General features: G+C 68.4%; 213 protein-coding genes and 8 tRNA genes (2 of these 221 only partly in view). 77 read left to right on the top strand and 144 right to left on the bottom strand.

Annotated elements, in window-relative coordinates; translation table 11 throughout:
* Positions 1–481, bottom strand: the 5' portion of a protein-coding gene (locus ABAZ39_RS04205; protein ID WP_038526991.1) for a trypsin-like serine peptidase. 293 nt of this gene lie to the left of the window's left edge; the window shows 481 of its 774 coding nt (coding positions 1–481); the start codon lies at positions 479–481; its stop codon lies off the left edge, out of view.
* Between the two features lie 45 nt (positions 482–526).
* Here ABAZ39_RS04205 and ABAZ39_RS04200 point away from each other — a divergent pair, with 45 nt between their 5' ends.
* The 4 genes from ABAZ39_RS04200 to ABAZ39_RS04185 all read left to right on the top strand — a co-directional run bounded on the left by ABAZ39_RS04200 (position 527) and on the right by ABAZ39_RS04185 (position 4759).
* A complete protein-coding gene (locus ABAZ39_RS04200; RefSeq protein WP_038530696.1) occupies positions 527–2758 on the top strand; it encodes a DNA topoisomerase in 2232 nt (743 codons plus the stop codon).
* 229 nt (positions 2759–2987) lie between these two features.
* The gene (locus ABAZ39_RS04195) at positions 2988–3437 is read left to right on the top strand and encodes a hypothetical protein (protein WP_038526988.1); all 450 of its coding nucleotides are present in this window, start codon (positions 2988–2990) and stop codon (positions 3435–3437) included.
* Positions 3438–3508: 71 nt separating this feature from the next.
* The gene (locus tag ABAZ39_RS04190) at positions 3509–3859 is read left to right on the top strand and encodes a hypothetical protein (RefSeq protein WP_038526986.1); all 351 of its coding nucleotides are present in this window, start codon (positions 3509–3511) and stop codon (positions 3857–3859) included.
* Between the two features lie 87 nt (positions 3860–3946).
* On the top strand, positions 3947–4759 hold the full coding sequence (locus ABAZ39_RS04185) for a hypothetical protein (protein WP_038526983.1): 813 nt from the start codon (positions 3947–3949) through the stop codon (positions 4757–4759).
* A 71-nt stretch (positions 4760–4830) separates the two neighbouring features.
* Here the strand turns inward: ABAZ39_RS04185 and ABAZ39_RS04180 are convergent, their stop codons facing one another.
* The gene (locus tag ABAZ39_RS04180; RefSeq protein ID WP_038526980.1) at positions 4831–7482 is read right to left on the bottom strand and encodes a glycosyltransferase; all 2652 of its coding nucleotides are present in this window, start codon (positions 7480–7482) and stop codon (positions 4831–4833) included.
* Between the two features lie 191 nt (positions 7483–7673).
* Here ABAZ39_RS04180 and ABAZ39_RS04175 point away from each other — a divergent pair, with 191 nt between their 5' ends.
* Complete coding sequence (locus ABAZ39_RS04175; RefSeq protein ID WP_038526977.1) at positions 7674–7937, top strand: hypothetical protein; 264 nt, start codon at positions 7674–7676, stop codon at positions 7935–7937.
* A gap of 127 nt (positions 7938–8064) precedes the next feature.
* On the opposite strand, the gene ABAZ39_RS04170 is transcribed toward ABAZ39_RS04175, so the two are convergent.
* The 5 genes from ABAZ39_RS04170 to ABAZ39_RS04150 all read right to left on the bottom strand — a co-directional run bounded on the left by ABAZ39_RS04170 (position 8065) and on the right by ABAZ39_RS04150 (position 14257).
* Positions 8065–8847 (bottom strand): endonuclease III domain-containing protein, encoded by a 783-nt coding sequence (locus ABAZ39_RS04170; protein ID WP_081862874.1) that lies wholly within the window; start codon positions 8845–8847, stop codon positions 8065–8067.
* The gene (locus ABAZ39_RS04165) at positions 8844–9383 is read right to left on the bottom strand and encodes a hypothetical protein (protein ID WP_038526974.1); all 540 of its coding nucleotides are present in this window, start codon (positions 9381–9383) and stop codon (positions 8844–8846) included. The genes ABAZ39_RS04170 and ABAZ39_RS04165 overlap by 4 nt, the downstream gene beginning before the upstream one ends.
* 108 nt (positions 9384–9491) lie before the next feature.
* Positions 9492–12887: a DEAD/DEAH box helicase gene (locus ABAZ39_RS04160; RefSeq protein WP_038526972.1), complete on the bottom strand. Its 3396-nt coding sequence runs from the start codon at positions 12885–12887 to the stop codon at positions 9492–9494.
* 186 nt (positions 12888–13073) lie between these two features.
* Complete coding sequence (locus ABAZ39_RS32825; RefSeq protein WP_051140303.1) at positions 13074–13727, bottom strand: phosphatase PAP2 family protein; 654 nt, start codon at positions 13725–13727, stop codon at positions 13074–13076.
* Between the two features lie 23 nt (positions 13728–13750).
* Positions 13751–14257: a hypothetical protein gene (locus ABAZ39_RS04150; RefSeq protein ID WP_144243458.1), complete on the bottom strand. Its 507-nt coding sequence runs from the start codon at positions 14255–14257 to the stop codon at positions 13751–13753.
* Positions 14258–14469: 212 nt separating this feature from the next.
* Between ABAZ39_RS04150 and ABAZ39_RS04145 the strand changes: the two genes are divergently transcribed.
* Positions 14470–14546, top strand: a tRNA-Arg gene (locus ABAZ39_RS04145).
* Between the two features lie 134 nt (positions 14547–14680).
* Entirely contained in the window at positions 14681–15160 is a 480-nt protein-coding gene (arsN2, locus tag ABAZ39_RS04140; protein ID WP_051657793.1) for an arsenic resistance N-acetyltransferase ArsN2, read from the top strand.
* Positions 15161–15165: 5 nt separating this feature from the next.
* On the opposite strand, the gene ABAZ39_RS04135 is transcribed toward arsN2, so the two are convergent.
* The 4 genes from ABAZ39_RS04135 to ABAZ39_RS04120 form a co-directional block, all read right to left on the bottom strand.
* A tRNA-Ile gene (locus tag ABAZ39_RS04135) sits at positions 15166–15241 on the bottom strand.
* Positions 15242–15400: 159 nt separating this feature from the next.
* Positions 15401–17362 carry an RNA polymerase sigma factor RpoD gene (gene rpoD, locus ABAZ39_RS04130; protein ID WP_038526969.1) on the bottom strand — a complete coding sequence of 654 codons (1962 nt, stop codon included), beginning with the start codon at positions 17360–17362 and terminating at the stop codon, positions 15401–15403.
* Between the two features lie 185 nt (positions 17363–17547).
* Positions 17548–19482 (bottom strand): DNA primase, encoded by a 1935-nt coding sequence (gene dnaG, locus ABAZ39_RS04125; RefSeq protein WP_038526966.1) that lies wholly within the window; start codon positions 19480–19482, stop codon positions 17548–17550.
* A gap of 38 nt (positions 19483–19520) precedes the next feature.
* Positions 19521–19982 (bottom strand): GatB/YqeY domain-containing protein, encoded by a 462-nt coding sequence (locus ABAZ39_RS04120; protein WP_014240919.1) that lies wholly within the window; start codon positions 19980–19982, stop codon positions 19521–19523.
* 438 nt (positions 19983–20420) lie between these two features.
* Between ABAZ39_RS04120 and carA the strand changes: the two genes are divergently transcribed.
* From carA to ABAZ39_RS04105, 3 genes are all read left to right on the top strand, one after another.
* Positions 20421–21596 carry a glutamine-hydrolyzing carbamoyl-phosphate synthase small subunit gene (gene carA / locus ABAZ39_RS04115; protein WP_038526963.1) on the top strand — a complete coding sequence of 392 codons (1176 nt, stop codon included), beginning with the start codon at positions 20421–20423 and terminating at the stop codon, positions 21594–21596.
* Between the two features lie 294 nt (positions 21597–21890).
* On the top strand, positions 21891–24929 hold the full coding sequence (locus ABAZ39_RS32820) for a response regulator (RefSeq protein ID WP_051657792.1): 3039 nt from the start codon (positions 21891–21893) through the stop codon (positions 24927–24929).
* 25 nt (positions 24930–24954) lie between these two features.
* Positions 24955–25260, top strand: coding sequence for a restriction endonuclease (locus tag ABAZ39_RS04105; protein WP_051657791.1), 306 nt, complete (start codon positions 24955–24957; stop codon positions 25258–25260).
* A gap of 16 nt (positions 25261–25276) precedes the next feature.
* On the opposite strand, the gene ABAZ39_RS04100 is transcribed toward ABAZ39_RS04105, so the two are convergent.
* Complete coding sequence (locus tag ABAZ39_RS04100; RefSeq protein ID WP_081862873.1) at positions 25277–25921, bottom strand: hypothetical protein; 645 nt, start codon at positions 25919–25921, stop codon at positions 25277–25279.
* Positions 25922–26074: 153 nt separating this feature from the next.
* Positions 26075–27322 carry a phosphoglycerate dehydrogenase gene (serA, locus tag ABAZ39_RS04095; RefSeq protein ID WP_038526960.1) on the bottom strand — a complete coding sequence of 416 codons (1248 nt, stop codon included), beginning with the start codon at positions 27320–27322 and terminating at the stop codon, positions 26075–26077.
* A gap of 208 nt (positions 27323–27530) precedes the next feature.
* Here serA and arsC point away from each other — a divergent pair, with 208 nt between their 5' ends.
* Together arsC and prmB are read left to right on the top strand one after the other, a co-directional pair.
* Positions 27531–27872 carry an arsenate reductase (glutaredoxin) gene (gene arsC / locus ABAZ39_RS04090; RefSeq protein WP_038526958.1) on the top strand — a complete coding sequence of 114 codons (342 nt, stop codon included), beginning with the start codon at positions 27531–27533 and terminating at the stop codon, positions 27870–27872.
* Positions 27873–28814, top strand: a complete 942-nt coding sequence (gene prmB / locus ABAZ39_RS04085) for a 50S ribosomal protein L3 N(5)-glutamine methyltransferase (protein WP_051657790.1) — start codon at positions 27873–27875, stop codon at positions 28812–28814.
* Positions 28815–28837: 23 nt separating this feature from the next.
* On the opposite strand, the gene ABAZ39_RS04080 is transcribed toward prmB, so the two are convergent.
* Positions 28838–29428: a GNAT family N-acetyltransferase gene (locus tag ABAZ39_RS04080; RefSeq protein ID WP_038526955.1), complete on the bottom strand. Its 591-nt coding sequence runs from the start codon at positions 29426–29428 to the stop codon at positions 28838–28840.
* A gap of 354 nt (positions 29429–29782) precedes the next feature.
* Here ABAZ39_RS04080 and ABAZ39_RS04075 point away from each other — a divergent pair, with 354 nt between their 5' ends.
* The gene (locus ABAZ39_RS04075) at positions 29783–30106 is read left to right on the top strand and encodes an ACT-like domain-containing protein (RefSeq protein ID WP_038526953.1); all 324 of its coding nucleotides are present in this window, start codon (positions 29783–29785) and stop codon (positions 30104–30106) included.
* A 22-nt stretch (positions 30107–30128) separates the two neighbouring features.
* Here the strand turns inward: ABAZ39_RS04075 and pssA are convergent, their stop codons facing one another.
* Positions 30129–31037 carry a CDP-diacylglycerol--serine O-phosphatidyltransferase gene (gene pssA / locus ABAZ39_RS04070; RefSeq protein WP_051657789.1) on the bottom strand — a complete coding sequence of 303 codons (909 nt, stop codon included), beginning with the start codon at positions 31035–31037 and terminating at the stop codon, positions 30129–30131.
* Complete coding sequence (locus ABAZ39_RS04065) at positions 31034–31732, bottom strand: phosphatidylserine decarboxylase (protein ID WP_014240934.1); 699 nt, start codon at positions 31730–31732, stop codon at positions 31034–31036. Before ABAZ39_RS04065 ends, pssA begins: the two co-directional genes overlap by 4 nt.
* Positions 31733–31859: 127 nt before the next feature.
* On the opposite strand from ABAZ39_RS04065, the gene ABAZ39_RS04060 reads away from it, so the two are divergent.
* Positions 31860–32324, top strand: coding sequence for a hypothetical protein (locus ABAZ39_RS04060; RefSeq protein ID WP_014240935.1), 465 nt, complete (start codon positions 31860–31862; stop codon positions 32322–32324).
* A 16-nt stretch (positions 32325–32340) separates the two neighbouring features.
* Here the strand turns inward: ABAZ39_RS04060 and ABAZ39_RS04055 are convergent, their stop codons facing one another.
* Together ABAZ39_RS04055 and ABAZ39_RS04050 are read right to left on the bottom strand one after the other, a co-directional pair.
* Positions 32341–33420, bottom strand: a complete 1080-nt coding sequence (locus ABAZ39_RS04055) for a LysM peptidoglycan-binding domain-containing protein (RefSeq protein WP_038526949.1) — start codon at positions 33418–33420, stop codon at positions 32341–32343.
* 168 nt (positions 33421–33588) lie between these two features.
* On the bottom strand, positions 33589–33798 hold the full coding sequence (locus tag ABAZ39_RS04050; protein ID WP_038526946.1) for a hypothetical protein: 210 nt from the start codon (positions 33796–33798) through the stop codon (positions 33589–33591).
* Positions 33799–33940: 142 nt separating this feature from the next.
* Between ABAZ39_RS04050 and ABAZ39_RS04045 the strand changes: the two genes are divergently transcribed.
* From ABAZ39_RS04045 to ABAZ39_RS04030, 4 genes are all read left to right on the top strand, one after another.
* The gene (locus tag ABAZ39_RS04045; RefSeq protein ID WP_038526943.1) at positions 33941–34525 is read left to right on the top strand and encodes an LOG family protein; all 585 of its coding nucleotides are present in this window, start codon (positions 33941–33943) and stop codon (positions 34523–34525) included.
* A gap of 240 nt (positions 34526–34765) precedes the next feature.
* On the top strand, positions 34766–35989 hold the full coding sequence (locus ABAZ39_RS04040; protein WP_038526940.1) for an NADP-dependent isocitrate dehydrogenase: 1224 nt from the start codon (positions 34766–34768) through the stop codon (positions 35987–35989).
* Between the two features lie 157 nt (positions 35990–36146).
* Entirely contained in the window at positions 36147–36527 is a 381-nt protein-coding gene (locus ABAZ39_RS04035; RefSeq protein WP_038526937.1) for an oxidoreductase, read from the top strand.
* Between the two features lie 91 nt (positions 36528–36618).
* Positions 36619–37227 (top strand): exopolysaccharide biosynthesis protein, encoded by a 609-nt coding sequence (locus ABAZ39_RS04030; protein ID WP_051657788.1) that lies wholly within the window; start codon positions 36619–36621, stop codon positions 37225–37227.
* Positions 37228–37330: 103 nt separating this feature from the next.
* Here ABAZ39_RS04030 and ABAZ39_RS04025 read toward each other — a convergent pair whose 3' ends face one another.
* From ABAZ39_RS04025 to ABAZ39_RS04010, 4 genes are all read right to left on the bottom strand, one after another.
* A complete protein-coding gene (locus ABAZ39_RS04025) occupies positions 37331–37714 on the bottom strand; it encodes a GcrA family cell cycle regulator (protein ID WP_014240942.1) in 384 nt (127 codons plus the stop codon).
* A 175-nt stretch (positions 37715–37889) separates the two neighbouring features.
* The gene (locus ABAZ39_RS04020; protein ID WP_038526935.1) at positions 37890–38603 is read right to left on the bottom strand and encodes an anti-sigma factor family protein; all 714 of its coding nucleotides are present in this window, start codon (positions 38601–38603) and stop codon (positions 37890–37892) included.
* Positions 38603–39106: an RNA polymerase sigma factor gene (locus tag ABAZ39_RS04015; RefSeq protein ID WP_038526932.1), complete on the bottom strand. Its 504-nt coding sequence runs from the start codon at positions 39104–39106 to the stop codon at positions 38603–38605. Before ABAZ39_RS04015 ends, ABAZ39_RS04020 begins: the two co-directional genes overlap by 1 nt.
* Positions 39107–39277: 171 nt before the next feature.
* Positions 39278–40723 (bottom strand): NADP-dependent isocitrate dehydrogenase, encoded by a 1446-nt coding sequence (locus tag ABAZ39_RS04010; RefSeq protein WP_014240945.1) that lies wholly within the window; start codon positions 40721–40723, stop codon positions 39278–39280.
* 250 nt (positions 40724–40973) lie between these two features.
* On the opposite strand from ABAZ39_RS04010, the gene ABAZ39_RS04005 reads away from it, so the two are divergent.
* A complete protein-coding gene (locus ABAZ39_RS04005; protein WP_051657787.1) occupies positions 40974–41453 on the top strand; it encodes a phosphate-starvation-inducible PsiE family protein in 480 nt (159 codons plus the stop codon).
* Positions 41454–41467: 14 nt separating this feature from the next.
* Here ABAZ39_RS04005 and hmuQ read toward each other — a convergent pair whose 3' ends face one another.
* The 4 genes from hmuQ to ABAZ39_RS03985 form a co-directional block, all read right to left on the bottom strand.
* Entirely contained in the window at positions 41468–41803 is a 336-nt protein-coding gene (gene hmuQ / locus ABAZ39_RS04000; protein WP_038526930.1) for a heme-degrading protein HmuQ, read from the bottom strand.
* Between the two features lie 98 nt (positions 41804–41901).
* Positions 41902–42720: a regulator of G-protein signaling domain-containing protein gene (locus ABAZ39_RS03995; RefSeq protein WP_144243457.1), complete on the bottom strand. Its 819-nt coding sequence runs from the start codon at positions 42718–42720 to the stop codon at positions 41902–41904.
* Between the two features lie 15 nt (positions 42721–42735).
* Complete coding sequence (locus ABAZ39_RS03990) at positions 42736–44427, bottom strand: methyl-accepting chemotaxis protein (RefSeq protein WP_038526924.1); 1692 nt, start codon at positions 44425–44427, stop codon at positions 42736–42738.
* A gap of 482 nt (positions 44428–44909) precedes the next feature.
* Complete coding sequence (locus ABAZ39_RS03985) at positions 44910–46103, bottom strand: vWA domain-containing protein (RefSeq protein ID WP_038526921.1); 1194 nt, start codon at positions 46101–46103, stop codon at positions 44910–44912.
* A 67-nt stretch (positions 46104–46170) separates the two neighbouring features.
* Here ABAZ39_RS03985 and ABAZ39_RS03980 point away from each other — a divergent pair, with 67 nt between their 5' ends.
* Together ABAZ39_RS03980 and ccoG are read left to right on the top strand one after the other, a co-directional pair.
* Complete coding sequence (locus ABAZ39_RS03980; RefSeq protein WP_038526918.1) at positions 46171–46722, top strand: HD domain-containing protein; 552 nt, start codon at positions 46171–46173, stop codon at positions 46720–46722.
* Positions 46723–46830: 108 nt separating this feature from the next.
* On the top strand, positions 46831–48306 hold the full coding sequence (gene ccoG / locus ABAZ39_RS03975) for a cytochrome c oxidase accessory protein CcoG (protein ID WP_038526916.1): 1476 nt from the start codon (positions 46831–46833) through the stop codon (positions 48304–48306).
* A 157-nt stretch (positions 48307–48463) separates the two neighbouring features.
* On the opposite strand, the gene ABAZ39_RS03970 is transcribed toward ccoG, so the two are convergent.
* The 4 genes from ABAZ39_RS03970 to ABAZ39_RS03955 all read right to left on the bottom strand — a co-directional run bounded on the left by ABAZ39_RS03970 (position 48464) and on the right by ABAZ39_RS03955 (position 51679).
* On the bottom strand, positions 48464–48961 hold the full coding sequence (locus ABAZ39_RS03970; protein ID WP_038526913.1) for a DUF6803 family protein: 498 nt from the start codon (positions 48959–48961) through the stop codon (positions 48464–48466).
* Between the two features lie 99 nt (positions 48962–49060).
* Complete coding sequence (locus ABAZ39_RS03965; protein ID WP_038526910.1) at positions 49061–49411, bottom strand: hypothetical protein; 351 nt, start codon at positions 49409–49411, stop codon at positions 49061–49063.
* A gap of 100 nt (positions 49412–49511) precedes the next feature.
* Positions 49512–50477, bottom strand: a complete 966-nt coding sequence (locus ABAZ39_RS03960; RefSeq protein ID WP_038526907.1) for a pyridoxal-phosphate dependent enzyme — start codon at positions 50475–50477, stop codon at positions 49512–49514.
* A 356-nt stretch (positions 50478–50833) separates the two neighbouring features.
* On the bottom strand, positions 50834–51679 hold the full coding sequence (locus ABAZ39_RS03955; RefSeq protein ID WP_038526905.1) for an AAA family ATPase: 846 nt from the start codon (positions 51677–51679) through the stop codon (positions 50834–50836).
* A 116-nt stretch (positions 51680–51795) separates the two neighbouring features.
* On the opposite strand from ABAZ39_RS03955, the gene ABAZ39_RS03950 reads away from it, so the two are divergent.
* Positions 51796–52209: an Mpo1-like protein gene (locus ABAZ39_RS03950; RefSeq protein ID WP_063922624.1), complete on the top strand. Its 414-nt coding sequence runs from the start codon at positions 51796–51798 to the stop codon at positions 52207–52209.
* Here ABAZ39_RS03950 and alaS read toward each other — a convergent pair.
* On the bottom strand, positions 52206–54875 hold the full coding sequence (gene alaS, locus ABAZ39_RS03945; RefSeq protein ID WP_038526902.1) for an alanine--tRNA ligase: 2670 nt from the start codon (positions 54873–54875) through the stop codon (positions 52206–52208). The two genes, ABAZ39_RS03950 and alaS, sit on opposite strands and share 4 nt — an antisense overlap.
* A 161-nt stretch (positions 54876–55036) precedes the next feature.
* On the opposite strand from alaS, the gene ABAZ39_RS36045 reads away from it, so the two are divergent.
* The gene (locus ABAZ39_RS36045) at positions 55037–55189 is read left to right on the top strand and encodes a hypothetical protein (protein WP_160174797.1); all 153 of its coding nucleotides are present in this window, start codon (positions 55037–55039) and stop codon (positions 55187–55189) included.
* 146 nt (positions 55190–55335) lie between these two features.
* On the opposite strand, the gene recA is transcribed toward ABAZ39_RS36045, so the two are convergent.
* A complete protein-coding gene (gene recA / locus ABAZ39_RS03940) occupies positions 55336–56415 on the bottom strand; it encodes a recombinase RecA (protein WP_014240962.1) in 1080 nt (359 codons plus the stop codon).
* A 224-nt stretch (positions 56416–56639) separates the two neighbouring features.
* Here recA and ABAZ39_RS03935 point away from each other — a divergent pair, with 224 nt between their 5' ends.
* Positions 56640–57143 carry a class I SAM-dependent methyltransferase gene (locus ABAZ39_RS03935; protein WP_038526899.1) on the top strand — a complete coding sequence of 168 codons (504 nt, stop codon included), beginning with the start codon at positions 56640–56642 and terminating at the stop codon, positions 57141–57143.
* Positions 57144–57169: 26 nt separating this feature from the next.
* On the opposite strand, the gene ABAZ39_RS03930 is transcribed toward ABAZ39_RS03935, so the two are convergent.
* Genes ABAZ39_RS03930 through flgB form a run of 7 tightly spaced genes read right to left on the bottom strand, consistent with a single transcriptional unit; the run spans position 57170 to position 63179 of the window.
* Positions 57170–59695 carry a hybrid sensor histidine kinase/response regulator gene (locus tag ABAZ39_RS03930; protein ID WP_038526896.1) on the bottom strand — a complete coding sequence of 842 codons (2526 nt, stop codon included), beginning with the start codon at positions 59693–59695 and terminating at the stop codon, positions 57170–57172.
* Between the two features lie 50 nt (positions 59696–59745).
* Positions 59746–60822 carry a flagellar biosynthesis protein FlhB gene (flhB, locus tag ABAZ39_RS03925; RefSeq protein ID WP_038526893.1) on the bottom strand — a complete coding sequence of 359 codons (1077 nt, stop codon included), beginning with the start codon at positions 60820–60822 and terminating at the stop codon, positions 59746–59748.
* Between the two features lie 15 nt (positions 60823–60837).
* The gene (gene fliR / locus ABAZ39_RS03920; protein WP_038526891.1) at positions 60838–61608 is read right to left on the bottom strand and encodes a flagellar biosynthetic protein FliR; all 771 of its coding nucleotides are present in this window, start codon (positions 61606–61608) and stop codon (positions 60838–60840) included.
* A complete protein-coding gene (locus tag ABAZ39_RS03915) occupies positions 61605–61925 on the bottom strand; it encodes a flagellar biosynthetic protein FliQ (RefSeq protein WP_035674973.1) in 321 nt (106 codons plus the stop codon). Before ABAZ39_RS03915 ends, fliR begins: the two co-directional genes overlap by 4 nt.
* Positions 61926–61971: 46 nt before the next feature.
* Entirely contained in the window at positions 61972–62271 is a 300-nt protein-coding gene (fliE, locus tag ABAZ39_RS03910; protein ID WP_014240969.1) for a flagellar hook-basal body complex protein FliE, read from the bottom strand.
* A gap of 35 nt (positions 62272–62306) precedes the next feature.
* A complete protein-coding gene (gene flgC, locus ABAZ39_RS03905) occupies positions 62307–62717 on the bottom strand; it encodes a flagellar basal body rod protein FlgC (RefSeq protein WP_035674975.1) in 411 nt (136 codons plus the stop codon).
* Between the two features lie 57 nt (positions 62718–62774).
* Positions 62775–63179, bottom strand: a complete 405-nt coding sequence (gene flgB, locus ABAZ39_RS03900; RefSeq protein WP_038526887.1) for a flagellar basal body rod protein FlgB — start codon at positions 63177–63179, stop codon at positions 62775–62777.
* A 225-nt stretch (positions 63180–63404) separates the two neighbouring features.
* On the opposite strand from flgB, the gene ABAZ39_RS03895 reads away from it, so the two are divergent.
* The 5 genes from ABAZ39_RS03895 to ABAZ39_RS03875 all read left to right on the top strand — a co-directional run bounded on the left by ABAZ39_RS03895 (position 63405) and on the right by ABAZ39_RS03875 (position 67306).
* A complete protein-coding gene (locus tag ABAZ39_RS03895) occupies positions 63405–63731 on the top strand; it encodes an EscU/YscU/HrcU family type III secretion system export apparatus switch protein (RefSeq protein WP_038526884.1) in 327 nt (108 codons plus the stop codon).
* Positions 63728–64105 (top strand): hypothetical protein, encoded by a 378-nt coding sequence (locus ABAZ39_RS03890; protein ID WP_038526881.1) that lies wholly within the window; start codon positions 63728–63730, stop codon positions 64103–64105. The genes ABAZ39_RS03895 and ABAZ39_RS03890 overlap by 4 nt, the downstream gene beginning before the upstream one ends.
* Before the next feature lie 8 nt (positions 64106–64113).
* Positions 64114–64434 (top strand): FliO/MopB family protein, encoded by a 321-nt coding sequence (locus ABAZ39_RS03885; RefSeq protein WP_038526879.1) that lies wholly within the window; start codon positions 64114–64116, stop codon positions 64432–64434.
* On the top strand, positions 64431–65204 hold the full coding sequence (gene fliP, locus ABAZ39_RS03880; RefSeq protein ID WP_051657786.1) for a flagellar type III secretion system pore protein FliP: 774 nt from the start codon (positions 64431–64433) through the stop codon (positions 65202–65204). The genes ABAZ39_RS03885 and fliP overlap by 4 nt, the downstream gene beginning before the upstream one ends.
* Before the next feature lie 203 nt (positions 65205–65407).
* A complete protein-coding gene (locus tag ABAZ39_RS03875) occupies positions 65408–67306 on the top strand; it encodes a potassium transporter Kup (protein WP_038526876.1) in 1899 nt (632 codons plus the stop codon).
* Between the two features lie 84 nt (positions 67307–67390).
* Here the strand turns inward: ABAZ39_RS03875 and ABAZ39_RS37845 are convergent, their stop codons facing one another.
* The 11 genes from ABAZ39_RS37845 to ABAZ39_RS03830 all read right to left on the bottom strand — a co-directional run bounded on the left by ABAZ39_RS37845 (position 67391) and on the right by ABAZ39_RS03830 (position 77516).
* Positions 67391–67438, bottom strand: a complete 48-nt coding sequence (locus ABAZ39_RS37845; RefSeq protein ID WP_490246407.1) for a hypothetical protein — start codon at positions 67436–67438, stop codon at positions 67391–67393.
* Entirely contained in the window at positions 67429–67575 is a 147-nt protein-coding gene (locus tag ABAZ39_RS36040) for a hypothetical protein (RefSeq protein ID WP_160174796.1), read from the bottom strand. Before ABAZ39_RS36040 ends, ABAZ39_RS37845 begins: the two co-directional genes overlap by 10 nt.
* 79 nt (positions 67576–67654) lie before the next feature.
* Positions 67655–71071 carry a membrane protein gene (locus tag ABAZ39_RS03870; protein WP_038526873.1) on the bottom strand — a complete coding sequence of 1139 codons (3417 nt, stop codon included), beginning with the start codon at positions 71069–71071 and terminating at the stop codon, positions 67655–67657.
* A gap of 5 nt (positions 71072–71076) precedes the next feature.
* Positions 71077–71814 (bottom strand): flagellar motor protein MotB, encoded by a 738-nt coding sequence (locus tag ABAZ39_RS03865; RefSeq protein WP_035674985.1) that lies wholly within the window; start codon positions 71812–71814, stop codon positions 71077–71079.
* Complete coding sequence (locus ABAZ39_RS03860) at positions 71811–72497, bottom strand: hypothetical protein (protein ID WP_247881623.1); 687 nt, start codon at positions 72495–72497, stop codon at positions 71811–71813. The genes ABAZ39_RS03865 and ABAZ39_RS03860 overlap by 4 nt, the downstream gene beginning before the upstream one ends.
* A gap of 4 nt (positions 72498–72501) precedes the next feature.
* On the bottom strand, positions 72502–73221 hold the full coding sequence (locus ABAZ39_RS03855) for a protein phosphatase CheZ (protein ID WP_038526869.1): 720 nt from the start codon (positions 73219–73221) through the stop codon (positions 72502–72504).
* Positions 73222–73683: 462 nt separating this feature from the next.
* Complete coding sequence (locus ABAZ39_RS37645) at positions 73684–74022, bottom strand: con-10 family general stress protein (protein ID WP_038530663.1); 339 nt, start codon at positions 74020–74022, stop codon at positions 73684–73686.
* Positions 74023–74224: 202 nt separating this feature from the next.
* Positions 74225–75175, bottom strand: coding sequence for a MotE family protein (locus ABAZ39_RS03845; protein WP_038526867.1), 951 nt, complete (start codon positions 75173–75175; stop codon positions 74225–74227).
* Positions 75172–75897, bottom strand: a complete 726-nt coding sequence (locus ABAZ39_RS03840) for a DUF6468 domain-containing protein (RefSeq protein ID WP_038526864.1) — start codon at positions 75895–75897, stop codon at positions 75172–75174. The genes ABAZ39_RS03845 and ABAZ39_RS03840 overlap by 4 nt, the downstream gene beginning before the upstream one ends.
* Positions 75894–76976 carry a flagellar motor switch protein FliM gene (fliM, locus tag ABAZ39_RS03835; protein WP_035674995.1) on the bottom strand — a complete coding sequence of 361 codons (1083 nt, stop codon included), beginning with the start codon at positions 76974–76976 and terminating at the stop codon, positions 75894–75896. Before fliM ends, ABAZ39_RS03840 begins: the two co-directional genes overlap by 4 nt.
* Before the next feature lie 18 nt (positions 76977–76994).
* Positions 76995–77516: a flagellar basal body-associated FliL family protein gene (locus ABAZ39_RS03830; protein ID WP_035674997.1), complete on the bottom strand. Its 522-nt coding sequence runs from the start codon at positions 77514–77516 to the stop codon at positions 76995–76997.
* Between the two features lie 498 nt (positions 77517–78014).
* Between ABAZ39_RS03830 and flgF the strand changes: the two genes are divergently transcribed.
* Genes flgF through flgH form a run of 4 tightly spaced genes read left to right on the top strand, consistent with a single transcriptional unit; the run spans position 78015 to position 81174 of the window.
* On the top strand, positions 78015–78737 hold the full coding sequence (gene flgF / locus ABAZ39_RS03825) for a flagellar basal-body rod protein FlgF (RefSeq protein ID WP_038526860.1): 723 nt from the start codon (positions 78015–78017) through the stop codon (positions 78735–78737).
* Between the two features lie 26 nt (positions 78738–78763).
* On the top strand, positions 78764–79549 hold the full coding sequence (flgG, locus tag ABAZ39_RS03820; protein ID WP_038526857.1) for a flagellar basal-body rod protein FlgG: 786 nt from the start codon (positions 78764–78766) through the stop codon (positions 79547–79549).
* A gap of 44 nt (positions 79550–79593) precedes the next feature.
* Entirely contained in the window at positions 79594–80376 is a 783-nt protein-coding gene (gene flgA, locus ABAZ39_RS03815; RefSeq protein ID WP_038526854.1) for a flagellar basal body P-ring formation chaperone FlgA, read from the top strand.
* A gap of 12 nt (positions 80377–80388) precedes the next feature.
* Positions 80389–81174, top strand: a complete 786-nt coding sequence (flgH, locus tag ABAZ39_RS03810) for a flagellar basal body L-ring protein FlgH (RefSeq protein ID WP_247881622.1) — start codon at positions 80389–80391, stop codon at positions 81172–81174.
* 429 nt (positions 81175–81603) lie between these two features.
* Here the strand turns inward: flgH and ABAZ39_RS36035 are convergent, their stop codons facing one another.
* From ABAZ39_RS36035 to ABAZ39_RS03790, 4 genes are all read right to left on the bottom strand, one after another.
* On the bottom strand, positions 81604–82002 hold the full coding sequence (locus ABAZ39_RS36035; protein WP_063922623.1) for an SHOCT domain-containing protein: 399 nt from the start codon (positions 82000–82002) through the stop codon (positions 81604–81606).
* Between the two features lie 464 nt (positions 82003–82466).
* Complete coding sequence (locus ABAZ39_RS03800; RefSeq protein WP_051657785.1) at positions 82467–82976, bottom strand: hypothetical protein; 510 nt, start codon at positions 82974–82976, stop codon at positions 82467–82469.
* 573 nt (positions 82977–83549) lie between these two features.
* Positions 83550–83969 carry an RNA polymerase-binding protein DksA gene (gene dksA, locus ABAZ39_RS03795; protein ID WP_035675009.1) on the bottom strand — a complete coding sequence of 140 codons (420 nt, stop codon included), beginning with the start codon at positions 83967–83969 and terminating at the stop codon, positions 83550–83552.
* Positions 83970–84158: 189 nt separating this feature from the next.
* The gene (locus tag ABAZ39_RS03790; RefSeq protein ID WP_038526852.1) at positions 84159–84575 is read right to left on the bottom strand and encodes a flagellar assembly protein FliX; all 417 of its coding nucleotides are present in this window, start codon (positions 84573–84575) and stop codon (positions 84159–84161) included.
* A gap of 252 nt (positions 84576–84827) precedes the next feature.
* Here ABAZ39_RS03790 and ABAZ39_RS03785 point away from each other — a divergent pair, with 252 nt between their 5' ends.
* From ABAZ39_RS03785 to ABAZ39_RS03755, 8 genes are all read left to right on the top strand, one after another.
* Positions 84828–85991: a flagellar basal body P-ring protein FlgI gene (locus ABAZ39_RS03785; protein ID WP_081862872.1), complete on the top strand. Its 1164-nt coding sequence runs from the start codon at positions 84828–84830 to the stop codon at positions 85989–85991.
* Complete coding sequence (locus tag ABAZ39_RS03780) at positions 85991–86398, top strand: rod-binding protein (protein ID WP_081862871.1); 408 nt, start codon at positions 85991–85993, stop codon at positions 86396–86398. Before ABAZ39_RS03785 ends, ABAZ39_RS03780 begins: the two co-directional genes overlap by 1 nt.
* Complete coding sequence (locus ABAZ39_RS03775; RefSeq protein ID WP_035675012.1) at positions 86391–86906, top strand: hypothetical protein; 516 nt, start codon at positions 86391–86393, stop codon at positions 86904–86906. Before ABAZ39_RS03780 ends, ABAZ39_RS03775 begins: the two co-directional genes overlap by 8 nt.
* A gap of 31 nt (positions 86907–86937) precedes the next feature.
* The gene (locus tag ABAZ39_RS36030) at positions 86938–87087 is read left to right on the top strand and encodes a hypothetical protein (RefSeq protein WP_160174795.1); all 150 of its coding nucleotides are present in this window, start codon (positions 86938–86940) and stop codon (positions 87085–87087) included.
* Positions 87088–87133: 46 nt separating this feature from the next.
* Positions 87134–89173: a flagellar hook-length control protein FliK gene (locus tag ABAZ39_RS03770; protein ID WP_038526847.1), complete on the top strand. Its 2040-nt coding sequence runs from the start codon at positions 87134–87136 to the stop codon at positions 89171–89173.
* Between the two features lie 40 nt (positions 89174–89213).
* A complete protein-coding gene (locus tag ABAZ39_RS03765) occupies positions 89214–89942 on the top strand; it encodes a flagellar hook assembly protein FlgD (protein WP_038526844.1) in 729 nt (242 codons plus the stop codon).
* A gap of 175 nt (positions 89943–90117) precedes the next feature.
* Positions 90118–90480 (top strand): CtrA inhibitor SciP, encoded by a 363-nt coding sequence (sciP, locus tag ABAZ39_RS03760; RefSeq protein WP_425321498.1) that lies wholly within the window; start codon positions 90118–90120, stop codon positions 90478–90480.
* A 236-nt stretch (positions 90481–90716) separates the two neighbouring features.
* On the top strand, positions 90717–91157 hold the full coding sequence (locus ABAZ39_RS03755) for a MaoC family dehydratase (protein ID WP_038526841.1): 441 nt from the start codon (positions 90717–90719) through the stop codon (positions 91155–91157).
* A gap of 109 nt (positions 91158–91266) precedes the next feature.
* Here ABAZ39_RS03755 and ABAZ39_RS03750 read toward each other — a convergent pair.
* Both ABAZ39_RS03750 and ABAZ39_RS03745 read right to left on the bottom strand, forming a co-directional pair.
* A tRNA-Lys gene (locus ABAZ39_RS03750) sits at positions 91267–91342 on the bottom strand.
* A 76-nt stretch (positions 91343–91418) separates the two neighbouring features.
* Positions 91419–91494: transfer RNA gene (locus tag ABAZ39_RS03745), tRNA-Lys, on the bottom strand.
* Positions 91495–91790: 296 nt separating this feature from the next.
* On the opposite strand from ABAZ39_RS03745, the gene ABAZ39_RS03740 reads away from it, so the two are divergent.
* Positions 91791–93317 carry a class I SAM-dependent methyltransferase gene (locus ABAZ39_RS03740; RefSeq protein WP_038526839.1) on the top strand — a complete coding sequence of 509 codons (1527 nt, stop codon included), beginning with the start codon at positions 91791–91793 and terminating at the stop codon, positions 93315–93317.
* Between the two features lie 15 nt (positions 93318–93332).
* Here ABAZ39_RS03740 and ABAZ39_RS03735 read toward each other — a convergent pair whose 3' ends face one another.
* Positions 93333–94145 carry a DUF2243 domain-containing protein gene (locus ABAZ39_RS03735; protein WP_038526836.1) on the bottom strand — a complete coding sequence of 271 codons (813 nt, stop codon included), beginning with the start codon at positions 94143–94145 and terminating at the stop codon, positions 93333–93335.
* Between the two features lie 77 nt (positions 94146–94222).
* A complete protein-coding gene (locus ABAZ39_RS03730) occupies positions 94223–96025 on the bottom strand; it encodes an ABC transporter transmembrane domain-containing protein (RefSeq protein WP_038530648.1) in 1803 nt (600 codons plus the stop codon).
* 378 nt (positions 96026–96403) lie between these two features.
* Between ABAZ39_RS03730 and rpmE the strand changes: the two genes are divergently transcribed.
* A complete protein-coding gene (gene rpmE, locus ABAZ39_RS03725; RefSeq protein WP_014241009.1) occupies positions 96404–96628 on the top strand; it encodes a 50S ribosomal protein L31 in 225 nt (74 codons plus the stop codon).
* A gap of 83 nt (positions 96629–96711) precedes the next feature.
* On the opposite strand, the gene ABAZ39_RS03720 is transcribed toward rpmE, so the two are convergent.
* Entirely contained in the window at positions 96712–97119 is a 408-nt protein-coding gene (locus ABAZ39_RS03720; protein WP_038526833.1) for a DUF1465 family protein, read from the bottom strand.
* A gap of 279 nt (positions 97120–97398) precedes the next feature.
* Between ABAZ39_RS03720 and ABAZ39_RS03715 the strand changes: the two genes are divergently transcribed.
* Entirely contained in the window at positions 97399–97860 is a 462-nt protein-coding gene (locus tag ABAZ39_RS03715) for an Hsp20 family protein (protein ID WP_038526830.1), read from the top strand.
* Positions 97861–97944: 84 nt separating this feature from the next.
* Here the strand turns inward: ABAZ39_RS03715 and ABAZ39_RS03710 are convergent, their stop codons facing one another.
* The 5 genes from ABAZ39_RS03710 to ABAZ39_RS03690 all read right to left on the bottom strand — a co-directional run bounded on the left by ABAZ39_RS03710 (position 97945) and on the right by ABAZ39_RS03690 (position 104244).
* The gene (locus ABAZ39_RS03710) at positions 97945–99831 is read right to left on the bottom strand and encodes a PAS domain-containing sensor histidine kinase (RefSeq protein ID WP_257722218.1); all 1887 of its coding nucleotides are present in this window, start codon (positions 99829–99831) and stop codon (positions 97945–97947) included.
* A 98-nt stretch (positions 99832–99929) separates the two neighbouring features.
* A complete protein-coding gene (locus ABAZ39_RS03705) occupies positions 99930–100727 on the bottom strand; it encodes an alpha/beta fold hydrolase (RefSeq protein WP_038526824.1) in 798 nt (265 codons plus the stop codon).
* Between the two features lie 10 nt (positions 100728–100737).
* Positions 100738–102048 (bottom strand): O-acetylhomoserine aminocarboxypropyltransferase, encoded by a 1311-nt coding sequence (locus ABAZ39_RS03700; protein WP_038526822.1) that lies wholly within the window; start codon positions 102046–102048, stop codon positions 100738–100740.
* A gap of 186 nt (positions 102049–102234) precedes the next feature.
* Positions 102235–103365 carry a carboxylate-amine ligase gene (locus ABAZ39_RS03695; RefSeq protein ID WP_038526819.1) on the bottom strand — a complete coding sequence of 377 codons (1131 nt, stop codon included), beginning with the start codon at positions 103363–103365 and terminating at the stop codon, positions 102235–102237.
* A gap of 6 nt (positions 103366–103371) precedes the next feature.
* Positions 103372–104244 (bottom strand): N-formylglutamate amidohydrolase, encoded by an 873-nt coding sequence (locus tag ABAZ39_RS03690; RefSeq protein ID WP_051657783.1) that lies wholly within the window; start codon positions 104242–104244, stop codon positions 103372–103374.
* Between the two features lie 185 nt (positions 104245–104429).
* Between ABAZ39_RS03690 and ABAZ39_RS03685 the strand changes: the two genes are divergently transcribed.
* Together ABAZ39_RS03685 and ABAZ39_RS03680 are read left to right on the top strand one after the other, a co-directional pair.
* On the top strand, positions 104430–105344 hold the full coding sequence (locus tag ABAZ39_RS03685) for a DMT family transporter (protein WP_038526813.1): 915 nt from the start codon (positions 104430–104432) through the stop codon (positions 105342–105344).
* 109 nt (positions 105345–105453) lie between these two features.
* Complete coding sequence (locus ABAZ39_RS03680; protein ID WP_103041394.1) at positions 105454–106212, top strand: FadR/GntR family transcriptional regulator; 759 nt, start codon at positions 105454–105456, stop codon at positions 106210–106212.
* A 133-nt stretch (positions 106213–106345) separates the two neighbouring features.
* Here ABAZ39_RS03680 and ABAZ39_RS03675 read toward each other — a convergent pair whose 3' ends face one another.
* From ABAZ39_RS03675 to ABAZ39_RS03480, 40 genes are all read right to left on the bottom strand, one after another.
* Complete coding sequence (locus ABAZ39_RS03675) at positions 106346–106993, bottom strand: adenylate kinase (protein WP_038526809.1); 648 nt, start codon at positions 106991–106993, stop codon at positions 106346–106348.
* Entirely contained in the window at positions 106993–108333 is a 1341-nt protein-coding gene (secY, locus tag ABAZ39_RS03670) for a preprotein translocase subunit SecY (protein WP_014241020.1), read from the bottom strand. The genes ABAZ39_RS03675 and secY overlap by 1 nt, the downstream gene beginning before the upstream one ends.
* A 118-nt stretch (positions 108334–108451) precedes the next feature.
* Positions 108452–108937 (bottom strand): 50S ribosomal protein L15, encoded by a 486-nt coding sequence (rplO, locus tag ABAZ39_RS03665; RefSeq protein WP_014241021.1) that lies wholly within the window; start codon positions 108935–108937, stop codon positions 108452–108454.
* A gap of 4 nt (positions 108938–108941) precedes the next feature.
* Positions 108942–109133 (bottom strand): 50S ribosomal protein L30, encoded by a 192-nt coding sequence (gene rpmD / locus ABAZ39_RS03660; protein WP_014241022.1) that lies wholly within the window; start codon positions 109131–109133, stop codon positions 108942–108944.
* Between the two features lie 2 nt (positions 109134–109135).
* A complete protein-coding gene (rpsE, locus tag ABAZ39_RS03655; protein ID WP_035675037.1) occupies positions 109136–109717 on the bottom strand; it encodes a 30S ribosomal protein S5 in 582 nt (193 codons plus the stop codon).
* A gap of 12 nt (positions 109718–109729) precedes the next feature.
* Positions 109730–110092 carry a 50S ribosomal protein L18 gene (rplR, locus tag ABAZ39_RS03650; protein ID WP_014241024.1) on the bottom strand — a complete coding sequence of 121 codons (363 nt, stop codon included), beginning with the start codon at positions 110090–110092 and terminating at the stop codon, positions 109730–109732.
* A gap of 8 nt (positions 110093–110100) precedes the next feature.
* Positions 110101–110634, bottom strand: coding sequence for a 50S ribosomal protein L6 (gene rplF, locus ABAZ39_RS03645; RefSeq protein WP_014241025.1), 534 nt, complete (start codon positions 110632–110634; stop codon positions 110101–110103).
* Positions 110635–110647: 13 nt separating this feature from the next.
* Complete coding sequence (rpsH, locus tag ABAZ39_RS03640; RefSeq protein WP_035675041.1) at positions 110648–111046, bottom strand: 30S ribosomal protein S8; 399 nt, start codon at positions 111044–111046, stop codon at positions 110648–110650.
* A 13-nt stretch (positions 111047–111059) separates the two neighbouring features.
* The gene (rpsN, locus tag ABAZ39_RS03635) at positions 111060–111365 is read right to left on the bottom strand and encodes a 30S ribosomal protein S14 (RefSeq protein ID WP_038526805.1); all 306 of its coding nucleotides are present in this window, start codon (positions 111363–111365) and stop codon (positions 111060–111062) included.
* Between the two features lie 19 nt (positions 111366–111384).
* Positions 111385–111927 carry a 50S ribosomal protein L5 gene (gene rplE / locus ABAZ39_RS03630; protein ID WP_035675042.1) on the bottom strand — a complete coding sequence of 181 codons (543 nt, stop codon included), beginning with the start codon at positions 111925–111927 and terminating at the stop codon, positions 111385–111387.
* 11 nt (positions 111928–111938) lie between these two features.
* Positions 111939–112259 (bottom strand): 50S ribosomal protein L24, encoded by a 321-nt coding sequence (rplX, locus tag ABAZ39_RS03625; protein ID WP_088123921.1) that lies wholly within the window; start codon positions 112257–112259, stop codon positions 111939–111941.
* The gene (gene rplN, locus ABAZ39_RS03620) at positions 112256–112624 is read right to left on the bottom strand and encodes a 50S ribosomal protein L14 (RefSeq protein ID WP_012973215.1); all 369 of its coding nucleotides are present in this window, start codon (positions 112622–112624) and stop codon (positions 112256–112258) included. The genes rplX and rplN overlap by 4 nt, the downstream gene beginning before the upstream one ends.
* Before the next feature lie 17 nt (positions 112625–112641).
* Positions 112642–112896, bottom strand: coding sequence for a 30S ribosomal protein S17 (gene rpsQ, locus ABAZ39_RS03615; RefSeq protein ID WP_014241029.1), 255 nt, complete (start codon positions 112894–112896; stop codon positions 112642–112644).
* Between the two features lie 12 nt (positions 112897–112908).
* A complete protein-coding gene (gene rpmC / locus ABAZ39_RS03610) occupies positions 112909–113115 on the bottom strand; it encodes a 50S ribosomal protein L29 (RefSeq protein ID WP_014241030.1) in 207 nt (68 codons plus the stop codon).
* A complete protein-coding gene (gene rplP / locus ABAZ39_RS03605; protein ID WP_014241031.1) occupies positions 113112–113543 on the bottom strand; it encodes a 50S ribosomal protein L16 in 432 nt (143 codons plus the stop codon). The genes rpmC and rplP overlap by 4 nt, the downstream gene beginning before the upstream one ends.
* A gap of 15 nt (positions 113544–113558) precedes the next feature.
* Positions 113559–114335 (bottom strand): 30S ribosomal protein S3, encoded by a 777-nt coding sequence (rpsC, locus tag ABAZ39_RS03600; RefSeq protein ID WP_014241032.1) that lies wholly within the window; start codon positions 114333–114335, stop codon positions 113559–113561.
* 1 nt (position 114336) lies between these two features.
* Entirely contained in the window at positions 114337–114732 is a 396-nt protein-coding gene (rplV, locus tag ABAZ39_RS03595) for a 50S ribosomal protein L22 (protein ID WP_035675046.1), read from the bottom strand.
* A 3-nt stretch (positions 114733–114735) separates the two neighbouring features.
* Positions 114736–115014 (bottom strand): 30S ribosomal protein S19, encoded by a 279-nt coding sequence (rpsS, locus tag ABAZ39_RS03590; protein ID WP_014241034.1) that lies wholly within the window; start codon positions 115012–115014, stop codon positions 114736–114738.
* A gap of 12 nt (positions 115015–115026) precedes the next feature.
* Positions 115027–115854, bottom strand: coding sequence for a 50S ribosomal protein L2 (gene rplB / locus ABAZ39_RS03585; protein WP_014241035.1), 828 nt, complete (start codon positions 115852–115854; stop codon positions 115027–115029).
* Between the two features lie 16 nt (positions 115855–115870).
* Entirely contained in the window at positions 115871–116188 is a 318-nt protein-coding gene (locus ABAZ39_RS03580; RefSeq protein WP_035675048.1) for a 50S ribosomal protein L23, read from the bottom strand.
* The gene (rplD, locus tag ABAZ39_RS03575) at positions 116185–116805 is read right to left on the bottom strand and encodes a 50S ribosomal protein L4 (protein WP_038530645.1); all 621 of its coding nucleotides are present in this window, start codon (positions 116803–116805) and stop codon (positions 116185–116187) included. Before rplD ends, ABAZ39_RS03580 begins: the two co-directional genes overlap by 4 nt.
* A 5-nt stretch (positions 116806–116810) precedes the next feature.
* Complete coding sequence (rplC, locus tag ABAZ39_RS03570) at positions 116811–117521, bottom strand: 50S ribosomal protein L3 (protein ID WP_035675049.1); 711 nt, start codon at positions 117519–117521, stop codon at positions 116811–116813.
* A 60-nt stretch (positions 117522–117581) separates the two neighbouring features.
* Positions 117582–117890, bottom strand: a complete 309-nt coding sequence (gene rpsJ, locus ABAZ39_RS03565; RefSeq protein ID WP_014241039.1) for a 30S ribosomal protein S10 — start codon at positions 117888–117890, stop codon at positions 117582–117584.
* 457 nt (positions 117891–118347) lie between these two features.
* Positions 118348–119538, bottom strand: coding sequence for an elongation factor Tu (gene tuf / locus ABAZ39_RS03560; RefSeq protein WP_035675071.1), 1191 nt, complete (start codon positions 119536–119538; stop codon positions 118348–118350).
* Between the two features lie 37 nt (positions 119539–119575).
* Positions 119576–121654, bottom strand: coding sequence for an elongation factor G (gene fusA / locus ABAZ39_RS03555; protein ID WP_038526800.1), 2079 nt, complete (start codon positions 121652–121654; stop codon positions 119576–119578).
* A gap of 26 nt (positions 121655–121680) precedes the next feature.
* Entirely contained in the window at positions 121681–122151 is a 471-nt protein-coding gene (gene rpsG / locus ABAZ39_RS03550) for a 30S ribosomal protein S7 (protein ID WP_014241043.1), read from the bottom strand.
* Between the two features lie 12 nt (positions 122152–122163).
* Positions 122164–122535 (bottom strand): 30S ribosomal protein S12, encoded by a 372-nt coding sequence (rpsL, locus tag ABAZ39_RS03545; RefSeq protein WP_012973201.1) that lies wholly within the window; start codon positions 122533–122535, stop codon positions 122164–122166.
* 319 nt (positions 122536–122854) lie between these two features.
* Positions 122855–123568, bottom strand: coding sequence for a DJ-1/PfpI family protein (locus ABAZ39_RS03540; protein ID WP_038526795.1), 714 nt, complete (start codon positions 123566–123568; stop codon positions 122855–122857).
* A gap of 126 nt (positions 123569–123694) precedes the next feature.
* Entirely contained in the window at positions 123695–127864 is a 4170-nt protein-coding gene (gene rpoC / locus ABAZ39_RS03535) for a DNA-directed RNA polymerase subunit beta' (RefSeq protein ID WP_038526792.1), read from the bottom strand.
* A 100-nt stretch (positions 127865–127964) separates the two neighbouring features.
* Positions 127965–132158 carry a DNA-directed RNA polymerase subunit beta gene (gene rpoB / locus ABAZ39_RS03530; protein ID WP_038526789.1) on the bottom strand — a complete coding sequence of 1398 codons (4194 nt, stop codon included), beginning with the start codon at positions 132156–132158 and terminating at the stop codon, positions 127965–127967.
* A gap of 233 nt (positions 132159–132391) precedes the next feature.
* A complete protein-coding gene (gene rplL / locus ABAZ39_RS03525; RefSeq protein WP_014241048.1) occupies positions 132392–132766 on the bottom strand; it encodes a 50S ribosomal protein L7/L12 in 375 nt (124 codons plus the stop codon).
* A 57-nt stretch (positions 132767–132823) separates the two neighbouring features.
* Entirely contained in the window at positions 132824–133342 is a 519-nt protein-coding gene (rplJ, locus tag ABAZ39_RS03520) for a 50S ribosomal protein L10 (protein ID WP_014241049.1), read from the bottom strand.
* Positions 133343–133609: 267 nt separating this feature from the next.
* Positions 133610–134311, bottom strand: a complete 702-nt coding sequence (gene rplA / locus ABAZ39_RS03515) for a 50S ribosomal protein L1 (protein WP_035675066.1) — start codon at positions 134309–134311, stop codon at positions 133610–133612.
* A gap of 4 nt (positions 134312–134315) precedes the next feature.
* Positions 134316–134750: a 50S ribosomal protein L11 gene (gene rplK / locus ABAZ39_RS03510; RefSeq protein ID WP_014241051.1), complete on the bottom strand. Its 435-nt coding sequence runs from the start codon at positions 134748–134750 to the stop codon at positions 134316–134318.
* Positions 134751–134884: 134 nt separating this feature from the next.
* Entirely contained in the window at positions 134885–135415 is a 531-nt protein-coding gene (nusG, locus tag ABAZ39_RS03505; RefSeq protein WP_038526785.1) for a transcription termination/antitermination protein NusG, read from the bottom strand.
* 5 nt (positions 135416–135420) lie between these two features.
* The gene (gene secE, locus ABAZ39_RS03500; RefSeq protein WP_035675069.1) at positions 135421–135618 is read right to left on the bottom strand and encodes a preprotein translocase subunit SecE; all 198 of its coding nucleotides are present in this window, start codon (positions 135616–135618) and stop codon (positions 135421–135423) included.
* Positions 135619–135687: 69 nt separating this feature from the next.
* Positions 135688–135763: transfer RNA gene (locus ABAZ39_RS03495), tRNA-Trp, on the bottom strand.
* A 153-nt stretch (positions 135764–135916) separates the two neighbouring features.
* The gene (gene tuf / locus ABAZ39_RS03490) at positions 135917–137107 is read right to left on the bottom strand and encodes an elongation factor Tu (protein WP_014241041.1); all 1191 of its coding nucleotides are present in this window, start codon (positions 137105–137107) and stop codon (positions 135917–135919) included.
* Between the two features lie 81 nt (positions 137108–137188).
* Positions 137189–137262, bottom strand: a tRNA-Gly gene (locus ABAZ39_RS03485).
* A 60-nt stretch (positions 137263–137322) separates the two neighbouring features.
* A tRNA-Tyr gene (locus ABAZ39_RS03480) sits at positions 137323–137408 on the bottom strand.
* 144 nt (positions 137409–137552) lie between these two features.
* Between ABAZ39_RS03480 and rlmB the strand changes: the two genes are divergently transcribed.
* The 4 genes from rlmB to ABAZ39_RS03460 all read left to right on the top strand — a co-directional run bounded on the left by rlmB (position 137553) and on the right by ABAZ39_RS03460 (position 139447).
* The gene (rlmB, locus tag ABAZ39_RS03475; protein WP_038526782.1) at positions 137553–138407 is read left to right on the top strand and encodes a 23S rRNA (guanosine(2251)-2'-O)-methyltransferase RlmB; all 855 of its coding nucleotides are present in this window, start codon (positions 137553–137555) and stop codon (positions 138405–138407) included.
* A 91-nt stretch (positions 138408–138498) separates the two neighbouring features.
* Positions 138499–138574: transfer RNA gene (locus ABAZ39_RS03470), tRNA-Thr, on the top strand.
* A 38-nt stretch (positions 138575–138612) separates the two neighbouring features.
* A complete protein-coding gene (locus tag ABAZ39_RS03465) occupies positions 138613–139071 on the top strand; it encodes a hemerythrin domain-containing protein (protein ID WP_038526779.1) in 459 nt (152 codons plus the stop codon).
* 91 nt (positions 139072–139162) lie between these two features.
* A complete protein-coding gene (locus ABAZ39_RS03460; RefSeq protein WP_038526776.1) occupies positions 139163–139447 on the top strand; it encodes a hypothetical protein in 285 nt (94 codons plus the stop codon).
* A 164-nt stretch (positions 139448–139611) separates the two neighbouring features.
* Here the strand turns inward: ABAZ39_RS03460 and ABAZ39_RS03455 are convergent, their stop codons facing one another.
* Both ABAZ39_RS03455 and ABAZ39_RS03450 read right to left on the bottom strand, forming a co-directional pair.
* A complete protein-coding gene (locus ABAZ39_RS03455) occupies positions 139612–140184 on the bottom strand; it encodes a polysaccharide biosynthesis/export family protein (protein ID WP_038526773.1) in 573 nt (190 codons plus the stop codon).
* A 234-nt stretch (positions 140185–140418) separates the two neighbouring features.
* The gene (locus ABAZ39_RS03450) at positions 140419–141723 is read right to left on the bottom strand and encodes an outer membrane beta-barrel protein (RefSeq protein ID WP_038526770.1); all 1305 of its coding nucleotides are present in this window, start codon (positions 141721–141723) and stop codon (positions 140419–140421) included.
* An 865-nt stretch (positions 141724–142588) separates the two neighbouring features.
* Here ABAZ39_RS03450 and ABAZ39_RS03445 point away from each other — a divergent pair.
* The 5 genes from ABAZ39_RS03445 to ABAZ39_RS03425 all read left to right on the top strand — a co-directional run bounded on the left by ABAZ39_RS03445 (position 142589) and on the right by ABAZ39_RS03425 (position 147894).
* Positions 142589–143029 carry a MarR family winged helix-turn-helix transcriptional regulator gene (locus ABAZ39_RS03445; RefSeq protein ID WP_014241076.1) on the top strand — a complete coding sequence of 147 codons (441 nt, stop codon included), beginning with the start codon at positions 142589–142591 and terminating at the stop codon, positions 143027–143029.
* A gap of 158 nt (positions 143030–143187) precedes the next feature.
* The gene (locus ABAZ39_RS03440) at positions 143188–144432 is read left to right on the top strand and encodes an ABC transporter substrate-binding protein (RefSeq protein WP_038526767.1); all 1245 of its coding nucleotides are present in this window, start codon (positions 143188–143190) and stop codon (positions 144430–144432) included.
* Positions 144433–144596: 164 nt separating this feature from the next.
* Complete coding sequence (locus tag ABAZ39_RS03435; protein WP_038526765.1) at positions 144597–146438, top strand: ABC transporter permease; 1842 nt, start codon at positions 144597–144599, stop codon at positions 146436–146438.
* Positions 146435–147181 (top strand): ABC transporter ATP-binding protein, encoded by a 747-nt coding sequence (locus tag ABAZ39_RS03430; RefSeq protein ID WP_038526762.1) that lies wholly within the window; start codon positions 146435–146437, stop codon positions 147179–147181. The genes ABAZ39_RS03435 and ABAZ39_RS03430 overlap by 4 nt, the downstream gene beginning before the upstream one ends.
* Entirely contained in the window at positions 147178–147894 is a 717-nt protein-coding gene (locus ABAZ39_RS03425; RefSeq protein WP_038526759.1) for an ABC transporter ATP-binding protein, read from the top strand. Before ABAZ39_RS03430 ends, ABAZ39_RS03425 begins: the two co-directional genes overlap by 4 nt.
* 7 nt (positions 147895–147901) lie before the next feature.
* Here the strand turns inward: ABAZ39_RS03425 and ABAZ39_RS03420 are convergent, their stop codons facing one another.
* Together ABAZ39_RS03420 and otsB are read right to left on the bottom strand one after the other, a co-directional pair.
* The gene (locus ABAZ39_RS03420) at positions 147902–148147 is read right to left on the bottom strand and encodes a hypothetical protein (protein WP_014241082.1); all 246 of its coding nucleotides are present in this window, start codon (positions 148145–148147) and stop codon (positions 147902–147904) included.
* A gap of 90 nt (positions 148148–148237) precedes the next feature.
* A complete protein-coding gene (gene otsB, locus ABAZ39_RS03415) occupies positions 148238–149062 on the bottom strand; it encodes a trehalose-phosphatase (protein WP_038526756.1) in 825 nt (274 codons plus the stop codon).
* 494 nt (positions 149063–149556) lie between these two features.
* Here otsB and nagA point away from each other — a divergent pair, with 494 nt between their 5' ends.
* Positions 149557–150744, top strand: coding sequence for an N-acetylglucosamine-6-phosphate deacetylase (gene nagA / locus ABAZ39_RS03410; protein ID WP_103041762.1), 1188 nt, complete (start codon positions 149557–149559; stop codon positions 150742–150744).
* Positions 150745–150988: 244 nt separating this feature from the next.
* Here nagA and ABAZ39_RS03405 read toward each other — a convergent pair whose 3' ends face one another.
* Together ABAZ39_RS03405 and ABAZ39_RS03400 are read right to left on the bottom strand one after the other, a co-directional pair.
* Positions 150989–151318, bottom strand: a complete 330-nt coding sequence (locus tag ABAZ39_RS03405; RefSeq protein WP_051657782.1) for a hypothetical protein — start codon at positions 151316–151318, stop codon at positions 150989–150991.
* 72 nt (positions 151319–151390) lie between these two features.
* On the bottom strand, positions 151391–152305 hold the full coding sequence (locus ABAZ39_RS03400; protein ID WP_081862870.1) for an ROK family protein: 915 nt from the start codon (positions 152303–152305) through the stop codon (positions 151391–151393).
* 204 nt (positions 152306–152509) lie between these two features.
* Between ABAZ39_RS03400 and ABAZ39_RS37460 the strand changes: the two genes are divergently transcribed.
* Positions 152510–154936 carry an ankyrin repeat domain-containing protein gene (locus tag ABAZ39_RS37460; RefSeq protein ID WP_038526753.1) on the top strand — a complete coding sequence of 809 codons (2427 nt, stop codon included), beginning with the start codon at positions 152510–152512 and terminating at the stop codon, positions 154934–154936.
* A 101-nt stretch (positions 154937–155037) separates the two neighbouring features.
* Here ABAZ39_RS37460 and ABAZ39_RS03390 read toward each other — a convergent pair whose 3' ends face one another.
* From ABAZ39_RS03390 to ABAZ39_RS32810, 18 genes are all read right to left on the bottom strand, one after another.
* On the bottom strand, positions 155038–156729 hold the full coding sequence (locus tag ABAZ39_RS03390) for a methyl-accepting chemotaxis protein (RefSeq protein ID WP_038526750.1): 1692 nt from the start codon (positions 156727–156729) through the stop codon (positions 155038–155040).
* Positions 156730–157237: 508 nt separating this feature from the next.
* The gene (locus ABAZ39_RS03385; protein WP_038526747.1) at positions 157238–158638 is read right to left on the bottom strand and encodes a dipeptidase; all 1401 of its coding nucleotides are present in this window, start codon (positions 158636–158638) and stop codon (positions 157238–157240) included.
* Positions 158639–158821: 183 nt separating this feature from the next.
* Complete coding sequence (gene urtE / locus ABAZ39_RS03380) at positions 158822–159517, bottom strand: urea ABC transporter ATP-binding subunit UrtE (RefSeq protein ID WP_014241091.1); 696 nt, start codon at positions 159515–159517, stop codon at positions 158822–158824.
* A 209-nt stretch (positions 159518–159726) separates the two neighbouring features.
* Entirely contained in the window at positions 159727–160473 is a 747-nt protein-coding gene (gene urtD, locus ABAZ39_RS03375; protein ID WP_035675131.1) for an urea ABC transporter ATP-binding protein UrtD, read from the bottom strand.
* A gap of 5 nt (positions 160474–160478) precedes the next feature.
* Positions 160479–161618, bottom strand: coding sequence for an urea ABC transporter permease subunit UrtC (gene urtC / locus ABAZ39_RS03370; protein WP_038526743.1), 1140 nt, complete (start codon positions 161616–161618; stop codon positions 160479–160481).
* Between the two features lie 4 nt (positions 161619–161622).
* Positions 161623–163242: an urea ABC transporter permease subunit UrtB gene (gene urtB, locus ABAZ39_RS03365; RefSeq protein WP_038526740.1), complete on the bottom strand. Its 1620-nt coding sequence runs from the start codon at positions 163240–163242 to the stop codon at positions 161623–161625.
* 194 nt (positions 163243–163436) lie between these two features.
* The gene (urtA, locus tag ABAZ39_RS03360) at positions 163437–164756 is read right to left on the bottom strand and encodes an urea ABC transporter substrate-binding protein (protein ID WP_038526737.1); all 1320 of its coding nucleotides are present in this window, start codon (positions 164754–164756) and stop codon (positions 163437–163439) included.
* Positions 164757–164969: 213 nt separating this feature from the next.
* On the bottom strand, positions 164970–165833 hold the full coding sequence (locus ABAZ39_RS03355; protein ID WP_038526734.1) for a sugar phosphate isomerase/epimerase family protein: 864 nt from the start codon (positions 165831–165833) through the stop codon (positions 164970–164972).
* 156 nt (positions 165834–165989) lie between these two features.
* Positions 165990–167162 carry a dihydrodipicolinate synthase family protein gene (locus tag ABAZ39_RS03350; RefSeq protein WP_038526731.1) on the bottom strand — a complete coding sequence of 391 codons (1173 nt, stop codon included), beginning with the start codon at positions 167160–167162 and terminating at the stop codon, positions 165990–165992.
* A gap of 15 nt (positions 167163–167177) precedes the next feature.
* Complete coding sequence (locus tag ABAZ39_RS03345) at positions 167178–168329, bottom strand: Gfo/Idh/MocA family protein (RefSeq protein WP_038526728.1); 1152 nt, start codon at positions 168327–168329, stop codon at positions 167178–167180.
* Positions 168330–168349: 20 nt separating this feature from the next.
* A complete protein-coding gene (locus tag ABAZ39_RS03340) occupies positions 168350–169642 on the bottom strand; it encodes an enolase-like domain-containing protein (RefSeq protein WP_081862869.1) in 1293 nt (430 codons plus the stop codon).
* A gap of 248 nt (positions 169643–169890) precedes the next feature.
* Complete coding sequence (locus ABAZ39_RS03335) at positions 169891–170715, bottom strand: ABC transporter ATP-binding protein (RefSeq protein WP_014241100.1); 825 nt, start codon at positions 170713–170715, stop codon at positions 169891–169893.
* 26 nt (positions 170716–170741) lie between these two features.
* A complete protein-coding gene (locus ABAZ39_RS03330) occupies positions 170742–171740 on the bottom strand; it encodes an ABC transporter substrate-binding protein (protein ID WP_014241101.1) in 999 nt (332 codons plus the stop codon).
* 52 nt (positions 171741–171792) lie between these two features.
* Positions 171793–172665, bottom strand: coding sequence for an ABC transporter permease (locus ABAZ39_RS03325; RefSeq protein ID WP_200776838.1), 873 nt, complete (start codon positions 172663–172665; stop codon positions 171793–171795).
* Positions 172666–172820: 155 nt separating this feature from the next.
* A complete protein-coding gene (locus ABAZ39_RS03320; protein ID WP_051657781.1) occupies positions 172821–173513 on the bottom strand; it encodes a TetR/AcrR family transcriptional regulator in 693 nt (230 codons plus the stop codon).
* A gap of 93 nt (positions 173514–173606) precedes the next feature.
* On the bottom strand, positions 173607–174134 hold the full coding sequence (locus ABAZ39_RS03315; RefSeq protein ID WP_038526724.1) for an MORN repeat-containing protein: 528 nt from the start codon (positions 174132–174134) through the stop codon (positions 173607–173609).
* Positions 174131–175735: an SH3 domain-containing protein gene (locus ABAZ39_RS32815; protein WP_051657780.1), complete on the bottom strand. Its 1605-nt coding sequence runs from the start codon at positions 175733–175735 to the stop codon at positions 174131–174133. The genes ABAZ39_RS03315 and ABAZ39_RS32815 overlap by 4 nt, the downstream gene beginning before the upstream one ends.
* A 290-nt stretch (positions 175736–176025) precedes the next feature.
* Positions 176026–178773, bottom strand: coding sequence for an SUMF1/EgtB/PvdO family nonheme iron enzyme (locus tag ABAZ39_RS32810; RefSeq protein ID WP_051657779.1), 2748 nt, complete (start codon positions 178771–178773; stop codon positions 176026–176028).
* A 260-nt stretch (positions 178774–179033) separates the two neighbouring features.
* Between ABAZ39_RS32810 and ABAZ39_RS03300 the strand changes: the two genes are divergently transcribed.
* Entirely contained in the window at positions 179034–179294 is a 261-nt protein-coding gene (locus tag ABAZ39_RS03300) for a DUF3126 family protein (protein WP_014241108.1), read from the top strand.
* A 107-nt stretch (positions 179295–179401) separates the two neighbouring features.
* Here the strand turns inward: ABAZ39_RS03300 and ABAZ39_RS03295 are convergent, their stop codons facing one another.
* Both ABAZ39_RS03295 and ABAZ39_RS03290 read right to left on the bottom strand, forming a co-directional pair.
* The gene (locus ABAZ39_RS03295; protein WP_014241109.1) at positions 179402–180016 is read right to left on the bottom strand and encodes a hypothetical protein; all 615 of its coding nucleotides are present in this window, start codon (positions 180014–180016) and stop codon (positions 179402–179404) included.
* Between the two features lie 346 nt (positions 180017–180362).
* The gene (locus tag ABAZ39_RS03290) at positions 180363–180782 is read right to left on the bottom strand and encodes a cupin domain-containing protein (protein ID WP_038526720.1); all 420 of its coding nucleotides are present in this window, start codon (positions 180780–180782) and stop codon (positions 180363–180365) included.
* 174 nt (positions 180783–180956) lie between these two features.
* Here ABAZ39_RS03290 and ABAZ39_RS03285 point away from each other — a divergent pair, with 174 nt between their 5' ends.
* The 4 genes from ABAZ39_RS03285 to ABAZ39_RS03270 are packed head-to-tail and all read left to right on the top strand — an operon-like array spanning position 180957 to position 188995.
* Complete coding sequence (locus tag ABAZ39_RS03285; RefSeq protein ID WP_038530624.1) at positions 180957–186359, top strand: AMP-binding protein; 5403 nt, start codon at positions 180957–180959, stop codon at positions 186357–186359.
* Positions 186356–187129 (top strand): ABC transporter ATP-binding protein, encoded by a 774-nt coding sequence (locus ABAZ39_RS03280; protein WP_038526718.1) that lies wholly within the window; start codon positions 186356–186358, stop codon positions 187127–187129. Before ABAZ39_RS03285 ends, ABAZ39_RS03280 begins: the two co-directional genes overlap by 4 nt.
* On the top strand, positions 187122–187940 hold the full coding sequence (locus tag ABAZ39_RS03275) for an ABC transporter permease (RefSeq protein WP_038526715.1): 819 nt from the start codon (positions 187122–187124) through the stop codon (positions 187938–187940). The genes ABAZ39_RS03280 and ABAZ39_RS03275 overlap by 8 nt, the downstream gene beginning before the upstream one ends.
* A 32-nt stretch (positions 187941–187972) precedes the next feature.
* Entirely contained in the window at positions 187973–188995 is a 1023-nt protein-coding gene (locus ABAZ39_RS03270; protein ID WP_051657778.1) for an ABC transporter substrate-binding protein, read from the top strand.
* A 47-nt stretch (positions 188996–189042) separates the two neighbouring features.
* On the opposite strand, the gene ABAZ39_RS03265 is transcribed toward ABAZ39_RS03270, so the two are convergent.
* Positions 189043–189351 (bottom strand): peptidoglycan-binding domain-containing protein, encoded by a 309-nt coding sequence (locus ABAZ39_RS03265; RefSeq protein WP_038526709.1) that lies wholly within the window; start codon positions 189349–189351, stop codon positions 189043–189045.
* Positions 189352–189529: 178 nt separating this feature from the next.
* Positions 189530–190652 (bottom strand): peptide chain release factor 2 gene (gene prfB, locus ABAZ39_RS03260; protein ID WP_103041137.1). Its coding sequence is split into 2 segments (ribosomal slippage): positions 189530–190582 and positions 190584–190652, totalling 1122 coding nucleotides; the frame shifts between segments, so codons are not numbered across the junction.
* Positions 190653–190982: 330 nt separating this feature from the next.
* On the opposite strand from prfB, the gene ABAZ39_RS03255 reads away from it, so the two are divergent.
* Together ABAZ39_RS03255 and ABAZ39_RS03250 are read left to right on the top strand one after the other, a co-directional pair.
* The gene (locus tag ABAZ39_RS03255) at positions 190983–192422 is read left to right on the top strand and encodes an MBOAT family O-acyltransferase (protein WP_038526703.1); all 1440 of its coding nucleotides are present in this window, start codon (positions 190983–190985) and stop codon (positions 192420–192422) included.
* A 13-nt stretch (positions 192423–192435) separates the two neighbouring features.
* On the top strand, positions 192436–193392 hold the full coding sequence (locus ABAZ39_RS03250; RefSeq protein WP_038526700.1) for an SGNH/GDSL hydrolase family protein: 957 nt from the start codon (positions 192436–192438) through the stop codon (positions 193390–193392).
* A 72-nt stretch (positions 193393–193464) separates the two neighbouring features.
* Here ABAZ39_RS03250 and ABAZ39_RS03245 read toward each other — a convergent pair whose 3' ends face one another.
* Both ABAZ39_RS03245 and ABAZ39_RS03240 read right to left on the bottom strand, forming a co-directional pair.
* Complete coding sequence (locus tag ABAZ39_RS03245; RefSeq protein ID WP_144243455.1) at positions 193465–195972, bottom strand: penicillin-binding protein 1A; 2508 nt, start codon at positions 195970–195972, stop codon at positions 193465–193467.
* Positions 195973–196238: 266 nt separating this feature from the next.
* The gene (locus ABAZ39_RS03240; protein WP_247875066.1) at positions 196239–197546 is read right to left on the bottom strand and encodes an N-acetylmuramoyl-L-alanine amidase; all 1308 of its coding nucleotides are present in this window, start codon (positions 197544–197546) and stop codon (positions 196239–196241) included.
* A 574-nt stretch (positions 197547–198120) separates the two neighbouring features.
* Between ABAZ39_RS03240 and ABAZ39_RS03235 the strand changes: the two genes are divergently transcribed.
* On the top strand, positions 198121–201297 hold the full coding sequence (locus ABAZ39_RS03235; protein WP_038526694.1) for an Rne/Rng family ribonuclease: 3177 nt from the start codon (positions 198121–198123) through the stop codon (positions 201295–201297).
* Between the two features lie 84 nt (positions 201298–201381).
* Positions 201382–201945, top strand: coding sequence for a transcription elongation factor GreB (gene greB / locus ABAZ39_RS03230; RefSeq protein ID WP_038526691.1), 564 nt, complete (start codon positions 201382–201384; stop codon positions 201943–201945).
* A 13-nt stretch (positions 201946–201958) separates the two neighbouring features.
* Here greB and ABAZ39_RS03225 read toward each other — a convergent pair whose 3' ends face one another.
* From ABAZ39_RS03225 to ABAZ39_RS03215, 3 genes are all read right to left on the bottom strand, one after another.
* Positions 201959–202570 carry an HAD family hydrolase gene (locus ABAZ39_RS03225; RefSeq protein WP_038526688.1) on the bottom strand — a complete coding sequence of 204 codons (612 nt, stop codon included), beginning with the start codon at positions 202568–202570 and terminating at the stop codon, positions 201959–201961.
* A 20-nt stretch (positions 202571–202590) separates the two neighbouring features.
* On the bottom strand, positions 202591–203346 hold the full coding sequence (locus tag ABAZ39_RS03220) for a DsbA family protein (protein ID WP_038526685.1): 756 nt from the start codon (positions 203344–203346) through the stop codon (positions 202591–202593).
* Positions 203347–203468: 122 nt separating this feature from the next.
* Entirely contained in the window at positions 203469–204821 is a 1353-nt protein-coding gene (locus tag ABAZ39_RS03215) for a M48 family metalloprotease (RefSeq protein WP_247881621.1), read from the bottom strand.
* On the opposite strand from ABAZ39_RS03215, the gene ABAZ39_RS03210 reads away from it, so the two are divergent.
* Together ABAZ39_RS03210 and ABAZ39_RS03205 are read left to right on the top strand one after the other, a co-directional pair.
* A complete protein-coding gene (locus tag ABAZ39_RS03210; RefSeq protein ID WP_247881620.1) occupies positions 204790–206019 on the top strand; it encodes a gamma-glutamyltransferase in 1230 nt (409 codons plus the stop codon). The genes ABAZ39_RS03215 and ABAZ39_RS03210 overlap by 32 nt on opposite strands.
* A gap of 210 nt (positions 206020–206229) precedes the next feature.
* Positions 206230–207384, top strand: coding sequence for a pyridoxal phosphate-dependent aminotransferase (locus tag ABAZ39_RS03205; RefSeq protein WP_038526682.1), 1155 nt, complete (start codon positions 206230–206232; stop codon positions 207382–207384).
* 229 nt (positions 207385–207613) lie between these two features.
* Here ABAZ39_RS03205 and ABAZ39_RS03200 read toward each other — a convergent pair whose 3' ends face one another.
* Both ABAZ39_RS03200 and ABAZ39_RS03195 read right to left on the bottom strand, forming a co-directional pair.
* Positions 207614–208978: a glutamate--cysteine ligase gene (locus tag ABAZ39_RS03200; RefSeq protein ID WP_014241129.1), complete on the bottom strand. Its 1365-nt coding sequence runs from the start codon at positions 208976–208978 to the stop codon at positions 207614–207616.
* Positions 208979–209059: 81 nt separating this feature from the next.
* Positions 209060–209854 (bottom strand): 16S rRNA (uracil(1498)-N(3))-methyltransferase, encoded by a 795-nt coding sequence (locus ABAZ39_RS03195; RefSeq protein WP_038526679.1) that lies wholly within the window; start codon positions 209852–209854, stop codon positions 209060–209062.
* 148 nt (positions 209855–210002) lie between these two features.
* On the opposite strand from ABAZ39_RS03195, the gene ubiA reads away from it, so the two are divergent.
* Complete coding sequence (ubiA, locus tag ABAZ39_RS03190) at positions 210003–210929, top strand: 4-hydroxybenzoate octaprenyltransferase (protein WP_051657776.1); 927 nt, start codon at positions 210003–210005, stop codon at positions 210927–210929.
* 25 nt (positions 210930–210954) lie between these two features.
* Here the strand turns inward: ubiA and ABAZ39_RS03185 are convergent, their stop codons facing one another.
* Positions 210955–211803, bottom strand: coding sequence for a CHAP domain-containing protein (locus ABAZ39_RS03185; protein ID WP_038526676.1), 849 nt, complete (start codon positions 211801–211803; stop codon positions 210955–210957).
* Positions 211804–211944: 141 nt separating this feature from the next.
* On the opposite strand from ABAZ39_RS03185, the gene ABAZ39_RS03180 reads away from it, so the two are divergent.
* The 6 genes from ABAZ39_RS03180 (at position 211945) to ABAZ39_RS03155 (ending at position 218244) form a co-directional block, all read left to right on the top strand.
* On the top strand, positions 211945–212604 hold the full coding sequence (locus tag ABAZ39_RS03180) for a class I SAM-dependent methyltransferase (protein WP_035675222.1): 660 nt from the start codon (positions 211945–211947) through the stop codon (positions 212602–212604).
* A 2-nt stretch (positions 212605–212606) separates the two neighbouring features.
* On the top strand, positions 212607–213383 hold the full coding sequence (locus ABAZ39_RS03175) for a DNA alkylation repair protein (RefSeq protein WP_038526671.1): 777 nt from the start codon (positions 212607–212609) through the stop codon (positions 213381–213383).
* A gap of 94 nt (positions 213384–213477) precedes the next feature.
* Positions 213478–214989, top strand: coding sequence for a UbiD family decarboxylase (locus ABAZ39_RS03170; protein ID WP_038526668.1), 1512 nt, complete (start codon positions 213478–213480; stop codon positions 214987–214989).
* Between the two features lie 41 nt (positions 214990–215030).
* Positions 215031–216143, top strand: a complete 1113-nt coding sequence (locus ABAZ39_RS03165; protein ID WP_051657775.1) for a DUF3616 domain-containing protein — start codon at positions 215031–215033, stop codon at positions 216141–216143.
* 133 nt (positions 216144–216276) lie between these two features.
* Positions 216277–216726 (top strand): DoxX family protein, encoded by a 450-nt coding sequence (locus ABAZ39_RS03160; RefSeq protein WP_038526665.1) that lies wholly within the window; start codon positions 216277–216279, stop codon positions 216724–216726.
* Between the two features lie 162 nt (positions 216727–216888).
* Positions 216889–218244 carry a TldD/PmbA family protein gene (locus ABAZ39_RS03155; RefSeq protein ID WP_038526662.1) on the top strand — a complete coding sequence of 452 codons (1356 nt, stop codon included), beginning with the start codon at positions 216889–216891 and terminating at the stop codon, positions 218242–218244.
* A gap of 53 nt (positions 218245–218297) precedes the next feature.
* Here ABAZ39_RS03155 and ABAZ39_RS35405 read toward each other — a convergent pair whose 3' ends face one another.
* The 3 genes from ABAZ39_RS35405 to ABAZ39_RS03140 all read right to left on the bottom strand — a co-directional run bounded on the left by ABAZ39_RS35405 (position 218298) and on the right by ABAZ39_RS03140 (position 221548).
* The gene (locus ABAZ39_RS35405) at positions 218298–218765 is read right to left on the bottom strand and encodes an anti-virulence regulator CigR family protein (RefSeq protein ID WP_144243454.1); all 468 of its coding nucleotides are present in this window, start codon (positions 218763–218765) and stop codon (positions 218298–218300) included.
* Positions 218766–218874: 109 nt separating this feature from the next.
* Complete coding sequence (locus ABAZ39_RS33850; RefSeq protein WP_051657773.1) at positions 218875–220485, bottom strand: hypothetical protein; 1611 nt, start codon at positions 220483–220485, stop codon at positions 218875–218877.
* Positions 220486–220594: 109 nt separating this feature from the next.
* The gene (locus ABAZ39_RS03140; RefSeq protein WP_247881619.1) at positions 220595–221548 is read right to left on the bottom strand and encodes a diacylglycerol/lipid kinase family protein; all 954 of its coding nucleotides are present in this window, start codon (positions 221546–221548) and stop codon (positions 220595–220597) included.
* Between the two features lie 195 nt (positions 221549–221743).
* Between ABAZ39_RS03140 and ABAZ39_RS03135 the strand changes: the two genes are divergently transcribed.
* Together ABAZ39_RS03135 and ABAZ39_RS03130 are read left to right on the top strand one after the other, a co-directional pair.
* Entirely contained in the window at positions 221744–222589 is an 846-nt protein-coding gene (locus ABAZ39_RS03135; RefSeq protein ID WP_038530606.1) for a UDP-2,3-diacylglucosamine diphosphatase, read from the top strand.
* Complete coding sequence (locus ABAZ39_RS03130) at positions 222586–223584, top strand: glycosyltransferase family 4 protein (protein WP_038526656.1); 999 nt, start codon at positions 222586–222588, stop codon at positions 223582–223584. Before ABAZ39_RS03135 ends, ABAZ39_RS03130 begins: the two co-directional genes overlap by 4 nt.
* Positions 223585–223631: 47 nt before the next feature.
* Here the strand turns inward: ABAZ39_RS03130 and ABAZ39_RS03125 are convergent, their stop codons facing one another.
* On the bottom strand, positions 223632–223782 hold the 3' portion of the coding sequence (locus ABAZ39_RS03125; protein ID WP_038526654.1) for a globin-coupled sensor protein. The gene runs 1205 nt beyond the window's last position; 151 of the gene's 1356 nt are visible here — the last part of the coding sequence; the start codon falls outside the window, past its right edge — the gene reads right to left on this strand; its stop codon occupies positions 223632–223634.

The raw sequence follows: 223782 nt of genomic DNA, 5'->3' as shown, positions 1-223782 counted from the left end.
CCAGCATCAGCGGCGTGCCGGCGTCCGGCGGGACTCGGGCGAGCGGCAGCGGCGGCATCCCCTCCGGCGCGTCGCCGTCCAGCGTCAGCACCGCCCAGTCACCGACGAGTCCGTCGAGACGCCGCTCCTTGTCGTAAGGGCCGCCGGTCTCCAGCGCGGCGACGGCGCGGTGCTGCCGGTACTCCCCGCGCTCATAGCCGAACAGCACGTGCAGGGAGGAGGCCGGCAGGAAGCGCTGCGCCCGGTTCAGCAGGCAATGGGCGGCGGTGACCACCCGGCGCGGCGCCACCAGCACGCCGGTGCAGCGGGCGCCGAGATTGCTCTGCACCTTGACAAGGCTGTTCCACGGCGCGTGCGTCGCGTCCACCACCACCCGCCGGTCCTTCGCGCCGATCCCCGGCAGCAGCGGGTTCTGCGCCGCTGCCGGCAGCGCGGCCACGAAAAGCGGCGCCGCGACCAGGAATCCGCTCAGAATGGCCATCAAGCGTTCTTGATACGTTTTCATGTTCGTCTTACCATGGCGGTCATGGCCACGCTCATCATCACGGAAAAATCCAGTCAGGCAAAGGACCTGCGCGCCGCGCTGGGGGATCGCTACGGGCGCATCCTGCCGGCCGAGGGGCATCTGCTGCGGCTTGCCGAGCCGGACGAGGTCAATCCGGACTGGAAGCGCTGGTCGCCCACCCTGCTGAAGCCCGACGGACTCTACCCGACCCGGCCGGACAGCGGCGGTAACAAAACGGCGAAGCTGGCGGCCATCAAGGCGGCGCTGAAGGGCTGCGACCAGGTCATCCTCGCCACCGACTGCGACCGCGAAGGGCAGTTGATCGGGCAGGAGATTCTGGAGCATCTGGGCTTCCGCGGGCGGGTGCAGCGCGCCCTGTTCACCGCCCAGGACCCCAAGACGATCCGCGACGCCTTCGCCAAGCTGAAGCCGAACAACGAGCTTCGCCCTCTCTACGAGGCGGCGGTGGCCCGCCAGCAGGCCGACCAGATCTTCAATCTCTCCCTGACCCGCACGGCGACCAAGACGCTGCTGGCACCGGGGACGCGCGGGGTGATCGGCATCGGGCGGGTGAAGACGCCGACCCTGTCCATCGTCTGCCTGCGCGAGTTGGAAATCCGCAACTTCAAGCCGGAGGATTATTTCGAGGTCGTGGCGACGGCCACCGCCGCGGGCGGCTCCTTCCTGATGCGCCACGCTCCGCCGCCGAAGGACCGCATCAAGGACCGCGCCCGCGCCGAGGCCATTGCCCGCGCCGCCGACGGCCATGGCGGCCCGCTGTCGGTGACGGTGGAGGACCGGCGGCAGGCCCCGCCGAAGCTCTACGACCTGCCTGCGCTGCAGAAGACCTGCGGCCAGCGCTGGGGCTGGACCGCCGACCGCACGCTGGAGGTCGCTCAGGAGCTTTACGACGGCGAGGGCAAGAAGCTCATCACCTACCCGCGCGCCGAGGCACGGTATCTGTCGGAGAACCAGATCGCCGACGTTCCGGCGATCGCCGGGGCACTGACCCGGCTGCGCGGCTTCGCCCATCTCGACCTGTCCCGCCCGGTGATCCGCCGCGGCAAGTCCGGCCATTTCTGCGACAAGGCGCTGGAGGGCGTGTCGCACCACGCCATCGTGCCCAACGTCAACGTGCTCGACGATCTGGAAAGCCGGCTGAACCGCCTGACCGACGACGAGAAGCGGCTCTACGCGCTGATCTGCCGCTCCTACCTCGCCGCCGTCATGCCCGACTACGAGTACCGGCAGACCACCGTCCTGATGAACGTGCCGGTCGAGGGCAAGCCGGTGGTTTTCCGGGCGGTCGGCCGCATCCCCTTGAAGCTCGGCTGGAAGACGGCCTTCGGCTCCGCCGAGACGGACGGCAAGCCCGACGAGAAGGAGGAGGAGCAGACCCTGCCTCCGCTGGCCGACGGCGAGCCCGCCCGCCTGTCCGACCCCCGTGTGGAAGCCAAGCGGACCCAGGCGCCACCGCGCTACAACGAGGGCACGCTGGTCGACGCCATGCAGAACGCCTGGCGCTTCGTCGAGGACCCGGCGCTGCGCGACCGGCTGAAGGAGGCCAAGGGCATCGGTACCCCGGCCACCCGTGCCGAGATCATCAAGGGCCTGCGGCGGCAGAACCTGCTGGGCGCCGACGGCAAGTGGCTGGTGCCCACCCCCGCCGGGCTGCAACTGTTCGAGACTCTGCGCGGCGCCGCCCCCACGCTGGTCGATCCCGGCACCACCGCCCTGTGGGAGATGCGGCTGGACGAAGTGGTCGTCGGACGCGCCGATTTCCGCAGCGTCATCGACGGCATCGCCGACGAGGCCGGGCGGCTGATCGGCGTGCTGGTCGGCAACCAAGGGCCAGCGGTGGACCTCGGCGTGCGCGGCGGTCCGATCCGCGCTGGGCGGGGCGCCGGGCGCCGTCGCTCCACGAGCCCGCGCGCCGCTGGAACGACGCCGCGGCCACGCACGCGCAAGGTGGCGGTCGCCGCCGTCGGCGTGGACGGCGAAGCGCCGAAGACGCCCCGGCGCAGCCGCAAGGCGAAGGCCGCGCCGGAGGTCCCCGACTCGATGAGCCCGGTGGCCGACGCTGCCCCGCCGGCCCCCGCCGCACCGCCGAGCGGGGCGCGACGCAAGGCGCCGACCGACAAGATGGTCGCCTTCGCCCGCAGCCTCGCCGACCGCAAGGGCGTCGAATTGCCGAACACGGTGCTCCAGGATTTCGATTCCTGCCGCCAGTTCCTGGACCAGCACGCACGCTGAGCGTCGGCTTGCCCCCACCCCGGCCCTCCCCCGCTTCGCGGGAGAGGGAGATTTGTCCCCTCCCCTGCGACAGCGGGGGAGGGCCGGGGTGGGGGAAAAACATTCCAAGCATCTCCAAATCACCCTCCGACTGTGGCCCATGCCACAGCGGCGGCGGCGGCATCCGCCTACCCTCTCCTCCACGGACATCGAGCCACACACGGCCCCACACCCGCAGGAGACCCAGCCCATGCGCCGCCTGACCCTGATCGCCGCCGCTGCCGCCACGCTGCTCGCCGCCCCCCACGCCTTCGCCAACGATCTCAAGACCGGCGGCATGCCGGTCAACCCGATGATGATGCAGCCGGGCTTCGGCAGCCCCTTCGCCGCGGCGCCCTCCCTGTCCAGCACCAACGTCGGCGTCGCGACGAACCTCGCGGCGGGGATCGGCAACAAGGCCAAGCAGAACGTCTTCACCATGCAGCAGGGCACCGGCGGGTCGCTGGTGAACACCAACGTCGGCGTCGCCACCAACGTCGCCGCCGGCATCGGCAACAAGGCCAAGCAGAACGTCACCGGCGTCACCTTCGGCTTCGGCAAGGGCGGCCTGCTCGACACCAACGTCGGGGTGACGACCAACGTCGCCGCTGGCATCGGCAACGCCGCCGGACAAAATCTGTTCGGTCTTAAGGCCCAGTAATCGACCCCATCCGGCGCCGCCGATCCGCAAGGCGGCGCCCCTTTCGGATTCCTCACTGGAGGACTGCCGTCATGCTCCGCTTCGCCCTGCCGGTCTTCGGTGCGCTCGCCGCCATCCTGGCCCTGGCCGGAACCCCGCAGACCGCCGCCGCCGAAAACCTCGCCTGCCAGACGGTCAACGGGAAGACGGTGTGCAGCCGCGGCTCGGGCTCGCTGTCGTGCCAGACGGTCAACGACCGGACGACCTGCGTGACCGGGCCGGGCGCGCTGACCTGCGAGACCGTCAACGGCCACACCGCCTGCCGTCGCGGCCCGTCGCAGCCGGACCTCAAGCCGATGCCGATGCCGCCGATGCCCCCGCAGGCCGCCCCGATGCCCGATCACCCCTTCGGCAAAAACTTCCCTTTTGAGGAAGAGGCGTAAAGCGCCCCAGCTGTGGTCCGCCTCACAGCGGCTCCCCGGTCGGCCGCCCTAGGATCAGCGCACACCGCCGAACAGAGGAGCCCCGCCATGATCCGCATCCGCCGCTTCGCGCCGCTGCTGTCCGGCCTCGCCGCCCTGGCACTGCTGGGCGGAAAAGCCGCCGCCCAGGATGCCGGCGGCTTTTCCGTCAACCCGCAGCTGGGCGCGGCGGTCGGCATGTCGATGGGCATGGGCATGGGGATGCCGCCGCTGCTGCCGCGCCAGCCCGTCTTCGTCAACGCCGCCCGGCGCGGCGCGCCTCCGGGGGCGACGGTGACCAATCCCAACGTCAGCCGGCAGGCCACCCACCAGCAGGCCATCGCCAAGATCCGCGGCGACGCCGGCTTCCTGGGCGGCTTTAACAAGGGCCAGGCGCTGGCCGCCAGCCGCCAGCCGCCGCCGGAGCCCATCGTGCCGAACTTCACCTTCATCGACGCGCCCTTCATCGTGAACAACTTCGACAGCTCGCTGGCCCTGTCCTTCGGCGACAGCAACGTGACGGAACAGTTCATCGTCCAGGGCGCGGACGGGTCGGTCGGCGGTGGTGTCGCTGGTGGCGGTGTCGCGGAGCAAGCGGCCGCGCCGGCCCCCGTCGGTCAAGCGCCCGCTCCGGTGCAGGCCAAGGCTCCGGCACCGAAGCCCCAGCCGGGCGTGACCACCGGCAACGGCGGCCCACCGCCCGAGGGCTTCTTCGACCCGGTGATGAGCAACTTCGGCCCGCTGCCGCACCTGCCCGCGGCGCTGGCCAGCGGCGGCATCCAGTTCAACAACGTCGGCACCGCCTTCAACGCCGCCATGGGCCAGGGCAACTTTGCCTCCCAGCAGATCACCAGCATCCAGGGAAAGAAGGGCAAGCGCTGAGCCCTCCCCCCAGGCATGAAAAAGCCCCCTTGCCGGCGGCAAGGGGGCTTTCTCCGTTCAGAGCTGCGCGGTTAGGCGGCGACCGGCTCGTTGGCGGCCTTGGCCTGCGCGGCGGCGGGCTGAACCACGCCCTGCGGGGCGGGCAGCGGCGCCGGGCGCGGGGTGCCGGCGGGCAGCATGTCGCTGATCGCGAGGCCCACGGCCATCAGGTTGGGCACGGCCATCGCCGTCAGCAGGATCGCCCACAGCTCCAGCGACAGGGTGCCCAGCGGGTTGGCAAACCACGCGGTCACCGCGGAGACCAGCAGCGCGCCCGACAGCCAGGCTTCCGGCTTGGCGCAGAAGGCGCCCTGGGTCCGCTTGCCGCCCTTGGCGGTGACGCGGAAGGCGTCGCGCTTGCGGACCACGCCGCGCAGAGCGGCCAGCGCCACCGTGGTGGACAGCGCCATGCCGACGGCGCAGGCCCCGAAGCTCTCCTTCCACGAGTTGCCGGAGGCGTAGCGCGAGGCCAGCAGGCTCGACCCGGCGCGCAGGACCAGGGCGCCCAGCACCGCGGCGGTGGCCTGGACCGGCGGCAGGTGCAGCGGCAGGACCAGCGAGGCGAAGGTCCAGGTGACCGCCGCACCGGCGGCCAGCACGCCCACCGCGTCGGACCACCAGCGCGCCCAGTTGGTCAGGTAGCCGATCTTCTGGCTGAGCGTCAGCTCCGTGGCGCCGGGCAGGAACTTGCGCCAGTGGGCGCGCAGGATCTGCGTGGAGCCGAAGACCCAGCGGTCGCGCTGCTTGCGGAACTGCATGAAGTTGTCGGGGGCGAGGCCCTGGCCCAGCCGCTCGTCCGTGTAGGCGGCGCGGTAGCCGGCCGACAGGATGCGGATGCCCAACTCGGTGTCCTCGCAGATGCCCTCTTCCGACCAGCCGCCGACCTGTTCCATGGCGGAGCGGCGCAGCATGATCATCGTGCCGTGGCAGACGAAGGCCTGGGACGTCAGCCCCTCCTGCATGCCGACGTCGAAGAAGGGGCGGTACTCGGCGGTCATGGCGGCCTTCAGCGGCGTCTCATGGCCGTCGCGGTGCTCCTGCGGCGCCTGGACGATGCCGACGCGCGGGTCGGCGAAGGTCGGGGCCAGCTTGTTCAGCCAGTCCGGCTCCACCGTGTAGTCGGCGTCGAGCACGGCGACGATCTCGGCCCGCGGGTCGGTGTGGCGCAGCGCGGCGTTCAGCGCGCCGGCCTTGAAGCCGCTGATCGTCTTGTACCAGTGGAACTTGAACTTCGGACCCAGCTCGGCGCACAGTTCCTCGACCGGGCGGACCAGCGCCTCGTCCTCGGTGTTGTTGATGAGGACGACGACCTCGTAGTCCGGGTAGTCGACGCGGGCCAGCGAGGTCAGCGTGGCGGCCAGCACGTCCGGCTGCTCGCGGCAGGCGGCGATGTGCACCGACACCATCGGCTTGTGCTCCGGCACCGCGGGAACCCGCGGCAGCAGGGCCGGGGCGCGGCCGGTGAACAGGCGGCGGGCCACCTCGGTCAGGTCGGCGAAGGCCACCGACATCATCAGCGCGCCCAGCAGGAAGGCGGAGCCCCAGGTGGTCGCGGCGCCGAAGGTGAAGTATTCCGCGTAGGCACCGGCGACGGCGGACCCGACGCCGAAGCCGACGATGTTGGCGCCCACCGAGGCGGCCAGCGCGTAGGTCATGTTGGTGCGGCGGCGGAAGGCGGCGAAGGCCGACAGGGCGAGACCGAGGGCCAGCGCCACGGCGGCGCCCGCACGGTCGCCCCAGGGGGCCGGGACGTCGCCAGCCAGCGGCCATTTCGGCGCGCGGTCGGCGTCGAGCACGCCCCAGGTCGGGCCGGGCGAGCCTTCGATGCTGGACTTCCACACGCCGTCGAACGCCTCGACCACGTTGTAGTCGATGCCGAGCATCCCCGCCTCGGCGGCGAAGTTGCGGACGACGAAGGCCTGGGCCTGCGGCGTCGGGTAGGCGTCGTGGAAGTTCTCGCCGCCCGACGGCCAGCCCACCTCGCCCACGAACAGCGGCTTGCCCGGATGCGCCTTGCGCACGGTGTCCAGCCGGTCGCGGATCCAGGTCAGCGCCTTGTCCACCGGCACGCCTTCCCAGTAGGGCAGGACGTGGACGCCCATGTAGTCGGACGCCGCGATGGTCTCCTTGGCCTTGACGATCTCCGACCACACGTCGGCGGTGCCGACCTTGATGTGCTTCGGCACGCCGGCGCGGACGCGGCGGATGTAGGAGGCCAGCTCCGCGTCGGTCAGCTCGGCGCGCAGCAGCGTCTCGTTGCCGACCACCACGCGCTCGATGCCGCGCACGGTGCGGGACAGCACGATGGCGCGGGCGACCTCACGCTCGTTGCGGGCCTTGTCGTCGCTCAGCCAGACGCCCAGCGTGACGTCCAGGCCATGCTTGGCGGCGATGGCCGGCACGTCGCCCTGGGAGCCCAGCGTGGAATAGGTGCGCACACCGTCGGCGAAGCCGGCGATGGCGGTCATGTCGCGGTCCAGTTCCACCGCATCGACCACCGGCTGGTGGTTCGGGTCGTAGCTGCGGCCCGACGGGGAGTAGGAGACGGATTCGATGCGACCCGGCACGGCGTCCACAGGAGTGGGCGCATTGCGCCAGGACCAGAAGGACGCGTGGCCGGCAGTCACGGCGAGCATCGCCGCGGCCAAGGCCGCAGACCGGATCGAACGCTTCGGGTTGCTCATGTGGGGATTTCGCAAGCCTGGGTAGGATGGGTGGCGGGCGCCACCGGACACACAGACGAACGTGCGCTGCAAAAAACTATTCCCGCACCCGCGTCGATTTTTTTCGGGTGGCCACCGGGATTACCAAATCGGGAACGGCCGCCGTCCCGCTCCTGTTGGCATCACCAACCGCAACGACCGGAGACGACGAAATGACCGGCAAAAAGGTCGATGTGACCGCGCTGGAGGAAACGATGGACGAAGTGGTCGAAACCCTCGACCTCGCCGAACAGGCCGCCGGCTATGTCCGGAAGGAAAGCAGCGACCCCATGGACCAGGCCCGCGCCGCCGCCGTGCAGAAGCAGGCCGAAGCCATGCTCGACGCCGCCGAGCAGGCCGCTTCCGGTGGCGAACGGCCACAGCGCAGCAACCCCTCCCCCCTGCCGGGCATGCGCCGCCCGCCGCTGGTGAATTGAACCTACTGGAATCTTTGGCCCCTCCCCGACCCTCCCCCGCTCTCGCGGGAGAGGGTGCCTTCCACGACGCGGCGGCAGTCCCCTCCACCTCGCACGACGGGGAGGGTTAGGGAGGGGCAGAGGTGGCCTATTTTCCTTCGACCGACTTTTGCTCAGCCGACGCCCCACCCGCCGTCCGTTTCTGCCCCTCCGGACACAGCTCCAGCAGAACGCACCGCTCGCAGGCCGGGTTGCGGTAGAAGCAGACCCGCTGCCCGTGCAGCATCATCACCTCGTGATGATCGTAGATCTCCTGGGCCGTCCAGTCCGGGGGAAGCCGCGCCTCCAGGATGGTGTGCGACGGGCCGACCGCCACGCTGGGTGGAATCAGCCCGGTCCGCACCGCGACGCGGTGATGGTGGCTGTCCACCGGCAAGGCGGGGCGACGCAGGCTGCTGAAGCTCATCACCGCGGCGCTGGTCTTCGGGCCGACGCCGGGAAGCGCCTGCAGCCAGGCCCGCGCCTCCGGCACCGTCATCTCCGCCAGGAAATCCAGGGAAAGCTCGCCGCGCAACTCGGTGATCCGCCGCAGGATCGCCTGGATGCGCGGCGCCTTCTGCTCCGGCCACGTCACCCCGGCGATGACCGTCTCGACCTCCGCCGGGTCCGCGTCGCGCACAGCGGCCCAATCCTCCCCCCAGCGTGCCCGCAAAGCGCGGAAGGCCGCGCCGGAGGCCGCGTTGCGCGTGCGGTGCGACAGCAGAGAGGACACCAGTTCGCTCAGCGGGTCGAGCGCGCGGAAATAGGCGATCGGGCAGCCGAAGATCAGGCAGAGCCGGCGATGGATCTCCAGCAGCTTCTCGTCGGGCAGAGCCGCGGGCAACAAGGCGAAGGACGCTTGATCGTCGTCGGCCTTGAGACGACGCTTCACGGGGCCGTCACACCGCCCGACCGGCCGCCCTCCGGAAGCATCAGCCCCTCATCCGCCGCCATGGCGCGGGCGCGGGGGTCGGCCTGCACGGCGCGGGCGGTGCTGCGGGCACGGTCCTGGACCCGCCGGAAAGCCCGGATCAAGGCCTGGGCCTCCGCCCGCTCCTGCTCGTCGCGCCGCGACTCTGCGGCTTCCGACGCGGCGATCTTGCCGGCGGTGGACCGCTGCGTCTCGCTGTAGCCGAACAGACCGGGCTCCCAACGCTTCAGGTTGGCGTAGGCCAGGGCACGGGCGGAGCCATCCAGCCCCTGCCCCTCCTCCCAGGCGGCGCGGGCGGCGTGCAACTCGTCGGCCAGCACCCGCTGGGGCGGGCGCGGCGGCGGTGGTGGCGGCTGATGCAGCCGGGTGCGCGCCGCCTTCAGGGCGGCCACGCGGTCCGGATCGTCACGCCAACGGCGGGCGTCCGCGGCGGCGTCGCGCCACGCGCCGATGAGCCGTTCCGGATCGGGTGCGGTGTCCCGCTTCGTCGATGCCATGGCCCTCCCCGTTGCAAGGGAAACGAACGCAATGCTTTCGTCGTCAAGGATCTATGCCATGGCGCCGCAAAGGCCAGACCGGGAAGGGCGGTAATCCTGAGGGTGCGGTCAGTCCGCCGCCCTACCCAGCAGATAGTCGATGTCCCCGCCTTCAAGGGCACTGATGAGACCGCTGCCCTCGATGGTTGCGTCGGACAGGTTTCCTTTGCGCCGTTGCAAGTCGAGGATGCGCTCCTCCACCGTGTCGGCGGCGATCAGCTTGTAGACGAAGACCGGCTTGTCCTGGCCGATTCGGTAGGCGCGGTCGGTCGCCTGATCCTCAGCCGCCGGGTTCCACCACGGATCGTAGTGGATCACCGTGTCCGCCGCCGTCAGGTTCAGGCCGCGCCCGCCCGCCTTCAGGCTGATGAGGAAGACCGGCACCTCGCGGTTCTGGAAGCGGTTCACCGGCTCGGCGCGGTCCAGCGTGCGCCCGGTCAGCTCGACATAGCCGATCTTCGCCTCCTCCAGCCGCAGCTTGATGAGGTCGAGCATGGAGGTGAACTGCGAGAAGATCAGGATGCGCCGGCCTTCCGGCACCATCTCCAGCACCATGTCGGTCAGGGCGTCGAGCTTCGCGGTCTCCTTCACCTTGCCGGCGGCGGGGATCTTGACCAGACGCGGGTCGCAGCAGACCTGCCGCAGCTTCAGAAGCGCGTCGATGATGGTGATGGCGTTGCGCGACACCCCGCTGACCGCCAGCGCCGCCCGCACCGTCTCGTTCACCGACAGGCGGATGGTCTCGTAGAGGTCGCGCTGCGCCGGCTCCAGGTCGATGCGTACCACCACCTCGGTCTTCGGCGGCAGCTCCTTGGCCACCGCCTCCTTGGTGCGGCGCAGCAGGAAGGGGCGGATGCGCCGCATCAGCTGCTTGGCGCGGGTGCCGTCGGCGCGCTTCTCGATGGGGGTGCGGTAGCGGCGCCCGAACTCCTTGCGGTCACCGAGCAGGCCGGGCATCAGGAAGGCGAACTGGCTCCACAGCTCGCCGAGATTGTTCTCCACCGGCGTGCCGGACAGGCAGAGCCGGTTGCGGGCGTTCAGCGCGCAGACGGCGCGGGTCGCCTTGCTGTCCGGGTTCTTGATGGCCTGCGCCTCATCGAGGATCAGCAGATGCCAATCCCGGCGCTTCAGCACCTCGACGTCGCGGCCGACCACGCCGTAGGTGGTCACCACGATGTGGGCGCGGTCGAGGTCGCCCAGCTTCTCGTGCCGATCCAGACCATGCAGCACGACCACCCGCAGGTGCGGCGTGAAGCGCTGCGCCTCGGCCACCCAGTTGGGGACGAGGCTGGTCGGCACGACGACGAGGCAGGGGTCGGTCAGCCGGCCCTCCTTCTCCTCCATGGCGATGTGGGCCAGCGTCTGGGCCGTCTTGCCCAGGCCCATATCGTCGGCCAGGATGCCGGCCACCCGGTTGGCCCGCAGCCCCTGCATCCAGGCGAGGCCGACGCGCTGATAGTCGCGCAGCGTGCCTTGGAAGCCCGACGGCGGGTCCATCTCCGCCGGCATCTCCTGCTCCTGGATGGTGCGCAGGTAGCGGTCGATCTGACCGGTGTCCTCGGTGCGCCGCGCGATCAGGTCGTCAATGTCCAGCAGCCCGTCGGCTTCGGTCAGCGGCACCTTCAGCGTGTCGTCGAGCCGCCGCCCGCTGTCGAGCATGGATTCCAGGACGCTGAGCAGCCGTTCGACCCGCTCCGCCGGCAGGGCCAGCACGTTGCCGTCGTCCAGCACCAGATGGGCGCGCCCGTCGATGACGCGGGTCGCCTCCATGCCGCCGCGCTCGATCAGGGTCGCCAAAATGGGCAGCAGAGCGCGGCGCTCCCCGTCGATCTCCACGCCGACGTCGAGGTCGAACCAGCCGTCGCCGGAATCGCGCACGGCGACCGCCACCTCCTCGTTCGCCTCGACGACGCGGGTGCCGAAATCGGCGCCGATTTCGACGGTCCAGCCGTCCTTGCGCAGGGACGGCACCTCGGTCTTCAGAAAGGCCGCCCAGCGCTCCTCGGCGTCCTTGCCGGTCAGCCAGTGGACGCGAGTGCCGCGGGCGTTCAATTGGCCCTTGGGCGGCTCGATGCGCGCCTGGGCAAAGCCGAAGGCGGCCAGCCTTTCCAGCGCGCCCTGCTCCAGCGCCTTGTCGCGGCGAACGAAGACCGCCCCGGCGGGTTCCTCGACGCGGGCGAACTGGCGCTGGTCGTCGGGCTCGATCTCCGAGGGGGAATCCTCCTCGCCATAATCGAAGGCCAGCCGCAGCACGTCCACCAGACCGCCGTCCGGCGACACCACCCGGCCCAGCCGGGCGACGACGCGCGGGTCGCGCTCGACGATGGTCGCGGCGGGATCGGAGCCCATGCGCACGCCGCCGGGCATGCCCGCGGCGAAGGCGGAGGCCGCCGGGAAATCCGGGCGCTCCGGAGCGGAGCGGGCCGCTGCCGGCCGGGCGGAGGCCTTCAGGGACGCCGCCTTGAGGGCCGCCGTCTTCGACGGCGCCGCCTTCACGGCGGGCGGCGGGACCGCGGCCTTGGGCTTCGGCACCTCCACCACCTGCAACTCAACGGGGCAGACGGTGCCGGCCTTCGGATCGACGCACCAGTAGCCCAGCCCCTTGATCAGCGCAGCGCCGGGCGGCAGGCCGGTCGGGCGCAGCTTGCGCGTCGCCGGGTCGCGGAAGGCGCGGATGGTCATCCCCGCCCCCTCCGCCAGCGTTGTCCCGCCGCGCCAGCGCAGCCGCCCGCAGCCGAGGAGCCGGCGCAGGATGCGGTCCACCACGTCGCCGCGGCTCTTGGCGACCGGCGTGCGCACCACCCCGCCTCCGCCGAGCATCCGGGCGATGGCGCGGTCCACGTCGCCGTCCAGGCTGCGCGGCGCGCGGGCCAGCACGTCGCGCGGGCTGGCCGGAGTGGACACGTCGTCGCCCTCCCCCGCTCCCTCCACCGCGATGACGGCGGAGACGAACATGGCGGCGTCGTCCTTGCCCGGCTCCAGGGTCCAGCGGACGCTGAGCACCGGATCGGGGGGCGGGGGCGGAGAAGGTTCCGGAATCGGCGGCGGCGCGGGAGCCGCATCAGGAACCGCCTGGAGCGCTGGCGGCTCCTCCGCCGGATGGGCCGCCGGGGGCGTGTCGAACAGGGACATCTGCCGCCCTTCCGGACGGGCGTCCAGCGTCATCAGCGCCGCCGCGGCTATGTGGGCGCAGGCGTTGCGCCCGCAGGTACAGCTTTTGTCGAAGACCACCCGGCTGCGCCCGCGCACCGGAACGACCGTCACCGACAGCGTCCGGCCGAGGTCGGTCACAGTGGCGGCGATCCGCACCTCCGCCTCCAGAAGCGTCACCGCCCCGGTCAGGATGAGCGTGCGCCCACGCTGCAGCGTCTTCGCATCGAAGACGCGCGCCAGATCCTCCTGCGAAAAGGAGACCGTCGCGCTGGCGGTGGCGGCGGCGCGGGGAAGGGAACCGAACAGCGACATGGGCCGGAAGGGATACCGAAAAAGCAGAACGGGTCAGGAACGGGGGCGTCGGTATAAGCCCACACCATGCCCCGTCGCAAGCCCGCTCTCAACCCTCAACCGACACCGCAAGGCAAACATTCCGGTTGCCAAGTCCAGGGAAGACCAACCCCGGACGGTCGCGGCATCCGGCAAGGAAAACAGCCGCTAAAGCCGTTCCAGGAAACTGTTCAGCGGCGGCATCGGACCGCAGACCGGGGATTCCTCACGGAGCAGATAGGCGAAATGCTTCAGCATCGGCTCGGCGTTGGTGCGGTCGCCGAGCGCGTAGGTGGCGACGCCGAACAGAACGACCAGGGCGAGGACCAGCGGGCTGAGGTTCAGGCGCGACGGGGTCATCCGGTTGAAGCTCTGCGCGAAGGCCGCCACCGCCAGCCCGCCGAGGACGAGGCCGACCACCACCTCCGTCACCGAATGGTAGCGCAGCAGGATGCGCGAGGCCGCCACTCCCACCACCAGGCCGAGGGCGCCGAGGACCACCACGCCACGCCGCCAGCCGTCCAGCGAGCGCGCCGCCATCACCCCGACCGCCCCATAGACGGCGGCGGCGAGCGCGGCGTGGCCGCTGGGGCTGGTCAGCCGGTCGTCGAACAGGCGGATGCCGCAGGCGTGCCCCAGGATCTTCAGAAGCGCCACCGAGCCCATCAGCATGGCCAGCACGGCCAGCCAGCGCGCCGCCGAGACCGCCGAATGGCGGCGCCACAGCATCACGATCAGGATGCCCGCCACCGGAAGCACGAAGGACGTGCTGCCGAGAAGCGAGATCGCCTTGTTGACGTGCCAGAGGTTCAGATGTCCCACGGTCCTCGCCGCTCCCTTTCCATTCAGCGCATGCGAACGAGCATTCCGTCCCGGTAGTTCCAGGCCGCCGTGCTCTTTCCGTCGGACGCCGGCAGCGAAACGGTCAGTGTCCGCTCAGCCTGCTCCACCTTCGGCGCGTCGCTGCAGGTCCCGAACGGCAGCGAGACGGAGGGCTTGGTCCCGCCGAGGTCGAGGACGCGGAAGCGCGCGGCGCATTTGCCGTCCACGCTCTCCTGAAGCAGCACCAGCCAGCGCCCTTCCATGTTGTAGGCGTTCACGAAGGACAGGGTGCGCCCCTCGCGGTCCTCGTAGACGACGCGGTCGTTGACGGTCACCTGGATGACCTTCGGGCCGAGTTCGACCATCTGGACGACCTCGTTGCCGATGGCCGCGGACACCAGCACCGCGGCGCCGGACCGGTCGTCCGCCGCCTGCGCCGTCGCGATTGCCGCCGCCCCGATCGTTGCCGTCACGGAAAGCGCCGTCAGCAACCCCACCGGCCCCATAACGGCGCGGCTCAGAAACGTCATGCCCATAGCTGTTCTCAAATGCCCTTCTGGCTGGTCGTTCTCCACGCCAAGGTAAGCCCAACCGCCGCCATTCTGTAGTCCGTCAAAGGGCTGACATCCGCTTGCCGGAAAAATTTCACGAGCCGGACGATTTTGGTTGCCTTCCGGTCACGGCCCGATTAAAAACCGCGCCACCGCAGACGACGGCCTCGCCGACGCCGCGGCAGAGAGAAGCGCCCGTAGCTCAGCTGGATAGAGCACCAGACTACGAATCTGGGGGTCAGGAGTTCGAATCTCTTCGGGCGCGCCACTCTCCTCTTCCCATACAAATTCCCATGACGCTTCGCTGAACGCGGTTGGATCAGGTGATCCGACGGCGTTATTGTCGTTTTCAGCGGTCGTTGCGCCCACCGCCGCGGGCGTGCCGAAGGGGAGTAAGCCGTCATGACGGGACCACGGACGGCCACGCCGCTGGCGGAGCAGGACTTGCCGGCTCTTGCGGCTCTTCTCGCCATGGAAGGCTTGCCGAACCAGGACATCACCGCCGCAGGGCGGTTCTTCTGGCGCGTGGACGCCCTCGACGGGTTCCTGGGGTACGGCGGCTTGGAGGTTTATGGGCGCGACGGGCTACTGCGCTCGGTCGTCGTGCCGCCGGAGCGCCGCCGCAAGGGCGATGGCTGCGCGGTCGTGGACGCGATCTCCCGAGAAGCCGTGGCGCTCGGCCTGGAGCGGCTGTGGCTGTTGACCATCGGCGCCGCCGGCTTCTTCGAACGCATCGGCTTCGCGCGCGCGGAGCGCGGCGACGCGCCGCCGGACATCCGCGCCAGCGCGCAATTCGCCGGGCTGTGCCCCGGCAGCGCCGTTTGCCTGCGCCGCGACCTCGTCTCGACCGCAGCGGGAATGGACGGTCGCGGAAAGCTGTAGAGAAATGGTGGGCCCGGCCGGATTCGAACCGACGACAACACCGTTATGAGCGGCGCGTTCTAACCGCTGAACTACAGGCCCCCACCGAGGGATGCCGAATGTGCCCAGAACCGGGAGCTTATGCAACCCCGTTCGACAGGGGCCGCCACCAAAATGAAGACGCCAAAATGAAAACAGGGGACCCGAAGGTCCCCCGCTTTTCATACGATCGCAGTCCGTATCGAGCCTGCCTCGGAAACCTCAGGTGTCCAGGAAGCTGCGCAGCTTGCGCGACCGCGACGGGTGCTTCAGCTTGCGCAGCGCCTTCGCCTCGATCTGGCGGATGCGCTCGCGCGTCACGTTGAACTGCTGGCCGACCTCTTCCAGCGTGTGGTCGGTGTTCATGCCGATGCCGAAGCGCATGCGCAGCACACGCTCCTCGCGCGGGGTCAGCGAGGCCAGGACGCGGGTCGTCGTCTCGCGCAGGTTCGCCTGGATGGCGGCGTCGAGCGGCAGGACCGCGTTCTTGTCCTCGATGAAGTCGCCGAGATGCGAATCCTCCTCGTCGCCGATCGGCGTTTCGAGGGAGATCGGCTCCTTGGCGATCTTCAGGACCTTGCGGACCTTCTCCAGCGGCATCATCAGGCGTTCCGCCAGCTCCTCCGGGGTCGGCTCGCGGCCGATCTCGTGCAGCATCTGGCGGCTGGTGCGGACCAGCTTGTTGATCGTCTCGATCATGTGGACCGGGATGCGGATGGTCCGCGCCTGGTCGGCGATCGAGCGGGTGATCGCCTGACGGATCCACCACGTCGCGTAGGTCGAGAACTTGTAGCCGCGCCGGTACTCGAACTTGTCCACCGCCTTCATCAGGCCGATGTTGCCCTCCTGGATCAGGTCCAGGAACTGCAGGCCGCGGTTCGTGTACTTCTTCGCGATGGAGATCACGAGGCGCAGGTTGGCCTCGACCATCTCCTTCTTCGCGCGGCTCGCTTCCTTCTCGCCCTTCTGGACGGTGGAGACGATGCGGCGGAACTCGCTGATCGGCAGCTTGGCCTCATCCGAGATGCTCGACACGCCGTCGCGCGTCTTGCGGATGTCGGCCTCGTATTTGTCGTAGAACTTGCCCCAGGTCTTGGGGTTCAGGCCGCGAATGCGCTCCAGCCAGTTCGGGTCGAGTTCGTGCCCGAAATAGTGGTTCAGGAAGTCCTCGCGCTTCACGCGGCAGTCGGTCGCCATGCGCAGCAGCTTGCCCTCGAAGCCGGTCAGCTTGCGGTTCAGGGCGTAGAGCTGCTCGACAAGCTGCTCGATGCGCTGGTTGTTCAGGCGCACCGTGTTCATCAGCTCGACCATCTCGGTCTTGAGCTTGTCGTATTTCTTGTCCGACTGCTTGGCCACGTCCTCGCCGCGCTGGATGGCCGCGATGCGGCCCTCGTGCAGCTTGTGCAGCTTGTCGTAGGTGGTCTTGATCTTCTCGAAGGTCTCGATGACCTGCGGCTTCAGCGCGGCTTCCATGGCCGACAGGGACAGGCTGTTCTCGCCATCCTCGTCGCCTTCCTCCTCGCTTTCGCCCTCGGGACGCGTCGGACGCTCCTCCTCGGTCTCCTCCGGGGCGGCTTCCACCGTCTCGGCCAGACCTTCGGGGATCTCCTCACCGTCCGGGCCGCCGCCATAGGTGGCGTCCAGGTCGATGATGTCGCGCAGCAGCATTTTCCCTTCCATGAGGGCGTCGTGCCACTCGAGGATGGCGCGGATGGTCAGCGGCGATTCGCAGATCGCCCCGATCATCATCTCGCGACCGGCCTCGATGCGCTTGGCGATGGCGATTTCGCCCTCGCGGGACAGCAGCTCGACCGACCCCATCTCGCGCAGATACATGCGCACGGGGTCGTCGGTGCGGCCGATGTCGTCATCGTCCAGATTGCCGGCGGACCGGCCTTCGCCCTCGCCGTCGGCGTTGGCGTTGCCTTCCGAGTCCTGCTCTTCCGATTCGACGATGTTGATGCCCATCTCGGAGAGCATGGCCATCGTGTCTTCGATCTGCTCGGAAGACGACGTATCCTGCGGCAGGGCAGCGTTCAGCTCGTCATAGGTGACGTAGCCACGCTCCTTGCCGCGGGCGATCATCTTCTTGACGGCAAGACCCATGCCGTCCATGAGCGGGCCGTCGCCGGCCTCGTCCCGGGCTTCGGAAACTTCAACGCTGTTCGCAGCTTTCGTGGCCATGCGATCGATGCCCCCGCATTACCCCATTATAAAAACCCATAGCACGCATCGCAGCGGCCCCCCGCTGTCGATCCGCACCTGCTTAAACCGGTTGTGAACCGTTCCGGACCGTGTCCGGACAGACCCCTTCGGGTCTCATTCCCTCCGGCCCTTCCCTTCCGCACCACGCCCGGCGGCGCTGGCCGCTAGGCATCGTCGAGATCCTCGTCATCCGTCATTCCCATTCCGGACCTGATGACCTCCTGTTGAAGGGCCACGACCCGCGCGAAGTTCGCCTCGCTGTTGTCACGGGCCAAAGCCGCCTCCGCTTCTCTCAAATCGGCCATCACCTGCCTGTGATGCAGGTGATGCCATGTCGGCCACCACCCCCGTTTCGCGTCCAAGGAGGACGCATCCGGGCGTGCAAAGCCGGCATGGACATAGGTCGACTCGCTGAGCAGAGAGCGGACAATGGTATCATAGCCGGCGGAAGACAAGTGGCGACAAAGCGATGCGGCGTCAAGTCCCGAGTCGTTTTCCCGCCGTTCGGCAAGCAATCCGATGACCGCTTGGCGCAATTCCTCCAATTCCCGGTCGGGAAACGGCAGCATGCCCAGCGATTCGCCCAACTCATCAAACAACTCGGGATGATTGATGATCACGGCGAGCAGAACGCGCTCCCGCGCGGCGGCGAGGTTGCCGGGGTTGCGGCGGCGATGGCCGGGCGGCGGCGCCGTGCGCAGGCCCGGCAGGCCCGGCGTGTGCCGACGCGTCTGCTGGCCGAAGCGCCCGCCTCCCTGCCCCCCGCCTTGCCAGGAGCCGCCCGGAACCCAAGGGCCGCGCTCGCTGCGTTGGCGCGGCGGCGGGGCGAAGGCCTCGTCGACGCGGCGGCGCATCTCTGTCCGGTAGAAGACCTGCACGTCACGGTCGGCAATCTGCCCGACCCGCGAGTCCAGCGCGGCCTTCACCGCCGCCTTTGATTCGGGGGTGTCGGTGGGCTTGCCCTCGGTCTCCATGCGCCAGACCGCCTCGGACAGCGGAATCGCCTCCCCCAGCACCTCCTGCATGGCACGGGGACCGTGCAGGCGGATCAGGCTGTCGGGGTCCTCCCCCTCCGGCAGAAAGGCGACGCGGGCGGAATGGCCGGGCGCGAGGTGCGGCAGGATGCGCTCCACCGCGCGCCACGCCGCCCGCCGTCCCGCGTTGTCGCCGTCGAAGCAGAGGAAGGGCACCTTCTCCGCGTCGGGGATCAGCTTCCACAATTCCTGGACCTGCGTCTCGGTCAGGGCGGTGCCGAGCGGGGCCACCGCGCCCTCGAAGCCGGCGCGGACCAGCGCGATGACGTCCATGTAGCCTTCGGCGACGATCACCGGCTTGCCGTCCGCCGCCGCCTGCCGCGCCCGCGACAGACCATACAACAGCGTGCCCTTGTGGAACAGCGGCGTGTCGGCGGTGTTGACGTATTTCGGGCCGTCGCCCTCCAGGATGCGCCCGCCGAAGGCGACCACCCGGCCACGCCGATCGGTCACCGGAAAGATCACCCGGTTGCGGAAGAAGCTGTAGGGCGTGCGCCCGTCCTCCGGCCGCTTCAGCAGGCCGGCGGTCACCATGTCCTCTTCCGAGAAGCCCTGCTTCAGAAGCTGGCTGCGCAGCGCGCCGGAATCGCCGGGGGCGAAGCCCAGGCGGAACCGCGCCATGCCGTCGGTGTCCAGCCCGCGGCGCTGGAAATACTCCAGCCCGGCGCGGCCCGCGGGGGCGTAGAGCTGCTGCTCGAACCAGCGGGCGGCCTGCTCCACCAGATCGTGCAGCGTCTTGCGCCGCTCGTAGCGCTGCTTGTCCTCCTCGGTGGCGCGGGGGACCGGCAGCCCCGCCTCGCCGGCCAGCGCTTCCACCGCCTCCGGGAAGGCGAGGTTGTCGTGGCGCATGACGAAGCCGATGATGTCGCCGTGCGCCCCGCAGCCGAAGCAATGGAAGAAGCCCTTCTGGTCGTTGACATAGAAGGAGGGCGACTTCTCGTTGTGAAAGGGGCACGGCGCCTTGTACTCGCGGCCGGCGCGGATCAGGCGCAGGCGCTTGCCCACCACGTCCGACAGGGCGAGACGGGTGCGAAGCTCCTCCAGGAATTGGGGCGGAAAGGCCATGGGCGGGCGGCCCCCGTGCTAGATCGGAAACCGCACGGTCAGCAGGCCGACAGCTGCTGCTTCACGGTGCCGCTGACCTTGGCGAAGTCCATCTGGCCGGCGTAGCGGGTCTTCAGCTCCGCCATCACCTTGCCCATGTCCTTGATGCAGGTGGCGCCGATCTCGTCCACCACCGTCTTCACGGCGGCAGCCACCTCCTCCTCCGACATCTGCTTGGGCAGGAAGCCCTCGATGATGGTGATCTCCTCGCGCTCCTGCTCGGCCAGCTCCAGGCGGCCGCCCTGCTCGTACAGCTTGATCGACTCGCCGCGCTGCTTGATCATCGTCTGCAGCATGGAGAGGATCTCGGCCTCGTCGATGCCGTCGGTGACGCCGCGCGAGCGCGCCGCGATGTCCCGGTCCTTCAGCGCGGCCAGGATCAGGCGCACGGTCGAGACGGCGCGCTGGTTCTTGGCGAGCATCGCCTGCTTCAAAGCCTCGTTCAGGCGCGTGCGCAGCATTGCGTGTGTCCTTCGTGTTCGTCAGGTCGAAACGATAATGGCCGCTCGGCAGCATCCGCACCGTCCCAGTCCATGGGATGGCGCGGGAGACGCGGCGCGAACCGGCAATATTCCTAAATTTGCGCCGGATTGCCACGTCAATTCCGAAGGGCCGCCTCCCACCCCCCGGCGGCCCCTTCCAGCGGCCAAGCCCCACCGGTGAAGCACGGCGAATATGCAAACGCGCCGCTGGAAATCGGGGTACCAATCGTCATATACGGTTGACCGGCTCACCCGTCCCGACTAATCGATCCAGGCTCAGACACCCGACCGCAAGGAAACGGGATGGCAGGGCACGGACCGACGACGACGCGTGCGCCCAGCGGGGCGGGACGCGGCGCCGACGCTCCGCAAAGCAGGAATATGTGGCCCGCGACGGCTCTTGATAAGGTCTGAAGGATGGCTCAATCGACTCTCCCGGCGGGCGATGCCGGCGCTTACACCGGTGTCCTGGTTCTGGCCGACGGCACCGTCTTCAAGGGCCGAGGCATCGGTGCGGTGGGGGATTCGGTGGGCGAGGTGTGCTTCAACACCTCGATGACCGGTTATCAGGAAATCCTGACCGACCCCAGCTACGCCGGGCAGATCATCACCTTCACTTTCCCGCACATCGGCAACACCGGCGCCAACCCGGAAGATATCGAGACGGTGACCCCCGCCGCGCGCGGCCTGATCCTGCGCGCCGACGTCACCGACCCTTCGAACTGGCGCGCCACCCGCCATCTCGACGACTGGCTGAAGAGCTACGGGCTGATCGGACTGGCCGGGGTGGACACCCGCCGCCTGACCCGCCGCATCCGCGACCTGGGCGCGCCGAACGGCGTCGTCGCCCACGCGCCGGACGGCAAGTTCGACCTCGACGCGCTGGTCGCCAAGGCCAAGGGCTGGCCGGGGCTGGAGGGCATGGATCTCGCCAAGGACGTCTCCTGCCGCCAGACCTACGGCTGGGATGAGGGCGCCTGGACGCTCGGCGCCGGCTACGCCACGCAGGAGAGCCCGCGCTTCCACGTCGTGGCGATCGATTTCGGCGCCAAGCGCAACATCCTGCGCTGCCTCGCCGCGGCCGGCTGCAAGGTCACCGTGGTTCCGGGCACCGCCACCGTCGAGGACGTGATGCGCCACAAGCCGGACGGCGTCTTCCTGTCGAACGGCCCCGGCGACCCCGCGGCCACCGGCGAATACGCCGTGCCGACGATCAAGGGCCTGCTGGACACCGGCCTGCCGATGTTCGGCATCTGCCTGGGCCACCAGATGCTGTCTCTGGCGCTGGGCGCCAAGACGAAGAAGATGCCGCTGGGCCACCGCGGCGCCAACCATCCGGTGAAGGATCTGGCCTCCGGCCGGGTGGAGATCACCAGCCAGAACCACGGTTTCGTGGTGATGGAGGAGACCCTGCCCGCCGACGCCGAGGTGACCCACGTCAGCCTGTTCGATGGCACCAACGAGGGCATCCGGCTGAAGAACAAGCCGGTCTTCTCGGTGCAGTACCACCCGGAAGCCTCGCCCGGTCCGCAGGACAGCCACTATCTGTTCGACCGTTTCGTGGCGCTGATGGACGGCAAGCAGCCGGCCTGACGCCCGGCGAACACACGCGCCGATGACGAGAAGGGAGCCGCTTGCGGCTCCTTTTTCTTTTCATGCACGCGATCCACGCGGGACCTTCGCCCTCCCTGCCTTCTTCGCCAGCGCCAGTCCCAATCGATCGAATGGGTTAGCCGGATTTCCACCCCCTTCGACAAAAACCCTGCTCCGTCAAAGGTGTGTCCTTTGCTGCCGGACTCTGCGATGGTTACGGACCCGTCCATCGCCATGCATACCGGAGCATGACATTCCTTGCCTGTGCACGCTCAGGATGACAACGCACCCGCAGTGAACGACGGCGTGGCGGGGGATGACCAGCCCCAAGCCGGCGGCCTGTCGCTCCGCACCGGGCTGGTGCTGCTGGTCATGGCGGCGTTGCTGCCGATGCTGGGCTTCGCCGGCTGGACGGTCTTCCGCATGGCCGAGACGCAGAGCGCCGCGATCGAGCGATCCGGCCAGGATCTGGCCCGGACGCTGGCCGTCGCCATCGACCGCGAACTTATGGCGATGGAGACGGCGCTCCAGGTTCTGACCACCTCCCCCCACCTGGAAAAGGGCGATCTCGCCGCCTTCCACCGGCAGGCGACCGAGGTGCTTCAGCACAAGGGCAGCCGGCGCGAGGGCGTCCACATCGTGCTGAGCAACGCCCAGGGCCAACAACTGATCAACACGCGCCGCCCGTTCGGCGAACCGCTTCCCCGTGCCGCGGTGACCGGCCTGATCCGGCGGACGGCGGACAGCGGCCAGACCCAGATCTCCGAAATCTTCACGGGCGCCGTCGCCCAGCGCCCCCTGGTCGCCGTCGCGCTGCCGATCACGCGGAACGGACCTTCGGAGCGCGTGCTGACCATGAGCATCCCGACCGAGACGTTCATCGAGGTGCTGCGCCAGCAGGGCCTCCCGGAGGGCTGGATCGCCGCCCTGTGGGACCGGCAGGGCGTCGTCATCACCCGCACCGCCTCGCACGACACCTTCACCGGCACGCCGATTTCGGCGGACGTGTTCCGCCGGACCGCCTCGACCAGTTTCGGCTCCTTCGACATCGTGGCGCGGGACGGCACGCCGCTGTTCAACGCCTTCGCCCGGTCGGAGCTGTCGGGCTGGACCGTCGCCGTCGGGGTCCCGCAGGCGCTGATCGCCGAGCCCATGCGCCGCTCGGTCACGCTGGTGTTATGCGGCGGCGGCATCCTGCTGCTCGTCAGCCTGGCGATGGCGCTGGTGGTCGGGCGGCGCATCGCCGATCCGGTCGCCGCGCTGGCCGGCTCCGCCCTGGCGCTGGGGCGGGACGGCCCGCACGCCGCGCTGATGATGACCGCCCCCGCGCCGATCCGCGAGGTCAACGCGGTGGCCGGCGCGCTGAACCGGGCGGCCCGCCGCCTGCGCGACAGCGAGGCGCAGCAGCGGCTGGTCATGGAGGTGGTCGGGCTGGGCGTCTGGCGCTTCGACATGCGCAGCCGGCGCTTCCACGGCTCGGACCACACCGCGGCCCTCCTGGGCGTGCCGGTGCTCGACGGCGCCTCGGTCGAATCCTGGATTCGCAACGTCGCGGCGGACCACCGCAACGCCATCCGCGCCGCCCTCTTCCGCGACGACCCGTCGAAGGGCGAGCTGGAGGCGGAGTTTCCCGTGGGGTCCCCCGACGGGCAGGTGCGCTGGCTGGCCATGCGCGGGTCCTGCCTGACCGACCCGGACGGCACCACCCGCGCCGTCGGTATTCTGGAGGACGTGACGGAGCGGCGGCGCGCCCACGAGATGCAGCTGGGCGAGCTGGTGGACCGCCACGCCTCCGACCGCCGCCTGTTCGCCGCGATCATCGAAAGCTCCACCGACCTGATCGTCGCGGTGGATCAGGAGCTTCGCTACATCCTGTTCAACGGCGCCTACCAGCGGGAGGTCGAGGCGCTGTACGGCCACCGCCCGGCCATCGGCCAGCGCCTGCTGGAGATGATGGAGCATCTGCCCACCGCGCAGGTCACCACGGAATCCCTGTGGAGCCGCGCGCTGGGCGGAGAGCGCTTCACCATCGTGGAGGAGCTGGGCGACCCCACGTTGCAGCGCAAGCGCTACGAGCTGGCCTTCGGCACCATCCTGGATTCCAGCGGGCGGCGCATCGGCGCCTATCACGTCGCCCGCGACGTCGAGGAGCGGGAGCGCACGGGGCAAGCCCTGCGCGAGATCGAGGAGACGCTGCACCAAGCCCGCAAAATGGAGGCCATCGGCCAGCTCACCGGCGGCATCGCCCACGACTTCAACAACCTGCTCCAGGCCATCGGCACCTCGCTCTACCTGCTGCGCGCCGCGGGGGAAAGCGGTGGAGCCAGCCATCCTCAGGCCCTCGACATGGCGGAGAAGGCGGTGGAGCGGGGCGCCACCCTGACCCAGCATCTCCTGGCCTTCTCCCGCCGGCAGCGGCTGGAGCCCAAGACGGTCGACGTCGGCGCCTTGGTCACCGGCATGGGCGGGCTTCTGGAACGCACGCTGGGTGGGACCACGCGCATCGTGACGGAGACGGACCCCAGCCTGTGGCCGGCGCGGGTCGACCCGAACCAGCTCGAAATGGCCATCCTCAACCTCGCCATCAACGCGCGGGACGCCATGACGGCGGGCGGCACCCTGACCATCCGCACCGGCAATTGCCCGGACGACATGGAGGGACGGCCGCTCGACCTCGCCGCCGGGGACTGCGTGTCCATCGCCGTCGCCGACACCGGCAGCGGGATGAGCGAGGAGACGGCGGCCCGCGCCTTCGAGCCCTTCTTCACGACGAAGGGCGTCGGGCACGGCACCGGCTTGGGCCTGTCGATGGTGCACGGTCTGGCCGCGCAGTCCGGCGGGACGGTGGTCCTGACCACCCGTCTGGGCGCCGGCACGACGGTGACGCTCTATCTGCCGCGGGCCGACGCCGAGGAGGACGCCGCCCCGGACGCCGCGCTTCCCGCCGCCGTCCAGTCCCCGCCCCGCCCCGCCACCATCCTGCTGGTGGAGGACGAGGCGCTGGTTCGCATGGCCACCGCGACGGTTCTGGAACACGCCGGTTTCCGCATCATGGAGGCGTCCAGCGGCCCCGACGCGCTGGACGCCTTCGCCCGCGAACCGGAGGTGGACCTCGTGCTGACCGATTACGCGATGCCCGGCATGACGGGGTTGGAACTGGTGCGGGAGTTGCGCGCCCGGCGCCCCGGCCTGCCGGTCCTGATGGTCACCGGCTATGCGGAGATCCAGCGGGCCTCGGCGCTGGACGGGCTGCCCATCCTGCAAAAGCCCTATCAGGCCGACGAGCTGGTCGCCCGCATCCGCGCCGCCTTGCCTGCGGCGCCTCCCGGCTGACGGCCGCCGCCCACTCGGACGCTTCATGCCGCCGCCCGACCCGTCCCATCCGCCTTGCCCGCTCTGCGGCCGCCCGATGGTGCCCGGCCCCAGCCTGAACGAGCACCACCTGATCCCGCGCACCTACGGCGGACGGGACACCGTGACCATGCACCGCATCTGCCACGCCAAGATCCACGCGGTGCTGAGCGAGGCGGAACTGCGCGACCATTACCACACCATCGCCAGCCTGCGCGCCCACCCGGACATCGCCGCCTTCCTGCGCTGGGTGTCCCGCAAGCCGCCGGAGTTCATCGACCGCCACGCCTCCGGGCGCGGGCGCCATCGGTGACGCGCCGCTCGATAGGTCAGACGCGCCCGAGGTAGCGGTTGATCTCACCGTTGCAGGACTGGCTGATGCGCTCGTACTCGGCCGGGGTGTCGATGCGGGCTTGGCGCGCGTTGCGCTCGCGCCCGAACTCCTCCATCAGCTGGCGCATCGCCGCCTTGATCGGCTGCTCGATCGCCGCCATGACCTGCCGCTCGGAGCGGCCCTGGGCCGGGCGGGCGCGGCCGACCACATCCTCCAACCGGCGCTTCAGGACCGGCACATACTCGCGCAGAAGCTGCTCATCCACCGTGACATGGCGCATCTCGTGGGCCAGGACTTCGCCATGGATGCAACTGCCCTGCGGCAGCTCGCGGGCGACATAGACGGTCCGCTCGTCGTAGCCGAAGGTGACGGTCAAAGTCTGGGCCGCGCCGCAATAGCGGCCCTGCCCCAGCGACGCCGTCATGACGCCGGCCTGCCATTGCTGATTGTACTGGATGGCCGCCAGCCCCAGCGTGTGGGAATTGGCGGTCCGCCCCGCGACGGGCCGCCGCCCCGGCTTCTGGGCCAGCTGCCGGATCGACTGGCTGTAGTCGGTGCGCAGCGGGGCGATCTGCAGATCGAGGACCACGCGGGCCGGCGCGAAGTCCGGACAGGTGGCGACCCCGCCCTGAGCGGTCACGGTCTGTGCGGCCGCGGGCGCGGAAACGCCAAGCCCTCCCCCACCCAGGCAAAGGAGCGTCAGGAGGCCGGCGCGCAGACGCGGTCGAAACGGGCGGAGGGTCATTCCGCCTATGTCGGTGCGGCCCCTGCCAAGGGCAAGGGCCGCAACGTCTCAGCGCTTGCCCGGGTAGAGGAAGCGGGCCTTCAGCGTGCCTTCGATGGCGCGCAGGTCGCTCGCCACCTCGTTCTCGTCCACGTCGCCGTCGACATCCACCACGACGTAGCCCAGCTCCGGGTCGGTCTGGAGATACTGCGCGGCGATGTTCAGGTTGCGGCCCGAGAACACCTCGTTGATCTTGCGCAGCACGCCCGGACGGTTCTCGTGGACGTGCAGGAAGCGGGTGCTGCCGGCGTGGACGACCGGCAGGCCGACCTGCGGGAAGTTCACGGCGCCCATGGTCGAGCCGTTGTCCGAATACTCGATCAGCTTCTGCGACACCTCGGTGCCGATGTTGGCCTGAGCCTCCATCGTCGAGCCGCCGATGTGCGGCGTCAGGATGACGTTGTCGAGCCCGCGCAGCGCGCTCTCGAACACCTCCTTGTCGCCGCCCGGCTCCTTCGGGAACACGTCGATGGCCGCGCCCAGCAGATGCTTGTCCCTCAGGGCGGCGGCCAGCGCCTCGATCACCACGACCTTGCCGCGGGCGGCGTTGATCAGGTGGGCGCCCTTCTTCATGGCGCGGATCTGCGCCTCGCCGATCATGTCGCGGGTCTGCGGCGTGTCGGGGACGTGCAGCGTCACCACGTCGGACACCGCCAGCAGCTCCTCCAGCGAGTGGCAGGGCTGCGCGTTGCCGAGCGCCAGCTTGTTCACGACGTCGTAGTAGCGGACCTTCATGCCCATCGACTCGGCCATGATCGACACCTGCGTGCCGATGTGGCCGTAGCCGACGATGCCCAGCGTCTTGCCGCGGATTTCGTAGCTGTCCTTGGCCGACTTCATCCAGCCGCCGCCGTGCACGAGGGTCGACTTCGAGAAGATGCCGCGCATCAGCATGATGACCTCGCCGATCACCAGCTCCGCCACCGACCGGGTGTTCGAATAGGGCGCGTTGAAGACCGGGATGCCGAGTCGGCGGGCGGCCTTCAGATCGACCTGATTCGTGCCGATGCAGAAGCAGCCGACGCTGAACAGACGGGTCGCGGCCTCCAACACCTTGGCGGTCAGATGGGTGCGCGAGCGGATGCCCAGCATGTGGACGGACCCGATGCGCTCCAGCAGCTCCGATTCGTCCAGCGCGTGCGGCAGACGCTCCACGGTGGCGTAGCCGCCATGCGCCAACTCGTTGATGGCGTTGTCGTGAACGCCTTCGAGCAGCAGGATGTTGATCTTGTCCTTGGAGAGCGAGAGCTTCGTCACGGCCGGAATCCGTCGAAATGAATGGCCCCGCACGCGGCGGGCCGCCAATAATGCGAGCGCGCAAGGTAATGCCAAGCGCCGGCCTTGTCACGCGAGGGATGTTGCGCCGCCGCCGCCATTCCGCATGGCGGGTTGGCGCCGCACGCGGAGCGGGTGTATTCGTGCCACAGGCAAGGCCATGGCTGGGAAGAGCGAGGGAAACACCGGGATGAGCGACGTCACCATCTACCATAACCCGCGCTGCACCAAGTCGCGCCAGACGCTGGAGCTTCTGAGGTCCAGGGGCGTCGAACCCACCGTCGTCGAGTATCTGAAGACCCCGCCCGCCCCGGCCGAGCTGAAGGCCATCCTGGCCAAGCTGGGCAAGGGTCCCCGCGACATCCTGCGCGCCAAGGAGGCGGCGGAGGCCGGGATCGCCAAGGATCTCGACGGCGACGCCCTGATCGACGCATTGTCCGCCAATCCCGCCGCCATCGAGCGGCCCATCGTCGTCACGGGCGACAAGGCCCGCGTGGGCCGTCCGCCGGAAAGCGTTCTGGAGATCCTGTAAGTGACCAAGCCCTCCCTGGACCTCACCCCCGCCGACGCGGCGACCGAGCTGCGCACCGTCCGCGACCTGATCCGCTACGGTGTCAGCCGCTTCAACGAGGCCGACCTGGACTACGGCCACGGCACCACCAACGCCCATGACGAGGCGGTGTTCATGGTGCTGGAAGGGCTGAGCCTGCCCATCGACCAGCTCGACCCCTATGTGGACGCCCGGCTGACCCTGGCGGAGCGCCGCAAGGTCGCCGACCTGCTGCACGCCCGCGTGGAGACGCGCAAGCCGGCCTCCTACCTGCTGAACAAGGCCTACATCCAGGGCATCCCCTTCTATGTGGACGAGCGGGTGATCGTCCCGCGCTCCTACATTGGGGAAATCCTGTTCTCGGACCTGATCGGCGGCGACGACTTCACGCTGGTGGAGGACCCGACGGAGGTCGAGCGGGTGCTCGACCTGTGCACCGGCTCGGGCTGCCTCGCCATCCTGGCCGCGCAGATCTTCCCGGAGGCCCAGGTGGACGCGGTGGACCTGTCCGCCGACGCGCTGGAGGTGGCCAAGCGCAACGTCGCCGACAGCGGGTTCGAGGACCGCATCGCCCTGCACCACGGCGATCTGTTCGCGCCGCTGAAGAACCGCAAGTACGACGTCATCATCACCAACCCGCCCTATGTGGACGCCGAGGCGATGGCCAACCTGCCGCCGGAGTTCCGCCACGAGCCGCAGATGGCCCTGGCGTCGGGCGAGGACGGGCTGGACATCGTGCGCCGCATCCTCAAGGAGGCGCCCAAGCACCTGACGCCGGAAGGCGGCCTGCTCTGCGAGTTCGGCACCGGCCGCGAAATCCTGGAGGCCGAGTATCCGGACCTTGACTTCTTCTGGGTCGAGACCGCCAACAGCTTCGGCGAGGTCTTCTGGCTGACCCGCGACCAGCTGAAGCCGGGCAAGTAACCGGACCGCTGATCAGACCGGGCTCAGACCGGACGCCGGAGCAGAACGCTTCCCCCCTGGTGCGGCAGCCGCTCGTGCCAGGGGATGTCGGCGCGGCCGATCTCGGCGAAGCCTTCCTTGGCATAGAGTTGGCGGGCGTCGGCGTTGTCGGCCCAGACATGCAGCGTCACCCGGTCGAACCGGCCGCGGCGCGCCCGTTCATAGACCCAGGCGAGAAGCCGGGAGGCGATGCCGCGCCGGCGCCACGCCGGATCGACGGCCAGCGCCGACAGGAAGTAGCTGCCCCAGTCGTGCACCCGGTTGAAATCCTCCATGTGGGCCAGCCGGTCGACGGGCAGCCCGGTGTAGTCCTGGGTCTTGATCCAGTCCACGGGATAGGCGTGGACGATCCCGACGATGCGTCCCGCCGCCTCCGCCACGCCCGAATGGCGGTGGGAAAAGGACCCAGACGTGCCCGCGAGACCCGGCACCAGCATCTCCGCCGCCGTCTGGCCAGGCACCAGCCCGTCGAGCAGGAACTCGTAAATGCCGCCGCCGGCCATGTCGATGAGCCGCGCCAGCTCTGGCGCGTCGTCCGGCTCGGCCGGGCGGATGTGGATGCCGTTGTCGTTCATGGCTTCGCGTGTCCTGTTGATAGCGTAATTCCCCTCTCCCGTCCCGGGAGAGGGTGCCCGCGACAGCGGGTGGGTGAGGGTCGAACAAGGATCAAGGCGGTGATCCTGGGCAATACCCTCACCCTTCCCCCGCCTGCGGCGCGGGCCCCTTCCCTCCCCCGGGGCGGGAGAGGGAATTTCCCGACTCCATTGACCGTGGCCGCCCATCGCCCTATCCTGACGCCCATGATGGACCGTCCCCTTACCCTGGGTCTGCGAATTAGCAGCCCGGTTCTCCTGTGAGAGCCGGGGTTTTCGCACGTCTGCAGGTCTGACCCTGCACTCATCGACTCAAGAGCAAGGTAAGAGTGATCCATGTCCACCGTCACGCTGGCGGCGCCCGCTGCCGAATCCCGTCCGACCGATCCGAACCGCCTCGTCCGCTTCGCCGTGCAGGCCGATGCCGATCCCGGCACCCTGCCCCGCGTGCTGGAGCTGTTCGCCAAGCGCGGCCTCGTCCCGCTGTCGCTGAACAGCCGCCTGCTGGGCGAGACGCTGACCGTGGAGGTCGAAATGACCGGCATGGTTGCCGCGGAATCGAACCATGTCGGCAATTGCCTGCGCCAGATCCCGATGGTCCTGACGGTCGCCGTGACCGAACGGACCGTGCCGCTGGACCTGCCCGCCGCCGCCGAGTGACGGCGACGGCGGGCGTCCGGCGTCAGTCGGACGATGGCGTCCTGGTCTTTTCAGACACCATCTCAGGCGACGGGGGCGGCGCGTCCGAAGCGGCGACGACAGCCTCCTCGGCCGGGGTCTCCTCCGTCTCCTTCATCAGCTGGGCGGCCTGCTGCAGCTTGCGGAACTGCGCCACCGAGAAGGGTAGGCTCGCCAGATAGGCCAGCCCGAGGAAGGCCAGCGTCCACCAGGGCTGGCTGACCAGCGAGGCGGCGAGCAGCCCGACGCCGACCAGACCCGGCACCACATACTGGGTTGGCACCCGCATGCCCTTGAAGGAGAAGGTCGGCAGCGTGCTGACCATCAGCCCGCCCATCGCCAGCGTCCAGGGCACGACGACGGCCGGGTGGCCGGCGATGTCCGGGCCGGCCTCGAAGCCGATGACCATGGGAAGGATGGCCAGACCGGCGCCCGCCGGGGCGGGGACGCCGGTGAAGTAGTTGAAGGCCCAGGGCGGCAGGTCGACGTCCAGGCGCGAGTTGAAGCGGGCCAGCCGCAGCGCGGCGCAGACCGCGTAGGCCATGGCGGCGATCCAGCCCAGACTGCCGGCGCCGTTCAGCGCCCACAGATACATCATGAAGGCGGGAGCCACGCCGAAGCTGATGACGTCGGACAGGCTGTCCAGCTCCGCGCCGAACTTGCTCTGCCCGTTCAGCAGGCGGGCGATCCGCCCATCCAGCGCGTCGAAGATCGCCGCGATGACGATGCAGACGACCGCCTGCTCCCACCGCTCGTGCATGGCGAAGCGGATGGCCGTCAGGCCGGAGCACAGCGCCAGCACCGTCAGCACGTTGGGCAGAAGATGGTTGATCGACAACCCCTTCAGCCGCGGATGCGGGCGGCGCGCCCGGCGCTTGCGGAACACTGCCGGCTTGAAGACCGGTCGCTTCATCGGCGGACATCCCCCTGCCGTTGCGGTTCGGTGGCGGTCAGGTCGGCCAGCACGGTCTCGCCGCCGATCGCCGTCTGCCCGACGCAGACCAGCGGAACCACGCCGTCCGGCAGATAGACGTCGGTGCGGCTGCCGAATCGGATCAGGCCGAACCGCTCGCCCGCCTTGACCTCCTGGCCGGCCTTCACCCAGTAGAGGATGCGGCGGGCGACGAGGCCGGCGATCTGCACATAGGCAATCTCACGCCCGTCGGGAAGACGGTGGCGGAAGGCGGCGCGCTCGTTCTCCTCGCTGGCCTTGTCCAGCGCGGCGTTCACGAAGGTGCCCTTGTGATACTCCGCCGCGACCACCGTGCCGTCCGCCGGCACGCGGTTGACGTGCACGTTGAAGACGTTGAGGAAGATGCTGACGCGGGTCAGCGGCTTGTCGCCCATGCCCAGCTCCGGCGGCGGAACCGCGGGAACGATCATGGTCACGCGCCCGTCGGCGGGGCTGACCAGCAGGCCGGGGCGCGTCGGCGTCACGCGATCGGGATCACGGAAGAAATACACGCACCACAGGGTGAGCACGAGACCCAGCCAGCCCAGCGGCTTCGCCACGGCAAGCCCGAGAATCAGGGAGACCACGGCGAAGGCGGCAATGAAGGGCCAGCCGGCGCGGTGGATCGGAACGACTACGGTATTGAGGGCGGACATCGCCGGTTACTTCAGCCTCGGATCGTTGGAGCGGCGCATTCTAGACAGCATCCCCCGCCCTTTACAGAATTTTAGCAGGGAAGGTGGAGAGTGACGCCACCGACACCACAGGAATGAGCGAGCCCCCGTGTCCGTTCCCGCCGCCCGCCTTCAGGCCATGCCGTCGCTCGCGCAGGTCTCCCAGACCGCCCTGCCCTTCAGCCCCGACACCTTCGTGATGACTCCCGAGGGCGTGCTGGGCATTGCCCAGCCGCCGCGCCCGGCGCGGCTGCACTTCATGGCCGACGGGCTGCCCTTCAGCATCGCCGTCGGCTTCGACGGGGAAAAGTCGCGCTCGCAGGTATGGGCGGAGATCGGCCACATCCCCTACACCGCCCAGTCGCCGGAACGGCGGCGCCAGCTCCTGGCGATCCTGCGCGGCATCCAGGACCGCCGGGGAACCCGCTTCCTCGTCCAGGAGGGCCAGAAGATCCTGCTGTTCTCCGAAGCCGAGTTCGAGGGGCAGGCGACTCCGGAGGATCTGATCCACCAGACGGTGGTCGCGCTCCAGCAGGCGCGCCCCTTCCTACGCCTGCTCGCCCCTTACCTGTAAAGTCGGTTCGAAAAGCTCAGTTCGAGACCGGCAGCGCGAAGATCTGGCCGGGATAGATCAGGTCCGGGTCGCGGATCTGGCCGCGGTTGGCCTCGTAGATCAGCGTGTACTGCACGCCGTGCCCGTAGGTGGAGCGGGCGATCCGCCACAGGCTGTTGCCGGGCTGGACGACCATCGACCGGCCGTCCGGCAGGTTGGCCGGAACCTCCGACACCTGAACCGGCAGCTCGACGCGGGCGGTGACCTTGCCCGAGTCGGTGACCTGATCGGCGCGCAGCGTGTAGACGCCCGGCGCCACGGCGCGTTCCGGGCGCAGCCGCCATTGGCCGTTCGGGTCGGTGTGGGCGCTCCCGACCAGAAGATTGTCGAGATAGAGCTGCACGGCGCTTCCCGGCTGCGCCCGGCCGCCCATGGCGACCTGCCCCGAGGCGTCGTAATCCATGCTTTCCAGCGACACGCCCCCCGGCGGCGGCGGGGCCGCCACGCCGCGGGTCGCCGGGGCGGCCGGCCCCTTCGGCGCCTGCAGGATCGTGTTGCCGCCCCGCCCGTCGCCCAGCCCATCACGCGGCATGGCGACGGCCAGCGGACCCGTGGGCGCTTCCGAGGACGCTCCACCAGTGGCCGGCGGCGGGTCGGGCACCACGACCACCACCACGCGCTCCGACGGCGTCGGCTCGGCGGCGGGGGTCGCCTTCTCCGACAGGCTCAGTTCGCGGGCGCCGGGGGACAGGGGCTGGTCGGGAAGCAGAACCCATTCGCCGCGCGCGTCGGCGTTGACGGAACCGAGCGCGCGCTCCCCGTCATGGACGGTCACCGACGAGCCCGGCGTGGCGCGGCCGGCCATCACAGTGGCGCCGTCCGGCGCGACACGCACGATGTCGAAGCGCGGACCGGCGGGCTCCTCCGCGGCCTTCGCCGGGGCGGGGGCGGTTGCCGGCGGCTTGGCCGGGGACACGCTGCCCAGCGCGACGGTTGTTCCAGACCCGGCCGTTCCGGCGCGGGAGCCCGGCGCAGACGCCGGATCGAAGGCCAGATACGCGACAACGGCGGCCGCGGCGACCGTCGCCGCACCGCCGAACAGGAGAGCTTGCTTCACCGGAGCACCGCCGCATCATTGCCGGCGGACACGCCGGCTTGCGGCAGGATAACAGATTGCGGCGGTGGAACTGAACACCGCCGATGGAGCAGACGCATAGCCGCATCGGGACCCGCGCACCGCCTTCGCGCCGCCGGGCGGCGCGGCCCCATGCTCACGCCTCCCGGCTCACTTCTCCAGCTTGGCGACCGTCTCGGAATGGCGGCCGGAGGACAGGTCCGCTGCGGAAACGCTGGTTTCCGTGGCCTGAACCGTCGTGGCGCCGCCCGCGTTCGCCTTGCCCCCGCCGGTCAGAAAGCCGACCCCCCCGCCAAAGCCGAGGAACAGGAACGTGGCCACCGAGATGGCGGCCAGGGCGTTGACGACGCGCGAATCCATAATGATTCCTCCCGATGGGCTGAAGTCCGATGTCCGGGTAGACGCCGCCCCGGCTTTGCTATTCCCTTGCATTAGGTGACCCCGCCGGGCGCACCGGAACAGTCACCGGAACGTGTACCCAACCGGCGAGAAAGGGTGAGCGATGAGAGCCCCGAATTCCGTCTGCGTCTATTGCGGCTCATCCAGCCGCGTCGCCGCTGTCCACAAGGAGGCCGCCCATATGTTGGGCGACGGGCTCGCCCGGCGGGGCATCCAGCTCGTCTACGGCGGCGGGCGCGTCGGGCTGATGGGCATCGCGGCCGACGCGGCGCTGGCCGCCGGGGGGCAGGTCATCGGCATCATCCCGGAACACATCCAATCCGCCGAGATCGAGCACACCGGACTGACCGAACTGCACATCGTCGACAGCATGCACACCCGCAAGCGCATGATGGTCGACCGCGCCGACGCCTTCGTGGTGCTGCCGGGCGGCCTCGGCACGCTCGACGAGGCGTTCGAGATCCTGACCTGGAAGCAGCTGGGCCTGCACGACAAGCCGGTGGTGATCGCGGATGTGGACGGCTACTGGCGCCCCTTGCTCGGCCTGATCGACCATACGGTGGCGCAGGGTTTCACCCAGCCGGCGCACCGCGCGCTGTACACCGTCGTCGATGACGTGGACGATGTGTTTGCCGCGCTGGCCTATGAACCGGAGCCAACGTTGAAGATTCCCACACAAAAGCTCTGAAAAGACCAAGTGGTAGGACCAGATCGCGCAAATTGCGCCGTTTTCAGCGCGATATCGTCTGTTTTGATGCCCCGCGGTCCTTTCTTTCGGCGGTGCCCCGGTGCTATATAACCGCCATCCGTTTCCGTCCGGGGAACCGGGGCCCGTCTTCGGATGGACGCCCCGGCCCGTGCCCTCGCACAGCGCGCCCGGCGTCCAAGCATAAGACAACCCCTACCCGTTCGGGGAGAACTCGCACCCATGACGAAGATCAAGGTAGCCAATCCGGTCGTCGAACTCGACGGCGACGAGATGACGCGCATCATCTGGCAGTTCATCAAGGACAAGCTGATCCTGCCGTACCTCGACGTCGACCTGAAATACTACGATCTCAGCGTCGAGAACCGCGACAAGACCGACGACCGCGTGACCGTCGAATCGGCCAATGCGATCAAGCAGTACGGCGTCGGCGTCAAGTGCGCGACCATCACCCCGGACGAGGCGCGGGTGACGGAGTTCAATCTCAAGAAGATGTGGAAGTCGCCGAACGGCACGATCCGCAACATCCTGGGCGGCACCGTCTTCCGCGAGCCGATCGTCTGCTCCAACGTTCCGCGCTACGTTCCGGGCTGGACCAAGCCGATCATCATCGGCCGTCACGCTTTCGGCGACCAGTACAAGGCCACCGACTTCGTCGTTCCCGGCAAGGGCAAGCTGACGATCAAGTGGGTGCCGGAAGGCGGCGGCGAGCCGATCGAGCACGAGGTGTACGATTTCCCCGCCTCCGGCGTCGCCATGGGCATGTACAACCTGGACGAGTCGATCGAGGGCTTCGCCCACTCCAGCTTCATGTACGGCCTGGAGCGCGGTTACCCGGTCTATCTGTCCACCAAGAACACGATCCTCAAGGCCTATGACGGGCGCTTCAAGGACATCTTCCAGAAGGTGTTCGACGAGCATTACGCCGCCCAGTTCAAGGCCAAGGGCCTCGTCTACGAGCACCGCCTGATCGACGACATGGTCGCCTCGGCCCTGAAGTGGGAAGGCGGCTTCGTGTGGGCCTGCAAGAACTACGACGGCGACGTGCAGTCGGACATCGTGGCGCAGGGCTTCGGCTCGCTGGGCCTGATGACCTCGGTGCTGATCACGCCGGACGGCAAGACCGTCGAGGCGGAGGCCGCCCACGGCACGGTGACCCGCCACTACCGCGAGCACCAGAAGGGCAAGGAAACCTCCACCAACCCGATCGCCTCGATCTACGCCTGGACGCAGGGTCTGGCCTACCGCGGCAAGTTCGACAACACGCCGGACGTGGTGAAGTTCGCCGAGACGCTGGAGCGCGTCTGCGTCGAGACCGTCGAGTCGGGCTTCATGACCAAGGATCTCGCGATCCTCATCGGTCCGGATCAGCCCTGGCTGACCACCAAGCAGTTCCTCGACAAGCTGGACGAGAACCTGCAGAAGAAGATGGCCGCCTGGGCGTAACGCGCATTCCGCGTCAGGTGCGACGACGCGTCCCGGTCAAACGGGACGCCGGGTCGATGTAAGGTTGCGGCGGGGAGTTTCGGCTCCCCGCTTTTTTCTTGCCCGCGCGGCGCGATGCCGGCGCGGACCTGACGAACCGGAATTCGAGACTTTTCCCATGGCCAAGGACATCTTCCGCATCGCCGTGATCGGCGCCGGCGAAACCGGAACGCCCCTGCTGACGCAGCTTCTGGACGCTCCCTTCGTCGAGATTCTCGGCGTTGCCGACCTGGACGCCGAGGCGCCCGGCATGCGGCTCGCCCGCGCGCGCGGCGTCGCCACCACGACCGATTTCATGGACCTCGCCCGGCTCGGCTCGGCGGTGGACGTGCTGATCGACGTGACCGGCGTGCCGAAGGTGCGCGAGGCGCTGCGCCAGCACATGCAGGACAGCGGCAACACCCACACGCTGATCGTCCACGAGATGGTGGTGCAACTGATGCTGTCGCTGCTGAGCGGCCGTCTGGTGCAGTTGAAGCACGAGGTCGAGGAGTACTGACCTTCACGCCTTCCCCCGCCCCCCTTTCCTGTGAGCCGCCGCGCCACCACATCCACCCGGCGACGATGGAACAGGGGGTTGGGGACAGGTCATGGACACGAAGGACCCGGCACGGGCGTCCGCGCTGCTCAAAAAGCTGCACGGGCGCATGACCGGCGACAAGCCGACGCTGGGGGAGGTGCTGGGCCATCTCGGCGACCGCGCGCCGGGTTTTCTGCTGTTGGCGCTGGCAATTCCGGCCGTGGTGCCGACGCCGGGGCTGCCGGCGGGCCTGATCTTCGGCACGGTGCTGGCGCTGGTGGCGATCCAGATGATCGTCGGCCGCGACCGGCTGGAGGTGCCGGGCTGGATCGGGCGCCGCCGTGTGGCGCGGACCACGCTTGAAAAGATCGTGGAGAAGGGAACACCGCTGGTCGAGCGGCTGGAAGCCCGGTTGCGCACGCGCTGGCCGTCGCTGACCCGTCAGAGCGCGCTGCGGCCGCTGGGTGTTTTCCTGCTGGCGATGGGTGTTCTGATCGCCCTGCCCATCCCGTTCGGCAACACCCTGCCCGGTCTGGCGGTGCTGGTGATCGCGCTGGGGCTGATCGTGAAGGACGGTCTGGCGGTCGCCGCCGGTCTGGGTCTGGGCGTGGCGGCGGCGGGTGTCTCGGCGATACTGATCGCCGGAAGCTGGTGGGCGATCACCGCGGCGCCGATCTGACCGGCACTCCTCTTACGGCTGCCGATCCGGTCACCGTGTCGGGCGGGCGCCCGCGTGAAGAGCGCCCGAAATCCGGAAATCCGGCGGAGAAATCCGTCGGAGTCTAGGCGGCGCCGACGTTGCGCTCACCGGTGTTGCGGTCCTCGTCGCGCTTCTTGCCGGAGGACGCCGGCTGGTAGGCCACCGCCGCGTGTTCGGCGCAATACGGCAGGCCGGGCAGCGAGGGCTTGCCGCAGAAATGGAAGTCCTGGTGCTTCGGGTCGCCGACCGGCCATTTGCACATGCGCTCGGTCAAGGCGAGGATCGTCGCACCGCGGGTCGGCTTCTTCTTGATCGGCGACGGGCGTCCCGACAAGCCGAGGCGGTGCGCCTTTCCGATCACCGCGTTGCGGGTGATGTCGCCCAGGATGTCCGCGATTTCACTCGCGCTCAGCCCCTGGGCCCAGAGGTCCTTAAGCTGCTGAACCCGCTCGTCCGTCCAACTCATCCCCTGTCTCCCGTGGTCCGGTAACCGGTGACTTGGTTAACCAATATACCTTCCGACCAGACGGCCGTTTTCCATAAGGCGCAATATTTTGTGCCCAACGCCGGCCAACCTACCAGATGGCCGGATAGAGGGATAGGGGGCTCGAACAACATTCCTGTGCATAAGTCTGTGGGTGTTATGAGTTCAACGCGCCGTACACCTCCTCGGCTATGGCCGAAAGGGTCACTCGGTCGAGGTCACCCGTTACCGCCCACGCCAAGCCGTTGTCCCGCCAGTAGAAAGCCTGGACGTTGCCGTCCTGGGCAAACCGGAAGGATGTGTCCGGCGCGTCGGAGGCCGGCCGGATGTACAGGGTGATGCGGCGACCGGCCGCATCCTGGTACATGAGCTGGGCCGCCGGCCCGCGCGCGTCGGACAGCAGCCGCCCGCCCACCAGATCGTAGCCCTTGTCGGCCAGCCGCGGTGCCTGCAGCGGCTTGCCCAGGCGCTTGGACAGCCAGCCCACGAGATGCGCCTCCTGGTCGGCGCCGACCTCGACGGGATGGCGGACCTCCACCGCGAAGACCCGGTGCGCGGCAACCGCGTCGGCGACGAAGGCCGCGCACCACACCACTCGTGCCGGAAGCCATCGGCGCGGGCGCACCGCCGGCCGGCCCGGCGCCCGGCCGTAGGGCGGCACCAGGGCCGCCGGCAACGGCCGGTCGATCAGCGGGCCGAAGGTTCCCTGGAGCATAGCCCGCTGGGCGCGGTAGCGGTCGAAACGGCGGGCCAGATCGGGGTCGCCCGCCAGATGGCGCTCGACCTCGCCGCGCCGTTCCTCCGGCAATTCGCCGTCCATCCAGGCGTGCAGTTCGGCCTCGGTCACCGGAGCGTTCGGTTCGGTGTCCATCACTTGATCCTCCTCACCGCCTGCTCCGTCCCGCCGTCCAGCAGGACGCGCAGCCGTTCCCGGGCGCGGGCCAGCCGCGACATGACGGTTCCCACCGGAACCCCCAGCACCTCCGCCGCCTCGCGGTAGGACAGCCCTTCCAGCCCGGTCAGCAGAAGCACGGCCCGGTGCTCCGCCGACAGCTGGTTGAAGGCGCGCACGAAATCCCGCACCTCCGCCCGGTCGGCGGGGGCGGCGCTGAGCGCCAGATCGTTCGCCAGATCCTCCACCGGCACCTCCGGCCCGCGGCGGCGGCGCCAGCGCAGGCCGGAGACGTGCAGGTTGTGCAGGATCGACAGCAGCCAGCCGCCAAGCCGGGTGACGTCCCGCAGCGTGTGCCGGTTGGCCAAGGCCTTCTCGATGCAATCCTGCACGAGGTCGTCGGCGTCGGACAGGTTGCCAGCCAGCGCGGCGGCGTAGCGGCGCAGCCGCGGCACCTGCGCGGCGATGGCCCGCTCGTCCACCGGGCCATTGGTCGGGGGTCCATTGGTCGGGGGTCCATTGGCCGGGGGGCCGTTCGCTGGAGAAGGGTCGGGAGGCGGCTTTGGCAGAGGCATGCGGCGGCGCTCCCCTTGGAAGGATGTCCTGCCCGTCTGGACGCCCAGCCGCGGCGGATTATTCCACCGCTTCGCGCGTCACGTGGCCGAGAAGCCGGACTTGCCGTCGAAGTTGCACAGGTTCTCGGTCTGGGTGAAGTCCAGCCCGGCGCGGGCCAGACCCGACAGCAGCTCGACGATGTCGGGGTGGCCGACCGCCACGCCCTCCGGCGCCAGGAAGCGGCAGCGCCAGTGGTCCGTGCAGAAGACGCCGATGTTGCCCTCCGGCCAAACCTTCTGCGAGCGGTTGGAAATGCTGGACAGCCGCAGCGCCGGGGTCGCCACCGGCAGGACCAGCCCGGCCAACTCGTCCGGGTTGCCGCCCGGCCAATGCAGGAACACGTCCACCCCGACCAGTTCCTTCACCGCCTTGCGGCGGGGCGACAGCCGCACCCCGGACTCATAGGCGGGCCGCGCGGTGACGGCGTAGCCGACGGTGGGCAGGGTCACCGGCATCTGGCCCAGCCGCTCCACCACCGCATCGGCGAAGGCGTGGGTGCCGACGCGCTGGCGGCTGACCCCGCGGTTGAAGATGTCGACGGTGTGGACGCCGTCCTCGATGGTCTTGAGCCAGGCGTTGTGGATGCGCGCCGCCACGTCGCCCTGCCCGATGTGGACCAGCATCATCACCGCGGCCATCAGCAGGCCCGACGGGTTGGCGATCCCCTGCCCCGCGATCATCGGCGCCGAGCCGTGGATCGCCTCGAACATGGCGCAGGCGTCGCCGATGTTGGCGGAGCCGGCCAGCCCGACCGAGCCGGTGATCTGGGCGGCGATGTCCGACACGATGTCGCCGTACAGGTTCAGCGTCACGATCACGTCGAACCGTTCCGGCTGGTCGGCCAGACGGGCGGCGCCGATGTCGACGATCAGGTGGTCGGCCTTGATCTCTGGATATTCGGCGGCGATCTCGTTGAAGATCTTCAGGAACAGCCCGTCCGTCATCTTCATGACGTTGTCCTTGACGAAGGCCGTCACCTTGCGCCGGTGGTTGGCACGGGCGTAGTCGAAGGCGTAGCGCACGATGCGCTCCGACCCCGGCCGGGAGATCAGCTTGACCGACTGGATCACGTCGTCGGTCTGGCGGTGCTCGATCCCGGCGTAGAGGTCCTCCTCGTTCTCGCGGATGATGACCACGTCCATGCGCGGGTGCCGCGTGCGGACGTAGGGATGGTGCGACACGCAGGGCCGCACGTTGGCGAACAGCCCCAGCGTGGTCCGCGCGGTAACGTTCAGCGACTTGTTGCCGTAGCCCTGGGGCGTGGTGATCGGCCCCTTCAGGAAGACCCGCGTGCGGCGGATCGACCCCCAGCCGGCGGCGTCCAGCCCGCCCAGATGGCCGCGGCGGTAGACCTGCTCGCCCGCTGGCACCTCCTCCACCTTCAGGCGGGCGCCGGCGGCCTCCATCACGTGAAGCACCGCGTCGGTGATTTCCGGACCGATGCCGTCGCCGCGGGCGACCGTGATGGGGGTGGTTTCGCGCATCCATTCACTCCTGGGGGAACCCTCGAAGGAACGACGCCGGAGGGACCGCGGCGACCCTAGACGAAATCAGGCCCGGAGTTCAATGGCCGGTGCTTTTTTCCACCTGCAAAGCCGGGACCATTGATGCGGCGACTTGACGCTGATCTGCAATGCTTGCGTTTTCCCCATGGCGGCAATGGCAAAACGGCGGGGGCGTCCGCCGGGTTGGGCTTCTATCTTCCCGCACCCTTCGACCTTGCGACACGCCACGATGCTGCAATCGCTCCCCCGCGCCCCATCCAACTCGCTTCTCGAACAGGGCCTGATCCGCGCCCTGAAGTCCTTCAACGGGCTGCTGCACGTCGTCCTGGCGATCGCCCTGGTCGCGGCGAGCGCCATGGTGGTCTGGGAATTCTTCATCGAAGCCTGGGCAGCCTTCCAGAAGGACCAGCTGGCACACGGATTCCTGCACGCGCTCGGCGTGCTGTTCATCGTCTGGACGCTTTCCGCGCTGATCTCCGCGGAGGTCGACTATGTGCGGACCAACCGCTTCCACCTGCGGGTCTTCCTGGAGGTGGCGATGATCACGCTGCTGCGGCAATTGATCGTGCGCCCGGTCCAGGCGGTGGCGGGCGACGTGCAGACGGGCGACTGGTCCAGCCTGTGGCAGTACGGCCTTCTGCTCGCCGGCCTGATCACCGTCGCCATCGCCCACCGCCTGATCGGCGACGAGGACACTTTGAAAGGCTGAGCGCACCCGGCGGCTCAGCCCTCGCGCCCCACGGTCTGCCCCACCACGGTCTGGATGACCTCGAAGCCCTCGAACTGCGGCGGGCCGAGATAGAGCGGCTTGCGGTCCCCCGCCCCGCGATGGGCGGCGCGGAACTCCTCCGAGCGGGTCCAGGCCTGGAAATGCGCCTCCGACTCCCAGATGGTGTGGGAGGAATAGAGGCGGTGGTCCTCGTAACGCGGGCCGCGCAGCATGTGGAACTCCACGAAGCCCGGAACCGTGTTCAGATGGACCTCGCGGTTCAGCCAGACCTCCTCGAAGTCCTGTTCCGCGTCCGGACGCACGCGGAAACGGTTCATGGCGATGTACATGGCGGAGCCTCCCAAAGTCGAACCTTCAAAGTGACGGCGGAGGCCCGCCCCGTCAACTCGACCGCGTCAACCGGATCGCATCAACCGGCCGCCGGCCATCAGATCTCGCCCTTGGCGAGCGCGCTGTGCAGGCGTCCGATGGTGTCGGCCAGGTTAACGCCCAAATCCTTCGCCACCTTGTCCCAAGGCATGTCGGTCCAAGCGCCCTGATCCGCGCACTTCTTGCAGGCGCTCCGGGTTCCCGACCCGATGTTCACTTCCTTTGGTGAGCGGACGGCCACGTATTCCTTGTATGCCTCTTCCGCAGGCTCCGCCTTCGACAGCTTGCCTTTCAGGATCTTGTCGTACAACTCGACATTTTCGAGCGACATCTCCTGCTTGGCGACCTTGTGCAGAAGCTTGAACCAGTATGGCGACTTGAAATAGCCTTCGATGGTCTTCGGCAGGCCGTCGAACCGCTCCAAATCCGTCACGACGCTGCGGGCGATCTTGTTCAACGACGCCACCATGTCGGCGCAGGCTTCGGCGTAGACCGCGTCGCCGTCCTGTTTGGCCGCCTTGCCCGCCGCGTCGAGCGTGGGGATGTAGCCGCCTGCCGCGGATTGGAAGGCACGGGCGTGCTTTTGCGCATCCTGCACGGTCGTGGCGGCGTCGTAGCTCTTCAGCGCGCCTTCCAGGCCGGTCGAGCTGATCTTGCTGAACAGCTTGCCAAAACGGCTCTTGGGATCGGGCTTCTTCTTGCCCGTCGTCTTCTCGAAGCGGTCCTTCGCCTTCTTCCAGGACGCCAGATAGGATTTCGCCACGGTACCCCTCCATTCGAACGCGAATGGCCGTGACGATAAAAACGGGATTTCGGTCCGGCAAACGCCGTTCGGTCCGTTCAGGATGAGAATGGACGGGGGTGCGCTTCCTCGCACACCCCCGAACCATCCTTACGCGGCGCGGATGCCGACCAGGAAGCGCTCCACCTCGCTCCGCAGGACCTCCGACTGGCGGGACAGCTCGCCGGCGGCGCCCAGCACCTGGGTGGCGGCGGAGCCGGTCTGGGTGGCGCCGTCGCTGACCTCGGTGATGTTGGTGGTCACCAGATGGGTGCCCTGCGCCGCCTGCTGCACGTTGCGGGCGATCTCGCCGGTCGCCGATCCCTGCTCCTCCACCGCCGAGGCGATGATCGTGGCGATCTCGCTGATCGTGCCGATGGTGTCGCCGATCCCGTTGATGGCCGCCGCCGCCCCGCCGGTGGCCTCCTGCATGGAGGCGATCTGGGAGGCGATCTCCTCGGTCGCCTTGGCCGTCTGGTTGGCGAGGTTCTTCACCTCCGACGCCACGACGGCGAAGCCCTTGCCGGCCTCCCCGGCGCGCGCCGCCTCGATCGTCGCGTTCAGCGCCAGCAGGTTGGTCTGGCTGGCGATGTCGGTGATCAGCTTCACCACGTCGCCGATCCGCTGCGCCTGAGCGACGAGGCCCTGGACGCGCTCGTTGGTCTGCTGCGCCTCGCCCACCGCGTGGCTGGCGATGGTGGTGGAGCGCGTCACCTGACCGCTGATCTCGTTGATGGACGCGCTCAACTCGTTGGTCGCCGCGGCGACGGTCTGCACGTTGACCGACGCCTGCTCGGCCGCCGCCGCGGTGCTGGCCGCCTGCCCCTTGGTCTGGTCGGCGGTCGTCAGCATGCTCTGCGCCGTGGCCTCCAGCTCCGTGGCGGCGGAGGCGACGGTGCGCAGGATGCCGGAAACGTTCCGGTCGAAGGACTGCACCAGCTCCTCGACGGCGTGGGTGCGCCGCTCCTTGGCCCGGCGCTCGGCCTCCTCGGCGACCCTCATGCGCTCGCGGTCCACGGCGTTGTCCTTGAAGACCGCCACGGCCTTGGCCATGCCGCCGATCTCGTCACCACGGCCGAGGCCCGGCACCGTCACCGAGGTGTCGCCGGTCGCCAGCCGCTCCATGACGTCGGTGATCCCGGCGATCGGGCGGGAGATGCCGACGCGCGCGACCAGGACGCTCAACGCCAGCGCGCCGAGGCCACCACCGATGCCGACGACCATCATGAGCGTCGTCATCAGGCTGTTCACGGCGCTCAGTTCATCGTTGGCCTGGGCGATCCCCTGCATGTTGCGTTCGGAGGCCTTCTCCATGAACTGGCCGAGCTTGCTGCGCAGCGCGCGGGCCTCGGGGGTGTCGCCGTGGTCGCGCGCCTTGTCCGGGCCGGCCTCCATCCCGAGGCGGGCGACCTCGTTGCGGTGCAGGACGAACGCGCGGGCCGTCTGCTGGACCTCGCCGAAGGCGACCTTGTTTTCCGGCGGCTGCAGAGTCTCCAGCTTGCCCATGAGCTTTTCCAGCTCGCCGGTGGCGCCGAGGATATTCTTGGCATAGGGCGTGGCGTCCGCCGTTCCGTCCGCGGCGTAGATGCCGCGGCTGTCCATGACGACCTTATAGATCAAAGCGTTGATCTGCTCGTTGATCAGCGCCCGCCGGGACCAGTTCTGAATTTGGTCGAACTTGTCGTCGTAGGTCTGCATTCCAATGGAGCCAACACCACCAATGATAGCGGCCACCACTCCCAGGATCGCGACAACGCTGTAGATTTTGCCGCTGATGCTGATGCGCGCAAGAAGACCCGCCATTTTCCCTGACCCTCATCGACTGCATGCTGTGAACGAGAAAATTCATGTTCATGAATGCAATCGTATGCATTCAAGGTAGAATGATTCGCAATATCCGTTTGCTGGGCAATGTTGCCCGGAAGCCGCAAAAATGACGATCAATGTTTAAAACAAACGAAAGCCTGACCGCATTTGTATCGTATAGAGATACCGATTAGAGGATTGTTCAGATACTTAACTCTGCGACTCGGGCCTCTTATTTCTTCAAATGCCCAGAAATTCGTTCAATTACTGAAACAGGCCATTATAAAGGCGCGCATCCGCAAAACACAATCTCAGCCAAAGATTGCAAACTGATCTTGAGCGGACTGTTGACGCGCCCTTCGGCGCTTTGCCCGACAGAGCTGTCACAGGCGTGACGCATCGCGCCGGCGGACGCGGCTTCACGCCGTCCGTTTCCACGAAACGCAATCGACCGTCGAAGGCGGTGGCTGGACCGCGCGTTACCGCACCAGCTCGCGCATCGCGGCGTCCAGGCCCTGCAAGGTCAGCGGGTACATGCGGCCGCCCAAAAGCCGCTGCAGCATGCGGGTACTCTCAGTGTAGCCCCAGCGAGATTCCGGCGTGGGGTTGAGCCAGACGGTACGGCTGTAGACGGACAGCATCCGCTGCAGCCAGACCTGCCCCGGCTCCTCGTTCCAATGCTCGACGCTGCCGCCGGCGTAGGCGATCTCGTAGGGGCTCATCGCCGCGTCGCCGACGAAGACCAGCTTGTAGTCGGCGGGATAGGTGTGCAGCACGTCCCAGGTCGAGGTGCGCTCGTCGTGGCGGCGCTTGTTGTCGCGCCACACGCTCTCATAGACGCAATTGTGGAAGTAGAAGTGCTCCAGATGCTTGAACTCGCCCCGCGCGGCGGAGAACAGCTCCTCGACCAGCCGGATGTGGTCGTCCATCGAACCGCCGATGTCGAGGAACAGCAGCACCTTCACCGTGTTGTGCCGCTCCGGCACCATCTTCAGGTCCAGCCAGCCGGCGTTGCTGGCGGTGGCGCGGATGGTTCCGGGCAGGTCCAGCTCGCTGGCCGCCCCGGTGCGGGCGAACTTGCGCAGGCGGCGCAGCGCCACCTTGATGTTGCGCGTGCCGATCTCGACCTGATCATCCAGATTTTTGAATTCCCGCTTGTCCCACACCTTCACGGCGCGGCGGTGCCGGGATTCCTTCTGGCCGATGCGCACGCCCTCCGGGTTGTAGCCGTAGGCGCCGAAGGGCGAGGTTCCGGCGGTGCCGATCCATTTGGAGCCGCCCTGGTGCCGCCCCTTCTGTTCGGCCAGCCGCTCCGCCAGCGTCTCCAAGAGTTTCTGCCAGCCGCCAAGGGCTTGTATCTGCGCCTTCTCCTCGTCGGTCAGGAAGCGTTCGGCGAGCTTGCGCAGCCATTCCTCCGGCAGGTCGACCACGGGAATCTCGTCGCCCCCGGCGCCCTCCGCCCCTTCCAGCCCCTTGAAGACCTGCCCGAACACGCGGTCGAAGCGGTCGAGATTGCGCTCGTCCTTCACCAGACAGGCCCGGCTGAGGTAATAGAAGTCTTCGACGCGGAAGTCGGCGACGCCGCGCTTCATGGCCTCCATGAGCGTCAGGTACTCGTTCAGCGAGACCGGCACGCCCGCCTTGCGCAGTTCGAAGAAGAATCCCGTGAACATGCCGCTTCCCCCCGTGGGGTTTCGTCCCCATCCGCCCTCATCGTAGCGCCGACCCGCCAGGAACGCCATGACAGCCCTTCTCGACTTCGCCCGCGCGCTGGAGTTCGCCGCGCACAAGCACATCGACCAGCGCCGCAAGGGCGTGCGCGCCGAGCCCTACCTCAACCACCTGTCGGAGGTGGCGTTCCTCTGCGCCGAGGCAACGGCGGGCAATGACCCGGTGGTGGTCATCGCCGCGCTGCTCCACGACACGCTGGAGGACACCGACGCCTCCTATGAGGAGATCGAGCAGCATTTCGGGGCGGAGGTCGCCGGTGTCGTGGCCGAGACCACCGACGACAAGCGCCTGCGCAAGGCGGAGCGCAAGCAGCGGCAGATCGACGCCGCCCCCACCGCCTCCTCCCGCGCCAAGCTGGTGAAGCTGGCCGACAAGGTGTCCAACCTGCGCTCCATGGCGCACAGCCCGCCCGCCGACTGGCCGCTGGAACGCAAGATCGAGTATTTCGAGTGGGCGCACGCGGTCATCGCCGGCCTGCGCGGCACCGACGCGCGGCTGGAATCGCTGTTCGACCGCGCCTATGAGGACGGTCTGGCCGAACTGCGCGGTGAGGCGGTCTAGACCCATTTCGCTGCCGCGGCGGCTGATTTAGCGCAGTGTGACTACATCACGGAAGGCTTATAAAGGAGGGGCTAGGTTGACCGCCGCGTCAAAGCAAGGTCGCACGCCATGTCCCTCACCTCCCCCGCCGCCCAAACCCCGGACTCCCATGATGCCGACCAGCCGCGCGAGCGCTGGTTCGTGCAACGCCCCAAGGTTTACGCCGCCGACGTCCATGGCCGCTTCCGCCGGCTGAAATGGCTGGCGCTGGCGGTTCTGCTCGGCGTCTACTACGTCACGCCCTGGCTGCGCTGGGATCGCGGGCCGGGCATTCCCGATCAGGCGGTGCTGGTCGATATGGTGGGCCGGCGCGCCTACTTCTTCTGGATCGAGATCTGGCCGCAGGAGGTCTATTATCTGACCGGCCTGCTCATCATCGGCGCCTTCGGCATCTTCTTCGCCACCACCCTGCTCGGCCGCATCTGGTGCGGCTACGCCTGCCCACAGACGGTCTGGACCGACCTGTTCATGTGGGTGGAGCGCAAGTTGGAAGGCCCACGCACCGAGCGCATCCGGCTCGACAAGGCGCCGCTGTCGGCGCGCAAGCTGGGACTGAAGGCGTCGAAACACGCCATCTGGCTGGTGATTTTCCTGGTCACCGGCGGCGCCTGGATCTTCTACTTCAACGACGCCCCGACCCTGCTGCGCGAGATCGTGACCGGCGAGGTATCGTGGAAAGTGCTGGCCTTCGCAGGGCTGTTCACCGCCACCACCTATTTCTTCGCCGGCTGGGCGCGCGAGCAGATCTGCATCTACGTCTGCCCGTGGCGCAGCTTCCAGGCGGCGATGGTCGATGAGGACACCTACGTCGTCACCTACCAGGATTGGCGCGGCGAAGGGCGCGCGCCGCTGCGCAAGTCGCAGAGCTGGGAGGAGCGGACGGCGGAGGGGCTGGGCGACTGCATCGATTGCAAGCTGTGCGTCCATGTCTGCCCGACCGGCACCGACATCCGCAAGGGCCAGCAGATCTCCTGCATCGGCTGCGGCCTGTGCGTGGACGCCTGCAACGACGTGATGGCCCAGGTCGGGCGCCCCGGCGACCTGATCCTGTTCGACAACCGCTCCAATCAGGTCGCCAAGGCCGACGGTCAGGCCGCGCCAGTGCGGCTGCTGCGCCCGCGCACGGTGATCTACGCGCTCATCATCCTGGTGGTCGCCGGCGCCATGGCGATCTCGCTGGCGCTGCGCCCGACGCTGGACGTCAGCGTGCTGCGCGACCGCGCCCCGCTCTACGTGCAGCAGTCGAACGGCGACGTGCAGAACGCCTACACCATCAAGATTCTGAACAAGACCCACGAAGCACGGACCTACCGCCTGTCGGTGGAGGGTTTGGCGAACGCCGACCTGTCGGTCGCCAGCGTGGACGCCCAGTCGGGGAACTCGCTGACGCTCGCCGCGGAAGCGGATTCGGTGGCGACCTACCGCATCTTCGTCCGCGTGCCGCGGGGCGCCGCAACGCCGGGATCCACCGACGTGACGGTGGTGGCCCGTGACCTGACCAGCGGCGAGATCGGCCGGCACCGCAGCGTGTTCATGGCGCCCTAGAAACCCCTCTCTCGTCCCGGGAGAGGGTGGCCCGAAGGGCCGGGTGAGGGTCGTACGAGGATCGAGGCAGTTATTCTCGGCAGTACCCTCACCCTTCCCGCGCCTTGCGCGGGCCCCTTCCCTCTCCCGGGACGGGAGAGGGACAGTCCGCATCCGCTCAATGCATCGTGTGCCCGCCGGTCGCGACGGCGCCGGTGAGCAGCGTCGGGTCCAGCATCCCGAAGATCATGGCGATGTGGGCGACGATCAGGAACAGCCCGACCAGGGCCGCGTGGATCGCCATGCGGCCATGCTCGCTGCGGCCCCGGCCGATCAGCCCAAGGTCCAGGAGCGCGATGCCGCCGAGCGGGACGATGCCGGCGAGGTAGAAGCCCACCGCCAGCACGTCCGCCGGCCCGCGCCAGCCGCCGGATACGGTCAGCGGAACGACCGCGTTCTGCATCAGATGGACGAAGACGCCCGTGAAATAGACGCCGACGGTGATGCCGGCCCAGCGGTTCAGCCACCGCACCGGGCCGTCATAGTCGCGGGTGTAGAGCAGGTACAGTTCGCTGATTGCCACCGTCTCGGCCAGGATGACGGGGACCGCCATGAAGATCAGCAGGTTCCAGGGCTGGTTGACGGCCAGCAGTTCCATGTAGTGGGTCATGGTCATGGGGTGACTCGCGCGTGTTCGGCGGGCGCGCCGGTGCCGCGATAGGCGTAAGACCGGGGACGTCCGCAGGTCGGGGAAAAGGCGACGGAACGGCGGGAGTCAGGCGCGCGGCGGTGGCAGCGGCGGCGCGTGGGCGGTGGCGGCGGGCTCGGCGTCTGCGCCGGGAAGCAGGGTCGCGAGGCGGTGGCCGAAGGGCACACCGATCCGGGTCGGCAGACCGGTCAGGTCGCAGGCTCCGCTCAGGCAGAGGCACCCGGCGGCGCCGTGTGCATGGGTCTTTCCCGGGGCCGGGCTGTCCGTCGGGTGGTGGATGTCGCAGTCCGCGGCGTCCTGCACCGCGGTGGACTCGCAGTGCGGCGCCGGGAGGTCCGCCATGCGCATGGGCGCGGCACCGCCGAGAAGCCCGACGGCCAGAACCACAAGCGCGAGGAGGGACACCAGACGAGCCACGGGGACAACCGGCCTTTTGCCTGCAAGGCCACCGTCTTCCGGACGGTGCGCCCGCAGGATGATCCTGGGCCTGTCCCGGCCCCGCGGTCTTTGATGTCGATCAAGCGGCGGCGAGCGTCCGCACCAGCGTGTCGGAATCCACGTTGCGGCCGGACAGCACGGCCACGGTCCGCCCCCCCGCCGGCACCTTCCCGGCTAACAGCGCCGCCACCGCCGCGGCACCGGCGCCTTCCGCCACCATGCCGAAGGAGCCGTGCAGGGTCCGCATCGCCGCCGCGACCTCCGCCTCCTCCACCTCGACCAGGGCGTCCACGAAGCCGGCCAGCAGGGCCTGCGGCAGCTTACCCAGCGCGTCCACCGCGATCCCGTCGGCCAAGGTCGGTCCCCGCCGGCTCGCCAGCCGCACCCCGACCACGGTGACAGAGGGTTTGCGCGCCTTCACCGCCGCCGCCATCCCGGCCAGCAGGCCGCCGCCGCCCACCGGCACCACCAGCGTCCCAACGTCAGGGCGGTCGGCCAGCACCTCCAGCCCCACCGTGCCCTGCCCGGCGATCACGTCCGGGTCGTCGTAGGGATGAACGAAGGTCAGCCGCCGTTCCGCCGCCAGTTGCAGCGCGCGGGACTTCGCCTCCCCCACATTGGCCCCGGACAGCACGACCTCGGCACCCAGCGCCTCGGTCCGCTCCACCTTGCAGCGCGGCGCGGTGACCGGCATGACGATGGTCGCCGCCACGCCCAGCCGCTGGGCGTGCAGCGCCAGTCCGGCGGCGTGGTTGCCCGCCGACATGGCGACGACGCCCGCCGCGCGCTCCAGCGCCGTCAGGCGCAAGAGGCGGTTCAGGGCGCCGCGCTCCTTGAAGGCGCCGGTCGCCTGAAAGGTCTCCGCCTTCAGCCAGACGTCACGCCCCAGCACCGGAGCGGGCAGCAGCGGCGTGCGGACGATCCGCCCATGCAGACGCTCGGCGGCGTCCTCGATGGCGGAGAGGGGGAGCCAGGACGGCAAACGGTCTTCGATGTTCCGGTGGCTGGTAGGGGCAGGCAGACGGGTGGCGTGCGCGGACGGCATCGCAGGGGTCCTCGGGCGGAGGGAACGAACGGGGGGCGGAAAAGGAAGGCGCGAAACCCGGCCAGCGTCAGCGGACCGGGACGATAATTCGCGCAGAGCCCCGCATTCGCTCCGCCGGATGGCGCAACGCACGCGTGAAGCAACGGGTCAGGGAATGGTGATGAACCGGATTGCGGGTTCCGGAAGACCCAGGGCGCACGGACACGCCACACTCCACACCAGATTGCGAAAACGAACGCTCGCGGTCCGGCGCCCTCTGTCAGAGCGCCGGGGCGGTAATTCGCATTCGGTTCAGGTGCGGGGTCGATTGCATGGGTTCAGGCTGCCCCAGAAGGGCGGCCGCGGTCAAGCGCTTCCTAGCGCCCTTCCCGCTTGGCGAGAAAAGCCAGCCGTTCCAGCAGATAAACGTCCTGTTCGTTCTTCAGAAGCGCGCCGCACAGCGGCGGGATCAGGCTGCGGGCGTCCTTGGCGCGCAGGGTCTCGGGGTCCACGTCCTCGACCATCAGCAGCTTGATCCAGTCGAGAAGCTCCGAGGTGGAGGGCTTCTTCTTGAGGCCGGGCACTTCGCGCAGGCTGTAGAACAGCGACATCGCCTCGCGCAGCAGGTCCTGCTTCAGGCCGGGATAATGGACGTCCACGATCCGCTCCATGGTGTCGCGGTCGGGGAAGCGGATGTAATGGAAGAAGCAGCGGCGCAGGAAGGCGTCCGGCAGCTCCTTCTCGTTGTTGGAGGTGATGATGACGAGGGGGCGCCGGGCCGCCTTGACCGTCTGCCGCGTCTCGTAGACGTGGAACTCCATGCGGTCGAGTTCGAGCAGCAGGTCGTTGGGAAACTCGATGTCGGCCTTGTCGATCTCGTCGATCAGCAGCACGGGGGGCTCCGGCGCCTCGAACGCCTCCCACAGCTTGCCGCGCACGATGTAGTTGCCGATGTCGTGCACCCGCTCCTCGCCGAGCTGGCTGTCGCGCAGGCGGCTGACCGCGTCGTACTCGTAGAGGCCCTGCTGCGCCTTGGTGGTGGACTTGATGTGCCAGGCGAGCAGCGGCTTGTTCAGGGCGCGGGCGACCTCCTGGGCCAGCACGGTCTTGCCGGTGCCCGGCTCCCCCTTCACCAGCAGCGGGCGCTCAAGCGTGATGGCCGCGTTGACGGCCACCATCAGGTCGTCGGTGGCGACGTAGGAGTCGGTGCCGGTGAAGCGCATGCCAGTCGGTTCCGCGGTATCGTTCGTTGACCCGCGCATCCTTCCAGCACGGCGGGCGTCATGCAAGACGGAACCGCCGCGGGCCGCCCGGCGTTCCCCCGCGGAAGGAGTCCGCCATGGCGACCGATCCCAATTCGACCGATCCAAATTTCTGGCCCGATTATCTGGAACAGCACCGCGACCCGACGAACCGCGCGCTGCACGTCGCCGGCACGCTGTCGGCGGCAGCCCTGCTTGGAGTGGGACTGGCACGCCGCGACTGGCGGGCGCTCGTGGCGGCGCCGCTGGTCGGCTACGGCGCGGCGTGGCTGGGCCATTTCCTGGTGGAGCGCAATCGGCCCAAGACGCTGGACGCGCCGCTGGCCTCGCTGGCCGCGGACATCCGCATGGCCGGGCTGGCCCTGACCGGACAGCTGGCGCGGGAATACCGGCGCTACGGCATTCCTGACCGCCCCGGCCTCGTCATTCGCCGGCACCCGCCGAGCGCACCCGCGTTGGAGCCGGTGCGCTCGGAGGAGCGGCCCGGTTAAGAAGCGGCTTTCGCCGCCAGCGCCTTCTCAATGGCCTCGACGGCGGCGGGCGCCAGCGCGGCGTCTGGACCGCCGGCCTGGGCCATGTCCGGACGGCCGCCGCCGCCCTTTCCGCCCAGAGCCTCCGCACCGACGCGCACCAGATCGACGGCGCTGATCTTGCCGGTCAGATCGTCGGTGACGCCGACGACGATGGACGCCTTGCCCTCGTTCGATGCGATCAGAACGACGACGCCGGAACCGACCTGCTTCTTCAGCTCGTCGGCCATCGGCTTCAGGTCCTTGGCCGGCAGGCCCTCGACCACGCGGGCGGCGAACTTCACGCCCGCGATGTCCTTGGCCTCGTTGCCGCCGTCCGCCTTCGCACCACCGCCCATGGCGACTTGACGACGGAGTTCGGCCAGCTCGCGCTCCATCTTCCTGCGCTCGTCCACCAGAGCGGCGAGGCGCGAGGGGACGTCCTCCGGACGGACCTTCAGGACGGACGCGGCCTCGGTCAGCAGATGATCGCGTTCCGACAGCCAAGCCTTGGCGCCGGTGCCGGTCAGCGCCTCGATGCGGCGCACGCCGGCGGCGACGGCGCCCTCGGCGACGATCGTGAACAGGCCGATGTCGCCGGTGCGGCGGACGTGGGTGCCGCCGCACAGCTCGATCGAGTAGTCACGGTCCAGCTCGCCGTGCGGGCCACCCATGGAGACGACGCGCACCTCGTCGCCGTACTTCTCGCCGAACAGGGCCATGGCGCCAGAGGCGCGGGCCTCGTCCGGGGACATCAGACGGGTGACGACCTCACTGTTGCCGAGGATGCGGCGGTTCACCTCGTCCTCGACTGCGGCGATGTCCGCCGGGGTCAGGCCGACCGGCTGGCTGATGTCGAAGCGCAGGCGCTCCTGGGCGACCAGCGAGCCCTTCTGGGTGACATGCTCGCCCAGGCGGCGGCGCAGCGCCTCGTGCAGCAGGTGGGTGGCCGAGTGGTTGGCGCGGATGGCCGAGCGGCGCTCCGTGTCGACGCGCAGCTCCACCACATCGCCGACCTTCAGCGTGCCCTTGGTGACCGTGCCGACATGGGCCCAGACGGCGCCCAGCTTCTTCTGGGTGTCGGAGACGGCGACCTCGGTGCCCTCGGCGGAGAAGATCACGCCGGCATCGCCGACCTGACCGCCCGATTCACCGTAGAAGGGCGTCTGGTTCACGATGACCAGCACCTCGTCCCCGGCGGCGGCCTGCTCGACGCGGGCGTCGCCCTTGACGATGGCGGTCACTTTGCCCTCGGCGACCTCGGTGTCGTAGCCGAAGAACTCCGTGGCGCCCAGCTCGTCCTTCAGCTCGTACCACAGCTTCTCGGTCGTCGCCTCGCCCGAGCCGGCCCAGGATTCGCGGGCCTTGCGGCGCTGCTCGTCCATGGCGGCCTTGAAGCCGCTCTCGTCGACCGGGCGGCCCTGGGTGCGCAGCACGTCCTGGGTCAGGTCGAGCGGGAAGCCGTAGGTGTCGTACAGCTTGAAGGCGACGTCGCCGGGCAGCGGCTGCCCTTCGCCCAGGCGGGCGACCTCGTCCTCCAGCAGACGCAGGCCGCGCTCCAGCGTCTGCTTGAAGCGGGTCTCCTCCAGCTTCAGCGTCTCGACGATCAGGGCGCGGGCGCGGTTCAGCTCCGGATAGGCGTCGCCCATCTGCTGGATCAGCGCCGGGACGAGGCGGTGCATCAGCGGCTCGCGCGCGCCGATCATGTGGGCGTGGCGCATGGCGCGGCGCATGATGCGGCGCAGCACATAGCCGCGGCCCTCGTTCGACGGCAGAACGCCGTCGGCGATCAGGAAGCAGCAGGAGCGCAGATGGTCGGCGATGACGCGGTGCGAGACGGCGTGCGCGCCGTCCGGCGCGGTCTTCGTCGCCTCGGCGGAGGCCACGATCAGCGCCCGCATCAGGTCGATGTCGTAGTTGTCGTGCTTGCCCTGGAGCACGGCGGCCAGACGCTCCAGCCCCATGCCGGTGTCGATCGACGGCTTCGGCAGGGCGATCAGGTCATCGGGACCGCGCTGCTCATACTGCATGAACACGAGGTTCCAGATCTCGATGAAGCGGTCGCCGTCCTGGTCGGGCGAGCCCGGAGGACCGCCGGCGATATGCGGGCCGTGGTCGAAGAAGATCTCCGAGCAGGGACCGCAGGGGCCGGTGTCGCCCATGCGCCAGAAATTGTCGTCGGTCGGGATGCGGATGATGCGGTCGTCCGACAGGCCGGCGACCTTGCGCCAGATGCCCGCCGCGTCCTCGTCGGAGCTGTGGACGGTGACCAGCAGCTTGTCCGCCGGCAGCCCGAACTCCTTCGTCACGAGGTTCCAGGCGAAGGCGATCGCGTCGTCCTTGAAGTAGTCGCCGAACGAGAAGTTGCCCAGCATCTCGAAGAAAGTGTGGTGCCGCGCCGTGTAGCCGACATTGTCCAGGTCGTTGTGCTTGCCGCCCGCGCGCACGCACTTCTGCGAGGTGGTCGCGCGCGAATAAGGCCGCTGCTCCGCCCCGGTGAAGACGTTCTTGAACTGCACCATGCCGGCGTTCGTGAACATCAGCGTCGGGTCGTTGCGCGGAACCAGCGGCGACGACTCCACGATCTGGTGGCCGTTCTTCGCGAAAAAGTCCAGGAACGTGCGGCGGATGTCGTTGGCGGTCTTCATAAGCTGTCCAGGCTCCGGCTACGGTCGGCTACAATCGGCGGCGCGGCCTTGTTCGCGGCCGAACCGTGCTTTTAACGTGACTTGCGGTGGCTGTCCACAGAGTGCCCGCGACGGGCACCCGCGCGGCGACAGGCCGCGTGGACGGAGCGCCACACATTTGCATGATCGTCAGCGCGGACGGGCGGTGGATCGCCACCGCCCGTCCAATCTCAATGAGGCGCTCACAAGGAGATGAGAGGATGCGGAAAATCCTCGAACTCCTGATCCTGCTGTTGCGGGCGCTCAAGCTGCTGCTTGAGATCCTGAACCGCTAGGACCGGGCCGGCGGACGGGTGCGGCAACACCCGTCCGCCCAGCCTGAATGTAAGGTCTTTCCAGCCGTCCGGCAAGACGGCGAAAGCCCCTCCCCGGCGGACCGGAGAGGGGCTTTCACTCACAGAAACCGGCTTGCCGCCCGGGATCACTCCGGCGTGGCGGCCTCGCCGTCGGCCTCCGGGGTGCCCATCATGGCGTCGGCGACGAGACCAGCGTTGCCGCGGATCTTCGCCTCGATGGCGTCGGCCGTGGCCGGGTTGTTGCGCAGGTAGTTCTTGGCGTTCTCGCGGCCCTGGCCGATGCGGGTGCCGTCGTAGCTGAACCACGCGCCCGACTTCTCCACCACGCCGGCCTGGATGCCGAGGTCGAGAAGCTCACCCACCTTCGACACGCCCTCGCCGTACATGATGTCGAACTCGACCACGCGGAACGGCGGGGCCATCTTGTTCTTCACCACCTTCACGCGAGTCTGGTTGCCCACCACCGTCTCCCGGTCCTTGATCGCGCCGATGCGGCGGATGTCCAGACGGACGGAGGCGTAGAACTTCAGCGCGTTGCCGCCGGTCGTCGTCTCCGGGTTGCCGAACATCACGCCGATCTTCAGGCGGATCTGGTTGATGAAGATCACCAGGCAGTTCGACTTGGCGATGGAGCCGGTCAGCTTGCGCAGCGCCTGGCTCATCAGGCGGGCGTGCAGGCCGACGTGGCTGTCGCCCATCTCGCCTTCCAACTCGGCGCGCGGCACCAATGCCGCCACCGAGTCGACCACCAGCACGTCGACGGCGCCGGAGCGCACCAGCGTGTCGGCGATCTCCAGCGCCTGCTCACCGGCGTCGGGCTGGGAGATCAGAAGCTCGTCCACGTTGACGCCCAGCTTGCGGGCATAGGACGGGTCCAGGGCGTGCTCCGCGTCCACGAAGGCGCAGGTGCCGCCGCCCTTCTGGGCCTGGGCGATGGCGTGCAGCGCCAGCGTCGTCTTGCCCGAGCTTTCCGGCCCGTAAATCTCGATGATGCGGCCGCGCGGCAGGCCGCCGATGCCCAGCGCGATGTCGAGGCCGAGCGAGCCGGTGGAAACGACCTCCGTCTCGACCGTGTTCTCGCGGGCGCCGAGCTTCATGATCGAGCCCTTGCCAAAGGCGCGCTCGATCTGCGCCAGAGCGGCATCCAGGGCCTTCTGCTTATCCATGGAATCCTTCTCGACCAAACGAAGCTGTGCGGACGACATGCCCGTCTCCCCTTGTTAGATCACATCCGCGGCCCCAGGGCCAACGATCTCACCAACGGTCATTCGGTGAGAGGGAATGTACCAGCTTTGTTCCCCTGCGCAAAGCTCTAAGTTCCGCGAATGTTCTCATCACAAGTTAGTAACGATCCGGCGCCGTGCAACGGAATTCCAGCGGCTGCGTTCAAGAGGAGATGCCCCTCCAACGACACCCCGGAAAGCCACGCATGGCGACCGTCCACTCCACGCTCGACCGCATGATCGACCGCCTCACCACCCAGCGCGTCGCGCTCGGCTGGGCCGCCGGCTGCGTCGCGGGAACGCCCGGTTTGGTGATGGAGATCGGTCTGGGGAAGGGCCGCACCTACGACCATCTGCGCAGCCTGTTCCCGCCGCGCGACATCCTGGTCTTCGACATGTGGGCGCGCGTTCCCGCCTCCCTGCGCCCGGACGAGGACCGGCTGTTCCTCGGCGATTTCCGGGACGCGCTGCCCGCCGCCGCGGAGCGCTTCCGCGGCAGCGTGCGGCTGGCCCACGCCGACATCGGCTGCGAGCGGGAGGACGACGAGGACGGCATCCGCCAGTGGATCGGCGGCTTGGTCGAACCCTTCCTGGCGCCGGGCGCGCTGGTCCTGTCGGACCGCCCGATCGGCGCCGGTCGCCGCGGGTGGGAGCCGGTCGACGTGCCGGGAACGGACCGCTGGACCTATCACGGCTGGCGGGTCGGATAAGGCCCCGCCCTATTCTGCCCACCGCGTCACTTCCCGTCCCGGATGACCTCCTTCACCTTGGAGGCCAACTGCTTCAGGGAGAAGGGCTTGGGCAGGAAATGGGCGACCTCGACCCCGTCGATCTCGCCCAGACGGTCCTCGGCGTAGCCGGAGATGAAGATCACCCGCATGTCAGGCCGCATCTGCCGGACATGGCGGGCCAGGGTCGGGCCGTCCATCTGCGGCATCACCACGTCGGTGATCAGCAGATCGATGCGGTTGCCGTCCGTGTTGATCTGCTGCAGCGCCGCCTCGCCGTTCTTGGCCTCCAGCACCTGATAGCCCTTGTTGCGCAACGCACGGGCGGAGAAGACGCGCACGGCGTCCTCGTCCTCGACCAGCATGATGGTGCCGGAGCCGGTCAGGTCGCTGCCGCGCCGCTCGCGCGGCTCGCCCTGGTCGGGGCGGGCCTCGCCCTTGTGGCGGGGCAACAGGATGGTGAAGGTCGTCCCCTCCCCCTTCTCCGACTCGACCAGCACGAAGCCGCCGGTCTGGCGGACGATGCCATAGACGGTGGACAGCCCCAGCCCGGTGCCCGACCCCACGCCCTTGGTCGTGAAGAAGGGCTCGAAGATGCGCTGGAGATTCTCCTTGGGGATGCCGCAGCCGGTGTCGATCACCTCGATGGACACATACTCGCCGGACGGAATCGTCTCGTGCTCGCGGCGCTGCGCCTGCTCGACCACATGGTTGGAGGTGACGATGGTCAGCCGTCCGCCCCCGGCCATGGCGTCGCGCGCATTGACCACGAGGTTGATGATGACCTGCTCCAGCTGGTTCTGGTCGACCTTCACATAGCCGATGTCCCGGCCGTGGAGCATCTTCAGTTCGATGTTCTCGCCGATCAGCCGGCGCATCAGATTGCCAAGCTCGGCCAGGACGTCGGTCACGCTGAGAATGCGCGGCTGCAGCGTCTGCTGGCGCGAAAAGGCCAGAAGCTGGCGCACGAGATTGGCCGCGCGGTTGGCGTTCTGCTTGATCTGCATGATGTCGCTGAAGGACTGGTCGCCCGGCTTGTGCCGCAGCAGCAGCAGATCGCAGAAGCCGATCATCGCGGTCAGCAGGTTGTTGAAGTCATGGGCGACGCCGCCGGCCAGCTGGCCGACCGCCTGCATCTTCTGCGACTGGGCGAACTGGGCCTCCAGCCCCTTGCGCTCGGTCATGTCGATGAAATGCAGGATCAGCCCCGCCGCCCCTTCCGGCCCCACCCCGCCGAGCCGCCGCGCGTAGAGCTGGGCCACCAGCTCGCGCCCGCCGGTCAACCTCACCTCCAGCGGGGCCGCGGGGTCGGCGCCACCCTGCACGGCAGTCAGCCGCTCGGTCACCATGGCGCGCTCCGCCGGGACGATCAGGTCGGCCATGCCCCGCCCGAGGACGTTGCCGGCCTCGCTGCCGATCAGTGCCAGGAAGGCCTGGTTGCACTCGGCCAGCCGCCCAACCTCATCCACCAGGGCGATGCCGATGGGCGCGTCCTCAAAGAAGCGCTGGAAGCGCTGCTCGGACAGGCGCAGGGCCTCCTGCCACTCGCGCTCCGGCGTCAGGTCGCGCACGACGGAGCGGGTGTGCGAAATCCGCCCGTCCTCGCCCCTCACCACGCTCTGCGCGACATAGGCCTGGAAGCGGCGGCCCTGGAGCCCGTCCATGGCGATCTCGCCGCGCTGCTCCAGCCCGCCGCCCTCCAGGAGGTCGTAGGGAGCGGACACGGCGGGCGGATGGGCCAGCACATCGTGAAGGCGGCGCCCGCCCTCGACCAGATCCTCCGGCGCGCAGCCCAGCCACTTCGCCAGGGTCGCGTTGACGAACTGGAAGTGCCCGTCCTGGTCCACCGAGAAGAAGCCGATCGGCGCGTGGTCCATGAAATCAACGAGCTGGGTCTGCTCGCGCCGGGTCACCTGCTCCAGCTCGCGCCGCGCGGTGATGTCCTCGACGCGCCACATCACCGCCCCGGCGTGCCCGTCGATGGGCTGGCCCTGGATGCGGCGCCATTCGGCGGCGCGCCCCTGCTGGCGGACCGCCAGCTCGATGGAGCCGGAATAGCCGCCCTTCACCCGCTCGCACAGGCGGCGGAAGGCGTCGGCGCTGTCCGGATCGTCGGCGAACTGGCGCTCCAGGGCGCGCAGCGGCGGCTCCCCCTCGCTCCAGCCGGTCAGGGAGCGGAAGGTGCTGTTGACGAAGACCACATGCCCGGCGCCGTCGCAGACGAGCTGGCCGGAGGGAAGCCCTTCCAGAGCGCTGCCCAGCAGGGAGCCGACGCGGGCCACCCTCCGCCGCGCGCGGACCATGCGGAGCGCCAGCGCCAGCGCCCCCACCCCCGCAGTGGTCAGGCCGGCCCAAGCCACAGGATCGCGGTCCAGAACCACCCCGGCCCCCGCCGCGACCAGCCCGGCCAGAAGAAGGACCGCCAGAACGCCGGTGGCGACGGCGCCGCCGGGCCGCTCCCCCACCCCCGCGACACCATCGGTGCGCCGTCCGGCGGGAGCGCTGTCGGCAAAGGAAGAGGTCGTGTCGTCCACCGGAACTCCAGGTCAGCCGTTCGCCGCAAGGAAAGGTCCGGGAACGGTCCTCAGTTCCGCACCGCGCGTCCTTTCAGCTTGAAGACATAGGTAATGACTTCCGCCACCGCGCGATAGTGCTCGGACGGAACCTCCTCGTCGATATCGCATGCGGCATAGAGCGCACGGGCGAGGGGCGGATTCTCCATCACCGGCACGCCGTTCTCCTCGGCGATCTCGCGGATCTTGAAGGCGACGGCGTCGGCGCCCTTCGCCACCACCATCGGGGCACCCATGGTGGAGGAGTCGTATTTCAGCGCGACGGCAAAGTGGGTCGGGTTGGTCACCACCACGTCGGCGCCGGGCACCGCCGCCATCATGCGCTTGCGCGCCCGCTCGAACCGCAACTGGCGGATGCGGCCCTTCACATGGGGGTCGCCTTCGGCCTGCTTGTGCTCGTCCTTCACCTCCTGCTTGGTCATGCGCATCTTCTTGTCGAAGCTGTGGCGCTGCCAGAACAGGTCGGCCCCGGCGATCAGGGTCAGGATGGCCAGAACACCGGCCAGCAGCCGGAAGGTCAGTCCGTCCATCTCGCGGAGCAGCATCATCATGTCGATGCCGATGAAATGCCCGATGGTGAGCATCATCGGCTGGAGCGCGATGTAGGCGACGACGCCGACCACCGCAACCTTGGCCAAGCTCTTCAGCAGATCGACGCCCTTCTGGGCGCTGAACAGGTTGGCGACGCCGGAGATCGGATTCAGTTTGCTGAATTTCGGCGCGATCAGCTCCCAGGAGACGTTGAAGCCCTTCTGCCCGATGGTGCCGATCACCCCGGCGAACAGCAGGAACAGGATGGGCAGCCACAGCGCCCACAGGATGTCCTTCATCACCCGCATCAGCACCGCGCCGACTCCGCCCTGGTCCATGGGGATCTGGTCCAGGTTCTCGAAGAAGAAGTTCAGGCGGGGCACCATGCCCTTCAGCGTTCCGGGCAGGATCGTCACCAGGATCACCAGGGCCGCGGCGATCATCAGCCAGTTGCCGATTTCCTGGGTCATCGCGAACTGGCCCTGCTTGTGGGCCTCGTCGAGCTTCTTTTGCGTCGGCTCTTCTGTTTTGGATGATTCATCCGCGTCTTCGGACACCGGATCTCTCCCCGCTCAGCCCGGTCTCAGGAAATCGACGAAGGCGGCCTCGAAATGGGTCAGCCAGAACGTCATCATCGCCGCCAGCGTCAGAGCGAACATGAACAGCCCGAGCGCGACCTGGAGCGAGGTGAACAGGAAGAACACTTGGATCTGCGGCGCCAGCTTGTTCAGCAGACCCAGCGCCAACGCGAACAGCATGCCCGAGATCAGGAACGGCGCCGCCATCTGAACGCCCAGCACGAAGGACTTGCCGACCAGCTGCCCGACCACGTTCGCCATGTCGTCGATGGGGATCGCCGCCCCCGGCGCGAAGGTCGAATAGCTGTCCACCACCGCCATGATCAGCAGATGGTGCAGGTTGGTGATGAAGATCAGCAGCAGGCCCAGCCACCCCAGCAGGGCGCCGGGCAGCGATCCCTGCGACGCCATGGCCGGGTTGAACATCTGGGCGTTCGACAGGCCGGACTGCAGCGCGATGATCGTTCCGGCCACCTCCAGGGCACCCATCAGCAGGCGCGCGACGGTGCCCATGAAGATGCCGACGGTCACCTCTCCGGCGATCAGGACGAACAGGCGGAAGATGTTGTCGGGCATCGGCGGCATGCGGTCGCCCAGCACCGGCGCCACCAGAACGCTGACCGCGACGGAAAAGAGAAGGCGCGTGCGGGCGGAGACGAAGGCGTCGCCGATGGTCGGCATGATGCTGAAGGCCGTCCCGACGCGCGCAAAGACCAGCAACCAGACGAAGATCTGGTCGCCCAGAAACTGCTGAAGCAGGTTCATCCGCCGCCGCCGGGCAGGTTTCCGGCGTTGGGGACCGTGTTCACGCCGGTGCCGATGGCGACGATGCGGTCGGCGACCTCATGCTCGAAGAAGGAGCGCAACTCGCCCAGCATGAAGGGCATCAGCAGAATCGACAGGCCGAAGACCAGCAGCACCTTCGGCACCATGGCCAAGGTCTGCTCGCTGATCTGGGTGACCGCCTGAAACACCGAGATGACCGTGCCGACCACCATCATGGCGACCAGCACCGGCGCCACCACGAACACCAGCGTGACGATGGAGGTGCGGCAGATCTCGATGACGTCGGTTTCGCTCATGATGCTTCGCTCGGGGCGCTTCTTTTCAGGACTCCGCAAGCCGCCGTCAGATCGGCATGCGCAGGATTTCCTGATAGGCCGACAGCACCTTGTCGCGCACGGCGGTGACGGTCTGCAGCGTCACCTCGGCGTTGGTGACGGCCTGGACCACGTCGGTCAGGTCGGCCTGCCCGACGGCGGCCTTGGCGGTCATCGTCTCGCCCTGCTTGAGATCGCCGATGACCTCCTTGGCGGTCTGCTCCAGCACGTCGCCGAAGCTGACGCCGTTGCGCGGGGCCATGCCCGGCCCGGTCGTGGAGGCGGCGGTGTTCGCGTAGGCCGCGGCGGCGTTGATCGGGTTGACCATGGGACGGATGTCCTTCCTTTAAAAGCGTCGCCGCGTCAGGTGCGGAGGATGTCGATGGTGCGCATCAGCATCTGGCGGGCACTGTCCACCGCCGACAGGTTGGCCTCGTAGGAGCGCTGCGCCTCGCGCATGTCCATCGCCTCGACCACCGAATTGACGTTGGGCAGCAGCACGTAGCCGTCGGCGTCCGCGGAGGGGTGCGAAGGGTCGTAGCGCCGCTCGAAGTCCTTCTTGTCCACGTCGATCTTGGCGACGCGGACGAGATCGACCCCCATCTGGCGGTCCAGGGCGTTCTGGAACATCACGACCTTGCGCCGATAGGGCAGATCGCCCGGCGTTTCCGCCGTGGTGTTGGCGTTGGCCAGATTTTCCGCAATGGTCTTCAGACGGGTGCCCTGCGCCTTCATGCCGGACGCGGACACCGCCATCGACGTGTAGAGATCCATGTTCCGCCCCCTTCTCCGAGCTTGGCGCCCCGAACCCCGCCTGAACGCCGCCGTTCCTCAACCGCCGCTGCGGATGGAGGAGCGGATCAGGTTGACCTGCTTCTTGTAGAGGTTCGTGATCGTCTGGTAGTCCATGCCGGTCTGGCCCTGCTTCAGCATCTGCTCTTCCAGGGCCACGTTGTTGCCGTCCGGCGCCGTCTCGTAGGGGTTGCGCTGGCGCTGTTCCTGGTTCAGTCCGCCGGTGCCGCGCGTCCCCTGGAGGTGCGAGGCGTTGGTCGCGGCGGGCTGGAGGCGCCGGCTGTCGGACAGGGCGTCGCGGAAGGTGAAGGGCTTCAGGTCCCGGCCCTTGTAATCCGGCGTGTCGGCGTTCGCGATGTTCGCCGCGATCACGTTCTGGCGTTCGGTCAGCCAGCCCATCTTGCGCGACATCAGCTTGAAGAGGCCGAGGTTTTCGAGATTCATCGCCGGGTTCCGGTCTGAGGGCCTGCCGCCCGGACGCGCGAAGGCGCGCACCAGGGCGGGCGGGATGCATCACAGCATTCCGATCTTCCGCCGTTTCAGTTAATCAAAGATGAATCCCGCCCGCGGCATCGCTCCGCCCTTTCCTGCCACGCTTGAGCTTCATGCTTCGTTAAGCATGTTCCGCCAGGATACGCCCATCGACACAGGCCATCCGGCAGGAGCCCCTTGTCCGAGCCGACTCCCAACCACCGCCCTCTCCCCAACCGGCCCGTCGCGGTCGCGCTGAAGTATGAGCTGGGTGACCAGTCCCTGCCCCGCGTCGTCGCCACCGGCAAGGGGCATGTGGCCGAACAGATCCTGGAGCTGGCCTTCGCCAACGGCGTGAAGGTGCGCGAGGACGCCGACCTCGTGCAGATCCTGTCGGCGGTGGACATCGACTCGGAAATTCCCATCGAGGCCATCGCCGCCGTGGCCGAGATCCTCGCCTACGTCTACCGCGCCAACGGCACGCTGCCGCCGTCCGCGGAACCGGCCGCCGGAGAGGCGCCGTGACCGGCACCGCGACGCTCCGCCGCGACATCCAGGCGCTGACCGCCGCGCTGGAGGAAACCCGCGCCCAGATGGAGGCCGGACTGGCCGCCGACCTGACCGGGCTCGACACCCGTGTCGCCACCCTGTGCGCCGAGGCGCAGTCCGCCCGCGGCGACGCCGAACTGGCCGCCGCCCTGGAACGTCTGCTGCCGACCCTGGATGCCGTCGCGGCCGCGCTGACCCGCCAGAGGGAGACGCTGGCCGCCGCCGCCGAGGGACGCCACGACCCCCACACCGCACGCCAGCGCGCCAGCGCCGCCTATGGCCGCGGCGCCTCCGCCGCGCCCGGCGACCTTCCGTCCGACCCGCCGGCCACGCCGTCCCGACAGAGCTGACCTGATCCATGGGCCTCGACCAGTACATCCAATTCGTTCTCGCCCTCGCCTTCGTCATCGCGCTGATCGTGCTGGTGGCCTGGGTGATGCGCCGCATCGGCTTCGGCGGCATGACCGCGACGTCGGGGCGCCAGCGCCGGCTGGGCGTCGTCGAGGTGCTGCCGCTCGACGGCAAGCGCCGGCTGGTGCTGGTCCGCCGAGACGACCGCGAGCATCTTCTGCTGCTGAGCGCCTTCGGCGACCAGGTGGTCGACCAGACGCCGCGCGGCGGCTTCCAGGGCGCGCTGGCCGAGGCCGCCGTCCCGCCGTCCGCCGGGGAACGGTCATGACCACCGGCAGGGGCACGACCAAGCGGCTGGCGTTCGCCGGCCTGCTGGCGCTGGCGATCGGGGTGGCCGGGGCGCTGGCCGCCGGGCCGGCGCTGGCGCAAAGCATGACCTTCGACCTGGGCGACGCCGGGGGATCGACCACCGGGCGCATCGTCCAGATGGTCGCGCTGATCACGGTGCTGTCGCTGGCGCCGTCGATCCTCATCATGATGACGGCCTTCACACGCATCGTGATCGTGCTGTCCTTCCTGCGCTCGGCGCTGGGCATCCAGCAGGTGCCGCCAAACACGGTGCTGATGTCGCTGGCGGTCTTCCTGACCTTCTTCGTCATGGCGCCGGTGTTCGAGCGGTCCTACAACCAGGGCATCCAGCCCCTGATCAACCAGGACATCGACGAGACGGAGGCGTTCCGCCGCACGGTCGCCCCGCTGCGCGAGTTCATGCTGAAGCACACCAGCGAGAAGGACCTGCGCCTGTTCATGGACATGGCGCGCATCGAGAACGTGACGGAGGCCGAGCAGACCCCGTTGCACGTCCTGGTCCCCGCCTTCATGATCTCGGAGATCAAGCGGGCCTTCGAAATCGGCTTCCTGCTGTTCCTGCCCTTCCTGATCATCGACATGGTGGTGTCGTCGATCCTGATGTCGATGGGCATGATGATGCTGCCGCCGACCATGGTGGCGATTCCGTTCAAGATCATCTTCTTCGTGCTGGTGGACGGCTGGTACCTGATCGCCGGGTCGCTGGCCCGCAGCTTCGGCACGCTGTAGAGGTGGGAATTTGGATTGCCGATGGCCCAGATCGTCGCAGGTGAAACCGCCTGCGGACGGGCGCATCGGCTTGCGCTAGTATTGGATCCGGGAAGAGCGTAAGAGGATCGGCCCGCGCGAGCGCACCGACCGCCGCCGTACCCGCAGCTTGTGGCTTCTTCGTCCCCCGCTCGGCCTCCCAACGGACCCCCTCCACGTCCCACATGTCAGACACGACCCTGAAAGCCGCGGCACCCGACAAGGGCAGGCTGGCCGCGCTCACCCTCGGTGCGCTTGGCGTCGTTTACGGCGACATCGGCACCAGCCCGCTCTACACCCTGCGCGAATGCTTTTCGCCGGAGCATGGGCTCGCCCTCACGCCGCAGAACATCCTGGGCATCATGTCCATGGTCTTCTGGGCGCTGGTGCTCGTGGTCACGGTGAAATACGTGCTGTTCGTCATGCGCGCCGACAACAAGGGCGAGGGGGGCATCCTGGCCCTGCTGGCCCTGGCGACCAACAGCCGGCCCGATTCCACCGGGCGGCTGTCCGGCCTGATGGCGATGGGCCTGTTCGGCGCCGCCCTGTTCTACGGCGACGGCATGATCACCCCGGCCATCTCCGTCCTCTCCGCGGTGGAGGGGCTGGAGGTGGCGCAGCCGGCGCTGGAGCGGGTCGTCGTGCCGGTGACCGTGGGCATCCTGATCGCCCTGTTCGGAATCCAGAGCCGCGGCACCGAGAAGGTCGGCCGGCTGTTCGGCCCGATCATGGTCGCGTGGTTCGCCACGCTGGGCCTGCTCGGCCTGATCGAGCTGGTCAAGGAGCCGCAGGTTCTGGCCGCGCTCGACCCCCGGCATGCCGTTCATTTCTTCGCCTCGAACGGCTGGATCGGCTTCCTGGTGCTTGGCGCCGTCGTTCTGGCGGTCACCGGGGGCGAAGCGCTCTACGCCGACATGGGCCATTTCGGCCGCCGCCCCATCAAGGTGGCGTGGCTGGCCGTGGTGCTGCCCGCGCTGCTGCTGAACTATCTCGGCCAGTGCGCCCTGCTGCTGAGCGATCCGGCGGCGGTGCGCAGCCCCTTCTACCTGCTGGTGCCGGAGTGGGGCCTCTACCCGATGATCCTGCTGTCGACCTGCGCGGCGGTGATCGCCAGCCAAGCGGTGATCTCCGGCGTCTTCTCGCTGACCCGGCAGGCGGTGCAGCTCGGCCTGTGCCCGCGGCTGGACATCCGCCACACCTCGCAGGAGGAAGGCGGGCAGATCTACATCCCGCGCGCCAACTGGGGCCTGCTGGTCGCGGTCATCGGGCTGGTCCTGTGGTTCGAGTCCTCCAGCCGGCTGGCGACCGCCTACGGCATCGCGGTGACCGGCGACATGGTCATCACCACCATCCTGGCGCTGGTTGTGGCGCACCGCCGCTGGAACTGGAGCCTTCCGGCCTGTCTGGCGCTGGGCGCGCTGTTCCTCAGCGTCGATCTGGCGCTGTTCCTCGCCAACGCGGTGAAGATCCCGCACGGCGGCTGGGTGCCGCTGGTCATCGCCGCGGTGACTCTGGGGCTGATGTCGACGTGGCGCCGCGGCCGCGCCGTCCTGAACCGCCGGCTGGCTGAGGATTCCCTGCCACTGGACGGCTTCGTCAAACGGCACGCCAAGTCCTCCGACATCCAGCGGGTGAAGGGCACGGCGATCTTCCTGACCTCAAGCGCCGACACGGTGCCGATCGCCCTGCTGCACAACCTGAAGCACAATCAGGTGATGCACGAGCGCATCGTCTTCCTGACCGTGATGGTCGAGGACGTGCCCCGCGTTCCCGCCAAGGAGCGCGTCGTCCTGGAAGGGCTGGCCGACGGCTTCTACCGCCTGACGGTGCGCTACGGCTTCTCGCAGGAACCGAACATCCCCAAGGCGCTGCGGCTGTGCAAGGCGTTCGGGCTGGAGTTCGACGTGATGACGACCTCTTTCTTCCTCGGCCGCGAGACGCTGATCCCCCGCATCAACCCGCAGATGGCCCAATGGCGGGAAAAGCTGTTCGTCGTGATGTCGCGCACCGCGGTCAGCGCCACCGACTTCTTCAAGATCCCGCCGAACCGCGTGGTCGAGCTGGGCACCCAGGTTCAGCTCTGAAGGGCCTCGCTCCGACGCTTTGCCGCCGCGCCAATCAAAAAGCCCCTTTCCGATGGAGAGGGGCTTTTTCGCGAGAGAGCAAGGTCAGGCTGCCGGCTTGCGCGGTGGATTGACCGGCGCCATCAGCGCCAAAAAAGTTGATCCATGGACTGCAGCCACATCAGCATGATGGACATCTGCCCCTTCAGTTCACGGATGTCGCCCTGCGTCGCATGCTGCATATCGATGAGCTGATCGAGCTTCGACAGGATTTCCGATTCGCGATCCATCACCGAATCCCCTCGAAAGCATGCATTCCGACGCAAAACCTACCACAACTTCCCGCCCCGGTCGAATCCAGAGAAGGACCTAGTTGATCGCCGCGCTCTGCTTGCCGCGGTAGTTCTTCAGGAACTTCTGGAACACGTCCACCTCGGCGACGCGGGAGCGGACGGTGTTGACGTCGATCAGGCCCAGCGCCTGCTCCGGCCGGGTCAGCACGCGGAAGGCGTCGGCGTCGGGACCGTTGGTCATCGCCGAACCGAACTCCTTGCGCAGCAAGTTCAGGTTCGTGCCGTCGCCCGCCAAGGCCAGCGCCACCGCCCGGTTCAGGACGAGTTGCGAGGTCGCCGGGTTGATCGGCTGGGTCGGCGGCGGCGGCGCGCCGATCAGCTTGTTCAGCGCAAAGGCCGCAGCCTCCCATTTCTGGGCGCGCCATGCGATGTCCACCCGCAGCGAGTTGGCCGGCTTGCTGTCGTCCTCGGAGAGCAGCAGCAGCGCCTCGTCGCCGCGGCCCAGCTCGGCCAGCGCCTTGGCCTGCATCAGGCGGCGCTCGCCAATCAGGTCCGCCGGCAGGTTCGGCACGTTGGACAGCTCCAGCGCGCGCAACGCGTCTTCCGGCTTGTTGTCGAGCAGGCGGACGGAGGCGAGCCGCGTGCCGACGCGCGCCTTGTCCTCGCCGGACAGGCGGTATTCCACCTGATGCTGCAACAGGTCGGCGGCGCGGTTCAGCAGGTCCACCGAGATCAGACGTTCGGCGAGCTGCCGGATCACCTCGTCGCCCGCCTCGCCCACCGGGGTCAGCTCGCGGAACTGGTCGTAGAGCTGGAGCGCCTCAATGGTCGGCAGCTTCTGCGCCCCGTCCTTGTAGAGGTCGGCGAAGATGCGCGACATCTCGCGGGTGATCTCCTCCGCCCGTGGCGTGTCGGCGACCAGCGCGGCGGTCTCCTTCATGGCGTTGAAGCCGTCGGCGTACTGGCCGGCGGCGATCAGCACCTCGCCCATGCGCTGGCGGATCTGCATCTCCAGCTCGTCGCCGCGCCACGTGAAGGTCAGCCCGGCCAGCCGCTCCGCCGCGGCGGGCGGCGACATGTGGCCTTCCGCCAGTTGCAGGTTGACCAGCGCCAGCCCGGCCTTGGCCCGGTAGTAGCGATCGAGGCTGTTGTAGGAGGCGGTCAGCTGCTCCAGCGCCCGCTCCGGCTCGTTGGTCTGGGCATAGTAGAGGCCGCGGAGATACTGGACGTCAGGCCGCTCCTCGGCGTCCGTGCCGCCGCGCTCGACAATGCGGTCGAGCAGCCGCTTGGCGAAGGGCGCGTCGCCGGTCTTCAGCGCGGCCTCGGCGGCGCGGGTCGCCAGCTTGGTCAGGATCGGGTCGGGGTAGGAATTCAGGATCGGCGCCGCCGCCTTGAAGCCGGCCTGGGCCGCCGGCCAGTCGTTGCGGTCCGCCGCGATGGCGGCGCGCCACAGCGCGGCCTCGCCGTTGTTGGCGAGGTTCGGATGGGCGAAATCCTCCGCGGCGGCGTCGGTGTTTCCGGCCAGGAAACGCGCGGCCCCGCGCAGGGCGCGGAATTCCGGCCAGCCTTCCAGGTCGGGCTGGGCCTCCTGCAGCACATCCATCATGCCGATGGCCTCCTGCCCGAAGCCGTTCGCCAGATAGAAGCGGGCAAGGTCGAGTTGGGCGCGGGGGCGTTCGGAATCCGGCGCGTTGACGATGTTGAGCTGAAGGTTCTGCCGCGCCTCGGTGTAATGGTCGAGGTCGCCCTTCTTCCAGGCCGGCAGGTCGAACAGGCGGCGTCCGGAGGGCACCGGCTTCGGGTCGGTGGGCGGCGTCAGCGTGTTGGAGGCGCCGCCGGGGGACGGCGTCGGCGGAAGCGACGCCGTCTGCGCCGTGGCCGGGCGGCTCCCGGCGTCGGCCATGGGCGACAGATGCAGCCCCCCCGCCGCCGTCACCTCCACCCCCTCCTTGACCGGGCGCACGGTGATGGCGTCGGCGATGGGCCGCACGACGACGCCCTGGTAGCTGGGCAGCAGTTCCAGATCGGCGTAACGGTGCGATTCGGGAATGGCGTTGCCGGGAACCGGCAGCGGGACGACCTGGAGACGGTCGCCGACGTCGGGGTCGGACAGCGTCACCACGGTCGCCGCGTCCGCGGCGCGCACCAGCAGACGGGCGCCCAGCAGGAAATCCGGTTCCGGGTCGATCTTCAGCTCGAAGGGCGGCGTACCGGTCAGGCGGCTGGTCGGCGTGATCTTCCAGCTCGTCCCCTGCCGTTCGATCTTCGGCCAGACCAGCGGCCCGATCCGGGTGCGGAAGGCACTGCCCCCGGTGGCCGGCACCGGCTCGATCGCCCCGACCGTCCCGGCGCCGGCACCGATGGCCTTGCCGGCACCGATGGGCAGGGGCTTGTCGAACACGATGTAGAGATGCCCGGCGCGCGGGTAGACGGCGATGGACGCCGGGCCACCCGCGTCAAAGACCAGCGTCGGCCCCTGCGGCTCGGCCTTCGCCGGATCGGGTTTGGCGGGGTCATTTTTGGCAGCTTCGGGCTTCGCGGGCGCGGGGGCCGCCGCGACCTCCTTCGGCGGAGGAGGCGCGGCCGCCGGTCTGGCAGGAGCCGGGGGTGTAACCGCAGGCAATGGCGCTGCGGCTTCGGCCGAGGGCGGGCGGACGGTGGTCGTGGTGGCGCCGGGCGGGGCCGCATTCGCGGCGTCGCTCGTCGGCAGACCGGCGCGCGTGCCCGGATTCTGCACGTCGATCACCACGGACCGGCCCGACTTGCTGTCCTTGATCTCGGCGTCCTGCGGCACGGCGAAGGTGAAGGCCAGCGCGCCGTTGGCCTGCCGGAACTGCTCGACGTTCTGGATGTTGCGCAGCGTCGCCTTGGCCACCGGCGCCAGATCGGCGGTGCCGTTGCGGTCGAACAGCAGCGTGGCCGATGCACCGTCGCGGCGCAGCGTGTAATTGGCGCCCTCCGGCCAGGTGAAGGACAGGCGGCTTTGTTCCGGCGTGTCGGCCGCGCTGACCGTCACCCGTCCCGCGGAGCGCGCCGGAGCGGGTGCGGCCGGTGTCTCGGCCTTGGCCGCTGGAGCGGGGGCCTGGGCCGGCGTCTGGTTCTGGACCGGCGCCTCCGCGGCGGGAGTGAGGTCAAGCGCCACGGCGTTGCCGTTGCGGAAGCTCTTCAGCGTCACCGGCCGCTTCAGGTCGAAGGTCACCGTCTTGCCGTCGCCGCCGATCCTCACGCCGGACAGATAGCCGGGCAAAGCCGCCACGGTGCGATCCAGAGCGGCGTTGATCGGCTCGTCGAAGCGGACGACCAGCGTGTTGCCCTCCACCGACGCGCTGTAGCCGGTCTGGCGCGGCCAGTCGAAAACCATGCGCCCGAAGGTCTTGTGGGTGGCGGCGCGCACCGGAACGTCGACGGCCCAGGCAGCTGGGATGGCAGCGAGCAGAGCCGTGGCGGCCACGAAGCCGCTCAGCCAGCGCCGGTATGCCCTGCCCCGCCCCATCCGTTTCACTCCTCCGGCTCCGCATCGGTGGCCGCCCCGGACACCGGCGGCCCCGCCGTCTCCTCACGCACCACCACATCGACCCGCGCCCCGCCGGGCACCGGATCGATGCCGGGCGCTTCGCTCATCAGGCTGCGCGCCACGAGGTCGCGCTTGTAGCCCGTCTCGCGCAACAGCGCCGCAACGGCAACCGCGCGCGTCAGGGCGCGTTCCCAGGCCAGCCCCGCGGACTGGTCCTCCCGCTCGGCGTGGCCGACCACCTCGATCCGGTTGCCGATCCGGCCCACCGCCGCGCCCAGCAGATACAGCACGCGCCGCCCCTGGTCGGTGAAGCTGCCGCCGGTCGGGTCGAACATCACATGGGCCGGCAGGCCGATCACCACGCGGTCGTCCTCCCGCCGCACCTCCACTGCCGCCAGATCCTCGTTGGCCGCGGTCTGGGTACGAAGCAGGGCGCTGAGATAATCCAGATTGATCGCCGAATATGACTCCACCGTGGCGGCGTTGAAGGCGGCCTTCGGCTCGGGCGGCGTCGCGGAGGGCGTCACCGCGGTCGAGCGGGCAGACGACAGCGACTTGACCAGCCCGGTCCAGCGCTGCGCCTCCGGCTCGCTCATCGAATACATCAGCACGAAGAAGGCGAGCAGCAGCGACATCAGGTCGGTGAAGCTGATCAGCCAGATCGTCCGGTTGTGGCCGCCGCTCTTGTCCTCGGCCTTGGGCAGTTTGGGGAGGCGGATCATCGGCGCCCTCCCCCTGGCGCATCGTCCATGGCGCGCAAGCTGAACAGCAGGCGGACGGCGCCCGGCGCACCGCGCTCGATGCCCACCGTCACCGCGTCCGACGGCGCCCCGTCGGCGATCAACAGCCGGGCCAGCGCACCCGCCCGCACGACCGGGCCGGGCGGCTGGCTGGGGCCGCCCGCGGCACCGATGGACAGAAGCGCGTCCAGCTCGATCCGCTCGCCGGGCCGGTTCTGCAACAGCGCGTCAGCCACCCGGTCGATCAGGCCGATGCGGTCCGGGCGCAGGTCGGCCGTGCCGGGCAGGAACAGCTCGTCGGCGGGCAGGCGCACCTCCAGCAGGCGGCCCGGCGTCACGCTGTCCACCTTCGCCACGGCGACGGCAGTGGCGAACAGATTGCCCAGACCGTCCAGCCGCTGCACGGCGAAGACGGTGCCGGCGCGCGAGGCCAGCGGGTCGGCCGGCTCGCGCAGGCGGGGGTCGATGTAGAAGGCGGGGAAGCTGCGCTCCAGCGACACCAGGACCGTGCGCACCCGCTGGGCGGTCTGCACGGACTGGGCGTTCAGCACGATGAAGAAGACGAGCAGCAGCAGGAACAGCGACAGCAGAAGCACGATGCTTCCGTTGTTCGGGTTCGGCCGGCTGCCCGACAGGTCCGGCTTCCTGTGGCCGGGCGCAGCCATGGGATTAATCGAAGCTCGCCAGCAGGCGGTCGATCTCGTCCTGGTCCATGGCGGCGCTGGTCATCTGCGGCCCGTGCAGCAGCCCGGCCTCCGGGTCGTCCGCCGGGCGGTCGGTGGCGAAGTTTGGCAACGGATCGGTGTGGACCTCCGCCGCGGCAACTGCGGCGGCGGCGGGGCGGGTGTGGTTCTGCCGCACCTCGTCGCCGAAGGCCGCGACGATCATATCCACCTTCGATTCGATGTGCTTGAGCGTGCGCACCACCTTGGAGATGCGCTGGCCGGTGATGTCCTGGAAGTTGCAGGCCTCGAAGATCTTGGTCACCTGCTCGGTCAGCTTCGCGGAGTTCCCCGGATCGATCTGGCCGGAGATGCCGGTGATGACGTCGCAGGCGTCGAAGATGGCGAAGGTGGCCTGCTCCGTGGCGCCGACGACGGCGTCCAGCTCATCGGTGGCGTTGGGAATGTGCTGGTCGCGGATTTCCGCGGGCTGGAGCGCCGCCAGCTCCTGCTTGGCGCTCTCGATGAAGCGGGCGAGGTCCACCACTTCCTTGTAGAGGCGCAGGTCGGTGGCGGAGATGTCGCCGTCCATGCTGCCGAGGATGGAGCGGACGATGTCCGTCACCTCCTCGCGGCTCAGCGGCTGGGCCGCTTCGGCATGGGCGGCGTCGAGCTGCTGGCGCAGAAGCTTCTGGTCGGCGAGCGAGGAGGAAACGGGCGGGGCCATGTGCGTTCCGATGTGAGCGTTCCGTGGTCTTGTCCGGCCTGCGTGCGATCGGGTGCGTCGGCCGGCCCGGACGCAGACGCCGGAAGCGGGTTCGACCCTACCTCGCGTCCTCGCACGGCCGCCGCCGACTCGGAGCCTCGTCAGCCTTTCCAACCCTAATTTCGCTCGGTTAACACGCCGTTAAGCGCCTGAAACGTCGCAACGCAAAGACGGGATAGAATCGCGCTTTCGGAAAGAAAGTGGAAGCGTTCTTCTGCGCCCGCGTGCCTTCGACCAACGCTCGCCACTGTCGAACTTCAAAGAAAGCTGCGGCAATTTGTTTCAATCGGAGTCCGCAAACGGACAAAGGGCCGCCTTGAGGGCGGCCCTTCTTCACCGTTGCACCGTGCGACTGTTCCGTCAGGCTGGTGCGCCAATGAAACAGTCAGGGGCCAAACAGTTACGGTAAAACAGTCCCGACGGTCAGCTCCCGCTGCTCCGCCCGCCACCATGGCTGTGTTCGCCGCCCTTGCGGCCCGCTTCCGATGCGCGCTCCGGATCGTTCTTGAAGTTGCCGCCCGACGCCTGACCACCCTTGTGGCCGGCTTCCGACGCACGCTCCGGGTCGTTCTTGAAGTTGCCGCCGGAAACCTGACCACCCTTGTGGCCGGCTTCGGAGGCGCGCTCCGGATCGTTCTTGAAGTTGCCGCCGGAAACCTGGCCGCCCTTGTGGCCGGCTTCCGCCGCACGTTCCGGATCGTTCTTGAAGTTGCCGCCGGAATGCTGACCGCCCGAGCTACGGCCCTGGTTCTGGTCGTTCATCTTGTCTCCTTCCTTCTTGTTGTTGGGCAAACTTGCGTTGCCCGAACACGCCGGAGCCAACATGAACCGAAGCCGACCGTCGCGGGCCTTCTACCATCCTGACAGTACGTGTACGTATATTCAGTAGATGTGGCACGGGGGGCGGGTATGACCAACCGCACGGTCATACCCGACTTGCCGTCATCGCAATCAAAGGGCGTATTCAGTTCTTCGGTGCCGCGGGCACACCGCGCCGCTCGATGAGCGCGGAGGTCAGTTCCTTGGCCTTCAGAGGGTCCATCGCGGCCAGGATCGGCGCCGTCTTGGTTTCCTTCATCTTCTCCACCACCCCCAGCAGGACGGGCATGTCCAGCTCCTCGAAAATGCGGGCGGCTTCCTTGGGCTTCATCGTCTCGTAGATCTTCACGAGGCTTTCGAGCTGAGCGGTCTGCTTCTCGTCGCCCTGGCGCATCAGCTTCTGGATGTCGGTGCGGACCTTCTCCATCTCCTGCACCTTCTGGTCGATGCGCTTCTCGGCGGCGGTCAGCAGCGCTTCACGCTGCTCCAGTTCCTTGGTGCGGCGCTCGATCTCGGCGCGGCGCTCGGCGAAATGCTGGAGAAGCTCCTCGTTCTTCACCGGGCCGAGGGCGGCGTTGTCCGGCGGCGTCGGGTTGGGCGGCGCGCCGTTGCTCGACCCGCCCTGGGCCGGTTCGGGCAAGGGCTTGGCGCCGTTGGCGGCAAGCTGCATCGGAGCCGCCGGAACGGCGCTCTGCCCCTGGGCGAGGGTCGCCGGGAACTCCGGCAGGCGGGCGTCGCGCGTGGTGATCCGCCACAGGTCGCCGACGCGCACCCCCAGCATCAGGACGGCGACGAAGATGGTCAGGGGCAGGATGCGGAACCGCCACGCCTTCATCTTCTCGCGCATCCGCTCCGACAATGGACGTCGCGGGACGGCGGGCTTGCGCTTGGCCTTGGCCTTCACCTTGGCCTTCGGCTTTGCTTTGGCGGCGGCTTGGGCCGCGGCCTGAGCGGCGCCTTGAGCGGTCGGCTGGCCGGCAACGCTCTGGCTGGTGCGGACGCCGGTCGGGGTGGCCCCGGCGGGGCGGATCACAACCTTCGGCTCCCCGCCGGCAGCGGCAGGGGCACCCTTCGCGGTGGTGGTGGTGTCGCTCATCCGACCCCCTTGCCGGCGTTCTCGATGGCTTGCAGAAGTTCACGTTCGGCGCGGGACAGGCTCTCACCCTCCCGCAAGATGGGGTCGGGCGCGGGCGCCGGACGGCGCACCGATGGATCGGCCCGCAGCGGCTCGTTCCGGAAGGCGGCGGAGCGCAGCGGCGGCAGGTCGTCGTGGTCGTCGTGGTCGCTATGCCCGTCGTGAAGATCGTGGCCGCGAAGATCGTGGCCGTGAAGATCGAGATCATCGGGATCGAGATCGTCGTGACCATGATCGTCCTCGACGATCGGACGCGGGGCGACGGGCGGGCGCGAGGCGACGGGCGGGCGCGAGGCGACGGGCGGACGGGTGGCCAAGCCCGGGCGCGCCGCTGGACGCGCCGCGGGGCCCGGCTTCGGACGCTCCCCGCCGACGTTGCCCAGCCGGTTCGCCATGGCGTCGGCGGCCTCGATCATGAATTCCAGCTCGTCGCGCAGGGTCTGCGCCTTCGCGACCGTGCGCTGCAGATCGTCGCCGGTTTCGTGGGCCGTCTTCTTCAGACCGCGCACGCCGGTTTCGGCGCGCGACATGGCCTCGTTCAGGCCGCGCACCAGCTCGGCCATCTCGCCGCGGCTCTCGCGCAGCTTGATGATCTGCCGGTTGAGGATGATCGCGTAGGCGATGGTCGCGGCGAGCAGCCCCACCATCACCAGATCGAGGACGAGCGTGAGGGTCGGGCTCATAGCCGCATGACCTCCTGCTTGGGCAGCTCCCGCTCGATCCGCACGGCGATGTGCCCACCCTTGCGGCCCATGCGGCCTTGGAACATGGAAACGTCGCCGCAGCGCAGCTCGATGGTGCCGTCCGGCGTGGCGTTCAAAAGGATTCGCGTGCCGACGCGCCAGTTCAGCACGTCGTGCAGGGTCATCGTCACCTCGTCCAGCACCGCGGAGATGTCCACGTCGGTGACCAGCAGCTCCGAGGCGAGGTGGGTTTCCCAGATCGAGTCGCGGCCGAACTTCTCGCCCATGAACATCTGGAGCAGAAGCTCGCGCACCGGCTCCAGCGTCGCGTAGGGGATCATCAGCTCCAGGCGGCCGCCGCGATCCTCCATGTCGATGCGCAGCTTGACCAGCACCGCCGCGTTGGCCGGGCGCGCGATGGTCGCGAAGCGCGGGTTGGTCTCCAGCCGGTCGAAGCGGAAGGTGACGGGCGACAGCGGATCGAAGGCGGCGGACAGGTCGGACAGCACCACATGGACCATGCGCTCCACGAGGTTGCGCTCGATGGTCGTGTAGGGGCGGCCTTCGATGCGCATCGCCGCGGTGCCGCGCCGCCCGCCCAGCAGCACATCCACGATGGAGTAGATCAGCGCCGAGTCAACGACCATCAGGCCGTAGTTGTCCCACTCCTCCGCCTTGAAGACGGACAGCATCGCCGGCAGCGGAATCGAGTTCAGATAGTCGCCGAAGCGCACCGAGGAAATCTGGTCGAGGCTGACCTCGACGTTGTCGGAGGTGAAGTTGCGCAAGGACGTGGACATCATGCGGACGAGGCGGTCGAAGACCACCTCCAGCATGGGCAGGCGTTCGTAGTTGACCAGCGCCGAGTTGACCAGCGCCATGATGCCGGAGTTGTCGCCGTCCCCGGCCCCGCCCTGGTCGAAGCCGAGCAGGCTGTCGATCTCGTCCTGGTTGAGGACGCGGGTCGAACCGCCGCCGCCCATGTCCGCCATGTCGCCCATATCGCCGCCGTCTTCGGCGAGGGCGGCCCATTCGGCGGCAAGGCGTTCTTCTTCGCTCAGTTCCTCGGTGTTGCTCATGGCCCGTTTCCGCCGCCCCTACTGGACCAGCATTTCCTTGAACAGAACGTCCTTGACCTTCACCGGATGGGCGGACGCGGTGATCCGCATCAGCAATTCCTGGCGCAGGCGGTACATGCCCGCCGACCCCTTCAGATCCTCCAGCCGCAATTCGCGCAGATAGACCTGGAAGTTGTCGATGATGCGCGGCAGCACATGCTCGATCGCCGGTATGTCCTCGCCCTTCGCGAGTTGGATCGAGATCTTGATCTTCAGGAAGGCCGGACGCTTGCCGCTGCTGTTCAGGTTCACCAGCATGTCCGGCAGGTCGTAGAAGACCGGGGCCGCGTGGGGATCGGGCTGCGCCGGCTCCGCCGGCACCTCCGCATGCTCCTCCTTCTTGCCGAGCAGCGAGTCGAGCAGGCCGCTGAAATACACGCCCGCCCCGGCGCCGATCAGCAGCACCAGCGGCAGGATGACGAACAGGACCAGCTTCTTGCCGCTGAATTTCTTGCGCGGCAGGCCATCGGTCGGAACGTCGTCTTCAGCGTGCGCGGTCATGGAATCCTAAGCGCGAGCGGTGGCGGAGCGTGGCCTTACCAGCCCAGCAACCCTATCTTTCGGATAGTTAACAAAGCCTTTCAGGCATGGTCCGGGGCTGTGACAGAAGCGCAACCACAGACAGCGGCACGGTTCTTGATTGGGGCATCGCCGGAGATCTCCGTCAACCGAGGAGCGAACGCCCGAACCACGCCCGCCATCCCCGTCCGCACCACCCTGCCCCGCCCCGCCTGCCGTTGCCGGTCCGCCCGCTTCCGGCGGATGAGGCCCCCGTGACCCCGCGCGCCGTCCGCGCCGCGGCAACGGGACGCTTTTGCCCGGCGTCGGGCGGCAGCCCTTGCCAACCCACCGGCAGTTCTTGCCCGGCAGGCGCTTCCCCAACGGCGGCAACGCCCGTCATCGCCGTCTTTCCGGCTCTCTCCGGCGCTGGCACGCGCCGTGCATAGCCATTTGCGCCGGTCGGGACGCTCCCCCGGTCCGAATGGAAAGAGGCCGCCGATGGAAAACCCGATCTACGTGTCCCTGTCGCGCCAGATGACCCTGCGCCGCCAGCTGGACGTGATCTCGAACAACATCGCGAACATGAACACCACGGGCTTCAAGCAGCAGCGCATGCTGTTCACGGAGTTCCTGGAGCGTCCGGGCATGCACGAGCAGATCAGCTTCGTGCAGGACCGCGCCGTGGTGCGCGACCTCTCGGCCGGCGGGATGATGCAGACCGGCAATTCGCTGGACCTGGCACTGACCGGCCACGGCTATTTCACCGTCGATACGGCGAGCGGCCCCCGCTACACCCGCGCCGGCAACTTCCGCCTGAACGACCAGCGCCAGATCGTCGACGGCGGCGGCCTGCCGGTCCTGGGCGACAACGGCCAGCCGCTGGCCATCCCGAACGGCACCAGGGACATCATGGTGTCCGGCGACGGCACCGTCTCCACCGAGCTGGGTCAGGTGGGCCGGCTGAACATCGTCACCTTCCGCAACGAGCAACTGATGACCGAGGTCGGGGCCGGCCTCTACGTCAGCGACGAGGAGCCGCAGGCGGCCCCCGCCGACACGAAGGTGGCACAGGGAATGCTAGAGAATTCGAACGTGAAGCCGGTGGTCGAGATGACGGCGCTGATCGAGATCCAGCGCCAGTACCAGTCCAACCAGAAGCTGATCGAGAACGAGCACGAGCGCATCCGCAGCGCCATCCAGAAGCTGGGCCGCACGGCCTGATCGACCGCGTTTAAGGAGTAAGGACCATGCGCAGCCTCGCCATCGGCGCCACCGGCATGATCGCCCAGCAGCTGAACGTCGAAACCATCTCGAACAACATCGCCAACGCGACGACGACCGGCTTCAAGAAGCAGCGGGCCGAATTCCAGGACCTGCTGTATCAGAACTTCCGCCGCATCGGCTCCACCTCGTCGGACGCCGGCACCATCGTGCCGACCGGCGTGCAGGTGGGTGCCGGTGTGCGCGTCGCCGCGGTGGCCCGCGTGCTGGAGCAGGGCAACCTGACCGTCACCGACAACAAGCTGGACGTCGCCATCAACGGCTCCGGCTATTTCCAGGTGCAGCTCCCCAGCGGCGACACGGCCTACACCCGCGCCGGCAACTTCAAGCTGTCGCCGGAGGGCATCATCGTCACCGCCGACGGCTATCCGGTGCAGCCGGCGATCACCATTCCGGCGGAAGCCGTGGACGTCGCCATCAACGCCTCGGGCGAGGTGATGGTGAAGCTGGACGGACAGGTGGCGCAGCAGAATGTCGGCCAGCTCCAGCTCGCCACCTTCGCCAACGCGGCCGGCCTGGAAGCCGTCGGCGACAACCTGTTCCTGCAGACCGGCGCCTCGGGCGAGGCGGTCAATGGCAACCCCGGCGCTCCCGGCTTCGGCCGCGTGGTGCAGGGCGCGCTGGAGACCTCCAACGTCAACATCGTGCAGGAGATCACCACCCTGATCTCGGCCCAGCGCGCCTACGAGATGAACTCCAAGGTCATCAAGACCACCGACGAGATGATGCAGCAGGCCTCGCAGCTCCGCTGATGTCGGCACCGTCGTAAGGCCCGTTTTTGCAAGGAACTCCCGCCATGCCCCGCCCCGCTCTCCGAATCCTCGGCACCGCCCTTCTCGCCGCCGCCCTTGCCGGCGGCCCGATGGCCTTTGCCCAGACGGCCCTCGCCCAGGCGATGGACGACGGCGCGATCGGGGTGGCGGCACAGGCGGTCGTCTACAGCCCGGCCCATGTCGAGGCTGTGCTGTCCGACGCGCTGTCCCGCCAGATCACCACGGGCCGGCTGCAGATGGAGCTGGACAACCGGGCGGTGGAGCTGCGCGCGCCGGCGGGCGCCGGCAGCCTGACGGTGGAGAACCTCTACTACAACCCGGTGCAGGGCCGCTTCGCCGCGGAGATGATCGTGGCCGACACCCGTCCGGTCGTGCGCCTTCCGGTGTCGGGCCGCGCCTATGGCGTGGTGCAGGTGCCGGTGCTGTCGCGGCGCATCGCGCCCGGCGACGTGATCGGCCCCGGCGACGTGGATTGGCAGGACGTGCGCGCCGACCTCGCCGGCAGCGACATCGCCGCCACCGACGCCCAGCTCATCGGCCTGACGCCGCGGCGCGGCGTCCCGGTGAACCAGCCGGTCCGGCTGCGCGACCTGCAGTCGCCACGGGTCGTGGACAAGGGCTCGCTCGTCACCATCACGCTGGCCACCGAGAACCTGACCCTGTCGGCCCAGGGCAAGGCCCTGCAGGACGGCGGCCGGGGCGACGTGATCCGCGTCATCAACACCCAGTCGAACCGCATCCTCGAGGCGACCGTCGCCGGCCCCAGCATCGTCGCCGTGGCAAAGCCCGGCTTCATCGCGAAGTAAGGAGAAAGCTCCATGTGCGCCTTCAAGATGCCCACCCCCACCAACACCGCCCGCACGGCTTTCCGCTTCGCTCTGCTCGCCGCCGTCGCCGCCGGCCTCCCCGCCTGCAACGCCATGTCGCGCGTGGCGGACATCGGCTCCGCTCCCGAACTCACCAAGATCAAGGACCCGCAGGCCCAGCCCGGCTACCAGCCCGTCAGCCTGCCGATGCCCACCCCGCTGCCGACGGAGCGCAACCCGAACTCGCTGTGGCGGACCGGCGCCAAGGCTTTCTTCAAGGACCAGCGCGCGGCCAAGGTCGGCGACCTGCTGACCGTTGACATCCAGATCAACGACCAGGCGCAGATCAACAACCAGACCACCCGCAGCCGCAACAACACTGAGCAGGCCGGCATGCCGAGCCTCTTCGGCTTCGAGGGCCAGGCGCTGCAGCGCGTGCTGCCCGACGGGGCGAACGCCGGCAGTCTGCTCAACGTCGGCAGCTCGACCTCCAACGACGGCAAGGGCGCCGTCAACCGCAAGGAGCAGATCACCCTGAAGGTGGCCGCCCTGGTCACCCAGTCCCTGCCCAACGGCAACATGGTCATCCAGGGCCGGCAGGAGGTGCGGGTGAACTACGAGGTGCGCGATCTGATCATCACCGGCGTGATCCGGCCCGAGGACATCACCGCGCAGAACACCATCAGCTACGAGAAGGTCGCCGAGGCCCGCATCTCCTACGGCGGACGCGGCCAGATCACCGACGTGCAGCAGCCGCGCTACGGCCAGCAGCTCTTCGACATCATCATGCCCTTCTGATCTCGGGACGTTCGGGAACGCAGGGCCGAACAGACAGGAAAATCAATGCGAAGGGGGCATCGCCCCCCTTCGGACGTGCTGCAAGGCGCCGCAACGGGAAGCCCGGCGCTTCCGCCGCGCCCTATGCATCGACAACCATCCCACGCGGCATGGACACGACGCGGAAGCGGCTCCATGTCCGCTGGCGCGAGCATGGACGGGAAGTTTATGCCGCCCGGCGCCTTTTGCCGCGCCGTTCCCTGCCCGCCCCGAGCTTGTCGTTTCGATGTTCGCGCCGATGCCCTGAGGCGCGCCGGCAAGCTGACGGCATCAGCATGGTGTGCGGGAAGGTTGGGCTATCCGATCCGACGCTGTCACGACACGATTCGCTGCACGGGCGGACAGGTCTCCGGACATCCTCTCGCCCCTGCACCTCGCCCACATCGGAGATCACAAGGCTCCGATGATTGAGTGCCGACGTGTCTCGTACTCCTGCTCGGTGATGAGCCCCTTGTCGAAGAGCGACTGCAGATCGCGGAGGCGAGATTCAGCGGATTTGGGCGCCCCGGGCGCCGTGGTCGACGACAAGGCTGATGGGGCTTGATCCGCCGTGTCCTTTGGCGGAAGGCAACGGACTCGAACCTCCTTACGGTTAAAGCCCGCATCCTCGGAGAGCGTCGCGTAACCGCCGGGACACATCTTCTGTGCCCTGGTGTGGCACACCGAGAACGAAACGGCAGCGCCACACTCGATCATCCAAACGCGCTCACCCTCTGTGTCGGTGATCGGGATGGCCCGTGTGCAGGCCCCAAGCCCCAGCACCAGAACAGCAACGAAAACTTTTCTCATCCCAGCTTCCCTGGAGTGCCGAAGAAACCGGCCCCGGAGACAACGGCGTGTTGCCTCGGGGCATTGGGCTTCATGGACTGGATCGACGTCACCCGTTCATGCAGATCGACAGGAACCCTGTGCATGGCGGGATGGCTGGGTGACAGATGGTTGCGAAGCGCCTGGATGAGCCGTGTTGGCCTGATCGCTTCCGTTTTCCTGGTGCGCAAGCCGTAACCAGCGGCGCCAAACCGGACAAGCGAGGCCACCACCCCTCATAAACCCTCCCCACACCCGCCCATGAGCGCTCGCCGCCGAGCACCACCGAAGCGAGTGTGCGAAGGAAATCTAAAGAGTTTGTAACCAACGGCACTGTGTTGAGGCGCCACGATGCCGCGAGGTTCCGGGGAAGTTCATCGTGCAGCGCCGACGCGCCCCGGGATTGCGCGATACGGCAGCGCCCCACCGGAGCGCGCCGTTGACCGTCACCCGTTCCGGGCCAGAAGCGCCTCGTAGCGCCGGACGGTTTCCCGCATCTCCTCAAGGATCTGGCGCTGCTCCTCGTTCGCCGCCCGGATGCGCTCCGCGTCGGCGCGCGCTTGTTCGGCATGAAGCCGAGCCTCCTCGGCGAAACGCCGGATGTCCTCGTGGAGCAGCCGCGCCTGTTCTTCGGCGCGCCGCGCCTCTTCCGCCGCGAGCCTGGCCATCTCGGCGGACCGGCGAAGGTCTTCGTCCTGGATGCGCGCGTCCTCGGCCTCCTGCCGCTGCGCCTCGCCGGTGATTCGCCCCTCTTCCGCTATAAGCCGTGCGCCTTCCGTTTCGACGTGGCGCTGGAACATCGCGGAGCGTTCCTGTTCGGCCTCCTCCCGCATCCGTTCCGCCCCGGCGCGCGCCTCTTCGGCCCGGCCGCGCCTTGTCTCGCTGCGCCGACGCCAGTCTTCCGCATCAGCGTCCCGCGTCACAGTGTGGTTCACCGGATGGCGTGCCTGGGTCATGGGGCTTCCCTTTCAACAGGCGGTGAGAACCCTCCAACGCCTTCTCAGCGGAGCGCAAGCGCTCATGGGATCGATCCAGGAGACGCTTCCTGCGTGTCTGCGTCTCACCGACCAAGGCCCGCAATGTCTCGATCCGCTTCAGAACGTCCATTTCACCCTCAACAGGCCGTTCTGGCAACCCGCACCATGGGTTTATGGACAGCCACCCCGGGGGACGCGGCCAGGCGCGCGAAAGCGCCACGCCGAAGGGTGAGGCGGTCATCGGAAGACGTTCTTCGTTCGGGGATGGAGAGCGACAGGGAGTGGCAAGCCGTTTCCCGGGCTGGCCGGGACCGGCCGGGGCCGGTAGTTTGACGGCTCATTGCAGCGGGCTCGCGGCCGGCCCGAGCGAACCAAGCTCCGACAGAGGGGCGGGCCGCCCCTTCTTCAGATCACCGCCGGGACCTCGCCACGAGGCCCTTCGTTGCGGGGATCGATCGCCGGCACACCGTTCCCCTCACGGACAAAAGCCCCCGCCGGGATCGGAGGAGGCTTTTGTCCAAGGCGCGGCCAGTGACGCGAACAGCCGCCGCGTCAGTCGTCGCGCTGGGTGCGCTCCATGCGCTCGTGCCGCTCCTGGGCTTCCAGGCTCAGCGTCGCGATGGGACGGGCGTCGAGGCGGCGGACGGAGATGGGCTCCCCCGTTTCCTCGCAATAGCCGTAGGACCCATCCTGCAACCGCTCCAGCGCCGCGTCGATCTTGGAGATCAGCTTGCGCTCACGGTCGCGGGTGCGGAGTTCCAGCGCCCGGTCGGTTTCCGCCGACGCGCGGTCGGCGATGTCCGGTTCCTGGATGCCGCCTTCCTGAAGGCTGCTCAGGGTCTCGCTGGATTCAGCCAGCAGCTCCGCGCGCCAGCGCAGCAGCTTCTGGCGGAAATATTCCCGCATCACGGGATTCATGAACTCCTCGTCTTCCGACGGGGTGTAGTTCTTAGGCAGAAGCGGAGACGACATCCGAGAGCATCCAACGCAAAAGGGTGATCCGGGCGGCGCGGAGTATAGGTAGGCGCATCGGCAACCGCAACCCTGCGCTTCGCCTATCGAAGCGCGAACAAGCCCTTGGAGAAGCAAAGTTTTGTGAAAGGCTCGGCGATGGCCGTACGGCCGATGCCGAAAAGCCGGTCCTGGGGCCGGAAACCGCGCTCAGGGAGTGAGCTTCGCCAGCTCGACCTGGGCGCGCAGGTCGATCTGGTCAAGGATGTCGGCCAGCCGCGGATCGTCCACATGGACGCGGCGCGACTGCACCACCTTCACGAGGTCCATCAGCTTCTGCGCCGAAAGCGTGCCGGCCAGAAGCCCGTGCTGGATCTCCTCCAGCTTGTCGAGCATCTCCTCGGCGCGCATCTTGCCACGCGACGCGCGGGCCGTGGCGTCGTCCACCTCCTGCAACGCCAGCACGCTGGCGATGCCGGCCAGCGGCGCCGCGGCATGGACGCCCTGGGCGGTGTTGGTCTCGCCGACGAGCTGCTTGGAGAAGGACGCACCGGACGAGCCTTCGGCCTTCCCCGTGCGCCGGACCGAGCTGCTGCCGCGAAGTTTTCCGGGGCCTTCGACTTTCATGTTCCGTGCAACCGGTTTCGGAAAAGCGCGATACTCTAGATGGAAGCACCTTAACATCCGGTCAAGGTTTGCCGCAATCGGGCAAAAATTGCCCCGCTTCCGTGACATAAAGCGGTCGGACGCGGTGCCAATTTCCGGCCTTTTCATCCAGCGCGGCCGCTTCCCCTTGCCGATCCTGCCCTTCGCCTGCCATCGGCGGCTCTGGCACGCCGTTTGTATAGGAAGGGACAGCCGTTGAGGAGTGTCCCCGCCATGACCGCCACCGCCCTGACCCGCGCCACCATGCCGCGCACCGCCGTCCTGCTCCGCGCGGTCGCGTTGCTGGCGGCACTCGCCGCGGCGCTGCTCGCGCTGTCGGCTCCGGCCTCGGCCTCCTCGGCGCGGATCAAGGACGTGGTGGACGTCGAGGGCGTGCGCGACAACATGCTGATCGGCTACGGCTTGGTGGTCGGCCTGAACGGCACGGGCGACAGCCTCAACAACTCGCCCTTCACCGAGCAGAGCCTCGTCGGCATGCTGGAGCGCATGGGCGTCAACACCCGCGGCACCAACCTGCGCACCAAGAACGTGGCGGCGGTGATGGTGACGGCGACCCTGCCGCCCTACTCCGCCCAGGGCACGCGCATCGACGCCACCGTGTCGGCGATGGGCGATTCGAAGAGCCTGCTCGGCGGCACGCTGCTGGTCACCCCGCTGCTGGGCGCCGACGGCGAGGTCTACGCCGTGGCCCAGGGGCCGATCGCGGTGTCCGGCTTCTCCGCCCAGGGCCAGGGGGCCAGCGTGACCCGCGGCGTCCCCACCTCGGGGCGCATCTCCTCGGGCGCCATCGTCGAGCGCGAGATCCAGTTCTCGCTGGCCGAACTGCCGGTGCTGCGCCTGTCGCTGCGCAACCCGGACTTCACCACGGCCCAGCGCGTGGCCACCGCCATCAACATCCAGCTCCGCGGCAACCGCGCGCAGGCCACCGACCCGTCCTCGGTCCTGCTGAGCGTTCCGGAGGCCCGGCGCGGCGACATCGTCGGCCTGATCACCGAGATCGAGCAGCTCCGCGTCACCCCCGATCAGGTCGCCCGCGTGGTGGTGGACGAGAAATCCGGCGTGATCGTGATGGGCGAGAACGTCCGCATCTCCACCGTCGCCATCGCCCAGGGCAACCTGACGATCCGCGTCACCGAGACGCCGCAGGTCAGCCAGCCCGGCCCCTTCAGCCAGGGCCAGACCGCCGTGGTGCCGCGCACCGACATCCAGGTGGACGACCAGTCCAACAACCGCCTCGCCGTGATGAATTCCGGGGTGACGCTCCAGGAGTTGGTACAATCCTTGAATGCGCTTGGCGTGGGGCCCCGGGACATGATCGCCATCCTTCAGTCAATCAAGGCCGCCGGAGCCCTGCAGGCGGAGATCGAGGTGATCTGATGGATACGACGCTTTCCCTTCCCGGCCTTCCGCCCCCGCGCCTGCCCGCGGCCGCCGAGCGCGCCCAGAACGGTGCGCAGTCCGGCGCCCAGGCGAGCTTCCGGACGGCGGTGCGGAGCGATCTGGTCGATCCCAAAAGCGCGGAGAGCAAGGTGGACCCGGCGATCCGCGCCAAGATCCGCCAGTCCGCGAACGAGTTCGAGAGCGTCTTCGTCTCCCAGATGCTGGGCCACATGTTCGACGGAATCGAAGTGGACCAGACCTTCGGCGGCGGCCACGCCGAGGAGATGTTCCGCTCCATGCTGACCAACGAATACGGCAAGCAGATGTCCCGCAGCGGCGGGTTCGGCATTGCCGATCAGGTTTACCGCGAGCTTCTGCGCGCACAGGAGGGCAACCATGGATAAGGTCGACGTCCGTTTCCCGCAGCCGTCCAAGGCTCCCGCCGCCAATCTGCCCAAGAACGCGGAGGAGCGCGCCGCCGCCCTGGTCGAGCTGATGAACCGGCTGAGCGCCCATCTGGCGCGCGAGACCGAAGCCGTGATGCGGCACTGCACCAGCGCCGAGCTGGCCCGGCTGGGGCGCGAGAAGCAGCCGATGATGCTGGTCTATGAAGAGGTTTCGCGCCTGCTGCGCGTGGACCGCGAGGGCATGGCCGCCCTGCCCGACGAGGCCAAGGCCCAGCTGCGCGAGGCCACGCGCGGCCTGTACGAGGCGTCCGCCGCCAACGCCGACGCGCTCCGCCGGAACAGCGCGGCGCAGAAGATCCTGGTGGACACCGTGGTCGGCGCCATCAACCGCGCCCGGCAGACCACCACCCCCGCCTACGGCACCGCCCCGGTTCCGCCCCGCGCGACCTACGTCACGCCGAGCCATGGGCCGTCCACCTCCGCCACCCTCAACACCCGTCTCTGACACCTCTCCCGGCGTCACCGAAATCCGCAGCATGGGCCGTCCGACCGGGCGGCCCTTCGCCGTTGCCGGGTCCGGCAAGAAGCGCCGGTCACCCGGCGGATTTTGCCGCCCGGCGGACGGAACTGCCGGGCGCGGGATGACGGTCGGACGCGTCGGCGCCGGCCTGAAACTGGCCCGTTAGTTGCTTCTGGATGGGGTGCACCTGTCCGCTTCGGGGAACCCGTTCCATGGCCATCCAAACGAACACCGCGCCCTCCGCGTTCGAAAGCCTGGTCAGGGGCCAGACCTCCTCCAGCCAGAACACGGCTCCGCGAAGCGACAAGTTCGCCTCGATGATGGACCGGCTGATCAGCGAGGCCGCCACCCGCAAGCGCGATCAGGTCCAGGCGGAGAGCGCGGCCCAGGACCGGCGCAACGCCGCGGCAAGCGCAGCCGACCAGGCCGCCGCCGATCGGGCCGCCGCCCGCAAGGCCGCGGAGCGCGGTCCGCCGGCCCGTCCCGACCCCATTCGCGCAGAGCCCGCCAAGCCGCGCCAGGCCTCCGAAGCGACGACCCAGGCCGAGTCCCGCGCCGCCCGCAAGGACGAGACCCAGCGCGCCGCCGACCGCAAGGACGCCCGCGCGTCCGACGCGGCCAAGGCTGGCGACTCCGCCCACGCGACGCGCACCGAACGGCGCGAGGCCGCCGCGGCGAACCACGCCGCGGCCAAGGATGCGAAGGCCGCCAGCGCCAAGACCGCGCAGGAAGACGCCGCCAAGCCGGCGCCCACCGGCGCCGCCGCTCTCGCCGACACGGCAGAGGAGGTCCCCTCGGACGAAGCCGGCAGCGCGCTGGGCGATGGCACCATGCAGGACGGTGCCGGCGATCAGGCCGCGGAGGATCGGAGCGGCGATGCCGTGATCCTCGACCTGACCGTCACCGTGACCGAGACCACCGTGGAGCTGGTCACCGCCGACCGATCCGCCACCCTGACCGACATGGAGGCCGCCCTCTCGCTGGCCGTCGCCCAGGTTGCCGTCGGCACGCCGGACGGCGCGGAGGCCGACAAGGCGACCGAGGATGGCGCGGTCGAGCCGGCAGCCCCGGTCGAGGCCACGCCGCCCGGCAGCCCGACTCCGGACGGCGAAAAGGTCCCTTCCGCCCCTGACGCCGCCGCGGAGGCCGCGTTGGCCGCCGCCCTGGCGGCCGCCGGCGCTCCTCATCCGGACGGCAAGACCAAGGCCGCCGACGAATCGGTGAAGGCCGCGGGCACGGCCAAGCCGGCCGCGGAAGCGTCTCCGGCGCTGGCGGGAGCCGCGCCGGTGCCGGCCGCTCCGACCGACGGCCCGCAGATCGAGGTGCCTGCGCCCCACGCCGAGGCCAAGGAGGCTGCCGCCAAGGACAAGCCGGCGAAGGCCGCCGACGCGCTGTCCCCCGGCGCCCTGCCCCCCGGTGCCCTGTCCATCGCCGACCTGCCGAACGACGATGGCGCGCCGCTGCCGCAATCCCTGACCGATCTCGCCGCGGCCAAGGCCAAGGGCGCAAACCGGACCGGGGCGGACGGCGATGCCGGGGCCAACGCCGGCAACCGCGGCACCCAGGACCCGAGCGGCAACGCCGGCCTGACGCAGCCGCCGGCGCCCCAGGCACCGGTTGCCGACCCGGCAAAGCCTGCCGGGCAAAGCGCGTTCCTGACCGCCGCTGCGGCCGCCGCCGCGGACACGCCGCCACCGGCCGACGGCGCGTCCCACCCCGCAACACCCACCCACCCGGTCTTCGCCGGGATCGAGGGGGTGCACACGGCGAGCGGCGTGGAAACGGGTCTGACCACCGCCCAGCTTCGCCCGTCCCGCGGGTCCGCCGGCCTGCCGATGGGCGTGCAGGATCAGGTGGCCGTCCACATCAGCAAGAACGTGTCGGACGGCAACGACCAGTTCACCATCAACCTGCGCCCCGCCGAGCTGGGCCGCATCGACATCAAGTTGGAAATCGGCCAGGACGGGCGGGTCACCGCGTCGGTCGCCGTGGAGAAGGCCCAGACGCTCGAACTGCTGCAGCGCGACAGCCGCAATCTGGAACGCGCCTTGCAAGACGCCGGACTGAAGGCGGACAGCAACAGCCTCAACTTCAGCCTGCGCGGCGAAGGCGGCCAGTCGTTCCAGGACTCGGGACGGCAAGGCGGCTCGGGACGGCGGGGCCGCGGCCTCGGCGGCGGCGGAGAGGTGGAGGATGCGCAGGCCGCCTACACCCTGACGCTGGCCCCGGGCCGCGTCGACATCCAAGCCTGATTCAGACCAGCTGCAGCCATTCCAGCGAAGGACGACGACCATGGCCACCACCAACACCGACTACGGCAGCAGCTGGAACACCAACCAGACCAAGACGAAGACCGACACCTCCACCAAGACCACCAAGACGGCCGACGAGCAGAAGCTCGACACCGCGGTGAAAGGGCTGGGCGACAATTTCGAGCATTTCCTGAAGCTGCTGACCACGCAGATGCAGAACCAGGACCCGCTGAAGCCCATGGACACGAACGACATGACCAAGCAGCTGGTCGATTTCGCGAACGTGGAGCAGAACATCGGAACCAACAGCCGCCTGGACAAGCTGCTGAAGCTGCAGAACGCCTCCACCAACTCGACCAACCTCGCCTATCTGGGCCGCACGGTCACCTTCGAGGGCGACAGCTTCGACTACACCCAGGGCATGACGGCGGCGCCGCTGGCCTATGAACTGGAGAAGTCCGCCAAGTCGGTGCGCGTGGACATCCTGGACAGCAAGAACCGCATCGTCCGGTCGATGACCGGCGAGACCACCGCCGGCATCAAGCATGTCGTGAACTGGGACTTCAAGGACGATGGCGGCAACGCCGTCCAGCCGGGCCAGTACCGCCTGAACATCGCCCCGGTGTCCGAGAAGAAGGACGACATCATCAAGGCGACCCCCTTCACCTTCGGCACGGTCAACGGCATCGGGTCCAACAAGGACGGCGAAACGGTGATGTCCGTCGGCAGCCTCGAGGTTCCGCTGTCCAAGCTTTCCAAGGTGTACTGAGGGTCTCGTCCTCACCTTCACAGGCGTCGTCCAGACGCATGGGAAAAGGCATGGGCATGGGTCCGGATGGGCCTATGCGCCATGCCTTTTATGCTTAAAACATTAACCCTATCGTTTAGGCTTTTGTTAAGCGGAGAAGGGGTAGGTTACCACCAAATCGTGGAATACACTGCTGATGGTGGAGCGTCCGCGCATGTCATCTCGCGAGCTTGAAATGAGCGACGATGGCTCCAGTGGAGCGTCGGTCATCGGTCCAGCAGGACGGCCGATGACAGAAAATGATCTTCCCCCTCCGGACACCAAGCGCTGGGTCATGCGGCGCAAGGCGGAGGTTGTGGCCGGCGTGCGTTCGGGGCTCATAAGCCTCGAGGAGGCGTGCCGCCGCTACACCCTGTCCGTGGAAGAGTTCCTGTCCTGGCAACGGCTGATCGACAGCCACGGCATGCGGGGCCTGCGCGCCACGCGGCTGCAGGACTATCGTGGGAACCAGCCGCCACCGTCCGTGCGCAGCCGCATGGCCAGCACCGCCGCCGAATAAGCGACTCTCGCTCGCCGTCCGACCGGACCAGACCGCCGCAGGCTCGCCCTGCGGCGTCGTTGTTTTGTGTCCTGGCGCGTTGTCGGCGGGCGTTTTCCAAAACGGGCGCTTTCTGCCCCGACATTTTGCGTCCCGGCTGCTTTGCAATTTTTACGTGGCAGGTATCGCTTTCGTTCTCGCCCCGCAAAGGTTAACGCTAAGCGACGGTGCAGCCACCCACGGGAGTCCGCCGACCGATGCGCTATCTTGACGACCTGACCCCGGGCGACCGCTTCACCGGCGGCCCGGTGACCGTGACGGAAGAGGACATCGTCGCCTTCGCGCGGCAGTTCGACCCACAGCCCTTCCACCTCGACCCCGAGGCGGCGCAGGACAGCGTCTTCGGCGGGTTGGCGGCGAGCGGCTGGCACACCGCCGGACTGACCATGCGGATGATCGTCACGGGGGATGGCGCGCTTGCCGGCGGCTTCGTCGGGATGGGGGTGGAGGACATCCGCTGGCCCAAGCCCACCCGCCCCGGCGATGTGTTGCGCATCGAGAGCGAGATCCTGGAGGTCCGTGTGTCGGCCAAGCGCCCCGACCGCGGCATCGCCCGCGTGCGCACCACCACCCTCAACCAGGACGGCGAGATTGTGCAGCAGATGACCGCGAATCTGCTCGTCCCCCGCCGCCGATAAAGACTGATGGCGCAAGCAGAGCCCCGAACGCGAACGACCCCAAACGCACAAAGGGCCGCCCGAAGGCAGCCCTTTTGTGCGCGTCGCTGTCGTGCCGTTGTCTTGGGAATGGTGGGCGCACAAGGACTCGAACCTTGGACCCGCTGATTAAGAGTCAGCTGCTCTACCAACTGAGCTATGCGCCCATTCCCATCCGGGCATCGAAACACCCGGCGGCGTAGAAAGGGGTCTGGGAACGATCCCTTTCGATCCGGAAAGTGATGGTGGGCGCACAAGGACTCGAACCTTGGACCCGCTGATTAAGAGTCAGCTGCTCTACCAACTGAGCTATGCGCCCATCACTTCTCGTTCACACCGGCACCGAAGCCTTCGTCTCTGCGTCAGGGGGTGCCTGACCGTATCGACTAGGGTTCCTGTCCGGCCAAGCCGTCGTCCCGGCCGGTGTGGCGCGGTTTATAACGAAGGGTCCGGGGCTTGTCGATACCAAAATGGATAGGATCGCATTTTTTTGCGGGGCTCATTCCGGCTCCGCACACACCCCTCAAAACCGCCCTCTTCGGCCGCCTTCTTTGACAGTCGGCCAAGCCCGGCGCTATCACCCTTCCCCAGCGGATGACGGAAAGGTTGGGGATCATGCAGGGCTGGACCGAGGGCTATGTGGGCGGGATCGGCTACATCCACGCCTTCTACCGGGAACTGTCGCCGGCGCTGCTGTCCTTCGCGCTGACCCTGCGCGGCTGGCGATCCCCGATGGACCTCGCAGGGTCCTTCGCCTGTGCGGAGATCGGCTGCGGCCATGGGGTGAGCAGCGCCGTCCTGGCCGGCTGCCATCCCGACGCCCGCTTCGAGGCGGTGGACTTCAACCCCGGCCACATCGCCGGCGCCCAACGCCTCGCCGCCGAGGCCGGGCTGGGCAACGCCGCCTTCCGGGAGGAGAGCTTCGCCGAATACGCCCAAGGCGGGTCCAAGGACCTGGACATCGTGACTTTGCACGGCGTCTGGTCCTGGGTCAGCGCGGAGAACCGGGCGATCCTGGTGGACCTGTTGAAGCGGCGGCTGAAGCCCGGCGGGCTGGTCTTCGTCAGCTACAACGCCCTGCCCGGCACGCTCGCCTACATGCCGCTGCGCCGCGTCCTGGTCGAGCATTGCGCCGACCGCACCGGCCCCCTGCCGGAGCGGATCGAGGAGGCCGTGGCCTTCGCCAGCCGCCTGACCGCGCTGAACGCCGGCTGGTTCGCCCAGGCCGACGCGCTCCCGGCGCGGCTGGACTCGCTGAAACGCAAGTCGCCCAACTACATCGCCCACGAATATCTGAACCGCGACTGGACCGCCTTCTACCACGCCGACGTGGCGCGGGAGCTGGCCGCGGCCAAGCTGGACTTCGCCGGCCCCGCCGTCCCGATGGAGCAGATGGACGAGCTGTCCCTGCCGCCGGACGCCATGCCCCTGCTGGCCGAGGCGCGCGACCCGGCCTACCGCGAGACGCTGCGCGACCTGCTGACCAACCGCGCCTTCCGCCGCGACCTGTTCGTGAAGGGGGCGGAGCGGCTGACCGTGGCGGAGCGGCGGGAGCGGCTGCGCGCCACCTGCTTCGCCCTTCTGGTGCCGCCCGACGATCTGCCGGAAGTCGTGCTGGCGCCGGTCGGGCGCGTGCCCCTGCCGCAGGACCTGCACGGCCCGCTGGCCGAGGCGCTGTCCGCCGGCACGCCCACGCTGGCCGAGTTGTCGGCCCTTCCCGCCCTCGCCCGCCATGGCGAGGAGGCCGTGCTGCGCGCGCTGATGATCCTGACCAGCCTTGCGCTGGCGGCGCCCGCCCTGCCCGAGACCGGTCAGGCGGCGCGCGCGCTCCAGGCGGACCGCTTCAACGCCGCCATCCTGGAGCGCAGCCGCCGCGACGACATACTGGACACGCTGGCGTCGCCCGTCCTCGGTTCCGGCGTTGCGGTGTCGCGGCTGGAGGCGCTGTTCCTGCTGGCCCGACGCAACGGCACCGACCCCGCGGCGACCGCTTGGGAAGCGCTGTCGGCCGATGGGCTCGCCCTGTCGCGCGACGGCGAACGGCTCGACGGGGAGGAGGCCAATCTGGTGGAGTTGCGCGCCCGGTTCGACCGCTTCACCCGCCTGCGCCTGCCCACCCTGCGCCGCCTCGGCGTGGCGTAACCGGGAGGCGGCGCGTCAGGTCCGGAACCAGTCGAGGCAGCCGGTCGGCAGCAGCGTGTTGCTGACCAGCAGGGCGCCGTGCCGGTACAGCGCCGTCGGGCTGCCGGCCTCGCCCAGGTCGATGGCCCAAAGCTGTCCGGAGGGATCCTGCCAGACCGTCCGCCCGTCCACCGCCGCCACGGCGGCGAAGACGTCCAGTGCCGTCGTGTCGGGTTTGAACAGCACCATCACCGTCGTCACGCCCGGCGGCGGCAGAGCGGCGACCGGCCCGGCGATCAGGACCACCAGTGTCAGGACGACGGGCGTCAGGATGACGGGCGCAGCGCGGCCACCGCTGCCTCCTCCCCCGCCACGCCGCAGCCGCCAGCCCGCCGCGGCGACGGCAACGCCGAAGACGACGAACCACAGCAGGTCCCAGAGCAGCGGGTTCGCCGAGTCCATGCGGATGCGGTGGATGCCGAGAATCCAATGGGACAGGACGCCGTCGAGGATGTGCCAGACGCCGAAGCCGATCAGCGCGTTGGCGAACAGGAGACGGTCCGCCCCCGGTTCGGCGAAGCGGCGCCGGCTCCGCCACAGCAGCCACAGGCCGACCGCCGCGACGACGTACATCGCGGCGTGGAACAGGCCGTCCGCCAGGATCTGGACGCGGATGTCCTGCACGGCGGAGGATTCGACGGCCGACAGCAGATGATGCCACTGCAGCACCTGATGCAGCAGGATTCCGTCGAAGAAACCGCCCAGCGCGAAGCCCAGCAGGTACCCCGCCCAGGGAAACCCAGCCGTGGCCCGTGCCGGTGAAGGAGGATGCACCGCGTCTGGAGACATAGCCCGATAACCGCCACGGGCGCGGACGGGTTCCGGCCCTCGCGCCCGGCCCCCGCACCCAAACGGTGGAGGACTCCTCAGCCCCCGACCAGCCCAGCCTCGTCCGCCGCGCGGTCGAACTGGAGCGCCGCAAGGCGGGCGTAGAGGCCGCCCTCGCGGACCAGCTCGGCGTGACGCCCGGTGGCGACGACGCGCCCCTGCTCCATCACCACGATCCGGTCGGCGTTCAGAACCGTCGCCAAGCGGTGGGCGATGATAATCGTGGTGCGCCGGGTCATCAGCTTGTCCAGCGCGTCCTGCACCATGCGCTCGCTCTCCGCGTCGAGCGCGCTGGTCGCCTCGTCGAGAAGCAGCACCGGCGGGTCGCGCAGGATGGCCCGCGCGATGGACAGGCGCTGGCGCTGGCCGCCGGAGAGGCGCACGCCCTTCTCGCCCAGGAAAGTGTCCAGCCCTTCCGGCAATGCCTGCAGGAACTCCAGCGCGTGGGCGGCCTCGGCGGCGGCGAGCACCTCCGCGTCGCTGGCGTCCGGACGCCCGTAGCGGATGTTCTCCCAGGCGTTGGCGGAGAAGACCACGGGGTCCTGCGCCACGAGGCCGAGCCGCCGCCGCACCTCCACCGGGTCGGCGTCGCGGACATCCACCCCGTCCAGTTTGACCGCTCCGTCCTGCGGGTCGTAGAAGCGCAGCAGAAGCTGGAACACCGTGGATTTGCCGGAGCCCGACGGGCCGACCAGGGCCACTGTTTCCCCCGGCTCGATCTCCAGGGAGAAGTCCTTCAGCGCCGCCCAATCCGGGCGCGACGGGTAATGGAAGCGCACGTCGCGGAAGGACAGCGCGCCTTGCGCCGGCTCCGGCAGCGCGCGCGGGTTGGCCGGGGCGCGGATTTCCGGCTCGGTGTCCAGCAGGTCGAACAGCCGCTCCGTGGCGCCGGCGGCGCGCTGGAGTTCGCCGGCGACTTCGCTGATCGCTCCGACGGAGCCGGCGACGACCACCGAATAGATGACGAAGGCCGAGAGTTGCCCCACCGTCAGCCGGCCGGCCAGCACGTCGTGCCCGCCGATCCACAGGATCAGCCCGACCGACCCGAACACCAGCACGATGACGATCATCGTCATGATCGCGCGCACCGTCACCCGCCGCCGGGCGGTGGCAAAGGCGTCCTCCACCCGCGCGCCGAACAGGCTGCGGTCGATGGTCTCGTGCGTGTAGGCCTGCATCGTGCGGATGGCGCCCAGCGTCTCCTCGACGAAGGAGCCGAGGTCGGCGATCTTGTCCTGGCTGGCCCGCGACAGGGCGCGCACCCGCCGCCCCAGGATGATGATCGGCAGAATGACCACCGGCACGCCCAGAAACACCAGCCCGGCCAGCTTCGGCGAGGTCACCAGCAGCATCGCCGTGCCGCCCACGAACATCAGCGTGTTGCGCAGCGCGATCGAGACGGAGGAGCCGACCACGACCTGAAGCACCTCGGTGTCGGTGGTCAGGCGCGTCAGGATCTCGCCGGTCTTGGTGGTCTCGAAGAAGCCGGGGGAGAGCTTCACCACATGGCTGTAGACGGCGCGGCGGATGTCGGCCACCACCCGCTCGCCGATCCAGCTCACCAGATAGAAGCGTCCGAAGGTCGAGGCGGCCATCAGCACGATGACCACCAGCAGCACCAGCAGCGCCCGGTCGAGCAGCGCCGAATCACCCGCGACGAAGCCCTGGTCCACCAGGACGCGCATCCCCTGCCCCAGCCCCAGAACGGTCCCGGCGGCCACGGTCAGGGCCAGCATGGCGCCCAGGATTTGCAGACGGTACGGCCACAGGAAAGGAAACAGCCGGCGCAGCGGCGACAGGTTGCGGCGGCGTGTTGCTGCGATGGGCAACCCTTCGGACACCGGATCGGGCGTGACCGGATTGGACTTTGACGAATGACGGGACACCGAGGCTCCCCAGCAGCAGGACGGGCGGCAGGACGATGTGCAGATGTGCACGGGGGCAAACTCGGCATATAGCAAGGGGGAGGCCTATGAACAAGGTATGGTGTGGCCGCCGGATCAAACCGCGCAGGCACCAAGACACGGCGATCCGGCCGGCGGCCCCCCGTTCCAGAAGCGCTCCAACTCTCCGTGCATCCGCGTCTTTGTGGTGAAGGATGCCGCGGCATGCCGAGGCGGCGGTCGTTGGGGAACACCCGCCATTCCAGCGCAGGAACGCGGTTGCATCATGCCGCATGCTTTGCTATAGACCGCGCTCGCTTTGCAGGAACCCCGGCCATGAAGACTGATATCCATCCCGACTACCACGAGATCAACGTGGTGATGACCGACGGCAGCACGTTCAAGACCCGCTCCACGATGGGCAAGCCGGGCGATACGCTGCGCCTCGACATCGACCCGAAGTCGCACCCGGCTTGGACCGGCGTGCAGAAGCTGCTGGACACGGGCGGCCAGATCGCCAAGTTCAACAAGCGCTTCGCGAGCTTCGGCCTGAAGAAGTAATCTTCTTCGTCCGCAAAACGAAATGGGGCGTCCGGTCCGCCGGACGCCCTTTTCGCGTTTGCGGCTTTTGAGAAAGCCGGCCGTCAGCCGGCCAGAGCCACCGCGTCGCGGGCGCGCTCGTCCAGGCGGGCGACGCGCATGTAGAGCCGGTGGCTGCGCTCCAGAAGGCTGCGCAGGCCCTCCGGAAGCTGCTCGTTGTCGGGGCCGGAGGGGTCGGTGCAGATGTCTCCGCCCGACAGGGCGAAGTCATCGCTCGCCGCCTGCTCGCGGGTCATCTCCCCGGCGTGGACGGCCTTCTGCGCCAGAAGCCAGGCCATGACCTGGGTCAGGCGGCTGGTCACCCGCATGGATTCGTACGAGATCTGCAGCCGGACATGGGGCGGCAGCGCCCGATGGCTGGCGGCGTCATGATAGGCGATGTAATTGCGCGCCTCGATCAGCAGCGCCATCGTCTCGTCATAAGTCCCGTTGAAGAAGGTCGGTGTTTCCATCACGGCCGTACCCCTCCCGCGGCCGGATGGCCCGATTCCGAGCCTCGCCGCAACTGATTAACAATCGATGAGTGGTTATGGACCCCCGCCGTCCGCCCTGTGGGCGGGGGTGGCGCGGCCCGGCGATTTTCAAAAAGCACCCTCTTGAACAGGCAAGTCGCTCGCTTATCTGTCGCGGTGTCGGCGGACGCCCAGTTGGGGTTCGCCGGAACCGCAAGCCGGGAGACCGACGATGATCGTGGTCTCCGATCGCTGTATCGCTCATCTGGAGGATATGTCATGCGCTCCTACGACCTTTCGCCCCTGTTCCGTTCGACCGTCGGGTTCGACCGCCTCTCGCGTCTCCTGGAGAACGCGATGACCGGCGACGAGGCCGCCGCGTCCTACCCGCCCTACAACATCGAGAAGACGGGCGACGACGCTTACCGGATCACCATGGCCGTCGCCGGCTTTGGCCCGGAAGACCTGGAGATCACCGCTCAGCAGAACTCTCTGGTGGTCACAGGAAAAGCTAAGAAGGAACAGGAGACCGGCCAATTCCTCTACCGGGGTATTGCCGGCCGCGCTTTCGAGCGCCGCTTTCAGCTTGCCGACTTCATCAAGGTGGGCAACGCCAATCTGCTGAACGGGCTGCTCCACATCGATCTGGTGCGCGAGGTGCCGGAGACGATGAAGCCGCGGACCATTCAGATCGGCACCAACGGTACGGCGAAGCCCGCGCTGACCCAGCAGGCCGCGTAACCGGAAACTTCCACACGTCGGCACGGCGCTCCGGGGAAACCGGGGCGCCGTTTTTGCGTCCGCAGGAAGGTCTCGCCATCTCCGTCATCCGCCGGCCATGACCCGGCCCGGCGGCAAGGCCACCGTCACCGTGGTCCCCTGCCCCGGCGCGCTGTCGATGCGCAGCCTGCCGCCATGCGCCTCGACCAGCCGTTTCGAGATGGACAGGCCAAGCCCCATCCCCTCGTAGCGCCGCGCCATCGACTGGTCGACCTGGACGAAGGGGGTCATAGCCTTCGGCAGATCCTCCGCCGCGATGCCGATCCCGGTGTCCGTCACCGCCAACTCCAGCCCGCCATCCCCCCCGCGACGGGCACGGATGAGGGCGGGTTCGCCCGGATTGGAGAATTTGACGGCGTTCGACAGCAGGTTCACCAGCACCTGCCGCAAGCGCAACGCGTCGCCGGTCACCGTCGGCAAGCCGTCCTCAAGATCGAGGTGGATCGGCACGCCGCGTTTGCCCGACTGGATGGCGACGAGAGTCAGCGCCTCCCCCACCAGGGCGGACGGATCGACGGGGGTTTCGTTCAACCGCAGCCCGCCGGCCTCGATGGTCGTGATGTCCAGGATGTCGTCGATGATCGCCAGCAGATGCTCGCCCGACTGGCGGATCGAGCCGGCATAGTCGATGTAGCGGTCCACCTCCGCCGCGCCGAGCAGCCGCATTTCGATCACCTGGGCGAAGCCGATGACCGCGTTCAGCGGGGTCCGCAATTCGTGGCTCATGACCTGGAGGAAGGTCGACTTGGCGCGATCCGCCGATTCGGCGGCCTCCTTCGCGGCGATCAGGTCGCTTTCGCTCCGCTTGCGCGCGGTGATGTCGCGGATGATGCCGGTGAAGACGCGGCGCCCTCCCGTCTCGACCGCGCTCACCGACAGTTCGATGGGAAAGCCGTCGCCATCACCGCCACGCACCGCCACGGCCTCCCGCACGGCCCCGGCACCGTGGGCCTCGCCGCCCGGCTGGTAGACGGCCAACCCACCATCCTGCAGCAGCGCGCCGATGTCCGGGATCAGCCGGTCGATCCGGCTCCACAGCATGTCGGCGGCCGGAATGCCGAACATCGCCTCCGCCGCCGGGTTGAAGCTGTGGACGATCCCCTCCCCGTCCATGGTGACGATGGCGTCGGCTGCGGCGTCGACGATGGCGTTGGTCCGGGCCTCCGCCATCAGCAGCGCGTCGACGGTTCGCACATACTCGGTCATGTCGGTCAACGTGCCGACCCAGCCCTGCACCCACCCGTCCGCGTCGGTCAGCGGCGAGCCCTGGCACAAGGCGAAGGTGACCGCGCCATCGGCTCCGCAGAACCGCACATTCAGCAGAATCGGTTGCCCCGACACCGCTGCCTCCCCCCAGTCCGCCTCCAATCGCGGGCGGTCATCCGGATGCAGCGCCGCGCGCCAGCCATGACCATGCGGGGCGTCGGGCGGCAACCCGGCGATGGCGGCGAAGCGCGGGTTGGCGGAAACGATGCCGCCGTCGCGATCCGTCTGGAAAATGCCGACCGGGGCGGAGCGGGCCAGCGTCTGGTAGAGCGCTTCGCTTGCCCGCAGCCGCTGTTCGGCCTCCACCCGGTCGGTCACGTCCCGGGCGTTGAGAACGATTCCCCGAACGTCGGGATCGTCCAGCCGGTTCTGCGCCATCGCCTCTATGTGCCGCCATCCACCCGCCGCGTGGCGCAGCCGGCAGGCGAAGGGACCTTCGGCCTCGCCGGAGGGCTTGTCGTGGGACAGGCGCCGGGCAGCCTCCGCGCGGTCGTCCGGGTGCACGCACTCCAGCGCGAACGTCCCCCGAAGCGCTTCCGGCGGAATGCCAAGCACGCGCAGAGACGCGGCTCCCACATCGGCGAATCGACCGTCCGGCGACACCACGGCGACGAAATCGCCGGCGTTCGCCATCAAAGCATGAACATACCGCTCAAGACTCCGCACCGCTCACCATTCCGCACCGCCACTCCGATGCAGATTAGTAAGACGCGAATCCGTTAACGATTCATGACGCCATTGTAATGGTCTAAGAAATAGCCGCTTCAGCGCGCAGAAAACCGCGCGGCGAAAGCATCTGTGGTTGCGTTTGGTGCTTCCGTCATAACCATATGGCCTATGCCAGACAGCAGAATGACTTCAGAACCACTCACTTTGGCGGCAAGCGCCTTGCCGGATTTCGCCGGGGTCATACGGTCGACTCCGCCCAGCAGGAACAGCGCCGGGCAGGACACCGCCGCCGCCGCCTCGCCGCCGCGGACATAGGCGTTGCAGGCGCCCAGATCGACGCCCAGCACACCGGGCCGCGCCCGCTGCATCAGCCGCCGCCCGCCGGGGAGCAGCGACAGTCCGGGCGCCGCGGCGCCGCCGACATGCCCGCGCGGCCCGTGCCCCCAGCCGATGACCAGCTCGATGGCGGACGGGTCGTTCAGCGCCGCGGCGGCGAGCAGGTCGGGATGGACCGGCATCGTCTCCGCCACCCCCAGCAGGGCCAGCGATTCGACGCGGTCGCCGTGCCGCGCCGCGGTTTCCAGGGCCACCAGAGCGCCCATGGAATGACCGGCGAGCGCGGCCTTCGCCACACCCGCCGCGTCCAGCAGCGCCACGATCCAATCCGCCAACGCCTCGATGGAGGGCAGCGGCGCCCCGCCGGAACGGCCATGGCCCGGTAGGTCCACCGCCAGGACCGACCGCCCATGATGGGCGAGGTGGCGGCTTTGCAGGCTCCACACCGTGTGGTCCATGCCGGCGCCGTGGATCAGCACGATCACCGGCAGCGTCGGGTCGAAGGGCCGTCCGCCGGTGTGAGCGTAGACGGCGTGGCCGTTGACGGTCAGGTCCATGGCAGCCTCCTCACGCCTTCGTCGCGGCGCGCAGCGCCTGGCGCAGATCGTCGATCAGGTCGTCGCAATCCTCCAGCCCGATGGACAGGCGGATCATGTCCTCCCCCACCCCGGCGGCGGCGAGCGCCTCGGCGTCGAGCTGGGCGTGGGTGGTGCTGGCGGGATGGATGACCAGCGACTTGGCGTCGCCGACGTTGGCGAGGTGGGAGAACAGCGCCAGCTTCTCGATGAAGCGCCGCCCGGCCGCCCGCCCGCCCTTGATCCCGAAGGAGATGATCGAGCCGGCACCGTGCGGCAGGAGCTGGGCGCGCAGCCGGTGGTCGGGATGGTCGGGCAGTTCGGGATGGGTGACCCAGGCGACGGTGCCGTTCTCCGCGTAGGCCTCCGATTCGAGGAAGCCCAGCACCTTGCGGGTGTTGTGGATGTGGCCCTTCATGCGCAGCGGCAAGGTTTCCACCCCCTGGAGGATCTGGAAGGCGTTCATCGGGCTCATGCAGGCGCCGAAGTCGCGCAGCCCCTCGGCGCGGGCGCGCATGACGAAGGCCGCAGGCCCGTACTCCTCCGCGAAATCGATGCCGTGATAGCCGGCGTAGGGTTCGGTCAGGGTCGGGAACTTGCCGGACGCCTCCCAGTCGAAGGTGCCGCCGTCGATCACCACCCCGCCGATGGCGACGCCGTGCCCGGCCAGCCACTTGGTGCAGGAATGCATGACCAGATCGGCGCCGAAACTCAGCGGCTTGCACAGATAGGGCGTGACGAAGGTCGCATCGACCATCAGCGGCAGACCGGCCTCATGCGCGATGGCCGACAGGTGGGGGATGTCGAGCACCTCCAGCCCCGGATTGCCCAGCACCTCGCCGAACAGCAGCCGCGTCTCCGGCCGGATGGCCGCACGGAAGCCGTCGAGGTCGCGCGGATTCACGAAGGTCGTGGTGATGCCGAATCGCGGCAGCGTGTAGGCCAGCAGGTTGCGGCTGCCGCCGTAGATGGAGGAGGAGGCGACGATGTGCCCGCCCGCGTCCATCAGCGTCATGATGGCGAGCGTCAGCGCCGCTTGGCCGCTGGCCGTGCAGACCGCGCCGACACCCCCGTCCAGAGCCGCCAGCCGCTCCTCCAGCACTGCCACCGTGGGGTTGGAGATGCGGGAATAGATGTGCCCCGGCCGCTCCAGATTGAATAGCGAGGCGGCGTGGTCGGTGTCGTCGAAGACGTAGGACGTGGACTGATAGATCGGCACCGCCCGCGCCCCGGTGGCCGGGTCGGGCCGCTGGCCGGCGTGCAGGCTCAGCGTGTCGAACTTGAGGAACTTGGCGTCGGCCATTCCCTTCCCCCTGAAAAAGGTAAGGGCCGCCCGTGGTGCGAGCGGCCCTCTGCTGCTTCGTTTTTTTGCCTGCCCTGCTCAACTCGGTGAGCTGATTTGCGGGGAGGGTATGGCTGGATGACGCAAAGGTCAAGTAGTGGCTTTCCGAAAGTTGCCATGGATTTCGAAGCAACTCTTCAGTGCAAATCACTCCACTCCGACCATCGTCTCCTCGGCCAGCCAATCGACCACCTGGGCCAGGGCCTCCCAGCCGGTGGCGCCCTGCTCCAGCGCCTCGCGGTAGATGGCCACCTGACGGTGGGCGCTGGTGCCGCGCCGAATGATGTCACGGGCGTTGGCAACCTCCGCCACGCAATCGAATCGCTCCGCGTCCTCACGGGTCAGCTCGATCAGCTCCTCCATCAGGTCGGCGTAGGGAACGATGGTGCCGCGCCCGAAATCGACCAGCCCCTCGTCGAGGCCGTAGCGCTGGGCGCGCCAGCGATTCTCGCCGATCAGCAGGTTCTTGTAGGGCCGCCACGTCACGTTCGTCAGCCGCAGCCGCCACAGCATCCGCAGCAGGCAGCGGAACAGCGCCGCCACCGTCACCGCGTCGTCCAGCCGGGTGCAGACGTCGGTGATCCGCATCTCCAGCGTCGGGAAGCGCTGGGACGGGCGGATGTCCCACCACAGCTTGCTCGCGTCCTCGATGATCCCGGCGTTGACCAGCACGTTCACCTGCTGCTGGTACTCGCCGAAGCTCTGGAAGCTGTCGGGCATGCCGGTGCGCGGCAGTTCGTTCCACACCGCCAGCCGGTAGGACTTCCGCTGCATGTCCTGCCCCCGCCAGAAGGGCGAGGAGGTGGACAGCGCCAGCAGATGCGGCAGGAAGTAACGGACCTGATTCATCAGGTCGATGCGCAGGTCGTCGTCCTCGATCCCGACATGAACGTGCATGCCGCAGATCATCAGGCGCCGCGCCGGTGCGCCCAGGTCGCGGGCCAGCATGTTGTAGCGGTCGCGGTTGGTGTGCTTTTGCGGTTCCCACGCGGCGAAGGGATGGGTAGAGGCGGCGATGGGCGCGAGATTGTGGGCGCGCGCCACCCCGGCCACCGTCGCGCGCAGCCGCGCCAGTTCCGCCCGCGCCTCCTTCAGGTCGGAGCAGACCGGCGTGCCGACCTCGATCTGACAGCGCAGGAATTCCGGATGGATCTGGCCCGGCGCCTGCTCCTGGCAGGCCTCCAGCATCTCGTCCGGCGGGTTGCGCGTGATGTCCCGCGAGCTGCGGTCGACCAACAGATACTCTTCCTCAAGCCCCAGCGTGAAGGCCGGCTCCATGAACGCTCACTCCCGCGGGAACAGTTTGATTTCGTAGAGGCCGGGGTCGGCCAGGATCGGCTCCAGCGCGTCGCCCAGCACCGCCGCCCACAGCGCCGCCCCCTCCGGCGTGGCGATCAGGTCCTGGCGGACCTCGACCAGGACGTTGGGCAGCCCGGCGGGAGTCGCGTGGCTTTCCACCGTGCCGCCCAGGGTCGTTCGGCCCGAATAGGGTTCGTTGTCGCCGACGCACCAGCGCCCATCGGCGCGCAGCCGCGCGATCATCGGAATCGGGATGCGCGGGTCGTGGTCCCACAGGATGCCGACGTGCCAGGGCCGGGCGACACCGCGCATGGCGGGCGTAAAGCTGTGGATCGACAGCAGCACCGGCACCTGCCCGCGCTCGCGCCGCCGGGCGACCTCGGCGGCGACGGCCTCGTGATAGGGCCGGAAGATGGCGTCGATGCGGCGCTCCTCCTCGGCCCGGTCCAGAGCACGGTTGCCGGGGATCACCACGTCGTCGCTGACCACCGGGATCGCCGTGGGATCGTCCAGCGCGCGATTCGGGTCGATCACCAGCCGGGAATAGCCGGACAGCACCGCCGTCGCGCCGAAGCGCTCCGACAGCCGCCGCGTCACCTCCGCCGCGCCGATGTCGTAGGCGATGTGCCGGCACAGATTCGCCTCGTCCAGCCCCAGCGTCCCCAGAGCCTTCGGAATGGCGCGCGAGGCGTGGTCGCACAGCAGGAGCACCGGACTGTCCGACTCCGGGCGCAGCACGGTCACCGGCGGCGGATCGTCGGGACCCAGCAGCGGTGGGGCCGGCGCGGCGCGCGGCGGCGACGGCAGGGTCACCGGTCGGGGGTGTTCGGCGGGTTTGCAGGGGGATCGCTGCGTCATGGTGGCACAGTATTGCAGGGTCTCGGTCGCAGCGGAAGTTCCCGCCGGTTGGTCCGAGGGCAACGGTCGGGACGCCGGGATGATCCCGTCGTCGCGGCAATGTCCCACAATCCGGGTCTTCCGCAGACGTGCCATGCGGTGGGGGAACATGGCGCCTGCAGGTTGCGTCCGTTATAACGGACGCCATGCCGGACGCCAGCACCCTCGCCCCCGTCGCGCGCGTCGACTCCGCGCAGCGGATCGCGCTGATCGCCCTTCTCACCGGAGCGTTGGGCATCGCCTTCGCCCCGATCTTCGTGCGCCTGTCCGAACTGGGACCAAGCGCCACCGCCTTCTGGCGGCTGGCCTTCGCCATCCCCGCCCTGTGGGTCTGGATGGCCATGGAGCCGAAGGGCGGCGCGCGTTCCCGCAAACCGTCGTCGCTCACCGACTACGCCCGGCTGAGCGCCGCCGGACTGTTCTTCGCGGGCGACCTCGCCATCTGGCACTGGTCGATCCGCTACACCTCCGTCGCCAACTCCACGCTGCTCGCCAACTTCGCGCCGATCTTCGTGACGCTGGTGTCCTGGCTGGTGTTCAAGGAGCGGTTCAGCCGGACCTTCCTCACCGGGCTGGCGCTGGCGCTGTGCGGCGCCATCATCCTGATGGGGCAAAGCCTTCAGCTGAGCCCCGACCATCTGTTCGGCGACGCTCTGGGGCTGCTGACCGCGGTGTTCTACAGCGGCTACTTCCTGATGGTCGGCCGTCTGCGGGCGGAGTTCTCCACCGCCACCATCATGACCTGGAGCGGTGTGGTCACCGGCCTCGCCCTGCTGCCCATCGCCCTGCTGTCGGGGGAGAGCCTGATCGCCGGCTCGCTCGGCGGCTGGGGCGTGCTGCTGGGGCTCGCCCTGGTCAGCCATGCCGGCGGCCAGAGCCTGATCGCCTACGCGCTGGCCCATCTGCCCGCCGCCTTCTCCTCCGTCAGCCTGCTGCTCCAGCCGGCCGCGGCGGCGGTGCTGGCCTGGGCGCTGCTCGCCGAGCCGCTCGGCGCGTTCCAGGCGGTCGGCGGCACCGTGGTGCTGGCGGGAATCCTGGTGGCGCGGCGCGGGAGCCGATGAAGCGCTGCGGCAGACGCAGACCATACGCCGCCGTCCGGATGCGAGTTGACGTGATTTGCCCGACTCGGGTACGACCTATCACCGATTGCTGATGAAAGGGCATGCCACCGTGTCCGACACCGAAGAACCCCACCACGTACCGGCCTCCTCCCAGCGCATTTCCGAATGGGTGGCGGAGCGGATTCTCGAACGGATCGCCCGCGGCGAACTCGTTCCGGGAGAGCGTCTGCCCGGCGAGCGCCAGCTCGCGGAGCAGCTCCATGTCAGCCGGGTGTCGGTGCGCGCGGCCCTGCAGAAGCTGAAGACGCAGGGCTTCCTGACCGCCGTGCAGGGCGGCGGCACGCGCGTGGTGTCCTCCGCGGGCGCCATGGACGGAGCCCTGACCGAGATGGTCCGCGTGAAGCACGCCAATCTCTGCGACCTCGTGGAGATCCGGCAGGCCCTGGAAAGCTGGGCGGCCCGGCGCGCCACCGAGCGCGCGACCCAGGAACAGATCGACCACATCGGGCGGGTCCTCGCCGCGATGGGCGAGACGGGTCGCGACGGCAAGCAGGCGGCCGACGACATGGACTTCCACCTCGCCGTCGCCCAGGCGGCGGGAAGCCCGGTCTATCTGCATCTGCTGGCGACCATCCGCGACATCCTCGGCCAGATGATGGAGTACCATCACACCGAACCTTTCGCGCTGGGCCGCGAGGCGCTGATGATCGACCATCACCGGGCCATCTACGACGCCATCCGGCGCCGCGACGCCGATGCCGCCGCCGTTGCAGCCACCGATCACCTTGGCTGGGTGCTCGACCGCTACAACGATCTGAGCCGCAAGGCGGAAGACCTTTCGCGCCCCGATACCGACGCCGCTCCGTAACGACGGGCGGCGTCATTGGGGAGGACCACCCTCCCCGCCTCGTCGTCACGGCATGGAAAAAGCCGCGAGGGTCCGAAGATCCTCGCGGCTTTTCTTTTCAGCCGATCATGGCGATCCTGGTCAGGCGGCCCGGTCAGGCCGCCAGGATGCCCTCGATCTGCTTGGTCACGTCGTCGATCTCAGCCATGCCGTCCACCGTCTTCAGAACGCCACGGCTCTGATAATACGGCAGAATCGGCGCGGTCTGCTCGTGATACTGGGCGAGGCGGGTCTTCACCGTGTCGGCGTTGTCGTCAGCCCGGCGCTTGAACTCCGTGCTGCCGCAGACATCGCAGACGCCCTCGACCTTCGGCTTCTCGAAAACGTCGTGGTAGCCCTTGCCGCACTTGGCGCAGGTGTAACGGCCGGTGATGCGCTCCACCAGGACGTCGTCCACGACCTTCATCTCGATCACATGATCGAGCTTCAGGCCCTTGTCCGACAGCATGGTGTCCAGCGCCTCGGCCTGGGCGACCGTGCGCGGGAAACCATCGAGAATGAAGCCGTTGGCCACATCCGGCTTGGAAATGCGCTCAGCGATGATTTTGACCATCAGCTCGTCCGGCATCAATTTGCCGGCGGACATGATGTCCTTCGCCTGCTGCCCAAGCGGACCACCCTCGGCGACCATCGCGCGGAGCATATCGCCCGTGGAAAGCTGGACGAGCCCGCGCGTGTCTTCGAGACGCCGCGCCTGGGTCCCCTTCCCGGCGCCCGGCGGTCCGAGCAGAATGAGATTCATTACTTTCTCCCCCGAAGCTTCGCTTTTTTAATCAGCCCCTCATACTGGTGGGCCAGCAGATGGGAATGAATCTGCGCAACCGTGTCCATCGTCACCGTGACCACGATCAGCAGGCTGGTGCCGCCAAAATAGAACGGAACCGAATGCTGGGAAATCAGGATTTCGGGGAGGAGACAAACCGCCACAAGGTAGGCCGAACCGATCACCGTCAACCGGGTCAGCACGTAGTCGATGTAGTCCGCGGTGTTCTTGCCTGGACGGATGCCGGGAATGAAGCCGCCATACTTACGCAGGTTCTCGGCCGTGTCCGCGGGGTTGAAGACGATGGCCGTGTAGAAGAAGCAGAAGAAGATGATCAGCGCCGAATACAGGATCATGTAGAGCGGCGTGCCGTGCGCCAGATAGCGCGTGACGGTCTGCAGCCACTCCGGCCCCTCGCCGCCGGCGAAGCCGACCGCGGTCAGCGGCAGCAGCAGCAGCGACGACGCGAAGATCGGCGGGATGACGCCCGAGGTGTTCAGCTTCAGCGGCAGGTGCGACGCTTCGCCGCCGAACACGCGGTTGCCCATCTGCCGCTTCGGATACTGGATCAGCAGCCGGCGCTGCGCGCGCTCCATGAACACGATGAAGAACACGACGCCCACCGCCATCAGCAGCAGGAAGACGATGAACAGCGTGGACAGCGCGCCGGTGCGCCCCAGCTCCAGCGTGCTGACGAGAGCGCGCGGCAGCTCGGCGACAATGCCGGCGAAGATGATGAGGGAGATGCCGTTGCCGATGCCGCGGGCGGTGATCTGCTCGCCCAGCCACATCAGGAACATGGTACCGCCGACCAGCGTGATGACGGTGGCAATCTTGAAGAACAGCCCCGGTTCCGGAACCGCGGCGCCGGAAGCGCCGGTCATCGCCTCGAGCCCCACCGCCAGGCCCCAGGCCTGCACGGTCGCCAGAAGGACGGTGCCGTAGCGGGTGTACTGGTTCAGCTTCTTGCGGCCCGACTCGCCCTCCTTCTTCAGCGCTTCCATCTGCGGCGACACCGCGGTCAGAAGCTGCACGATGATGGAGGCCGAAATGTACGGCATGATGTTGAGCGCGAAGATCGTCATGCGGTGCAGCGCGCCGCCGGCCAGCATGTCGAACATGCCCAGGATGCCCCCGCCCTGCTGCCGGAAAATATCGGCCAGGATCTGCGGGTTGACGCCCGGAATCGGGATGTAGGTGCCCAGGCGGTAAATGATCAAGGCACCAAGGGTGAACCAGATCCGCTTCTTCAGCTCGGTCGCCTTGGAGAAGGCCCCGAAATTAATGTTCGCGGCAAGCTGCTCGGCCGCTGATGCCATGGGTCGTATCCCTGTCCCTAATGCACGAACGGGGCGGTCCTGCAGGATGCAGGCCGCCCCTCGCAACTTCGCTTCATTTAGTGCCGGAAGGTGCCCGCGCGCAAGCGCGGGCTTCCGATCACTCGGCGGCTTCGGCGGCGGACGCGGTCAGCGTGACGCTGCCACCCGCCTTCTCGACCGCTTCCACAGCCGACTTGGAGGCGCCGGCCACGGTGAAGCTGGCCTTCGTCGTCAGGGCGCCCTTGCCCAGCAGACGGATGCCGTCCTTCTTCACCTTGCCGGTGACGCCCGCCGCTTCCAGAGCCACCGCATCGATGGTCTGGCTGGCGTCGAGCTTGCCGGCGTCGATGAACTTCTGGACCAGGCCCAGGTTCACGACCGAGTATTCCTTCGCGAAGATGTTGCGGAAACCGCGCTTCGGAAGGCGGCGGTGAAGGGGCATCTGGCCGCCTTCAAAGCCGTTGATGGCCACGCCGGTGCGCGAGGTCTGACCCTTGACGCCACGGCCGCCGGTCTTGCCCTTGCCCGAACCGATACCGCGGCCGACGCGCATGCGCTCCTTACGGGCACCGGGGTTGTCCCGGAGATCGTTCAGCTTCGTCATGGGTTCAGCCCTCGTTCTCGACGCGGACCAGGTGCGCGACCTTGGCGATCATGCCCCGCACGGCCGGAGTGTCCTCCAGCTCGCGGGTCCGGTGCAGCTTGTTGAGACCCAGACCGACCAGCGTCTCGCGCTGGTCGTGCTTACGACCGATCGGGCTGCCGGTCTGGGTGACGATGACGGTCTTCTTCTCGGCCATGATCAAGCCTCCTGCGCACCGGCGGCGCCGGTTTCACGCTTGCCGAGGATGTCGCTCACGCGACGGCCGCGGCGGGCGGCGACGCTGCGCGGGCTGGAAACCTGCGACAGGGCGTCGAAGGTCGCCTTGATCATGTTGTGCGGGTTGGAGGTGCCGATGGACTTCGTCACCACATCCTGCACACCCAGCGCCTCGAAGATCGCGCGCATCGGGCCGCCGGCGATGATGCCGGTACCGGCCGGGGCGGTGCGCAGCACGACCTTGCCGGCACCGAAGTGACCGTTGGAGTCGTGGTGCAGCGTGCGGCCTTCGCGGAGCGGAACGCGGATCATGCCGCGCTTCGCCTGGTCGGTCGCTTTGCGGATCGCCTCCGGCACTTCACGGGCCTTGCCCGATCCGACGCCGACGCGGCCCTTGCCGTCACCGACCACCACCAGGGCGGCGAAGCCGAAGCGACGGCCGCCCTTCACAACCTTGGCGACGCGGTTGATACCAACGAGCTTTTCAATCAGCTCGCTCTCTTCCCGGTCGCGATCGCGCGGCTGCCGATCACGGTCGCTCCGCTCGCCTCTTTCACGTGCCATTTCGGAGCCTCCTTAGAACGACAGCCCGCCCTCGCGGGCGGCGTCAGCCAGGGCCTTGACCCGGCCGTGGTAAATGTAGCCACCACGGTCGAACACGACCTCGGTGACGCCCGCCGCCTTGGCGCGCTCGGCGATGAGCGCGCCGATCTTCTGGGCGGCTTCGACGTTCCCACCGTGCTTGAGCTGCTCGCGCAGCTCCTTTTCCACGGACGAGGCCGAGGCGACCGTGCGGCCGTTCTCGTCGTCGATGATCTGGGCGTAGATGTGCAGATTGGACCGGAAAACCGAGAGGCGAGCCCGCCCGCCGGCCTTCTTGGCAATCTGCGCGCGCACGCGCTGCTTGCGGCGCTCGTGGAGTTGCTTTGGCTTGAGCATGGCGGACCTTACTTCTTCTTGCCTTCCTTGCGGATCAGCGTCTCGGTCTCGTACTTGATGCCCTTGCCCTTATAGGGCTCCGGCTTCTTCCAACCGCGGATTTCCGCGGCGACTTGACCGACCTTCTGCTTGTCGAAGCCCGACACCGAGATCGCGGTGGGCTTGTCACACTTGATGGTGATGCCCTCCGGGATCGGGTACTTGACGTCGTGCGAGTAGCCGAGCTGCATGACCAGCTCCTTGCCCTGCACGGCGGCACGGTAACCGACGCCGTTGATCTCGAGGTTGATGGTGAAGCCCTGGTTGACGCCCGTGACCATGTTGTTGATCAGGGTGCGCGAGGTTGCCCACATGACGCGGGCGCGCTTGCTGTCGTTCGCCGGGGCCACCACGACCTTGCCGTCTTCCAGCTTGGCCGTGATGTCGTCGATGAGGGTCAGGCTGAGCGAACCCAGCTTGCCCTTGGCCGACACCTGCTGGCCGTTGACGGAGACGTCAACACCAGCCGGAACCGGCACGGGATGCTTTCCAATGCGCGACATCGAAGGGTCCCCCTTAGAACACGCGGCAGAGGACTTCACCGCCGACGTTGGCGGCGCGGGCCTCATTGTCCGACATCACGCCGCGCGGCGTGGAGAGGATCGCGATGCCGAGGCCGTTGAAGACGCGGGGCAGATCGGTGATCTTCGAATAAACGCGGCGGCCGGGCTTCGACACGCGGGCGATCTGCTTAATGACAGGCTCGCCTTCGTGATACTTCAGCTCGATCTTCAGGTTCTTGATGCCGGGGCGCAGCTCCTCCTCGGAGTAGCCGCGGATGTAACCCTCGCGCTTGAGAACCTCAAGCACGTTGCTGCGCAGCTTCGACGCCGGGCTCTGCACAACAGACATACGGGCGTGCTGACCGTTGCGAATGCGGGTCAGCATATCGCCGAGCGGATCGCTCAAAGACATTCTCCGACCCTCCTTACCAGCTCGACTTCACCATCCCCGGGATCTGGCCGGTCGAGGCCAGTTCACGGAGGGTGACGCGGGACAGCTTAAACTTGCGATAGAACGCCCGCGGACGGCCGGTCATTTCGCAGCGGTTGCGGATGCGCACCTTCGACGAGTTGCGCGGCAGCTCAGCCAGCTTGAGGCGGGCGGCGAACTGCTCTTCCGGCGGGAGGGAGCGATCGGAGGCAATGGCCTTCAGGCGGGCACGCTTGTTGGCGAATTGCTTCACCAGCTTGGTGCGACGCTTGTTCTTCTCGATGGCACTGGTCTTAGCCATGGGGTCGTGCTCCAGCCAATCAGGCCACAAACGGCATGTCGAAGGCCTTCAGGAGAGCCTTGGCCTCCTTGTCGGTCTTCGCCGAGGTGACGAAAATGATGTCCATGCCGCGGATCTGATCGATCTTGTCGTAGTCGATCTCCGGGAAAATGATCTGCTCCTTCACGCCCATGGCATAGTTGCCACGGCCGTCGAAGCTGTTGCCGGGGATGCCGCGGAAGTCGCGGACACGCGGCAACGCGATCGTGACCAGGCGATCCAGGAACTCGTACATCCGCTCACGGCGGAGCGTGACCTTGCACCCGATCGCCATGCCCTCACGCAGCTTGAACTGCGCGATCGACTTGCGGGACTTCGTGACGATCGGCTTCTGGCCGCTGATCGCCGTCAGTTCGCTCACCGCATTCTGGATCTTCTTGGAGTCGCCGACAGCCTCGCCGACACCCATGTTGATGACGATCTTCTCGATCCGCGGAACTTCCATGTCGTTCGCGTAGCCGAACTCAGCCTTGAGCGCGGCGCGGATCTTGGAGTCGTACACTTCCTTCAAACGTGCAGCCATTGGTCCGGTCCTCACACGTCGATGACTTCGCCGGACCGCTTGGCGACACGCACCTTGCGGCCATCCTCAAGGACCTTGAAACCGACGCGGGTCGGCTTGCCGTCCTTGGGGTCGACATGAGCAACGTTCGAGACGTTGATGGGCGCCTCGAACTCAACGATGCCGCCCTGCGAGGTGGCGCTCGGACGCTGGTGCTTCTTCACCACGTTCACGCCCTGCACGACGACACGGTTTTCCGCCGGGATGACCTTGAGGACCTCACCGGTCTTGCCCTTGTCCTTGCCGGCAAGGATGACGACCTTGTCCTTGGTCTTGATCTTCGCGGCCATCACAGCACCTCCGGCGCCAGCGAGATGATCTTCATGAACTTCTTGCCGCGAAGCTCACGAGTGACCGGCCCGAAGATACGCGTGCCGATCGGCTCGCCCTGCTTGTTGATCAGCACGGCGGCATTGCGGTCGAAACGGATCGCGGATCCGTCCTCCCGGCGCAGTTCCTTCGCGGTGCGGACGATGACGGCGCGATGCACGTCGCCCTTCTTGACGCGACCCTTCGGAATGGCCTCCTTGACCGAGACGACGATGACGTCGCCGACGGTGGCCACCTTCCGCTTGGACCCGCCAAGCACCTTGATGCACTGCACCCGGCGCGCCCCGCTATTGTCGGCGACTTCCAGGTTGGTTTGCATCTGGATCATGGTTTGTACCCTTCCGTTTACGCGGCGCCGCTAACGGCGGCGGACTCAAGCACGACCGTCCAGCGCTTGCGCTTGGAGATCGGGCGGCATTCGATGATCGAAACGGTATCGCCGACCTTGAACTGGTTGCCCTCATCGTGGGCGGCGTACTTCTTCGACTGACGAATGAACTTCTTGTACACGGGGTGCATGACGCGGCGCTCGACCAGGACGATAACCGTCTTGTCGCCCTTGTCGCTGACCACCGTGCCCTGCAGAACGCGGCGAGGCATAGGTAGCCCTCCTTACTTGCCGGCTTCGGCCGAGCGCGAACGCTCGCCGAGGATCGTCTTGATGCGCGCGATGTCGCGACGCACCACTCGCACCCGCGCGGTGTTCTCCAGCTGGCCGGAGGCCCGCTGGAAACGCAGGTTGAACTGTTCCTTTTTGAGCTGGAGGAGCTGATCGTTCAGCTCCTCGGTGCTCTTCGCACGAACGTCGACGGACTTCATGCCGCCACCTCCTCACCGCCGCCGAGGCGGGTCACCAGCTTGGTCTTGATCGGCAGCTTGGCGGCCGCCAGGGCGAACGCCTGCTTTGCCACATCCGCGGGCACGCCGTCCAGCTCAAACAGGATGCGGCCGGGATGAACGCGGGCCGCCCAGTACTCGGGCGTGCCCTTACCGGAACCCATGCGGACTTCGGCGGGCTTGGTGGAGACCGGCAGATCCGGGAACACGCGGATCCACACGCGGCCCTGACGCTTCATGGCGCGGGTGATCGCGCGGCGGGCCGCCTCGATCTGGCGGGCCGTGATGCGCTCCGGCTCCAGGGCCTTGAGGCCGAAGGAGCCGAAGTTCAGCTGGGTGCCGCCCTTCGCGTTGCCGTGGATGCGGCCCTTGTGGGCCTTGCGGTACTTGGTACGCTTCGGAGAAAGCATCGCTCGTGCCCCTTACTAGCGGTCAGCCCGCTCGGAGCGGTCACGGTCGCCGCGACCACGGCCCCCACGCTCCTCACGGTCACCACGCTCGCGACGCTCGCGCCGCGGCTCGCCATCGGTCGACACCGGCTCGGTGCCCATGCGCTTGTCCTGCGCCATCGGGTCGTGCGCCATGATCTCGCCCTTGAAGACCCACACCTTGACACCGCAGGTGCCGTAGGTGGTCTTCGCGGTCGCGGTGCCGTAGTCGATGTCCGCACGCAGGGTGTGCAGCGGAACGCGGCCCTCGCGGTACCACTCCAGGCGGGCGATCTCGGCGCCGCCGAGACGACCGGAGCAGTTGATCCGGATGCCCTGGGCGCCCAGACGCATGGCCGACTGGACCGCGCGCTTCATGGCGCGGCGGAAGGCCACGCGGCGCTCGAGCTGGTTGGAGATGTTCTCGGCGATGAGCTTGGCATCGATCTCCGGCTTGCGGATCTCGATGATGTTCAGGCTCACCTCGCCGCCGGCCATCTTCGACAGCTCGGTGCGCAGCTTCTCGATGTCCGCGCCCTTCTTGCCGATCACCACGCCCGGACGGGCCGAGTGGATGGTGACGCGGGCCTTCTTGGCCGGGCGCTCGATGATGACGCGCGAGCAGCCGGCCTGCTGCAGGCGACCCTGCAGGTAGCCGCGGAGCTTCAGGTCCTGGTGCAGCAGGTTGGCGTAGTCGCGCTTGGCGAACCACCGGCTGTCCCAGGTCCGGTTGATGCCGAGGCGCAGCCCGATCGGATTGACTTTCTGACCCATCTTACTCGGCCCCTTCGGCAGCGGCGGCTTCGCGCTCACGCACGATGATCGTCAGGTTGGAGAACAGCTTCTCGACCCGCGCGCCGCGCCCACGGGCACGGGCGTGGAAACGCTTCATCACCAGGGCGCGGCCGACCGTCGCCGAGGAGACGTACAGGCGGTCCACATCGAGCTGATGGTTGTTCTCGGCGTTGGCGATCGCGGCCTGGAGGACCTTCTTCACCTCGCCGGCGATGCGGCGCTTGGAGAAGGTCAGCTCGGCCACGGCGCTGCTGGCATCCTTGTTCCGGATGAGCTGGGCGACGAGGTTCAGCTTGCGCGGGCTGGTGCGGATCATCGGATTGGAGGCGATGGCCTCGTTCTCCGCGATACGGCTGGGGTTGGAGGGCTTGCCCATGGCTTACTTCCTCTTCGCCTTCTTGTCCGCCGCGTGCCCGTAGAAGGTGCGCGTCGGAGCGAACTCACCGAACTTGTGGCCGATCATGTTCTCGGTCACCAGAACCGGCAGGAACTTGTGGCCATTGTACACGCCGAACGTGAGACCCACGAACTGCGGCAGGATCGTCGAGCGACGCGACCAGATCTTGATGATCTCGTTGCGGCCCGAGGCCCGCGACTTGTCCGCCTTCTTGAGCAGGTAGCCGTCGACGAACGGGCCCTTCCAAACGGAGCGTGCCATCGTCCGCCCTCCTTACTTCGAATGACGGCGGCGCAGGATCAGGCCATCCGTCTTCTTGTTGTGACGAGTCTTCTTGCCCTTGGTCGGCTTGCCCCACGGCGTGACCGGATGACGGCCACCCGAGGTGCGGCCTTCACCACCACCGTGCGGGTGGTCGATCGGGTTCATGGCGACACCACGGACGGACGGACGGATACCCAGCCAACGGCTGCGACCGGCCTTGCCCTTGTTGGTGTTCATGTTGTCCGGGTTCGACACGGCGCCCAGGGTGGCCATGCAGTCGCCACGGACCACACGAAGCTCGCCCGAGGGCAGCTTCAGCTGGGCGTAGCCACCGTCGCGACCGACCAGCTGCAGGTAGGTGCCAGCCGAACGGGCCAGCTGACCACCCTTGCCGGGCTTCAGCTCGACGTTGTGCAGTACCGAACCGACCGGGATGTTCTTCAGCGGCATGGCGTTGCCGGGCTTCACATCCACCTTCTCGCCGGCGATCACCGTGTCGCCCACCTTCAGGCGCTGCGGCGCCAGAATGTAGGACATGGTGCCGTCCTCATACTTGATGAGGGCGATGAAGGCCGTGCGGTTCGGATCGTACTCCAGGCGCTCGACGGTCGCCGGGACGTTGAACTTGCGGCGCTTGAAGTCCACCAGACGGTAGACGCGCTTGTGACCGCCACCCATCCGGCGCGCGGTGATGCGGCCGGTGTTGTTGCGGCCGCCGGACTTGGTCAGGCCCTCGGTGAGGGTCTTGACCGGCTTGCCCTTCCACAGCTCCGAGCGGTCGACGATGACCAGCTGGCGGAGCGACGGCGTAATTGGGCGATATTGCTTCAGAGCCATCGGATCACACTCCCGCTCAGATGCCCGTGGTCACGTCGATCTTGTTCCCCTCGGCGAGGGTCACGACGGCCTTCTTGAAGTCCGAGCGACGGCCGATGGTGCCGCGGAAGCGCTTGGTCTTGCCCTTGGTAACCAGGGTGTTGACCGCCGTCACCTTCACGTTGAACAGCCCCTCGACCGCCGACTTGATCTCCGGCTTGGTCGCCGACAGCGGCACGCGGAACGTCACCTGATTGTGCTCCGACGCCATCGTCGACTTCTCGGTGATCACCGGAGCCAGGATGAGGTCGTACATCCGCTCCTGGCTCACCGCAGGTTTCGACTGCTTGCTCATTTCAGGCGAGCCTCCAGCTGCTCGACCGCGTTGCGGGTCAGGACCAGCGTATCGCGGCGAAGAATGTCGTAGACGTTGGCGCCCTGCTCCGGCAGCACGTCGATCAGCGGGATGTTGCGCGAGGCCCGAGCGAAGTTCTCGTTCAGGTTGGCGCCATCGATGATCAGAGCCGAGGTCAGGCCGAGCGAGGCGAGACGGACAGCCAGTTCCTTGGTCTTGTGGCTCTCGGCCGAAGCGGCGTCGAGGACCAGGAGCTTGCCTTCCGCGGCCTTGGTGGACAGCGCGGTCTTCAGGGCCAGCTTGCGGACCTTCTTGGTCAGGTCGTGCTCGTGCGAGCGGACGACCGGGCCGAAGATGGTCGCACCGCCACGGAACTGGGCGGAGCGCATGGAGCCCTGACGGGCGCGGCCGGTGCCCTTCTGGCGGTACGGCTTCTTGCCGGTGCCGGAGATCTCGCTGATCGTCTTGGTCTTGTGCGTACCGGCGCGGCGCTTGGCCAGCTGCCAGTTGACCATACGGGCGAGGATGTCCGTGCGGGACGGAAGGCCGAAGACCTCGTCAGCCAGCTCGATCTCGCCGACGGTCTCGTTGTTCAGGTTCTTAATGGTCGCCTTCATGGCCATCACTCCTGCGGCTCGGCGGCGGCTTCAGCGGCCGGCGCAGCCTTGATCCCGGCGGGGAACGGCAGACCTTCCGGAGCCTTCTTCTTCACCGCGTCGCGGATGCGGAGCCAAGCTCCCTCGGCGCCCGGAACGGCACCCTTGAGGAAGATCAGACCGCGGTCCTCATCGACCGACACGACCTTCAGGTTCAGAACCGTGACCTTCTCGTCGCCGAGATGACCGGCCATCTTCTTGTTCTTGAAGACCTTGCCGGGGTCCTGGCGGTTACCCGTCGAACCGTGCGAGCGGTGCGACACCGACACGCCGTGCGTCGCGCGCAGACCACCGAAGTTCCAGCGCTTCATCGGGCCGGCGAAGCCCTTACCGATGGAAGTGCCGGTGACGTCGACGAACTGGCCCGGGAGGAAATGCGCAGCCGAGAGCTCGGCGCCGACCTCGATCAGCGCGTCGGCATCGACGCGGAACTCGACCAGCTTGCGCTTGGGCTCGACGCGCGCCTTGGCGAAATGCCCGCGCTGCGGCTTCGTGACGTTCTTCACCTTGATGGCGCCTGCGCCGAGCTGGACGGCGGTGTAGCCATCCTTGTCCTCGGTGCGGACGGCGACGACCTGGCAGCTGTCGACTTTCAGCACAGTCACCGGCACGTGCTGCCCGTCGTCCGTGAAGACGCGGGTCATGCCGACTTTCTGCGCGATCAAACCGGATCGCATTGTTCTTTATCTCCTGACCAGGGACATCCTCAGAGGGAGAGGTCCCTCAACAGCAACGAATTAGAGCTTGATCTCGACGTCCACACCGGCAGCGAGGTCGAGCTTCATCAGCGCGTCCACCGTCTGCGGCGTCGGATCGACGATGTCGAGCAGACGCTTGTGGGTGCGGATTTCGAACTGCTCGCGCGACTTCTTGTCGACGTGCGGCGAGCGGTTCACCGTAAACTTCTCGATCTGCGTCGGCAGCGGGATCGGGCCCCGCACCCGAGCACCGGTCCGCTTGGCGGTGTTGACGATCTCGCTGGTCGACTGGTCGAGCACGCGATGATCGAACGCCTTCAAGCGGATGCGGATGTTCTGGCTGTCCATGTCCAAACGTCCCTTGCACCTCGTTTCGGTGACGCGACTGCGTCACCGGCACCCCAAAATCTGTCCCCCGGGGACCCGCGGCGGCAGGCGAACCTGCGCCGGCTCACCGAAGCGGTGGGCGGCGGTTCGTCTGTCCGATCTGACGGCCGATACGAAAAAGAACATCCCCCGCATCGCAATGCGGATGGATGTTCCTGGCAGCAACCGGTGCAAGTGGAGCTTGCGGTGCCGTTCGTGATCGGGCTGCGTCTAGGCCGGACGTGCCTACTACCAACCCAAATTCCAGAGGGCGTAACGTGTATGCCCTAGGCGCCCCGGTGTCAACCCACATTTTCCCCCTTGTGACAGGAGGATGACGGGATCGGACCGGTTCGGCGCGTCACGCCGCATTTTCGCGGATCGGCTATGCAAAAGGGGGGCCGACCCGCGGGTCGGCCCCCCTTCGCAAAAGACCAACTTACTTGATGATCGAGGCGACGACGCCGGCGCCGACCGTACGGCCACCCTCGCGGATGGCGAAGCGCAGGCCCTCGTCCATGGCGATCGGAGCGATCAGCTCGACTTCCATGGAGATGTTGTCGCCCGGCATCACCATCTCGGTGCCTTCCGGCAGCTTCACCATGCCCGTCACGTCGGTCGTGCGGAAGTAGAACTGCGGACGGTAGTTGGTGAAGAACGGCGTGTGACGGCCACCCTCTTCCTTCGTCAGGATGTAGGCCTCGGCCTTGAAGGTGGTGTGCGGCGTGATGCTGCCCGGCTTGGCCAGAACCTGGCCGCGCTCGACGTCCTCACGCTTCGTGCCGCGCAGCAGCGCGCCGATGTTGTCGCCGGCCTCACCCGAGTCGAGCAGCTTGCGGAACATCTCCACGCCGGTCACGGTGGTCTTGACCGTGGCCTTCAGACCGACGATCTCGACTTCCTCGCCGACCTTGACGATGCCGCGCTCGACGCGGCCGGTCACCACGGTGCCGCGGCCCGAGATCGAGAACACGTCCTCGATCGGCATCAGGAACGGACGGTCCTTCGGACGCTCCGGCTGCGGGATGTACTGGTCGACCTCGGCCATCAGCTTGAGGATCGCGTCACGGCCGATCTCCGGCGAACGGTCCTCCAGCGCGCACAGCGCCGAGCCCTTGACGATCGGAATGTCGTCGCCCGGGAACTGGTAGGAGGACAGCAGCTCGCGCACCTCCATCTCGACCAGCTCGAGCAGCTCCGGATCGTCGACCATGTCGACCTTGTTCATGAACACCACCAGCGCCGGCACGCCGACCTGGCGGGCCAGCAGGATGTGCTCGCGGGTCTGCGGCATCGGGCCGTCGGCGGCCGACACGACCAGGATCGCGCCGTCCATCTGCGCGGCGCCCGTGATCATGTTCTTCACGTAGTCGGCGTGGCCCGGGCAATCGACGTGGGCGTAGTGGCGGTTGGTCGTCTCGTACTCGACGTGCGCCGTCGAGATCGTGATGCCGCGCGCCTTCTCTTCCGGCGCCTTGTCGATCTGGTCGTAGGCGGTGAAGGTCGCGCCGCCGCTCTCGGCCAGCACCTTCGTGATCGCCGCCGTCAGCGACGTCTTGCCGTGGTCGACGTGGCCGATCGTGCCGATGTTGCAGTGCGGCTTGTTCCGCTCGAACTTTGCCTTCGCCATGGTGTGTGCTCTCCGTCTCTTTGTCGTTCCAGCGGTTTCAGGCCATCCTGGCGCGGATGGTCTCCGCAATGGTCTGCGGCACCGGCTCGTGGTGGTCGAACTGCATCGTGTACTGCGCGCGCCCCTGACTCATCGAGCGCAGGGTGTTCACATAACCGAACATCGACGCCAGCGGAACCATCGCCAGGATCGAACGGGCGTTGCCCCGCTGGTCCATGGCGGTGATCTGTCCACGGCGGCTGTTCAGGTCCCCGATGATGTCGCCCATGTAGTCTTCGGGCGTCACCACCTCAACCCTCATGATCGGCTCCAGAAGCATCGGACCGGCCTTCTGCATGCCTTCGCGGAAGGCCGCGCGGGTCGCGATCTCGAAGGTCAGCACCGAGGAGTCGACGTCGTGGAAGGCGCCGTCGACCAGCGCCACCTTGAGGTCGATCACCGGGAAGCCGGCGACCACCCCGCTGTGCAGCGAGGCATCCAGCCCCTTCTGCACGCCGGGAATGAACTCCTTGGGCACGGCGCCGCCGACGACCTTGTTCTGGAAGACGAAGCCGCTGCCGGCGGGCTGCGGCTCGAAGACCAGCGTCACGCGGGCGAACTGGCCGGTGCCGCCGGTCTGCTTCTTGTGGGTGTAGTCGATCTCGGCGGTCCTGGTGATGGTCTCGCGGTACGCCACCTGGGGGGCGCCGACGTTCGCATCCACCTTGAACTCACGCTTCATGCGGTCGACGATGATTTCCAGATGCAGTTCGCCCATGCCCTTGATGATCGTCTGACCGCTTTCATGGTCGACGGCCACGCGGAAGGAGGGGTCCTCCTGGGCAAGGCGGGACAGCGCCATGCTCATCTTTTCCTGGTCGGCCTTGGACTTCGGCTCGACGGCCACCTCGATGACCGGTTCCGGAAACTCCATCCGTTCCAGGACGATGGGCTTGGCGGGATCGCACAGCGTGTCGCCGGTCGTCGTGCTCTTCAGCGCGGTGAAGGCGACGATGTCGCCGGCGTAGGCCTCGTCGATCTCCTCCCGGCTGTTGGCGTGCATCAGCAGCATGCGGCCGATGCGCTCCTTCTCGTCCTTGCCGGGGTTCAGCACGGCGGTGCCGGAGGCGACGGTGCCGGAATAGACGCGCACGAAGGTCAGCGACCCGACGAAGGGGTCGTTCATGATCTTGAAGGCGAGCGCCGAGAAGGGAGCGGCGTCGTCCGGTGCGCGCTCGTCCGTCTCGGGGCTGCCGACGCGGTGTCCCCGGACTGCCCCGATGTCCACGGGAGCCGGCAGATAGTCCACCACGGCGTCCAGCATCGGCTGGATGCCCTTGTTCTTGAACGCGGAGCCGCAGAGGACCGGCACGAAGCGCAGACCCACGGTGCCCTTGCGGATGCAGGCCCTGAGCGTGTCCTCGGACGGTTCCCGGCCGGACTCGAGATAGGCCTCCATGGCTGCGTCGTCGAGTTCCAGGACGGCGTCGAGCAGCGCCTGGCGGTGGCGCGCCGCTTCGTCCCTCAGGGCGTCCGGAATGTCGGTGTAATAGAATTCGGCGCCCAGCGTCTCTTCTTTCCAGACGATGGCGCGCATGGCGACCAGATCGACGACGCCGACAAAGCTGGCCTCGGACCCGATCGGAAGCTGGAGAACGAGCGGGAAAGCGCCCAGCCGTTCCTTCATCATGGCGACGCAGCGGAAGAAGTCCGCGCCGGTGCGATCCAGCTTGTTGACGAAACACATGCGGGGCACGCCGTACTTGTCGGCCTGCCGCCACACGGTCTCGGACTGAGGCTCCACCCCCGCAACGGAATCGAACACCGCAACGGCACCGTCGAGCACGCGCAGGCTGCGTTCGACTTCAATGGTGAAGTCGACGTGGCCCGGCGTGTCGATGATGTTGATGCGGTGGTCGCGCCAGAAGCAGGTCGTGGCCGCGGAGGTGATGGTGATGCCCCGTTCCTGTTCCTGCTCCATCCAATCCATCACCGCGGTGCCCTCGTGCACCTCGCCGATTTTGTACGACTTTCCAGTGTAGTACAAAATCCGCTCGGTGGTCGTGGTCTTACCGGCATCGATGTGAGCCATGATGCCGATGTTGCGGTAACGGTTCAGGGGATGGGAACGGGGCATGACAAGCACCTGGGCCGGTGGGTGCCTTACCAGCGGTAGTGCGAGAAGGCCTTGTTGGCTTCCGCCATACGATGGGTGTCTTCGCGCTTCTTCACGGCGGTGCCACGCTGGTTGGCGGCATCCAGCAGCTCACCCGACAGACGCTCGGTCATGGTGTTTTCCGAGCGGGCGCGGGCGGCGCCGATGAGCCAACGGATGGCCAGGGCCTGGGCGCGGTCCGTGCGGACCTCGACCGGAACCTGGTAGGTGGCGCCACCGACGCGACGCGAGCGCACTTCGAGGTGCGGCTTCACGTTCAGCAGGGCGTCGTGGAAGACCTGAACCGGCTCGTTCTTGGTCTTGGCCTCGATGCGGCTGAGGGCGCCGTAGACGATGCGCTCGGCGGCGGACTTCTTGCCGTCCAGCATCAGGCAGTTCATGAACTTGGTCAGGACGCGGTCGCCATACTTGGCGTCCGGCAGGACCTCACGCTTCTCGGCGCGACGACGACGGGACATCGTGAATACTCCTTACTTCGGACGCTTCGCGCCGTACTTCGAACGACGCTGCTTACGATCCTTCACGCCCTGGGTATCGAGCGTGCCGCGGATGATGTGGTAGCGAACGCCGGGAAGATCCTTCACACGGCCGCCGCGGATCATAACCACCGAGTGTTCCTGGAGGTTATGGCCTTCACCGGGGATGTAGGAGGTCACTTCGAAGCCGTTCGTCAGGCGAACGCGGGCGACCTTACGCAGAGCCGAGTTCGGCTTCTTCGGCGTGGTCGTGTAGACGCGGGTGCAGACGCCACGCTTCTGCGGGCACGCCTCCATCGCGGGAACCTTATTGCGCGCGGCCAAGGGCTCGCGCGGCTTACGGATCAACTGGTTGATCGTCGGCATATCTGCCCTTCATCCCTTCAGGTCACTCGGCCGGCGGAGCCGGACCGATTGGAAAATCGCCCGGCGGTACCGGACGATGCAAAAGCCCGCCTGCGAAGCCTGAGGGGCTTCGAGCGGGCCCAATGGTCGATCGCCGTCGGATCGGTTCGCAAGGAACCCGTCGTTCAGCTATGTCGCTTGGGTTCAGCCGGATGCCGGTCGGGATGGACGAAAGACCTTCCCGAGGCTCCTTTTGAAGTTCGCGGACTATATGGGTCTGCCAGGGACCCGTCAAGCGCGCAGATGACCGTTCGTCGTGCGCTTCGACGACGTTTCCGCGTCAGCCGGCGCGAGCGGATCGGCGGCGCCGCAACGCGTCCACACCCGCCGCCACCGCGGCGGCCCGCGCCTCGAGTATCGGGCGCATCCGGGCGAGGAGATCGGCCGTCACCACCTCCCCCGCTCCATCCGGCGAGCCGGCGTTGAAGGGCGGCTGCGGGTCGTATTCGATGGAGAGTTGGATGCGCTTCGCGGCGTCCGCGCCGAACAGCTCGCCGACGATCCGCAGCGCCACGTCGATTCCCGCGGTGACGCCGCCGCCGGTGAACAGCGTGCCGTCCACCACCACGCGCTTGGCCACCGGCACGGCACCGAAGGATGAAAGGAAGTCGCGGGAGGCCCAATGCGTGCCGGCCCGCCTCCCCTCCAGCAGCCCGGCGGCGGCGAGCACCAGGGAGCCGGTGCAGATCCCGGACAGATAGCGGGTGCCCGCCGCCCGTTCCGCCAGGAAGGTCAGCACCTCCTCGTCGGTCAGCAGCGCGTTGATTCCGCTGCCGCCGGGCACGAGAAGAAGGTCGAGCGGCGGAGCTTCGGCCAGGGTGGCCGTGGGGAGGATGGTCAGGCCGGTGTCGGAGCGCACCGGATCGAGCGTCTTCCACAGCAGATGGACCTTGGCGCCGGGCACGCGGGCCAGCACCTCGTAGGGGCCGGTGAGGTCGAGCTGCGTGACGTTGGGAAACAGCAGCAGGCCGAAGCTTGGCGCGTTCTCGGTCATGGCGAAGGCTCCGATGCGTGGGAGCGATGATGCTAACCCCACGTGCCGGAATGAGAAAGGGGCGCGTCCCCTGCGGAACGCGCCCCCTGCCCTACCCTATGCGCCGAAGCCTCAGGTTCCGAAACCTCAGGCCGCGGTGCTCTCGCCCGGGTGCGGCAGGGCCGGAGCCTCGCCGTCCTGGCCCTCGCCCTCCGCCAGGGCGCGATCCCGCTCGGCGGCGATCTGCTTCAGGCGGTTGACGACGGAGCCGGTGCCCGCCGGGATCAGGCGGCCGACGATGACGTTCTCTTTCAGGCCTTCCAGGTTGTCGGTCTTGCCCGACACCGCCGCCTCGGTGAGGACGCGGGTGGTTTCCTGGAACGACGCGGCGGAGATGAAGGACCGGGTCTGCAGCGACGCCTTGGTGATGCCCTGCAGGACCGGATGGCCGGCGGCCGGCTTCAGCCCCTCGGCGACGGTCTTCTCGTTCTCCTCGTCGAACTCCTGACGATCGACCTGCTCGCCCACCAGGAAGGTGGTCTCGCCGGCGTCGGTGATCTCGACCTTCTGCAGCATCTGGCGAACGATCACCTCGATGTGCTTGTCGTTGATCTTCACGCCCTGCAGTCGATAGACGTCCTGGATCTCGTTGATGAGGTAGTTGGCCAGAGCCTCCACGCCCATCACCGACAGGATGTCGTGCGGCACCGGGTTGCCGTCCATCAGCAAGTCGCCGCGCTGGACATAGTCACCCTCCTGCACGGAGATGTGCTTGCCCTTCGGGATCAGATACTCGCGCTCGTCCCCCGTCTCGTCGTTGCGGACGACGATGCGGCGCTTGGTCTTGTAGTCCTTGCCGAACTCCACGCGGCCGTCGAGGTCCGAGATGATCGCGAAGTCCTTCGGACGGCGCGCCTCGAACAGCTCGGCCACGCGCGGCAGACCGCCCGTGATGTCGCGGGTCTTGGACGACTCGCGCGGGATACGCGCCAGCACGTCGCCGGCCCGGACATGGGCGCCGTTTTCGACCGATAGAATGGCGTCCACCGACATGAAGTAGCGGGCCTCCAGACCGTTGGCCAGCGTGATGATCTCGCCCCGCTCGTCGCGCAGCGTGATGCGCGGCTTCAGATCCGCACCGCGCGGCTGCTGACGCCAGTCCACCACAACCTTGGACGAGATGCCGGTCGCCTCGTCCATCACCTCGCGCATGGAGATGCCTTCCACGAGGTCGACGTAGTGGGCGGTACCCTCGCGCTCGGTGATGATCGGCAGGGTGTAGGGGTCCCACTCGGCCAGCTTCTGGCCGCGCTCGACCTTCACGCCCTCGTCGGCCAGCAGCTTCGCACCGTACGGAACGCGGTGACGCGCCCGCTCGCGGCCCTGCTCGTCGAGCAGGATCACCTCGGTGCTGCGGCCCATGACCACCGGGATGTTGGAGGAGTTGATGACGACGTTGCGGTTGTGGATCCGCACCGTGGCATCGAACGCCGCCTCCACCTGACTCTGCTCAGCACCGCGCTGCGCGGCGCCACCGATGTGGAACGTGCGCATGGTGAGCTGCGTGCCCGGCTCGCCGATCGACTGGGCGGCGATGACGCCGACGGCCTCGCCGACGTTGACCAGCGTGCCGCGGGCCAGATCGCGGCCGTAGCACTTGGCGCAGACGCCGTCCTTGGTCTCGCAGGTCAGGACCGAACGGATCATGACGCTGTCGATGCCCGAGCGCTCGATGCGGTCCACCGTGGGCTCGTCGATCAGGCCGGCGTTCGGCACGATCAGCTCGCCGTTCAGCGGGTCGATCAGGTCGCCGACCACCGTCCGGCCGAGGATGCGGTCACCCAGCGGGGAGATGACCTCGCCGCCGTCGATCACCGCCTTGACGGTGATGCCCTTGTCGGTGCCGCAATCCGTCTCGACGATGATGGCGTCCTGGGCCACGTCGACGAGACGACGGGTCAGGTAACCGGAGTTCGCCGTCTTCAAGGCGGTGTCGGCCAGACCCTTGCGGGCGCCGTGGGTGGAGTTGAAGTACTCCAGCACGGTCAGGCCTTCCTTGAAGTTCGAGATGATCGGCGTCTCGATGATCTCGCCCGACGGCTTGGCCATCAGGCCGCGCATGCCCGCCAGCTGGCGGATCTGGGCGGCCGAGCCACGCGCGCCGGAGTGGGCCATCATGTAGACCGAGTTGACCGGCTTGCCCGGCTTGGTGTCGGAGATGACCTTCATCATCTCCGTCGCCACCTTCTCGGTGCATTCCGACCAGACGTCGACGACCTTGTTGTACTTCTCGCCCTGGGTGATCAGGCCGTCGAGATACTGCTGCTCGAACTCCTTCACCCGCTCCTTGCTGTCGTTGACCAGCTTCTTCTTCGCCTCGGGGATGACCATGTCATCCTTGCCGAAGGAGATGCCGGCGCGGCAGGCGTGGCCGAAGCCGAGCTTCATCAGGCGGTCGGCGAAGATCACCGTCTCCTTCTGACCGCAATGGCGGTAGACGGCGTCGATGACGTTGCCGACGTCCTTCTTGGTCAGCAGGCGGTTGATCAGCGAGAAGGGCACCGCCGGGTTGCGCGGCAGGATCTCGGACAGCAGCATGCGGCCCGGAGTCGTCTCCACGATGGAGATCTTCTCGTCGCCGTTCTCGTCCACGCCCTTGTAGCGGGCCTTCACCTTGGCGTGCAGCGTCACGACCTTGGCGTCCAGCGCCTGCTCGATCTCGCCGACGTTGGCGAAGGTCATGCCCTCGCCCTTCTCGCCCGGCCGGTCCATCGTGATGTAGTAGAGACCCAGCACGATGTCCTGCGACGGCACGATGATCGGCTTGCCGTTGGCGGGCGACAGGATGTTGTTGGTCGACATCATCAGGACGCGCGCTTCCAGCTGGGCCTCGAGGCTCAGCGGGACGTGCACGGCCATCTGGTCGCCGTCGAAGTCCGCGTTGAAGGCGGTGCAGACCAGCGGGTGGAGCTGGATCGCCTTGCCTTCGATCAGCGTCGGCTCGAAGGCCTGGATGCCCAGGCGGTGAAGCGTCGGCGCGCGGTTCAGCATCACCGGATGCTCGCGGATGACCTCCTCGAGGATGTCCCACACCTCGGGACGCTCCTTCTCGACCATCCTCTTGGCGGCCTTGATGGTCGAGGCGAGGCCGTACAGCTCCAGCTTCGCGTAGATGAAGGGCTTGAACAGCTCCAGCGCCATCTTCTTCGGCAGGCCGCACTGGTGCAGCTTCAGCTCCGGACCGACCACGATGACCGAACGGCCCGAGTAGTCGACGCGCTTGCCGAGGAGGTTCTGACGGAAGCGGCCCTGCTTGCCCTTCAGCATGTCGGACAGCGACTTCAGCGGACGCTTGTTGGCGCCGGTGATGACGCGGCCACGGCGGCCGTTGTCGAACAGCGCGTCGACGGCCTCCTGCAGCATGCGCTTCTCGTTGCGGACGATGATGTCCGGCGCCTTCAGCTCGATCAGCCGCTTCAGACGGTTGTTGCGGTTGATGACGCGGCGGTACAGGTCGTTCAGGTCGGACGTCGCGAAGCGGCCGCCGTCCAGCGGGACGAGCGGGCGCAGCTCCGGCGGGATCACCGGAATGACTTCCAGGATCATCCATTCCGGACGCGACTGCGACGACAGGAAGGCATCGATCAGCTTCAGCCGCTTCACGAGCTTCTTGCGCTTGGCCTCGGACGAGGTGTCCCGCAGCTCCTCGCGGCAGGTCTTCTTCTCCTCCTCCATGTCGAGCGCCGACAGCATGATGCGCAGCGCTTCGGCACCGATCGAGGCGGTGAAGGCGTCCTCGCCATACTCGTCCTGGGCGGAGACGAACTCCTCCTCGCTCAGAAGCTGGTGCAGCTTCAGCGGAGTCAGGCCCGGCTCGATGACGACGTAGTTTTCGAAATAGAGGATGCGCTCCAGATCCTTCAGCGTCATGTCGAGCAGCAGACCGATGCGGCTCGGCAGGGACTTCAGGAACCAGATGTGGGCGACCGGCGAGGCCAGCTCGATGTGGCCCATGCGCTCGCGCCGGACCTTCGACAGCGTCACCTCGACGCCGCACTTCTCGCAGATGATGCCACGGTACTTCATGCGCTTGTACTTGCCGCACAAGCACTCGTAGTCCTTGATCGGGCCGAAGATGCGGGCGCAGAACAGGCCGTCGCGCTCAGGCTTGAAAGTGCGATAGTTGATGGTTTCCGGCTTCTTGATCTCGCCGAACGACCAGGACCGGATGCGCTCGGGGCTCGCGATCTGGATGCGGATCTGATCGAAGCTCTGGGGACCCTGGACTTGGCCGAAAATGTTCATCAACTCGTTCATGACCGTCTCCCGCTGGCAGCGCCGCGTTGTCGGTTAAGGGCAGTTCCCGCCGGAAGGGGCCAACATGGCCCCTCCTCCGGCGGGTTCAAGTCTCTTGGGCTCAGTACGACCGCTGGTTCAGCTCGACGTTCAGGCCCAGGGAGCGCAGCTCCTTGACCAGAACGTTGAAGGACTCAGGGATGCCCGCCTCGAAGTTGTCGTCGCCGCGGACGATCGCCTCGTAGACCTTGGTGCGGCCGGACACGTCGTCAGACTTGACCGTGAGCATTTCCTGCAGCGTGTAGGCGGCGCCGTAGGCTTCGAGGGCCCACACTTCCATCTCACCGAAGCGCTGTCCGCCGAACTGGGCCTTACCGCCGAGCGGCTGCTGGGTGACCAGCGAGTAGGGACCGATCGAGCGCGCGTGGATCTTGTCGTCCACGAGGTGGTGCAGCTTCAGCATGTAGATGTAGCCGACGGTCACCTTACGGTCGAAGGCCTCGCCAGTGCGCCCGTCGATCAGGGTGACTTGACCGGAACGGTCCAGACCCGCCTTCTCCAGCTGCTGGCAGATGTCCTCCTCGCGCGCGCCGTCGAAGACCGGCGTGGCGAAGGGAACGCCCTTGCGCAGGTTGCCGCCCAGTTCCAGCAGCTCGCCTTCGGTCATGTCGGCGATCTGGTCGTCGTAGACCTTCTCGCCGTAGGCCTCCTTCAGCGTGATGCGCAGCCCGTCCATGGTCTGGGCGGCGTCGCCGCGGCCCTTCATGGCGAGGCGGTACTGGTCGATGGCGCGGCCGATCTGCTTGCCGAGGCCGGCCGACGCCCAGCCCAGGTGTGTCTCCAGAATCTGACCGATGTTCATGCGCGACGGCACGCCCAGCGGGTTCAGCACCAGATCGACCGGCTGGCCGTCCTCCAGGTACGGCATGTCCTCCTGCGGCAGGATGCGGGAGACCACACCCTTGTTGCCGTGGCGGCCGGCCATCTTGTCGCCCGGCTGCAGCTTGCGCTTCACCGCGACGAAGACCTTGACCATCTTCATCACGCCCGGCGGCAGCTCGTCGCCGCGCTGCAGCTTCTCGACCTTGTTCTCGAAGCGGTTCTGCAGCGCCTGGATCGAGTCGTCGAAGACCTTGCCCAGGCTCTCCACCGTCTCCATCACCTGCTCGTCGGCGATGGAGATCTGGCGCCACTGGCCCTTGGTCAGGTTCGCCAGCTCGGCGTCGGTCAGCACCGTGCCGGCCCGCATGCCCTTCGGGCCGGACTGCGCGGTCTGGCCGAGGATGACCTCCTTCAGGCGGGTGTAGAAGCTGCGCTCCAGGATCGCGCGCTCGTCGTCGCGGTCCTTGGCCAGCTTCTCGATCTCGGCCCGCTCGATGGCCAGGGCGCGCTCGTCCTTGTCGACGCCGCGGCGGCTGAACACGCGGACCTCGACGATCGTCCCGGCGACGCCCGGCGGCAGGCGCAGCGAGGTGTCGCGGACGTCGGACGCCTTCTCGCCGAAGATGGCGCGCAGCAGCTTCTCTTCCGGCGTCATCGGGCTTTCGCCCTTCGGCGTCACCTTGCCGACCAGGATGTCGCCCGGACGGACCTCGGCGCCGATGTAGACGATGCCGGCCTCGTCGAGGTTCTTGAGGGCTTCCTCACCGACGTTCGGAATGTCGCGGGTGATTTCCTCCTGGCCCAGCTTCGTGTCGCGGGCCATGACCTCGAACTCCTCGATGTGGATCGAGGTGAAGACGTCGTCCTTGACGATGCGCTCGTTGATGAGGATCGAGTCCTCGAAGTTGTAGCCGTTCCACGGCATGAAGGCGACGAGCACGTTGCGGCCCAGCGCCAGCTCGCCCAGCTCCGTCGAGGGACCGTCGGCGATGATGTCGCCGGCCGCCACGCGGTCGCCCACCTTCACCAGCGGACGCTGGGTGATGCAGGTGTTCTGGTTGGAACGCTGGAACTTCAGCAGGTTGTAGATGTCCACGCCCGGCGCCGTGGCGTCGGACGAGTCGGTCGCCCGGACCACGATGCGGGTCGCGTCGATCTGGTCGACGATGCCCTTGCGCTTCGCGACGATGGTCACGCCGCTGTCACGGGCGACCGTGGCCTCCATGCCCGTGCCGACCAGCGGCGCGTCGGCCTTGACCAGCGGCACCGCCTGACGCTGCATGTTCGAGCCCATCAGCGCGCGGTTCGCGTCGTCGTTCTCGAGGAACGGGATCAGCGCCGCGGCGACGGAGACAAGCTGCTTCGGCGACACGTCGATCAGATCGATGGCCTCCGGGCGGAACATCAGGTATTCGCCGCCCTGCCGGCACGACACGAGGTCGGCGGCGAAGCGGTTGTTCGCGTCCAGCTCGGCGTTGGCCTGGGCGACGACGTAGCGGCCCTCCTCCATGGCGGAGAGGTAGACCACCTCGTCTGTGACGATGCTGTCGCGCACCTTGCGGTACGGGCTCTCGATGAAGCCGTACTGGTTCACGCGGGCGTAGGTCGCCAGCGAGTTGATCAGGCCGATGTTCGGACCTTCGGGCGTCTCAATCGGGCAGATGCGGCCGTAGTGCGTCGGGTGCACGTCGCGCACCTCGAAGCCGGCGCGCTCGCGGGTCAGACCGCCCGGGCCGAGAGCCGAGAGGCGACGCTTGTGCGTGATCTCGGACAGCGGGTTGGTCTGGTCCATGAACTGCGAGAGCTGCGACGAGCCGAAGAACTCGCGCACCGCCGCCGCCGCCGGCTTGGCGTTGATCAGGTCGTGCGGCATGACCGTGTCGATCTCGACCGAGCTCATGCGCTCGCGGATCGCACGCTCCATGCGCAGCAGACCGACGCGGTACTGGTTCTCCATCAGCTCACCGACCGAGCGGACGCGGCGGTTGCCGAGATGGTCGATGTCGTCGATCTCGCCTCGGCCGTCCTTCAGGTTCACCAGGACCTTGAGGATCGACATGATGTCCTGCTTGCGCAGGACGCGGACGCTGTCCTCGGTCTGGAAGTTCAGGCGCGCGTTCATCTTGACGCGGCCCACCGCCGACAGGTCGTAGCGCTCGCTGTCGAAGAACAGGCCGGCGAACAGCGCCTCGGCCGACTCCAGGGTCGGCGGCTCGCCCGGACGCATGACGCGGTAGATGTCGATCAGCGCGTCCTCACGGGACGCGTTGCGGTCGGCGGCCATCGTGTTGCGGATGTAGGCGCCGACGTTGAGGTGGTCGATCGCCAGCACCGGCAGCTCGTCGACGCCGGCCTTCTCCAGCTTGTCGAGGTCGCTCGCCGACAGTTCGTCACCGGCTTCGAACAGGACTTCGCCGGTCCGCTCGTTGATGATGTCGACGGCAAGATAGCGGCCGGTCAGCTCCTCGGTGGAGACGAGCTGCTCGGTGAGGCCGCCCTCGACCAGCTTCTTGATCAGGCGCGGCGTCATCTTGGTGCCGGCCTCGGCGACGACTTGGCCGGAGGTCGCGTCCACGAGGTCGGAGGCGACCTTCACGCCCTTCATGCGGTCGGCATTGAAGGGGGTCTTCCAGCCGCCCGACGCGCGGGTGTAGGTGATCGTCTCGTAGAAGAAATTGAGGATCTCTTCCTTCGACATGCCCTGCGCCTCGTAGGGCAGCAGATCCTTCTTCTGGGCCTTCCGCTCGGCGCGCAGCGCCTCGGTGTCCGCGCCGTCCAGGGCGAACAGCAGCGTGGTGGCCGGCAGCTTGCGGCGGCGGTCGATGCGCACGTAGACGAGGTCCTTGGCGTCGAACTCGAAGTCCAGCCAGGAGCCGCGGTACGGGATCACGCGGGCGGCGAAGAGATACTTGCCCGACGAATGGGTCTTGCCCTTGTCATGGTCGAAGAAGACGCCCGGGCTGCGGTGCATCTGCGAGACGATGACGCGCTCGGTGCCGTTGATGATGAAGGTGCCGTTGGCCGTCATCAGGGGCATGTCGCCCATGTAGACGTCCTGCTCCTTGATGTCGCGGATCGAGCGCAGGCCCGTGTCCTCTTCCACGTCGAAGACGGAGAGGCGCAGGGTCACCTTCAGCGGGGCGGCGAAGGTCATGCCGCGCTGCTGGCACTCCTCGACGTCATACTTCGGCTGCTCAAGCTCGTACTTCACGAAGTCGAGGACGGCGCGGTCGGAGAAATCCTTGATCGGGAACACCGACCGGAACACCTCCTGCAGACCCAGGTTGGCCCGCTTCTCCGGCGGGACGTCCATTTGCAGGAAGTGGTCGTAGGAGCTGCGCTGCACCTCGATGAGGTTGGGCATCTGGGTGACTTCCGGGATGCGCCCGAAGCTCTTCCGAACACGCTTTCGACCCGTAAAGGATTTGGCCATGGATGTCCCCAAACGTCAGAATCGTGAGTACGCTCGACCAGAAGCACGCGAACCAGGGTGCTCGCCGCGACGCGGCGATGATCGCGCGGCCCGCCCCTTATGCAGGGACGGAAAGAGCCGGACCGAGAAACCCGGTCCGGTGGAAGGCAGAAAACGCCGTGCGGCGGCAGGCCCCCTCGGGGACCAGCCGCCGTCCGGCGTGGATATGTCTTATCCGTCGCAGCAAGACGGTCTTACTTAATATCGACCTTGGCGCCGGCCTCTTCAAGCTGCTTCTTGATCTTGGCGGCCTCGTCCTTCGACACGCCTTCCTTGACCGGCTTCGGAGCGCCTTCGACCAGGTCCTTGGCTTCCTTCAGGCCCAGGCCGGTGATGGCGCGGACTTCCTTGATCACGTTGATCTTCTTGTCGCCGGCGTCGGCGAGGATCACGTTGAACTCGGTCTGCTCTTCGACCGGGGCGGCGGCAGCGGCCGGACCGGCGGCGGCAACGGCCACCGGAGCGGCGGCGGAGACGCCCCACTTCTCTTCCAGCAGCTTCGACAGCTCGGCGGCCTCGATGACGGTCAGGGCCGAGAGATCGTCGACCAGCTTCTGCAGATCAGCCATTTTAATGCTCCAACAACTCGATGTTCTGGGATGGGTAGACAGCTAGACGGGTGCGGCTCAGGCCGCCTCGTCCTTCTTCGCGTAGGCCGCCAGCACGCGGGCGACCTGGCCGCCCGGAGCCTGGAGAACGCCGGCGATACGGGTCGCCGGAGTCTGGATCATGCCCACGAGCTTGGCGCGCAGTTCGTCCAGCGACGGGAGCGTGGCGAGAGCCTTCACTCCCTCCGCGTCGAGGATCTGGTCGCCGAGAGCGGCACCGACGATCTTCAGCTTCTCGTTGGTCTTCGCGTAGTCGGCCACCACCTTGGCGGCCGCGACGGGATCCTTCGAGTAAGCGATCGCGGTCGGTCCCTTGAAGAGACCGTCCAGACCTTCGAACTGCGTGCCCTGAAGGGCGCGGCGGGCGAGCCGGTTCTTCGTCACCTTGAAGCTCGCGCCCGCGGCCCGAATCTTGCCACGCAGGTCGGTGACTTCCGCCACCGTCAGGCCGAGATGGTGGGTGACCACCACCAGGCCCGTTTCCTGGAGCTTCGACTGCAGGTCCGCGATCGTCGCTTCTTTTTGTGTACGATCCACGGATCGCCTCCTTGCACAGAGGTTTACGAGGGACCCCTTCCCTTTCGGTGAGGAGCCCCGGCGAACCTGTCCCAGAAGTTCGAGCCGTTCCTGAACCGCGGGCGAATCCGCGTGGTTAACGGTTCAACTCCTGTCTGCTCTGGCGGGTTTAAGCCCTTGCCTCCGGAGAGACGCGGGCACCAGCGGTCTTGGACAGGGTGGGCATCCCCGCAGGGACACCCGATCGCCGCCGGTTCCCGAAGGAGCCGGCGGCGAAACTCAGGTCACTCAGGCCGTGGCGGCCAGAGTGGACAGATCCAGCTTCAGGCCCGGGCCCATCGTCGAGGACAGCGAGACCTTCAGCAGGTACTGGCCCTTGGCACCGGTCGGCTTGGCACGGGTGATGGCATCCACGAAGGCGCGGATGTTCTGCACCAGAGCCTCTTCCGAGAAGCTGGCCTTGCCGACGCCGGCGTGCACGATGCCGGTCTTCTCGGCGCGGAACTCCACGGCGCCGGCCTTGGCGGCCTTGACGGCGCCGGCCACGTCGGGGGTCACGGTGCCGAGCTTCGGGTTCGGCATCAGGCCGCGCGGGCCGAGGACCTTACCGAGCTTGCCGACGACGCCCATCATGTCCGGGGACGCGATGCAGCGGTCGAAGTCGATGTTGCCGGCCAGGATCTTCTCGGCCAGATCGTCGGCGCCGACGATGTCCGCACCGGCGGCCAGGGCGTCGTCCGCCTTGGTGCCCTTGGCGAACACGGCGACGCGCACGGTCTTGCCCGTGCCGTTCGGCAGGTTCACCACGCCGCGGACCATCTGGTCGGCGTGACGCGGATCGATGCCCAGGTTCATGGCGATTTCGATGGTCTCATCGAACTTCGCCTTGGGCAGGCCCTTGATCAGGGAGACGGCGCCTTCCAGGGAGTAGAGCGCCTCGCGGTCGACCTTCTTGTAGGAATCGGTCAGTCGCTTGCCGAGCTTCGCCATGGGATCAGCCCTCCACCACTTCGAGGCCCATCGAGCGGGCGGAACCAGCGATCATGCTCGCGGCCGCCTCGACGTCGTGGGCGTTCAGGTCCTTCATCTTCTTCTCGGCGATGTCACGAATCTGGGTCTTCGTGATCTTGCCGGCGAAAGCGCCCTTGCCGGTGGTCTGCGAGCCCTTGTCGATGCCAGCGGCCTTCTTCAGGAAGTAGCTGACCGGCGGGGTCTTCGTGACGAAGGTGAAGGTACGGTCGCCGTAGGCGGTGATGACCACCGGGATCGGCATACCGACTTCCAGGTCCTGCGTCTTGGCGTTGAACGCCTTGCAGAACTCCATGATGTTCAGGCCGCGCTGACCGAGCGCCGGGCCGATGGGCGGCGACGGATTCGCCTTGCCGGCCGGAACCTGCAGCTTGATGAAGCCGACGATTTTCTTTGCCATGTCACAACCTCCAGATACGACGCCTCGATACGCTGTCCGGCGTCGCGGGGCTTTGCGGTGCGGCTATGGCGGGCCTTCCGCAGCAGAAAGGAGCACGTGACTGTTCATCACGTGCCCCGGGAAAACTGTTGGTCTCAGACCTTCTCGACCTGGGTGTATTCCAGCTCGACCGGCGTGGAGCGGCCGAAGATCGACACCGCCACCTTGAGGCGGGCCTTCTCCTCGTCGACTTCCTCGACGATGCCGTTGAAGGAGGTGAAGGGGCCGTCGCTCACACGAACCTGCTCGCCCACCTCGAAGGTGATCGAGGGCTTGGGGCGCTCAAAGCCTTCCTGCACCTGATGGATGATCCGCTCGGCTTCGCGCTGGCTGATCGGCTGCGGCTTGCCGCCGCCACCCAGGAACCCGGTGACCTTCGGCGTGTTCTTCACGAGATGCCAGGACTCGTCCGTCAAATCCATCTTGATGAGGACGTAGCCGGGGAAGAACTTCCGCTCGGTGTTGATCTTGGAACCCCGGCGCACTTCGACCACTTCCTCGGTCGGCACCAGGATTTCTTCGAACTTGTCTTCCAGACCCTTCTGGGCCGCCTTCTCGCGGATGGCCTGGGAGACCTTCTTTTCGAAGCCCGAATAGACGTGAACGACGTACCAGCGCGCGGCCATGGCGATCAGGCTCCCAGCCCAAGGATCATACGGACGGCGAAGGCCAGCACCTGATCCACGACGAGGAAGAACAGCGAAGCCAGCACCACCATGACGAACACCATGGCGGTCGTCACGCCGGTTTCCTTGCGGGTCGGCCAGGTGACCTTGGCCACCTCGCGGCGGACGTCGCGCGCGAATTCTGCGGGGTTCACTTTAGCCATCGTAGACCGTGCGGGCTCCGGTGCGACGTGTAGGGCGCGGTCAGCGGCCCGTTCTGGTTCGGTACGGCGTGGCAGGAGTGGAGGGGCTCGAACCCCCAGCCCCCGGTTTTGGAGACCGGTGCTCTACCAATTGAGCTACACTCCTATCGCCGCAGGCTCTACCCCCGGCGGGGAGCGGAGCTTATAGCGCATAGCCGCGTGGCTTGCTAGCCTTTTTATCGGCCGGCATGCCGAAAACGACAGGGATCAATCCCGCCGCCGAACCATGGGGAACGACGGCGGGATCGACACCTTTAACTTACTTGATGATCGAGGCGACGACGCCGGCGCCGACCGTGCGGCCACCCTCGCGGATGGCGAAGCGCAGGCCCTCGTCCATGGCGATCGGAGCGATCAGCTCGACTTCCATGGAGATGTTGTCGCCCGGCATCACCATCTCGGTGCCTTCCGGCAGCTTCACCATGCCCGTCACGTCGGTCGTGCGGAAGTAGAACTGCGGACGGTAGTTGGTGAAGAACGGCGTGTGACGGCCACCCTCTTCCTTCGTCAGGATGTAGGCCTCGGCCTTGAAGGTGGTGTGCGGCGTGATGCTGCCCGGCTTGGCCAGAACCTGGCCGCGCTCGACGTCCTCACGCTTCGTGCCGCGCAGCAGCGCGCCGATGTTGTCGCCGGCCTCACCCGAGTCGAGCAGCTTGCGGAACATCTCCACGCCGGTCACCGTGGTCTTGACCGTGGTCTTCAGACCGACGATCTCGACTTCCTCGCCGACCTTGACGATGCCGCGCTCGACGCGGCCGGTCACCACGGTGCCGCGGCCCGAGATCGAGAACACGTCCTCGATCGGCATCAGGAACGGACGGTCCTTCGGACGCTCCGGCTGCGGGATGTACTGGTCGACCTCGGCCATCAGCTTGAGGATCGCGTCACGGCCGATCTCCGGCGAACGGTCCTCCAGCGCGCACAGCGCCGAGCCCTTGACGATCGGAATGTCGTCGCCCGGGAACTGGTAGGAGGACAGCAGCTCGCGCACCTCCATCTCGACCAGCTCGAGCAGCTCCGGATCGTCGACCATGTCGACCTTGTTCATGAACACCACCAGCGCCGGCACGCCGACCTGGCGGGCCAGCAGGATGTGCTCGCGGGTCTGCGGCATCGGGCCGTCGGCGGCCGACACGACCAGGATCGCGCCGTCCATCTGCGCGGCGCCCGTGATCATGTTCTTCACGTAGTCGGCGTGGCCCGGGCAATCGACGTGGGCGTAGTGGCGGTTGGTCGTCTCGTACTCGACGTGCGCCGTCGAGATCGTGATGCCGCGCGCCTTCTCTTCCGGCGCCTTGTCGATCTGGTCGTAGGCGGTGAAGGTCGCGCCGCCGCTCTCGGCCAGCACCTTCGTGATCGCCGCCGTCAGCGACGTCTTGCCGTGGTCGACGTGGCCGATCGTGCCAATGTTGCAGTGCGGCTTGTTCCGCTCAAACTTTGCCTTCGCCATCGCTTTGGTCTTTCGTTCCCGACGTTCCGGACGCACACAATGGCCCGGCCGAGACCGACATTTCCCTTAGCGCGGGGGGATTGGAGCGGGTGAGGGGAATCGAACCCCCGTCGTAAGCTTGGAAGGCTTCTGCTCTACCATTGAGCTACACCCGCCATGCCCCGCCCGGCGCTATCGACCGGGAAACGCGATCACGGACAAGCCGTGGAATGTAGTGGTGGAAGGGGCTGGATTTGAACCAGCGTACGCTTACGCGGGCAGATTTACAGTCTGCTGCCTTTAACCACTCGGCCACCCTTCCTCAGGCCCGTTGCGGGACATGCCCGCCGCGGAGTTCGGCACTATGAGAATTTTTCAGGCCTTGTCAACACGTCTGAAGCAGTCCAAACCAGAAAACTGTGAATAACCGCGGCGGGCTTAGGCCTGCCCCCTCCAGCCGGACACCATGACCCGTTCGAAGAAGCCATCCGCGCCCCACGGCCAGCCCCCTGCCCCGGCCAAGAGCCACTCCCCATCCAACCGCGAGTCGCGCGGCGACCGCTCCTCCCCCGGGCGCGGCGCGCAGGGCGTCCTGCTCTACGGCCTGCACCCGGTGTCGGCGGCGTGGCTGAACCCGGAGCGGCGCATCCACCGCCTGATCGCGACGGAAGCGGGCCGCGCGGCATTGGAGCCGGTTCTGGCCCAGGCCAAGGCGCGCGGGCTCCAGCGCCCCGGCCTGATGCCGGCCGACCGCAACGACCTGGACCGCATGCTGCCGCCGGGCGCCGTCCACCAGGGCGTGGCGGTGGACGTCGCCCCGCTGGACGAGATCGGGATTGAGGACCTCTGCGTGGAGGCCGATTCGGACCCATCGGCGCTCGTCGTCGTCCTCGACCAGGTGACCGACCCGCACAACGTCGGCGCGATCCTGCGCTCCGCCTCGGCCTTCGGGGCCAAGGCGGTGGTGGTGACGGAGCGCAACGCGCCGGAGACCACCGGCGTCCTCGCCAAGAGCGCCTCGGGAGCGCTGGAGTCGGTGCCGCTGGTCCGCGTCACCAACCTTGCCCGCGCGCTCGCCGATCTTCAGCAGGCCGGCTTCTGGACCGTTGGCCTCGCCGAGTCGGGGAAGAGCACGCTCGCCCAGTGCAACCTGACGGGGCGCACCGCTCTGGTGCTGGGGGCGGAAGGCGCCGGGCTGCGCCGCCTGACCATGGAGCGCTGCGACATCATCGCCCGCCTGCCGACCCAGGGGCCGGTCGGCAGCCTGAACGTCTCCAACGCCGCCGCGGTCGCCCTCTACGAGGTCGCCCGGCTGCGCTGACGCGTCGCCGGACGCACCGCACAGGTGAGGCTTGCTGCGGACCGCGCGGGACGCTAGTGTAAGCGCCCGCCGCGGTCTGGCCGGGCGGCACGCCGGTTTAGCTCAGTTGGTAGAGCAGCGGTTTTGTAAACCGAAGGTCGCGGGTTCGAGCCCTGCAACCGGCACCACTTTTTCCCTTCCGCCAGACCAACGCCCGATCCCGCCCATGACGCACGCTTCCGATGGCGGCCCTCTGATCCCCACTGGTTCCGGCGTCATCGACGCGGAGCACAGTTCCATTCTCGACCTCCTGTCGGCAATGACCGCGGGCGGGCCGGTCGGGCCGGCGGAGCTGACCGCGCTTCGGCTCGAAGTGGCGGAGCATTTCGCCACTGAGACGGTGGAGATGGCCATCCTGACCGCGGAACGGCGGGAGCGGCACGAGCAGGCCCACCGAAGCTACCTCGCCAGCATCGATGCGTTGATCGAAACCGCGGAGCGCGGCGATCCGCTGACCGGCGACGATGCGAATCGGCTGATGCTGTGGTTCATCGTGCACTCCAACACCGCCGACACCGAGCTGGTGGAGGCCGCCCGGCGGGCCGGCGACGAGCCGCCGATGATTTCAATGGACGAATGGCTGGACAGCCTGGACGAGGCCGACCGGGACGCCCTGCGCTCCTGAGACGGCCGTGCCGCGCCGTCCGGGGAACCGTGCCTGCGGGCGCCGGTTGGAGAAGGAACGATCCCTTCCCGCAACTGATCCAGGCTTCTTCATGACAACGTCCGACACACCCGACGCCAGGCCCAACGCCGGGGCGCAGCGCTTGCGTGATGCCATCGACAAGGGACTGACCGGCGACAAGGTCCCCGCCGCCGACCCCGCTGCGGCCCCGCTGGGGACCGACGACGAGGCCGCGGGCACCCGACCGCCTCCCGCCGCCAGCGCGCACGAGCCTGCCCCTCCCGAGGCCCGCGCGCCCTCGGGCCACTCAAAGGGCGCCGACGCCTTCCGCAAAGGCGATCTCCCCTACGGCGAGGGCACCCGCGACGACGGATGACCGCCGCGGCGGGAAGGGCTGCCGCGCAAAAAAATGTCCCTCCTCCCGGCGGGAAGAGGGACATCGTCATGGCGTTGAATGGTGGCGGGGCGCCTGCCCCAGTTTTCCGAAACAAATGGGCCGTCTGAAGGACCGTCTGGCGAGTGTTCGGAACCGGCTGCCGATCAGAAATAGCGCTCCGGCACGCGCAGCACGTCGTCGGGCATCACCGGCGTGGTGATCGGGGCGCGGCGCAGTTCCTTCTTCGGATCGGCCCCTCGGGTGATGAGGACATAGTCCTCCTTGGCGCGGTAAGTGTAGCCGCCGGCCATCGCCACCGCGGACAGGGCGGTCATGCCGTTCACATACTGGTACTGGCCGGGGTTGCGGACCTCGCCCAGGATGAAGAAGGGCCGGTGGTTCAGCACCTCGACGCTGACCTTGGCGTCGCGGACATAGCCCTGCGACAGGCGCTTGGAAATGTCGGCCTCCAGCTCGCGCGGGGTGTGGCCGCGGGCCGACACCTCGCCGATCAGCGGCATGGCGACCTTGCCCGACCCGTCGACGCGGAACTCGCCGGAGAGCTGCTCCTCGCCGAAGACGATGACGCGCAGCGCGTCGCCGGCCCCCAGGCGGTAGTCCGTCATCTGGGCGACGCCGGGCGGTTCGAGAGGGGCATCCTGGCCACCGGCGCAGCCGACCATCGCGGCGGCGACCACGGTCATTCCGAGCGCGCGGAACACGTTACGTCGATTCATCCCTAACCCTTCTCCATAGCTCGTGAGGACATCGGGTCCAGGCGCCCGCGGACGGAGCGGCCGAACCCTGAGCGGTCACGGAGGGAGACTAGCAACTCGCACGCGCTTGGGAAAAAGTGGAGAGGAAGTAACGCCAACGGAGGAAAAGGATTCGCGTCACCGTATAGGCGGAAATGCAAAAGGGGCGCCCATCGGAAGATGAGCGCCCCTCTGTGCATGGCCCAGACGAACTGATTACATCTGAGCGCCGACGCGCAGATAGACCAGATTGTCGGAGTAATCGAAACCACTGAGGTTCGAGTTACGCTTTTCGTAAGTATAACCGCCATTCACGAAAACATAGCGGCTGAGCTGGTAGCTGGCACCGGCCCCCAGCGTGTAGACGTCGTCGGTGCGGTCCACGCCGTTGAAGTCGTCCTGGCGCCACTGGACGCGGGCGTTCAGCAGCAGGGTGCGCAGAAGCTCGTGATCCACGCCGACCGCGGCGACGGTGCGGTTGTAGCTCGACGCGATCTGGCTGCCGCGAGCGTAGGTCGATTCGCGGACCTGACGGCTGAGCGAGCCGGTGACCGACGTGAGCTGGGTCACCGACCAGTTCAGGCGGCCGCCCAAGGCCAGACCGCCGAAATCCTTCAGCGTCGGATCGTCGTAGGTCCGGCTCAGATAACCGGCATAGATCTCACCGTTGATAAGGCCGGTCAGGTCGGTGGACAGGCCGCCGACGACCTCGTAGCCGTCCGAGTCGCGGTTGACGCCGCCGAAATCCGGGGTCAGCCGGTACCGGGTCCAGTTGTAGGAGCCCTGGACGAAGGCCTCGTAGCCCTGGATGAACTCGTAGCCGGCGCGGGCGGTGCCCGTGTAGCTCCAGCGGTCGCGGTCCTCCTGCGACTCCGTCCGCCCGGTGATCAGCTCGGCGTCCTGGTAGGAGGTGTACTGGGCGCCACCGGTCAGGCGGACGCGCAGGCGGTTGAAGCGCTGGTTGAAGGACGCCTCGCCGCCGTGGGTGAAGTAGTTCACCGGTTCCGCGAAGCGCGGCACCACGGTGCCGGTGCCCAGCGACACGTCGAAGTTCGGGTCGGACCGCCCCTCATGGTCGCGGCGGCTGAACAGCAGGCCGCTGACCGAGCTGTCGCGGGTGATGTCGTAGCGGCCGTCCACCTGCGCCCGGTAATCGGCGTAGTTCTCCGACGAGTAGTCGAAGAAGCGCCCGATGTTGCCGGAGGCCGAGAAGTTCAGGGCATGGTTGTTGAAATCCGAACGCACGTCGACGCGCGGCTGGGTGACCCAGATGAAGTCGTCGCGGGTGTTGCTCTCGGTCGCGAAGACGTTGCTTTCATAGGTCAGGCCGGTCTCGATGCGCGGCAGGATTCGGAACGATCCGGCGCGGATGCCGAGCTGTTCGACCTCCGGACGGCGGCGCTCCAGCACGGTTTCACCGGGCTGCAGTTCCTGGGCGCTCACCGGCGTGGCCGCGGGCAGCGCCGTCAGCACGGTGGACGCGAGCGCGAGGGCGAGAAGGGACAGGGAGCTGGGCTTCATGGGTCACCGCGCAAGGCTGAAATCAGTGGCTCGTATCGGGCGGCCGAATGGCCTTGGAATGTGCAATCGCCGCTCCGGCAGAAGCGGACAGTCGCTGCAAAGACAACTCATAGCGTGATGTCCGTGCAACAGTGAAGCCGTTCAGCCGTGGTTTTTGCCCGCGCCTGTGTTGTTGGCGCAACAAGACTTGCGTCAGACGCGCGCTCTATTGCCATACGTCCGCATCGTTAGAGCTAAGGTCATACGACCGCGATCCGAGGCGCGCGTGTTCCCGGGAACCACCCGTCGGCGGCATCCGTTCACGCAAAGGCGGTCCGGAGCCGCACCCTGGAACGATGAGAGAGCGCCGAAGCATGACCAGACCCCTGACCACGCCCCCGCCGCCCAAATCACCCCGCCATCCTGGCGACGATGTCGTGATGCCCCCTTACACACCGGGGAGTGTCCCACCGCCGGACGGCGACCTTCCGAAGTCCGACCGCGAAAGGACTCCGCCGCCGAACACGTATCCACCGAAACAAAACCCATAATCGAAATACGGACAACCGGCTGGTATGACCAAAACACACCCGCATATGCAGATTGCTGGCCAGTCCCCCCGAAAGATTATTGAAACGCACGACTCATCTTCGTTCGCGAGTGCTTTGCACTTTAAATAGTCAAAGGGCCTAGACTGTGGCTCTATGCCGCAGCGACGAGCGTTGCCTATTGCGACTTCCACCCCTAGGCTTCAAAGCGAAGCCTGCTGCATTTGGCGCAACCCCGGGAACATTCCCCGGGATCGGCGCCGAACCTGTCGCACGGTGTTCCGCCGACACCCGCCGCAACCGGAAACGGTCCGGCTCCGCAACGCTCGTGTGCGCCCATGGATCAGATTGCCCACCCTCCGACCGACGATTACCTGCTGACCGGGCAGGTGCACTATCGCCTCCGCCGGGCTCATCAGCGCGCGTCGTCCATCTTCATGGACATGATCGGCGACTCCCAGCTCACCCCCACCCAGTGGGGCGCCCTGGTCACGCTGCGGACCGAGGGTTCGCTGTCGCAGAACCAGCTCGGACGGCTGACCTTCATGGACCCGGCGACCACCCAGGGCGTGATCCTGCGCCTTGTGGAGCGCAAGCTGGTGGAGCGCCAGCCGGACCCGCAGGACCGGCGCCGCACCAGCGTCAGTCTGACCCGCGCCGGCCAATCGCTGGTCAACACCCTGCTGGAGAACGCCACCCAGGCGCATCACCGCACCCTGGACCCGCTGACCCCGGAGGAACAGGCGACCTTCCTCCTGCTTCTCTCCCGCCTGATGTGAGACCGGTGGTTCCGGCACCGGCCCGCGGAAAACCGGCGTGGTGCGGCGCAACGGAACGGTGACTTTTGCGGTGGGTTTGCTATGAACGCAGACATTGCGTTCAGGCTGCCGCTCCATGCGTCCACGCAGCCGTCCACCGCGCCGGGATACCGCCGACCATGAACCGCCGCCATCTCCTGCTTGCGCCGGGCGCTGCCGCCCTCGCCGCCGCCGTCTGGATCGCCGCGCCGATGCCCGCCGCCCAGGCGCAATCCGCCCCGGCCCAACCGGGCGGCCAGCCGATTCGCGTCGGCGAGATCAACAGCTACACCGGCCTGCCGGCCTTCACGATCCCCTACCGCCAGGGCTGGCAGCTCGCGGTGGAGGAGGTGAACGCGGCGGGCGGCCTGCTCGGTGGGCGCAAGCTGGAGGTCGTCTCCCGCGACGATGCCGGCAAGCCGGACGACGCCGTGCGCGTCGCGCAGGAGCTGCTGTCGAACGAGAAGGTCGAGCTGCTGGCCGGCACCTACTTCTCCCACGTCGGGTTGGCCGTGGCGGACTTCGCCGCGCGCAACAAGGTGCCCTTCGTGGCGGCGGAGCCGCTGACCGACGCCATCACCTGGACCAAGGGCAACCGCTACACCTTCCGCCTGCGCCCCAGCACCTACATGCAGGCCGCGATGCTGGTCGAGGAGGCGGCGAAGCTGCCGGCCAAGCGCTGGGCCACCGTCGCCCCCAACTACGAGTACGGCCAGTCGGCGGTGCAGTGGTTCCGCCAGCTCCTGTCGGAGAAGCGCCCGGACGTGGAGTTCGTGGCCGAGCAATGGCCGGCCCAGGGCAAGCTGGAGGCCGGCCCCACCGTGCAGGCGCTGGCCGCGGCGAAGCCCGACGCCATCTTCAACGTCACCTTCGGCGCCGATCTCGCCAAGTTCGTACGCGAGGGCGAGGGCCGCGGCCTGTTCCGCAACCGCACCGTCGTCAGCCTGCTGACCGGCGAGCCGGAATATCTCGACCCAATGAAGGACGAGGCGCCGGAGGGGTGGATCGTCACCGGCTACCCGCAGGAGCAGATCGACACGCCGGAGCACAAGGCCTTCCGCGAAGCCTATGTGAAGCGCTTCAACGAGCCGCCGCGCCAGGGCTCCGTCGTCGGCTACGCCACCTTCAAGGCCATCGCCGCCGCCGTGGAAAAGGCCGGCTCCACCGATGCGGAGAAGGTCGTGGACGCGCTGTCTGGCCTGGCCCTGTCCAGCCCGTTCGGCCCGATCACCTTCCGCGCGCTCGACCATCAGGCGACCATGGGCGCCTATGTCGGCAAGACCACGGTGAAGAACGGCCAGGGCGTGATGAGCGGCTGGCGCTACGCCGACGGCGCGGACTATCTGCCGTCCGACGAGGCCGTCCGCAAGATGCGTCCGGAGTAAGGCGCGGAGGGGCCGCGCTTGCCCCCACCCTTCCCACGGCTTCGCCGCGGGCCCCTTCCCTCCCCCGCTTCGCAGGAGAGGGAGTTTGATCCCCTCCACCGCGTAGCGGGGGAGGGTTAGGGATGGGGCAACCGGTCACCCCCCGCAGACTGCCGAAAGAGCCGATGTCCTTCTACCTCGTGCAATTCCTCAGCGGCCTCGCCACGGCGGCGACGCTGTTCCTGGTGTCGTCCGGGCTGACCATCGTGTTCGGCGTGACGCGGATCGTGAATTTCGCGCACGGCTCCTTCTACATGCTGGGCGCCTATCTCGGCTGGACGCTGGTGGAGCGCTGGGGGACCACGCCGCTGGGCTTCTGGGGCGCGGTGGCCGCCGCCTCGCTGGCGGTCGGGCTGCTCGGCGCGCTGATGGAGGTCGGGCTGCTGCGCCGCCTCTACCGCTCGCCGGAGCTGTTCCAGCTGCTCGCCACCTTCGGCGTGGTGCTGGTGGTGCAGGACGCCGCCTCCTGGATCTGGGGGTCGGAGGATCTGCTCGGTCGAAGGGCGCCGGGGCTGCGCGGCTCCGTGGACATTCTGGACCAGCCCTTCCCCCTCTACGACCTCGTGCTGATCGGGCTGGGGCCGCTGGTGCTGGGCCTGCTCTGGCTGCTGTTCAACCGCACGCGCTGGGGCACGCTGGTCCGCGCGGCGACGCAGGACCGCGACATGGCCTCGGCGCTCGGCGTCGATCCGGCGCGGCTGTTCACCGGGGTGCTGTTCCTGGGGTCGGCGCTGGCCGGGCTCGGCGGCGCGCTCCAGGTCCCGCGCGAGGCGGTCAACCTGCACATGGACATGGCCATCGTGGTCGAGGCCTTCGTCGTCGTCGTGGTCGGCGGCATGGGCAGCCTGACCGGGGCCTTCGTCGCCTCGCTGCTGATCGGGCAGTTGCAGGCCTTCGGCATCCTGGTCTTCCCGCAAATCACGTTGGTCCTGGTCTTCCTATTCATGGCGGTGGTGCTGGTCATCCGCCCCTACGGCCTGCTCGGCCGCGCCGAGGACGCGCCGCCCACCGCCGCCAGCCTCGACCCGCCGCTGATCGCCTCGGCCGGCATGGCGCGCTGGGTGCCCGCCCTGCTGCTCGCCTTGCTGGCGGCGGTGCCGCTGGTCGCCGGCGACTACGCGCTGATCGTGCTGACCGAGGTGGTGATCCTGGCGCTGCTGGCGGCCAGCCTGCATCTGCTGATCGGGCTGGGCGGCCTCGTCTCCTTCGGGCACGCCGCCTATTTCGGGCTCGGCGCCTACGGCGCGGCCCTGCTGGTGAAGCATCTGGCCGCCCCCATGCCGCTGGCGCTGGCCGCCGCCCCGCTGGTCGCCGGGCTGGGCGCGCTGGCCGCCGGCTGGTTCTGCGTGCGGCGCTCAGGCCTCTACTTCGCCATGCTCACGCTGGCCTTCGCGCAGATCGTCTGGTCGGTGACCTTCCAGTGGTACGGCGTCACCGGCGGCGACAACGGCATCCTCGGCGTCTGGCCGCCGGACTGGGCGGCGGGCAAGGCGGCCTATTACTGGCTGACGCTGGCGCTGGCCGGCGGCGCGCTGCTGCTGCTGCGCCGTGCCGCCTTCGCGCCCTTTGGCTACACGCTGCGCGCCGGGCGCGATTCCGCGCTGCGCGCCGAATCGGTGGGCATCGACGTCCGGCGGCACCAGTGGCTGAGCTTCGCCCTGGCCGGCTCCGCCGCCGGTCTGGCCGGCGGGCTCTACGCCTTTTCCAAGGGCAGCGTCTTCCCCACCCTGATGGCCGTTCCGGTGTCGGTGGACGCGCTGGTCATGGTGCTGATGGGCGGCATCCAGACGCTGAGCGGCCCGGTGGTGGGCGCGGCTCTGTTCCACCTGCTGGAGACCGAGGCGATGAGCCGGACCGACTGGTGGCGGCTGGTCCTGGGCGCCGTCATCCTGGTGCTGGTTCTGGCCTTCCCCAAGGGCGTCGCCGGCTTCGTCCGCGACCTGTGGACCCGCGGGAGGGACTCATGAGCCGCCGCCTCGCCGTGCAGAATCTCCAGCGCGCGTTCGGCGGCGTGCAGGCCGTGCGCGGCGTGTCCTTCGCGCTGGACGCCGGGGAGGTCCTGGCGCTGATCGGGCCGAACGGCGCCGGCAAGACGACCTGCTTCAACCTGCTGAACGGCCAGCTGCGGCCCGACGCGGGGACGGTGCGGCTCGACGGGATGGACATCGTCGGCCTGCCGCCGCGCCGCATCTGGCGGTTGGGCGTCGGCCGCACCTTCCAGATCACCGCCACCTTCGCCTCGATGACGGTGCGCGAGAACGTGCAGATGGTCCTGCTCTCCGTCCACAGGCGCCTGTTCGGGCTGTGGACCCCGGCCGCCTCCGGGTTCCGCGACGAGGCGATGGCCCTGCTGGAGCGTGTCGGCATGGGCGCCCAGGCGGAGCGGCCCTGCGGCGTGCTGGCCTATGGCGACCTGAAGCGCGTCGAACTCGCCATGGCGCTGGCCGGCGACCCGAAAATCCTGCTGATGGACGAACCCACCGCCGGCATGGCCCCCGGCGAGCGGCAGGAGCTGATGGCGCTGACCTCGTCCCTCGTCCGCGAGCGCGGCCTCGCCGTTCTGTTCACGGAGCATGACATGGACGTCGTGTTCGGCCACGCCACCCGCATCATCGTGCTCGACCGCGGCCAGCTGATCGCCGAGGGCACGCCCGACGCCGTGCGCGCCGACCCGCGGGTGCAGGCCGTCTATCTGGGAGGTGCGGCATGACCGGCCAGCCCCTTCTGAGCGTTCGCGGGCTTCAGGCCTGGTACGGACGCGCCCACATCCTGACCGGAGTCGATCTGGCGGTGGGCCGGGGCGAGGTGGTCGCCCTGATGGGCCGCAACGGCGCTGGCAAGACGACGACAATGAAGGCGATCATGGGCCTGCTCGACCGGCGCTCCGGCGCGGTGGCCTTCGACGGGCGCGAGGTCTCCGGCCTGCCGCCGCACCGCATCGCGCGGCTCGGTCTCGGCTATGTGCCGGAGGACCGCCGCGTCTTCACCGACCTGACGGTGGAGGAGAATCTGGAGGTCGGCCGTCAGCCGCCCCGCGACGGTGCCCCCCACTGGACGCCGGAGCGACTCTACGCCCTCTTTCCCAACCTCGCCGAGATGCGGGGCCGCCGCGGCGGGCGGATGAGCGGCGGGGAGCAGCAGATGCTGACGCTCGCCCGCACGCTGATGGGCAACCCGTCGCTCCTGCTGCTCGACGAACCGTCGGAGGGGCTGGCCCCGCGCATCGTGCAGCAGATGGCCGACGCCCTGCGCGCCCTGAAGGCCGAGGGGCTGTCAATCCTCGTGTCGGAGCAGAACCTCGCCTTCGCCGCCGCGGTCGCCGACCGCGCGAGCGTCATCGAGAAGGGGCAGATCCGCTTCGAAGGTCCGATGCGGACGCTGCTGGAGGATGAAACGGTGCGCCGGGCCTATCTGGCAGTGTGAAGGCGGATCACACCAGCATGTCGAGGACGCGCTTGGTGTTGTCCTGCGCGGCCTGCATGACCTTGACGTTGGCGGCGAAGTCGGTCTGGGCCGAAGAGAGGCTGACCACCACCGCCGGATCAAGGTTGCCGGCGGCGAGCTGCGCCCCCGCCTCGTCGGCGCGGGACTGGGCGCCCTGAAGCCCCGCCAGGGCAGAGGCTTGGACGTCTTGCAGGGACGGCATCCGCGGTGCGCCGAGCGCGCCGATGTCCATGGCGGGACCCCTCGATTGATCGGCGACCATCCTACCCCTTTTTCGGAGGAAAAGCGATGGGGACCCGCCTGTGGGGACCGGCGGGCTGGTTCAGCCCTTCGCCAGCCAGACGGCCAGACGGTCGAGAAAGGCGCCGGCTTCCGCGGGGTCCTTCAGGCTCCATCCGGCGGCGCTGGGGGCCGGCGGGTCCATGACGCGGATGCCGAATCCCCGCCCCTCTCCACGCGCCGCCAGGGCGCGGAAGGCGTCCTCGTCCGTCTCGTCGTCGCCGAGGTAGAGCGGCAGCGTCTCCGGGCCCGCCAGCCCCAGGGTGTCGAGCAGCGACAGGACCGCCTTGCCCTTGTCCCAGGGGACGTTGGGCCGCAACTCGTGAATCTCCTTGCCGCCGGTAACGCGCAGCGTCGGGAAGGCCGCCGCGACATCCCGCACCGTGTCGCCGACCAACGCCTTGCGGTCCGGGACCACCCTGCGGGTGTGGATGGCGATGGCGAAGCGCTTGCGCTCGACCAGCGCGCCCTCGACGCCGTGCAGGCGCCGCAGCAGGTCCGCTTCGGCCGCGTCGAGGTCGCCCAGATACTCCTCGCCGATCTGGGTGCGCAGGCCGGGGCCGCGGATGTCGAAGCCATGGCTGCCAGCGTAGATCAGGTCGTCGATCCCGACATGGCGGGCCACATCCTCCAGATCGCGCCCGCTGACCACCGCCACGGGGCACAGCGCGGCCAGCCGCCGGATCACCGCGCGCACGGACTCGTCGAGGAGTGCCAGATCGGGCCGCTCCACGATGGGCGTCAGGGTCCCGTCATAATCGAGGAAGACGGCGGGCCGCCGGTCGCCCAGCATCGCCGCAAAGGCGTCAAACCGAACGAGCGCCGACGGCTTGCCTTCGGTGGAAGCGGGGGACGGCTGGTCGGTCACGGGCGGCTCTCCTTCGTTGTCCGGGGCATCGTCGGTGGGCGCTGTCGCGCCGGCGCACGATCGGAACAACGGGAAAGCGCGCCATCAGGTCCGGATGCGTCAATCAACGATGTTATCGCATCCGATACGATTGTGACTCTCCGGTCACAGCGACCCCGGAAAAAGCAACGGCCCCGCAAGGGGCCATTGCTTCGGGGTTTTCACCCACCTGAGATCTTTGTTAATTTTGCAGCGCAGCAAGAGATTGCTGCTTCGCCCTTCTTGGGCGTTTCCTCCCTAAACTCAGGCCGCTGTTCGTCAGCGGCCTTTTTTCTGCCAGAAACCTGTCCCTTCTGGCAATCCCTAACAAACACCATACCCCAACAAATCCAGCGACATAATCCGCACAAATTGAAGGGTTTTACCCCTCACGACGCGCTCTTGCGCCACAGGCCCCGCCGGGTTTTCCTGTCGGCCCACCGCCGACTCCCCGCCGCAGCCCATCGGGTGCCGAATTGAGCCATGCACACAGCCCCGCTGCCGACCGGCCGCTGACGGCGCTCGTCAACGCCACGCTCCACACCGGAGCCTCGGTGCTGGCGGGTGCCGCCCTGCTGATCGACGGCCCGGCCATCGCCGCCATCGTCGCACCCGAAGCAATTCCGCCGGAGGCCGCGGTGATCGATCTGGGCGGCGGCATCCTCGCCCCCGGCTTCATCGATCTCCAGGTGAATGGCGGTGGCGGCGCGCTGTTCAACGACACGCCCGACCTGCCGACGCTGCGCCGCATCGCCGAGGCGCACCGCCGCTTCGGCACCACCGGCCTGCTGCCCACCCTCATCACCGACTCGGCCGAAAAGCGCGCCGTCGCCGTCGCCGCGGTGCGCGCCGCGCTGGCTCAAGGGATGCCCGGCGTGCTCGGCATCCATCTGGAAGGCCCCCACATCGCGCCGGAACGCCGCGGCGTCCATGACGCGCGCTTCATCGCACCCCCCGACGCGGACGATCTCGCCCTGCTCGGCGGCCTCTCCGGCCTGCCGGCCCTGGTCACCCTGGCGCCGGAGGCGGTTCCGCCGGAGCCGATCCGCCGGCTCGCCGCCGCCGGCCTGCGCATCGCCGCCGGCCACAGCACCGCGACCTGGGTCCAGGCCAAGGCCGGCTTCGCCGCCGGCATCACCGGGGTGACCCACCTGTTCAACGCCATGAGCCCGCTCGGCTCCCGCGAGCCCGGCATGGTCGGGGCCGCGCTGGAGGACGATGCGGTCTGGTGCGGCATCATCGTCGATGGGCACCATGTCCATGACGCTTCCGTCCGTCTGGCCTGGAAGGCGAAGGCCCCCGGCCGGCTGTTCCTGGTGACCGACGCGATGCCGCCGGTCGGCGCTCCCGAAGATCACCCGGCCGGCAGTTTCCAGCTCTACGGCGAGGAGATCCGGGTGGAGGACGGGCGCTGCGTCACCGCCGACGGCACGCTGGCCGGTTCCGCCCTGGACATGGCGACGGCGGTGCGCAACGCCGTGGAACGGGTCGGCATCCCGCTGGACGAGGCGCTGCGCATGGCCTCCGCCTATCCGGCCGATTTCATGGGGATGGCGGGACGGCGCGGCCGCATCCGGCCCGGCCTGGCCGCCGACCTCGTGCATCTCGACGAGCGGCTGCGGGTGCGGGCGACCTGGATCAGCGGCAAAATGGCCGTTCCGTGAAACACCCCCTGCACGCGCGCGAAAATCTGTCGTATAGAGGCCGCAGAATTTTGACCCTCATACGCAGCATCGAGGAGAGTTACCCATGGACATCGCCCTGATGGTTCTGGCCGTCGTGTTCTTCTTCTGGCAGACCGTTTCCGAGTGATCGGGGTCCGGACATCCGGACAAGCGAAAGGGCGGCTCCCCGGCGGAGCCGCCCTTTCCGTTTCTGACCCATCAGTTCGGCCGCCGGATGGAGCCCTCAGTCGGCCAGCGCCCCGCCATGGATCTGCGGGTGTTCCAGCCGCGCATGGGCGGAGGCGACCAGCCTCAACGTCTCCATGATCGTTCCGATCGCCTCGTTCAGGTCGGCCCGGCCGGCCGGCACGGGCATTCCCGACAGGACCGATTCCAGATCGTCGGCGGCGTCCTGCAGGAGGACGCAGGCCTCCTCCAACTGGCGTTTGGCCGTTACGCCGTTTGCAGCATGCGACAAAGGCGCCTTCTGCATATTGCGATAGGCATTTTGATTTGCACTTTGCAGCGAAGCCCCGCGCCGTCCCTTCTGAAATCCCGTGATGAAGCCGAACATGGGCCCTCTCCCTTCCGTGTCGGAGGGTATAGAGCAAAAGCCGCGCCAATTTCGAAACATCGGCCGAAGGGATCACGCCTTGGGCCAAAGCCACGCCGCGCCGCGCATACCGCTTTCGGCGCCATGGCGCGCCCGGAGGAAGCGGGTGCGGGGGGCCGGGCTCAGCGCCCAGCGTCCCCACCGGGCCGGCACGGCCTCGTAGAGCCCCGGCAGCTCCGACAGGCCGCCGCCGACCACCACCGCGTCGGGGTCCAGCAGATTGATGACGGCGGCCAGCGCGCGGGCCAACGCATCGGCATGGCGGTCCAGCGTCGCCCGCGCCGGCGCGTCGCCGGCCGCGGCGCGGGCGGCGATCTCCGGCGGCGTCAGCGTTTCCCCCGTTCGCCATTGGTGCAGGCGGGCCAGTCCGGCGCCGCACAGCAGCGTCTCGATGCAGCCCTCCCGCCCGCAGCCGCAGGGCACGGGCGGGCCGTCCTCCGCCACCCGCCAGGGCAGCGGGTTGTGCCCCCACTCTCCGGCGAGCGCGTTGGCGCCGGGCAGGATGCGCCGGTCCGCGACGATCCCGCCGCCGACGCCGGTGCCCAGGATGATCCCGAAGACCAGCGGCGCCCCGGCGGCGGCGCCGTCCATCGCCTCCGACAGGACGAAGGCGTTGGCGTCGTTGGCGATGCGCACCGGACGCTCCAACGCCCGCGCCAGATCGGCGGCGAAGGGCCGCCCATCCAGCCAGGGCAGGTTGACCGCGCGCACGGTGCCCGCGGCGGCGTCGACGATTCCCGGCAGGCACAGGCCGACCGCGGCGTCCCGGCGGCCCGCCCCCGCCTCCAGCGTCGCCACGGTGGTCGCCAACGCTTCCAGCGTCTCCGCATAGCCGCGCGGCGTGTCGGCGCGGTGCCGCGCCCGCTCCGTACCGTCGGGTGCCAGAAGGGTGGCGGCGATCTTGGTGCCGCCCAGATCGACGCCGATTCGCATCGGACCCATGCCCATGACGGACTCCCAGCGCGGGTGGACAGTGAAGGGGGTGGAAAAAGCAGTCCCCCCTATAGCGCAGCGCTCCGCCCGAATCAGCCATCCCGACGCGCGCCTCCTCCATAAGAGGTGGCGGTCCCGTCCCTTTGCACCGTCGCAGGACGGCGGCGGACCACTAGAGTCAGGAGTGTCACTTCCATCAATTGGATTGCGCGCGCCCCCATGGACCGTTCCGCTCCGAAAGCCACGCCATCCTCGAATCGCTCTGCGGCGAAGGCGAAGCCCCAACCCCAGGCCGCCGGCCTGCGCCCCGACCAGACGGAGGTCTTCGACGGCCTTCTTCTGGCCCTGCTGGCGCGCAAACGGCTGCTGGTGCTGGTCGGCGAGGCCGGGTCCGGACGGGCCGCGGTCTTCCACCAGCTCGTCGAGCAGGTCGGCTCCGACGGGGCGCTGGTGCTTCCGGTCGCCGCCAGCGCCGGAGCGCAGGTGGAGGATCTGGTGTCCGCCGCCGGAGACGCCGCCCTGCCCTCCGACAGCGACGACCGCGACTTCGACACGCTGATCGAGGAGTTGGAGGAGCGGCTCGACCTCGCTGGCACCGGCCTGTTGGCGGTGGAGAACGCCGGCGTCCTCGCCGCCCCGACGCTGGCCGACCTGATCGACCTCACCCGCTCCGAGACGCCGAGCGGGCGTTTCCTCCAGGTCCTGCTCTGCGGCACGCCGGAGATGGAACGGACCCTGGCCCGCCCCGGACTGGCCGAGGCGGTGCGCGAACTCGGCGTGATCTACCGCATGACGCCCGGTGCCGGCCCGTCCGTCGCCCCCACCGCCGTCATTCCCTCCGCCGGCCCCTCCGTCTCCCCCGTTGCCGGGCCGGTGGCCGCCCCGCCGCGCGCCGCTCCCCCGCCGCCGCGCCGCGCCGCGGAGCGCGACGCCAACGACTGGCCGGCCAACGATTGGGACGCGCCGGACGGCTGGACGATCCCGGAAACCGGCGCCCCGGTCGCCGATCTGCCCGCCAAGCGCCCGCGCCGCCGCGCCGCGCTGGCCGGAGCGGCGATCACCACGCTGATCCTGCTGGGCGCCGCCGGCGCCGGCGTGGCCCTGACCGTTCCCGGTGCAACGCCCGAACGGGCGCTCGATTACGCCCGGCAGGGCTGGCAGGACCTCCGCAGCTTCGTGACGGAGCGGGTGCACAACCCGTTTACCGACGAGCCCAGCCTGGGCAGCCGCGGCCCCGACACGCTGGCGATCGCCCGGCCGCAGAACCCCTACCTCGCCTCCCTCCCCGCCGAGGCGGGTGTTCCGGTCGCCGGCCCCGCGCCGACCAGGGCCGACGCCCCGCCGCCCGCCGCGCGCACCATGAACGCCACGCCGGCCCCGAACCCGGCGACGACCCAAGCGCCGACACCGGCCCCCACCCCGACGATGGCGGCGAAGCCGGAACAGCCGCCCGTCGCTCCGGCGGCGCAATTGCCGAAACCGCCGGTGCCGGTGGCCGATCCGTTGGCTGCGGAGCACACCCAACCGCCCAAGCCGCGGGCGACCGAGTACCGCACGGAGCAAAGCGAAGGCCCGACCGGTTCCGCCACCCTGCCGCCGCTGGTCGATGAGCCGGCGCCCCAGATGGCCGCCCCGGTGATGCCCCAGCCCGCGCCCCCCACGGCGTCCACGCCCTTCTCGGCCAGCGACAACGGCCTGAACCCGCGCGTCCGCACCCTGGTCGATCAGGCCCGCCGGCAGATCGCCGCCAAGCTGCTGACCACGCCGCCGAACAACAACGCCTACGAGACGGTGTCGCGCCTGCGCGAGATCGCCCCGGCGACGCCGGAGATCCAGGAACTCCTGACGACCATGGAGGAGACCTACCGCCGCTGGGCTTCGCTGGCGGAGCGCGACGGCAATTGGGACGAGGCGCGGCGCTTCTACGAGCGCGCCCTGATCGTCGCCCCCAACACCGGCGACCTGCGCGACCGCATCAAGGCCGCCGGCGAAGGGCGCGTCCTGCCTGCGACACCCACGGCATCGGCGGCGCCCGGCACCCCGCCGGCGACTCCAGCCACCGCCGAGGCCAAGCCCGGCCTGGACAGCCGTGACGGCGCCATCGCCCTGATGCGCCGCACCGACGAGCTGAAGCGCGCGCTGGATGGCGGTGCCGATCCGAACAAGCGGGTGGACAACGGCAAGACCCTGCTGATGCTGGCCTCCGAACAGGGGCTGACCGACGCGGTGCGGCTGCTCATCGACCGCCGGGCCAAGACGGAGCTGCGCACCGCCGACGGCGCCACCGCGGTGATGTACGCCGCCTGGGGCGGGCACGAGGCGGTGATCCACGCGCTGGCCGCCGCCGGGGCCGAACTCGACGCCACCAACGACGACGGGAAGACCGCGCTGATGGCCGCCGCGGCCCGCGGCCATGAAGGGGTGGTGAAGATCCTGGTCGACCGCGGCGTGTCGGTGGACCGGGTGGCCACCCACGGCTGGTCGGCCCTGATGTACGCCGCCAACAACGGCCACGACCGCGTGGCCCGGATGCTGGTGGAGCGCGGCGCCAACCCGTTCCGCATGGACACCGCCGGAAACTCCGCCCTCACCCTCGGCGCGCTGCAGGGCCACATGCAGGTGGTCGAGGCGCTGAAGCCGCACTGACCGGCAAGCCAAGCAAAAAAAGACGGCGGGCGCCCCCAGGGACGCCCGCCGTTTTCGCATGTCGATCCTGCCGAACCCATCTTCTCCGAGCCGTTGCCCGTTCAGGCGGCTCTGATCTCCGCCAGGAAGCTCTCGATCTCCTTGCGCAGCGTTTCCGACTGGCGGGCCAGTTCGCCCGACGCGCTCATCACCTGACCGGCCGCCGCACCCGTCTCGCCTGCGGCCAGCGTGACCTCGGTGATGCTGCCGGAAACTTGGTGGGTGCCCGTCGCGGCCTCCTGGACGTTGCGGGAGATCTCGTTGGTCGCGGCGCCCTGCTCCTCGATGGCGGCGGCGATGGTTGTGGAGATCTCGTCGATCTGGCCGATGATGCCGCCGATGGCGGAGATGTCGCGCACCGCGCCGTCGGTCGCGCCCTGGATGGCGGCGATCTGGGCGGCGATCTCGTCGGTCGCCTTGGCGGTCTGGGAGGCGAGATGCTTCACCTCGCCGGCGACGACGGCGAAGCCCTTGCCGGCCTCGCCCGCCCGCGCCGCCTCGATGGTCGCGTTCAGGGCCAGCAGGTTGGTCTGGCTGGCGATGTTGGTGATGAGGCTGACCACCTCGCCGATCTTCTGCGCGGCCTCGACCAGACCGCGCACCGTCTCGTTGGTGCGGGTCGCCTGCTCGACCGCCTGCCCGGCGATCTGCGAGGAGCGCGACACCTGCGTCGCGATCTCGCGGATCGAACTGGCCATCTCCTCCGTGGCCGAGGCGACGGTCTGGACGTTGGCGCTGGTCTGCTCTGCCGCCGCCTGGACGGCGGTTGCCTGGATGTTGGTCCGTTCGGCCATGGAGGTCATGCTGTGGGCGGTGGCGTCCAGTTCGGACGCGGCGGCCGCCACCGTGCGCAGGGAGGCCGCGGAGGAGTCGCCGAAGCGGCTCACCAGCCGTTCCACGGCTTCCGCCCGGCGCTGCTTGGACGCCTGTTCCGCCGCCTGGGCGGCGGCCAGCCGGTCCGCCTCGATCAGGCCGTCCTTGAAAACCTGCACCGCGCGGGCCATGGCGCCCAGCTCGTCCTTGCGCTGCGCACCGTCCACGGCGACCGTCAACTCGCGTCCCGCCAGCCGGTTCATCACCCCGGTAAGCTGCTGGATCGGCTTGGAGACACCGGCGATGATCACCAATCCCATCGCGGCGCCGAGAAGGGTCACGATGGCAATGACGATGATGAGCAGCATCCTGCTCGACGCGTAGATCGCCTCGCCATGGTCGGCGGCGATGCGGCCGTTACGGATGTTGAATTCGGACAGTTCACGCATGAGCTCCTGGGCCTTGCGGAACTCGGCGCGCGAATCCCCCCGGTAAAGCTCGGTCGCTTCACTGTCGCGATTGGCGCGTGACAAAGGGAGAAGCTTCTGATTGCTCAGATTTTGATAACGCTCCCAGTGCCCCATGAGCTTCTGGAACGTCTCCATCTCGTAACCGGGAGTCAGCATGCCTTTATACTTGCGGGCGGCTTCCTGAAAATTTTCCAGGGCCGACCGCAAGCTCTTCTCCTCCTCGGCCTTCTGAGCAGGATCGGAAACCAAAATATGGGCAGACTCCAGAATGCGGTAGAATTCGAAATAGTCGGTGAGCCGGGAAATCTCGCCAACACTCGGCAGCCAGTTGTCGCGGATGTCTTTTCCCGCGTCATTCACCGTCGAAATGCGGTCGATGCTGAAAATACCCAAACCGATGATGAACATGACAAGTATGAAAAACGAAGAGGCAATCTTCGTTTTTATTGTTATGTTCGAAAGAACAGACATGCGACACTCCCTCCGCGGATTCACAGGACGATCAGCGTGATACTTTGTGCAGAAAGTTTGTTTTGATTGTTTCCCCTTAGGCGCGATGAGTTCCATCAGCGATGACGCGCGCGAGCACAACAGACATGCACGTCACGCAAGAACTTCCCAACGCGCGAGCACACAGGCCAAACGCTTGATTTGAACAACAGGCGATTGATGATGCTTCATCTGGATCAGATGGCCTTCAGGCACTTGCCGGTGCACGCCAATGCTAATCTGGACTGCGTCCAGTACGTTTGTTATATCACGGAATAAGTAAATCAGTCATTAAAGCGCTATGAAAGCTGCGATCTTTTTTGTTTTTATTTATTATCTCGGTGTTTTTATAAAGTTTCTCACTTGAGAAGCATTTGTTTCGCCGGAGACGTCACGGATCGCCAGGGGGTGCCAAAGGCGCAAAAAAAGCCCGCGGGCGCGTGATGCGCAACCGCGGGCTGAACCACGAAAAATTGCGGACTGGGACGGATCAGAGAGCGGCGAAGCGAGCCAGCATGGCCGCGTGCGAGCGGATGCCGTTGTGCAGGCACTTCACCTCGAACTTCTCGTTGGGCGAATGGATGCGGTCATCCTCCAGCCCGAAGCCGACGAAGATCGAATCGAAGCCCAGCGCCTGCCGGATGTAGCCGCCGACCGGGATCGACCCACCGCTGCCGACCAGCGCCGGCTTGTTGGCGAAGACGTCGCCCAGTCCCGCCATGGCGGCGCGCAGATAGGGGCTGTCGGTCGGCACCTGGACGCCCGGCGAGCGGCCGAACACCTTGATCTCCCAGCGCCCGTCGGCCGGTGTGCGCTCCTCCAGGAAGCTCCGGATGCCGGCCAGGATCTTCTCCGGGTCCTGGGCGGGCACGAGGCGGCAGGACAGCTTGGCCGAGGCCTTGGAGGCGATGACCGTCTTGGATCCCTCCCCGGTGTAGCCGCCCCAGATGCCGTTGATGTCGCAGGTCGGGCGCGACCACAGCCGCTCCAGCGCGCTGCGCCCGGCCTCCCCCGCCGGGGTCTTCAGCCCGACGCCGGCCAGGAAGGCGCTCTCGTCGAAGCCGAGGTCGCGCCACATCGCCTTCTCCTCATCCGTCGGCTCGGCCACGTCGTCGTAGAAGCCGGGGAAGCGGACGCGGCCGTCCTCGTCGTGGATCTGGCCGAGGATGCGGGTCAGCGCGTTGATCGGGTTCAGCACCGCGCCGCCGAACATGCCGGAATGCAGGTCGTGGCTCGGCCCATGCAGCGTCGCCTCGACGTAGAGCAGACCGCGCAGCCGCGTGGTGATGGCCGGGGTGTCGATGTTCCAGGCGTTGGTGTCGGTGATGACGCAGACGTCGGCCTTCAGCTCCTCCGCGTTGGCCTTCAGGAAGGGCAGCAGGTTGGGGCTGCCGGTCTCCTCCTCGCCCTCCAGCAGGACGGTCACGCGGATCGGCAGCGTGCCGTGCACGGCGTGCCAGGCGCGGAACGCCTCGATGAAGGTCATCACCTGGCCCTTGTCGTCCACGGCGCCGCGGGCGACGATGCGGCGGCCATGCTCGGCCTCGACGATGGCCGGCTCGAAGGGCGGGCTGTTCCACAGCTCCAGCGGCTCCGCCGGCTGCACGTCGTAATGGCCGTAATAGAGGATGTGCGGCACATCCTCACCGCCCGGCCCCGGATGGTGGGCGACGACCGCGGGATGGCCGGCCGTCTCGCGCACGGAGGCGTCGAAGCCCAGCCCGCTCAGCTCGCGGACCAGCCAGTCGGCGGCGCGGCGCACGTCGCCCTTGTAGGCCGGGTCGGTGCTGACGCTGGGGATGCGCAGCAGGTCGCAGAGGCGGCCAAGGGAGTCTTCGAAACTGCGGTCAACCTGCTGAAGAACGGGGTCGGCTGACAGGACGCTCGACATTCGGAACTGCCTTCGGTGTGAATGACTGGCACCGATGGTAGCGCATCGCGGTTCCGCGCCAAGCTCCACAAAGCGCAGGGGTGCCATCCTCGCGACGGCGGCGTTCCCGGTTCCCGCCACGGGAAGCACAGGATGGCGGGAGCACGGCTCCGCCCTCGCGAGGATGCCCTGGACGCAGGCGCGTCAGACGGTGAGATACCGCCGGACCTCGCTCTCCTCCAGCCCGTCGCGGCTGCCCGCCAGCATGACCTCGCCGCGCTCCATCACCGCCCAGTCGTCGGCCAGATCGCGGGCGAACTCGAAATACTGCTCCACCAGCAGGATCGCCATGGTGCCCTTGTCGCGCAGGTAGGCGATGGCCCGCCCGATGTCCTTGATGATGCTGGGCTGGATGCCCTCGGTCGGCTCGTCCAGCACCAGCAGCCGGGGCCGCGTCACCAGCGCCCGCCCGATGGCGAGCTGCTGCTGCTGCCCGCCCGACAGGTCGCCGCCACGGCGGTCCAGCATGGACTTGAGCACCGGAAACAGCTCGAACACCTCGTCGGGAATCGAGCGGTCGGCGCGCTTCAGCGGCGCGTAGCCGGTCAGCAGGTTCTCCCGCACCGTCAGCAGCGGGAAAATCTCGCGCCCCTGCGGGACATAGGCGATGCCGCGCCGCGCCCGCTCCGACGGGGCGAGTTTGGTGATGTCGCCGCCGTCCCAGGCGATGGTGCCGCCGGTCACCGGCTTCAGCCCGACGATGGCGCGCAGCAGCGAGGACTTGCCGACGCCGTTGCGCCCCAGCAGGCAGGTGACCTTTCCCACCTCCGCCGTCAGCGACACGCCGCGCAGCGCCTGCGCCGCGCCGTAATGGAGATCGACAGACCGTACGTCGAGCATGAAACTTCCTCTGATCCAAAACCCCTCTCCCGCCCCGGGAGAGGGAGGGCCCCATGCGCAGCATGGGAGGGTGAGGGTGCCGGCAAGAAACAGTGCCTTGATCCTCGCACGCTGCCGGCAAGAAACAGTGCCTTGATCCTCGCACGACCCTCACCCGCCCGCTGCGCGGGCACCCTCTCCCGGGACGGGAGAGGGATGATTGTTGGCGGTCACCGGCCCAGATAGACGTCGATGACCTGCTTGTTGGCGCTCACCGTGTCGAGCGAGCCTTCGGCCAGCACCGAGCCCTCGTGCAGCACCGTGACCTTCACGCCCAGTTCGCGGACGAAAACCATGTCGTGCTCCACGACGATCACCGAATGCTTGCCGGCGATGTCCTTCAGCAGATGGGCGGTCTGTTCCGTCTCGGCGTCGGTCATGCCGGCCACCGGCTCGTCGACCAGCAGCAGCTTCGGGTCCTGGGCCAGCAGCATGCCGATCTCCAGCCACTGCTTCTCGCCGTGCGACAGGCTGCCCGCCGGGCGGTCGCGCCGCGGCGACAGGCGGGTGATGTCGAGGATCTCCTCGATCCGCGCCCGGTCCTCCCGCGTCGCCGAGTAGGTCAGCGTCTTCAGCGGGCGGCGCGGCGCCTTCAGCGACAGTTCCAGATTGTCCCAGACCGTGTGCATCTCGAACACGGTGGGGCGCTGGAACTTGCGGCCGATGCCCAGGTTGGCGATGGCCGGCTCGCGCAGGCTGGTCAGGTCGGTGCGGCCCTCGAACAGGATGGTGCCGGTGTCGGGCCGGGTCTTGCCGGTGATGACGTCCATCATGGTCGTCTTGCCGGCGCCGTTCGGCCCGATGATCGCCCGCATCTCGCCCGGTTCGATGACCAGCGACAGGCTGTTCAGCGCCCGGAACCCGTCGAAGCTGACCGACACGCCGTCGAGATACAGCAGGGTGTCCTCGGTGCTCATCTCTCTCAGACTCCCTTCTGGTCCACCGGTTTGGCGGTGACCGTGGCGCGCGCCGGCAGCCGGTCGCGGAGCTGCGCCGCCAGACCGAGGATGCCCTTGGGCAGGAACAGGGTGACCAGGACGAACAGGCCGCCCAGCGCGAACAGCCAGAACTCCGGCAGCGCCGCCGTGAAGTAGCTCTTGCCGAAATTCACCAGCACCGCGCCCAGCACCGGCCCGGCCAGCGTGCCGCGCCCGCCGACGGCGACCCAGATCACCGCCTCGATGCTGCTGGCGGGGGAGAACTCCGACGGGTTGATGATGCCCACCTGCGGCACGTAGAGCGCGCCCGCCACGCCGGCCATGCAGGCCGACAGCGTCCAGGCGAACAGCTTGTAGCGGTCGGTCTCGTAGCCCAGGAAGCGCACCCGGCTCTCGGCGTCGCGCACGGCGATCAGCACCTTGCCCAGCTTGGACGCCACCACGGCCGAGGCCAGGACGTAGCCGGCGGCCAGCGCCACCACCGTCGCCACGAACAGCCCGACGCGGGTCGAGGCGGCCTGGATGTCGAAGCCCAGGATCTCCTTGAAGTCGGTCAGGCCGTTGTTGCCGCCAAAGCCCATGTCGTTGCGGAAGAAGGCCAGCATCAGCGCAAAGGTCAACGCTTGGGTGATGATCGACAGATAGACGCCGGTAACGCGCGAGCGGAAGGCGAACCAGCCGAAGGCGAAGGCGAGCAGGCCCGGCACCAGCATCACCATGATCGCGGCGAACCAGAACTGGTCGAAGCCGTGCCAGTACCAGGGCAGCTCCGTCCAGTTCAGGAAGACCATGAAGTCCGGCAGGTCGGCGTTGCCGTACATCCCGCGCGAGCCGATCTGCCGCATCAGGTACATGCCCATGGCGTAGCCGCCGAGCGTGAAGAAGGCGGCGTGGCCCAGCGACAGGATGCCGACGAAGCCCCAGACGAGGTCGAGCGACAGCGCCAGCAGGGCGAAGCACAGATACTTGCCGAGCAGCGCCACCGTGTGGGTGGACAGGTGCCACGGCGAGTCCGGGGCGGTGCCCAGCGCCATGACCGGAACCGCCACAGCCAGCACCGCCAGGACGGTCAGCAGAACGCCGGCCTTCTTGTCCAGGCCCATCAGGAAGAAACGGGTCAGCATCGGATCAGGCCTCCACCGCCCGGCCCTTCAGCGCGAACAGGCCGCGCGGACGCCGTTGGATGAACAGGATGATGAAGATCAGCACCAGGATCTTGCCCAGCACCGCGCCCGCGTAGGGCTCCAGGAACTTGTTGACGCCGCCGAGCGCCAGCGCGCCGACCAGCGTTCCCCACAGGTTGCCCACCCCGCCGAACACCACGACCATGAAGCTGTCGATGATGTAGCCCTGGCCCAGGTTGGGGCTGACGTTGTCGATCTGGCTCAGCGCCACCCCGGCCAGACCGGCGATGCCGGAGCCGAGCCCGAAGGTCAGCGCATCCACCCGCGCGGTGCGGATGCCCATGGCGTTGGCCATGCTGCGGTTCTGGGTGACGGCGCGGATGCTCAGCCCGAACCACGTCTTGCGCAGCGCCACCAGCAGCGCGCCGAAGACGAGGAAGGCGAAGACGACGATCCACAGCCGCCCGTAGGTGATGGTCAGCCCGCCCAGCTCGAAGGCGCCGGACATCCAGGAGGGGGCGCCGACCTCGCGGTTCGTCGGCCCGAAGATGGAGCGCACCGCCTGCTGGAGCGCCAGCGACAGGCCCCAGGTCGCCAGCAGCGTTTCCAGCGGACGCCCGTAGAGCCAGCGGATCACGCTGCGCTCGATGGCGACGCCGACCGCGCCGGAGACCAGGAAGGCGACGGGTAGAGCCACCAGAATGGAGAAATCGAACAGGCCCGGCGCCCACTGGCGGAAGGCCTCCTGCACCAGGAAGGTGGCGTAGGCGCCGATCATCACCATCTCGCCATGCGCCATGTTGATGACGCCCATGACGCCGAAGGTGACGGCCAGCCCGATCGCCGCCAGCAGCAGCACCGAGCCGAGCGACAGGCCGTACCACAGGTTCTGCGCCGCCCCCCACAGGGCGAGCCGCTGCTCGACGGAGGCGATGGCCTTCGTCGCAGCGTCCTTCACCGCGTCGCTTCCCGTGTTGGCCGCGCCGTTCAGCAGGGCCCGCGCGTCCTGGTCTCCACGCTCCTGAAGCACCGCGACGGCGGCGATCTTGTCGGCGTCGGGCGCGTCCCCGGCCAGCAGGACGGAGGCCCGCGCCTGGGTCATCGCGCGGCGGACGCGCTCATCGGTTTCCTTGCCCAGCGCCGTGTTCAGCGCGTCCAGCGCGTTGGCGTCGCGGCTCTTGAACACCGCCTCGGCGGCCTGCCGGCGCGTGTTGGCGTCGGGGCTCATCAGGGTGAGCGCGCCGAGCGTCGCGCTGATCGTGCGGCGCAAAGCATTGTTGATGCGAATTTTCTCGACCGCGTTGCGGTCCGCCTCGCCCAGCGCGGCGCCAGTCAACGGGTCGGTCAGGGCGTAGCCGTTGCCGGCGCGCTTGGCGACGACCACGGCGCCGTCAGCCTTGCGGACATGCAGATCGCCGGCTTGCAGGGCCTCGATCACCGGCACGACGGCGGGATCACCCGTCTCGGCCAGCCCGGCGATGGCCTTTTCGGTCTCGGCGTAGCTGCCGGCGCCCAGGCCGCGGACCAGCGGTGCCAGATCAGCGGCGCCCAGATTGGCGGAGAAGGCGGACGGTGCGGCCAGCGCCAGAAACGCGGCCAGCAGCCAGCAGAATGCGCGGTGCATCGCGGTTCCTGTGATGTGTCGGAAGTCGTTGGGGGCGTTTTTGAGTGGGAAGGGGCTGCNCCCCTCCTCGTCCGTCCGTCCCGTCCCGTCCCGTCCGCGCAGGAGAGGGAACAATCCCCTCCCCTGCGTCAGCGCGGGGAGGGTTAGGGAGGGGGCATCACGCAGCCAGTCACCAAAAGGTGTTCAGACGGTCCTCACGACCCCTTGCCGCCGCACTTGCCGGTCTTCACGTTGAAGTTGCCGCAGGACATCGGGGCGCGCCAATCGGAGATCAGGTCCTTGCTGTCCGGCAGGAAGTCCGACCACTCGTCGCCGGCCACGAGGCCCGGCGTCTTGGAAACGGTCTCGAACTGGCCGTTCTCCTGCACTTCGCCGATCAGCACCGGCTTGGTGATGTGGTGGTTCGGCAGCATGGCCGAATAGCCGCCGGTCAGGTTCGGCACGGCGACGCCGACGAGGCTGTCGATCACGGCGTTGCTGTCGGTGGTGCCGGCCTTCTCGACCGCCTTCACCCACATGTTGAAGCCGATGTAGTGGGCCTCCATCGGGTCGTTGGTGACGCGCTTGTCGTTCTTGGTGTAGGCCTGCCACTTCTTGATGAAGTCGCCGTTCTCCGGCGTGTCCACCGACATGAAGTAGTTCCAGGCGGCGAGATGCCCGACCAGCGGCTTCGTGTCGATGCCGGCCAGCTCCTCCTCACCCACGGAGAAGGCGACGACCGGGATGTCCTGCGCCTTGACGCCCTGGTTGCCCAGCTCCTTGTAGAAGGGGACGTTGGCGTCGCCGTTGATGGTTGAGACGACGGCGGTCTTCTTACCGGCGGAGCCGAACTTCTTGATGTCGGCAACGATGTTCTGCCAGTCGGCATGGCCGAACGGCGTGTAGTTGATCATGATGTCCTCGGACTTCACGCCCTTGGACTTCAGATAGGTCTCCAGGATCTTGTTGGTCGTGCGCGGGTAGACGTAGTCGGTGCCGGCCAGCACCCAGCGCTGCACGCCTTCCTTCTCCGCCAGATAGTCGACGGCGGGGATGGCCTGCTGGTTCGGGGCCGCACCGGTGTAGAAGACGTTGCGCGAGGACTCCTCGCCCTCATACTGCACCGGGTAGAACAGGACGCTGTTCAGCTCCTCGAACACCGGCAGGACGGACTTGCGGCTGACCGAGGTCCAGCAGCCGAACACCGCGGCCACCTTGTCCTTGCTGATCAGCTCGCGCGCCTTCTCGGCGAACAGGGGCCAGTTGGAGGCGGGATCGACGACGACCGGCTCCAGCTTCTTGCCGAGAACGCCGCCTTTCTTGTTCTGCTCTTCGATGAGCATCAGCATGACGTCCTTCAGCGTGGTCTCGCTGATCGCCATGGTGCCCGACAGGGAATGGAGGATGCCAACCTTGATGGTGTCCTGGGCCGACGCCGGGGCGGCGAAGCCCGCGGCGAACGTGACGGCAAGACCCGCGGCCGCCGCAAGGGTGCGACCGGTCTTGAAGCCCGACTGGAACCCCGTCTTCAACATTGTGAATACCCCCCGTTCTTTGGTCTAGCGCCCGCCTCAGGCGCCCGGGGGTGTCCTTCGCAAATGTGATGCCACGACACGTCGACAGGAGGGCCGGTCAAGGAATCCGCAGCGATTTGCAGCCCAGTATTCGCTTACGAATTATGCATGCCTCCCTTTTTATGATCGAATTTTACTCACTTCCGCCAGAATGGTTGATTTTTAGGCAGTCAATCACACCGAAGACCGATGCCGTTCGACACAGACCGCCAGCACCTCATCCAAAGGTCGTGCCCACCACCGGCGCGAGAATATTTCGACCTCGGAATAGCCTTGGAATCCAACGGCTTCCACCCAACCACGGATCATTGGTATATCAATCATTCCGTCGCCCATCATGCCCCGGTCCTCCAGCAGGTCGGCGGTCGGCACCAGCCAATCGCACACATGGAAGGCACACAGGCGATTCCGGCCCGCCCGGCGGATCTGAGCCTCCAGTTCCGGGTCCCACCAGACGTGGTAGACGTCCAACGCCACACCCAGCGCGCCGGTTCCCTGCGGGTCCAGCCGGTCGCAAAGGTCGAGCGCGTGGCCCATCGTGTTCACGCAGGCCCGGTCGGCGGCGTACATCGGGTGCAGCGGCTCGATGGCGAGCGGCATCTCGGCGCCGCGGGCGTGCTCCAGCAGTTCGGCGATGCCGTCCTCCACCTGGGCGCGGGCCAGGGCGATGTCCTTGGACGGCGGGGAGCCGGGGCGGGAGAATTGCGGCAGCCCGCCGACCACCAGCACGAGGCAGGGAGCGCCCAGCGCCACCGCCTCGTCCACCGCGCGGCGGTTGTCGTCGCGCACCTCGGCCCGGCGGTCGGGATCGGCGGGGAACATGCCGCCGCGGCAATAGCCGGACAGCTCCAGCCCCAGCTCCTTCACGGCCCGGACGGCGCGGTCCAGCCCCACCGCGGCCACCTGATCCCGCCAGGGTGAGACGGCGCGGATGCCCTGGCGGGCGCAGGCGTCGAAGATCTGCAGCAGGTCGCCCTGCTTGCGCACCGTGGCCGTGTTGATGGACAGCCAGCGATGATCGCCGGAGAAGTCGCGCATGATCGTGGTCCTTTTCGTTCTCGCCCCCTCTCCCCTCTGGGGAGAGGGCTGGGGTGAGGGGGTCCCGCGATGCCTGAGCGTACGGTCCCCCGAGAACCCCCTCACCCGGCGCCTTCGGCGCCACCCTCTCCCCAGAGGGGAGAGGGGCTTATCCCCTCACACCGCTTCGATGCCGCGGACGGCCAGGACGTCGGCCATGCGCCACACCGCCTCTTCCGGGTCGCGCAGCAGCCCGGCCTTGTCGGCCAGCCGGAAAATCTCGGCCAGATGCAGGGTGGAGCGCGTGCCCTCCTGCCCGCCGATCATCGTGAAATGGTCCTGGTGGCCGTTCAGGTAGGCCATAAAGACCACGCCGGTCTTGTAGAAGCGGGTCGGCGCCTTGAAGATGTGGCGGGACAGCGGGACGGTCGGCTCCAGGATTTCGTGGAAGCGCCCCTCCTCGCCCGCCGCCAGCTCGGCCAAGGCCGCCGCCGCCGCCGGGGCGATGGCGTCGAAGATGCCCAGCAGGGCGTCGGAATGGCCCTCCGCGTCGCCGGCGATCAGCTCCGCGTAGTTGAAGTCGTCGCCGGTGTACATGCGCACGCCGGGAGCCAGCCGGCGGCGCATGACAATCTCCTTGTCCTTGTCGAGCAGGGAGATCTTCACCCCGTCGACCTTGGCCGCGAAGTCGTTGATGATGCCGACCGCCGTGTCGAGCGCCACCGGGAACTCGTTGGTCCCCCAATAGCCGGCCAGCGCCGGGTCGAACATGTCGCCCAGCCAGTGGATGATCACCGGGCTGCGCACCTGGGAGAGGATGCGGCTGTAGACGCGGACGTAATCCTCCGGCCCCTTGGCCACGCGCGCGAGCGCGCGCGACGCCATCAGGATCACCCGTCCGCCAAGGTCCTCCACAGCGGCGACCTGAGTCTCATAGGCGCGGATCACGTCGTCCAGCGAGCGCGCGTCCTCCGGCGCCAGATGGTCGGTGCCCGCCCCGCAGGCGATCAGCGCGTTGCCGCGCGCCTTCGCCGCGGTCAGGGAGCGCCGGATCAGCTCCAGCGAGGCGTTCCAGTCCAGCCCCATGCCGCGCTGCGCGGTGTCCATCGCCTCGGCCACGCCGAAGCCGAGGTCCCACAAATGCTCGCGGAAGGCGATGGTGCGGTCCCAGTCGATGGCCGGGGTCAGCCAGGGGTCGTTGTCGGCCAGCGGATCGGCCACCATGTGGGCGGCGGCGTAGGCCACGCGGTTCAAGGGCCGGTCGGTGCGGGCGGGGAAGCCCCGCGCCGGGGCGACCTCGTAGCTTTCCAGCGAGCGGTCGGCGCGCGGCAGCTTGATGGTCAGTGCCATGGACGGAGTCTCCGGTCAGGCGGTCAGCGAGGGAACGTCGACCCAGCGGCGCTCCTTCCAGCTCTTCAGCGCGGCCTCCACGAGCTGCACGCCCTTGGCGCCCTCGATCAAGCCATGGTCGAAGGGGGCGTCCTCGACGACGTGGCGGATGAAGGATTCCCACTGCGTCTTGAAGCCGTTGTCGGTCGGCTGGTTGTCGGGCACCGGCTGCCACGTCGCGTAGAAGTCCATGGTCTGCTTCTGGTCGGGGTTCCACACCGGGCGCGGCGTGCCCTGGCGCGGCTGGATCACGCAGTCGCTCAAGCCCGCGACCGCCGAGCCATGGGTGCCGTCCACCTGGAAGGTCACCAGATCGTCGCGGTACACCCGCGTCGCCCAGGAGGAGTTGATGTGGGCGATGACGCCGCCCTCCAGCTCGAAGGTGGCGTAGGCCGCGTCGTCGGCGGTGGCCTGATAGCGCTTGCCCTGCTCGTCCCAGCGCTCCGGGATGTGGATGGCGCCCAGGCAGGAGACGCTCTTCACCTGTCCGAACAGGTTGTCGAGCACGTAGCGCCAGTGGCAGACCATGTCGAGGATGATGCCGCCACCGTCCTCCTCCCGGTAATTCCAGGAGGGGCGCTGCGCCGGCTGCCAGTCGCCCTCGAACACCCAATAGCCGAACTCGCCGCGCACCGAGAGGATCTTCCCGAAGAAGCCGCTGTCGCGCAGCATCTTCAGCTTCTGCAAGCCGGGCAGGAACAGCTTATCCTGCACGGTGCCATTCTTCACCCCGGCCTCCTCGGCCAGCCGGACGACGCGCAGCGCCTCCTCCAGGTTGGTGGCGATGGGCTTCTCGCAATAGACGTGCTTGCCGGCGCGGATCGCCGCCTCCAGCAGCGTCGGCCGCATCTGGGTGGTGCCGGCGTCGAAGAAGATCGTGTCGTCGGGGTTCGCCAGGGCCGCGTCCAGATTGTCGGTCCAGCGCTCCACGCCGTGGCGCTGGGCCAGCTCGCGGATCTTCTCGGCGTTGCGCCCGACCAGGATGGGGTCCGGCATGACGCGGGACCCGTCGGACAGCGTGACGCCGCCTTGCGCCCGGATGGCGAGGATCGACCGGATCAGGTGCTGGTTCATGCCCATGCGGCCGGTCACGCCATGCATGATGATACCAAGGCGCTTCGTGCTCATGTCGGGGACTCCCTAGGGGATTATTCGTTCTGTAGAGGGGACAGGCGGTCCCATCGGGGCTGCGCCGCGCTGGCGAAGCCGGGGACGGCCAGGGTTTCGGTCGGCAGGCTGCCGCCCGCCGTGGCGAGGCGGACGGTGCCGTCCCGCCGGGTGTAGAAGCCGGGATGCGCGCCGAGGAAGGCGTCGGCCTCCGGCGCTCCGTCGAAGCCGTTTCCGTACTGATGGCCGTTGCGCTCCGCGTCGGCGATGCCGAGCAGCGCGACCAGGGCCGTGTCCTGCTGCACCGCCAGCCCGGCCTGACAGGTCAGGTCCTCCGCGGCGATGAAGTGCGGCGCGCCCCAGGCCTCGCAGCGCGCCCGGTTCAGGACGGCCTTGTAGAGACCCTTGCAGGACTTGGACGACACACCGCGGTAGCCGGCGGCGCGGGCGCGCGGGAAGGCGTCGTAGCCGTCGTCGGACTCGTCGATGATGAAGGGGATGCGTTCCGCCACGGCGCCCAGCGGCGCCTCCAGCGCGCGCTCCCGCGCCACCGGCTGCTCGATGTAGAGCAGGCGCCCGCGGAACCCGGCCAGCGCCGGGTCGCGCTCCAGCCCCGCCACGAAGGCGTTAAGGGCCGCGGCGTCCGCGTATTGCTCGTTGCCGTCCAGCGTGGCGCGATAGTCGCCCGCCGCCGCGTCCAGCACGCCGGCGATCTCGGCCAAGCGCGCGAGATCGGCGGACGGATCGCCGCCCAGCTTGATCTTGAAGCGCCCCAGCCGCTCCCGCGCCAGCAGGTCGCGCAGGGCCTGCGGCTCGTCGAGCAGCCCGACCGTGTGGCGGAGCGCAACGGACGGCCGCACCTCCAGCCCGGTGAGAAAACCGTCCAGGTCGAAGTCCGCCAAGTCCGGCGTCAGCCGCGCGTCGATCCCGGCGCGGTTCGCCTGCATGCCGGTGAAGAAATCCGTGTTCAGGACCCGCAGCAGCCCGTCCAGCACCGCCTTGTCGATCAGCGCCGGCCCGTAGGCGGCCGTCAGGTCGGGCAACCCGGCGGCGCGGCAGGCCGCCCGCTGAGTCTCGTAGGCCGCCGCATGGTGGCCGAAGGCGGTGTCCGTGCGATCCGTCCCGTAGGCGTCGCGGGCGAGGCGCAGGGAGCGGCGCAGGCCGTCCACCGTCTCGTCCGGGCTGCGGTCCGGGCGTTTGTCGAACCACTTCGGCATCATCATCTCGGCGGTGCCGCCCCACGCTTCGCCGACGCCGTTCACATGGACCAGGGCACGAACGAAGGCCTGGGGTGCCGCCTCCACCGTCACGCTGCCGAAGCGGAAGGGCTTCACGAAGTGGACGGGGCGTTCGTACAGGCCGATGGCTCGGATGGTGAGGACGGGTGCATTGCCCCCACCCTTCCCGCTTTGCGGGCCCCTTCCCTCCCCCGCTGACGCAGGGGAGGGAGCTGATTCCCCTCCCCTGCGAAGCTCTCGCGCAAACCTATGGTTTGCGCTGACGCGGCAGGCGGACCTTTGGTCCGCCGAGAGCGGGGGAGGGTTAGGGAGGGGGCAAGACTCAGCCATCACCACACGCCCCCTCAGTCCAGATGCCCTTGGGCGTTGAAATGCGCCCGGATGCGCTGGGTCAGCTCGATGAAGACCGGGTGCCCCATGACATCCAGCGAACGCGGGCGGGGCAGCGGCACCTCGTAGGTCGCGGCGATGGCGCCGGGACGCTCCGACATCACCATCACCCGGTCTGCCAGGAACACCGCCTCGGGGATCGAGTGGGTGATCAGCAGAACCGTCTTGCCCGTCTCGTGCTGGATGCGTTGCAGCTCGACGTTCATCTTCTCCCGCGTCATGGCGTCAAGCGCGCCGAACGGCTCGTCCATCAGCAGGATCTTCGGGTCGTGGACCAGCGCCCGGCACAGCGAGGCGCGCTGCTGCATGCCGCCGGAGAGCTGCCAGGGGTACTTGTTCTCGAACCCCTCCAGCCCGGTCATGCGGATCAGGGCGCGGGCGCGCTCCAGATACTTGTCGCGCGGCAGGCCGCGGACCTCCACCGGCATCATGATGTTGCGCAGCACCGTCCGCCAGGCGAGCAGCACCGGGCTCTGGAACACGATGCCCACATCGTCGTGCGGCTCGGTCACCGTGGTGCCTTCGATGGTGATGGCGCCCTCGCTGACCGGCAGCAGGCCGGCGACCAGCTTCAGCAGCGTGGACTTGCCGCAGCCGGACGGGCCGACCACCACCAGGAATTCGCCGTCCCGAACGTCGAAGGTGATCGGGCGCAGGGACGGCACCTCCCCGTCGCGGGTGCGGTAGGTCTTGGTCACGCCGTCGATCTGGATCAGGGTCTTTTGCGACAGGCGGGCCGTTTCGGCCGATCCGACGACTTTCAACTGGGGCTGAGCCATGTCCCTGCTCTCCTGTCCGTTCGGCCTCACTGGCCCGCCGCGGCGGGATCGGGGAGGAAGTCGCGGGTGTAGAAGGCCTTCGGGTTCTTCTTCGCCGCGGCGTCCAGACCGCCGTATTCGACCAGCAGGTCCACGGTCTCGGCCATGTTGGCGTCGGTGACGCGGAAGGGCCGTTGCCCCTTGGTCTCCGCCGTGCGGTAGAGCGGCGTGGTCAGCTCGAAGCCCTCCAGCAGGGTGGCTTCCTGGCCGCCCTTGGGGTTGGCCTTGAGGATGGCGGCCACGGCCTCCTTCGGATTCTTCTCAGCCCCTTCGACCGCCTTGGTCGTCGCGGCCATGAAGCGCTTCACGAGGTCCGGCTTGTCCTTCAGCGTGTCGGTGTGGGCGATGATGCCGGAGGAGACCATGTTGACGCCGTAATCGGCGAAGCGGATCGGCGTCACCGACTTGCCGGTGGCATCCTTGATCTTCATGCTCTGGTCCATGACGTAGCCCAGCAGCAGGTCCGCCTGCCCGTTGATGACGGCATTCAGCTTGGTCTGGGCGTCGCCCGACACGACGCGGAAATCGCTGTCCTTCAGGCCGGTCTTCTTCAGGAACAGCGGCCAGATCTGGGACATGCTGTCCCCCGGCGTCATGGCGACGGTCTTGCCCTTGATGTCCTCGGGCTTGCGGATGTTCTTGTCGGTGAAGCCCATGGCCGACATCGGGCTGGTCTGGAGCAGCACGCCGGGCGAGGTGACCGGGGCGCCCTTCACCGCCGCCTTCATCATGGTCGGCACGTCGACGTAACCGAAATCGACGGTCTTCGCGGCCACCGCCTGGGTCGTCACCGCCGACCCGCGGCCCTCCTGGATTTCCAGGTCGATGCCCTCGGCTTCGTACAGGCCCTTGTCCTTGCCGTAGTAGAAGGGGGCGTGCTCGCCATACACGTACCAGTTCAGCATCAGCACGACCTTGTCCGCGGCCTGGGCCGGAAGCGTCGTGGCCGTGAGGGCGCAGAGCGCCGCGAAGAGCGTCCGTTTCATCTCGTCTCCTCCCGAAGGGTATCCGGCGTCGCTGTTGGTTTTGTTGTCGGCGTTACGACGTCGGGATGTAGTTGTGGCGTTGGCTCGCGTGCCAGGGGATGGCGAGCCGCTCGATCACGTCGATGACCCAGAAAAGCACCACCCCGATCAGCGCCAGCACCACCAGGGCCGCGAACATCAGGGGAAGTTCGAAATTGCCGATGGAGCGTTGCAGGACGAAGCCGATGCCGGAATTCGCCCCGACGAACTCCCCCACCACGGCGCCCACCACGGCCAGCGTGATCGACACCTTCAGGCCGGCGAAGATGGCCGGCATGGCGTGCGGCAGGCTGACCATGCGGAAGGTCTGAAGGCGCGTCGCCTTCATGGACTTGGCAAGGTCCATCATGTCGCCGTCCACCGACTTGAAGCCCTGCACCGCCGATACGACGATGGGGAAGAAAGCCAGCAGGAAGGCGGAGATCACCTTGGGCAGCAGCCCGAAGCCGAACCACACCACGAACAGCGGCGCGATGGCGACCTTCGGGATCGACTGCGAGAAGACCAGCAGCGGGTAGACGTAGGATTCCACCGTCTTCGACCCGGCGATCAGCATGGCGATGGGAATGCCGAACAGCACCGACAGGGCGAAGCCGCCCAAGGTCGCCAGCGTGGTCGGCACCGACGCCGCCAGGAGCTGGTCCCAATCCGCGGCGAGGGCCAAGGCCACGTCGCCCGGTTTCGGTATCAGATAGGGCGGGATCGCGAAGATCCGCACCGACAGGTCCCACAGGACGGTCAGGACCACCAGGAACAGCACCGGCCGGAACCAGCCGGAATTGAGCAAACGCAGCAGCGTGGCACCCGCCCCGCCCCGTCGCGCCGCCGTTCCCGAAGCGGGACCGCCACGGGACGCATTCCCGTGAGCCGCCGCATCGACAGCCATCGCTCCTCCTCCCCGGTCGTTGCGGCGCCGACGTGAGGCGCTCTTTTAACCGGCTGGTTAAAAGTAAGCCCGGCGCGGCAAAGCGGTCAACCCTGCCAAAGAGGTAGGACGGATGGTCAGGTATGCGGATTATTCATGATGAAACCACCGGCGGCTCAAGCCCGCAGCGACGACAGGATCAGCTCCACCATATGGTCCAGCCGCTCCGCCTTGGCCTCCTCGGCGAGCAGGTCGCGGCCGAAGATGACCGACAGGGTGTGGACGTTGGACAGGTAGAAGTAGGACTGCCCGGCGATGGAGATGTAGAGCTGCACCGGGTCCACCCCCGTCCGAAAAATACCGGTGGCGACGCCGCGCGCCAGCACGTCGGCGATCATCTGCACGAAGGGCGAATGCATGGCGTGCACCTTGTCGGAGGTCTTCAGCAACTCCGCCCGGTGCAGATTCTCGATGTTCAGCAGCGCCATGAACTCGGGATGGTCGAGGAAATACTGCCAAGTGAAGTGGATCAGCCGGGCGATGGCGGCGGGCGGGTCCAGCGTCTCCAGGCTCAGCGTGCGTTCGGTGGCGCGGATGTGCGCGTAGGCGCCCTCCAGCACGGTCAGGTACAGGCTCTCCTTGTTGCCGACATGGTAGTAGAGCATGCGCTTGTTGGTGCCGGCGACCTCGGCGATCCGCTCCACGCGGGCGCCGCCCAGCCCATGGCGCGCGAACTCCTCCGTCGCGGCGGCGAGGATGCGCGCGCGGGTGCCCTCCGGGTCGCGGGTGACCTTCGCGGCCTTGGCCGGCTTAATTGGGGCCGGCTTGGCTGCGGAAGCGGTCTTCTTCGGGTCGGTCAGCGTGTCCATCCAGGCCGGGTCCTCGCATGGCGCGGCCGGAGGGCGAGCCGCAATGCGTTCCAATGTGGAGCATATCAGCCGAAACGGAAAGACGAAGCGGCGTTACCGACTCAAGAGCGTCGCGCCGCGCCAGATGCCGGGCTGCATCGCGCCGGTGGTGTCGATGGCCGCTCCCGGACCGTCCTGGATGCCGCCGCGGAACTGCCCGACATGGCGGGTGCCGCCGCGCATCGACAATTCGCCCGGCCCCGCCGGAAGCCGGTCCACCACCACGCCGCTGAACCGCTCGCCGTTGGTGAAGGCCAACTCGCCGTGGCCGTCCACGCGGCCCTGGCGGACCTCGCCGGCGTAGGAATCGCCGTTGGCGAAGCGGTAAACGCCCGGCCCGTTCGGCACGGCGTTCACGAAGGTCCCCTCGAAGCGGTCGCCGGACGGAAAACCCAGGACGCCGTAGCCGGACATCTGGTCGTCCTTCCACTCTCCCTCATAGACCTGCCCGTTGGCGAAGCGGTAGACGCCGACGCCGTTGCGGCTGATCGTTCCCTGGATGGAGAAATTGCCCAGACCGCGGTTCCACGCTCCCTCGTAGACGTCGCCGTTGGGGCGAGTGGTGTGGTCGGCGTCTCTCAAGGCACGACGACCGGGTCCGTACCGGAGGTGGAGCGCCCCGCGGCGCTTTGCCCGCTGATGTCCGGCAAAGCCGCCAGCCGCGTCGGACCGGTCGTGCCGGACAACGCGCCGGCCACCGGATCGACATCGTTGCGAACCACCGTGGGCGGCGGGTAGGCGTTGGGCGCCGCACCACCCATGGACACCGCCTCGCCCGACCGGCCGGCCAGTGTCCCCGTGGTGACGTAGCCCTCCTGCCCCGACGAATCCCGCACCAGCACCCAGCCGGAGTCGGGCGCCGCCTGGAGCAGCGTCACCCGCTGCCCCTGCTCCAGATCGCGCAGGCTGCGGGCGCCCAGCACCGGGCGGGCGAACAGGTTGGCGTCGCGTGCCACGGTATAGACACCGGGAGCCAGCATCGCCGGCTGGGGCGGTTGCTGGGGCGTCGTCGGTTGGGCGGAGGCGACCGGCACCTCCTCCGACTTGGCGAGGTTGCTGGAGAAGGCGAAGCCGGTCTTGCCGTCCTGCTCGACGCGCAGCCAGCCGCCGTTGCGCCGGGTCCGCCCGGTGACCGTGACCTCGCTGTCGTGGCGCAGCGTGCCGACGACCGCCGCCTTGGTGTCGGGACCGGCGCGCAGGTTGGTGTCGCGCGTCACCACCCGCTTCTCGTTCAGCGGGTCCACCTCGACCTCGGCGACCGCCAGGGCGGCGGGCTTTTCCTCCGCCTTCTGCGGCAGCGGCTTGGGTTCGATTGACTTGGGCTCGACTGACTTGGGTTCGATTGGCTTGGATTCGGCCGGCTTCGGTTCGGGGGCCGTCGCCTCCACGGCGGGCGGCGCCTCCTCAGTCCGGGCAACGACGGGGGCGGACGGCGCGTGCGGGCCGGGCACCAGCACGAGATCCGTGCCCAGCCGGTCCTGGAGCCAGGGATGCTGCGTCCCGCGGGTGCGTCCGACGACGGTGCGGGCGACCTCGGCCAGCGCGTCGCGCAGCGGCACGCCCGGCTTGACCATCTCCTGCGCCAGGGCGGTGGAGAAAACGTCCGCTCCCTTGCCCGGCGGCGAGGCGGGCGGCGTGCCGGGCCGGTGCGAGTAGACGACGAACAGGTTGTCGAGCGCCGCCGGGGCCGCCAGCGCCGGCTTCACGGACCGCCCCTCCTCGCCCATCGCCGACGCCAGCCGGTCGGCCAGCGGATGGGCGGGCACCGGGTCGAACACGGCGACGGCCTTGCGCCCGCTGCGCTGAATTTCCTTCAGCGCGTAGTCCAGCTCGATGGTGTCGAAGATCACGTCGTATTCGGAGCCGGGCTTGGCATCCACCGGCACCAGGAAGCCCTTGGCCGACAGGCTCAGCGCCACGCCGGAGTAATAGAGGAAGCCCAGGCCGGCCTGCCCCAGAGCGTCCTGGAAACGGCTCAACGCCGCGACCATGCCGCGGTGGTCGAGGTTCTCGGCGGCAGTGACGGTGAAGCCGGCGCGGCGCAGCGCGTCGGCGACGACCGCCGTGTTGGCGCCCACCCCGGCGGCCGGGCCACCCTCCTGGTACTGCGCGTTGCCGATCACCAGCGCGACGCGCTTGTCGTCGGCGAACGCCAGGGGGGCAAAGGCAACGTTCGCCGTCACCAGGACCAGCGCAACAGTCCAAACGGCGCTCCGGGGCCAGCGCAACACGTCGATACCCTCCACCTGATCTTCTCTTTGACCACCCCTTTAGGGAGTCTCAGGCCACGGCGGCTGTAACGAATTTGGTCGAAGCAGTCGCCGGCCTTCCGTTGTCGGGCCGTCCGGTCCGCAGATCGCCAAGCCTTGAACAGCCAAGTCTAGCGCATTGGCCCAACACCAATTTCTGCAATTTCGGGGGCGCCGTGGTCCCATCCGCAGACGGTGCGTCCCACCAACGAACGCAAGCGGAGTCAGTTGAGGTCGCGGGCCACCCGCAACCCGTCGGCGAAATAGCGCACGTCCGCGTCGTAGCCGATGCGGGCGGTGACGGCGATGGCGTCCTGCCCATCCCGCCAGGAGCCGCCGCGCAACACCCGCTTGCGGCAATCACCCTCCGTCCAGGCGCTGCCGTCCGTCGGGGCGCCCTTGTAGCCGGGGTTCCAGCAGTCGGCGACCCACTCCGCCACCCCGCCGCTGGTGTCGTAGAGGCCGAAGGCGTTGGGCTGGAAGCTGCCGACTGGCGCCGGCAGGGAGCGGTCGGCGGCCCCGCCGCAGTCACGGCAGTTGGCCAGCCGCGCCCCCGGCGTCAGGCTGTCCCCCCAGGCGAAGCGCGCCGCGCTGCCGCCGCGCGCCGCATACTCCCACTCGGCCTCGCTCGGCAGGCGGTAGCGCTGGCCGGTCTTGCGGCTGAGCCACTCGGTGTAGGCCAGCGCGTCCTCGACATGGATGTTGTGCACCGGCATGTCGTCGGTGGGATTGCGCATCCGCGGCATGGCGGCGCAGCCGCCACCCTCCACGCAGGCCCGCCAGTTGGCGACCGTCACCTCGTAGACCCCGATGGCGAAAGGCCGGGCGAAGGTGACGCGGCGGGGCGGGCGCTGGCTGGTGTCGCCGCGCTCGCTGCCCATAACGAAACTGCCGGCGGGAATCCGCATCATCGGCGGACATTCCGGGCAATCCTGGAAGCTGCTGCCGTTGCCCTGCGCCCGCCCCTGCGAGCCCCCCGGCTGGACCGGTGCGGCGAGCGCCAGCCGCTGGCGGTCCTCCGGCCCGGCGGGACGCAGCGCGGGACCGCGGACGAAGCCCTGCACGCCGCCTTGGGTGCCGTCATCCAGGGCCACCCGGTACCAGTCGGCGTCGGCCACCCGGCCCAGCACCCGCACCGCGCCGTCCTTGGCCAAGGCGCCGACCCGTTCCGACCGCGCGTCCGGCCCGGCGCGCAGCTCCGCGTCGGCGACGGCCACATACATCCCCTCCCCGGCGGTGTCGAGCTGGAGTTCCGGTGGCGGAGACGCCTTGCCGCCGGGCGCTCCATTCCCCGCCCCATTGCCCGACGACCCGCTGCTCCCCGCACCGCCCGTTGGAGACGCCGCCGCAACCTTGGCCGATTCGGCGCGCAGCCGGTTCAGCCGGTCCCGCGCCGGGGCGGCGAAGGGGCCGGTGCCGAACAGCCGCAGGAAGGCGTCCAGCGCGTCGGCGTCGCGGCTGTCGCGCACGCGGCGCCACAGCGACTCCTCCAGATCGGCCTGCGGCGGCGGGGCGCCGGCCTCCTCGACCTCCAGAAGCGCGCTCATCGTCGTGCGCCCGCCGCGCCCGTCCTCGACCAGCACGCTGAACACCCCGGCGCGGCCCGCCGGTGCCCGTTCCGGGTCGAAGGTCAGGGCGGTCAGGCGCTCCGGCGCCAGCTTGTCGCCGGGCTTCAGCGGGGTGGTGCCGTCGTGGACCTTGCCCCGCTCCGGCACGGCGCTGACGGTGAAGGTCAGCGGGTCGCCGTCCGGGTCGGTCGGCACCTCCAGCCGCAGGCTGTTGACGACGGCGCGCACGCTGCGCTCGGCGACGGCCACCGGCGGGCGGTTGCTCGGCTTGATGACGATCGGCACGGCGCCCCGCGCCACCCCGCCGCGCCCGTCCATCACCGCGAACTCGAAGCTGCCGGCGTCGCCGAGGTGGGTGGCGTCCGCCCGGAAGGTCGCGGCGGTGAGCTGGTCGAGCGTCAGATAGTCGCCGATCAGCACCACCCGGTCGCCGATGCGCACCCCGCCGCCGCGCGGCAGGCCGGTCACCTGGGCGAAGAGCTGGTCGTTGTCGGGATCGCTTGGCCGCGCGATGCCCAACCCCTCCGTCCCGCCGCGGTCGAAGACCTCCAGCGTCTTGAAGGCGGCGAGTTGCGGCGGCCGGTTCTCCGGCAGCGGGTTGAAATAGAAGGGCGCGGCGCCCAGCGAGCCGTAGAGGAACGGCTCCTGCCGGCCCTGGGTGACCTGCATCACGTCGTCGCGCACGCGGCGGAAGAACAGGCTCAGCTCCAGCCCCGGCACGTCGAAATTCTTCAGCAGCGAGGCGGTGTAGGGGCTGTGGTCGCCCTGCCCGTCCTCCGCCACCGCGTCGGCGCGGGTGGCCATGGCGACCAGCGTGTCGGTCGGCGTGTCGTCGACGCGGGCGAAACCGGAATGCACCTCCGTCTTCTTGGTGCCGGACCGCACCAGCCGGTCGGCGAAGGGGTTGTTGCGGCAGGCGTCCAGGATCAGGATGCCCAGCTTGCGCGCCTGGGCCAACTCGCCCATCGGCAGGTTCAGCGGCAGCGCCTCGTAGACCAGATCGCGCTCGCGCTCCAGACGGGCGTCGGCGGGGATCAGAAAATTGGTGCCGCCGACCTGCATGCCGTGGCCGGCGAAGTAGAGCAGTGCCACGTCGGCCTGCGCCGCCTGGATGCCGAAGCCGCGCAACGCCTCCGCCATGCCGCGGTTGTCGAGGTCGTAGCGCTCCTCCACTGCGAAGCCCATCTTGCGCAAAGCCGCCGACATGGCGCGGGCGTCGTTGCGCGGGTTGGGCAACTCGGTTGCGTGACGGTAGGCGCCGACGCCGATGACCAGGGCGATGCGTTGCTCCGGCGCGGTGGCGGCCAGACCGGGTACGGCCCACGCCGCCACGGCCAGCAGCAGGCCGGCGGTCAGCGCCAGAAGGATGCGGAACGAGACGAAACGGCGAAGGCGCGCAGCCATGGGCACCCCATGCCATGGTCACCGGACGGCGGAGCGAGGACGCCCCCACATTCCAATCCGTTCAGTATTTGGCCGCGCCCCCAGGAACAAGAGGACAAAACCGGCTAAGGGCTCTCCACAGGCGGGGGTATGCCCCCCCGCAAGAAAGATGGGGGCCTGCGGCAGGCGGAGCGGCGAATGCGCGATCCGTGGCGATGTTGTGCTTTCCCTTTGCCCGAAAGGTTTCTATATGACCCCTTCGACAACACAGGGATCATGCCATGCCGCCCGCCAAGCCGACGGTCGCCAAGATGACCGAAACCGAAATCGCCCGTGTGCAGAGCTATCTGCGCAAGACGCTCGGCAACGACAAGATCATCATCCAGCCGCCCGAGAAGGCCGGCCAGTCCGCAGAAGTCATGCTGGGCGACGAGTTCGTCGGCACCCTGCATCGCGACGTGGACGAGGGTGAGGTCTCCTACGCCCTGCACGTCGTCATTCTGGAAGAAGACCTGCCGGCAGCCCCGACGGCCCGTCGCTGAGTCACGCCCTTCCGGCGTCCTTCCAGCGCGGTCCTCTCCCGCCCCGCGGCGGGAGGGGCGCTTGCCCGCGCGCCGATGGAACTCGCCGATAGAACTCAGGGCGAATGTCAGCCCGGCCGGCTGTGGCGGCGCAGTTCCGCGGCCAGCCCGGCCATCAGCGTCTCGCCGCCCGACAGGGTGAGGCCACGCACCAGGACGAGCGCCGGCAGATGGTTCCGGCGCAGCAGAAGCAGCCGGTAGCCGGCGCGTCGCCGACGGCCCTTCCCCGGTTTCCCGTCCTCCTCCGCATCCACGTCCCCGCCGGCCAGCGCCAGTTCCTTTTGGTGCTGCTGCAGGGTCATCGTCTGGATGCGGGCCACGAACAGCGGACGTTTGCCCTGCGGCGGGTAGAGCGCCACCCCGCGGATCGTGTCGTGGGGGACAAGCTGCCCATGGGCGGTCAATCCTTCCGGCGCCACGACCAGCCGCACGGCGCTGCGCCTTGCGGCCCGCAGCAGCGTGATCATCCACATCAGCAGAAGCGGCACCGCGCACAGGACGCCCAGCCAGCGCAGCATCGAGGCCGTCGGCTCCAGCGTCAGTTCGGCCACGACGACGAAACCGGCCAGCAGCAGGGCGGCGTAGAGGAGGTGGGCGTAACGCTGGGGCGGCACGCTGGACGGCGACGCCTCGAACACCGTCGCCTGCCCCTTGTCCTCGCGGGAGATCTCGACTTCGGGCATCCCGTCCGCATCCTCATCACGCCGCCACACACCGCCCTAATACCCTCGACACGCCCAACATGCCAGAACAGCGGCGCCCGCCCGTCTGTCCAGCGATCCGGTCACCTGTCCAGTCTTCCAGACAGGTGCGGTCCGGAGGTTCTTGCCGAAAGCACGGAAAACCGGCTCCGGGAGCCCGCCCAAGCTCTGGCATGGGCATTGCTTTCCTTTGCAACGAAGCGTCCCATGGCCGCGTCGTTCCCTGTGGCCATGGCGGCGATTCCTCCAAAGCATCTGGCCGGCCGCACCGTCGTTTCCACGACGGGTGCGACCGGCACTTTTTGGGCCGGGACTTCTTTGACGAACATCAGTCCCCGGCGGGCGCTTCGGCCCCCTCGGTCGGGAAGTCGGCGGGAAGCGTGATCTCCAGCATTTCCAGATCGTCGGAATGGGCGATCTCCACATGCCGGATGCCCGGCGGCTGGTGCACGCAGGAACCGGCCTGCAACAGCACCTCCCCCACGCCTTCGTAAGAGAACTTCACCCAGCCCTTCAGCACGTAGACCATCTGGAAATCCAGCGCGTGCCGATGCCAGCCGCCGTGCGACGGCTCGCCGGGGCGGGCGCGGATGACGTGGGCGTTCGCCTTGCCCGCCGTGGCGGCGCGGATGCCCAGATCGCGGTATTCGAAGAAGGGCCGCAGCCCGTCGCGCTTGAAGTCCGCCGGGTCGGGATGGCTGACCGCGAAGGTCACCGAATCGTTCGCAGGCGCGTCGTTTTTCGACATGCCGTTTCCTCCCATCGTCATTGATTGAACCGAGTATGACCGAAAGCCGCGTATACGGCATACCCCCGCCGCGCACGGCGCCATTGCGGCCCATGCAGGGCGCCGCGCTATAGTGATGCCCGCCGCGCACAAGACGTGGCCGCCAAGGAAGAAATGCCCGATCGGGAGGAAAGCATGGATCACGCCGTCGCGGAGTCCGCCGGACAGCCGCCGCTGCCGCAGGACGTCGCCGTCAACCCCATCCGCTCCGCCGCGGACTGGCAGAGCCAGCGGGACGCCTGCGCGGCCGATCCCGGCGCCTTCCACGGCGCGATCGCCGCTGAGACGATCCACTGGTTCGACGGCGCGAATTGGCTGATGCGCGAGGCGGACGGCGTGTGGCGCGGCTGGGACGCCGCCACGGGCGAACCGGCGGGCAAGGCGGCGGAAAGGGCGGACTGGACGCCCTGGACCCAGGCCTTCGACGGATCGGAAGCGCCCTTCTACCGCTGGTTCGCAGGCGGGCTGACCAACGCCGCCTTCAACGAGGTGGACCGCCACGTCCTGTCCGGCCATGGGTCGGAGACCGCCTATTGGTACGAGGGCGACCGCTGGGACGCCGCCGCCAACGGCGGGCGCGGCGGCCCGGTCCATCACGTCACGCTGACCCGGCGCGAGCTGCTGGTCCGCTCCGCGCTGGCCGCTCTGGCACTGCGCGGGCTGGGGTTGAGGCAAGGCGACCGCATCGCGCTGAACATGCCCAACATCCTCGACCAGATCGTCTGGACGGAGGGGGCGAAGCGCATCGGCGTCATCTACACCGCCGTCTTCGGCGGATTCTCCGACAAGACGCTGTCCGACCGCATCGAGAACGCCGGCGCCCGCGTCGTCATCACCGCCGACGGCGCCAGCCGCAACGCCGAGATGGCCCCCTTCAAGGAAGCCTACAGCGACCCGGCGCTCGACCGCTTCGTCGCCCTGCCCACGGCGCTGCGCATCACCAAGGAGGTTTTGCGCGCCAAGCTGGGAGACGACACCCTGATGGAGCCGGTGCGCCGCGGCTTGGCGGGCGAGATCACCGTCGCTCCCGCCGACGTCATGCGCGAGCTGGGCCGCGCGCTGGACCGCGCCGGGACGCTCGACGCCGCCACCGTGGCCGACCTGCGCGCCAGCGTCGCTGAAGCGCTGACCGCCGCCCCGCCGCGGGTTGAGGCGGTGATCGTTGTCCGCCACGCCGGGCTTCCCGACATCCCCTGGACCGACGGCCGCGACGTCTGGGCGCACGAGCTGCTGGCGAAGGCCGAGGCGGAGCTGTGCGCCGCCGCCGGACTTCCGGACACCGTCCTGCCCGGCATGGACGCGCTGCACGCGCTGGACGACCGGGCGCTCTACGCCGCCGTGGCGAAGGCCGTGCCCTGCGTTCCGGTGGATGCCGAGTATCCGCTGTTCATCATCTACACCTCCGGCTCCACCGGGAAGCCGAAGGGCGTGGTGCATGTCCATGGCGGCTACGTCGCCGGCCTCGCCCACACCATGAAGGTCAGCTTCGACGCCCTGCCGGGCCGCGACGCGATCTACGTCGTCGCCGATCCCGGCTGGATCACCGGGCAGAGCTACCTCATCACCGCCAGCCTCGCCGCCCGCATCCCCGGCATCGTGACGGAGGGGGCGCCGGTCTTCCCCAACGCCGGGCGCTTCGCCTCGATCATCGAGCGGCACAAGGTAACCATCTTCAAGGCGGGCGTGACCTTCCTGAAGACGGTCATGACCCACCCGGAGAACCGCGCCGACGTCGAGCGCTACGATCGCAGCAGCCTGCGGGTCGCCACCTTCTGCGCGGAGCCGACCAGCCCCGCCGTCCAGGCCTTCGGCATGGCGGTGATGACGCCGCAATACATCAACAGCTATTGGGCGACGGAGCATGGCGGCATCGTCTGGACCCACCCCTACGGCAACCCCGACCAGCCGCTGCGCGCCGACGCCCACACCTATCCCCTGCCCTGGGTTCTGGGCGACGTCTGGGTTCCCGAGAGCGAGCCGGACGCCACGGGCCGCGTCGCCTTCCGCCCCGCCGAGCCGGAGGAGAAGGGCGAGATCGTCGTCACCGCCCCCTACCCCTATCTGACCCGCACCATCTGGGGCGACGCGGAGAACGTTGGAAAGCCGGGCTGGAAGGGCGACTTCGACCGTTTCGTGACGACCTATTTCGGGCGCTTCCGGGACGCCGACGGCAATCCGGTCTGGGCCTATCTGCAAGGCGACTTCGCGCGGCGCTACGAGGACGGCAGCTTCAGCCTGCACGGGCGGTCCGACGACGTCATCAACGTGTCCGGCCACCGCATGGGCACGGAGGAGATCGAGGGCGCGATCCTGCGCGACAAGCAGATCAACCCCGACAGCCCGGTCGGCAACGTCATCGTGGTCGGCGCCCCGCACCGCGAGAAGGGCCTGACCCCCGTCGCCTTCGTCCTGCCCGCCAAGGGCCGCGACATCACCGCCGACGACGAACGCCGGCTGAAGGATCTGGTGCGGCAGGAGAAGGGTGCGGTCGCCGTCCCCTCCGACATCCTCTCTGTCCCGGCCTTTCCCGAGACGCGGTCCGGCAAATACATGCGCCGCTTCCTAACGGCGATGATGAACGGGGAGCCGCTGGGCGATACCTCCACCCTGCGCAACCCGGAATGCCTGACCGACCTGGAGGCGCGCATCGCCGCCTGGAAGCGCGGCCAGCAGCGCGCCGAGGAACAGACCCTCATCGAGCGGCAGCGCTTCCTGTCCGTCCAGTACGACCGGCTGGCCGACGGCGTGCGGATGGCGACCATCACCATTGACAATCCGCCGGTCAACGCCCTGTCCGACCGCCTGCTCGACGAGCTGGACACGCTGGTCGCCCATCTCGCCCGGCGGGCGGACGTGCGCGCCGTGGTGATCACCGGCACGGGCCGCAACTTCGTGGCCGGCGCCGACATCCGCCAGCTTCTCGACGAAGTGCGGGACGAGAGCGAGGCCCGCGCCCTGCCCGCCAAGGCTCATGCCGTCTTCCGCGCCCTCGCGGCGCTGGACAAGCCGGTGTTCGCGGCGATCCGCGGCGTGGCGCTGGGCGGCGGCTGCGAGCTGGCGATGGCCTGCCACGTCCGGGTGGCTGACCCGCGGGCCCGGCTGGGCCAGCCGGAGATCAACCTGTTCCTGCCGCCGGGCTATGGCGGGACGCAGCGCCTGCCGCGCTTGCTGCTGCGTAAGGACCCGGAACGGGGCTATGGGCGGGCGTTGGAGATCCTGCTGTCCGGGCGCCAGATCGACGCCGAGACGGCGCTGGAGTATGGCTTGGTCGATGTGGTGGCGCGCGGGGCGGACGACGCGCTGACGCTGGCAAAGGCGATGGCAAGGGAGGCGGCGCTGGCCCCCTCCACTTCTCATGCCCCCTCCCGCCCCCCCTCCGCCGTCGCGGCGGCGTCCGTCCGTCCGGAGGGTGCCCGCGAAGCGGGCGGGAGGGGGCCGGAGGTGATGCGCCTCCTCCGCCAAGCCCACAGCGTCGGCCGCGGCCCGGTGGCCGACACCATCGTCCGGTTGGTCGACACCGGCCTGCGCGACGGCTTCGACGCCGGCAGCAAGGCCGAGATCGACGCCTTTGCCCGCTTCCTGCTGGACTCCGACAACGGCGCCAAGAAGGGCATCACCCTGTTCCTGGAGAAGAAGTCCCCGTCCCTGCCCGCACGACCAAGACGCGCGAGCTGCGACGGCGTGCTGCCCATCGGCAGTCCCTTCGTCCCCGGCGCCACACCCCTGCCCCGCTGGCAGCTCGCCCAGGCCGTCGTCCGCGACCTGGAAACCGGCGCGGCCGCCCACGGCGACCCGGCGCAGGCCGAAACCGAGGTCATCATCCCCGTTCCCGAGCCCGGCCCCAACCAAGCGCTCGTCTACGTCCTCGCGTCGGAGGTCAACTACAACGACGTCTGGGCGCTGACCGGCATCCCCATCTCCCTGTTCGACGAGCATGACGAGGACGTGCACGTCACCGGCTCCGGCGGCGTTGGAATGGTCGTGCGGATGGGCGAGGCGTTGCAGGCGCAGGGGCGCCTTGCGGTCGGCGATCTGGTGGCCGTCTATTCCGGCGTCTCCGATCTGCTGGACCCGGAGGCCGGGGCCGACCCGATGTTCACCGACTTCCACATCCAGGGCTACCAGTCGCCGGACGGCAGCCACCAGCAGTTCATGCTGGCCGACGGGCCGCAGCTCTTCCCCCTGCCGCCCGGCCTCGCGCTGGAGGAGGCGGGAAGCTACATGCTCGCCGCCGGCACCGGCTACCGCGCGCTGTTCACCGCGCTCGACGTGCAGCCCGGCAAGCGCCTGCTGGTCGAGGGTGCGGCGGGCGGCACCGGCGCCTGGACGGTGGAACTGGCGCTGGCACGGCGCATGAAGGTGACCGGCATGGTGTCGTCAGAACGCCGCGCCGCCGCGATCCGCGCCCGCGGTGCGGAGGCGGTGGACCGCGCCGTCGCCGAGGCCGCCTTCACCCGCATCCCCGCCGACCCGGCGCAGTGGGCGGCGTGGGAGAGCGCGGGCCAGCCCTACATCGACGCGCTGCGCGCCGCCAACGGCGGCCAGCTCGTGGACTACGCCGTCAGCCACGCCGGCGAGACGACCTTCCCGCGCACCTTCCAATCGTTGGCCGAAGGCGGCGCGCTCACTTTCTTCGGCGCCTCCAGCGGCTACCACATGACCTTCCTCGGCAAGCCCGGCGCCGCCGAACCCGCCGAGATGCTCCGCCGCGCCCGCCTGCGCCCCGGCGAGGCCGTGCTGGTCTTCTACGGCGCCGGGGCGGTGGGGCTGCGCGACGACATGGCGCTGTCCGCCATCGAGGCGGCGCGCGAGTCCGGCGCCCGCGTCTGCGTCGTCACCGACCGGGATTCCGAACGCGACTTCGTGCTGTCGCTGGGCTACGGCGAGGCTCTGGCCGGCGCCGTGTCGCTGGCCGAGATCACGCGCCGCGTCCCGCATTTCGACTGGCCCGACACCATGCCGGACCTGCCCGACCCGCAGCGCGAAACCGCCGCCTTCAAGGAGGCCGTGCGCCTGTTCACCGAGGACACGTTCAAGCCGCTGGGCCAGGCGGTGGGCCGCATCCTGCGCGCCGCCGACAACCCGCGCGGCATGCCGGATGTGGTGGTGGAGCGGGCGCGGCGCGACACGCTGGCCGTCTCGACCATGCTCGTGAAGCCGCACACGGGGCGCGTGGTCTATTGCGGCGATATGAGTGGTCGTCGCTACAGCTTCTACGCGCCGCAGGTGTGGATGCGCCAGCGCCGCATCCTGATGCCATCCGCGTCCATCGTCGGTACGCATCTTTCGAACGCTGCGGAAATCGCAGGGCTGAACCGCGTCATTGCGTCGGGGGCGGTCCGTGTGCCAACGACATACCTCGGTAACTGGGACGAGCTGCCCACGCTCCATCAGGCCATGTGGGAGAACCGCCTGCCGGAAGCGACCGGCGGCGCCGCCAAGGCCGTCGTAAACCACGCGCTGCCGGAAGCGGGCCTGACCTCGCGCGACGAACTGCTGATCGCCTGGGCGGGGTCGGCAACAGGAAAGGGACAATGAGGCTTATCATCAAGGACCTGTGCCACCGCTACGACGACCTCGTCGTGCTGGAAGGCATCGACCTGACGGTGCAGGAGGGGGAGGTTCTGGCCGTCATCGGCCCGTCGGGCTGCGGCAAGTCCACCCTGCTCGGCATCGCCGGCGGCATCGTGGCGCCCAGCTCCGGCACCATCGCGGTGGCGGGCGAGGTGCCGGACGGCTGCCTGAACCCGATCACCTTCATCTTCCAGGATTTCGCCCTGCTGCCCTGGCGCAGCGTCGAGGACAACCTGTCACTCGTCCTCGAACACCACCCGCTGTCGGCGGCCGAGCGGCGGGAGCGCATCGAGTCCGGCCTGCGCCGCATGGGGCTGTGGGACTTCCGCAAGGCGCTGCCAAAGCAGCTGTCGGGCGGCATGCGCCAGCGCGTCGGCATCGCCCGCGCGCTGGCCGTGCGCCCGGCCATGCTGCTGCTGGACGAGCCGCTGTCGGCGCTCGACGCCCAGACGCGCGAACTGCTGATGGAGGATTTCCTGTCGCTCTGGCAGCGCGAGCGGACGACCGCCCTTTACGTCACCCACAATCTGGACGAGGCGTTGCGGTTGGCCGACCGGGTCGTCGTGCTCAGCCGCCGTCCGGGCCGCCTGCGCGAGATCGTGACCATCGAGGAGCCGCGCGACCAGCGGCTGGAACCCTCCGCCCAGGCCCATCTGGCGGAGGTGCGCGACCGGCTGTGGCACCTGATCCGGGCCGAGGCCCAACTGGCCGACCGGGAGATCGCCGATGCCTGATACCAGCCTCCCCCTTCAGGATCGCTCCCCATCTCAGCCCGTCCGCTTCCGCGGCGGCGGCTTCACGGTCAAGGGGCACCGCTGGGCGGCGCTGCTCGCCTTCGTGGTCCTGATCGCGGTGTGGGAATCCACCAACCGCTTCGGCCTCGTCAGCGAGCTGTTCCTGCCGCCGCCGAGCGCGGTCGCCTCGGCGCTGGCCGCCATGGCGCAGGACGGGTCGCTGTGGCAGCACCTGAAGGCGTCGCTGATGCGCATCGGCGTGGGCTGGGTCATGGGCACGGTGGCCGGCATGGCCGTGGGCTTCGCCATGGGCATCGGGTCGGTCGCGCGGGCGGTCGGCGTGCCGCTGGTCTCGGCCTTCTTCCCGATCCCGAAGATCGCGCTGCTGCCGCTGTTCATCCTGTGGTTCGGCATCGGCGAGCCGTCGAAGTTCGCCACCATCGGCTTCGGCGTCTTCTTCCCGACCGTGATCGCCACCTACAGCGCCATCGATTCGGTGCCGCGCAACCTGATCCGCATGGCGCAGAGCTTCGGCCTGCCCTGGGCGTCGATCCTGCGCAAGATCGTGCTTCCCGGCGCCCTGCCCGGCATCCTCGCCGGCTTCCGCATCACCGCCTCCATCGCGCTGATCCTGGTGGTCGCGGCGGAGATGATCGGCGCGGAATACGGCATCGGCGCCTTCGTCCTGACCGCCGGCAACCTGATGCTGACCGACCAGCTTCTGGCCGGCGTGCTGGTTCTCTCGCTGCTCGGCCTGAGCATCGGGACCGTGCTGTCCATCTTGGAACGCCGCCTGCTGAAATGGCGGTGAGAAAAATGATGATTGAGAATGGGAGACTGAGAATGACCGTCGTGCGTTGGAGCCGCCGTTTGGTTCTGGGTGCAATGGGTGCCGCGGCCCTGGCGCTGGCCGGGACGCCCGCCGCCGAGGCGCAGGGGCTGGAGAAGACCTCCATCGGCGTGCTGGCGCTGGCCTCCTCCGGCCCGATCTTCATCGCCAAGTCCAAGGGCTATTTCGAGAAGGAAGGGCTGGACGTCGACCTGAAGATGTTTACCTCGGCCCAGCAGGTGCCGGTGGCCGTGGCCTCGGGCGACGTCGATTTCGGCGTCACCGGCCTGACGGCGGGCTTCTACAACCTCGCCGCCAAGGGTGCCGTCACCATGATCGCCGCGCAGAGCCGCGACGAGCCGGGCTTCCAGCTCAGCGCCTATGTGGCGACCAAGGCGGCGTACGACGCCGGGCTGACCAAGCCGGCGGACCTCAAGGGCAAGCGCATCGCCATCACCACGGTGGGCTCGACCTTCCATTACATGGTCGGCCTGCTCGGCCAGAAGCACGGCTTCACGGTCAAGGACGTGACCATGGTGGCGATGCAGGACGTGCCGAAGATGGTCGCCGCCTTCAAGGGCGGTCAGGTGGACGCGGTGATCGCCCCGGTGACGGTGGCCCGCCAGCTCGCCGCCGAAGGCTCCGGCACCATCCTGGGCTGGGTCGGCGATGAGACGCCGTGGCAACTCGGCGCCCTCTTCACCAGCCCGAAGACCGTCGCCCAGCGCCGCCCGCTGGCCGAGAAGTTCGTCAGCGCCTATCTGACCGGGCTGGCCGAATACCACGCCGCCTTCAACGCCAAGGACGCTTCGGGCGCCGTGGTGAAGGGCCCCGGCTACGACGAGCTTCTGGCGATCATCGCCGAGGCGACGAAGCAGAAGCCCGAGGTCGTCGCCGCCGGCCTGCCCTATGTCGAGCCGAAGGGCAAGCTGCTGGTCGACGACGTCGTCAATCAGGTGAAGTTCTGGCAGTCCGAAGGTCAGGTGGACAAGGCGCTGGACGCCAAGTCCGTCATGGACCTGACCTTCGTCAAGTAAGTTGCTCGCCAAACCCCTCTCCCGCCCCGGGAGAGGGGACGTAGGGTTCAGCGCTTGCCCGGTCCGTAGACCTTCGGCTGGGAGAAGTTGATATGGTCGAGAAGCTCCTGCGTCGGACAGCCGTCCACCGGGAGCTTCGCGGCCTTCTGATAGGCGCGGATGGCGGAGCGGGTGTTGGGGCCGATCTTCCCGTCGATCACGCCTGGACGGAAGCCCTGCTCGGTCAGGGTCTTCTGGATTCCTTCCACATAGGCGAAGTACATGTCCGGCGTCATCGAGTCCGTCGGACAGGCGGCATAGGCCGGCGCCGCGAAGGCCGTGGCGGCGAGGAAGGCGGCGAACAGGCTGCGGTTCATGGTCTCTCTCCGTTTCTTGTTGCGGAGATCAACAACGCAGAGGCCGCGTTTCTTCCCAAGGGATAAAATTAGGGGGCGCCTTTGCCCCCTCCCCGGCCCTCCCCCGCTATCGCAGGGGAGGGAGATTATCCCCTCCACCGCAAAGCGGGGAAGGACTAGGGAGGGGGCAAGCGCAACCTCACGCAGCCGCGTCGTCGCTCTGCCCCTTAAGCCGGGCGGCCAGTGCGGCTTCCAGGAACATGTCCAGGTCGCCGTCCAGCACCGCCTGGCTCTGCGAGGTCTCCACCTCGGTCCGCAGGTCCTTCACCATCTGGTAGGGGTGCAGGACGTAGGAGCGGATCTGGTGGCCCCAGCCGATGTCGCTCTTGGTCGCCTCAAGGGCAGCGGCGGCGTCCTCGCGGATCTTCAGCTCCCGCTCGTACAGGCGGGCGCGCAGCATGTCCCACGCCTTGGCGCGGTTTTTGTGCTGCGAGCGCTCCTGCTGGCAGGCCACCACGATGCCGGTGGGCAAGTGGGTGATGCGGATCGCCGAGTCCGTCTTGTTGACGTGCTGGCCACCGGCGCCCGACGCCCGGAAGGTGTCGATGCGGCAGTCCTTCTCGTTGATCTCGATGTTGATCTTGTCGTCGATCACCGGAGACACCGAGACGGCGGCGAAGCTGGTCTGGCGGCGGGCCTGGCTGTCGAACGGGCTGATGCGCACCAGACGGTGCACGCCGGCCTCGGTCTTCAGCCAGCCATAGGCGTTGTGGCCGCTGATCTGCGCGGTGGCGGACTTGATGCCGGCCTCTTCGCCGGGGCTTTCCTCAAGCCACTGCGTCTTGTAGCCGTGCTGTTCCGCCCAGCGGAGGTACATGCGCATCAGCATCAGTGCCCAGTCCTGGGCCTCCGTGCCGCCAGCGCCGGCGTTCACCTCGATGAAGCAGTCGTTGGCGTCCGCCTCGCCCGAGAGCAGGCTCTCGATCTGGAGCTTCGCGGCACGGTCGCGCAGCGCGTAGAGCTGGGCCTCGGCATCGGCGACCACGGTCGCGTCGCCCTCGGCCTCGCCCATCTCGATCAGTTCCAGGCTGTCGGACAGGTCGCGCTCAAGCGCGCGGTAACCGTTCACGGAATTTTCGAGCTGGGTGCGCTCGCGCATGATGGTCTGCGCGCGGGACGGGTCGTCCCACAGCTTGGGGTCTTCGGCGTGGGCGTTCAGTTCGTCGAGACGACGCAGCGCGTTATCCCAGTCAAAGATGCCTCCTCAGCAGCGCCAGCGATTCTCTAATCTCGCCGGCGGCCGCTTCGATCTCGGCCCGCATCGCAGTGCCTCCTCGTCAGCCAGAGTTGAACCAGTGTCTTGGCCCTTATGTAGCGGGTTGGGAGCGGCGTTGCACCCTCTTATTCCACAGCCTCCCCGGCTTCCGCGACGCTGGACCAGACCGGAACGGTAACCCGCCGGAGCGCCACGCCGTCACAGGGACAGCTGGGCAACCCACTCGGATGAAACCGTTTTTGCGCCGCAAAACCACTTTCGCGGCGCGAATAAGTGGCAGCCCCCCGTGATAGCGTCACCGACGTTCGTGCCCGTCATTCGACGGGCGCGGGCTGTCGGCGCCCCCGTTTCCCAACAACAATAGCGTGGCCCCCCGATGAACTTCACCAGCCTGGGGTTCCTGCTGTTCATCACGGCCTTCACGGCGGGCTTTATGATGCTCGCCAGGACGCGGCTGTTCACGCCGCTGCTGCTGGTGTCCAGCTACATCTTCTACGGCTTCTGGGATTACCGCTTCTGCTTGCTGCTCGCCGGCACGACGCTGCTCGACTTCTATTGCGGCCTGCGCATCGCCGACGCGCCGAACCGGGCCACCGCGCGCATCTTCATGCAGATCAGCGTGGCGACCAATCTGGCGATCCTGTTCTTTTTCAAATACTTCAACTTCTTCATCGACAGCGCGCAGGTGGCGCTGGCCTCGCTCGGCCTCGACGTCGGTCACCGCACGCTGTCCATCATCCTGCCGGTCGGCATTTCCTTCTACACCTTCCAGAATCTCAGCTACACGCTGGACCTCTATCTCGGCCATCTGGAGAAGCCGGAGCGGTCGCTGCTGCGCTACGCGACCTTCGTCGCCTTCTTCCCGCAGCTCGTCGCCGGGCCGATCGTCCGGGCGCGCGACCTGCTGCCCCAGATCCAGAACGGTCCCCGCCAGGATGTCAGCTTTGCCTTCCGCTTCGCCGGGCTGGAGAAGATCATCTGGGGCTATTTCCTCAAGCTTGGTCTGGCCGACAACGCCGCCGCCGTGGTCGACGCGCGATTCGCCCAGCCTGAGTTCTTCAACGCGCTGAACCACGTCATCGGGCTGATCTGCTTCTCGCTCCAGATCTACGGCGACTTCGCCGGCTACTCGCTGATCGCCATCGGTCTGGCGCAGATCTTCGGCTACACGCTCTGCCAGAACTTCGCCCGCCCCTACTTCGCCTTGGGCGTGAAGGACTTCTGGCGGCGCTGGCACATCTCGCTGTCCACATGGTTCCGCGACTATGTCTACATCCCGATGGGCGGCGGACGCACCCACTGGCTGCGCATCCGCAACCTGACCATCGTGATGCTGGTGTCCGGCCTGTGGCACGGCGCCGCCTGGACCTTCGTCCTGTGGGGCGCCATGCACGCCACCCTGATGGCGGCGGAGGACGGCCTGCGCTGGCTGGCCAAGCGCAGCCCGCTGCGGCTGAGCGGCGCGCCGCTGGTGGCGGGCAAGCTGCTGACCGTCGGGCTGGTCTTCCTGCTGATCACGCTGACCTGGCTGCCCTTCCGCGCCGACGACATGCACACGGTCCGGACCATCCTGGGCATCATCGCCGAGGGCGATTTCAGCCTGCCGCGCGGCATGCAGCAGATGAGCTATCTGGTCCGCGTCGCCCTGTTCGGCCTCGTCGTGCTGATGATCGACGCGATGATCGAGTTCGGCGCCGGCCGCCGCTACGCCGGGGTGAACGTCGTGGTCCGCTCCGCCGGCTGCGCCACGCTGATCCTGATGCTCCTGCTCTTCGGCAACTTCGCCAACCGATCCTTCATCTATTTCCAGTTCTGAGGGAGCCCGAACCATGATCCGCCTTTTGGCCGTCGTCGGACTGATCCTGGGCATGGTGGTCGCCATGGACCGCGCGGTGGCGTCCTGGATGGGCGACACGCTCCTCCAGTCGTCGGACCGCTTCATGACCGTCTATCGCAACGGGCCGCCCGCCGACGTGGTGATCCTGGGCAACTCCCGCGCCGACAACCACTTTCCGGTGGAGGAGGTGCAGGCGCTGACCTGCGGCCGGGTGCTGAACCTGGGCATGGGCGGCGCCCCTACCACGGTCGGCGACCTGCTGTGGGAGGATTATCTGGACCGGCACGGCGCCCCCCGCCTGCTGCTGGTCGAGCCGACGAGCGTGGTCGACGATCCCAAGGCGCTCGCCGACCTGCCGCTGCTGGCCTACTACTCGGAGCGGGTGGACGGCTTCATCCGGCAGGTCGACGCCACCATGTGGGCCTCCAACAAGCTGTTCAACACGCTGATCTTCAACAACAACCAGACGATCCGGCTGGCCTTCGACGGGCTGCACCCGACCGGCGACCGGACGCTGAGCGGCACCATGTCGCCCTTCCTCAAGGCCCAGCTCGAAAAGGCGCCGACGGAGCGGATGGAGGGCTTCCAGCCGAACTGGGACGCGCTGGACCGCATCATCGGCACGGCGCGCGAGAAGGGCACGCGGGTCGCCGTGGTCATTACGCCCTTCTTCCCCGGCTACATCGAGAAGGTGACCAACTTCGACGCCTTCTTCGAGGATCTGAAGGCCCGCCTGCCGCCCGACGTGCCGGTCATCGACACCCGCCGCGAGGTCGAGGACGAGGCCCATTTCGTGGATGCCCTGCACATCAACCAGGAGGGGGTCCGCGTGATGCTGGCGCGGATGGAGGACCGCCTGCGCCCGCTCGCCGATTGCCCCACCGACACGGCGCCCGCCGACGCCATCGCCCAGCTCCGCCCGGACACCCACACCGCCGCGCGGCCCTGAACCTCCGCACAAAAGAAAAGCCCCGCCTCCCGAACCGGGAAGCGGGGCTTTTTTCTTGCCGAGGGAACGCGGTCAGTAGAGGCCGCCGGTCCCCACCGTCGCCGCCGAGGGCGGAGCCGCCGGAGCGCCCCAGCCACCCGGCTGCTGGGCCGCCGGGTCGCCGCCGGGCACCCCACCGGTCCAGCCGCCGTCCGCGGCGTGGGCCGAGCCGTCCAGCACCATCTGCGGCTGGTCGGGGTTCGGCTCGGTGCCGGGGATGAAGGCTTCCCAGATCGCCTTGCGCTCGCCGGGCTGGGCGAGACGCCCGTTCTCCGGGTTGACACGGACGAGGCGCAGGCCGCGCGGCACGCGGAACGGCGTGGCCGGCTGGTCCTTCAGCGCGACCTCCATCACGTCCTTGAACACCGGAACCGCCGCCGAGCCGCCGGTTTCGCGGGCGCCCAGCGAGCGCGGCTGGTCGAAGCCGATGTAGGTGCCGACGACGAGGTCGGGCGAGAAGCCCATGAACCACGCGTCGTGGCTGTCGTTGGTCGTGCCGGTCTTGCCGGCCAGCGGCTTGCCCAGCGACAGCAGCTTCGTCGCCGTGCCGCGCTGGACGACGCCCTCCAGCATGGAGACCATCTGGTAGACGGTGCGCGGGTCGTTCACCTGCTCCCGCGTGTCGGCGACGGCGGGAACGGTCAGCCCGTCGCTCCAGGCCACTTGGTTGCAGGAGGCGCAGGGGCGCGTGTCGTGGCGGAAGACGGTCTTGCCGTTGCGGTCCTGCACCCGGTCGATGAAGGTCGGGCTCACCCGCTTGCCGCCGTTGGCCAGCATGGCGTAGGCGGTGGCGAGGCGCAGCACCGTCGTCTCACCCGCGCCGAGCGACATCGGCAGGTAGGGCTGGAGGTTGTCGGTGATGCCGAAATTCTCGGCCACCGCCTTCACCTTGTCCATGCCGACGGCCTGGGCCAGACGGACGGTCATGACGTTCCGCGACTTCTCGATGCCGGCGCGCAGCGGCGTCGGGCCGTAGAACTCGTGGCTGTAGTTCTCCGGCCTCCAGATCGGCTGGCCGTGGCCGGGGTCGTATTCGAACGGCGCGTCCATCACCAGCGAGGACGGGGTGAAGCCCTGGTTCAGCGCCGTCAGATAGACGAAGGGCTTGAAGGAGGAGCCCGGCTGCCGCATCGCCTGGGTGGCACGGTTGAAGGAACTCATGTGCGGCGAGAAGCCGCCGACCATGGCGAGCACGCGGCCGGTGTGCGGGTCGAGCGCGACCAGACCGCCCTGCACCGCCGGGACCTGACGCAGCGCGTAGGTGCCCGCCGGCGGCTCCTTGCCCTTCTCGTCCTTGCCGGCGGCCTCGACCAGGATCAGGTCGCCCAGCTTGGCGACGTCGGAGGGGCGGCGGATTTCCGGGCCGAGCCGGTTGTCGTCGCGCTGCGCCCGCGCCCAGCGCAGCTCGGCCAGCGGCACGCGGCCGCGCGAGCCGTCCGGCAGACCGATGTCGAGCGCCGCCGCCTCGTCGTCTTTCAGCACCACCGCCAGATGCCAGCCCTCGGACCCCGGAGGCGGCGCCATGGAGGCGAGCTTCTTCGCCCAGTTGTCGAAATTCTCCATCTTGCCGACCGGCCCGCGGTAGCCGTGGCGGCGGTCGTACTGCACCAGCCCGGTGCGCAGCGCCTTGGTCGCCGCCTGCTGGAGCACCGGGTCCATCGAGGCGCGGACCGACAGGCCGCCCTCGTAGAGCGCCTGCTCGCCGTAGAGCTTCACCAGCTCGCGCCGGACCTCCTCGGCGAAATACTCCGACGTCACATACTCCTGCTCGTCGCGCTTGCGCACGACCAGGGGCTTGGACTGGGCGATCCTGGCCTCTTCCGGGGTGATGTGCCCGTCCTCGGCCATGCGCCCGATCACCCAGTTGCGCCGCGCGATGGCGGCGTCGCGCTGGCGTTCCGGGTGATAGTTGCTGGGTGCCTTGGGCAGGGCCGCCAGATAGGCCGCCTCCTCGATGTCCAGCTCGTCCAGCGCCTTGTTGAAGTAGTTCAGCGCCGCCGCCGCCACGCCGTAGGAGCGGTATCCCAGGAAGATCTCGTTCAGATACAACTCGAGGATGCGGTCCTTGCTGAAGGCCCGCTCGATGCGGACCGCCAGGATCGCCTCCTTGATCTTGCGCGAGAAGGACACCTCGTTGGTCAGCAGCATGTTCTTGGCGACCTGCTGCGTGATCGTCGAGGCGCCCATCGGCCGGCGGTCGCGGCCGAGATTCTCCACGTTGGTCAGGATGGCGCGGGCGATGCCGACGGGGTCGATGCCCTTGTGGTCGTAGAAATTCTTGTCCTCGGCGGACAGGAAGGCGTTGGTCACGCGCTTCGGCATGGCGTCGATGGGGACGAACACGCGCTTTTCCGACGCGAACTCCGCCAGCAGGCGTCCGTCGCCCGCATGGACGCGGGTGGTCACCGGCGGTTCGTAGTTGGCGAGCTTGGTGTAGTCCGGCAGTTCGTGATCGTAATGGTCCAGCATGTAGACCAGCCCCCCCGCCCCGGCCAGGGCGAGGATCACGATGGCCATCAGGGCGGACAGAATAAAGCGCATGACGGTTCCCAGACAGGCATGGCGGCGGTCCCGCCGCCTTCGTCCGGGACAGAGACCGGGAAGACGCGGAACCATCCGATGGGCGGCATCCTACACCGCGAGGGGCGGCAGTCCGACTCCCTCGCAGCCATGTCAGGAAAATGTGACGGCCACAAGGCGCTTGCAAGAAAGTGGTGACCGGGCGACGCGTATGCCCGACCGCCTCCGCCCGCATGGCTGCACCGGGCAACGGTGCCCGGCGCGGCCGACTTCGCTTCACCCGAACCTCAGCTCTTCTGCGCCCCGGTCAGCCATTTGAAATAAGCGTCGATGGTGCGGACCATGCCGCGGCCGAGCTTCTCGCGGTGGGCCGACTTGCTCAGCAAGCTGACGTCCTGCGGGCTCGACAGGTAGCCCATCTCGACCAGCGCGGACGGCATGTCCGGCGCGGTCAGCACGGCGAAGCCGGCCTGACGGTGCGGCTTGTTGGGGATCAGCTTGACCTCGCGGCCGAGATGCTCCAGCGCCATGTTGGCGAAGCGCTTGGAGTGGTTCATCGTGTCGCGCTGGGCGAGGTCGATCAGGATCGAGGCCACCAGATCGTTCTCGGAGGACAGGTCCATGCCGGCCAGCGCATCGGCCCGGTTCTCCTTGGCGGCCAGCATCTCCGCCTCGCGGTCGGACGCCCGGTCGGACAGGGTGTAGATGGACAGACCGCGCATGTTGGCGGAGCCGATGCTGTCGGCGTGCAGCGAGAGGAACAGGTCCGCGTTGGCCTCCCGCGCGATGGCGACGCGGTCGCGCAGGCGGATGAACACGTCCTTGTCGCGGGTCAGCCGCACCCGGTAGCGGCCCGACCCTTCCAACTGGCGCTTCAGCTCCCGCGCCATCGCCAGCGTGATGTCCTTCTCATAGACCCCGCCAACCCCGACCGCGCCGGGATCGACGCCGCCATGGCCGGGATCGACCACGACCATCGGCTTTTCCGGCACCGGCGCCGCCCGCGGCGGGACCGGCGGCGGCAGGGCCGCGGCGACCGGCACGATGGGGTCCCTCTTCGCCGGCGGGCGGACCGCCTCGCGGCTCACCGACGCGGTGGCCGTGGTGGCGGCGACCGGGGCGGAGGCGGCGAACTGCGCCGGGGTGGTGCGGGCGATGTCGAGGACGAAGCGCGGCTTGAAGCCGTCGCGCGGCGGGATGAGGTAGGACTCGACCACCCGCGCCGGGCCATCGGTCTCCACCACGAGGCGGGAGGCGCCGCCGTCGCGCCCCTCGAAGCGGTAGCGGGCGACCACGCCCTTGCCCGCCATCACCGTGTTGCCGCCCGGCCAGCTCACGTCCGGCAGATCGATCACGACGCGGTAGGGCGAGCCGTGCACCGACACGGTGAAGGGAACCGAGTCGGTCAGCTCCAGCACCAGCCGCGTCTTGTCGGGATGCAGGCCGAGCCGCGCGTTCAGGACGGACACCCGCTCCTGTACCGGCGGCGGAAAGGGCAGCGCCGCGGTGGTCTGGGCCTGCGCCGGGGCGCACGGCAGGGCGACCGCCCCCAGAAGGGCGCCCAGCGCAGCGACAATCGCGAGCAATCGGGGCATCCGTTCCACCAGAAACCACAAACCGGCAAAGCCAGCGGTCAGCTATAGCGCAGCGAAATCAAGGCGCTCAACGGTGGTTTCCGGGGCCGTGGCGGAATTGTCGGCGAGGGTGCCGTTCGTGCAACACTGCCCTGCTTCGCCCCCATCCCGGTGGAATGCCGCCGAACCGGATGCGACGGACCGCAACTTTCGCCGAATTCCACGTTGTGCATGGTTTCGTGCTTGTCTATGGTAGCTCTGCGACATACCGCGACCCACCAGCCCACTCTTCCGAGAGGTTTCTCTTTGGGGTGACTGTGGGCGTCGCCCGCGGACCCCCACGGCCGAAATTTACATCATCGGGCGCGGTCCGGGGCGTGACGCTTCTGGGTTGCCGGTGGATTGGGACGAAACCTCGAAGCTGGTGCCGGCCGCAAGGCCGTAACCCGGAGGCCGAAGCCCGACCCGTCCTGGCTGCTTCGTCAGCGCCGTTCGACGGGTTAGGGGCCGGTTCCGCAGGCTTCGCTCACAACGATGACGTGCCCCGGCGGCTTGACCGTCGCGCGGGCGGCCTGGGGCGTCATGGGGATCTTGTATGGCCAAGCGCATGCTGGTGGACGCCACGCACCCGGAGGAAACCCGGGTTGCCGTGGTCAATGGGAACAGACTCGAAGACCTCGACTTCGAAATCGCCACCCGGAAGCAACTCAAGGGCAACATTTACCTTGCCAAGGTGACCCGGGTCGAGCCGTCGCTCCAGGCGGCCTTCGTGGAATATGGCGGGAACCGCCACGGCTTCCTCGCCTTCTCGGAAATCCATCCCGACTATTACCGCATCCCGATCGCCGACCGTGAGGCCCTGCTGGCCGAGGAGCGCCGGCTGGAGGAGCAGGCCGAGGCCCGCGCCGAGGCCGCCGCCGACGGCGCCGTGATGGCCGAGCCGATCCGCCCGGATGTGGTGGTCGAGGAAAACTCCCCGATGCCGGGCTCCTACGCCGAGGCCGAGGGCGACGGGTTCGAGGGCGACATCCCGGCTTTCGCCACGGACGCCGGTTCGGATGGCGGTTCGGACGAGGCCGCGGATTCGGACGAGGCTCCGGAAGGCGCCGCTCCGGCCGAAAGCCCGGACGTCATCGGCGGGGACGAGGTCGAGGAGGCCCACCGCCGCCGCGCCCGCCCGCTGCGCAGCTACAAGATCCAGGAAGTCATCAAGCGCCGGCAGGTCATGCTGGTCCAGGTGACCAAGGAGGAGCGCGGCAACAAGGGCGCGGCGCTGACCACCTACCTGTCGTTGCCGGGCCGCTACTGCGTGCTGATGCCCAACACGGGCCGCGGCGGCGGGATTTCCCGCAAGATCACCAACCCCGCCGACCGCAAGCGCCTGAAGGAGATCCTGTCCGATCTCGACATTCCGGAAGGCATGGCGGTCATCCTGCGCACCGCGGGGCTGGAACGCTCCAAGCAGGAAATCAAGCGCGACCTCGAATATCTGCTGCGCCTGTGGGACGACATCCGCGTCCAGACGCTGAAGTCCTCCGCGCCCTGCCTCATCTATGAGGAGGCGAACCTCATCAAGCGCTCGATCCGCGATCTCTACACCGACGACATCGACGAGATCTGGGTGGAGGGCAGCGCCGGCTTCAACACCGCGCGCGACTTCATGCGCATGATGATGCCGAGCCACAGCAAGCGCGTCATGCAGTACCAGGACGACACGATTCCGCTGTTCCACCGCTATCAGGTGGAAACGCAGATCGACGCGATCCACAGCCCGGTCGTGCAGCTCCGCTCCGGCGGCTACATCGTCATCAACCCGACCGAGGCGCTGGTTTCCATCGACGTCAACTCGGGCAAGTCGACGCGCGAGCGCAACATCGAGGAAACGGCCTACAAGACCAACCTCGAAGCCGCCGACGAGGTGGCGCGCCAGCTCCGCCTGCGCGACCTCGCGGGCCTCATCGTGATCGATTTCATCGACATGGAGGAGCCCCGCAACAACGCCGCGGTGGAGCGCCGCCTGAAGGAGGCGATGAAGAACGACCGGGCGCGCATCCAGCTCGGCCGCATCTCCGCCTTCGGCCTGCTGGAGCTGTCGCGCCAGCGCCTGCGCCCGTCGCTGCTGGAAACCAACTTCGAGCGCTGCCCGCACTGCTCCGGCACCGGCGTCATCCGCTCGGTGGAGTCCGCCTCGCTGCACGTTCTGCGCGCCATCGAGGAGGAGGGCATCCGCAAGCGGTCGTCGGAGATCACCGTCTTCGTGCCGACCCGCATCGCGCTCTACATCCTCAACCAGAAGCGCGGCGAACTGACCAAGATCGAGGACCGCTACCGGTTCCGCGTCATGGTCCAGGCCGACGACACGCTGATCGCGCCGGACCTGCGGCTTGAGCGCGTGAAGGCCCGCACGCCGGAAGACGACGTGCCGCTGGTCAGCGCCGAGCGCGTCCTGGCCGAGACCGACCGCATCCTGGCCGCCGAAGCCGAGGAGGCCGAGGAGGAGGCGCCCGTCGTCGAGGCCGCCGAGGTCGCCGGGGCCGAGGTCACGGAACGCGCCGACGCCGCCGGGGAAAGCGAGGGCGACCGCCGCCGCCGCCGCCGCCGCCGCCGTGGCCGCGGGCGTGACCGCGAGGATGGCCGCGCGCCGTTCGGCGAGTCCGCCGAAGCGTCCGACGAGGCGACCGAGGGCGACGAGATCGAAGCGGAGGCCGCCGCCGACGCCGACATCGACGAGACGGCGGTCGACGAGGAAGCGATCGAGCGCGCCCAGATCGACGCTCCGGAGTTCGTCATCAACGATGTCGATGTTGGCCCCGCCCACATCGAGGACGACGAGGACGAGGACGCCGACTTGGCCGCCTCCGAAGCGGACGACGGCGCCGACGCCTTCGAGACGAACGGTGACGCCAATGGCGAGCGCAAGAAGCGCCGCCGCGGCAAGCGCGGTGGTCGCCGGCGGTCCCGCCAGCGCGAGGGCCTGGAGGCCGGCGAGGGTCTGCCCGCCGCCGAATCGGACGATGGCGTCGAGGGCGAGGCGGACGCCGAGTCCTTCCCGACCGCCGTCGAGGCCGGCCGCGCCGTCAACCCGCCGGAACTGCCGGCGGACATGGAACCGGTCGAGTTCGACTGGGTCCTGACCAGCGCGGTGGCCGCCGAGGCGGCTCCGGAAACTGCGGCGGACACCGCCGCGGAGGTTCCGGCCGCCGAGGAAGCCGCCCCGGTGGCCGAGGAGGCTCCGGCCCGCAAGCCGCGCCGTGGCCGCGCCAAGGCGACCGCCGCCGAGGCCGCCGAAGTGGTGACCGCAGAGCCGGAAGCGGCCCCCGCCGCCAAGCCGAAGCGCGCCACGAAGGGCACCGCCAAGGGTGGCAAGGCCGCGGCGAAAGCCGCCGCTCCGGAGGAAACCGCTCCGCCGCCGGCCAAGCCGTCGCGCAGCCGCAAGGCGAAGACCGCGGCCGTCGAGGCGGCGCCCGCTCCGGCCCCGGTCGCTGCTCCGGTCGCCGAGGAGGCGAAGAAGCGCCCGGCGCGCAAGCGCAAGACCGCGGCGGACGCTCCCGCCGAGGCCGCGCCCGCTCCGGCCCCGGTCGCTGCTCCGGTCGCCGAGGAGGCGAAGAAGCGCCCGGCGCGCAAGCGCAAGACCGCGGCGGACGCCCCCGCCGAGGCCGCGCCCGCCCCGGCGGTCAGCGAAGCGCCGGCGGCTCCGGCCCCGGCCAATGAGCCGGCCAGCGCCAGCGCCGCCCCGGAGGCCAAGCCGCGCCGGGGTTGGTGGAGCCGCTAAGCGCGCGCTTTATCGCCGTAAAGACTGGAAAAGGCGCCTCGCGGCGCCTTTTCCTTTTCCTGAGAACCGCGAAGGGTCCCGACCATGAGCAAGGCCTTCACCCGGGAGAACGACTCCGCCCCCGACGACGACGAGGCCGACGATCCCAAACCCTTGCCCAAGGGCGTGAAGAACTACATGACGCCCGAAGGCTTCCAGCGCATGCAGGAGGAGTTGCGCTCGCTGCTGCGCGTCGAGCGTCCAAAGGTGGTCGAGGTGGTGTCCTGGGCCGCCGGCAACGGCGACCGTTCGGAAAACGGCGACTACATCTACGGCAAGAAGCGCCTGCGCGAGATCGACCGGCGCATCCGCTTCCTGACCAAGCGCCTGGAATCGGCGGAGGTGGTCGATCCCACGCTTCAGAAGAACCGCGACCGCGTGTACTTCGGCGCCACCGTCACCTACGCGCGGGAGGACGGGACGGAGAACACCGTCACCATCGTTGGCGCCGACGAGGTGGACATGGACCGCGCCCATGTGAGCTGGATTTCGCCCATCGCCCGCGCCCTGCTGAAGGCGCAGGAGGGCGACGTGGTGGACCTGCGCACCCCCGCCGGGCTGGAGCAGATCGAGGTCGTCGCCATCCGCTATCCGGGTGACGCGGCGTAAGGAAGGCTGGGGGCTACAGAAGCCCCAGCTCCTCCAGTTCGGCGCGCAGGCTGGCGGCGCCGGAGAAACGATGCACCGTCATGCCGAGGGCGCGGGCGGCCTCGACGTTGGCGGGGCTGTCGTCGATGAAGTAACAGTCCGCCGCCGACAAGCCATAGCGATCCAGAAGAAGCTGGAAGATCGCCGGGTCCGGCTTCACCAGCCTCTCGTCGCCGGACACGATGATCCCGTCGAAGACGTTCAGGAAATCGAAGCGCCTGCGGGTCAGCGCCAGCTTTTCCGACGAGAAGTTGGTGATGGAGTAGAGCGGCGTCCCGCGCTGCTTCAGCTCCATCAGGATTTCCGGCGTCCCGGCCATGGGGCCGGGCACCATCTCCTCCCACCGCTCGTGATAGGCACGGATCAGCTCGCGGCAGTCGGGAAACTCGGCGGTCAGAAGGGCGACCGCCTCGTCCCAGGGCCGGCCGCGGTCCTGCTCCAGGTTCCAGGCGGGGGTGCAGACGGTGTCGAGGAAGTCCTCCATCAGGTCCTCGTACCCGTCGAACAGCTCGCGGTAGAGATGCCGCGGGTCCCATTCGATGAGCACCTGCCCGATGTCGAAGACGACGGTGGTCGGCTTGGTCATCGTCAATTCTTGTCCCGGCCTCAGCCCTTGCGGGCCGCGGCGACGAGGTCCTTCATCTGGTCCAGCTTGATGGCGCCGGGGACCAGCTCGTCGCCGATGACGAAGGCCGGGGTGCCGCGGATGCCCAGCTCCTCGGCCAGCGCCTGGTTGGCGGCGATGACCTTCAGCACCTCGGGGCTGTTCATGTCCTTCTTCAGCTTGTCGGTGTCCAGCCCGACCGACTTGGCCAGCCGCTGGATCACGTCGTCGTCGAGCTGGCCGCGGTGGGCCATCAACGCGTTGTGGAATTCCAGATACTTGCCCTGCCCGCGCGACGCCAGGGCCGCCTTGGCCGCGGTCAGCGAGGCCGGGCTGAGGATCGGGAACTCCTTGAAGACGAAGCGCAGCTTGCCGTCGTCCTTGATCAGGCGCTCGGTGTCGGCCTGCACGGCCTTGCAGTAGCCGCACTGGTAGTCGAAGAACTCGACCACCGTCACGTCGCCCTTGGGGTTGCCGGCCACCGGATCGGCGGGGTTCTGGAACAGCGCCGCCTTGTTCTCGGCCAGCGCCGTCTTGGCCTTCTGCTCCTCGGCCATCTTCTGGCGCTTCTGGAGCGAGTCCACGGCCTCCAGGATGATCTCAGGGTTTTTCAGGATGTAGTCGCGCACGACCTCCTCGACGGCCTTGCGCTGCGCGTCGTCCATCGGGCTCTGCGCCTGGAGGGCGGGGGCCAGCAGCCCCGTCGGAAGGGCCAGCGTGGCGGCGAGCGCCAGGGCGGCGGGGCGGAAGCGGGTCATGTCGAACTCTCTCGTGGGGAGCCAAAACGGCGCGAATCGGGGCGATACTGTGGACCGGGACGGCGGGGTCAGGCAAGACGGCTGTGCACCGCGCAAACGGAGGGCGCGCGAACGGAGAAGGCTCACTTGCCGCCCGCCTGCCCGCGGATGTCCTGGGCGCGCAACCAGCCAGGGGAACCGGCGGGCAGCAGCTTCTCCGCCCGCTCCGCCTGGAAGCGGGCCATCGGCTTGTCGCCGCGGGCAAAGGCCTCCTCGGCGGTGGCGTAGGCGACCATGCCGGCGTTGCCCTTCATGCTCCAGGCCTGGGCCATCAGCCGCCACAGGAAGGCGGACTGGGCCTGCGTCTTGGACGCCACCTGAAGGTTGCGCAGCGCCTCGTCGGCCAGCCGGCTGTCGTTCTGTTCCATCAGCGAATGGGCCAGCGAGACGCGGATGCTGCCGGCGTCCGGCTCCAGCTCGATCGCCTTGCGGTAGGGGGCGGCGGCGTCCACCGCCCGCCCATTCTGAAGCATCAGGTCGCCCTTCATCTCGTAGAGGAAGGCGTTCTTCGGCTCCTGGGCGATCAGCCCGTCGACCAGAGGCAGGGCCTGCCGGACCTCGCCGCGCCGGAAATAGGCGTAGGCCCGGCCGTAGCGCGCCACGAAGGACGGGTCGTCCGCCTTGTAGCGGCGCAGCGCCCCGTTGGGGTCGAGATAGGCGTAGAGCTTGGCCTGGATGCGGCGGAATTCCTCGTTCCACTGCGCCGGCACCGGCTTCTTGCCGGCGCGCGACCGCTCCACGAAATTGCGCACCGTCTCGATGCGCTCGCGGGTCAGCGGGTGGGTGCGCCGGTAGCCGGCGTCGCGGTCGACCAGAAGCGGGTCGTCGGCGGCGCCCAGCTTCTCCAGGAAGGTGACCAGCCCCTCCGCCGAGATGCCGGACTGCTCCATGTAGGACAGGCCCGCCTGGTCGGCCGAGGACTCCTGGCTGCGCGAGAAGGACAAGAAATTGCGCTCCGCCAGATGCTGGCCCAGCATGACGCCCGCCGCACCGGCGCCGGCGTTGCCCGCGGCGATGCCGCCGACGATGCCGATGCCCATGCCAATCAGCGAGGACAGGAAGGCGTTCTCCATCGCCTCCGACCCGCGGACCAGATGGCCGCCGGCGATGTGGCCGGTCTCGTGGGCGATCACGCCGATGAGCTGCCCGGCGTCCTCCAGCCCCAGCAGCAGGCCGGTGTGCAGGAAGATGTTCTGACCGCCGGCGACGAAGGCGTTCATGGTGTTGTCGTTGACCAGGACGATGTTCACCGCGTCCGGATCGATGCCGGCGGCCTGGAAGATTGGCCGCGCCATGTCGCGGATGATATGTTCCGTCTCGGCGTCGCTCAGGAATTGCATCTCCTGGCGCCGCTGCGCGCCCGCGGGCGGCGACCACGACAGAACCATCACGGCAACCATGGCGATGACCGAAACCAGCCTGCTGGGCTTGCGCACCGTTACTTCCTCCGCACACCGGGGCACCGGGCAGCCGGTCAAGATGCCGGTCCGTGCGCCCCATTCCACCCGCCGAATCTGGCAAGGGTTGGGCGCGATTGCCATAGCCGCATCGCTGGTCGGTGGCTGCGTCAACACGAAATACCGCACCGGCGCCCCCGCCCAGAACTACATCGCGGCGGACGAGCCGCGCGCGGCGGAGATCGGGCGCGACATCATCGCCCAGGGCGGCAAGGCCGGCGACGCCGCCGCCGCCATGGCGATGGCGATGACCGTCACCCTGCCGTCGCGCGTCGGGTTGACCGGCGGCGGCGTCTGCGTGGTGTTCGATGCGGCGAAGAAGGAAACCCGCACGCTCGATTTCCTTCCCCGCCCGGCCGGCACTGGAGGGGCGGCCCTGCCCGGCTTCCTGCGCGGCGTCTACGCGCTCCAAGCCGCCAACGGGGCGATGCGCTGGGAGCAGGCCGTGGTCCCGGCCGAGCAGCTTGCCCGCTCCACTCCGGTCAGCCGGGCGCTGGCGCGCGACCTCGCCGACTCCGCCGCCCGCCTGTCCGCCGATCCGGAGGCGCGCCGCGTCTTCCTGCCGACCGGCGCACCGCTGGCCGAGGGCGCGCTGCTGAGCCAGCCGGAGCTGGCCGCAACCCTGTCGCAGGTGCGCCGCAGCGGCATCGCGGCGATGTATGGCGGGCCGCTGGGGGGTGCCGTGGCGCAGGCCGCCGCCATCGATCCGGCGACCGTCCGCGGCTTCCAGCCGCGCTGGACCGGCACCGCCGCCGTTCCGCTGGGCATCGTCTCCATGCATTTCGCCCAGCTTCCCGAGACCAACAACGGAACCGCCCTGACCGCCGCCTGGAACGCCGCCGCCGACCTGCCGTCCGACCAGCGCGCCGCCCGCGTCGCCCAGGCGTTGGGCGCCACCGGCAACGGCGTCTCCAACGGCGCCTCCGCGCCCGGCGCCGGCCTCGTCGTGATCGACCACGAGGAGAACGGGGTCGCCTGCTCCTTCACCATGGGGGCACCCTTCGGCAGCGGCCGCATGGTGCCGGGCACCGGCCTTCTGGCCGCCCGCGGGGTGGACGGCGCCGGCTTCGGCGCGCCCGGCCTGCTCACCAACGCCATCGTCGGCCGCACCCAGTTCGCCGGTGCGGCCAGCGCCGCCGGCGACGACGGCCCGCCGCCGCGCCCGCCGCCCTGCTGACCGCCGCCCTGCCCGCCGCGCTGGACAAGGAGCCGGGCGCCGCCATCCGGGTCAGCCGCGCCGCGAGCGGGCCGGGCCGGGCCACCTTCGTCACCTGCCAGACCTCGATCGAGAGCGGCTGGAAGGAATGCCAGATCGCCGCCGACCCGCGCGCCCACGCCCTGGGCATCCTGGTCGAAACCGAGCGTTGATGTTCAAAAGTCTGGAATCATGAGCAAAGCACCCAAAGTCTCCAAACGGGGCGCCATCCCGCCCTTCTTCGTCATGGAAGTGATGCGCGCCGCCGCCGAGCGCGAGGCCGCCGGCCTCGAGGTCCTGCATATGGAGGTCGGGCAGCCCTCGACCGGCGCGCCGAAGGGCGTGCTGGAGGCCGCCCACCGCATGCTCGACGCCGACGTGCTGGGCTACACCGGGGCGCTGGGCATTCCGGCGCTGCGGGCGGCCATCGCCGGCTGGTACCGCGACCGTTACGGGATCGACGTACCGGAGCGGCGCGTGGTGGTCACCACCGGCTCGTCCGGGGCCTTCCAGCTCGGTTTCCTGGCGGCCTTCGATCCGGGCGACCGGGTGGCCATGGCCTCGCCCAGCTACCCGGCCTACCGCCACACTCTGACCGCCATCGGGGTCGAGCCGGTGGAGCTGCCGACCGGGCCGGAGCACCGCTTCCAGCCGACCATCGAGCTTCTGGAGCAGCTCGATCCGCCCATCCAGGGGCTGATCGTCGCCAGCCCGGCCAACCCGACCGGCACAATGCTGAGCCGCGAGGAACTGACCGCGCTCGCCGCCTGGTGCGACGCCAAGGGGGTGCGCCTCGTCTCCGACGAGATCTACCACGGCCTGACCTATGGGCCGGAGGCCGTCACCGCCGCCGAGGTCAGCGAAAGCGCGCTGGTGGTGAACAGCTTCTCCAAATACTTCTCGATGACCGGCTGGCGGCTGGGCTGGATGATCGTGCCGGACGACCTGATCCGCTCGGTCGAATGCCTCGCCCAGAACCTGTTCATCTCCGCCCCCAGCCTGTCGCAGGCCGCCGCGGTCGCGGCGTTCAACTGCACCGAGGAACTGGACGGCCACGTCGCCCGCTACGCCCGCAACCGCGAGCTTCTGCTGAGGGAGCTGCCAAAGGCCGGCTTCGACAAGCTGGCTCCGGCCGATGGTGCCTTCTACATCTACGCCGATGTGACGGAGATGACCGACGACAGCGAGGCCTTCTGCAAGCGCATCCTTGCGGAGACGGGCATCGCCTGCACCCCCGGCGTCGACTTCGACCCGGCGCGCGGCCTCCGCTTCGTGCGCTTCAGCTTCGCCGGTTCGGAGGAAACCATCGCCGAGGCGGCCCGGCGGCTGATCGCCTGGAAGAGGTAGGATAGCCCTTCGGTCCTCTCGCACCGAGCCCCCACCCCGACCCTCCCCCGCTCTCGGCGGACCAAAGGTCCGCCTGCCGCGTCAGCGCAAACCTTTGGTTTGCGCGAGAGCTGCGCAAGGGAGGGTGCCTTCTGCGAAGCGGCGGCAGTCCCCTCCCCTGCGATAGCGGGGGAGGGTTAGGGTGGGGGCTCAACGCGACCACTTTGCCAAACAGCCGCCAGGGCGGAACTCAGTACGCGTATTCCTTGAACACCGGGTCGACGCTGCCGCCCCAGGGGCCGTTGAACTTCGCCAGAAGCTCGTCGGCCGGGGTCTGGCCGGACTCAGCGATGTCGAGCAGCGTGTTCAGGAAATGCGCCTCGTCGTCGCCCCAGTTGTCGTTGCGGGCGCGCCGGGCCAGACCGCCACGGGCAATCTCCAGAACCTCAAGCGCGACCTCCCGCACCGTGCGGCCGCGGAAGGGGGTGCGCAGGGCATGGCGCGGCACCTCGGCGCGCAGATGGGCGCGCTCTTCCGTCGTCCAGCCCTTCACGAGGTCCCAGGCGGCGTCGAGCGCCTGGCTGTCATAGAGCAGCCCGACCCACAGGGCCGGCAGGGCGCACAGGCGACGCCACGGACCGCCGTCGGCGCCGCGCATCTCCAGATACTTCTTTAGACGCACCTCGGGGAAGGAGGTGGTCATGTGGTCGGCCCAGTCGGTGATCAGCGGGACCTCGCCCGGCAGCGCCGGCAGGCGGCCCTGCATGAAGTCGCGGAAGGACTGGCCGGAGGCGTCGATGTACGTGCCGTCGCGATAGACGAAGTACATCGGCACGTCGAGCAGGTAGTCCACATACCGCTCGAACCCGAAGCCGTCCTCGAACACGAAGGGCAGGTCGCCGGTGCGGTCGGGGTCGGTGTCGGTCCAGATGTGGCTGCGGAAGCTCTGGAAGCCGTTCGGCTTGCCCTCGGTGAAGGGCGAGTTGGCGAACAGCGCCGTGGCGATGGGCTGAAGCGCCAGGCTGACCCGGAACTTCTTCACCATGTCGGCTTCCGACGCGAAGTCCAGGTTCACCTGCACGGTGCAGGTGCGCATCATCATGTCCAGGCCGAGATTGCCGCGCTTGGGCATGTAGTCGCCCATGATCTTGTAGCGGCCCTTGGGCATCCAGGGGATCTCGTCGCGCCGCCATTTTGGCTGGAAGCCGAGGCCCATCATGGCGATGCCCAGTTCCCCGCCAATCTCCTTCACCTGATCGAGGTGGCGGTGCACCTCGGCGCAGGTCTGGTGCAGGGTCTCCAGCGGGGCGCCGGACAGCTCCACCTGCCCGCCCGGCTCCAGCGTGATGTTCGCCATGCCCTGGGTCAGGGCGATCAGGTTGCCCTTCTCCTCCACCGGGTCCCAGCCGAAGCGCTGCAGGCGCGTCAGCAGTTCGCCGATCCCGTCCGGCCCTTCGTAGGGCAGCGGCCGGTGGTCGGAGACGCGGTAGGCGAATTTTTCGTGTTCGGTCCCGATGCGCCACTGGTCGGCCGGCTTGTTGCCGGATTCCAGATAGGCCGCCAGTTGGCGGCGGTCGGTGATCGGTTCACCACGCGTCTGCGGAGGTGCGGACATGGAAGCTCCCGCTTTCAAAAAGTCTGAATTCGCCAAAGTGTCAAACGGCCCGCCTCGGAACAGCGGCGCGTCGAGCGGCCCTTACTCCCCGACGGTGGGGTCGGCCGGCGCGCGGAAGGGCGGTCGGGTGTCGCCGCCGTCCGCCGTCCAGTCCCCCGCAAGGGCCTGCCAGCAGGCGAGCGCCGCGACCACCGCCGTGTCGGCCCGGAGAATGCGGGGCCCCAGACCGACGGGAACAACAAAGGGGAGTTTGCAAATTTCGTCAAGTTCGGACTGCGCAAAGCCGCCCTCCGGCCCGATCAGGAAGGCGGCGGGGCCGCGCGGCCGGGCGCGGACGGCCTCCGCGATGGGGCGTACGTTCCCGGCCTCGGCGCACAGGTACAGCGTACGTTCGGCCGGCCAGCCGGCCAGCGCCCTGTCCAGCGGCAGCGGGTCGGCCATCTCCGGCACGGTCAGCCGCTCCGACTGTTCGGCGGCCTCGATGGCGTTGGCAAGCAGGCGGTCGGTGTTGACGCGGTTGGGGTCGGTGCGGCGGGTGAAGACCGGCCACAGCCGCGACACGCCCAGCTCGCTGGCCTTCTCCGCGACGAAATCGATGCGCCCGCGCTTGATCGGGGCGAACAGCAACCAGAGGTCCGGGCCCGCCGCCTGAAGACGCCGCTGCTCCGTCACGGTAAGCGAACACCAACCCTTGCCGAAGCCGTCGATGGCGGCCAGCCATTCGCCGTCCCGCCCGTTGAAGACGGCCACGACGTTGCCCTTGTCGAGCCGCAGGACATGACGCAGGAAATGCGCCCGCTCGGGGTCGAGCCCCACCGCCTGCCCCTCGCCGAGGGGGCTGTCCACATAGAGGCGGGTCTTCGGTTGGATTGACATGGCGCGAGGTCTCCGGTGTGCGGCGCCGACTATAGCGATAACGCTGCGGGGCGGAAACGGCCCAGCCTTGCGGGGACCCACCCCCGCCGCTACCTTGCCCCCGGCTTCTTCCACTCTCCATCCCGCAATCCCATTTCCTGAGTCCGCCATGACCAGCCCCGCCTCCCCCGCCCCCGGCGACTTCACCGACATCCGGCGTGGCGACTGGATCGACCGCTTCGCCCCGGCGGCGGTCCGGCCCTATCTGCGGCTGGCGCGGCTGGACCGGCCCATCGGCACGTGGTTGCTGCTGTTTCCCGGCTGGTGGAGCATCGCGCTGGCCGGGTCGGGACCGCTGCCCGACCTCTGGCTGATGGCCCTGTTCGCGATCGGCGCCGTGGTCATGCGCGGGGCCGGCTGCACGGTCAACGACATCCTCGACCGCGACTTCGACGCCATGGTGGAGCGCACGCGGACGCGCCCGATCCCCTCCGGGCAGGTGTCGGTGAAACAGGCGCTGGCCTTCCTCGGCTTCCAACTCCTGATCGGGCTGGCGGTGCTGGTGCAGTTCAACCCGCTCACCATCGGGCTTGGCGTGCTGTCGCTGGTGCTGGTCTTCACCTACCCGCTGATGAAGCGCATCACCTGGTGGCCGCAGGCGTTCCTGGGGCTGACCTTCAACTGGGGCGCCCTGATGGGCTGGACGGCGGTGCGCGGCGAGTTGGAGTGGCCGGCGCTGGCGCTCTACGCCGCGGGGATCGTCTGGACGCTGGGCTACGACACCATCTACGCCCACCAGGACAAGGAGGACGACGCGCGAATCGGCGTGAAGTCCACCGCCCTGCGGCTGGGCGACCAGAGCAAGATCTGGATCTACGGCTTCTACACGCTGACCTTCGTGGGGATCGGCATTGCCGGGCGTCTGGCCGGGCTGGGAGGACTGTTCCTGCCGCTGCTCTCGCTGGCCGCGCTGCAGCTGTCCTGGCAGGTCGCGACCTGGAACCCCGACGATCAGACGGACTGCCTGAAGAAGTTCAAGTCGAACCGCTGGTTCGGCTGGCTGGTGCTGGCGGCCTTCCTGGCCGGGAAAATCTAGGCGGCAGAGGACTTGGAGGGAGGTTTCAGCGCGTCAGCTCGGCGACGGTGCTGTCGCCAGAGCCCGGCTTGCGCGGCGGTAGCACCGCGCGGATGCCCTCGGCGGAGGCCACCATCTCGACGCCCTTCTGCGCGGCCGGCTGGGTCGGCTTGCGGGCCGGCAGCACGGCGGTCACCATGGCGGCGGTCTGGAGCGGCTGAACCGTCTTCGCGGCAGTGCCCTTGCCGGAAAGGGTGAGGGACGCGGTCAGCACCTGCGGCTTGCGGCCTGGAACGGCGACGGCGTGGCCCTTCAGGGAGGCTTCCATCAGGCGCGGCCCGGCGGTGGGCTTGGGCGCGGCGCGGCCCTGCGGGGCAACGGCAAAGGTGCTGCCGATGCCGGCACTGCGGGAGTCGGCCTGACGGATTTCCGCCTCCTCGCCCTCCGGCAGGATGAAGCCGTAGGTGGTGTAGACGCGCAGGCCGAGCTGGTCCGACGGCTCGTGCCAGACGCGGACGGCCGTCCAGTCGTTGCGCGGCGACACGTCGACCACGCGCATGTTGCGGCGCAGGCCACGGCCATCGAGCCAGGAGTGGTCCACCTCGATGGTGCGGCGGTCGATGATATGGCTGACCAGAGAGACGTGGCCGCGACCCAACCGCTGCGACCGCTTGAAGACGAGGACGGAACCGAGCGCCGGGCGCTTGTCGCGCTCATATTGCTCGGCGGCGGTGTTCCACCACGTCCAGGCATCGCCCCGGATCTCGAAATCCGATATGGAACGCAGCGTGCGGACGCAATCCCCGTCCTGGGCCTGGGCTTGGGATATGGTGAACGGGCTGAGAGCGATGAACGCCGCGAACGATGCGCAGAGTGCAATCCCTTTCGACCGCATATCAGCCCCATGACCTTTGTTTTTCTCCTTTCGAACGGGTAACACGGGACAGCAGGTGTGTCTACTCCGTTTGAATTATGTAACCAAAACCGGTTGTGGATAGATCATCCATCCCCGCGCAGCTCCGGTGAGAGTCCAGTTATGAACAACTTTTCTCAAATCGACTTCATCCGCTCCAACACGGTCGTAACGCGGACTCCTTTGCTGCCCGAAATCGCGCTGCATCTGGCGACGGAAATCACGCCGTTGTGGGAGGCTACGGAGGATTCTTTGAAAGAGTCCAATGTACCGCCGCCCTATTGGGCCTTTGCTTGGCCGGGCGGTCAGGCGGTGGCGCGGCTCGTGCTCGACCGGCCGGAGCTGGTGGCGGGCAAGTCGGTGCTGGATTTCGCCGCCGGCACCGGGCTGGTCGGCATCGCCGCGATGATGGCCGGGGCGGCGCGCGTTCAGTCCTGCGACATCGACCGCTTCGCCCTGTCCGCCATCGCCCTGAACGCCGAATCCAACGGAGTCGACGTGAAGGCGGTCAGCGCCGATCTGGTGGACCGTCCCCTGCCCGGCATCGACGTCGTCCTGGCCGGCGACGTCTGCTACGAGAAGCCGATGGCCGACCGGGTGACCGCCTGGCTGCGCGGAATCGCCGCAACCGGCACGCTGGTCCTGCTGGGCGATCCGGGCCGCGCCTATGTCCCTCTCAGCGGAATCGAGCGGGTCGCGCAGTACAGCGTCCCGACCTCCCTGGAGCTGGAGGACCGCGAGATGCGCGAAACGGTGATCTGGCGCCTGCTGCCGGAGGCCTGAGCATGACCACGACCGCCCCGCGCAAGGGCGCCACCCGGATGGCCGACATCCCGCCGGAGGTGCTGGCCGACCTGAACGCCGGCCGGCGCGAGACCGCCACGCTGGCCGAATCGCTGGCCATCGACTTCGCCGCCCTGCTGGCCACCGCCGTTCCGGAAGCCGCAGGCGCCGTGTCCTTCGACCCGAAGGAGGGCGTGACCCGGCGCATGGCGGCGGCGGGGAGCGCGGCCGTCGAGCGTCTCGGCCTGGGGGCCGTGGAGCGGCTGGCCGCCCACCCCTCCGACACGGTGCGCGGCTGGGCCTGCTACGCGCTGGCGGCGGCCCCCGGCCTGACTCTGGCGGAGCGGCTGGAGCGCGTCCGCCCGCTCGCCGACGACCCACATTTCGGCGTGCGCGAATGGGCATGGCTGGCCCTGCGCCCCCACATCGCCGCCGCCATCGACGAGACGCTGGCCCTCCTCACGCCGTGGACCGCCGAGCCGTCGGAGCGGCTGCGCCGTTTCGCCAGCGAGGCCACCCGGCCCCGCGGCGTCTGGTGCAGCCACATCGGTGCGCTGAAGACCGACCCGGCACGCGGGTTGCCGGTGCTCGACCCGCTGCGGGCGGACGGCGCGCGCTACGTCCAGGATTCGGTCGCCAACTGGCTGAACGACGCGGCGAAGAGCCAGCCCGGCTGGGTGCAGGCCCTCTGCGCCCGCTGGGAAACGGACAGCCCCGACCCAGACGCCACCCGCCGCATCGTCCGCCGCGCCCTGCGCAGCGTGAAGGAACCCGCGTGAGGCGGCACCTCACCCCTTGACGCGGCGCCCTCCAGGCCGATGCTAAGCGCCCTCTCCCGATCCGACCCCATCGCATCCGAACGGACCCTCGACCATGCCCTACACCTCGTTGCGCGACTTCATCGACCGGCTGGAGAAGGCCGGGCGGCTGGTGGTGGTCCGGGAGCCGGTGTCCACGGCGCTGGAGATGACCGAGATCCAGACCCGCCTGCTCGCCGAAGGCGGCCCGGCGGTGCTGTTCGAGAACGTCATCAAGGCCGACGGCACCCGCTCGGAGATGCCGGTGCTGGTCAACCTGTTCGGCACGGTGGAGCGCGTGGCCTGGGGCATGGACCGCGAGCCGCATGAGCTGCGCGGCGTCGGCGAGACGCTGGCCTTCCTGAAGCAGCCGGAGCCGCCGGGCGGCTTCCGCGAGGCGATGGAGCTGATCCCGCTCGCCAAGACCGTGCTGTCGATGAAGCCGAAGACCGTCGGCTCCGCCCCCTGCCAGGAGGTGGTGCTGACCGGCGACCGGATCGACCTCGGCCGCCTGCCGGTGCAGAGCTGCTGGCCGGGCGAGCCGGCGCCGCTGATCACGTGGCCGCTGGTCGTCACCAAGGGCCCCACGGCCAAGCGCGAGGACGACTTCAACCTCGGCATCTACCGGATGCAGGTGCTGGGGAAGAACAAGACGATCATGCGCTGGCTGAAGCACCGCGGCGGCGCGCAGCACCATCACCGCTGGGCCGCCAGCGGCAAGCGCGAGCCGCTGCCCTGCGCGGTGGTCCTCGGTGCCGATCCCGGCACCATCCTGGCCGCCGTCACGCCGGTGCCGGACACGCTGTCGGAATACCAGTTCGCTGGCCTGCTGCGCGGCAAGAAGGTCGAGCTGGTGGATTGCAAGACGGTGCCGCTGAAGGTGCCCGCCCAGGCCGAGATCATCCTGGAAGGCCATGTCAGCCTGGACGAATACGCCGACGAGGGGCCCTACGGCGACCACACCGGCTATTACAACTCGGTCGAGCCCTTCCCGGTCTTCACCGTCACGGCGATGACCATGCGGCGCAACCCGATCTACCTGTCCACCTTCACCGGCCGCCCGCCCGACGAGCCGTCGGTGCTGGGCGAGGCGCTGAACGAGGTCTTCATCCCCCTGCTGACCCAGCAATTCCCGGAGATCGTGGATTTCTGGCTGCCGCCGGAAGGCTGCTCCTACCGGATCGCCGTGGTCAGCATGAAGAAGGCCTATCCCGGCCACGCCAAGCGCGTGATGATGGGCGTCTGGTCCTTCCTGCGTCAGTTCATGTACACGAAATGGGTGATCGTCGTGGACGACGACATCGACGCGCGGAACTGGAAGGACGTGATGTGGGCGATGAGCACCCGCATGGACCCGGCCCGCGACATCACCGTGATCGAGGGCACCCCCATCGACTATCTGGACTTCGCCAGCCCCGAGTCGGGCCTGGGCGGCAAGGTCGGGCTGGACGCCACCAACAAGTGGCCGCCGGAGACCAAGCGCGAATGGGGCCAGAAAATACGCATGGACCAGGGCGTGGTCGACGAAGTGTCGCGCAAATGGGCGTCCTACGGTCTTCCGGGCAGCGGGACCCCGATCTGGAAGTGAGGCGTTAAGGGACGGTCCGCACCCTCAAGGGAACCCCCGCCATGCCCAGCGAGATCGCCCGCCCCATCGCCACCGTCCGTCTGGTCTTCCGCGACGGCGGCGAGACCGCCGGGGACCTGTCGGTGGCCGAGCGGTCGGGAGACACCCTGTTCGTGGCGTCGGACGAGGGGGCGCGGGTCGTCCGCATGATGGCCGAGGAGGGCGGCACCCTCTACCGCCAGGACGCCACCTTTCCCCTGGCAGACGCCTTCACCCTGCCGGTGACGATCCCGGGGGAGGACGAGGCGGACATCGAAGGCATGGCCATCGCCGACGGCTGGCTGTGGGTCACCGGCTCGCACGCGCTGGCCCGCAAAAAGCCGGAGCGCGCGGAGAACGGCACCGAAAAGGCGCTGGAGCGGCTGACCGAGGTGCGCTGCGACCCCAACCGCTTCCTGCTCGGCCGCATCCCGCTGGTCACCGAGGCGGACGGGCGGCTCACCCCGGTCCGCCGCGACGGAGCGCGGGTGGCCGGTTGCCTGAAGTTCCGCAAGGGCGGCAACGCGCTGACCAAGGCGCTGGCGGAAGACGAGCATCTGGCCCGCTTCGTCGCGGTGCCCGCCAAGGAGAACGGCTTCGACGTGGAGGGCATGGCCGCCCACGGCGACCGGGTCTGGCTGGGGCTGCGCGGCCCGGTGCTGCGCGGCTGGGCCTGCATTCTCGAACTGGCGGTGGAGGACCACCCGGACGTCGAGGAGCGTCTGCGGCTGCGCCCCATCGGGCCGAACGGCGAGAAGTACCGCAAGCATTTCGTCGATCTGGACGGTCTGGGCATCCGCGAACTGACCTTCGACGGCGAGGATCTGGTCATCCTGGCCGGACCGACCATGGACCTCGACGGTCCCGTCGCCGTGTGGCGCTGGACCGACGCCCTGTCCGTCACTCACGAGACCGTCATCCCGCGCGACCGGCTGGTTCCCCTGCTGAACCTGCCCTATGGCAAGGGCGACGACCACGCGGAGGGCATCGCCTGCGTCCGCCGCGACGGCGCCCCGCCCGCCCTTCTGGTGGTCTATGACAGCCCATCCAAGGCGCGCCGGCATGGTGCCGGGACCACCGCCGACCTGTTCGCCCTGCCCTCCCGCTACGATCCGGCCAACGCCTTCCGGGCGTGAGTCGTCGTTCTCATTGATGCAACAATCAGTGCATGATTAAGCGGATTATCCCAAACGTGGACATCGCTATTCTTGCCCTCAGACGACAACGGCCCCGACGCGGGGCGCCACGCTGAGACAAGGAGACCACGCCATGACCGCCAACACCGCCGCCATCGACACCCGCACCGCCCCCTACGCCGCCTTCCTGCTGCGCGTCAGCCTGGGCCTTCTGTTCATCGCCCACGGCCTGATCCTGAAGGTCTTCACCTTCGGCATCGCCGGCACGGTCGGTTACTTCGAGAGCCTCGGCTACCCCGGCCTCTTCGCCTATCTGGTCATCCTCGGCGAGATCGGCGGCGGCCTGCTGCTGCTGGCCGGCGTCTTCACCCGCTGGATTTCGCTGGCCCTGCTGCCGATCCTGATCGGCGCGACGCTCCAGCACACCGGCAACGGCTGGGTCTTCTCGGCCCAGGGCGGCGGCTGGGAGTTCCCGGTGTTCTGGACGGTGCTGCTCGGCGTGCAGGCCCTGCTGGGCGACGGCGCCTTCGCCCTGAAGCTGCCGACCGCCGGCCGCAGCGCCCTTCAGAACCGGCTGGCCTGACCCTGAAGCGAGCATGACGAGCGGCGCGCGGGCGGGCACCAGCCCCCCCGCGCGCCGCCGCATTTGCGCGGCGGGCAATCCGGACCTGAGGCGATATGCCCCTTCCTCTTCTTCTCCGGGCTCCCATTTGCTAGACAAGCCGGAGACCTAGCGGAGACCGTAATGCCCGTTTCGACCACCTCGCAGCCCGACGTTCTGAACCTGCTGGACGATCTGATCCGCAAGGCGAAGGGCGCCGGGGCCGACTCCGCCGACGCCGTGCTGTTCGACAGCGCCTCCCTGTCGCTGAGCCAGCGTTTCGGCAAGACGGAAAAGCTGGAGCGGTCCGAGTCGGGCGACCTGGGCCTGCGCGTCTTCATCGGCAAGCGGCAGGCCATCGTCTCCTCCACCGACCGCAGCGCCAAGGCGCTGGACGAGCTGGTGGAGCGCGCCGTCGCCATGGCCCGCGTGGTGCCGGAGGACCCCTTCTGCGGCCTCGCCGACCCGGAGCAGATCTACACCACCGTCCCCGATCTCGACGTCTGCGACCCGTCGGAGCCCTCGGCGGAGCTGCTTATCGAACGCGCCCGCATCGCCGAGGAGGCCGCGCTGGCGGTCGAGGGCGTCACCAACTCCGAAGGGGCCGACGCCGGGTGGAGCCGCTCCACCATCGCCATCGCCGCGTCCAACGGCTTCACCGGCCGCTACGGCGTGTCGCGGCAGTCGCTGTCGGCCTCGGTGCTCGCCGGGACGGGCACGGGGATGGAGCGCGACTATGATTACGACAGCAAGGTCTACGGTTCCGACCTGCGCGACCCGGCGTCGATCGGGCGCGAGGCCGGCGAGCGCGCCATCCGCCGCCTGAACCCGCGCCGGGTCAAGAGCTGCAAGGTGCCGGTGGTGTTCGACCCCCGCGTCTCCCGCGGGCTGCTCGGCCATCTGACCGGCTCGATCAGCGGGCCGAGCATCGCGCGGGGCACCAGCTTCCTCAAGGACAAGATGGGGCAGCGGATCTTCGCCGCCGGCATCACCATCGTCGACGATCCGCATGTGAAGCGCGGCCTGCGCTCCCGCCCCTTCGACGCGGAGGGCATCGCCACCACCCGCCGCAACCTGATCGAGGACGGGCACCTGACCACCTGGCTGCTCGACCTGCGCTCGGCCCGCCAGCTCGGCCTGTCGACGACCGGCCACGCGGCGCGCGGCACCTCCGGCCCGCCGGGCCCGGCCCCGGCCAACGTCTACATGGCCCCGGGCGCCAAGAGCCGCGACGAGCTGCTGGCCGAAATCCCCAACGGCTTCTACGTGACGGAGCTGATGGGGACGGGCGTCAACGGGGTGACCGGCGACTACAGCCGGGGTGCCGCTGGTTACTGGATCGAGAACGGCCAGATCGCCTATCCGGTCACCGAACTGACCATCGCCGGCAACCTGAAGGAGATGTTCCTGAACCTGGAGCCGGCCAGCGACCTGGAACTGCGCTTCGGCATGGACGCCCCGACCATCCGCATCGACGGGCTGACCATCGCCGGGCTGTGAGCGCAACGGGAGGCGCCGCAAGGCGCCCCCTCTTCCTGTCAGCGGACCCCCTGTTAACGAACCACGCCGCGGACGATGTCGGCGATGGTGCCGTGCACCGCGTCCAGGATCAGCATGTCCGCGCCGGCCAGGATGCATTCCCAGCCGCTCATGCACACCGGCACCCGCTGGCGCAGATCGACGGGCGCCATTTTCTTGGCAATACCCGGCGGCAGCGGCTGGCCCCGCGCCAGCTTCTTCGCGATCCCCGGCGGCAGGGCTGTCGTCCCGACCGGATGGGCGACGAAATAATCGCGGATGATCGTCACCTCGCCGCGGGACACCGACCCTCCGGAGGCGCGCCCTTTTGAGTCGCGCCCCTGGGATTCATAAGATGGCCCACCCTGAGGCTTGCCGTGCCCACCACCGGGACCACCGGCCCAGTCGGGCTTGTCTGCCAGCGCCGGGCCGGTGATGCACAGCACCGCCAGAAGCGCCAGCGCGGCACGCCCATCCCAATGCCGCATCCGATCCCTGCTCATGATCCGCATTCCCCTGCCTGCCGAAGGTGGGCCGCCAGCGCAACCCGCGACCCTACCCCCATCGGATTAGCCGCTGGCGTCACCGCCGGCCTGTGGCAAGAACGGGATATCAGACCGTCACGCTCATCGGACCACCGGCGCCGCGCACCGACAGGTTGGGCAGGAAGTCGCGGAACAGCGACAGGCTCTTCAGGTCGGACACATAGCCCGTGCCCTCCCCGCCCATCACCTTCCCGCCGACGCTCTTCATCACGTCGGCGGTCTTCGCCTCCTGGGCCTCCAACGCGTCCTTCAACACGGAGGCGAGCGCACTGCCGTTGCCCAGCCGCTCCATCGGCGCACCGGTCTCCTTCATCGTCTTCTCGTAGCTGTACTGGAGCGCGGCGCGCTGGACCGACCAGTTGACCGACTCCTTCTCCTCCTGGCTGGCCTCGTCGAGGAACTTCACCCCGGCGCGGTAGGCGGCCGCCTTGTCGGTGCCGAGAGGGTCGGCGGCGTCCATCGCCTGCTTCTGCTGGCGGGCCATGACGGACTGCGCCGCCTCCTGCTCGTTCTTGGAGAAGGTTCCGTCCTTGTTGCTGGCGATGGCGTGGAGGCTGCGCCGATCGAAGCCGCCGAACAGCCGCTCCACGTCCTTTCCGGTCGGGTCGGAGTAGTTCACCCCTTTGCCTTCCTTCGCCATGGCCGTGTAGGTGGCGTCCAGCGAATCGCGGGCGTCCTGGATGACCTTCGCGAAGCCCTGGAGACCCGGCGTCTGGCTGGTGGTCAGCACCGTGGTGGGCGGCGGCGGCAGGCCGGCGGCCTCCGCCTCCTCCTTGGCGGAGGGTTCGTAGCCTTTGCCACTTGGGCGGCTCTTGTCGACCTCACCGCGTCCGATGCCGGGAATGTCCACGTCCGCAGCGTACTGCGCGAGACCATTCGCCCAGAGCTTCCCCTCGAAGCCCAGGTCATACATAAGCTTGGCGGCGGCCTTTCCCTTCTCATTGTCCGGTGACAGCAGCCCACCCTCGCCGCCTTCCGCTTCCGCGCCGAAATCCAATTTTTCGAACGCGTCCTCTCCCTTCGTCGCGAAATACCTGAAGGCATTCCCCTTGATCTTGTTCGGGTCGCCGCCGACGGTTTCCATCATCTCGCGGTCGATGTCCGCCGACTCCGCGCGGAAGAGGGCATTGGCCGGAGCCATCGCCGCCTGGAACGCCTCGGTGTCCTCGTCCTTCCCGAAGGCGGCGAAAGCGGCGGTGCGCGCCTCGTTCAGGGCCGACATGGCCTTGTCCATGCGTTCCGTCTTGGTCTTGAAGGCCTTTTCAGCCGCCCCGAGCTTCTCCGCCCAGGCCTTGTCCTCCTCATCCTCGGGCCGCTCCTTGATGAAGCGGTCCTTCACGGCGTTGGTCGCCATTTGGCGCAGTCCCAACGCCACGTCCTTCTCGGTCATCTTGCCGGACTTGACGAAGTCTTCCAGCATCGCGCGGCCCTTGGAGCCGATGGACGCGAAGACCTTGCCCGCCACGCCGGTCAGCGACTTGGCCAGCCCGCTGAGTTCCACGCTGTCCTCGCCCTTCAGGGCGGCCAGGGCGGCGGAGCCCGCCGAAGACCCGGCATCGGAGGCCGCCTTCCAGGTCCCCTCCGCCTCGGCGGCACCCCCGGCGGGCTTCCATTTGGTGGCGGTTGCGGTGCTGCTGGCCGTGGTGGCGGAAAACAGGGCGTTGATCGACGTGGACATGGCTTCCCCCTTGCGGTCCCGCCTGAGCCGCGGGGCCTTGACCCTTAGAGATCGAAGTAATTATTGAATGTTCCCAAGTAATTTTCCCAAGAGACCCCTTAACGGACTCTTAAAACACTGTTCGGCGCGCCAGCACCGGCAGAATCCACGGTGCCAACGCGATCTCCACCGGCAGATGGGCGATCACATCGCCGTCGCCCTGCACGGGCTCCCCCACCGGCCCGTCAATGACCACCCGGCGGGCGGGCAGGACGCGGTAGTCGGGGTAGCGCGGCAGCCGCCCGGCAGTGACGCCCCAGAGGTAGCGCAGGGCGTTCCCCCGCCCCGCCCGCGGAAACAGGCAGACGTGCAGCCGCGGGTCGGTCAGCCGGGCGTCGGGCGCGCAGACGAAGCGCCCCCCGTAGAAGTGCCCTTTGGCGACGATGACCGAGGCGACCTTCACCGGCTCTGCGCCGTCCACCGCCACGCGGTAGGGACCGCCACCGCCCGCGGCGATCCGGGCCAGCGTTTCCACCGCATAGGCGCCCTTGCCGATCAGCCGCTTCAGCCGCGTGTCCACCCGCTCGACAACCCGGGCATCCAGGCCGGCGCCGGCCATCATGGCGAAGGCGCGGCCATTCGCCACACCCAGATGCACGGGCATCGTGCGCCCTTCCGCCAACACCCGCGCCACGCCCTCCGCATCCAGCGGCAGGTCCAGTTCATGGGCGAGCACGTTGGCGGTGCCCAGCGGCACGATGCCCAAGGGTATCGTCGTCTCCCCGCCTCCGCGCGCGCCCAGCCCGTTGACCACCTCGTTGATGGTGCCGTCGCCACCCGCCGCGACCACCGCGTCGAAGGCGCCGGGCGCCACCGCGCGGGCCATCGCCTCCGCGTCGCCACGCCCGCCGGTGGCCCGAAGCGTCACCACCGCCCCGTGGCGCTGCTCCAGCAGCTCCAGCACCGCACCCAGACGGCGCGCCCGACGGGCGCCGGCCACCGGGTTGTGGATGATCAGAAGGCGCCGCCGGGTTGCCGCGGCCGGCCCGGACGCCTTAGGCACCGATTCGGCCCCGTCAGCCACGCCAGCCCCCAATATGACCATCCCGTTTCAGTTTTGATAAAGTCATTTTGCGCCTTTGTTACGTCGACAAGAAGTCTTATCGAAATCATTTTCCCCAACAGATGCGAGCACTCGAAATCATTGTCAAGACAATGACCCGCGGATATAGGGAAAGCGTTTCACCGAAACTTTTCCGGAACGGCGATGGAGCGGGGCATGAGCGCATCACGCGACGTCAAGCGATACCGCAGCATCTGGATCTCCGACGTCCATCTGGGCACGCGGGGATGCAAGGCGGAGTATCTTCTCGATTTCCTGAAGCACAACGAGTCCGACCACCTTTATCTCGTCGGCGACATCGTGGACGGCTGGCGTCTGCGCAAGACCTGGTACTGGCCGCAGGCGCACAACGACGTGGTGCAGAAGATCCTGCGCCGGGCGCGCAAGGGCGTGCAGGTCTATTACATCCCCGGCAACCACGACGAGGCCGCCCGCGACTACGCCGGCCTGCAGTTCGGCGGCGTCCAGGTGGTGGAGGAGATGATCCACGTCACCGCCGACGGGAGGCAGTTGCTGGTCACCCACGGCGACCGCTTCGACGTGGTGGTGAAGTACGCCCGCTGGCTGGCCTTCATCGGCGACAACGCCTACGTGGTCCTGCTCCAGGCCAACACGCTGTTCAACTGGGTCCGCCGCAAGCTGGGCTTCCCCTACTGGTCGCTGTCCGCCTTCCTGAAGCACAAGACGAAGACGGCGGTCGAGTTCATCGGCAACTACGAGACCGCGCTGGGCGACGAGGCCCGGCGCCGCAAGGTGGACGGGGTCGTCTGCGGCCACATCCACACCGCGGAAATCCGCGACATGGAAGGAATCCTCTATTGCAACGACGGCGACTGGGTCGAGTCCTGCACCGCCTTGGTCGAGCACCCCTGCGGCCGGCTGGAGATCATCGACTGGGCGGCGGACATCCGCCGGCGCACCGCAACGACGCTGCCCGCCCGCATCCCGGCCAAGGAGAAGCCGGAGAAGGAGAAGGCGGCCAAGGAATCGGTTGCGGCGTGAACATCCTGATCGTCTCCGACGCTTGGCTGCCTCAGGTCAACGGCGTGGTGCGCACCATCGGCACCGTCCGCTCGGAGCTGGAGGCCATGGGCCACCGCGTGGAAGTGATCGGCCCCGACCGCTTCCGCACCGTGCCCATGCCCACCTACCCGGAAATCCGGCTGGCGCTGGGCGCGGGACGGCGGCTGACCGCGATGATCGACGCGCTGCGCCCCGACTGCATCCACATCGCCACCGAAGGGCCACTGGGTTTCGCCACCCGGCGCTATTGCCTCGGCCGCGGCAAGCCTTTCACCACCGCCTACCACACCCGCTTCCCGGAATATGTGCGCGACCGGGCGCCGGTGCCGCTGGCCCTCAGCTACGCGGTGGTGCGCCGCTTCCACAAACCGTCCTCGGCGGTGATGGTGGCGACGCCATCCATCGAGAGCGACCTTGCCGCCCGCGGCTTCACCAACATCCGGCGCTGGACGCGCGGCGTGGACACCGAGCTGTTCCGCCCCCGCGCCAAGGACTTCCTGGCGTTGCCCCGCCCCATCGCCCTCTATGTCGGGCGCGTGGCGGTGGAGAAGAACCTGGAGGAATTCCTGAAACTCGACCTGCCGGGCAGCAAGCTGGTGGTCGGCGACGGCCCGGCCCGCGCGGAGCTTCAGCAGAAATACCCGGACGTCCATTGGGCCGGCGCCCGCCATGGCGAGGAGCTGGCCCAGCATTACGCCGCGGCGGACGTCTTCGTCTTCCCGTCGCGCACCGACACCTTCGGCCTGGTGCTGCTGGAGGCACTGGCCTCGGGCGTGCCGGTGGCGGCCTACCCGGTGCCCGGCCCGCTGGACGTGGTCGACGGCTCCGGCGTCGGTTGCCTGGACGAGGATCTGAAGGGGGCGGTCGAACGCGCCCTGACCATTCCGCCGGACCTGTGCCGGGACTATGCCCTGAACTTCTCTTGGCGGCGCTCCGCCGAGCAGTTCCTGGCGAACCTGCGCCCTTTCGCCTGAGGAGGACATGGAGCGGGACCGGCGCACGGCCGCCCCCGCTCCCCCGATCACGCGGCGCGGATGCGCTGCATGAACAGGTCCACGCTCTCGCGCAGGCGGTCGGATTCGCGGTGCAGGTTGCCGGCGGACCCCAGCACCTCCTCGGCGAGGCTGCCGGTCTCCGACGCGCCGCGGGTCACCGCGCCGATGGTGTCGCTC

Source organism: Azospirillum argentinense, from assembly GCF_000632475.1.
In the GTDB taxonomy this organism is placed as follows: Bacteria; Pseudomonadota; Alphaproteobacteria; order Azospirillales; family Azospirillaceae; genus Azospirillum; species Azospirillum baldaniorum.
The sequence above is the reverse complement of the archived record's forward strand: the minus strand, read 5'-3'. Positions and strand labels throughout refer to the sequence as shown.

Excerpts from the sequence above, each read along its gene's own strand:
- ABAZ39_RS03675 (WP_038526809.1), bottom strand. The coding sequence starts at position 106,993 with ATGAATCTCATTCTGCTCGGACCGCCGGGCGCCGGGAAGGGGACCCAG.
- ABAZ39_RS03390 (WP_038526750.1), bottom strand. The coding sequence starts at position 156,729 with ATGTCTGTTCTTTCGAACATAACAATAAAAACGAAGATTGCCTCTTCG.
- ABAZ39_RS04200 (WP_038530696.1), top strand. The coding sequence starts at position 527 with ATGGCCACGCTCATCATCACGGAAAAATCCAGTCAGGCAAAGGACCTG.
- rplO (WP_014241021.1), bottom strand. The coding sequence starts at position 108,937 with ATGACGAAGCTGAACGATCTCCGGGACAACCCCGGTGCCCGTAAGGAG.
- arsN2 (WP_051657793.1), top strand. The coding sequence starts at position 14,681 with ATGACGGGACCACGGACGGCCACGCCGCTGGCGGAGCAGGACTTGCCG.
- urtE (WP_014241091.1), bottom strand. The coding sequence starts at position 159,517 with ATGCTCGACGTACGGTCTGTCGATCTCCATTACGGCGCGGCGCAGGCG.
- alaS (WP_038526902.1), bottom strand. The coding sequence starts at position 54,875 with ATGAAGACCGCCAACGACATCCGCCGCACGTTCCTGGACTTTTTCGCG.
- rpsN (WP_038526805.1), bottom strand. The coding sequence starts at position 111,365 with ATGGCTAAGACCAGTGCCATCGAGAAGAACAAGCGTCGCACCAAGCTG.
- ABAZ39_RS03175 (WP_038526671.1), top strand. The coding sequence starts at position 212,607 with ATGACCACGACCGCCCCGCGCAAGGGCGCCACCCGGATGGCCGACATC.
- ABAZ39_RS03300 (WP_014241108.1), top strand. The coding sequence starts at position 179,034 with ATGCCGCCCGCCAAGCCGACGGTCGCCAAGATGACCGAAACCGAAATC.
- rpsQ (WP_014241029.1), bottom strand. The coding sequence starts at position 112,896 with ATGCCTCGCCGCGTTCTGCAGGGCACGGTGGTCAGCGACAAGGGCGAC.
- carA (WP_038526963.1), top strand. The coding sequence starts at position 20,421 with ATGGCTCAATCGACTCTCCCGGCGGGCGATGCCGGCGCTTACACCGGT.
- rplE (WP_035675042.1), bottom strand. The coding sequence starts at position 111,927 with ATGGCTGCACGTTTGAAGGAAGTGTACGACTCCAAGATCCGCGCCGCG.
- ABAZ39_RS03915 (WP_035674973.1), bottom strand. The coding sequence starts at position 61,925 with ATGAGCGAAACCGACGTCATCGAGATCTGCCGCACCTCCATCGTCACG.
- rplV (WP_035675046.1), bottom strand. The coding sequence starts at position 114,732 with ATGGGCAAGCCCTCCAACCCCAGCCGTATCGCGGAGAACGAGGCCATC.
- ABAZ39_RS04105 (WP_051657791.1), top strand. The coding sequence starts at position 24,955 with ATGCCGCCGCCCGACCCGTCCCATCCGCCTTGCCCGCTCTGCGGCCGC.
- ABAZ39_RS03235 (WP_038526694.1), top strand. The coding sequence starts at position 198,121 with ATGGCCAAGCGCATGCTGGTGGACGCCACGCACCCGGAGGAAACCCGG.
- ABAZ39_RS03295 (WP_014241109.1), bottom strand. The coding sequence starts at position 180,016 with ATGCCCGAAGTCGAGATCTCCCGCGAGGACAAGGGGCAGGCGACGGTG.
- ABAZ39_RS03690 (WP_051657783.1), bottom strand. The coding sequence starts at position 104,244 with ATGACGCAGCGATCCCCCTGCAAACCCGCCGAACACCCCCGACCGGTG.
- ABAZ39_RS03255 (WP_038526703.1), top strand. The coding sequence starts at position 190,983 with ATGAACTTCACCAGCCTGGGGTTCCTGCTGTTCATCACGGCCTTCACG.
- ABAZ39_RS03580 (WP_035675048.1), bottom strand. The coding sequence starts at position 116,188 with ATGAGCAAGCAGTCGAAACCTGCGGTGAGCCAGGAGCGGATGTACGAC.
- ABAZ39_RS03245 (WP_144243455.1), bottom strand. The coding sequence starts at position 195,972 with ATGCGCTTTATTCTGTCCGCCCTGATGGCCATCGTGATCCTCGCCCTG.
- ABAZ39_RS03455 (WP_038526773.1), bottom strand. The coding sequence starts at position 140,184 with ATGAATCGACGTAACGTGTTCCGCGCGCTCGGAATGACCGTGGTCGCC.
- ABAZ39_RS33850 (WP_051657773.1), bottom strand. The coding sequence starts at position 220,485 with ATGTCCACGTCGATCAACGCCCTGTTTTCCGCCACCACGGCCAGCAGC.
- ABAZ39_RS03705 (WP_038526824.1), bottom strand. The coding sequence starts at position 100,727 with ATGGACCTGACCGTCAACGGCCACGCCGTCTACGCTCACACCGGCGGA.
- ABAZ39_RS04165 (WP_038526974.1), bottom strand. The coding sequence starts at position 9,383 with ATGGCATCGACGAAGCGGGACACCGCACCCGATCCGGAACGGCTCATC.
- rpoB (WP_038526789.1), bottom strand. The coding sequence starts at position 132,158 with ATGGCCAAATCCTTTACGGGTCGAAAGCGTGTTCGGAAGAGCTTCGGG.
- ABAZ39_RS03800 (WP_051657785.1), bottom strand. The coding sequence starts at position 82,976 with ATGACCCAGGCACGCCATCCGGTGAACCACACTGTGACGCGGGACGCT.
- ubiA (WP_051657776.1), top strand. The coding sequence starts at position 210,003 with ATGACCAGCCCCGCCTCCCCCGCCCCCGGCGACTTCACCGACATCCGG.
- ABAZ39_RS03275 (WP_038526715.1), top strand. The coding sequence starts at position 187,122 with ATGCCTGATACCAGCCTCCCCCTTCAGGATCGCTCCCCATCTCAGCCC.
- ABAZ39_RS03755 (WP_038526841.1), top strand. The coding sequence starts at position 90,717 with ATGCGCTATCTTGACGACCTGACCCCGGGCGACCGCTTCACCGGCGGC.
- greB (WP_038526691.1), top strand. The coding sequence starts at position 201,382 with ATGAGCAAGGCCTTCACCCGGGAGAACGACTCCGCCCCCGACGACGAC.
- rpmD (WP_014241022.1), bottom strand. The coding sequence starts at position 109,133 with ATGGCCGAGAAGAAGACCGTCATCGTCACCCAGACCGGCAGCCCGATC.
- ABAZ39_RS03950 (WP_063922624.1), top strand. The coding sequence starts at position 51,796 with ATGGCGACCGATCCCAATTCGACCGATCCAAATTTCTGGCCCGATTAT.
- ABAZ39_RS35405 (WP_144243454.1), bottom strand. The coding sequence starts at position 218,765 with ATGAGCAGGGATCGGATGCGGCATTGGGATGGGCGTGCCGCGCTGGCG.
- fliP (WP_051657786.1), top strand. The coding sequence starts at position 64,431 with ATGACCACCGGCAGGGGCACGACCAAGCGGCTGGCGTTCGCCGGCCTG.
- ABAZ39_RS03460 (WP_038526776.1), top strand. The coding sequence starts at position 139,163 with ATGACAACGTCCGACACACCCGACGCCAGGCCCAACGCCGGGGCGCAG.
- nusG (WP_038526785.1), bottom strand. The coding sequence starts at position 135,415 with ATGGCCGCGCGCTGGTACGTCGTTCACGTCTATTCGGGCTTCGAAAAG.
- ABAZ39_RS03700 (WP_038526822.1), bottom strand. The coding sequence starts at position 102,048 with ATGGCCGACGCCAAGTTCCTCAAGTTCGACACGCTGAGCCTGCACGCC.
- ABAZ39_RS03325 (WP_200776838.1), bottom strand. The coding sequence starts at position 172,665 with ATGGCTGTCGATGCGGCGGCTCACGGGAATGCGTCCCGTGGCGGTCCC.
- flgG (WP_038526857.1), top strand. The coding sequence starts at position 78,764 with ATGCGCAGCCTCGCCATCGGCGCCACCGGCATGATCGCCCAGCAGCTG.
- ABAZ39_RS04030 (WP_051657788.1), top strand. The coding sequence starts at position 36,619 with ATGGACACGAAGGACCCGGCACGGGCGTCCGCGCTGCTCAAAAAGCTG.
- rplD (WP_038530645.1), bottom strand. The coding sequence starts at position 116,805 with ATGAAGGCGACCATTAAGAACCTGAACAACGAGACCGTCGGCGAGATC.
- ABAZ39_RS03970 (WP_038526913.1), bottom strand. The coding sequence starts at position 48,961 with ATGACCATGACCCACTACATGGAACTGCTGGCCGTCAACCAGCCCTGG.
- ABAZ39_RS03240 (WP_247875066.1), bottom strand. The coding sequence starts at position 197,546 with ATGCCCCGATTGCTCGCGATTGTCGCTGCGCTGGGCGCCCTTCTGGGG.
- fusA (WP_038526800.1), bottom strand. The coding sequence starts at position 121,654 with ATGCCCCGTTCCCATCCCCTGAACCGTTACCGCAACATCGGCATCATG.
- ABAZ39_RS03955 (WP_038526905.1), bottom strand. The coding sequence starts at position 51,679 with ATGCGCTTCACCGGCACCGACTCCTACGTCGCCACCGACGACCTGATG.
- ABAZ39_RS03875 (WP_038526876.1), top strand. The coding sequence starts at position 65,408 with ATGTCAGACACGACCCTGAAAGCCGCGGCACCCGACAAGGGCAGGCTG.
- ABAZ39_RS03195 (WP_038526679.1), bottom strand. The coding sequence starts at position 209,854 with ATGTCAATCCAACCGAAGACCCGCCTCTATGTGGACAGCCCCCTCGGC.
- flgC (WP_035674975.1), bottom strand. The coding sequence starts at position 62,717 with ATGGATCTCTACACGTCGATGGCGGTGTCCGCGTCCGGCATGAAGGCG.
- rpsG (WP_014241043.1), bottom strand. The coding sequence starts at position 122,151 with ATGTCCCGTCGTCGTCGCGCCGAGAAGCGTGAGGTCCTGCCGGACGCC.
- ABAZ39_RS03200 (WP_014241129.1), bottom strand. The coding sequence starts at position 208,978 with ATGTCCGCACCTCCGCAGACGCGTGGTGAACCGATCACCGACCGCCGC.
- ABAZ39_RS04065 (WP_014240934.1), bottom strand. The coding sequence starts at position 31,732 with ATGTCCGCCCTCAATACCGTAGTCGTTCCGATCCACCGCGCCGGCTGG.
- ABAZ39_RS03775 (WP_035675012.1), top strand. The coding sequence starts at position 86,391 with ATGGATAAGGTCGACGTCCGTTTCCCGCAGCCGTCCAAGGCTCCCGCC.
- ABAZ39_RS03155 (WP_038526662.1), top strand. The coding sequence starts at position 216,889 with ATGCCCGTTTCGACCACCTCGCAGCCCGACGTTCTGAACCTGCTGGAC.
- dksA (WP_035675009.1), bottom strand. The coding sequence starts at position 83,969 with ATGTCGTCTCCGCTTCTGCCTAAGAACTACACCCCGTCGGAAGACGAG.
- ABAZ39_RS04045 (WP_038526943.1), top strand. The coding sequence starts at position 33,941 with ATGAGAGCCCCGAATTCCGTCTGCGTCTATTGCGGCTCATCCAGCCGC.
- ABAZ39_RS04180 (WP_038526980.1), bottom strand. The coding sequence starts at position 7,482 with ATGAGCAACCCGAAGCGTTCGATCCGGTCTGCGGCCTTGGCCGCGGCG.
- ABAZ39_RS03450 (WP_038526770.1), bottom strand. The coding sequence starts at position 141,723 with ATGAAGCCCAGCTCCCTGTCCCTTCTCGCCCTCGCGCTCGCGTCCACC.
- ABAZ39_RS04020 (WP_038526935.1), bottom strand. The coding sequence starts at position 38,603 with ATGGACACCGAACCGAACGCTCCGGTGACCGAGGCCGAACTGCACGCC.
- ABAZ39_RS03270 (WP_051657778.1), top strand. The coding sequence starts at position 187,973 with ATGACCGTCGTGCGTTGGAGCCGCCGTTTGGTTCTGGGTGCAATGGGT.
- ABAZ39_RS03465 (WP_038526779.1), top strand. The coding sequence starts at position 138,613 with ATGACGCACGCTTCCGATGGCGGCCCTCTGATCCCCACTGGTTCCGGC.
- fliR (WP_038526891.1), bottom strand. The coding sequence starts at position 61,608 with ATGAACCTGCTTCAGCAGTTTCTGGGCGACCAGATCTTCGTCTGGTTG.
- ABAZ39_RS03335 (WP_014241100.1), bottom strand. The coding sequence starts at position 170,715 with ATGGCTCAGCCCCAGTTGAAAGTCGTCGGATCGGCCGAAACGGCCCGC.
- ABAZ39_RS04080 (WP_038526955.1), bottom strand. The coding sequence starts at position 29,428 with ATGAACGACAACGGCATCCACATCCGCCCGGCCGAGCCGGACGACGCG.
- tuf (WP_035675071.1), bottom strand. The coding sequence starts at position 119,538 with ATGGCGAAGGCAAAGTTCGAGCGGAACAAGCCGCACTGCAACATCGGC.
- ABAZ39_RS04175 (WP_038526977.1), top strand. The coding sequence starts at position 7,674 with ATGACCGGCAAAAAGGTCGATGTGACCGCGCTGGAGGAAACGATGGAC.
- rpmE (WP_014241009.1), top strand. The coding sequence starts at position 96,404 with ATGAAGACTGATATCCATCCCGACTACCACGAGATCAACGTGGTGATG.
- flgF (WP_038526860.1), top strand. The coding sequence starts at position 78,015 with ATGGAAAACCCGATCTACGTGTCCCTGTCGCGCCAGATGACCCTGCGC.
- rpsE (WP_035675037.1), bottom strand. The coding sequence starts at position 109,717 with ATGGCACGTGAAAGAGGCGAGCGGAGCGACCGTGATCGGCAGCCGCGC.
- ABAZ39_RS03220 (WP_038526685.1), bottom strand. The coding sequence starts at position 203,346 with ATGACCCGCTTCCGCCCCGCCGCCCTGGCGCTCGCCGCCACGCTGGCC.
- ABAZ39_RS03265 (WP_038526709.1), bottom strand. The coding sequence starts at position 189,351 with ATGAACCGCAGCCTGTTCGCCGCCTTCCTCGCCGCCACGGCCTTCGCG.
- ABAZ39_RS04150 (WP_144243458.1), bottom strand. The coding sequence starts at position 14,257 with ATGACGTTTCTGAGCCGCGCCGTTATGGGGCCGGTGGGGTTGCTGACG.
- ABAZ39_RS03290 (WP_038526720.1), bottom strand. The coding sequence starts at position 180,782 with ATGTCGAAAAACGACGCGCCTGCGAACGATTCGGTGACCTTCGCGGTC.
- ABAZ39_RS03960 (WP_038526907.1), bottom strand. The coding sequence starts at position 50,477 with ATGCCGTCCGCGCACGCCACCCGTCTGCCTGCCCCTACCAGCCACCGG.
- flgA (WP_038526854.1), top strand. The coding sequence starts at position 79,594 with ATGCCCCGCCCCGCTCTCCGAATCCTCGGCACCGCCCTTCTCGCCGCC.
- ccoG (WP_038526916.1), top strand. The coding sequence starts at position 46,831 with ATGTCCCTCACCTCCCCCGCCGCCCAAACCCCGGACTCCCATGATGCC.
- urtC (WP_038526743.1), bottom strand. The coding sequence starts at position 161,618 with ATGCTGACCCGTTTCTTCCTGATGGGCCTGGACAAGAAGGCCGGCGTT.
- ABAZ39_RS03180 (WP_035675222.1), top strand. The coding sequence starts at position 211,945 with ATGAACAACTTTTCTCAAATCGACTTCATCCGCTCCAACACGGTCGTA.
- urtD (WP_035675131.1), bottom strand. The coding sequence starts at position 160,473 with ATGAGCACCGAGGACACCCTGCTGTATCTCGACGGCGTGTCGGTCAGC.
- ABAZ39_RS04005 (WP_051657787.1), top strand. The coding sequence starts at position 40,974 with ATGCTGCAATCGCTCCCCCGCGCCCCATCCAACTCGCTTCTCGAACAG.
- rpoC (WP_038526792.1), bottom strand. The coding sequence starts at position 127,864 with ATGAACGAGTTGATGAACATTTTCGGCCAAGTCCAGGGTCCCCAGAGC.
- ABAZ39_RS03205 (WP_038526682.1), top strand. The coding sequence starts at position 206,230 with ATGAGCAAAGCACCCAAAGTCTCCAAACGGGGCGCCATCCCGCCCTTC.
- ABAZ39_RS03715 (WP_038526830.1), top strand. The coding sequence starts at position 97,399 with ATGCGCTCCTACGACCTTTCGCCCCTGTTCCGTTCGACCGTCGGGTTC.
- ABAZ39_RS03685 (WP_038526813.1), top strand. The coding sequence starts at position 104,430 with ATGCCGGACGCCAGCACCCTCGCCCCCGTCGCGCGCGTCGACTCCGCG.
- ABAZ39_RS03350 (WP_038526731.1), bottom strand. The coding sequence starts at position 167,162 with ATGGCACTGACCATCAAGCTGCCGCGCGCCGACCGCTCGCTGGAAAGC.
- hmuQ (WP_038526930.1), bottom strand. The coding sequence starts at position 41,803 with ATGTACATCGCCATGAACCGTTTCCGCGTGCGTCCGGACGCGGAACAG.
- rpsJ (WP_014241039.1), bottom strand. The coding sequence starts at position 117,890 with ATGGACAGCCAGAACATCCGCATCCGCTTGAAGGCGTTCGATCATCGC.
- rpsH (WP_035675041.1), bottom strand. The coding sequence starts at position 111,046 with ATGTCTTTGAGCGATCCGCTCGGCGATATGCTGACCCGCATTCGCAAC.
- ABAZ39_RS04025 (WP_014240942.1), bottom strand. The coding sequence starts at position 37,714 with ATGAGTTGGACGGACGAGCGGGTTCAGCAGCTTAAGGACCTCTGGGCC.
- secE (WP_035675069.1), bottom strand. The coding sequence starts at position 135,618 with ATGGCTAAAGTGAACCCCGCAGAATTCGCGCGCGACGTCCGCCGCGAG.
- ABAZ39_RS03935 (WP_038526899.1), top strand. The coding sequence starts at position 56,640 with ATGGCGACCGTCCACTCCACGCTCGACCGCATGATCGACCGCCTCACC.
- ABAZ39_RS03695 (WP_038526819.1), bottom strand. The coding sequence starts at position 103,365 with ATGGAGCCGGCCTTCACGCTGGGGCTTGAGGAAGAGTATCTGTTGGTC.
- rplA (WP_035675066.1), bottom strand. The coding sequence starts at position 134,311 with ATGGCGAAGCTCGGCAAGCGACTGACCGATTCCTACAAGAAGGTCGAC.
- rplN (WP_012973215.1), bottom strand. The coding sequence starts at position 112,624 with ATGATCCAGATGCAAACCAACCTGGAAGTCGCCGACAATAGCGGGGCG.
- secY (WP_014241020.1), bottom strand. The coding sequence starts at position 108,333 with ATGGCATCAGCGGCCGAGCAGCTTGCCGCGAACATTAATTTCGGGGCC.
- ABAZ39_RS37460 (WP_038526753.1), top strand. The coding sequence starts at position 152,510 with ATGGACCGTTCCGCTCCGAAAGCCACGCCATCCTCGAATCGCTCTGCG.
- ABAZ39_RS03870 (WP_038526873.1), bottom strand. The coding sequence starts at position 71,071 with ATGGGGCGGGGCAGGGCATACCGGCGCTGGCTGAGCGGCTTCGTGGCC.
- ABAZ39_RS03135 (WP_038530606.1), top strand. The coding sequence starts at position 221,744 with ATGAGCGCATCACGCGACGTCAAGCGATACCGCAGCATCTGGATCTCC.
- ABAZ39_RS37645 (WP_038530663.1), bottom strand. The coding sequence starts at position 74,022 with ATGAACGACCAGAACCAGGGCCGTAGCTCGGGCGGTCAGCATTCCGGC.
- ABAZ39_RS03790 (WP_038526852.1), bottom strand. The coding sequence starts at position 84,575 with ATGAAAGTCGAAGGCCCCGGAAAACTTCGCGGCAGCAGCTCGGTCCGG.
- sciP (WP_425321498.1), top strand. The coding sequence starts at position 90,118 with ATGGTGGAGCGTCCGCGCATGTCATCTCGCGAGCTTGAAATGAGCGAC.
- ABAZ39_RS04185 (WP_038526983.1), top strand. The coding sequence starts at position 3,947 with ATGATCCGCATCCGCCGCTTCGCGCCGCTGCTGTCCGGCCTCGCCGCC.
- ABAZ39_RS03990 (WP_038526924.1), bottom strand. The coding sequence starts at position 44,427 with ATGGCGGGTCTTCTTGCGCGCATCAGCATCAGCGGCAAAATCTACAGC.
- ABAZ39_RS03735 (WP_038526836.1), bottom strand. The coding sequence starts at position 94,145 with ATGTCTCCAGACGCGGTGCATCCTCCTTCACCGGCACGGGCCACGGCT.
- ABAZ39_RS03785 (WP_081862872.1), top strand. The coding sequence starts at position 84,828 with ATGACCGCCACCGCCCTGACCCGCGCCACCATGCCGCGCACCGCCGTC.
- ABAZ39_RS04035 (WP_038526937.1), top strand. The coding sequence starts at position 36,147 with ATGGCCAAGGACATCTTCCGCATCGCCGTGATCGGCGCCGGCGAAACC.
- fliM (WP_035674995.1), bottom strand. The coding sequence starts at position 76,976 with ATGAGCAACACCGAGGAACTGAGCGAAGAAGAACGCCTTGCCGCCGAA.
- ABAZ39_RS03830 (WP_035674997.1), bottom strand. The coding sequence starts at position 77,516 with ATGACCGCGCACGCTGAAGACGACGTTCCGACCGATGGCCTGCCGCGC.
- rlmB (WP_038526782.1), top strand. The coding sequence starts at position 137,553 with ATGACCCGTTCGAAGAAGCCATCCGCGCCCCACGGCCAGCCCCCTGCC.
- ABAZ39_RS03320 (WP_051657781.1), bottom strand. The coding sequence starts at position 173,513 with ATGGACACGCTGACCGACCCGAAGAAGACCGCTTCCGCAGCCAAGCCG.
- ABAZ39_RS36045 (WP_160174797.1), top strand. The coding sequence starts at position 55,037 with ATGATCGTCAGCGCGGACGGGCGGTGGATCGCCACCGCCCGTCCAATC.
- rplR (WP_014241024.1), bottom strand. The coding sequence starts at position 110,092 with ATGCTCAAGCCAAAGCAACTCCACGAGCGCCGCAAGCAGCGCGTGCGC.
- rpmC (WP_014241030.1), bottom strand. The coding sequence starts at position 113,115 with ATGAAGTCCGTCGACGTTCGTGCGAAGAGCACCGAGGAGCTGAACGAT.
- rplP (WP_014241031.1), bottom strand. The coding sequence starts at position 113,543 with ATGCTTTCTCCGAAGCGTACCAAGTACCGCAAGGCCCACAAGGGCCGC.
- ABAZ39_RS04075 (WP_038526953.1), top strand. The coding sequence starts at position 29,783 with ATGTCCACCGTCACGCTGGCGGCGCCCGCTGCCGAATCCCGTCCGACC.
- ABAZ39_RS03405 (WP_051657782.1), bottom strand. The coding sequence starts at position 151,318 with ATGTTCGGCTTCATCACGGGATTTCAGAAGGGACGGCGCGGGGCTTCG.
- rplC (WP_035675049.1), bottom strand. The coding sequence starts at position 117,521 with ATGCGATCCGGTTTGATCGCGCAGAAAGTCGGCATGACCCGCGTCTTC.
- ABAZ39_RS03840 (WP_038526864.1), bottom strand. The coding sequence starts at position 75,897 with ATGAGCCCGACCCTCACGCTCGTCCTCGATCTGGTGATGGTGGGGCTG.
- recA (WP_014240962.1), bottom strand. The coding sequence starts at position 56,415 with ATGTCGTCCGCACAGCTTCGTTTGGTCGAGAAGGATTCCATGGATAAG.
- ABAZ39_RS03855 (WP_038526869.1), bottom strand. The coding sequence starts at position 73,221 with ATGGCCCCGCCCGTTTCCTCCTCGCTCGCCGACCAGAAGCTTCTGCGC.
- rplF (WP_014241025.1), bottom strand. The coding sequence starts at position 110,634 with ATGTCGCGCATTGGAAAGCATCCCGTGCCGGTTCCGGCTGGTGTTGAC.
- rpoD (WP_038526969.1), bottom strand. The coding sequence starts at position 17,362 with ATGGCCACGAAAGCTGCGAACAGCGTTGAAGTTTCCGAAGCCCGGGAC.
- ABAZ39_RS03440 (WP_038526767.1), top strand. The coding sequence starts at position 143,188 with ATGAACCGCCGCCATCTCCTGCTTGCGCCGGGCGCTGCCGCCCTCGCC.
- dnaG (WP_038526966.1), bottom strand. The coding sequence starts at position 19,482 with ATGGCCTTTCCGCCCCAATTCCTGGAGGAGCTTCGCACCCGTCTCGCC.
- rplB (WP_014241035.1), bottom strand. The coding sequence starts at position 115,854 with ATGGCTCTGAAGCAATATCGCCCAATTACGCCGTCGCTCCGCCAGCTG.
- rpsS (WP_014241034.1), bottom strand. The coding sequence starts at position 115,014 with ATGGCACGCTCCGTTTGGAAGGGCCCGTTCGTCGACGGCTACCTGCTC.
- ABAZ39_RS36030 (WP_160174795.1), top strand. The coding sequence starts at position 86,938 with ATGGGCCGTCCGACCGGGCGGCCCTTCGCCGTTGCCGGGTCCGGCAAG.
- ABAZ39_RS03445 (WP_014241076.1), top strand. The coding sequence starts at position 142,589 with ATGGATCAGATTGCCCACCCTCCGACCGACGATTACCTGCTGACCGGG.
- ABAZ39_RS03740 (WP_038526839.1), top strand. The coding sequence starts at position 91,791 with ATGCAGGGCTGGACCGAGGGCTATGTGGGCGGGATCGGCTACATCCAC.
- ABAZ39_RS03185 (WP_038526676.1), bottom strand. The coding sequence starts at position 211,803 with ATGCGGTCGAAAGGGATTGCACTCTGCGCATCGTTCGCGGCGTTCATC.
- ABAZ39_RS04195 (WP_038526988.1), top strand. The coding sequence starts at position 2,988 with ATGCGCCGCCTGACCCTGATCGCCGCCGCTGCCGCCACGCTGCTCGCC.
- rplK (WP_014241051.1), bottom strand. The coding sequence starts at position 134,750 with ATGGCAAAGAAAATCGTCGGCTTCATCAAGCTGCAGGTTCCGGCCGGC.
- ABAZ39_RS03980 (WP_038526918.1), top strand. The coding sequence starts at position 46,171 with ATGACAGCCCTTCTCGACTTCGCCCGCGCGCTGGAGTTCGCCGCGCAC.
- ABAZ39_RS03330 (WP_014241101.1), bottom strand. The coding sequence starts at position 171,740 with ATGAAACGGACGCTCTTCGCGGCGCTCTGCGCCCTCACGGCCACGACG.
- ABAZ39_RS03425 (WP_038526759.1), top strand. The coding sequence starts at position 147,178 with ATGACCGGCCAGCCCCTTCTGAGCGTTCGCGGGCTTCAGGCCTGGTAC.
- fliE (WP_014240969.1), bottom strand. The coding sequence starts at position 62,271 with ATGGTCAACCCGATCAACGCCGCCGCGGCCTACGCGAACACCGCCGCC.
- ABAZ39_RS03430 (WP_038526762.1), top strand. The coding sequence starts at position 146,435 with ATGAGCCGCCGCCTCGCCGTGCAGAATCTCCAGCGCGCGTTCGGCGGC.
- ABAZ39_RS03780 (WP_081862871.1), top strand. The coding sequence starts at position 85,991 with ATGGATACGACGCTTTCCCTTCCCGGCCTTCCGCCCCCGCGCCTGCCC.
- tuf (WP_014241041.1), bottom strand. The coding sequence starts at position 137,107 with ATGGCGAAGGCAAAGTTTGAGCGGAACAAGCCGCACTGCAACATTGGC.
- ABAZ39_RS03765 (WP_038526844.1), top strand. The coding sequence starts at position 89,214 with ATGGCCACCACCAACACCGACTACGGCAGCAGCTGGAACACCAACCAG.
- ABAZ39_RS03385 (WP_038526747.1), bottom strand. The coding sequence starts at position 158,638 with ATGTCGAGCGTCCTGTCAGCCGACCCCGTTCTTCAGCAGGTTGACCGC.
- ABAZ39_RS03435 (WP_038526765.1), top strand. The coding sequence starts at position 144,597 with ATGTCCTTCTACCTCGTGCAATTCCTCAGCGGCCTCGCCACGGCGGCG.
- ABAZ39_RS03985 (WP_038526921.1), bottom strand. The coding sequence starts at position 46,103 with ATGTTCACGGGATTCTTCTTCGAACTGCGCAAGGCGGGCGTGCCGGTC.
- ABAZ39_RS03210 (WP_247881620.1), top strand. The coding sequence starts at position 204,790 with ATGACCGAAACCAGCCTGCTGGGCTTGCGCACCGTTACTTCCTCCGCA.
- ABAZ39_RS03400 (WP_081862870.1), bottom strand. The coding sequence starts at position 152,305 with ATGGGCATGGGTCCGATGCGAATCGGCGTCGATCTGGGCGGCACCAAG.
- ABAZ39_RS03160 (WP_038526665.1), top strand. The coding sequence starts at position 216,277 with ATGACCGCCAACACCGCCGCCATCGACACCCGCACCGCCCCCTACGCC.
- ABAZ39_RS03225 (WP_038526688.1), bottom strand. The coding sequence starts at position 202,570 with ATGACCAAGCCGACCACCGTCGTCTTCGACATCGGGCAGGTGCTCATC.
- ABAZ39_RS03720 (WP_038526833.1), bottom strand. The coding sequence starts at position 97,119 with ATGGAAACACCGACCTTCTTCAACGGGACTTATGACGAGACGATGGCG.
- ABAZ39_RS03345 (WP_038526728.1), bottom strand. The coding sequence starts at position 168,329 with ATGAGCACGAAGCGCCTTGGTATCATCATGCATGGCGTGACCGGCCGC.
- ABAZ39_RS32810 (WP_051657779.1), bottom strand. The coding sequence starts at position 178,773 with ATGGCTGCGCGCCTTCGCCGTTTCGTCTCGTTCCGCATCCTTCTGGCG.
- arsC (WP_038526958.1), top strand. The coding sequence starts at position 27,531 with ATGAGCGACGTCACCATCTACCATAACCCGCGCTGCACCAAGTCGCGC.
- ABAZ39_RS04010 (WP_014240945.1), bottom strand. The coding sequence starts at position 40,723 with ATGCGCGAAACCACCCCCATCACGGTCGCCCGCGGCGACGGCATCGGT.
- rpsC (WP_014241032.1), bottom strand. The coding sequence starts at position 114,335 with ATGGGTCAGAAAGTCAATCCGATCGGGCTGCGCCTCGGCATCAACCGG.
- ABAZ39_RS03250 (WP_038526700.1), top strand. The coding sequence starts at position 192,436 with ATGATCCGCCTTTTGGCCGTCGTCGGACTGATCCTGGGCATGGTGGTC.
- ABAZ39_RS36040 (WP_160174796.1), bottom strand. The coding sequence starts at position 67,575 with ATGGATCGCGAATCGGAAATCCTGTCGAAGCTCGATCAGCTCATCGAT.
- ABAZ39_RS03165 (WP_051657775.1), top strand. The coding sequence starts at position 215,031 with ATGCCCAGCGAGATCGCCCGCCCCATCGCCACCGTCCGTCTGGTCTTC.
- rpsL (WP_012973201.1), bottom strand. The coding sequence starts at position 122,535 with ATGCCGACGATCAACCAGTTGATCCGTAAGCCGCGCGAGCCCTTGGCC.
- ABAZ39_RS03420 (WP_014241082.1), bottom strand. The coding sequence starts at position 148,147 with ATGGACATCGGCGCGCTCGGCGCACCGCGGATGCCGTCCCTGCAAGAC.
- ABAZ39_RS03885 (WP_038526879.1), top strand. The coding sequence starts at position 64,114 with ATGGGCCTCGACCAGTACATCCAATTCGTTCTCGCCCTCGCCTTCGTC.
- urtA (WP_038526737.1), bottom strand. The coding sequence starts at position 164,756 with ATGTTGAAGACGGGGTTCCAGTCGGGCTTCAAGACCGGTCGCACCCTT.
- ABAZ39_RS03285 (WP_038530624.1), top strand. The coding sequence starts at position 180,957 with ATGGATCACGCCGTCGCGGAGTCCGCCGGACAGCCGCCGCTGCCGCAG.
- ABAZ39_RS03540 (WP_038526795.1), bottom strand. The coding sequence starts at position 123,568 with ATGACCGAGAACGCGCCAAGCTTCGGCCTGCTGCTGTTTCCCAACGTC.
- ABAZ39_RS04050 (WP_038526946.1), bottom strand. The coding sequence starts at position 33,798 with ATGGATTCGCGCGTCGTCAACGCCCTGGCCGCCATCTCGGTGGCCACG.
- ABAZ39_RS03280 (WP_038526718.1), top strand. The coding sequence starts at position 186,356 with ATGAGGCTTATCATCAAGGACCTGTGCCACCGCTACGACGACCTCGTC.
- ABAZ39_RS03355 (WP_038526734.1), bottom strand. The coding sequence starts at position 165,833 with ATGCGCGACTTCTCCGGCGATCATCGCTGGCTGTCCATCAACACGGCC.
- flgB (WP_038526887.1), bottom strand. The coding sequence starts at position 63,179 with ATGAATCTCGAAAACCTCGGCCTCTTCAAGCTGATGTCGCGCAAGATG.
- ABAZ39_RS03845 (WP_038526867.1), bottom strand. The coding sequence starts at position 75,175 with ATGAGCGACACCACCACCACCGCGAAGGGTGCCCCTGCCGCTGCCGGC.
- ABAZ39_RS04190 (WP_038526986.1), top strand. The coding sequence starts at position 3,509 with ATGCTCCGCTTCGCCCTGCCGGTCTTCGGTGCGCTCGCCGCCATCCTG.
- ABAZ39_RS04160 (WP_038526972.1), bottom strand. The coding sequence starts at position 12,887 with ATGTCGCTGTTCGGTTCCCTTCCCCGCGCCGCCGCCACCGCCAGCGCG.
- ABAZ39_RS03770 (WP_038526847.1), top strand. The coding sequence starts at position 87,134 with ATGGCCATCCAAACGAACACCGCGCCCTCCGCGTTCGAAAGCCTGGTC.
- ABAZ39_RS03170 (WP_038526668.1), top strand. The coding sequence starts at position 213,478 with ATGCCCTACACCTCGTTGCGCGACTTCATCGACCGGCTGGAGAAGGCC.
- ABAZ39_RS04040 (WP_038526940.1), top strand. The coding sequence starts at position 34,766 with ATGACGAAGATCAAGGTAGCCAATCCGGTCGTCGAACTCGACGGCGAC.
- flgH (WP_247881622.1), top strand. The coding sequence starts at position 80,389 with ATGTGCGCCTTCAAGATGCCCACCCCCACCAACACCGCCCGCACGGCT.
- rplL (WP_014241048.1), bottom strand. The coding sequence starts at position 132,766 with ATGGCTGATCTGCAGAAGCTGGTCGACGATCTCTCGGCCCTGACCGTC.
- urtB (WP_038526740.1), bottom strand. The coding sequence starts at position 163,242 with ATGCACCGCGCATTCTGCTGGCTGCTGGCCGCGTTTCTGGCGCTGGCC.
- ABAZ39_RS03865 (WP_035674985.1), bottom strand. The coding sequence starts at position 71,814 with ATGATCCGCCTCCCCAAACTGCCCAAGGCCGAGGACAAGAGCGGCGGC.
- pssA (WP_051657789.1), bottom strand. The coding sequence starts at position 31,037 with ATGAAGCGACCGGTCTTCAAGCCGGCAGTGTTCCGCAAGCGCCGGGCG.
- ABAZ39_RS03860 (WP_247881623.1), bottom strand. The coding sequence starts at position 72,497 with ATGGCTGCGCCCGGCCACAGGAAGCCGGACCTGTCGGGCAGCCGGCCG.
- ABAZ39_RS04120 (WP_014240919.1), bottom strand. The coding sequence starts at position 19,982 with ATGCTGCGCACGCGCCTGAACGAGGCTTTGAAGCAGGCGATGCTCGCC.
- ABAZ39_RS36035 (WP_063922623.1), bottom strand. The coding sequence starts at position 82,002 with ATGAGAAAAGTTTTCGTTGCTGTTCTGGTGCTGGGGCTTGGGGCCTGC.